The sequence below is a fragment of the Massilia sp. Se16.2.3 genome, assembly GCF_014171595.1.
Taxonomy (GTDB): Bacteria; Pseudomonadota; Gammaproteobacteria; order Burkholderiales; family Burkholderiaceae_D; genus Telluria.
Window position 1 is genome coordinate 1,190,015 of sequence record NZ_CP050451.1, and the last position, 227,835, is coordinate 1,417,849.

The following is a 227,835-nucleotide window of genomic DNA, read 5'->3' on the forward strand; positions in this document are numbered from 1 at the left end:
CCGCCGTCGTGCAGTCGCAGTAGCCTGGCGACGCCGTTCGGGCCCACGCGCGCCACCACGTGACTTGCCCGCCGCGTGGCCTGGCCGTTGGCGCCGGGGAGCGAGAAATTGAGCCGCATGTAATCGCCCTGCATCAGCGAGCGCGGATCGACCGGTGCCAGCTCGACGAAGACGGGCGCGCCCTGGCTGATGAGCGCCTCTTTTTGCCAGATCGAGAAATTCACCACGGCGAGCACGGCCAACGTGGCGGCACCGATCAGCCAACGCTGGCGGCCTTCGCGCAGCGCCGGCACCGGCTCCGGCGACGTCGTTTCGCGAACCCGCTCGTGCGGAAGCGCGAAGCCGGCGATCAGCGCCAGCGCCGCCCCTGCCGCTGCCAGCAGCAGCGCCTTGTGCGCCAGCGGCCAGGCCAGCTGGTAGTAGAAGTGACCGAGCAGCCACAGGGCGCAGAGTCCGGCCAGCGACGCCAGCACGCGCCGGCCGCTCGTCAGGGGATACGATGCCGATCAGCGCCGTGGCGCCGAGCGCCGAGGAAAAGGCCGACAGGGCAGCCAGCACCAGGCAAACCGCCGCGAACGGGATGCTGCGCAGCACGGGCCAGCGCCATGCGGCCCAGGCCAGCGCGGCGACCGCGGCGGCGACGGAGACGCCGCGCCACAGGGTAAAGGTGGAGCCGGCATCGTGGAAGGAGCTGGCCGGGTCGACGGCGCCGCCCACCACGACGGCCAGGCTGGACAGGACGGCGAGCGAGCACAGCAGGGACACCGCAGCGCCGGACAACACGGCTTCGCTCATGGCAGCCGTGCCGATCAGGTGGCGCTGGCGGCTCCAGTGGCTGCCGGCACAGCCGAGCAGCCAGGATGCAGACGCGCCGTACAGGGCGGGCCAGAAATTCGGCCAGCCGCCGTGCAGCGAGGGTGCGAGTGCGGCAACCAGCAGCGCGCCGATCGCCACACCCCACAGCGTGCGCAGCCAGTTGCGCGGCGTGGCCCAGGCCAGTACGCAGGCGACCGCCAGCAGCACCGGCGTGATGTCCTTGCGTGACAGCAGATCGGGCAGGCCGGCGCCCAGCAACACCATGCCGGCGATCAGCAGCGGCAAGCAGAGCTGTTCAACGAACAGCGGCAGCGTTTTCACACGCAAGATCAGCACCGCGGCCACCAGCACGACCGCGCCGCCAATTGCCAGGCCGGCGTTCGAGCTTCCGCTGGCGACGACCGCGACCATGAACGCCACCAGCGGGATGGCCGCGAACCAGGCGCCGATACCGCTCATCACCAGTACCGGCCAGGGGCGGTGTGTATCGGCCTGCGTGCCGGCGGCGAAGATGCCGCGTTCCACGCCTTCGCGAACGAGATGGTCCATGCGCCTGCTCATGCCTGGTCCTCCGTACCGTGCTGCCTTGCCAGCGGCAGGATCAGCCAGACCGTGAGCGCCAGCAGGCCGGCGGCCACCAGGCCCAGCAGCAGCAGGACTCCGCTTCCTTGCGAACCGCTGCCGCTCAGCAGGGCGCGCATCAAGCCACCGTCGATCAGCACATTCAGGCCGAGCGCCGCGATGCACAGGCTCACCAGGTCGAACCACCGGCCCTTGTGGGTCAGCCAGGCCGCCGCCGCGAACAGCAGCAGCGCCGCCGGTAGTAGCCGCCCGGGGTGCGGCCGACCAGGTCGGTCACGCCGACCGCGCCGACGAGGAGCGCGGCCGACAATGTGGCCAGCCGCATCGACGCCGACCCCGCACCGGCGCGCGGCCCGAACACGGTCAGCAGGGCGGCCAGCGCGCAGGCGAGCAAGGCAGCGCAGGCCATCAGGAACAGCGCGGGCTCGAACCCGAACAGATCCAGCCGTCCGCCCCACAGGCCGAGCGCCGTCATCGCGACCAGGGTCCAGGCGCTCCAGACGCTGTCGGAACGGGCACCGAATGCCAGCGGCAACGCCAGGGCGGCCCGGGTAGCGAACAGCTGCCAGGCATCGGCACCGGTCTGGTAAGTCTGGCCGAAGAAGGCGAACAGGGCGCCGATGGCAAGCAGCGCCAGCAGGGCAAGCGGGACGCGCGCCGGACGCCACAGCGCTGCTCCGGCACAGGCACACACGGCCGCGCCTTCCAGCAAGCCGAACTGTCCTGTCCGCCCGAACGACTGCCAGTTGGCGGCAACGAAGAAGACCAGGCCCAGTCCGATCATCAGTGCCCCCAGCAACAGCAGCGCGCGGCGCAGTCGGCCGGCCAGGCCGCCAGGCTGGGCGTCGAAGGCGGCGAGCCGCCAGAGGGAGGCGAATGCGTCGGGACCGAGACGCTGCTGCGCCGCCAGTTCCAGTACCGCAAGGCGGGTTTTCATCATGGATGCTCCAGGGCGGCCAACGCCGCAACGAAGTTATGAGTCCGAATGGCGTACCGAAGTTGCGGTCGGCAGCGCAGTGGTTTGCGTCGCATCATCGCACGATCTTGTCCGTATTGCATCCTTTTATCTTTCTTTTGGGAAAGGATGACTTCCATGGACGAGCAAGCCGGACTGGCCAGGATGCTGATCGCCCCTTTGGGCCGCATCACCACGCAATACGAAGGAGCGATCCGCCCGCTGCTGGGGGAAGGCGGAACGGCGGCCCAGGGTGTCCTGGCCAACGACGAGGCGGTGCGCAAGGTGGCGCAGTTCTGCTACCCCTTGCTGCCCGGCCTGGTGCGCCTGGCGGTGAAGGAAAGTGCGTTTGTCGGCTTCGTGATGAGTAACCGCGAGCTGCTGCTGGCGCGCCTGGCAGGGCAGGCTGCGCGCGCTGCCTGATTATTGCGTGGCAACCGGCTCGGCCGTGGTCGCGGCGGCGCGGCCCGGCTGATGCTGTCGCCGTCGCGCCGGCGCAGTCGCCAGAAGATCACCGCCGACAAGATCGTCATCATCGCCAGCGCCCAGAAGCCGTGATGCAGGGCGCCGGTGACGAGCACCGGGTTCGTTTGCGGCACATGGCCGAGGAACCAGGCGGTCACGAGCGTACCGGTGGCCAGGCCGAAACTCATCGACAGCTGCTGGAAGGAACTCGAGATCGTGCTTGCCATGCTCGAATCCTTGGCGTCGATGTCGGCATAGGCCAGCGTATTCATGCTGGAAAATTGCAGCGAGTTGAAGAAGCCTTGCATCAGGCTGATGCAGACGATGAGGATCAGCGGCGTCTCACGCCCGACCAGCCCGAACAGGGCAATGGTGAGCCCGATGCACAGCGTATTGACCACCAGCACCTGGCGATAGCCGAAGCGTGCCAGCACTTTCGGCGCGATCAGTTTCATGCCCATGGCTGCTGCCGCCGACGGCATCATCAGCAAGCCCGACTGCCAGGCCGGCAAGCCGAGCCCGAGCTGGTAGAGCAGCGGCAACAGGAAGGGCAGGCCGCCAACCCCGAGGCGCGTGACAAAGCCACCGACGACCGAGATGCGGAAGGTCCTGACCCTGAGCAGATTCAGGCGCAGCAGCGGGAACTTGCTGCGCTCGGCGTGCCACGCGTAGGTACCGAGCAGGCCGAGGGACAGCGCCAGCAGCAAGGCCATGGTGACACCGCTCAGCGAGTGCTCGCCGAAAATCTCGAGCAGCCAGGACAGGATGGCGGTGCCGGAACTGAACAGGATCAGTCCGGGCACATCGAGCGGCCGGCGCTCGTCGCCATGGTAGTCCGGCATGTGACGCCAGACCAGGAACATGGCGATCAGGCCGAAGGGCACGTTGATGAAGAAGATGGCGCGCCAGGAAGTCAGGTGCACCATCAGGCCACCGACCGTTGGGCCCAGCAAGGGCCCGATCAGCGCCGGAATGATGACGAAATTCATCGCCCCCAGCAGTTCGTTCTTGGGGAACGTACGGACGATGGCCAAGCGGCCGACCGGCATCATCATCGCGCCGCCGAGTCCCTGCAACAGGCGCGCCGCCGTCATCATTTCCGCGTTGGGCGACAAGCCGCACAGCATGGACGCCAGGGTGAAGATGCCGATCGCAATGAGAAACACGCGCCGGGTGCCGAAGCGGTCGGCCATCCAGCCGCTGACGGGGATGCCGACGGCCAGGCCGAGGATGTAGCTGGTGACGACCGATTTCAGGCTCAGCGGCGTGACGCCGAGGCTGGCGGCGATGCTGGGAATGGCGGTGTTGACGACCGTGGCATCGAGCTGCTCCATGAACAGGGCAGTTGCAACCAGCCATGGCAGATAGGTCTTGATGGTGGAAGGATTCAATCGGCGCTCATCCAGTCCTGCGCGCACGGATGCGCGCGCTCTGCCGGATTGTTACATAAATTTATGCAGGCTGAATTCAAGGGGACGGCGCAAGGAAGCGCCGTCAATACAGGCGGCGCGCGCTGCCGTCCCGCGCATCAGAACTTGTAGCGTGCGCCGGCGACGAGGAAATTGACGCCGGTATTGGGGCGCTTGATGCTGGCGTTCGAGTAGTGCTGGAATTTCACAGTCAGGTCCCACTTGTTGGCGGTGACATAGCCGACACCGAAGTGGTCGCCGAACTGGAACGCGGTGGAGAGCCGGTCGTCGGCATTGCGGTACAGTTCCGAGAACAGGTTGGCGCCGATGCCGCCCTCGGCGTACCAGCCGAGGCCATCGTCGCGTCCGTAGCGCAGGACCGGCGTGAAGCCGATGACGGCGAGGTTCTGGTGCCGTCCCGCCTCATTGCGATAGGCGCTGCCGCGCCAGTAGGCGGCCGACACATCCCAGTAGCCGCCCAGGTGGCGGCCCTTCGAGGCCAGCCAACGCGCTTCCCAGTTCGACTGCAGCGCCACGCGCGCCAGGCGCACATGTTTGCCGCTGCCGAATTCGACAGATGCCGAGTCGATCAGGCCGTTATCGGCAGCGAATGCCGGACTTGCCGCCAGAACCGCCGCGCCAAGAAAGATGCCAATTCGTGTTTGGAGAGAGGACATAATTGCTTTCATGAGGTAGGCGCCAGTCCACGCTGGCACGTGCAATAATTGTACTATTGTTAATAAAACAAGGTCGCGCGCGCTCAATCGTGCGAGGGAACCACATGACACTTCCGGTTGTCGCATTTCTTGGCATTGGCCTGATGGGCCGGCCGATGGCGCTGCGCCTGGCCGCGGCCGGGTTCGCTCCCCGTGTCTGGAACCGCAGCCCCGCAAAGGCGGCCGCGCTCGCGGGTTCAGGCGCCGTACCCTGCGCCGACCTGGGGCAGGCGGTGACGGGCGCGGCGGTCGTGGTCTCGATGCTCGAGGCCGGCCCGGCGGTTGGCGCCACTATCGCCGCAGCCTTGCCTTCCCCGGCGCCCGGCGCCCTGTGGATCGACATGAGTTCCACCCGCCACGACGAAGCGCTGGCCTTCCATGCGCGCCTGGACGGGCACGGCATGCGCTTTCTCGACGCCCCGGTGTCGGGCGGGGTGGCCGGTGCCGAAGGCGGCACGCTGGCCATCATGGCCGGCGGCAGCCTGCACGATTTCAACGAAGCGCTGCCGCTGTTTGGTGCACTGGGCAGCGCGCGCCTGGTGAACCCGGCCGGCAGCGGGCAGGTGGCGAAGCTGTGCAACCAGCTCATTGTCGGCGCCACCATCCACATCGTGGCCGAGGCATTGTTGCTGGCGCAGGCGGCCGGCGCGGATCCGGCTGCCGTGCGCGAGGCGATCCGCGGCGGCTTCGCCGGCAGCCGCATCCTCGACCTGCATGGCCAGCGCATGCTGGAGCGGAATTTCGTGGCGGGCGGGCAGGTGAAGAGCCAACTGAAGGATTTGCACAACGTGCTCGCGGCGGCGGCCGAAGCCGGGCTGGCGTTGCCGCTGACAGCGGCGGCCACGCGCAGTTACGAGTCGATCGCGGACGAGTTGGGTGGCGCCGACCATGCGGCAGTGCTGCTGGCGCTGGAGCGGATCAATCCGGGGCAGAGATTGGGGGGCGGCGCCGACCAGTTGGCGTAGCAGCAGCCGGAACACGTTGCGCTGTTCGAAGGTACGAACACGTGGAGTCAGGACTCCACCCTACATACCGATCCTCGTCGGGTGGAGTCCTGACTCCACGCGGTATCGGAATATGCAGACCAGCCCGATCACATTGACCGGACCGTCTGTCCAGTACTTCAACCCGCCTTCAAGCCCATCTCGACGAGCCGCACCCAATAGCTCGCCCCGATCGGCAATAGCTGATCGTTAAAATCATAACTGCCATTGTGCAGCTGGCACGGCCCCAGCCCATGCCCGCCGGCGCGGTGGTCGCCGTCGCCATTGCCGATGAAAACATAGCACCCCGGCTTCGCCTGCAGCATGAAGGCGAAATCCTCCGCGCCCATGGTCGGTTCGACAGCGGTATTCACGTTCGCCTCGCCCACGACGGCACGCATCGCCTCGATCGCAAACGCGGTCTGCTCGGGATGGTTGATCAGCGGCGGATAATTGCGCTTGAAGCCAAACTCGACGCTCGCATTGAAGCCGGTCGCGATGCCCTGCGCCATCTCTTCCATGCGCCGCTGGACCAGGTCGAGCACGCTTGTCGAAAAAGTGCGCACCGTGCCGATCAACACAGCCTCGTCGGGAATGACATTGGTGGCGCTGCCCGCATGGATCTGCGTGATCGACAGCACCGCCGTCTCCAGGGGATTGCGTTCGCGCGAAATGATGGTCTGCCAGGCCTGCGCGATCTGCACCGCCACCATCACCGGATCGATGCCGCGGTGCGGTTGCGCCGCGTGCGCGCCCTTGCCCTTCACGACCACGCGGAACTCGTTACTCGATGCCATCATCGGACCGGGAATCACGCCAAAGCTGCCTTCCGGCAGGCCTGGCCAGTTATGCATGCCGTACACCGCGTCCATCGGGAACTTATCGAACAGGCCATCCTCGATCATGCGGCGTGCGCCGGCACCGCCTTCTTCGGCGGGTTGGAAAATGAGATACACCGTCCCATCAAAGTTGCGATGACGCGACAAATAGTGGGCTGCACCCAACAACATCGCAGTATGACCGTCATGCCCGCATGCATGCATCTTGCCGGGGTGGCGCGACGCATGGTCAAATGTGTTGAGTTCCTGCATGGGCAGTGCATCCATGTCGGCGCGCAGGCCGATGGCCCGGTTCGAGTTGCCATTCTTGATCATGCCAACCACGCCGGTCACGCCCAGCCCGCGCACGACGGGGATACCCCATTCGGTCAGGCGCGCGGCCACGACATCGGCGGTGCGCTGCTCTTCGTAGCTCAGTTCCGGGTGCGCGTGCAGGTCGCGGCGGATGGCTTCCAGTTCGGTCTGGAAAGCAAGGATCGGTTCGACGAGTCTCATTTTATTCTCCCTGTTTGCATGGGCTTTCATGCATGTAGAGCATCTAACAAAACCCTTATGACTGCGTTGCATCGTCTCGCCGTACTTTCGTACTGTCTTCGACAATGCGCGTTGCCTCAAGAGCCCAGCTCTCGAGGCTCCCAAGGGCTTTGTTAGACGCTCTCATAACATTGTAGCCCGCCTCATCATGCGAAATCCAGCCTTGGTCACCGGCCCCGGCGGAATCAGATAAAGTATTGGTTTATCGAAGTTTTTTCCGAGAATTGAATCCGATGTCCGTCACCCAAGTTCGCGCCACCTGCCCCCACGATTGTCCCGATACCTGCGCCTTGCTCGTTACCGTCGAAGACGGCGTGGCAACCGAGGTGCGTGGCGATCCGGAGCATCCGACCACGGCGGGCGTGCTGTGCACCAAGGTGTCGCGCTACGTCGAACGGACCTATTCTCCGGACCGGGTGCTGTATCCGATGCGCCGCGTCGGCAAGAAGGGCGAAGGCAAGTTCGAGCGCATCAGCTGGGATGCCGCACTCGATGAGATCGCCAATCGCCTGAAGCCGATCGCCGCGCGCGATCCGCAAGCGATTCTGCCCTACAGCTATTGCGGCACCATGGGCCTGGTCCAGGGCGAAGCGATGTCGATGCGCTTCTTTAACAAGCTGGGCGCGTCCCTGCTCGACCGCACGATTTGCGCCACGGCCGGCGCCACCGGCTACAAGTACACCGTCGGTGCTTCGATCGGTACCGACATGGAACAGTTCCAGGATGCGAAGCTGATCATCATCTGGGGCGGCAATCCGATCGCTTCGAACCTGCACTTCTGGATGCGCGCCCAGGAAGCCAAGCGCCGTGGCGCCAAGCTGATCGCGATCGATCCCTACCGCTCCCTCACGGCCGAGAAATGCCACCAGCACATTGCGCTCTTGCCCGGCACGGATGCCGCGCTGGCGCTGGGTTTGATGCATGTCCTTATCAATGAAGACCTGCTCGACCACGATTACATCGCCAACTACACCCTCGGTTTCGCGGAACTGAAAGCGCGTGCGCTGGAATGGACCCCGGAACGCACCGCCGAGACTTGCGGCATCACGGCCCAGGAAGTGACCGACCTGGCACGCCTGTACGGCGGCATGGCCAAGCGCGGCGAGCCGGTCGCGATCCGCTGCAACTATGGCGTGCAGCGTGCCCGCGGCGGCGGCATGGCCGTGCGCAACATGACCTGCCTGCCGGCGCTGGTCGGCGCCTGGCGCCATGCCGCTGGCGGCATCCAGTTGTCGACTTCCGGTTCGTTCCCGGCCAACCGCACGGCGCTGCAGCGCCCCGATCTGCTGGGCGAGCGCAAGCCGCGCACGATCAACATGACGACCATCGGCGACGACCTGCTGAAGGACGCCTCGCCGGAATTCGGCCCGAAGGTGGAAGCCGTCATCGTCTACAACGCGAACCCGCTGGCGATTGCCCCGGATTCGGCGAAGGTGCAGGCCGGCTTCGAGCGTGACGACCTGTTCACAGTAGTGCTGGAACATTTTCAAACCGACAGCGCGGACTATGCCGACATCCTGTTGCCGGCCACGACACAGCTCGAGCACGTCGATGCGCACCTGGCCTATGGCCACCTGTACATGATGGCGAACAACGCGGCGATTGCCCCGATGGGCGAAGCCAGGCCGAACACGGAGATCTTCCGCCTGCTGGCCGCGCGCATGGGCTTTACCGATTCCTGCTTCCTCGAAAGCGACGACGAACTGGCGGCGCAGGCCTTCGACAAACAACACGAGCGCGCGATCCACTTCGACTGGGAATCGCTGAAACAGAAGGGCTGGCAAAAGCTGAACATGCCGGACGCGCCCTTTGCGCAGGGCGGTTTCCCCACGCCTTCGGGCAAGTGCGAGTTCTATTCGAGCACAATGGCTCAGGATGGCCTGGATCCGCTGCCAACCTATATCGCACCCTACGAATCCGTGGCCTCGAATCCGACGTTGGCGAAGAAATATCCGCTCGCAATGATTTCTCCGCCAGCACGGAACTTCCTTAACTCAACCTTTGTCAATGTACAGAGTTTGCGTGCAACCGAGGGCGAGCCGCACCTCGACATCCACCCGATTGACGCCGCCCCGCGCGGCATCGCTCACGGTGACATGGCACGTATTTTCAACGATCGCGGCTCCTTCGTTGCCAAGGCGCGCGTGACCGAGAAAGCGCGACCGGGCCTCGTGGTGGGTTTGTCGATCTGGTGGAAGAAGCTGGCCACCGACGGCAAGAATGCCAACGAAGTCACCAGCCAGCGCCTGACCGACATGGGACGGGCGCCCACTTTCTACGACACCCTGGTGCAGGTCGAAAAGGCCGCGCCCCCTCACGGACATGAAGAAACTCACCTCTAGACTCCCCCGCTTTTTCCGGCACGCGCTGATCCTCGGCGCTGCCGCCGGAATGCTTGCCAGTTGTTCTACTCTGAATTACTACTCCCAGGCCGCCCAGGGCCAGCTCGAACTCCTCTCCGACGCCAAGCCAATCGACGACTGGCTGGCCGATCCCGCCACGAATACCTCCCTGCGCCACCGCCTCGAGGCCGCGCGCCAGATCCGCCGCTTCGCCGTCCAGCAGATGGGTTTGCCGGACAACGGCAGCTACAAGAACTACGCCGCCCTGAAGCGCCCCTACGTGTTGTGGAACGTGGTCGCCACGCCCGAGCTGTCGCTGAAACCCCTGCAGTGGTGTTTCCCCGTAGCCGGCTGCGTCAACTACCGCGGCTACTACAGCAAGGAAGACGCGCAAGCCTACGCAAAGCAATTGCGCGCCGAAGGCCGCGACGTCGAAGTCGGGGGCGTGAGCGCCTATTCGACCCTGGGCTGGTTCAGCGACCCGCTCATTTCCACCTTCATCAATTATCCTGACGCCGAACTGGCACGCCTGATCTTCCACGAACTGGCGCACCAGATGAGCTATGTGCCGGGTGACTCGCGTTTCAACGAGTCCTTTGCCAGCGCGGTCGAGGAAGAGGGCGTCGAGCTGTGGCTGGAGCGCTTCGGCAATCCACAGATGCGAGACGGCTACGCGCGCTACACGGCGCGGCGCAAGGACTTCCTGGCGCTGCTGCTCAAATACCGCAAGGAGCTCGAGCTGGCCTACGCCTCGCCGCTGGACGACGCGCACAAGCGCGTCGAGAAAACGCGCTTGTTCGCCGCCCTGAAGGACGAGTACCAGGTGCTGAAAGTGAACTGGGGCGGCTATGCCGGCTACGACCGCTTCTTCGCCGAGCCGCTGTCGAACGCCCACCTGGCCTCGATCGCCACCTATAACGACTACGTGCCGGCCTTCCGCGCGATGCTGCGCGGCGAGAAGAATTTCGGCGCTTTCTACAGCAAGGTGAACCGCCTGGCCAAGCTCGAGAAGGCCGAGCGCCAGCGCGCGCTGAAGCTCTACGACGTGCCAACCGCACCCGCCACTTTCATGGTGCAACGCACCAATGGAGCGCTGCGGTAGAGGGCCTGTTCCAATCGCGCCAAAAGCGCTTGCGTATGCGAGCGCTGCCCGATAGCATCACAATCAGCAATAGCAAAGGCGCAAGCGTCTGCGCGCGCCTGTACGCTGCATGCCATGGCGCCAATCGCGTTGCGAGGGGAGCCATGGACGATAACGATTCTATTGGAGACAGAGGCACCTGATGGACAAAATTTGGCTGAAGTCGTATCCCCCTGGTGTACCTGCCGAGATCAATCCCGACCAGTACACCTCGCTCGTCCACATGCTGGAAGAGTCCTTCCAGAAGTACGCGCAGAACAACGCCTACGTGTGCATGGACAAGTTCCTGACCTATGCCGAGCTCGACTCCTGCTCGAAGCGCCTGGCAGCCTGGCTGCAAAGCCGCGGCATGGCCAAGGGCGCGCGCGTGGCGGTGATGATGCCGAATGTCCTTCAATACCCGATCGCGATCGCCGCCATCCTGCGTGCCGGCTACACGGTCGTCAACGTCAATCCGCTGTACACCCCGCGCGAACTCGAACACCAGCTGAAGGACTCGGGCAGCGAAGCGATCATCGTGCTGGAAAACTTCGCCAGCACGGTGCAGCAGGTGCTGAAGAACACCCCGGTGCGCCACGTGGTCGTGGCCAGCATGGGCGAAATGCTCGGCGCGGCCAAGGGCATGCTCGTCAACTTCGTCGTCCGCAACGTCAAGAAAATGGTGCCGGACTTCGCGCTGCCGAACATGGTGCGCTTCAAGGACGCGCTGGCGCAGGGCGCGAAAATGCCGTTCACGGCGCCGACCATCGTGTCCAGCGACGTCGCCTTCCTCCAGTACACCGGCGGCACCACCGGCGTGTCGAAGGGCGCCACCCTCACGCACCGCAACGTCATCGCCAACGTGCTGCAGACCGAAGCCTGGGCCGAACCCGCCACCTCGCAGCCGCCGCTGGTCGACTTCCAGACCATCGTCTGCGCGCTGCCGCTGTACCACATCTTCGCGCTGACGGCCTGTGCGCTGTGGGGCATGCGCGTCGGTGCCCTGAACATCCTGATCCCGAATCCGCGCGACATCCCCGGCTTCATCAAGGAACTGGGCAAGTACAAGATCACGATGCTGCCGGCCGTGAATACGCTCTACAACGCCCTCGTGAACCACCCGGATTTCGCCAGCGTGGACTTTTCGCACCTGAAGACGGCGAATGGCGGCGGGATGGCCGTACAACAGGCAGTTAATGACAAGTGGAAACAAATAACCGGGAAGAGTATCATCGAGGGTTACGGCTTGTCGGAAACCTCGCCGGTCGCCACCTGCAACCGCGCGGACGAGCAGGGCTTCACCGGCGGCATTGGCTTGCCAATCCCGTCGACCGATATCGCCATCCTCGATGACGCCGGCAATCCGGTGGAACTCGGTCAGCCGGGCGAGATCGCCATCCGCGGCCCGCAGGTGATGGCCGGCTACTGGAACCGCCCGGACGAAACGGCGAAAGTCATGACGCCCGACGGCTTCTTCAAGTCGGGCGACGTCGGCATCATGGACGAGCGCGGCTACGTGAAGATCGTCGACCGCAAGAAGGACATGATCCTGGTCTCGGGCTTCAATGTGTACCCGAACGAGCTCGAAGGCGTGATTGCCGCGCACCCGGGCGTGCTCGAATGCGCCGTGGTCGGCGTGCCGGACGAGCATTCGGGCGAGGCGGTGAAGGTCTTCGTGGTCAAGAAGGACCCGAACCTGACCGAAGCGGCGCTGATGGACTATTGCAAGGCGCAGTTCACCGGCTACAAGAAACCGAAGTACATCGAGTTCCGCGACGAACTGCCGAAGACGAATGTCGGCAAGATCCTGCGGCGCGCGCTGCGCGACGAACAGCAGCAGAAACAGAAGCAAGCAGCTTGATGCGCCGCAGGCGCGCAGGCTGAACCGGCCGCCCGGCTTTTTCGGGCGGCTTTGCATTTTATTGGACACAGCATTCAGGAAGGCAGGCAACAGATGGACAAGTTTTGGCTCAAGTCGTACCAGGCGGGCGTACCGGCGGAGATCGACCCGACGCAGTACCGCTCCCTGACCCATTTGCTGGAAGAATCCTTCCGCAAGTACGCAGGCCAGGACGCTTTTGCCTGCATGGACAAGCGCATTACCTATGCCGACCTCGACCGCCTGTCGGCGCAGATGGCGGCCTGGCTGCAAAGCCGCGGCCTGCAGCCGGGCGCGCGCGTGGCGATCATGCTGCCGAACGTGCTGCAATATCCGGTGGCGATGGCTGCGGCCCTGCGCGCCGGCTACACCATCGTCAACGTCAACCCGCTCTACACCCCGCGCGAACTGCAGCACCAACTGAACGACTCCGGCGCCGAAGCGCTGGTGGTGCTGGAAAACTTCGCCAATACGGTGGAGCAGGTGATCGCCAACACCCCGGCCCTGAAGCACATCATCGTCGGCAGCATGGGCGACATGCTGGGCACGGTGAAAGGTACCATCGTCAACTTCGTCGTCCGTAAAGTGAAGAAGATGGTGCCGAGCTGGTCGCTGCCCGGCGCGGTCTCCTTCAACAAGGTGCTGGCCGACGGCGCGCGCCTGTCCTTCAAGCCGGTCACGCAAGGCCACGACGACATCGCCTTCCTGCAGTACACCGGCGGCACCACCGGCGTGTCCAAGGGCGCCGTGCTGCTGCACCGGAACATCCTGGCCAACCTGCTGCAGAACGAAGCCTGGTTTTCGCCGTCCCTGGTACGCCAGCCGGCGGGCCAGCAGCTGCAGTTCGCCTGCGCGCTGCCGCTGTACCACATCTATGCGCTGACGGTCTGCGGCCTGCTCGGCATGCGCCTCGGCGCCATGAACCTCCTGATCCCGAACCCGCGCGACATGGACGGCTTCATCAAGGAGCTCGGCAAATACAAGATCAACGTCTTCCCGGCGGTGAACACCCTGTACAACGGCCTGATCAACCACCCGGAATTCGCCAAGCTCGACCATTCCACTTACCTGGTCTGCCCGGCTGGCGGCATGGCGGCGCAAAAAGTCGTGGCCGACAAGTGGCTGCAACTGACCGGCGTGCCCATCGTCGAGGGCTATGGCCTGTCGGAAGCCTCGCCGGTGGTCACCGGTAACCGCTGCGACATCACCGAATTCACCGGCACCATCGGCCTGCCCTTCCCGTCGACCGAAGTGGCGATCCTCGATGAGCAGGACCAGCCGGTCCCCTTCGGCCAGTCCGGAGAAATCGCCGTGCGCGGCCCGCAAGTGATGGCCGGCTACTGGAAGCGCGACGACGAGACGGCGAAAGTCATGACCGCCAGCGGCTTCCTCAAGACGGGCGACATCGGCATCATGGACGAGAAGGGCTATACCCGCATCGTCGACCGGAAGAAGGACATGATCCTGGTCTCGGGCTTCAATGTGTACCCCAACGAAGTCGAAAACGTGGTTGCTTCGCATCCGGGCGTGCTGGAAGTGGCCTGCGTCGGCGTGCCGGATAAACACTCGGGCGAAGCCGTCAAGCTGTACGTGGTCAAGAAGGACCCGGCGCTGACCGCCGAGACGCTGATGGACTTCTGCAAGGAAGAGCTGACCGGCTACAAGCGCCCGCGCCAGATCGAGTTCCGCGAGACGCTGCCGAAAACCAACGTCGGCAAGATCCTGCGCCGCGAGTTGCGCGACGAGAAGCAGAGCGCCTGACGCATATCCCGCCTGTACAGGCACAAACGCCCGACTGACCCTGGCCTTGCGGCGCCGGGTTGGTCGGGCGTTTTTCTTTGGCTAAGAGCCTATCCCGGTAGTCCGGAGTCGCTGCTGGCGCGCCTGACAAACGCGTGCTGCGTTGCTCGTCGTTGCATGGCCAGCCATGCGGCCTCCTCGCGCCTTGCCCGCGCTTGCCATGCATCGCCACCAGCTTTCCCCGGACTACCGGGATAGGCTCTAAGTACTCGACCGAAAATAAATGGGAATTTTGGCAAACAGAACTGGATGCGGTGCAAGGCGGCGAGCGCGCCGCAGTGCGAGCACTAAAAGCGCGAACCGACGCAGCAACGCGCTGGTTCTGGAAGCCAAAAACACATCTATTTTTGGGTGAGTACTTAGAACCTATCCCAGTAGGAGATGAGTCGTTGCTGACGCGCCTGACAAGCAGATGCTGCGTTGCTCGTCGTTGCATGGCTCGCCATGCGGCCTTCTCGCGCCTTGCCTCTGCTTGCCATGCATCGTCATCAACTTCCCCCTCCCTACTGGGACAGGTTCTTAGTGCTGTGTATCCTCGAAACGGAGGGCCACAGCAGGACTGCGCCTACGCCGCGACGGGCGATTGGACGTATTCCTCTGTAGCGCTCGGCGAAAGCCGGCGGGGCGATTGAGAGGTATCATTTTTGCATGGCTCGCCAGGCTCGGGCGAGTCTGATCGATTGCAGAAGGAGAACCACCATGCGCGCTTTGATCATAATGGCAGCCAGCGTCATCGGCTTGCTTGGATGCTCGACCCCGGAACAACAGGCAATGAAGCAGCAGGCTGAAATGGACCGCATGATCGCTGAATATGGACCGGCATGCAGCCAGCTGGGCTATGGAATGAACACCGATCCCTGGCGCAATTGCGTCGTCCAGCTGGCGGCAAAGAACGGTGACGGCCGTGGACGCGTCTCGACCTCCATCTTCGGCAGCTTCGGCAGCTGGGGTGGCTCCGGCGTCGGCATTGGCATCGGCGTCGGGCGCTAGCCTTAAGGCCTGAACAGACACCAGCGCAACACGGCGCTCACGCGCGGGCGATGCGTACCGATCGATTGTCCAGCGCAAACGAGGCAAGCCTTGCCTGTCCCGAGCGCGCGTCGCGTACATCGTCGAGCGCCATGAAATGCACTTGGCTTGTCTCGGGGGTGATTTCCAGCAGCATATAGCCGCGCCGGTCGCTCCTTCCGTACAGCATGTGCGGATTGCGCTCGACATTTTCCTGGGTGCGCGCCTGTGGCCGCGAACTCGAGGTCACCGAAGTACCGCAGAATTCGGGCGCAAGCACGGGATTGGCTTTTGAGACCGGCCGCGTGAAATCGCGCCGCAATTCGCTCGCATAAAACGTGTGGACGTCTCCCGCCAGCACCAGCGGATTGCCCGCGCCGCTGTTCACCAGCGTGTCAAGCAGGCGCCGGCGCGCGAGCGGATAGCCATCCCAGCCATCGGTCCAGAAGCGGCCATCCTCGGCCGAGCGTACTGGCACGCCGCTCGACTGCGCCAGCGGCGTCTGCTGCGCCAGGATGTTCCAGCGCGCGCGTGAAGTCGACAAGCCCTGGACCAGCCAGGCTTCCTGTTCCTCTCCCAGCATCGTGCGGCGCGGGTCGCGCAGTTCCGCGCAGGCGCGCGCCAGCACGACGTTGGAACCGCCGCGGCCCGGTTTCGGGCAGGCGAGGGGAGAGCGGTACTGCCGGTCGTCGAGCACGTGAAAGCGCGCCAGCCGTCCCCAGTCATAGCGCTGGTACATGCGCATGCTCTTGAGGCCGGCGCGGAGTGGTGGCAGGCGCAGCGGCATGTGCTCATAGAAGGCCTGATAAGCGGCGGCGCGGCGGGCGGCGAAGTCGCTTGATAAACGCTCGTCGATGTCTCCCGCGTAGTCGTTGGCCACCTCGTGGTCGTCCCAGGTGACGATCCAGGGGGCGGCATGGTGGGCCGCCTGCAGATCCCGGTCGGTCTTGTATTGCGCATAGCGCGCACGGTACTGGTCCAGCGTGAACGACTCGCTGGTCCTGATCGCACGGGCCGGATGCTGCAGCTGGTACGGCCCCCACTCATAGATGTAGTCACCCAGGAAGGCGACCAGGTCGGGTGCTGCCTGCGCGATGTGGCGGTGCGCCGCATAGTGGCCGAATTCCCAGTGCTGGCAGGACGCCACCGCCAGCTTCAGGCGCCTCGGCAGCATGTCCGGCGCGGGCGCGGTACGCGTGCGGCCGACCGGGCTGACCGCTTCGCCCAGCATGAAGCGGTACCAGTACCATCGGTCGGGCCGTAAGCCGGCCGCGTCGACGTGCACGCTGTGCGCCAGCTCGGGGATGCGACGGTGCTGCCCTGCGCGGCGATCTTCCTGAACCCCTCGTCCTCTGCCACTTCCCAGCGCACCGTGAGCGCGAGCGGCGGGTTCGAGGCCGCGTTCAGCGGATCGGGCAGGATGCGCGTCCACAGGATCACTGCATTCGGCAGCGGCGAACCGGAGGCGACGCCAAGGGAGAATGGGTAGCGCGAGCCGGCCGCGGTGGCGCTGAAGCTTGCGCCCGTGACCGCGGCAGCGGTCAGGCGCGCCGCGTCCAGCAGGAAGCCGCGGCGCGCATCCCGGCCGGACTGCTGCATTATTCGGGATGCGAGATCAGCTCTTCCAGCGGCGGCAGCTGGCGTGGTTTGCGGTCCGGGCCGGTAGCGACATAGGTCAGCGTCGCTTCGGTGACTTTCACGATATTCGACTGCAGGCGGTTGCGTTCGGCGTACACCTCGACATACACGGTGATCGACGTGTTGCCGACCTTGACGATATCGGCGTAGAAGGACAGCAGGTCGCCCACGAACACCGGGTTCTTGAACAGGAAGGAATTGACGGCGATGGTCGCCACGCGGCCATTCGCGCGGCGGGTGGCCGGCAGCGAGCCGGCGATGTCGACCTGGGCCATGATCCAGCCGCCGAAGACGTCGCCATACACATTGGCGTCAGGCGGTCCCGGCATCACACGCAGTTGCGGAATTTTTCCTTCCGGGAGGCGGTTGGTGTGGGCGGGGGGGGTGTTTTCGGGCGTGGTCATCTTGAAATCTCATGAAAAGCTACAATCGTCCCGAATTGAACCATAAATCCCGGACCCCTGCCATGCGACGCTCTTCCCCCAGCTCCCTCCCGCCACCCGACGCACCCGGCAGGCAGCGCACCGACTGGGCCACCCTGCGTACCCTGTTCCCCTACCTGTGGGTCTACAAGTGGCGCGTGATGGCGGCGCTTGGCGCGCTGATCGGCGCGAAACTGGCGAATGTCGGCGTGCCGCTGGTGCTGAAAAAACTCATCGACGCCCTCGCGATCGACCCGGCCCATCCGCAGGCATTGCTGGTGCTGCCGGTGGGCGCGCTGGCGGCCTATGGCCTGCTGCGCCTGTCGACCACGGTGTTCACCGAGCTGCGCGAATTCCTGTTCGCGCGCGTCACGCAACGGGCGGTGCGCACGATTGCCCTGAAAGTGTTCCGCCACCTGCATGCGCTGTCGCTGCGCTTTCACCTGAACCGGCAAACCGGCGGCATGACGCGCGATATCGAGCGTGGCACGCGCGGCGTGAATTCGCTGATCTCGTACTCGCTCTTCAACGTGCTGCCGACCCTGGTCGAGATCACGCTGGTGCTGGGCTACCTGGTCGTCAAATACGACAAGTGGTTCTCGATCATTACCGCCGTTGCGCTGGGCACCTACATCACCTTCACCGTAATGGTGACGGAGTGGCGCACGCATTTCCGCCGCACGATGAACGAGCTCGATTCGAAAGCCAACACCAAGGCGATCGACTCGCTGCTGAACTACGAGACGGTGAAATACTTCGGCAACGAAGACTACGAAGCGAAACGCTACGACCAGGGCCTGCAGCACTACGAGAACGCGGCCGTGCGCTCGCAGACTTCGCTGTCGGTACTGAACACGGGCCAGTCCCTGATCATCGCCACCGCCGTCACGCTGATCCTGTGGCGCGCGACCGAAGGCGTCATTGCCGGCACCATGACGCTCGGCGACCTGGTGCTGGTCAATTCCTTCATGATCCAGCTGTACATTCCGTTGAATTTCCTGGGCGTGATCTACCGCGAAATCAAGCAGGCGCTGGCCGACATGGAGCGGCTGTTTGGTTTGCTCGACCAGAACCGCGAAGTGGCCGATGCGCCGGGTGCCCAGCCTTTGGTGGCGCAGGGCGCACGCGTCGAGTTTTCACACGTGGAATTCAGCTACGAGACCAAGCGCCAGATCCTGTTCGACGTCGACTTCGCCATCCCGGCCGGCACCACCACCGCCGTGGTCGGCCACAGCGGCTCGGGCAAGTCGACCCTGTCGCGGCTGCTGTTCCGCTTCTATGACGTGAACAAGGGCGCGATCAGCATCGATGGCCAGGACATCCGCAAGGTGACGCAGGCGTCTTTACGCTCTGCGATCGGCATCGTCCCCCAGGACACGGTGCTGTTCAACGACACCATCGAATACAACATCGCCTACGGCCGACCGGGCGCAAGCCACGCCGACATCGTCGCGGCGGCACGCGCGGCCTCGATCCACGATTTCATCGAGACCCTGCCGGACGGGTACAAGACGATGGTGGGCGAGCGCGGGCTCAAATTGTCAGGTGGCGAGAAGCAGCGCGTGGCGATTGCGCGCACGCTGCTGAAGAACCCGGCGATCCTGATTTTCGACGAAGCAACGTCGGCGCTGGATTCGAAGTCGGAGCAGGCGATCCAGGCGCAGCTGAAGGAGATCGCGAAGAACCGCACCACGCTGGTGATCGCGCACCGGCTGTCGACGATCGCGGACGCGCAGCAGATCATCGTGCTCGATCACGGCCGCATCGTCGAGCGCGGCACGCATGGCAGTCTGCTGGCGGCGCGCGGGCTGTATGCGCAGATGTGGGAGCGCCAGCTGGCGCGGCCGGACGAGGAGTTGGCGTCGCCGCCGGTGGAGTTGCAGGGGGAGTGAAGTAGTACGTGGCGCTGTTGCGTGAGACGCTTTCGGCCCGCATGATCCGCGTGGGCTCAAGAGCCCACCCTACGGGACACGCTACGTATCCGGTTTTCGTATGAACTCGCCGTTAGCGATGACCGTAGGGTGGGCACCCCGTGGTGAAGCCGTAATCGAGGCCATTGGCCTCGATTACCCCACGCGGATTCAAGGCACCGATAACAGAGCAGGCAACAGCCCCACGTACCGGTGCAATCCAATCAATCCGACCGCTATCGGCGAGATCATACGAAACCCGGATACGTAGCGTTTCCCGTAGGGTGGGCACCCCGTGCCCACGCGGATTCAAGGCACCGATAACAGAGCAGGCAACAGCCCCACGTACCGGTGCAATCCAATCAATACGTCCAGAACATCCGCTGAATATCCCCCGTATTGTTCGTCTTGGTCAGCGCCAGCATCAGCAAAATGCGCGCCTTCTGCGGCGACAGGTTATCCCCCGCCACGAAATCGAGCTCGTCGTCATTCGCCTCGCCATTCCTCGCCACCACACCCTGGCCGACCCGGCTCGAGCGCACGATGATCACGCCCTTCCTGCGCGCGGCACTCAGTGCGGGACGCACCTTGGCCGGCAGCGACCCGTCGCCCACGCCCGCATGCACCAGTCCCTTGGCGCCCGAACCGACCAGCGCCTCGATCGCGACGGGTCCCACGTTCGCATGCGCGTAGGCCACTTCCACCTGCGGCAGCGCCGCCAGGTTCATCACGTCGAACTCGGTGTCCACCGTGTGCTTGCGGGTCGAGGCGCGGTAAAAGAACGGCTTGCCGCCGACGATGTAGCCGAGCATGCCCAGCTCCGTCGCCTTGAAGGTGTCGGCCGTGATCGTGTTGGTCTTGCTGACATCGCGCGCGCCGTTGATCTGGTCGTTCAGCGCCACCAGCACGCCGCGGCCTACCGACTCGGGCGAGCCGGCCAGCAGCACCGCGTTGTACAGGTTGATCGGGCCGTCGGCCGACAGCGCCGTCGACGGGCGCATCGAGCCGACCAGCACCACCGGTTTCCTGCTCTTGACGACCAGGTTCAGGAAATAGGCCGTCTCTTCCAGCGTATCGGTGCCGTGGGTGATGACGATGCCGTCGACGTTGGCTTGCGCCAGCAGTGTGTTGACGCGCTTGGCCAGGGTCAGCCAGTGCTCGTTGCCCATGTTCTCGCTGGCGATCTGGAACACCTGTTCGCCGCTGACATTGGCGATCTTCTTCATTTCCGGCACGGCCTGGATCAGCGCATCGACGCCGATCTTGGCGGCGGTATAGCCGACGGTAGTCGTGCTGGTCGCGCCGGTGCCGGCGATCGTGCCGCCGGTGGCGAGGATGGTCACGTTCGGCAGCTTCGCCGGCGCAGCCTGGGTTTGCGCCTGTGCGGACGATGTGCCAACCAAGGCCAGGCAGTACAGGAACCCGAACAGCGCGGCGGCCGAGCGGGTGGTATGTTGGAACAGCATGGGACTTCTCCTTAAACGTGGCGCGGTCTTACAGTCCTTTGTAGACGACGCCTTCTTTCATGACGAATTTGACTTGCTCGAGCAGTTTCACGTCGCGCAGCGGGTCGCCATCGACCGCGACGATATCGGCCGCGAAGCCCGGCTCGATCGCACCCAGGCGTTTCGGCTGGTCGAGCAGCTCGGCCGCGTGGACGGTGGCGGCGCGGATCGCCTCGAGCGGCGTCATCCCGGCTTCCACCATGTAGCCGAACTCTTTCGCGTTGTCTCCGTGCGGGAACACGCCGGCATCGGTGCCGAAGGCGATCTTGACGCCGGCCTTGTGGGCACGCGCAAAAGTCGCCTGCAGCTGCGGGCCGATCGCCGCGGCCTTCGGGCGCACCAGGGCCGAATAGTAATGCGGATCCTTGGCCTTGTCGGCGACGTAGCGGCCGGCCGAGATCGTCGGCACGTACCAGTGGCCGGTTTTCTTGAACAGCGCGATGGTTTCGTCGTCCATCAGCGTGCCGTGTTCGATCGAATCGACGCCGGCACGCAGCGCACGCTTCATGCCTTCGGCACCGTGCGCGTGCGCGGCCACGCGGAAGCCGTAGTCCTTGGCCGTGCTGACGATCGCGCGCAGCTCGTCCTCGGTGTACTGCGAGTTCTGTCCGTTTGCCGCCTGGCTCAGCACCCCGCCGGTGGCGGTGATCTTGATCAGGTCCGCGCCTTCCTTGTAGCGGATGCGCACGGCTTGCCGGCCCTGTTCCGGGCTGTCGATCACGCCTTCGCTCGGCCCCGGCGTGCCGATCGCTTCACCCAGGAAGTGCGAGAGGTTGTTGGTCGGGTCGGCGTGGCCGCCGGTGGTGGCGATCGACTTCCCGGCCGTGAACATGCGCGGGCCGGGAATCGCACCGGCATTGATCGCGCGCTTGAGCGACACGTTCAGCGCCTGCTCGGCGCCCAGGTCGCGCACGGTCGTAAAACCCGCCATCAGCGTGCGCTCGGCATACTTCACCGAGCGGTAGGCAAGGTCGGCCGGGTCGGCGGTGAGGCGGTCGCGGTAGGAGTCGACCACCGGCTGGGTTTCGCTGGTCAGGTGCACGTGCATGTCGATCAGGCCCGGCAGGCAGGATTTGCCCGAGAGGTCGATGCGGCCGGGCGTGGCAGCGGCGGCGCCCATCGGTCCGATCGATTTCACGGTGCCGTCCTCGATCACGATGCTGACGCGCTCGCGCCAGCTGCCGCTCCTGACGTCGAGCAGGCGGCCGCAATCGACCGTCTGGGTGGCCGCCTGCGCGCCGCCCATCGCCAGCAGGATTCCTGCTGCATAAAGCTGTTTCATCGGTTCTCCTCCGTGTGTTTTTTATTGTCAAAAAAAAGGCCTCCCATCGCTGGAAGGCCCTGTGTGCGTGCCCGCGCTTTTACCGCAGCGGCGAGGTGGCGACGTCCTTTTCAGGGCTGGTCTCGGCCAGGTCGCCCTCCCATTTCGCCACCACCGCGGTGGCGATGCCGTTGCCGATCACGTTCGTCGCCGAACGGGCCATGTCGAGGAAGTGGTCGATGCCAAGCAGGAGCAGCAGGCCCGCTTCCGGGATGTTGAACTGCGCCAGCGTCGCGGCGATCACCACCAGCGAGGCGCGTGGCACGCCGGCCATGCCTTTCGAGGTCAGCATCAGCACCAGCATCATCATGATCTGGGTCGACAGCGGCACCTCGATGCCATAGGCCTGGGCGATGAAGATCGAGGCGAAGGTGCAGTACATCATCGAGCCGTCGAGGTTGAACGAATAACCGATCGGCAGCACGAAAGCGGCCAGGCGGTTCTTGACGCCGAACTTTTCCAGGCCCTCCAGGGTTTTCGGGAAGGCCGCTTCCGACGAGGCGCAGGTAAAGGCCAGCAGGGTCGGTTCCTTCAAGAGGCCAATCAGGCGCAGCACGCGCGGGCCGAGGAAGGCCATGCCGATGCCGATCAGGACCACCCACAGCAGGATGATCCCCAGGTAGAACTCGGCCATGAAGATGCCGTAGGTATGCAGCACACCGAGGCCGCTCTTGGCGATCACGGCGGCCACCGCCGCGAACACGGCGATTGGCGCGAAGTTCATCACATAGGCCGTCACCTTCAGCATGACGTGGGCGATGCCGTCGACGGCGTCGATCAGCGGCGTGGCGCGCGCACCGACGGCGGCGGCTGCAGTGCCGAAGAAGATCGAGAACACGACGATCTGCAGGATCTCGTTCTTCGCCATGCCGTCGACGATGGAGGACGGCACCAGGTGGGTGACGAATTCCTTCAGCGTCAGGCCGGAGGTGACGATATCGGTCTTCGCGTCCATCGGCGGCGCCATGCCGGCCAGGTGCATCGCGTCGCCCGGGCGGAACAGGTTCACCAGGATCAGGCCCAGCGACAGCGACAGGATGGAGGCGATGACGAACCAGCCCAGCGCCTTGACGCCGATGCGGCCGACTTCGGCCGCATTGCCCATCTTGGCGATGCCCACTACCAGGGTCGAAAACACCAGCGGCGCGATGATCATCTTAATCAGGCGCAGGAACAGGGTGGTCACCAGCGACAGCGTGTCGGCGAAGGCTTTCGGATCGGCCAGCTTGGCGTTCGCGAAATAGCCGACGACGATGCCGAGCACGAGTCCGATCAGGATATAGGTAGTGAGGCGGTTTCGATTATTCATATGCGTCCAGTGGTCGGCCTGTGCGTGCGCCCGGCGCGCCGAGTCGATCCGGGCGCCGGAGTGGTCAATTTCGGGTGATTCTGCGTGCGAACGCGGTGCGTTCTGAGTATCTTGGCAAGTTCCGCAGTATCCTAGGCGGTGTTGGTGCTGTCAAGCACGCGCAAGCTGTTGAATCGACGGGTAAACATGATTGAAATTGACAAGGTCAGCAAATGGTACGGCGACTTCCAGGTACTCGCCGAATGCAGTACGCATGTGGCGCGCGGCGACGTCGTCGTGGTCTGCGGGCCCTCGGGTTCCGGCAAGTCCACCCTGATCAAGACGGTCAATGGCCTCGAGCCCGTGCAGCAGGGATCCATCCGCGTCGATGGCGTGCCGGTTACCGACCGCAAGACCGATCTGCCCAAGCTGCGCGCGAAGATCGGCATGGTGTTCCAGAATTTCGAGCTGTTCCCGCACCTGTCGGTGCGCGAGAACCTGACGCTGGCCCAAATCAAGGTGCTGGGGCGCGGCAAGGGCGAGGCGATTGAGCGCGGCCTGGCCTACCTCGACCGCGTCGGCCTGCTGGCGCACCAGGACAAGTTCCCCAGCCAGCTCTCGGGCGGCCAGCAGCAGCGCGTGGCGATCGCGCGCGCTTTGTCCATGGATCCGGTGGCGATGCTGTTCGATGAACCCACTTCCGCGCTCGACCCGGAAATGATCGGCGAAGTGCTCGACGTGATGGTGGGCCTGGCCCAGGACGGCATGACGATGATGGTGGTGACCCACGAGATGGGCTTTGCGCGCAAGGTGGCGGACCGCGTCGTGTTCATGGACCACGGGCGCATTCTCGAGGACAGTCCGACCGATGCCTTTTTCAGTGCGCCGCAGTCGGAACGGGCGCGCGAATTCCTGGCGAAGATCATTCATTGAGATGGGAATGCGCCTGCACTTCCCGCGCCGCCGGGTCATTCAATGCGCCATCGGCGCTGTGGCCGTTCTTGGCCTGCTGTCCTTCTGCAGTTACCTGAGCCCGTTCAACAAAGCCCCGTTCGACGCCGCCCGTTGGCGTAGTCCGGAGCACGAGGACGCGCGCTGCGGCATGGTCGACGACCTGCGTAGCCGTCTGCTCGGGCGCGGCCAGGACATGCGGGGCGTTACCGCGGTGCTTGGAGAACCGCACCCTTCGCGCGAGCGCGTCTCCAGCTATTACCTTGGTTACTGCTCCACCAGCTTTGATCCGGATACGCTCGACATCGCTTTCGATGAGCAGGGCAAGATCACGTCGGTCGAGGTGGTGACGCATTGATGCGTTTGCGCGGATGGGCGCCGCCGGACAGGCTCTCGAGCCCACGCCGTCCGCCCCATGCCCGGTCACCGATTGTCAACCTGATCACACCTGGCCGGTGGGCAGGCTGGCGCGCTCTCGATGCCCCATAAGGGTAAAATGACGCCGTCCCGCAATCCGAGAGCCGCCATGTCCACCATCGAGATCCCGCAATCCATCACCATCACCCGTCCAGACGACTGGCACCTGCACCTGCGCGACGGCGCGGCGCTGGCCAGCGTGCTGCCGCATACGGCGCGCCAGTTCGCGCGTGCGATCGTGATGCCGAACCTCAAACCTCCGGTCACCACGACCGCGGCGGCCGCCGCCTACCGCGACCGTATCCTGGCCGCGCTCCCGGAAGGGATGCGTTTCGAGCCGCTGATGACGCTCTACCTGACCAACAACACCGATCCGGACGAGATCCGCCGCGCGATGGACAGCGGTTTCATCCATGCGGTCAAGCTGTACCCGGCCGGCGCCACCACCAATTCGGATGCGGGCGTCACCGACCTGCGCAACTGCTACAAGGTACTGGAAGTGATGCAGGAAGTCGGCATGCCGCTGCTGGTGCATGGCGAAGTGACGGACAACGACATCGACCTGTTCGACCGCGAAGCTGTCTTCATCGAACGCGTGATGCGCCCGCTGCGCCGCGACCTGCCGGCCCTCGCCATCGTCTTCGAACACATCACCACCAAGGACGCGGCCCAGTACGTGGCCGAGGCCGAAGGCCCGATCGCCGCGACCATCACCGCCCACCACCTGCTCTACAACCGCAACGAGATCTTCCGCGGCGGTATCCGCCCGCACTACTACTGCCTGCCGGTGCTGAAACGCGAAGAACACCGCCTGGCGCTGGTCACGGCCGCCACCAGCGGCGACGAGCGCTTCTTCCTCGGCACCGATTCGGCCCCGCATGCGATCGGCGCGAAGGAATCGAGCTGCGGCTGCGCCGGCTGCTACACGGCCCTGCACGCGATGGAGCTCTACACCGAAGCCTTCGCCCAGGCGGGCGCGCTGGACAAGCTCGAAGCCTTCGCCAGCTTCAATGGCCCCGCCTTCTACGGCCTGCCGCGCAACGAAGATACGATCACGCTGGTGCGCGAATCGTGGAACCTGCCGGCCACCGTGCCGATGGCAGAGAACGAGCTGGTGCCGCTCAACGCCGGCGAGCGCATCGACTGGAAGATGCTGTAAGTGACAGCGGCAGTGACGGCGCAAGCGCAGGACGTGCCGGCGCAGGTCGACTGGACGCGGCCCTGGTACGACACGGTGCGTCCCGCCTTCGAGGCGCTCGCGCTGGAAGGCGGCGACTTCGCGGCCGCCTTCAATCGCCATGCCGCGCTGCTGGCCCTGCGCAACCACCGCGACCTGCCAATTTCCTTCGTGCCGCAGGAATCGCTGCCGGAAGGGATGGCCTATGAAGCCTTCATCAGCGCCACCGGCAATGTACCGACGCGCGAGAATCTGCACGACTTCTTCAATGGCCTCGTGTGGCAGACCTTCCCGCTGATCAAGCGTGAACTGAATGCCCTGCAGGCGGCGCAGATTGCAGCGGCTGGCGTGGGGAAATCGCGTGGACCGGCGCGCGACGCCGCCACCATCTTCGACGAGAACGCGGCGCTGCTGGTGGTGCGCGCTTCCAGCGCCGGGCGCGCGCTGGTCGACGAATTGCGCGACCATTGCTGGGAAGCGGCGCTGTTCGAAAAGCGCGACCTGTTCGGCCGCGATGCGCGCCTCTGGCTGTTCGGCCACGCCCTGATGGAAAAGCTGGTCGTCCCGCGCAAGGCCATCACCGCACACGTGCGCATCGTCTTCGCCGATGACGCGTATTTCACCCCGGACGACGCCGGCCAGCGCGCCTGGCTCGATGCCCTGCTGGCCGCGCGCAGCTGCGCGACGAAGGCTTGGCCACAAGCGGCTTCACGCCGCTGCCGGTGCTCGGTGTGCCAGGCTGGTGGCCTGGGCAGGATCGCGACTTTACCTGGACTCGACCGTCTTCCGTCCAAAGCGCAGGGAAGGGCAGGCCCATGGCTGACACGGTACGCTGGGGCATCCTCGGCACCGGCAAGATCGCGCGCGCCTTTGCCAGCGCAGTGCCGGACGTGCCGGGTGCCGTGCTTGCGGGCGTGGCCTCGCGCAGCCTGGACAAGGCGCGCGGCTTTGCCGGCGAGGTCAAGGCCGGTGCCGCCTACGGCAGCTACGAGGAACTGGTGGCGGCCGCCGACATCGACCTGGTCTATGTCGCCACACCCCATCCGCAGCATGCGCAGAACGCCTTGCTGGCCCTGCGCGCTGGCAAGGGCGTGCTGTGCGAAAAGCCGTTCACGATGAACCTGCGCGAAGCCGAGCAGGTGGTGACGCTTGCGCGCACGCGTCGCCTGTTCCTGATGGAGGCGATGTGGACGCGCTTCCTGCCGGCGCTGGCGGAAGTCAAACGCATCATTGCTCTGGGTGAGATCGGCGAGGCGCGCCAGGTCGTGGCCGATTTCGGTTTCACGGCCAGCTTCGGTCCCGAGCACCGCGTGTTCAACCCAGAACTGGGCGGCGGCGCGCTGCTCGACCTCGGCATCTATCCGCTGTCGATCGCCGCCAGCCTGCTTGGCCCCGTCCTCGAGGTGCGGGCGCAAGCCGAGATGGGGCCGACCGGCGTCGACGTCCAGACCGGTTTCACCCTGAAACACGAGGGTGGCGCCATGTCGGTCTGCAGCTGCTCCTTCCTGGCGCGCACGCCGGGCGAATTGACGGTGTCGGGGTCGCGCGGCCATGTGCGCATGAATACGATGTTCCATCGCGCCACCTCGGTGACGGTGGAGCTGGAAGATGGCACGACGCGCACGATCGCCACGCCCTATGTCGGCAACGGCTACGTCCACCAGGTGATCGAAGCGCAGCGCTGCTACCTGGCGGGGCTGCTCGAAAGCCCGCACATGACGCATGACGAAACGCTGGCGCTGATGGGCGTGATGGACGAGATCCGGCGCCAGATCGGGCTGGTCTACGAGGCCGACGGCGCGCGCTAGATTCGCGACGCATCGGGCGTATGCATGTTGACATGACGGCCAGGGCAGCGAATACTCGGCCGCTGTCCAGTCAACTTCTTCCGGCCACCATGTACCTCCTTCGTCCCGCCCTCATCGCCGCCTGCCTGCTCCCTCTTGCCGCGTGGGCGGCGCCGGTCCCGGCCGACAAGCTGGCCTATGTCGGCGACTGGCAGGGCGGCGACAGGCGCCTGCAGCTTTCCCGCGACGGCAAAGTTAAATACAAGCGTGAAGAGAAGAGCAAGCACAAGAGCGAGAAGGTCGACCTGAACGTCGACTTGCAGGGCTTCGATGGCAACAACTTCAGCGTCGGCTGGGGCATTGTCAGCCTGACCTTCGTCGTCAGCAAGCCGCCGCACCGCGAGGGCGACAAGTGGAAGATGACGGTCGATGGCGTGGAGTTGACGCGGGTCGACTAGGAGCGCCTGACAAACGCTCTCGGTTGCCCCCAGCAGATAAGCATGCAGGGCAGCGAGAGGAAAGTTTGGTGAACGTTCGCTTCCGACCTATTGTGTTGAAAAAGTCGAACGGCAACAATTTTAGGTGGTCTCAGACATCCAACCGCTCCACGATCTCTCGATAGCGGCGGTTCTGGTCAGTCGAGGCTGAAAAAATTTCGGTCAGGAGGTCTACGTTGCCGAGTTTTTCAACGCAATAGGCCCGAAGCGGACACTGGCGACAGCACGATCGGACCACTAGTCCTGAGCGCTAGTAGGGTCACCCCACATTTCAGTGAACAGTTGTCGAATTTCTGCCGCAATAAACCTCCAGGCCCACTGCTTGTCAGAAGCGCTGGAATCCCACATTAAGTTCTCGGCATACGATACATCGACAATGGTCCGCAATGCATTCGGTTCGGCACGATACGCGGCAGCGAGAAAGTCGGTGTGTGCTCGGATCGTCTCCGCATCCCTACGCTTTACAGCTTCGGTTGTCCTGTCAGCGAACGCCTCTACCCAAGTGAGTGCAGTGTTGTCATCGACGGGGTCCCATCCCCTCTCTCGAAGCCAATGGTCTGTCAGGGCCGCTTCCATTGGAAAGCGCAAACGAAGTGCAGCGACAAGAGAACTATTGGGATTTCCTGGATTCATCAGGCGAAAAACCTCCTTCGAGAGCTGGAAGCAGGCGATAGCAGAACTTTATTCAAAGAACATGCGACGCCTTACGAATGTCCGCGCATGCCCGAAAACAGACCTCCAGAATGGCTCAGTGTACGGTGCTGCTGTCTGGACAGGCAAGGACTTCTGTCAGGCGCTCCAAAGGCCACACCATAACGGGCCGCGCGGGAAAATGTATGCATGTTGACAGCTTTTTCGGGCGGGCGAATACTGTCGATGCTGTTCCAATTCCCTTTCTCCCGGACCTCCCATGCGCTTACTTCGCACCAGCCTGCTCGCCCTCTGCCTGCTGTCGCCGGCCGCCTTTGCCGAGCCAGTTCCTGTTCCCGCTGAAAAGATGGCCTATGTCGGCGACTGGCAGGGCAAGGACATGCGCCTGCAACTGGCCAAGGATGGCCAGGTCAAGTACAAGCGCGATCGGCCGGGCAAAAAGCTCGACCTGAGTGTCGACCTGCAGCGCTTCGATGGCAACGATTTCGAAGTCGGCACGAGTCTCATCCGCTCGCGCTTCGTCGTCAGCAAGCCCCCGCACCGCGAGGGCGACAAGTGGAAGATGACGGTCGATGGCGTCGAGCTGACGCGGGTCGACTGAGATGACGCTGGGCGCCGTGACGCCGGTCTTGCGCATCTTCGACGAAGCGAAGGCGCGCGAATTCTATGTCGACTTCCTCGGCTTCGCGGTCGACTGGGAGCACCGTTTCGAGCCTGGCCTGCCGCTCTACCTGCAAGTGGCACGCGACGGCTGCGTATTGCACCTGAGCGAACACCATGGCGATTGCTGCCCCGGCGCGGCGATCCGCATCGAGGTCGCCGGCATCGATGCCTATCACGCCGAGCTGAGCGCCAAGGCGTATGGGTATGCACGTCCGGGCGTGGAAGACACGCCCTGGGGGACGCGCGAGATGTCGGTCAAGGATCCATTCGGGAACCGCCTGACCTTCAGCGGGTAGGATCGGCGGCGGAGCCGCCAACCTTATGCCGGTGATCCCTTGCCGCTCACGGCCGCATCCAGCCGCTTGAACAAATCCTGGTACAGGCCGCGCGTGTACTTCGTCATGTGACGGCGCGCGTGCTCGATTTCCTTCAGTTCGCGCTGCGCCAGCGCTTCCTTGCCGTTCGCGAGTGCCCACAGCGCCAGCTCGACACGCGTTTCGACGCTGCCGAAGCGCTCGGCCACATTCTCCAATTGCGCGCCGGCTTCCTCCTGGCGGCCGCTGGCCAGGTAGGCGCGGCCCAGTGCCAGCCCGACTTCTTCGGCGCGAAAGCCCGGCTGCTTCGCCTGCAGGGGCGCCAGCAGGCCGGCTGCTCCCGCCGCGTCGCCATGGGCGAGTTTTGCGCGCGCGGCGCCGAGGAGGACTTCCGGATCGCCAGCGAAGGGGCCGGCCAGGCAGGCGTCGAACTGCGCCACCGCCTGCGCCGGCTGGCCGGCGTCGAGCAGGGCGCCCGCCAGGCGCATCTGGTTGTGGGCGGTCGGGGTCAGGTCGAAGGCGCGCTGGGCCTCGCGCACGTCGCGTCCCGGATCGAGGCTGCGACCGATGGCGCGACCGGCCAGGCGCGCCTGGCGTTCGATGCGCGAATGCGGCAGGAACACCACCGCGAAGTACACGATGCTGCCCAGGAGCGGGAAGGAAAAGAGAATGATCAGCCAGTACAGCTGGCGCCCTTGGCGCACCGCGTGCACGGCGAAGAACAGGGCGACGAGGATGTGAAGTCCGATTCCTAAGGGCATGACCGATTCCTGATGTGTATTCGATGGATGGACGCGTACGTACAACGCGCGCCGGCGACACGATAGCCGCAATGGCGGTGTCGATGTCTATCGAATTGTCACGAGGGCGCAAAAATTCAGCGATTGCACGTCGTGCCCACCCTACAAAATCCCTTCACACCTTCAGGAATTCCTCGCGCCCGCCCAGCCAGCGTGCCAGGTGCGCATCGACGATCGCGATGTGCTCCGGCGTCTCGCGCTCGAGCAGGCTGGAGGCCACGTCGCGCGCTTCTTCCACCAGCCACTGGTCGGTTTCCAGGTCGGCAAAGCGCAGCATGGCCTGGCCGGACTGGCGCGCGCCCGTGAATTCGCCCGGGCCACGAATCTCCAGGTCGCGCCGCGCGATCTCGAAACCATCGGTGGTCTCGCGCATGGTCAGCAGGCGCTGCTTGGCCACCTGCCCGAGGGGACTCTGGTACAGCAGCAGGCAGACGCTCGCCGCCGAGCCGCGGCCCACGCGGCCGCGCAGCTGGTGCAGCTGCGACAGGCCGAAGCGCTCGGCGTGTTCGATCACCATCAATGAAGAATTCGGCACATCGACGCCCACCTCGATCACGGTGGTGGCCACCAGCACGTGCACCTCGCCGGCGGAGAACGCATCCATCACCGCCTGTTTCTCGAGCGGCTTCATACGGCCATGCACCAGCCCCACCTGCAGGTCGGGCAGCGCTTCGGCCAGGGTTTCGTAGGTTTCGGTGGCCGTTTGCAGCTGCAGCGCTTCCGACTCTTCGATGAGCGGGCACACCCAGTAGGCCTGCCGCCCCTCGAGCACGGCCGCGTGCACGCGTTCGATGACTTCGTCTCTCCGGTTCTGGTCGATGGCGCGGGTGACGATCGGCGTGCGCCCCGGCGGCAGCTCGTCGATCACCGACACTTCCAGGTCGGCGTAATAGGTCATGGCCAGGGTGCGCGGAATCGGCGTGGCCGACATCATCAATTGGTGCGGCACCAGGCCGTCGCTGCCCTTGTTGCGCAAGGTCAGGCGCTGGCCGACGCCGAAGCGGTGCTGTTCGTCGACGATCACCAGGCCGAGTTTCGCGAACTGCACCGTGTCCTGGATCAGGGCGTGGGTACCGATCACCAGGTGCGCTTCGCCCGATTCGACCAGCTCATTGGCTGCGGTCTTTTCCTTCTTTTTCAGGCTGCCGGTGAGCCAGGCCACCTTCACGCCGAGCGGCTCCATCCAGGCCGCGATCTTCCTGAAATGCTGCTCGGCCAGGATTTCGGTGGGCGCCATCAGCGCCGCCTGGTAGCCGGAATCGATGGCCTGCGCGGCCGCCAGCGCGGCGACCACGGTCTTGCCGCTGCCGACGTCGCCCTGCAGGAGGCGCTGCATCGGATAGCCCTCGCGCAGGTCGCGGCGGATCTCCTCGACGACCCGCTGCTGCGCGCCGGTGAGCGCGAAGGGCAGGGCGGCGAAAACCTTCGGACAGCGCGCCCACCGCGCGCAAATGGGGCGCGCCCTTGTCGCGGCGTGCGCGCTGGGCGCGTTTCAATGACAGCTGCTGCGCCAGCAGCTCGTCGAACTTCATGCGCGTCCAGGCCGGGTGCGATTTGTCCATCAGCGCGTATTCGTCGACGTCGACCGGCGGGTAGTGCAGCAGTTTTACCGCCGGCTCGAAGTCGAGCAGGCCGAGCTGGCGGCGCACGCCGGGCGGCACCGTATCCATCCAGCTAACCCTGCGCATCGCTTCGGCGATCGCACGGCGCAGGATCGGCTGCGACAGGCCTTCTCCCGACGGATACACGGGCGTGAGCGAGGTCGGCAGCGGCGCGTTCTCGTTCACCACTTTATAGGTCGGATGCACCATCTCGGCACCAAAAAAGCCATGCTTGATCTCGGTGCGCGCGCGCACCCGCACGCCTTCGGCCAGCTGCTTGACCTGGCTGCCATAGAAATTCATGAAGCGCAGCAGCAGCTCGCCGCTTTCGTCGGCAATCGTCACCAGCAGCTGGCGCCGCGGTTTCATGGCGATCTCGTTCTTGATGACGACGCCCTCGACCTGCGACACGTGGCCGCCGCGCAGGCAGGCTTCGCGGATCGGCACGATCTTCGTCTCGTCCTCGTAGCGCATCGGCAGGTGCAGGACCAGGTCCATGTCGCTGCGCAGGCCGAGCTTGGCGAGCTTGGTTTGTGTCGTTTTCGGGGCGGGCGGGGTCTTGGGAGCGGGCATAAAAGCGGCAGATTGATGCTGGCTGGCGTAAAATAGAGGGTTCGCCGCACTACTTGGGGCCATATTGTAAGGCCAGCGGCCATTTTCCCAGAATTGAACGACAATGTACTCGCTCTCCGACTTCGATTTCGACCTGCCGCCCGAGCGCATCGCGCAGGTGCCCCTGCCAGACCGCAGCGCCTCGCGCCTGTTGCAGCTCGATGGCGACCAGATCACCGACCGTCATTTCGCCGACATCCTCGACCAGCTGCAAGCCGGCGACCTGCTCGTGATGAACAACACGCGCGTGCTGAAAGCGCGCTTCTTCGGCGTCAAGGAAACCGGCGGCCAGGTCGAGGTGCTGGTCGAGCGTGTCCTGGACAATCGCACCGTACTGGCCCAGGTGCGCGCCTCCAAATCGCCGAAGCCCGGCAACCGCATCCGCCTGGCCGACGCTTTCGACGTCACCACCGGCGAGCGCGCGGGCGAGTTCTTCACCCTGCATTTCGGCGGCGACGTCTTCGAGCTGATCGAAGCGCACGGCCGCCTGCCGCTGCCGCCGTATATCGAGCACACCGCCGACGAATTCGATGAGCAGCGCTACCAGACCGTGTATTCGAAGGAGCCGGGCGCGGTGGCGGCGCCGACCGCCGGCCTGCACTTCGACCAGCCGCTGCTGGATAAGCTGGCGGCAAAAGGCGTGAACATCGCCTACGTGACGCTACATGTCGGCGCCGGCACTTTCCAGCCGGTGCGGGTGGAAGACCTGTCCGAGCACAAGATGCATTCCGAGTGGTACACGATCGCGCAGGAGACGGTCGATGCCGTGCGCGCCGCGAAAGCGCTTGGCCGCGACGTGGTCGCCGTCGGCACCACGTCCTTGCGCGCGCTGGAGTCGGCTTCGCAGTCGGGCGAACTGGTGGCCGGCAGCGCCGACACGGCCCTCTTCATCACGCCGGGCTACCGCTTCAAGACCGTGACGCGCCTGATCACGAATTTCCACCTGCCGAAGTCGACGCTGATGATGCTGGTGTCGGCCTTTGCCGGCTATGACGCGATCCGCAAGGCCTATGCCCACGCGATCGCCAACGAATACCGCTTCTTCAGCTATGGCGATGCCATGCTGCTCACTACCGAATCTCGCCAATAAACACCGATGCTTGAATTTACCCTGCTCAAAAAAGACACCAGCGGCCTGTCGAACGCGCGCCGCGGCCGCTTGACGCTCAACCACGGCACCATCGAGACGCCGATCTTCATGCCGGTCGGGACCTATGGCTCCGTGAAGGCGATGGACCCGATCGAACTGAAAACCGTCGGCTCCCAGATCATCCTCGGTAATACCTTTCACTTGTGGCTGCGCCCGGGCGTCGAAGTATTGAACAAGTTCGGCGGCCTGCACGGCTTCATGGGCTGGGACAAGCCGATCCTGACCGATTCGGGCGGCTTCCAGGTGTTTTCGCTGGGCGCGATGCGCAAGATCACGGAAGAGGGCGTTACTTTTGCTTCGCCGATCGACGGCTCGCGCAAATTCCTGTCGCCGGAAGTGTCGATGCAGATCCAGCGCGCGCTGAACTCGGACATCGTGATGCAGTTCGACGAGTGCACGCCGTACGAGATCGACGGCCGCGCGGCGACCAGCGAGGAAGCGGCGAAATCGATGCGTATGTCGCTGCGCTGGGCCCAGCGCTCGATGAACGAATTCACCGGCGGCGAAAACCCGAACGCGCTGTTCGGCATCGTCCAGGGCGGCATGTACGAGCACCTGCGCGACGAATCGCTGGCCGGGCTGGAAGACATCGACTTCCCCGGCCTGGCCATCGGCGGCCTGTCGGTGGGCGAGCCGAAGGAAGACATGCAGCGCATCCTGGCCCACGTCGGCCCGCGCCTGCCGGAAAACAAGCCGCACTACCTGATGGGCGTCGGTACGCCGGAAGACCTGGTCGACGGCGTGGCCAATGGCGTCGACATGTTCGACTGCGTCATGCCGACCCGGAATGCCCGCAATGGCTGGCTGTTTACCCGCTTCGGCGACGTGAAGATCAAGAACGCGCGTTATAAAGAAGACACGGCGCCGCTGGACGAATCCTGCGACTGCTACTGCTGCAAGAATTTCTCGCGCGCCTACCTGCACCACCTGCACCGCTCGAACGAGATCCTGGGCGCGCGCCTGAACACGATCCACAACCTGCACTACTACCTCAAGCTGATGCAGGAGATGCGCGACGCGATCGACGCGGACGGCTTCCACGCCTTCCGCCTGCAGTTCGCCGCCGACCGCTCCCGCGGGGTCTAAGCTCCCGTAGGGTGGGCGCCCTGTGCCCACCGGATATGGCGCACTGCTTGCTCCGCGTGGGCTCAGGGCGCCCACCCTACAACAGCTCCAGTAGGGTGGGCACTCCGTGCCCACGCGGTATGGCACGCATGAGCCATCGAGACGCCGTTCTCATCGATGCGTATGCCCGGTGTTCTAAGGCGGCATGAATACGCAACGGTTCTATACCGCGTGGGCACGGAGTGCCCACCCTACAAAGGCCAGGCCAGGCCATCCCTGCGCCAACACTCCGATTTCCAGCTTGCAAATTTTAGTTGTCATTCCCATCTACCGCGGAATGGCCGCTGGCACTTCGCCGGTGCTAGAATACAGCGCTGTTTTTTATCTCATAATCGGAGTCCTTGTGTTCATTTCCAACGCGTACGCGCAAACCACCACCGCTGCCGATCCTGGCCTGACGGGCAACCTGTTGACCTTCGCGCCCTTCATCATCATGTTCGCGGTGCTGTACTTCCTGATGATCCGTCCCCAGCAGAAGCGCCAGAAGGAAGTCAAGGAGATGATCGAGGGCCTCAAGAAGGGTGACGAGGTCGTGACCATCGGCGGTATCGTCGGCCGTGTCACCAAGGTCAGCGATGCGTACGTGCGCCTGGAAGTGGCAAACGGTGTCGAGATCGTCGTGCAAAAGAACGCGATCACCGCTCCGATGCTGACCGGAACCCTGAAGTCCCTGTAAGCGGGCGCCGCGGCCGCCGGCCGCACGCCGCTCAATATTGAACGCTGGAACACTATGAATCGCTATCCCGTCTGGAAATACATACTGATCGCTGTCGCGCTCCTGCTGGGCGCGCTGTACACGGCGCCTAACTACTTCGGCGAATCGCCGGCCCTGCAGGTGACGACCGGCAAGACGACGGTCAAGATCACGAGCGATACCACGGCGCAGGTCGCGGACGCGCTCAAGCGCGAAGGTGTTCCGGCAAACCAGGTGACGCTCGATGGCAGCGGCAACTCGACGGCGGTGCGTGCCCGCTTCGACTCCACCGATGCCCAGTTCAAGGCCAAGCTGGCCCTGGAGCGCCAGCTCAACCGCGATCAGGCCGACCCCGATTACATCGTAACCGTCAACCTGGTGAAGAACACCCCAGGCTGGATGCAGGCGCTGCACGCGCTGCCGATGAACCTCGGCCTCGACCTGCGCGGCGGCGTCCACTTCCTGCTGCAGGTCGACACCAAGGCCGTGCTGGAAACGCGCGTCAAGGGCATGCAGACCAGCGTGCGCAGTGTCCTGCGCGACGCCAACGTGCGCCACGCCGGCATCGAACGCAACGGCAACGCCATCGAAGTCGCCTTCCGCGACGAGGCAACCCGCAACGCCGCCCGCAACGTGATGGCGCGCCAGCTGGCCGACCTGACCCTGGCCGACGCCGCTGACGGCAGCGAACCGAGGCTGGTGGCAACGATGAAGCCCGAAGCGCTGAAGCGCATCGTCGAGGAAGGCGTCAACCAGAACATCTCGACCCTGTCGAAGCGCATCAACGAGCTGGGCGTGACCGAACCGGTCATCCAGCGCCAGGGCGCCGACCGCATCGTGGTCCAGCTGCCGGGCGTGCAGGACGTCGCGCGTGCGAAAGACATCATCGGCCGCACCGCCACCCTCGAACTGCGCCTGCTCGACCCGACCGTCACCCCAGGCACCGAACTGACCGCCGCCATCCCGCTGAACTCGGAACTGTTCACCGAAGGCCGCGGCGCACCGGTCGTGGTGTCGAAGGACATCATCATCACCGGCGACTACATCACCGGCGCCGTCGCCAGCTTCGACCAGAACCAGCAGCCTTCGGTGTCGGTCGACCTGAACGGCGAGGGCGGCCAGAAGATCCGCCGGGTCACCCGTGAAAATGTCGGCAAGCGCATGGCCATCCTGCTCAAGGAAAAGGGCAAGTACACCGTGCCGTCGGCACCGACCATCCAGAGCGAACTCGGTTCGACCTTCCAGATCACCGGCATCGGCAACCCGCAGGAAGCGGCCGAGCTGGCCCTGCTGCTGCGCTCGGGCGCGCTGTCGGCGCCGATGGAATTCGTCGAGGAACGCGTGGTCGGCCCGCAGCTGGGCGCCGAGAACATCTCCAAGGGCCTGCACTCGACCCTGTGGGGTTTCGTGGCGATCGCCGTCTTCATGATCATCTACTACCACCTGTTCGGCTTCTTCAGCGTGATGGCCCTGGCGGCCAACCTGCTGTTCCTGATGGCGATCCTGTCGACGCTGCAGGCCACATTGACCTTGCCGGGTATCGCCGCAATCGCGCTCGCGCTTGGTATGGCGATCGATGCCAACGTCCTGATCAACGAGCGTATCCGCGAAGAGCTGCGTGCCGGCGCCACGCCGCAGCAAGCCATTTCGCACGGCTTCGAACATGCCTGGGCGACGATTCTCGACTCGAACGTCACCACGCTGATCGTCGGCCTGTCGCTGTGGGTCTTCGGTTCGGGCGCGGTGCGCGGCTTCGCCGTGGTCCACACCCTGGGCATCCTGACCTCGATGTTCTCGGCCGTCTTCGTCTCGCGCGGCGTCGTGAACCTGTGGTACGGCCGCCGTGGCAAGAAACTGAACAAGCTGTCGATCGGTACCGTCTGGACACCCGGTGTGTCGGTCGACAAGAAATAAAGACTAGGGAAACGTCATGGAATTTTTCAAAATCAAGCGGGATATCCCGTTCATGCGCCACGCGTTGATCTTCAACGTGATCTCGGCGCTGACCTTCGTCGCCGCGGTGTTCTTCCTGGTGACCAAGGGCCTGCACTTCTCGGTGGAGTTCACCGGCGGCACCGTGATGGAACTGCGCTTCCCGCACGCGGCCGACCAGGAAAAGGTCCGCGCCTCGTTGCGCGGCATCGGCTATGAAGCACCGGAAGTGGCCAGCTTCGGCACCGCCCAGGACATCATGCTGCGCCTGCCGCCAGTGAAGAGCGCGAACGGCTCGGCCGCATCGACCCTGGCGTTCAATGCCGTCTGCGCCGCCGAGGGCGGTTCGCCGAAGCAGGTGACGGTCACCGAGAAGGGCCAGCAGGTGTCGCGCAGCGGTTGCGTGAACCCCGCCGGCGCCGAACTGGTGACGCTGCAGCGTGTCGACTTCGTCGGCCCGCAGGTCGGCGACGAACTGGCCGAGAACGGCCTGCACGCGCTGCTGATGGTGGTGGTGGGCGTGGTGGCCTACCTGGCGATCCGCTTCGAGTGGAAGTTCGCCGTGGCCGCCATCCTGGCGAACCTGCACGACGTCGTCATCATCCTCGGCTTCTTCGCCTTCTTCCAGTGGGAATTCTCGCTGACGGTGCTGGCCGCGGTGCTGGCGGTGCTGGGCTACTCGGTCAATGAATCGGTCGTCATCTTCGACCGGATCCGCGAGACCTTCCGCAAGGAGCGCAAGCTGAGCGTCTCCGAAGTCATCGACCACGCGATCACCAGCACCATCTCGCGTACCATCATCACCCACGGCTGTACCCAGATGATGGTGCTGTCGATGCTGTTCTTCGGCGGCCTGTCGCTGCACTACTTCGCGATCGCGCTGACCATCGGCATCTGCTTCGGTATCTATTCGTCGGTGTTCGTGGCGGCCGCGCTGGCCATGTGGTTCGGCGTCAAGCGTGAAGACCTGATCAAGCCGGTCAAGCAGAAGGACGAGACCGACGGCGCCGTCGTCTGAACCCGGGCGGTGCCGTGCGCCGCCATCCGACTGCATGACGTGCATGAAAAGAAAATGCCGCCCGGCTCACGCCCGGCGGCATTTTCTTTTCGCTCTTCAAGATTTTGTCATCGACTTACTAGAAATGTGACATTTCCTGCTGTTGTGTGAGTTGACGCACAGAGCAGCATGCAAGCCGAACCGTATAGTGAACCTGTCTCTTTCAGGACATCCCTAGTTTTGGACTTCACCCGCTCCTTTTGGAGCGGGTTTTTTTTTGTCCCGTCGGTACCGCGGGCACGACGACAAAAAATGTCACGAATGTGAAATGGCGCACAGATTGTGCGGGAGCCGAGAACTATAGTGGAACCGTCTCTTTCAGGACATCCCTAGTTTTGGACTTTGCCCGCTCCCTGAGCGGGCATTTTTTTTGCAGATTATCCAGATCGGGTAACGTAGGGTAGGCGGATCCCCCGCCTACGCGTTCAACCGGCGGGTGAGCTGACAGGTACAGGTAGGGTAGGCGGGTCCCCCGCCTACGCGTCCAACAGGCGGGTGATCAGGCGCGGAATTGCCAATGTGATTTGAACGCATGGGCGGGGAACCCGCCTATCCTACGTTCACAACAGCGCCGAGGTCAGGCTCTTCACTTCGTGAGCCGACTCTTCCATGATGCGCGCCAGCGTGCCGTCGCCCACCGCGAAATCGATGCTCGCGGCCGCATAGACCGTGGTGGCGCCCGGGCGTTCCAGCAGGGGCGAGCGCACCGGCGACAAGTCGTTGGCCAGCAACAGGGTGTCGCCCAGGGTTTCCGGCGGCAGTGCGCGCAGACCGTTCCACATCGCTTCGATCGCCCCCATGACGGAAGCCGGCACGCCCAGGCGCAACAACACGCCGCGGCCGATCGCCACTTCGCCGTGCTCGAGCCAGTCGTCGGCATCGCCGTCGAGCAGGCCCGGGTATTCATGGGCGCGCGACAGCATGTAGAAGCCGCCCACCTCGTGCACGATGCCGGCGAACATCGCCGTTTCCGGATCGACAAAGGAGACGCGGCGCGCGATCACTGGACCAGCGCGGCCACGTGGGCCGAATGGCGCCACAGGGCATCGGCGCGGGCGCGCAGGCCGGGGTCGGTGATTTCGCTGCTCAGCTGGCGCACGATGACGCTGGCCGCCAGCGCGCCCAGCGTGCGGAAGCCGACGCGCTGGACCGCGGCGCGGACGTTGGTGACGTCGTTGCCCGAGCGGTTATAGGTCACGGAATTGGCGATCGCAACCGTGCGCGCCGCCAGCAGGGGCTCGGCCTGCACCAAGCGCGCGGCGGCGTCGGCGTGGCAATCGGGATCGTTCAGGGCCCGTTGCAGCCTGAGCGTGGCGTCCACATTGGTCGGGAAACTGAGTTCGCCGCGGGTAGCCTGGGCCGCGATACTCTTGAGGGCGTCGAGTCTGTCCATCGAAAAATTATACCTCCTTCGACAAACCAACTATCAGAAATTTTGCCCCAGAGCACTTTTTACAACGCGCTTCATGCTTCGCTGAAGATCGCGTCGCAGCCGTCTTTCGGTTCTTCCGTGTCCTGCAGTTCGTCGACGAGGCCCAGGTCGAACAGCTCTTCGACGGCATTCATGAAGCTGTTGAGCTTCGTGGCACCGATGAGGCGATAGATTTCGCCGGCCTCGTTGCGCACGCCAATCAGCATTTCTTCCTGGCGCACTTCTTCTTCCGGCGCCACATCGAGCAGGATGTTGCCGATGATGTGCTTGTCGAAATGGGCGGGCTTTTTGCCTGCGAGAAGGGTCGTTTTCAAGATTGTTCCTTTTGTTGTGGTGATAAGGGGGCAGGACGCCCGGCCCGGACTATGCGCTCGCGCAGCTTCCTCAGGACCTCATCCATCTCGTCGAACTCGGTGTCGCTACAGTCCACAAACAGCTGCTTGCCATGCGCCACCACCTGCGGGAACACCTCCCGGAAGACGGCCTCGCCGGCAGGCGTCAGGCTGACATGGAAGGAGCGCTTGTCGTCACTGCTGCGTGCGCGTACGACCAGGCCCTTCTGTTCGAGGCGTTCGATGACGCCCGTCAGCGTTCCCTTTGTGATCAGGGTGCGCTCGCCCAGTTCCTTGTAACTCATTCCAGGCGTATTGCCCAGCGTGGCGATGATGTCGAACTGCGGGTGCGTCAGGCCGTATTGCCGCACCGATTCGCCCGTGAACCGCTCGAAGCCCTGCAGGCACTCGGCCAGCAAACGGACGCTCTTTAGATATCGTTCCCCCATGAACAGCGATTATAGCCGCCGGCAGCCCTGGCGGCGCTTAACAATATGCCATCGTTGTCTCATTGTCTCCAGCAGAGGGAAGGGCGCCGCCGTTCGCCTTTTACGGCCGAGCGGCGTACCATACGCGTTTTTGCCGATCCACCACATGACCCGCCACCTCCACGGCATCCTTGCCCTGCTCGTCGTCACCCTCGTCTGGGGTACCACCTTCCCCGCCATGAAGGATTTGACGGGCCATTTCTCGGCCGTGTGGATCATCCTGGTGCGCTTCGCGCTGGCGGCGCTGCTGCTCTCTCCCTTCCTGTGGCGCGCGCGCCTGGCCGACCTGCGCTCGGGCATGCTGCTGGGCGTATTGCTGTTCTTCTGCTTCGTGTTCCAGGTCGAGGGCCTGGCGCTGACGACGTCCAACCGCAACGCCTTCATCTGCGGCCTGAACGTGCTGGTGGTGCCGCTGCTCGGCGTGCTGGGCGGACGCCTGCCGGAGCGCCGCATCGTGCTGGCACTCGTCATGTCGATCGCGGGCCTGGCCGCCCTGTGCTGGGACGGCGGCGCCTGGAGCACGGGCGATTCGCTCGCCCTGATGAGCGCCCTGTGCTTCGGCGTGTACATCAAGGCGATGGAAGTGCGCACCCGCAACGCGACTCGCCTGCTGAGCGTGACCGCCAGCCAGATCGGCACTGTCGCCCTGTGCGCACTGCTGTGGCTGCTGGCGCGCGAACTACCGGGCGACGCCGTGACCCGCACCGCCTGGCTGGACGGCGTGGTGGCCGGCATTGGCCAGCACGGCTGGAACTTCGCCTACACGGGCGTGGTCGCTACCGCCGCCATCATCTCGCTGCAGACCTGGGGCCAGTCGCGCACCTCGGCCAACGAAGCGGCCGTCGTCTACGCCTTCGAGCCGGCCGCCGCCGCATTCTTCGGCTACTTCTGGCTGGGCGAAGCCTTGAGCCTGCGCGGCTGGCTCGGCGGCTTGTTGTTGATCTCCGGTATGATAGTCAGTCAATGGAACTCCGAAAGCCGGCCCGCCGCCGCGCTCGCTCCCGAGTGATGATCTTGCCCCGCTTAACCGATGCCGCATGACCTGTCCCTCCTGGCCCAGGAAAGGCCGCTGCGCGTCCTGCTGGTGAACGCCGGCGAGCCGGACACGCTGACCTGGTCCGGTCTGGTGCAGCCGCTGCGCATGGCCGCGAAGATCCTCGGCCCGGAACGCCTGCACGTCGATGTGCGCAGCCCCGATAAATTCACGGGCGACAGCCAGCGCCACTGGCACCGGTGCTGCTGGCCGCCGACGAAGCGCAAGCCGGCTTAACCCCTGCCAACTTCCGCGCCCCGGTCGCACGCTGCCGCGCCGCACCCTTCTGGGGCGGGGTCGGTGCTGGCGTGCTGTGGCTGGCCGAGGCGGGCGCCCTGAATGGCGCGCGCACCGCGCTGCCTTGGTCGCTGTATGCGGATGCCGACAGCCGTGCCGACCAGGCAGTGTTCACCCCGCACCTGTACGACATCGACGGCGACCGACTGACCTGCTGCGGCGGCGCTGCCAGCATCGATTTCGCGCTGACCCTGATCGAGATCATTTTTGGAGCCGGCGTGCAGGCGCCGGTAAAGGAATTGCTGTGCGTCGACCGCGTGCGCGGCCGCGAAGAGCGCCAGCGCGTGGCCCTGCAGGCGCGCTTCGGCACCCTGCAGCCGAAGCTGACGGAAGCGGTGACGCTGATGGAAGCGAACATCGAGGAGCCGCTGTCGACCGACGAAATCGCCCAGCTGGCCGGCGTCTCGCGGCGCCAGCTCGAGCGCCTCTTCAAGCAATACCTCGGCACGCTGCCCTCACGCTACTACCTGGAACTGCGCCTGCAACGGGCGAGACAGCTACTGCTCGATACGAATCACTCGATCGTGCAGGTGGGGCTGATGTGCGGCTTTTCGTCGGGCTCGCACTTTTCGACGGCCTTTGGGGCGCTGTTTGGCAACACCCCTCGGGAAGAGCGGCAGCGGCGCCTGGCCGAGTGACTTACTGCGCCCAGTAATCGATCACCAGCGAGCGCGCCAGCACAGCGCCCAGCGTACCGACAAACGCCTCGTGCGCCGGATGGACCAGATAGCCATCGCGGTCCTCGTTGTTCGCAAACGTCAGCGTGAAGCAGTGGGTAAAACCGTCGTTCAGGCCTTCCGGGCTGACGTTCGTACCCCATTCGTAGGAGACGATGCCGGGAATGGCACCCGGGAGCTTGCCGAAACCGGACACGATGGCGTCGACCTGTTCAGGGGAGGCTTCCGGCTTGAAGGCGAACAGGACGACGTGGCGCAGGGCAGGGGAAGTAGCGGACATGGATTAGCGAGGTTGGCAAAAGATGCATAATCTTACCCAACCGCCCGGGAAGGGAGCACGCGCTTGTCAGCTTGCCCCTGACGCTGGCGACGCGGCTTGGCCCCGGCGCGGCCCCTCTGCAACATTCCTCATGTCCGCGATATTGTCGGTCCACGCCAGCTTGCTGTCGCAATAGATGTTGATGGCAGGGCGCAGCTGCGCCGCGTCGCGCAGGGTGCCCAGGTAGAGCATGCGCAAACCCGGATAGGTCGTGGGATTGGCATTGAACAGGGGCGTGGCGCAATGAGGGCAGAAATGCTTCGAGGTGCGCTCGGTGACGGTATAGGCACCCAGGTCTGCCTCGCCACGTATGAAGCGCAGGGTCTGCGAGGGAATCACGACATAAGTGGAAAACGCGCCGCCGTTCATCGTCCGGCACATCGTGCAATGGCAGTTCAATACCTGGACCGGGTCGCCATCGAAGGCATACGCGATCGCGCCGCAATGGCATGTTCCGTTACTCGTCAAGAGCCGCTCCCATTGTGTCAATACGCATCATTTTACGTGACTCAGCAGCGGAACGTGTCACGGAGCCTGGGTTGGCATGGCGGGCGCCGGCGTCAGGCTGACGCCTTGTGCCGCGGCCGCCTCGCGTTCCGCCGCGCAGGCACGTGCGAAGGCCGGACGCGCCTTCAGCCGCTCCAGGTAACGATCCACGACGGCGGAGAATTGCGGCCGCAATCCCAGGTATTCGGCCAGCAGCAAGGCATAGCCGACGGAGATGTCGGCGACCGTGAAGCGTCCCATGCACAGGTAATCTTGCGTGCTCAGCGGCGCTTCCAGATTGCGCAGCCGCGACAGGAACCAGCGCGTGTAGTCTTCCGCGACCTGGGCGTTGCGGCGCCCGGGCGGCTCGAAGCGCGCGTAGCGCAGGATCAGGGTTTGCGGGAAGGTCAGGGTCGCTTCGCCGAAGTGCAGCCAGTTGAGAAAAGGACCGTAGTCAGGCTCCTCGCGCGCCACCGTCATCGATGCCGGTCCGTAGCGCTCGGCCAGGTAGTGGCAGATCGCCGCCGATTCCGTCATCCGCAGCTCGCCATCGAAGAATGCCGGCACCGTTCCCAGCGGGTTGATTTCCAGGTAGGCCCGGTCGTGGACGCGCGGCGGGAAGGGGAGCATGTTCAGCCCGTAGGGAAGGCCGAGCTCTTCAAGTGTCCAGAGCACCCGGAACGAGCGCGCGGCGATGCAATGGTACAGGGTGATCATGTTCTCTCCGTTTACCTGTTGGCTTCCTCCAGATCCGCACGATAGCGCGATCTTGGCTGCGTATTGCCGACTGTTGACGCAGTTTGCACCAGGAACGCCCGATCGCGGGGTTTTGTTGCCGCTTTTTGCCTCGGCCAAAAATGAAAATCCCCGTCGCACTTATGTAAGAAGTTGACAGACCGCCTTCCTATAATGATCAGGTTCGGCGCCCGTGTCCTGGTGCGCCTGTCACTCTCACCGGATGAGGAAAAAGAGATGAATGCAAAGTTGGAAACTGGTGTCACCACGCGGCCTGTCACTCGCCAGACCTTCGACGAAGTCCTCGTCCCGACCTACGCCCCGGCAGCCATGGTGCCGGTGCGCGCATCGGGCCTGGATGTGTGGGACCAGGACGGCAAGCATTATCTCGATTTCACCTCCGGCATCGCCGTTTCCAGCCTGGGTCACGCCCACCCGGTGCTGGTCGACGCGCTGACGAAGCAGATCAACACCCTCTGGCACCTCGGCAACGGCTACACCAACGAGCCGGTGCTGCGCCTGGCCACGGCCCTGACCGAAGCGACCTTCGCCGACCGCGCCTTCTTCTGCAACTCGGGCGCGGAAGCGAACGAAGCGGCCCTGAAGCTGGCCCGTAAATACGCGCACACCAAATTCGGTGCCCATAAATCGCGCATCATTTCCTGCCTGTCGTCCTTCCACGGCCGCACGCTGTTCACCGTCTCGGTCGGCGGCCAGCCGAAGTACACCGAAGGCTTCGAGCCGCTGCCGCAGGAAATCAACCACATCCCGTACAACGACATCGAAGCGGCGCGCACTGCGATTGGCGACGACGTCGCCGCTGTGATCGTCGAGCCGATCCAGGGCGAGGGCGGTGTCATCCCGGGCAACAAGGACTACCTGAAAGCCCTGCGCGAATTCTGCGACAAGACCGGCGCCCTGCTGATTTTCGACGAAGTGCAGTCGGGTGTCGGCCGCACCGGCGCCTTCTATGCCTACATGGACACCGGCGTCACCCCGGACATCCTCACCAGCGCCAAGGCACTGGGCAACGGCTATCCGATCGGCGCCATGCTGACGACCAATGAGATCGCCCAGCACTTCAACGTCGGCTCGCACGGCACCACCTACGGCGGCAACCCGCTGGCGGCCACCGTCGCACTGAACGTGGTCGGGATGATCAACCAGCCGGCTTTCCTGGCACGCGTCAAGGAAGCGAGCAGCAAGATCTTCGCCAACCTGGAAAAGCTGAGCGCCGACTACCCGCAGCTGTTCGGCAAGGCGCGCGGCCAGGGCTTGCTCATCGGCCTGCCGCTGGCCGAAGGTTTTAAAGGCCGCGCCAAGGACATCACCAAGATCGCCGAGAAGATGGGCATGATGTTGCTGATCGCCGGCCCGGATGTGATCCGCATGGCACCGGCGCTGATCGTCTCCGACGAGCAGATCATGGAAGCGGACCGCATCCTGCGCGCCGCGGTCGACGAGTTCCTGGCCGCCGCCTGATCCACCGGCCAGTCGTCCCGCCAGAGCGGCCCGCACCTCGATGCGGGCCGTGCTTCGTTCGTAGCAAGGTGTCGCAGTGATAGGAGTTCCCATGTATGTAGTCCGTCCGGTAGAACTAACGGATGTCGGCGCGCTGGAGTCCCTGGCCGCCGTGATGACGCCCGGCGTGCACACGCTGCCGCGCACCCGCGATACCATCGCCGCTTTCGTCGAGCGCTCGATGGCCTCGTTCGCCGCCCAGGTAGACATTCCGAGCGAGGAGTCCTACCTGTTCGTGCTGGAAGACACCGCGAGCGGCGAAGTCCTCGGCACCGCAGCGGTGCACGCCTCGGCCGGCTCGAACGGCACGTATTTCGCGTTCCGCAACGACGTCATCCAGCAGGTCTCGCGCGACCTGAACATCTGCCACAGCGTCCATGCGCTGACGCTGTGCTCGGAGCTGACCGCCTGCTCGCAGCTGGCCGGCTTCCACCTGCGCGAGCACGAACGCGCCGGCATCGAGGCCGCGCTGCTGTCGCGCGCGCGCCTGCTGTACGCGGTGCTGGCGCCGCACCGCTTCGGCGACCGCTTCTTCGTGCCGCTGGCCGGCGTGACCGACAGCGAAGGCCAGTCGCCGTTCTGGAATGCTCTGGGGCGCAAGTTCTTCAAGATGGATTTCCTCGACGCCGAACGCGTCATCGGTGGTGCGCGCAATCGCACCATGATCGTCGAGCTGATGCCGCACTATCCGGTCTACGTGCCGCTGCTGCCGGGCGATGCCCAGGCGGCGATGGGCCAGATCCACCCGAGCGGCCAACTGGCATTCGACCTGCTCACCGCCGAGGGCTTCGAAGCGGACGAATATGTCGACATCTTCGACGGCGGCCCGATCCTGGCGGCGCATAAACTGTCGCTGCGCTCGTTCTGCGGCTCGCAACAGCGCCGTGTCGAGGATGCGCCTGCAACGCCTGGCGACAACCTGGTCACCTATGCGGTTGCCACCAATGCCGAACGCTTCCGCGCCATCACGGTCGCCTGTCCGCCGGTCGATACCTCCGACGTCGTCTTCCTGCCGCGCGAAGCGCAGGAGGCGCTCGGTGTGCGCGCCGGCGACTCCGTCATCTGCGTCAGAATCTGAAAGAGGCACCATGTTCGTCATTCGTTCCATTCAAGCCTCCGACCTCGACGCCCTGATCGACATGGCGACCCAGGTCGGCAGCGGCATGACCACCCTCAAGCCCGACCGCAAGATGCTGGGCGACCGCGTCGAATGCGCCGTCGCCTCCTTCCACGAAGCGATTTCGCCGGAGAAGCGCGACTACATGTTCGTGATGGAAGACACCGCCAACGGCAAGCTGGCCGGGGTGTGCGCCATCAAGAGCGCTGTCGGCCTGACCGAACCGTTCTACAACTACCGCATCGGCACCCTGGTGCACTCCAGCCGCGAACTGAACGTGTTTACGCGCATGGAGACGCTGTACCTGTCGAACGACCTGACCGGGGCGTCCGAACTGTGCTCGCTGTTCCTGCAGCCGGACTACCGTACCGGCTACAACGGCAAGTGGCTGTCGAAAAGCCGTTTTCTGTTCATCGCCCAGTTCCAGCAGCTGTTCACCGAGAAGATCATCGCCGAGATGCGCGGTTACCTGACCGACGACGGCACCAGCCCCTTCTACGAAGGCCTGGGCCGCCACTTCTTCAAGATGGATTTCGATCACGTCGACGGCCTCACCGCGATCGGCAAGAAATCCTTCATCGCCGAACTGATGCCGCGCCAGCCGCTGTACGTGGACTACCTGCCGCAGTCGGCGCGCGAAGTGATCGGCCAGGTGCACCGCTCGACACTGCCGGCGCGTAAGCTCCTCGAGCAGGAAGGCATGCACTACGAGGGCTATGTCGACATCTTCGACGCCGGCCCGGTGCTGCAGGGCCGCGTGGCCGAGCTGCGCGGTGTGCGCGACAGCGTGCTGCGCGTGGCCCTTGAGGCCCGCCCGGAAGGCGAAACCGAATGCCTGCTGGTGTCGAACACGAAGCTGGACGATTTCCGGATGGTGCTGGCCCAGACCACGACCGACGGCGCCGACATCGCGCTGTCGGCGCAGGAACTGGCGCTGCTGCATGTTCAGGCGGGCGACCCGGTGCGCACGCTGTCACTCAACGTAAGGAAGAACAATGGCTAACCTGTCGAACTACATCAATGGCGAATGGCTTGCTGGCAGTGGCGCTGAGCTGGTTACCGTCGACCCGTCCACCGGCCGCCAGACCTGGACCAGCAACGAATCCACTGCGGAGGATGTGCAGCGCGCCGCCGAAGCCGCGCGCGACGCCTTCGAATCCTGGGCGCTGCGCCCACTGGAAGAGCGCATCGCCATCGCCACGCGCTTTCGCGACCTGCTGAAGGAACACGGCGAGGAGCTGGCCGCCATCATCGCCGAGGAAGTGGGCAAGCCTTTGTGGGAAGCGCGTACCGAAGCGACGACCATGGCGAATAAAATCGACATCTCCGTCCAGTCCTACGGCGCGCGTACCGGCGAGACGGCCGCCAGGGTCGCCGACGGCAACGCCGTGCTGCGCCACCGTCCGCATGGCGTGTTCGCCGTGTTCGGTCCATATAACTTCCCCGGCCACCTGCCGAACGGTCACATCGTGCCGGCTCTGATCGCCGGGAACACGGTCGTCTTCAAGCCGAGCGAATACGCGCCGCGCACCGCCGTGAAAACGGTGCAGCTGTGGGAACAGGCCGGCCTGCCGAAGGGCGTGCTGAACCTGGTCAATGGCGGCCGCAACACCGGGATCGCCCTCGGCCAGAATGACCTGATCGACGGCGTGCTCTTCACCGGCAGCAGCCAGACCGGCGCCGCCCTGCATAAGCAGTTCGGCGGCCAGCCGGGCAAGATGCTGGCGCTGGAAATGGGCGGTAACAACCCGCTGGTGGTCTGGAACCTGAACGACAACCCGAAAGACATCGACGCGGCCGTGCACCACGCCGTGATGTCGGCCTTCATTTCGGCCGGCCAGCGCTGCACCTGCGCACGCCGCCTGGTGGTGCAGGACAACGAGCAGGGCCGCAAATTCATCGACCGCCTGGTGGACGTGGCTTCCAAACTGCAGGTGGGCGCCTCGAACGCCGAGCCGCAGCCCTTCATGGGCCCTGTTGTGTCAAGCGCCGTGGCCGCGCGCCTGGTGCAGGCCCAGCTCGACATGGCAGCCAAGGGTGGCAAGGTGCTGCTGCAGATGCGCCAGCTCGACCCGAACGCCGGCTTCGTCACGGCCGGCATCGTCGACGTCACCGACGCGCAAGGCATTCCCGACGAAGAGTGGTTCGGCCCGCTGCTGCAGATCATCCGCGTAAGCGATTTCGACGCCGCCGTGCGCGCCGCGAATGCCACCGAATTCGGCCTGGCCGCGGCGCTGCTGTCGCCGTCGGAAGAGCTGTGGAAGCGCTTTGCCGTGCGTGCGCGCGCCGGCATCGTCAACTGGAATCGCCCGACCACGGGCGCGGCCAGCTCGGCACCGTTCGGTGGCGTCGGCAAGTCCGGCAACCACCGTCCGAGCGCCTACTATGCCGCGGACTACTGCGCCTACCCGGTCGCCTCGATCGAGACGGCTGAACTCGAAATGCCGGCCAAGCTGTCGCCGGGCCTCTCCTTCTGATTATGCGTAACGCTCGCGAATACAACTTCGATGGCCTGGTAGGGCCTTCCCACAACTACGCCGGCCTCTCGTTCGGCAACGTCGCCTCGTTCAGCAATGTGCGCAGCGCCTCGAACCCGAAACTGGCCGCGCTGCAGGGCCTGGCCAAGATGCGCGACCTGGCCGCGCGCGGTTTTGCGCAGGCCGTGATGCCGCCGCAGGCGCGTCCGAACTTCCGCCTGCTGCGCCAGCTCGGCTTCTCGGGCACCGACGCCGACGTGCTGGCGCAAGCCTGGCGCGAAGCGCCGGTGATCCTGTCCTGCGCCTGGTCGGCCGCGCCCATGTGGACCGCCAATGCGGCCACCGTCAGCCCGTCCGCCGACACCCGCGACGGCCGCGTGCACTTCACCGCCGCTAACCTGAACAACAAGCTGCACCGCTCGGAAGAGCATGTGCAGGCCACGCGCACGCTGCGCGCGATTTTTGCGAACCACGACCACTTCGTGGTGCACGACCCGCTGCCGCCAACGCCGGCTTTCGGCGACGAGGGCGCGGCGAACCACACCCGCTTCGCGGCCGACCACGGTGCGCCAGGCGTCGAGTTCTTCGTGTATGGTCGCGTCGAGTTCGACCCGTCGGCACCGTTCCCGAAAAAATACCCGGCACGCCAGACCCTGGAAGCCTCGCAGGCCGTCGCGCGCCTGCATGGCCTGGATCCGGCCCGTACCGTGTTCGCGGCGCAGAACCCGGACGTGATCGACCAGGGCGTGTTCCACAACGACGTGATCGCAGTCGGCAACGGCAACGTCCTGTTCTATCATGAGCAGGCCTTTGCGGACGAGGCGGCAACGCTCGAGGCGCTGCGCCGGTCTGTCGCCGGTGTCGAGGCCGACCTGGTGCCGGTGCGCGTCGACGGCGGCATGGTGCCGGTGGCCGATGCGGTGGCCAGCTACCTGTTCAACAGCCAGCTGCTGTCCAAGCCGAACGGCAGGATGGCGCTGCTGGTACCGCACGAATGCCGCGAGAACCCGGCGGTCGCGAACTACCTGGCGGGGCTGGTGGCAAGCGGCGGGCCGATCGACGAACTGCTCGAATTCGACCTGCGCCAGAGCATGCGCAACGGCGGCGGCCCCGCCTGCCTGCGCCTGCGCGTGGCGCTGACCGACGAACAGGCGGCCAGCCTGCACGGCGGCGTGATCATGAACGACGCGCTCTATGCGCAGCTGGTGGCCTGGGTCGAGAAGCATTATCGCGATCATGTGGAGCCGAAGGACCTGGCGGATCCGCAGCTGGCGATCGAGTGCATGACGGCGCTGCAGGCGCTGGAGGGCATTTTGGGTCTGCCGGGCTTGTACGATTTTTCGTGATGGCGCCGATGTTCGAACGGTGACACAGCGTGGGCTCAAGAGCCCACCCTACGGTCGCCGGGCTGTATGATTTTTGTGATGGCGCCGAGGCTCCTGACTCCACGCGGTACGGCAGCAGAACAGAGTCAACGCGGCACGCGTAGCGCCGCGCGTTTCGTAGGGTGGGCTCTTGAGCCCACGCGGTACGGCAGCAAAACAGAGATAACGCGGCACGTGAACGCGCCGCCAGCAGCAAGGAACACTTAACGCGGCACGCATAAGCGCCGCCTTGATAACGAAACACGCTTCCGGGACAAGGAAGCCGAGAGACCTGGACGGGACAACCCTGTCCACCAAACGCCGGTCCGCGCAGAGCCACAAGCCGTAGCGCGAACAGGCGACAACATTCGCTTTTGGAGAAGCAACAATGAACGACATGTCGCAAGATTTGCGTACCCAGACCCTGGCCCTGGTCAGCAACCAGCAGCAGCCAGCCGGCGGCGCATCCGACCAGGTACGCGCGCTGATCAGCGCCTGGCTCGGCTCGCTCGACGAAGAAGACCTGGCCGGTACCGCGCCGCAATCGCTGGCGCCCGTGCTGTGGGAAGGCTTCACGCAAGCGGCCAGGCGCACCGTGCCTGGCTGCCAGATCGCGCAACTGCAGTATGTGGACGCCAAGGGCAACAAGGACACGGCACTGCTGATCCTGAACGAAGACATGCCTTACCTGGTCGACTCTTTTTCGTCATGGCCCTGCGCAAGGAGCGCGTCAGCGCCGCCGGCGTGATGAACGCCGTGCTGCCGGTCCAGCGTGACGCCAGCGGCGTCGTCACCAGCGTCGGCGATGCCGGCGCCCCGCTCGAATCCTATGTGCTGGTGCTGCTCAACGACGAGCCGAGCTTCGAAGAACTCGACAAGCTGACCGCGCGCATCCGCATGGTCGCCAACGACGCCGCCGTCGTGCACCGCGATGCCGTCACCATGGGCGACCGCCTGACCGAGGTGGCCGCCGCGGCCGCCGCCAACGGTAGCCCGGCCGGCCAGGAAGTGGCCGCCTTCCTCGAATGGGCCAAGAACGAAGGTTTCGAGCCGTTCGGCTACGCCTACTATGTCGTGCAGCCGGGCCAGAACGAACTGGCACGCGACGTGCCGAGCCGCATCGGCGTGCTGAAGGACACCTCGCACCCGGTCTACGGCACCTGCCTGGCCAACATCCCCGGCGAACTCAATACCCTCTCGGCACGTGCCGAGACCCTGTCGATCGTCAAGGCCGACGTCGAAGGCACGCTGCACCGCGACCAGCCGCTCGACTTCATCGGCGTGCGTAACACCGACGCGCAAGGCAACATCCTCGGCGAACACTGCTTCGTCGGCCTGTTCAGCCGCGCCGCCACGGCGACCCCGCTGGCGCGCCTGCCGTTCGCGCGCGGCCGTGTGGCGAAAGTCCTCTCCCTGGCCGGTGTGCGCCAGGAAGGCTTCCGTGCCGAGAAATTCCTCGAGATCCCGGAATCGCTGCCGCGCACCGAAGCGCTGGAAGCCGATCCGGAATGGCTGGCGCAAGTCTGCAGCTCGGTCGTCTCGCTGTACAAGCAGCCGCGCGCGAAAGTCTTCGCCCGCCGCGACGTCTACGGGCGTCACCTGAACGTGCTGGTCTACCTGCCGCGCGAGCGCTACAGCGCCGCGGTGGCGGCCCGCTGGCGCAGGCCCTGAAGGAAAGCTCGGGCGCGCATGACGTGCGCCAGCAGACCATGGTCGCCGACGGCCCGCTGGCCCGCGTCTACCTGATCGCCCATGGCGCACGCAACCCGCTCGACCTGGAAACCGATATCCAGCGTCCGCTGCTGTCGGTAATGGACGACTGGCATGACCGCTTCGCCGCGCTGACCAACGACGACGTGCAGGATCCGGCTCTGCGCAGCAGCCTGCGCAAGCTGGTCGCAACGCTGCCCGTGAACTACATCACCGCGACGGAACCGTCGGTTGCCTTCCGCGACCTGCAGGCCGTCATGAAGAACGGCCAGCCAGACCACGTGTCGGTCCGTATCGAAGCCGGCGACGCAGGAGGCGCTTCGGTGCGCCTGTACTCGGGCGACACCGTGCCGCCGCTGTCGCGCATCCTGCCGGCCCTGCATAACGCCGGCGTCGCCATCGACCGCGAGCAGACCTACAAGATCACCACCGCCGATGGCGCCCGCCACTACGTGACCGCACTGGCAGTCGATGCCGAATCGGCCGCCAAGCTGGCGAAACCCGGCATCGTCAATGTCGCCGAAGAGCTGTTCGCAGCCCTGTTCAATGGCGAAGCCGAAGACGGCCGCATGAACGGCCTGTCGATCGAAGGCGGCCTGTCGATGCGCGAAGTACAGCTGGTGCGTGCCTACATCAGCTACTGGCGCCAGCTTGGCTCGAAGTTCTCGGTGCGCTACATGGCCGAGACCCTGCGCGCCCAGCCGGCACTGGTCAAGGAGTTCGTCACCGCTTTCCTGCAGCGCTTCAACCCGGCACTCGCTGAGTCGGAACGCGCCGCGGGCAGCGCCAAGCTGGCCTCGCTGCGCGCCGGCCTGTCGAGCGTGAACCACGCCGACACCGAGGAAATCATGGCGGCCCCTGGTCGACCTGGCCCTGGCCACCGTGCGCACCAACTACTTCCAGAACGGCGGCGAGAAGATCATCTTCAAGTTCGACACCAGCAACCTGGCGCTGGCACCGGAACCGCGTCCGTACCGAGAGATCTACGTGTTCTCGCGCCGCTTCGAAGGCGTGCACCTGCGCGGCGGCCCGGTCGCCCGCGGCGGCCTGCGCTGGTCGGACCGCATGGAAGACTACCGTACCGAAGTGCTGGGACTGGTGAAGGCGCAGATGGTCAAGAACGCCGTCATCGTGCCGGCCGGCTCGAAGGGCGGTTTCGTCTGCAAGCAAATGCCGAAGGACGCCGCCCGTGAAGTCGTGGCGGCCGAAGGCGAAGCAGTCTACCGCCTGTTCATCGCCAGCCTGCTGGAAGTGACCGACAACCGCGTGCGCGGCGACATCGTGGCACCGGAATCGACCGTGCGCTACGACCAGAACGACCCGTATCTCGTGGTGGCTGCCGACAAGGGCACCGCAACCTTCTCCGACATCGCCAACAGCATCGCCGTCCAGCGCGGCTTCTGGCTGGGCGACGCGTTCGCGTCGGGCGGCTCGAACGGTTACGACCACAAGAAGATGGGCATCACCGCGAAGGGCGCCTTCGAAGCGGTCAAGCGCCACTTCTACGAGATCGGCCACGACATGAGCACGACCCCGATCACCATGGTCGGCGTGGGCGACATGTCGGGTGACGTGTTCGGCAACGGCGTGCTGCTGTCGCGCCAGCTGAAGGTGCTGGCCGCATTCGACCACCGCCACATCTTCCTCGATCCGACCCCGGACGTCGAAGTCTCGTTCAAGGAGCGCCAGCGCATGTTCGCGCTGCCACGTTCCTCGTGGGAAGACTACGATAAATCGCTGATCTCGCAGGGCGGCGGCGTGTACCCACGCTCGGCCCGTTCGATCGAGCTGACCCCGCAGGTACGTGCTGCCCTCGACATCGAGGAAACCTCGCTGGCGCCGGAAGAGCTGATGCACCGCATCCTGCTGGCGCCGGTCGACCTGTTCTACAACGGCGGCATCGGTACCTACATCAAGTCCTCGAACGAGACCCACGCGCAGGTGAAGGACCGTGCCAACGACCGCATCCGCGTCAACGGCAACGAACTGCGCTGCAAGGTGGTCGCCGAAGGCGGCAACCTGGGCGCGACCCAGGCCGGCCGCATCGAGTTCGCCCTTGCCGGCGGCCGCATCTTCACCGATGCCATCGACAACTCGGCGGGCGTGGACTGCTCGGACCACGAAGTCAACATCAAGATCTGGCTCGATACCGAAGTCAGCGCCGGCAAGCTGCCGGAAAGCCAGCGTAACAGCATCCTGAACGACATGACCGGCGACGTCGAGAAGCTGGTCCTGCGCGACAACACGCAGCAGACCCACCTCTTGACCCGCGAAGCGCAGGCGCAGAGCAACGGCGCGATCGTCGACAGCTACGCCGCCCTGATCACCAGCCTGGAATCGGAAGGCGCCGTCTCGCGCGAACTGGAACAGCTGCCGCTCGACACCGAACTGCAGCGCCGCAAAGCGCTGGGCGCCGGCCTGACCACGCCGGAACTGGCGGTGGTGGTTGCCAACGTCAAGAACCGCTTCAAGCGCATCCTGGCCGCGCTGCCGCTGACGGACGAGCCATGGGCCGATACCGTACTGCGTCCTTACTTCCCGGCGCAGCTGGTCGCGACCCGCGATCCGCTCGACCACCCGCTGGCCAATGCCATCCTGGCCACCGTGCTGGCCAACGAGGCGGTCAACCGCTGCGGTCCGCTGATGATTCGCGACCTGGCCGCCGAACACCGCGTCGACGAAGCCGAAGTCGTGAAAGCCTGGGGCCGTGCCTGGTCCGCGCTGAACCTGGCGCCGGTATTCGACGCGCTCGACGCCGACGCGCTGAAGGTGCCGCGTGACGTGTCGGTGGCGGTCGATGCGCGCACCCGTGCGCTGCTGCGCGCCGTGATCGAAGGCGTGTTGTCGCTGCCGCAGGGCACGGACGGAATGGATGAGTTGTCCTCCTTGTTCGCCAACGGCGAGCAGCTGCGCCAGCTGATGCCGGCCAAGACGGAAGCCGACGGCTACGCCGGCCTGAACGCGGGCTTCGTGCAGGCCTGGAAGGCGGTCGAAACCATCGAGTCGCTGGCCACCTTCCTGTTCGCCGCCGTGTCGGTACATCGTCCAGCGGGCATGTCGCTGGCCCAGTTCCTGCAGGTCGGCATGGCGCTGCGTGAAAAAGCCGGCATCGACACGCTGGAACGCGGCCTCAAATTGCCGCCGCAGAGCAAGTCGCAGGAACAGCTGCGCAACTACGCGATGCAGGCACTGCGCCGCACCCAGCAGCGCCTGCTGTTGCAGGTGATCGAGCGTGCCGGCAGCGGCGATGCGCTGGCGGCAGTCGATACGGTGACCACGGACATGGGCTTGACCGGCTACGCGCCGGCCACCGACCTCGAACAGGCAATGCTGGACGTCTGGTCGCTGTCGGAAGGCTCGAACCCAGAACGCCTGGCTGCCTGAGGCAATGAGCGCACCCTCGACCCCCGTGGTAGCTGACGCGGTGCGCGCGCTGGCCGAAGCCGATTTCGGCCAGGTCGCGCAGCGCTTCACGGACGCCGGCTTCGTCGTCGGGCTGCCCGCCAGGGGCATCCTGACGGTGAAGGGCGTGCAGCCGGCGACGCGGCCGGCTGTGCTGCTGTCGGTTGGCGTGCATGGCGACGAGACCGGGCCGATCGAAATGGTCGCGCACGTGATCGAAGCCCTGTCGCGCGAGCCGCAGGCCCTCGCCGTTGACCTGATGCTCTGCGTCGGCAACATCGATGCCATCGCCGCCGGCAAGCGTTTCCTCGATGCCGACTTGAACCGCATGTTCAAACCGGACCGGGGCGCGCTGGCGGGCAGCGCGGAAAGCGCGCGCGCCGATGAATTGATCGCCGCCACCGACGCTTTTTTTGCCGGCGCCGGGCCGGTGCGCTGGCATCTCGACCTGCACACGGCGATCCGCGCCTCGCACTATCCGATGTTCGCGATCGTGCCGGACCTGATCGCCGAGGGGGCCAAGCGCGCGCTGATCGACTGGCTGGGGCAGGCGGCGATCGGTGCGCTCGTCATGAACCCGAAGTCGGCGGGTACCTACAGCTATTATTCGGCGGAGCACCATGGCGCGGCAGGCAGCACCGTGGAGCTGGGTCGGGTCGGCACGCTGGGGCAGAACAACATGGCGCAGTTCGCCGATTCGTCCGCGGCGCTCGATGGCCTGCTGCGCGGTGTGCCGGTGGAAGCGAAAACCCAGCCGCATGTGTTCAAGGTGGCGCAGGAGATAGTCAAGCTGTCCGACGGTTTCAAGATGGGCTTCTCGCGCGAGACACCGAACTTCGCTTCGCTCAAGCGGGGCGAGGTGATCGCCACCGATGGGGATACCGTGTACACGGTGTTCCATGAGGAGGAGCTGGTGGTGTTTCCGAATCCGGATGTGCGGGTCGGATTGCGCGCCGGCTTGATGGTGGTGCGCGTGGAATAAGCTGCGTTTTGTCTTCGAAAAAGCCGCGAGTGATCGCGGCTTTTTTATGTAGGGTGGGCGCCCCGTGCCCACGCGGACATCTGCGTCGTGACGCCGCCAGCTCCGGTGGCGCTGCGCAGTTACCTCGATTGAGCGCGCCACTGTGCACGCCTCCGCGTGGGCTCGGGGCGCCCACCCTACGATATACGCGCGAGCCCGGGTTTTCCCTTGCGCCTGCACAATTGAGCCATGTTCGCTAGACTTTGCGCTTCGAACAAGCACCGGAGTCGCCGCATGAGCAGCCTGCTGTTTTCCCCCTACCAACTCGGACCGCTCGCGCTGTCCAACCGTATCGCCATCGCCCCCATGTGCCAGTACTCGGCCGATGAAGGCCACGCCACCGACTGGCACATGATCCACCTCGGCAGCCTGGCATTGTCCGGCGCCTCGCTGCTGATCATCGAGGCCACCGCCGTCACGCCCGAAGGCCGCATTTCGCCGGACGACCTGGGCCTGTGGCAGGATTCCCAGCTCGACGCCCTGAAGCCGGTCATTGCCGCCATCCGCCGCCATTCCCCGATCAAGATCGCGGTGCAGCTGGCGCATGCGGGCCGCAAGGCCTCGAGTGCCGCGCCCTGGCTGGGCGGCGCCAACATCAAGCCGGATGAGCCGCGCGGCTGGCAGACCGTGGCACCCTCAAGCCTGGCGCATGCCGAGGGCGAGACTGTGCCCGAGGCGCTGGATGCGGCCGGCCTGCAGCGCATCAAGCAGGGTTTTGTGGACGCGGCCCGGCGCAGCTGCGAGCTGGGGCTCGATGCGATCGAGCTGCACGGCGCCCACGGCTACCTGATGCACCAGTTCCTTTCCCCCTTGTCGAACACGCGCAGCGACGAATACGGCGGCTCGCTGGAAAACCGCATGCGCTTCCCGCTCGAGGTGTTCAGCGCGGTGCGCGCGGCGGTGCCCTCGTCGATGTCGGTCGGGATGCGCATTTCGGCCACCGACTGGGTGGAAGGAGGATGGGAAGTGGAACAAAGCGTCCGCTTTGCCCAGGAGCTGGAAAAGCTGGGCTGCCATTTCATGCACGTGTCCAGCGGTGGCTTGTCGCCGCAGCAGAAGATTCCGGTGGGTGCCGGCTACCAGATCGCTTTCGCCGAGCGCATCAAGCGCGAAACGGGCATGCCGACGATCGGCGTCGGCCTGATCACGGAGCCGCAGCAGGCCGAACACATCCTGCAATCGGGCCAGGCCGACATGGTGGCGCTGGCGCGCGCGATGCTGTACGACCCGCGCTGGCCCTGGCACGCCGCCGCCGAACTGGGCGCCCAGGTGGATGCGCCGCCGCAATACTGGCGCTCGCAGCCGCACCAGTACAAGAAGCTGTTCGGGGAGACGCGGCTGGGGCAGCGGTAGCTGGACGGCTGTGCCGTCCAAGCGTTCAAAGCACGCCAGCATTGACGCGAGGTTTCGAGATCTGGCTGAACGCGTAGGCGGGAGACCCGCCTACGCTACGGGTGCACGTAGCCGTGGTCGACGGCGCATGGTTTACAGCAAATGATCCAGCAGCTCAGGCCCGAACACTTCGCGGTGCAGGCGCTCGGCCGGGACGCCCGCGTTCAGCAAGGCCAGCCACTGCGCCTGCATGAATTTCAAGGGGCCGCACAGCCAGACGTCGGTCGTGGCGAGGTCCCAGGCCGGCAGGCGTGTGACGTCCATGCGGCCCGCCAGCACACCCGCGGCGTCGCCAGCTTCCTCGTAAAAGGTCGCCACATGCAGGTTCGGCATGACGGCCTGGGCGGCGGCAACGTCGCTTCGCAAAGGGTGATGGCGGGCGTCGCGCGCGGCATGGGCGAAGATCACCCGGCGCTGCGGGTGCACCATGGCGATGCGGTTCAGGCTTGATACCATCGGCGTGATGCCGACGCCCGCCGACAGCAGCACGATCGGCGCATCGGACTCGGTATCGGGCGTGAATTCGCCGAAGGGATGGGTCACCTGCAGCACGCTGCCGACAGTGACGTTGTCATGGATCCAGTTCGAGACTTCGCCGGCCGGCACCTGGTCCAGCGCATCCTCGCGCTTGACGGAGATGCGCAGGCTGTCCTTGCCCGCCGCATCGGACAGGCTGTACTGGCGCAGCTGGTGGCGCCCGCCCGGCAGGTCGACGGCAACGCTGACGTACTGGCCGGCCTGGAAGGGCGGCAGCGGCTTGTCGTCATTCGGCACGAAGCGCACCGACAGCACGTTGTCGCTCTCGCGTTTGACTTCCGTGACGCGCATCGGCCGCGTCTCGCCCGGTTCGACACCGGCCGTGCTGTACATCTCGGCCTCGGCGCCGATCAGCAAATTCGCCAGCGAGTTATAGGCCTCGGCCCAGGCGTCGAGCAGGGGCTGCGTGGCCGCATCGCCCAGCGTCGTCTTGATGGCGCCCAGCAGGTGGCGCCCGACGATGGGATAGTGCTCGGCGCGGATGCCGACCGACACATGCTTGTGGACGATGCGTTTCACCACGGGTCCCAGCGCCTCCGGCGTGCCGATATTGGCGGCGTAGGCGAACACGGCCGAGGCCAGCGACTGCTGCTGGGCGCCGCGCGCCTGGTTGCCCATGTTGAACAGGCGCGTCAATTCCGGATGCTCACCCAACATGTTCTTGTAGAAGAGGGTGGTGATCGTCATTCCATGGTCGCGCAGGACAGGGACGCTGGCATCGATATACGGACGGGAGGCGGCGGAAATCATGGTAGGTTCCTTATATGGTGCATTTTGAATGCAACTTTAAGCTTCAAAAAAACGCCCGCAGCGCGAGCGATCCTTTGCCGGTTCAGGCAGAGCCGGCGGTTGTTCCACTCCAGAACATCCGGTGCATGCGGACGATCTGCTCGCCCGTGGCGCCGGCCGTCACATGGGCCAGCGTGTGGCGGTCCATCTCCTGGTAGAAGGCACGCATGCCCGCCTTCAGGATGCCGCGCAGCTGGCAATCCAGGCTGAGGCCGCATTTCGCCGCTTCGCAGTCGACCAGTTCGTCATCGCCCTCGAGTTCGCGCAATACCTGGCCAACCGTCAGCGTACTCGGGTCGGCCGCCATGCGCAGGCCGCCATTGCGTCCGCGCGTGGCCTGCACCCAGCCGGCGCGGGCGAGGTGGCCGACCACTTTCACCAGGTGGTTCAGCGGAATATCGAACTGCTTGGCGATCTCCGCCACCGTCACCGGATGGGGGCGTTCGCCGGCGCGCTCGAGGTAGATCAGCACGCGCAGGCCGATGTCGGAAAAGCGGGTCAGGCGCATTGGATGTCGTTTGGAAAGAACAGTTTTATTCTAACGCGAAAACTAGCATCAGTAATGCATATTTTACGAAAAACTATTTTCTCAACAACAGCGGAACGGCCCTATAATCGCGAACTTTGGCGGGTTTTCCTGCTCAGCCATTTCTTGTTTACTTGCGCGACTAAAGGACACTTTCGTGAATTTGACACTGGGCCAGAAGCTGTTTCGTACCAAATCGGCTGAGCGTGCGCACGAGGACAGCCAGGCCCACGGCGGCGGCCTGACCCGCTCGCTGGGTCTGTTCCCGCTGACGATGATTGGCGTCGGCGCCACGGTCGGCACCGGCATCTTCTTCACGATGGTCGAAGCCGTGCCCAAGGCCGGCCCGGCCGTGATCCTGTCCTTCCTGATCGCCGCATTGACCGCCGGCCTGACCGCGCTGTGCTACGCCGAACTGGCGGGGCGCGTGCCGGCCTCGGGCTCGTCCTATTCGTTCGCCTACGCCACCGTCGGCGAATTCGCCGCCTTCATCGTCGCCGCCTGCCTGTTGCTGGAATATGGCCTGGCCGGCAGTGCGGTGGCCATCGGCTGGTCCGATTACCTGAACAACTTCCTGCAAAACGCTTTCGGCTGGGAGATCCCGGCCCACCTGCGCTCGCCGATGTTCGTCTCGGACCACAGCAACCTGAGCGTCCACTCGGGCAACTTCAACCTGCCGCCGGTACTGCTGGTGATGATGTGCTGCGTGATGCTGGTGCGCGGCGCCAAGGAATCGGCCACGATGAACGCGATCATGGTGGTCATCAAGCTGGCGATCCTGGCCTTCTTCGCCGTCATCGCCTTCACCGGTTTCGACGCAAATAACTTCCAGCCCTTCTTCAATACCGACAACAGCAAGGGCTTCGCCGGCATGGCCGGCGTGACGGCCGCCGCCGGTACCGTGTTCTTCTCCTTCATCGGCCTGGACACCATCGCCACCGCCGGTGAAGAGGTCAAGGACCCGCGCCGCAACGTGCCGATCGGGATCCTGGCTGCCCTCGTCATCGTTACCGCCTTCTATTTGCTGGTCGCGCTGGCGGCCATGGGCGCGCAGCCTGCCCACCTGTTCGAAGGCCAGCAGGCCGGCCTGTCGGTGATCCTGCAGAACGTGACCGGCAAAGCCTGGCCGGCGCTGGTGCTGTCGGCCGGCGCGGTCGTTTCCGTGTTCTCCGTGACCCTGGTGACGATCTACGGCCAGACCCGCATCCTGTACGCGATCAGCCGCGACGGCCTGATCCCGAAGACTTTCCAGAAAGTGAATCCGCGTACCGGCGCACCGGTGAGCAACACGCTGATCGTCTGCCTGGTGGTGGGCCTGGTGGCCGGCCTGGTCGACTCGACCTTCCTGTGGGACATGGTCAGCATGGGAACGCTGACCGCCTTCATCGTCGTCTCGATCGCGGTACCGGTCATCCGCGCCAAGCAGGGCCCGAATGCCGAACACGGGTTCAAGGTGCCTTTCGGTCCCTACGTGATTCCGGGCCTCTCGATCCTCGCCTGCCTGTACATCATGAAGGACTTGCCACTGGCGACCTACCGCGTATTCTTCATCTGGATGGCGGCCGCGGTGGCGACCTACTTCCTGTACAGCATGCGCAATAGCCGGCTGAACAAGAAGGCCTAGCCCACCTCGCCAGGATGACCCAACGCCGCGCTCGACGCGGCGTTGTTGTTTCCTGGCAGAGAAGGGTGCTTGCGTCAGTGCAACACTCGCCGTACACTGGCCGGCAGAACCAGCGATCGAGACCATATGAAAGCCAACAGCAAGGTGCCGCATCTGCGGGAGGGGGAAAACCTGATCCTGTTCGACGGCGTATGCAAGCTGTGCAATGCATGGAACCACTTCATCGTCCGCCACGACCGGCAACGCAGGTTCAAGCTGGCGAGCGTGCAGTCCAGCGAAGGCCAGGCGATCCTGGCGCATTTCGGCTATCCGCTCGACCATTACGACACCATGCTGGTCGTGCACGGCGGTGCCTGTTATGAAAAAAGCGAAGCCTTCCTGCTGGTGATGCGCATGCTGGGTTGGCCCTGGCGCCTGGCGCTGCTCGCCAGGGTGGTGCCGGGGCTGCTGCGCAACTGGCTTTATGACCGCATCGCGCGCAACCGCTACCGGCTGTTCGGCAGATATGACTATTGCGCGCTGCCCAACCCTGAGCACGCAGGAAGGTACTTGAGTGGACACTAGACTGCTGAGGCGCATCCATCTGGCGGCACGCGCGGTGCTCGCCTTTGTCTTCATTTATCACGGCCTGGTACCGAAAATCCTCTGGCTCAGCCCCATCGAGACGGCCTTGACGAGCATCCATGGTGTCGATCCCACGGTCCTGTCGCCGCTGGCCGGTGGGATGGAAATCGTGCTGGGCGTGGCGCTGCTGGCCTGGCGCGGCAGCCTGGTGCCGGTGTATGCGGCGTTGCTGCTGCTGTTCGGACTGCTGCTCGACGTGATGATCGTGATGCCGGGGCTGCTGGCCGAAGCCTTCAATCCGCTGACGACGAACGTGGCGGCGATGTTCGCCGGCTATGTCGTCATCGTGACACAGCGCCACGCCAACGCGCATCGGCACTGGGCCTGAGCCCGCCCTGTCCCGATCCACGCCGCGGCCGTCGCGGCGTGTTCATTTCGGGCCGCGCGCGGGCGGATCCTGCGCCAGCGGACGCACATGGGTCAGCAGGCTGACCGGGCAGGTCGGCGATGACGGCGCGCCCCTGCGCCGCCTCCTGTGCCCGCAGCGGCGCGACTGCGACGGCCAGCGCACCCAGGCAAAGCCACCATGCATGCTTCATGGATCCTCCAAAGACGATGAGTTCGTAGCGCAAGCATAGCGCCATCGCGTGTTGGGGGCATCACGCTTGCAATGGATGGCCGACACGGAGGCCGAAAAAAAGCCACGCGCCTGGCGGCAGCGTGGCTTTGGCAAATGCGGCCGCCGGTCTTACACCGCGACCATTACCTGCACGTGCTTCGCGATCGGTCCTTTTGCCGATTGGCCTGGCTCGAACTCGACTTCGCTGGCGGCGCTCGGTAACTCGCCGCGCACATAGTTCGCATTAAAGAAGTATTCCTTGCCCTCGCCGTCGACGATGAAGCCGAATCCCTTGTCCTCGCTGAAGAACTTGACCTTGCCGCGCTCGCGCGCCACATTGCCGGCCAATGGCATGGCGGCGGCCGGGGCAGCGACGGCCGCCTGGGCGCTGCCTGCGGCGCCGCGCACGGCCGCGTCGAGCATGCCGATCGACTGGGCACGGGCCAGGTCGCGCTGCGAGGTCGGCGTGGCCACCGAACTCTGGTCGGCGGCAAAGGCGACCAGGCGTTCGGCCATGCTCTTGGCGACGCCGTCGGCGGTGGCCATGGCGATGATGCTGCGCTGGCCATCCTTGCCGAAGACGACCGACACGATATCCGTCACCCAGACGCGCAGGGTCGCGTCCTCGATGCGGGTGAGCGTGGAGCTCGACTGGGTGTGGCCATGGAACTGGTTACCGATATTGAGCTGCGAAGTCTGGTAGGTGCCCGCCGTCTCGATCCAGTACAGGCGCGACTTGAACTGCATGCGCGACCACAGCAGGTGGCCGATCTTGTGGCTCAGCACCGTCACCAGGCTCAAGGCGACGACGACCAGCAGCACGCGCGTGATCTGCATGCGCTCCATCTGCGCGAACTGGCCCGCGTAGTACCAGGCGACGATGCTGCCGGCGGTGGCGCAGAACGTCCCCCATGCGCCGAGCAGCACGAGCAGGCGCGAGGAGGTCTGGGCAAACGCTTCGCCCCAGCTGCGGAACTGCAGCGTGGTGGTGGGCACCGGCTGGGTTTCCTCGACGATGTAACCCTTGAACGAGCCGCGTTCGCCGCCCGAGACATCCGGCGGCACGTTGGCGTAGGCACGATTCGGAATGGCGCGCTCCCAGGCGCTCTGGAAGTCGCGGCCGATTGCCGTCCACAGCTGCGCGGGCGCGCAGTTCATGGCGATGGTGGTCTGTTCGCAGGAGACGCCGGTGTGGCCGGCGCTGTCCAGGCGCGCCAGCAGGGCGCCGAAGAACAGCAGCGAGGCGACCAGCGAGCCGAGCAACAGCAGGGTCGGCGCGATCCACAGCGGCACGATCGCAAACGCCGGCAGCAGGCGCGGAATCAGCACCGGCGCCATGATCGAAAACACGACCAGGCCGACCAGCTTCCACAGAGAGGTGTTGGCACCGGCCGTCTGGGCACCGGCCTGCGCCTTCGGGTTCCAGCGGTTCGCCTGGGTGAAGGGCGCCAGCAGCGACAGGCCGCACATCGGCAGGTAGAGCCAGGACGCGAGTCCCTCGTATTCGCTGCCCGAGAAGACGAGGTAAGACACGGCCAGCGAGAGCAGCAGCGCGCCCATTGCGATGAGCGAATGAAAGTGCAGTACGGCTGCCGCCTGCACCTGCGGCGGCGAAGTGATCAGGTTCTTGACCAGCGAATACAGCACGCCGTTGAGCGCGCCCTGCGGTTCGGGGAAATCGATCGCGCGGTGGCGCATGGTGTCGAGCAGGTCTTCGGTACCGCGGCCGACGCCGGTACCCGCCACCGGCAGCTCGGCGGCCAGGCCCAGCGGGAATTTACGCCCAAGGAAGAAGCGCGCCTGCGACAGGGCGCGCACCAGCGTCTTCACGGACACGCTCAGGAGGATGGCGGCCAGGACCAGCGCCATGAAGGCCAGCTTGTCCTCGTGCGCACCAAAGTAACGCTTTGCCGTCATCACGACGCCAATGGCGCCGATCATCGTGACCGCGCCAGTGGCGAACATGAAGATGTTTTCGAACTTAAAGGGATTCGGGAAATCGTTGAGGAGGGTGTCGGAACTGTTGAACTCGTAACTCATGGTATGGTCTTCGTGTTGTTGAACAGAAAGATTAGACCTTACCGAAGTTCTTTATTGCAACTAAATTGCTGAAAAATCTGCTGGTGGCTCGACAAGAAGGCCTTGTCGGCGGGTGTTGTCAAGATTTCACAACACTTTCTCATTGGGCATGCAGATGCCTCAAGTCCGCGGCCAACGGTCGGCGGGACGTCCCGCGTGTTTGTGCAACGAGGCTGATCGGCCGCAATCTGGCAAACGCATCGTCGGGAACTCAGCTGGTCACGTTAAAATGGGCTATCGATAAGCTACCGCTGTGCTCAACCATGAAAAAGACAGATGCGTCGATGATAGTGCCATCCGAAACAAGACAATACATCAATCATTTGGGCGGCACATTCTCAGGCCCACGCGAAACCTTGGTTGCCATATTGAATCCACACGTGGCGAACTGGTTAAAAGCGAAAACAGCGCGTACCAAACAGAGACTCGCTGCGCTTAATTTACTGAAATGCTACAACCCGGATTGCGACATTCCTGATGAGCAGATCACATCCTTCGATACAGCGCATCCCGTGGGTAGATCCAGGCCGCAAATTATTCGCGAAGCCATTGATGCATTGAACCCTGTCGAAGCAGGTGATAAAGACATGGGTCTCAAGGATTGCGATATAGCTGCGGTCCTCAGAAAAGCTAGAGAGTTGCATCTGGAAATGCTGATCACTTTTCTCTGCAACGCGTGCAATAGAAATCACCATAATTTATCGATTGACAAGATCCCGTCCAAAATTCTCAGTGAGTGGATTTCCGAAAGTAGCAAGACACCGGGCCGCTAGAAAGATGCGTGGGCGGACGATCCGCCAGGCGAAACCGGATGTTTCCTTCGTCTCCGCCAAGGACCTGCCTTGTCCGATCGATCGGCACGCGACAAGCTAATCGGTGCGGTATCGGCCTGGCACAAACGTCACGCCGATCTGTTGCCGGAAAATGCGCGGGTGCGGCAAGAAATACAGGCCGAGGCCTATGCTCCGACCGCTCCTCCGGGCCTGAAAGCCGAATTCGATGAGATGTTCGACAAACGCATGCCGCAGCAGGTAGAGAGCGACTACAAGAAACTGCTACCGCCAGGGTCATCAAATGGCTGGGCCAGCAAGGCTTTCGTATGTGGTGCGAACGCAGGCATCATCGAACATGGTCAATATGACCTGGAGCGTTTCGATCCGCAGGTAGCGGCCTATTTGCGCAAGCGGATCGCAGCGATGCGAAGCGGCACTGCAACGAACCCTTGAGGCGAAGCTGGCAGCGGAAAGCGGCTTTTCTTTCGCGGGTCAGCTGTCCACCTGCGGCGCCACCGGAAGCGGTTTTTGTCAGGCAGCTTGTAGCAATCTGATCGAATAAAAAAAGCCACGCGCCTCCCGGCAGCGTGGCTTTTCTCTTGAGAGACGACGCTTATTGGGCGTTCATTTCCTTCAGCAGGTTATCCGCCTTGTCGACATGCTTCATGTTCCACAGGATGTAGCGGATGTCGACCTGGATGTCGCGGGTGTTGGCGGCGTTGAAGTCCCAGTCCGAGATGATCGAATCGAGGGTGCCGTCGAAGGCCAGGCCGATCAGCTCGCCGCGCTTGTTCAGCGCTGCCGAACCCGAGTTGCCGCCGGTGATGTCCAGCGTCGCCAGGTAGTTCACGGGAACCGTTTTCAAGGCAGGATCGACGAACTTGCCGAAGTCCTTGGCTTTGATCGCGGCCAGCTGGGCGGCCGGTGCATTGAACTCGCCTTCGCCGGTGTGTTTCGCAACCACGCCCTTGACGGTGGTGAACGCAGTCCAGGAACCGGTGCCGTCGGCGCCGTGGTCGCGGCCGGCGATCTTGCCGAAGGTAACGCGCAGGGTGCCGTTGGCGTCCGGGTAGACAGCTTGGCCCTTGCTGTTCATGTAGGCGATCTTCGCCTTCATGTAGCCCGAGTAGGACTTCTGGATCTTGCCAGCGAGCTCTTCCTCTTTGGCTTCGTCCTTCAGGTCGGCCTCATACATGGCAACGGCGGCCTTGATGAAGCTGTCGTTGCTGGCCTTGAACTCGGCCGGGGTCTTCTTCAGCCAGGCGGTGCGCTCTTCCTTGTTGGCCAGTTTCGAACCGGCGTAGACCTTGTCGATCGCCGCCTTCAGCTCGTCCTGGCTCATGCCGGCGCGGATGCCGAGGGCGCTGTTGAAGGACGTGTCCTGTTCCTTGGCCGGCTGGGCCAGGTACTTGGTGAGGAAGTGCAGCACCAGCGCCTTGTCGACTTTTTCGTCGTAGGTGCGGTCCTGGCCGGTGATGACGGAAGTCAGGCGCGCCATGTCGCGTTCCTGGTAACCCGCTTTACGGGCGGCGTCCGGCTTGGTGCGCTCGTTGGCCAGGCGGTACAGCGAACGTGCCGAGCTCAGGAACTTCGGCTGGGCGTAACCCAGGTAGAAGCCTTCCTTGGCATGGGCATCGCGCTCGGCGATCAGTTTTTCGACGGCGTCGATGTCGCCGGCGAACTGCTTCTTGCGGGCGGCGTCGCCGTTCACCCAGGTCTTGAGCGCATTGTGTTCGGCGCTCTTGCGTGCCAGGAAGTCGCTGTCTCCGTAGGAGGTCAGCATGCCCTTGCGGTTCTTGTAGTAGTTGTTGACGTTGGCGATCTGGCCGGCGTACTTCAGCTTGGCGGCAGGATCGTTCTTCGTCTCGCGCTCGATGATGGCAAGCACGTCGCCCGACGCTTGCACGAAGGCCGGGTAGTTCCACTCGAAGGTGGACGCGACTTCCGACGGCAGGCGGTGGCGGTTGGTGCGGCCTGGATAGCCGACGACCATGATGAAATCGCCTTCTTTCGAGCCTTCGCTGGCGATTTTCAGGTGGTGCTTCGGCACGTAGGGGACGTTATCAAGCGCGTAGTCGGCGGCCTTGCCGTCGCGGCTCACGTAGGCGCGGTAGAAACCGTAGTCGCCGGTGTGGCGCGGCCACATCCAGTTATCGGTGTCGCCGCCGAATTTGCCGACGCCCGACGGCGGTGCGTGCACCAGGCGCACGTCGCGGATTTCCAGCTGTTTCAGGCGATAGAACTCGAGGCCGCCGTAGTAGCTGGCCACGGTGCAGCGGTAGCCGGCTTCCTTCTCGCAGGCGGCGACCATTTCCTTTTGATTCTTTTCGATGGCGTCGATGCGGGCCTTGCCGGTCAGCCTGGCGACTTTCTTGTCGATGATCTGGTCGGTGACGTTGGCCACTTCCTCGGTGACGAACACGCGGCTGCCTGGGGCGGCCGGCAGTTCCTCGCCCAGGGTCTTGGCCAGGAAGCCATTCGCCAGCAGGTCGCGCTCGGGCGTCGAGTTGACGGCGACGCTATTGTAGACGCAGTGGTGGTTGGTGACGACCAGGCCTTGCGGCGAGACGAACGAGGCCGAGCAACCGCCCAGGCTGACGACGGCGCCCATCGGGAATTCGGTCAGTTTGGTGAGCGTGGCCGGGTCGAGTTCGAGGCCGGCGGCTTTCAGTTGCTGGGCTACTTGTGGCAGCTGCTGCGGCATCCACATGCCTTCGTCCGCTTGTGCGGCGAAGCTGGTGAGGATGGCGAGCGAGAGGAGGGTCTTTTTCATTCGCGTTCGGTCAGAAGATTATCGGAGTGTTCGGGAAAAGCACCCGAGAGTATCCGTAATCCGCTGTTGGCTCGTCAACCGTTATTATTTCCCGCCGCCTGCGCCAGGGGATAAAGCTGTCTTTACAACTGCGAGCCAAACAGCGAGAAGATCTCGCTTCCCAGTTTTTCGATCCACGACCGGTCGCGCCACTGTTCCAGCGTGATCGGGCGCGCCCGGCGCCAGTCCTCCTCGAAAATTGCCACTTGCGCTCGTGCGAAATCGGGATCAAGGATGTTCAGGTTGGCTTCGTCGTTGATACTGAACGAGCGGTTGTCGAAATTGGTGGAACCGACCGAGACCATCAGCGAGTCGACGACCAGGCTTTTCACGTGGTACATCGTCGGCTGGTATTCGGCGATCTGGATACCTGCTTCGAGCAGCGGGCCCCAGCGTTCGCGTGAGGCCTGGCGTACCGCTTCGGCGTCGATCTTGGTACCGGGTGTAATGATGCGGATGCGCACGCCCCGTTTGGCCGCCGCGGTCAGGGCGCGGATGGCCAGGTCGTCCGGCACGAAATACGAGGCCGACAAATCGATCGACTTGCGTGCAGCGGTGATGGCCAATAAATACATCAGGTGCATGCTGTCGCTACCGCCGGTGGGCGAGCTGGAAAACATCTGCGCCGGCATGGAGCCATGCGCTTCCAGTGGCGGAAAATACGCGGGGCCGTCGAGCACGACCCCGGTGGCCTTGGTCCAGTTATCGGTAAACACGGCCTGGATCTGGCCTACTACCGGCCCCTGGATGCGGAAATGGGTGTCGCGCCAGTGGTCGGCGTCCTGCGCATTCCCGCGCCATTGGTCGGCAATGCCGACGCCGCCGGTGAAGCCGATGCGGCCATCGATGACCAGCAGTTTTCGGTGGGTACGGTTATTCAGGCGTGCCAGCTTCCACCAGACGGGCTTGTGATAGCGCTGCACTTGCACCCCTGCATCGCGCATGCGCTGGATGGCCGCGTCATCCATTTTCATGCTGCCGACGAAATCCAGCATCAAATGAACCTTGACGCCGGCACGTGCGCGTTCGGCAAGCGCTTCGGAAAATGCATGGCCGATCGACTCGGACCAGTAGATATAGGTCTCGAACGTGATCGTCTGTTTCGCCCCCCGGATTGCTTCCAGCATGGCCGGGAAGATCTGGTCTCCGTTGAGCAGGGTGTCGATCTGGTTGCCTTCGATAATCGGCGGACCCAGCAGTACGCCCATGGAGCGGCGGAACTGCGGGTCGGCGACATCGTACTGGTGTTTCAGCTGGGTCTCGATCTGCTTCTCGCTCGGCATGAAATTGAGTGCGAGAAAACCCGCGATGAGCGTGAGCAGGCAGGTGACGATCGAGATGGTGACGGGCTTGGCGCGCATGACACTTCCAGGCAAAAAAAAACCAACGCGTGGAAGCGTTGGTTATGAGGGCTTACCACTTATTGCTTTGATTAACGCACCCGGCCGCGACGCAGCAGGTTGACGATAGCCAGCAGAATGACAGCACCCAGGAACGAGACCAGCAGCGAGGAAACGCTGAAGTCGTCTGAATTGATGGTACCGGAACCAAACAGTGGCGACAGCAGCCAGCCGCCCAGGAATGCACCGATGATACCAACGACGACGTTCAGAATCATGCCTTGTTCTGCGTCGGTTTTCATGACCATGCTGGCGAGCCAGCCCAGGATACCACCCACAACGATCCAGATAATGAAGAGCATTTTGATTCCTCCTTTAGTGAAAAAAACCTACCGGGGACCAATTGATTGCCTTGGCCATGTGAAAAAGTCTACGGACCTACAGCACAGCGGGTCGGTGCGGCAACGAACGTTAGACGACGAATCTGCATGTCGCGTTCAATGCGTGTTTTTTAGCGCACATTGCATGCATTTGATTGCCATTTGGAATGTCCTGGAGTGGGTGCGTCAGCGTACAGAAGAGCATGGATGAGGGGCATATTGTTCGACCACTGGCAACCCCAAGGACGCCTAGCCAAGCCCTCGGCGGCGCGTTGCAGGGTCGCGCCGTATGGCGCACCGTCGTTGCCGATGCGCCTTGTCGAGGATTTTGTTAGGCGCCCTATGTTGCAGGACCTGATCGCACCACGAACCTTTGAAAGGGATACGTCATGAGCTACAACTCGAACAACCAGAATTCGCGCATGGTTACCGGTCTGTTCCCGGACCGCGCCAGCGCCGAACGTGCATACGGCACCGTGTCGGACCGTGGATACTCCAAGGACGACGTCAACCTGATGATGTCGGACTCGACCCGCAAGACCCATTTTGGCGATACCGATACTGAACTGGGCAGCAAGGCTGCCGAAGGCGCGGGCATCGGCGCCGGCATCGGCGGCACCATCGGCGCCGTCCTGGCCGGTATCGCCGCCGTCGGCACCACCCCGGTGCTGCCTGGATTCGGCCTGGTCGTGGCAGGTCCTCTGGCAGCGGCGCTGGCCGGTGCCGGCGCAGGCGGCATCACCGGTGACCTGATCGGCGCACTGATCGGTGCCGGCATCCCTGAAGAGCGCGCTGCGCACTATGAAGAAGGCATCAAGAGCGGCGGCATCGTGATGGGCGTGCATGCCCGTTCGGACGAAGACGCTGCCCACTTCGAGCGTTCGTTCAACGAACACGGCGCTTCGCACGTGATCGGTACCGGTGTCGGCGCCGTCGGCGGTGCGCTCGCTGGTGCCGCGATCGGCTCGGCAGCCGGTCCGGTCGGTACCGTTGCCGGTGCCGCCATCGGTGGTATCACCGGCGGCATGGCTGGCAAGGGCGCCGGCGAAGTCATCAATCAAAAGGCGGTGACGACCTCTCGCAGCATCACCGGCCAAGGGCGTTGGCGCCGGTGCCGGTGCCGCCGCCGGTGCGGCTGCCGGTACCGTTGCCGGTCCGATCGGCATGGCAGCCGGCGCGATTGTCGGTGGCCTGGCGGGCGGTGCTGCCGGCCGCGGCGCGGGCGAAGTCGTCAATCCGAAAGGCGATGACCGCCTGGACGAACACAACCTGGCGCAAGGCGTCGGCGGCGCCGGTGGCGCAATGGCCGGTGCCTCGGTCGGCGCAGTCGGCGGCCCGGTGGGCATGGCCGCTGGTGCCGTCATCGGCGGCCTGGCTGGCGGTGCAGCCGGCAAGGGCACGGGCGAAGTCGTCAACTCGAAGCCGGGCGACGAACTGCACGACCATAACCTGGCCAAGGGCGTCGGTGCCGGTGGCGGTGCTGCCGCTGGTGCCTCGATCGGCGCCGTTGGCGGTCCGATCGGCGCGGTCGTTGGCGCGGGCATCGGTGCCGCGGTCGGCGGCATGGCCGGCAAGGGCGTGGGCGGCATGGTCAACCCTGCCCAGGAAGACGCACACTGGCGCGACAACTACCAGACCCAGTCGCACTACACCCCGGGCTACACCTACGACGACTACCAGCCGGCCTATGCGCTGGGCTACAACGGCAAGAGCCGCTATCCAGGCAGCTACGACCAGAACGAGATGCACCTGGCCGACGAGTGGAACACCACGAAAGGCAAATCGCGCCTGTCGTGGGACCAGGCCAAGGTGGCCAGCCGCGCTGCCTGGGACAAGGTCGAGCGCGCCATTCCAGGCGACTCGGACCGTGACGGCCGTTAATTCGACCGATTGAGTTTCTCGATGTAAAAAGCCCCGCTGCCGGAAGGTAGCGGGGCTTTTTGTTTGGGGTTCGCAATCGCCAGTCCGCGGCAGATACTGTAGGGTGGGCTCTTGAGCCCACGCGGACGATGCATGTCGCTGACAGCGCAGGCAACAGCCCCAGTAAGGCATGCAAACGCTTGTGGGGCTGTTGCCTGTACCGCTAGCAGCACGCAACATCCGCGTGGGCATGAATGCCCACCCTACGGACTGGTGCTGGAACCGCAGTTGGGTTTCCTACCGCCAGTCCGCGGCCTCGACCGTAGGGTGGGCTCTTGAGCCCACGCGGACGATGCATGTCGCTGACAGCGCAGGTAACAGTCCCAGCAAGGCATGCAAACGCTTGTGGGGGTGTTGCCTGTACCGCTAGCAGCACGCAGGATCCGCGTGGGCATGAATGCCCACCCTACCGTGTCCGCCGCTGACTACGGCCACAAAAACCTTATTGCTTGATGGCCTCGACCTGGATCGCCAGTTTGACTTCCGGCGAGAAGCGCGGCAGGCCGACGTTGACACCGTAGTCGCTGCGCTGGAAGGTGGCCGAAGCGTCGGCGCCGCAGACTTCGCGCTTGAGCATCGGGTGGTCGATGCACTTGAACTTGTTGATGGTGAGGGTCAGCGGCTTGGTCACGCCGTGCAGGGTGAAGTCGCCGTCGACGGCCACCGGCGTGTCGCCGTTGAAGCGGATCTTGTTGCCCTTGAAGGTGGCGGTCGGGTACTTGGCGACGTCGAAGATGTCCGGCTTGCGGGCATGTTCGTTCATTTTTTCGTGGCCGAAATCGACGCTGTTCATGTCGACCGTGATGTCGACGCTGCCCGTTTTCGCGGCACGGTCGATCACGATGCTGCCGTCGGTCTTGGTGAACTTGCCACGCCAGACCGAAATGCCCATGTGGTCGGCTTCGAAGCTCGGGTAGGTGTGGCCCGGCTCGATCTTGTAGGTATCGGCCGCGGCGCAGGCCATGCCGGCGCTGGTGGCGAGGGTGGCGGCGATCAGGAGCTTGAATTTCATCGTGGTGGTATCCCTTGTTGGTGTGATTATTGGCCCGCAGCGATGCGGAACTTGATGACAACTTCGTCGGCGACCATGCTCGTGTCTTTCCACTCGCCCTCACCGATGTTGAAAGCCAGCCGACGGATCGGTAACTGTCCCTCGAACACTTGTTTGCCTGCTTCGGTCTTCACCGTCAGCGGAAAATTCACGTCGGAAGTTTTCCCCTTGAGCGTCAGCTTGCCGGCCACGTTCAGCTTGCCCGGACCGGCTGACTTGATCGCGGTCGAGACAAAGCTCGCTTTCGGGAACTGCGCCGTATTGAACCACTCTTTCTTGGCAACCTCGCGATTGTATTCGGCGTCGCCCAGGTCCATGCTGGCCGTCAGGATCTCGACGACCGCTTTCGATGCTTCCGGGCGCGCCGCATCGTAGTCGATGTTGGCGGTGAAGGACTTGAATTTCGCTTCGACCGGCACGTTCATCTGCTTGAATACGGCGGCGACGCTGCTCCTGGCCGGGTCGGTCTTGAGTGCGGCGGCGGTGGCGAATGCGCCGGCGAGGGCGCTGGCGAACAGCGAAGCGGCTACGAGGGCACGCAGGGGTTTCATCGCAACTCCTTGATGTGGAACGACTGGATATTAGTGGGCACGGCCGGGCAGCATGCGCTGCATGACCCCGTCGCGGTCCACCAGCAGGTGCTTGAACGCGGCCAGCACGTGCAGGACGACCAGGCCGGCGAGCAGCATGTTGAGCCAGTAGTGCAGGGCGCCGAGCACCGGTTTCAGGGCCGGATCGGCATCGATCAGGGCCGGCAGCGGAAACAGGCCGAAATATACCACCGGCACGCCGGCAGACAAGCTGTAGAAATAACCCGACAGCGGCACCGCGAACATCAACAGGTATAGCAGGCCGTGCAGCGCGCCGGCCGCCTTGCGCTGCCAGGCAATCATCGGGTCGGGATAGGCCGGCGGCGTCCTGCGCAGGCGCCACAACAGGCGCAGCGCGGCCAGCGCCAGTACCGTCACCCCGGCCCACTTGTGCCAGGAAAAATAGCGCAGCTTGGTGGGCGTCAGCCCCGGAATGTCCGTCATCACCAGGCCGAGCGTGAAGGTGGCGACGATCAGGACGGCAATCAGCCAGTGCAGGGCAATGGCAATGGGAGAGTAGCGCTGCATGCTTGATCAGGTGGGGTTTGGTTCTGGTTAGAACCAAACTATAGCAAAAAGCACCAGCCGATGTTCACCTGCCGGTTATTTCTTTTTCTACAGCAGCACCGGTTGTTAAACGTGCACAGCCGCCTGGGCCGCGCAGGTAAAATCGCGATATAGCGCGTCCATCGAACGCAGGGGCTGCCCGCACAGTGTTGAGGAACTGTATGCACAATTGTTACCCGAGTCTGCCGCGGCCACGCATGCTGGCCTTGCTGCTTGCCTGCGTCTTTGCCGGCGCCGCCCAGGCCGAGGAGCCGCAGCCCGCCGCGCCGCAGGGCGCTGACTTTGCGGACCTGTCGATCGAGGAACTCGCCAACATCCAGGTGACCTCGGTGTCGAAGAAGCCGGAGCGCCTGCTCGATGCGCCTGCCTCGGTGTTCGTCATCACCGCCGACGACATCCGCCGTTCCGGCGCCGCCACCTTGCCGGAGGTGTTACGCCTGGCTCCCAATTTGCAGGTAGCGCAGGTCAATGGCGCGGGCTATGCGATCACGGCACGCGGCCTGAATGGCGGCGGCAATAGCGCTCCGAACAAGCTGCTGGTGCTGATCGACGGGCGTTCGATCTATACCCCGCTGTTTTCCGGCGTGTTCTGGGACGTGCAGGATCTGATGCTGGAAGACGTCGAACGCATCGAGGTGATCAGCGGCCCCGGCGGTACGCTGTGGGGTGTGAATGCGGTCAACGGCGTCATCAACATCACGACCCGCGCGGCGCGCGACACGCAGGGCAGCCTGGCGGTGCTGCGCGGTGCCAGCGACGGCGCGGACATCGCGTTCCGCCAGGGCGGACGCCGTGGCGAGGATAGCTGGCGTGTGTACGGCAAGGTGCAGGGGCGCGCGCATACGGAACTGGCGAGCGGTGCAGCCGTCGACGACGCCTGGCAGTCGGGGCAGCTGGGCTTTCGTGCCGACTGGGAGCGCGGTGCCGACCGGTTCAGCCTGAACGGCAACGCCAACCGCGGTGCCTTTGACCAGCCGGCGCCGGGTACCATCGCCGTTGGCGGCACCAATCCCGTGCTCGGCACGGTGGACACGCGCGGCCTGAACCTGACGGGCCGCTGGGAGCATGCGCTGCAAGGCGGTGGCGGTCTCAACCTGCAGCTGTATTACGACTATACCCGGCGCGAAGTGCCGCCGACCTTTACCGAATCGCTCGACATTGTCGATCTGCAGTTCCAGCACACGCTGGCGCCTGTTGGCGCCCACAGCATTGCCTGGGGTGCGAATTATCGCTACAGCTGGGATCGCGTGCAGGGCAGCGACTATATCGCCTTCCTGCCCGAACGGCTGAACCAGACCTGGCTGAGCCTGTTCGCACAGGACGAGATCACGCTCACGCCGACACTGCGCGCGACGCTAGGGGCGCGCGTCGAACGCAACGACTACACGGGGACCGAATTCCTGCCAAGCGCGCGCCTGTCATGGAGCGCGGCACCTGGCCATGCATTCTGGGCGGCGGCCTCGCGTGCCGTGCGCGCGCCCTCGCGTCTCGACGCCGATGCCTACATCCCCGGCCGCCCGCCCTATATCCTGGAAGGCGGCACGCGCGTGCGCTCCGAGGTGGCGAAGGTGTTCGAGCTGGGCTATCGCGGCCAGCCCTTGCCGCGCCTGTCGTACTCGGCAACCGTGTTCTATAACGATTACGATCACTTGCGCACCCAGGAGCTGGCGCCGAGCCGAACCATGGTCGATTTCGCCAACCTGATGAAGGGGCATGCGCTCGGTATCGAAATGTGGGGCAACTTCCAGGCAAGCTCGTCCTGGCGCCTCACGGGCGGCTGGATGGCCATGCGCGAACGCATGCAGCTCAAGCCCGGCAGCAACGATGCCGCCGGCCTGCTCCGTACCGGTTTCGACCCGTCGCACAGCCTGCAGTTGCGTTCCACCTACAGCATCGACGCAACGCGTGAAGTCGAGCTCGGCCTGCGCAGGGTAGGCGCACTCGATATCGGACCGGTGCCGTCCTATACCGCACTGGACGCGCGTTTCGGCTGGCGCCTGCGGCCCGATCTCGAGCTCTCGATCGCCGGAAGGAACCTGAATGGCACCCACGCCGAATACGGCGGCGTCACCACGCGCTCGGAAGCGCCGCGCACGGTGGCGGTCAAGCTGGTGTGGCAGCGGTGACGGGTAAAAAAAGCCCACGCCATTGCGGCGTGGGCTGTCAGCCAGCGAAACGCGACATCAAATCGCTTTGGCCAGCTCCGCCGCCAGGCCGATGTAGTTCGCCGGCGTCATCTGCAGCAGCAGGTCCTTGGCGTCCTGGGGAATGGCCAGCGTCCTGACGAATTCCTGCAGGGCGTCGCGGGTAATGCCCTTGCCGCGGGTCAGTTCTTTCAGCTGCTCGTACGGGTTTTCGATGCCGTAGCGACGCATCACGGTCTGCACCGGCTCGGCCAGCACTTCCCAGTTCGCGTCCAGGTCCGCTTCGAGGCGGGCGGCGTTCACTTCCAGCTTGTTCAGGCCGCGCAGGCAGCTGTCGTAGGCCAGCAGGGCGTAGCCGAAGCCGACGCCAATGTTGCGCAATACGGTCGAATCGGTCAGGTCGCGCTGCATGCGCGAGACCGGCAGCTTGTCGGCCATGTGGCGCAGCACGGCATTGGCCAGGCCCAGGTTGCCTTCGGAATTCTCGAAGTCGATCGGGTTGACTTTATGCGGCATGGTCGACGAGCCGATTTCGCCGGCGCGCAGTTTCTGCTTGAAGTAGCCCAGCGAGACATAGGTCCAGATGTCGCGGTTCAGGTCGAGCAGGATGGTGTTGGCGCGCGCGATGGCGTCGAACATCTCGGCCATGTAGTCGTGCGGCTCGATCTGGATGGTGTACGGATTGAAGGTCAAGCCCAGGCGCGATTCGATCACGTCTTTCGAGAACGCCGGCCAGTCGAAGCCCGGGTAGGCCGACAGGTGGGCGTTGTAGTTGCCGACCGCGCCATTCATCTTGCCCAGGATCTCGACGTCGGCGATGCGTTTGACGGCGCGTTGCAGGCGCGCGACGACGTTGGCGAATTCCTTGCCCAGCGTGGTCGGGCTGGCGGTCTGGCCGTGGGTGCGCGAGAGCATTGGCAGCGCCGCATTCGTGTGCGCGATCTCGGTCAGCCTGGCGATGATGTTCTGCAGGGCCGGCAGCATTACGCCGTCGCGCGCCGCCTTCAGCATCATGCCGTGGCTGGTATTGTTGATGTCTTCCGAGGTGCAGCCGAAGTGGATGAATTCCGATGCCGCCACCAGCTCCGGCACGTCCTTCACCTGTTCCTTCAGCCAGTACTCGACCGCCTTGACGTCGTGGTTGGTGACGGCCTCGATTTCCTTGATGCGGGCGGCGTCGCTTTCGCTGAAATCGGCCGCCAGTTTGTCGAGGTAAGCACTCGCTTCGCTGGAAAAGGGCTTGATCTCGGCAAAGCCCGCCAGCGCCAGCGCCTGCAGCCACGCGATTTCGACCTTCACGCGGTGGTGCATGAAGCCGGCTTCGGACAGGATCGGGCGCAGCTTGTCGGTCTTGGCGGCATAGCGGCCGTCGAGCGGCGACAGGGCCGACAGGGAAGAAAGTGGGGCGGTAGCGGTCATGGCGGGCGGTCCGTGCAAAAACGCGGATTTTACCACTTGCGGGCTTGTCAAGCCTTGTTGTGGACACAGCAAAACCGGCTCGCATGGCCGGATTCGGGCACTCGGCCGATGTTATACTCTTATTGAATTCCTCTTTCCGAGCATCTATGAAACTCATCGGTTCGAACACCAGTCCCTATGTGCGCAAGGTCCGCGTCGTCATGGCGGAAAAGAAGCTCGACTACTCGTTCGAGCTCGACAACGTGTGGAGCGCCGAAACCCAGGTGCACCTGTCGAACCCGCTGGGCAAGGTGCCTTGCCTGGTGATGGAAGACGGCAGCACCATCTACGACTCGCGCGTCATCGCCGAATACCTCGATACCCTCACGCCTGTGTGCAAGCTGCTGCCCGCCACGAACGGGCGCGACCGCGCCGACGTGAAGGTGTGGGAAGCGCTGGCCGACGGCGTCCTCGATGCCGCCGTGCTGGTGCGCCTGGAAAAAACGCTGCGCCCGCAAGAGCAGCAAAGCTCGCAATGGATCGCCCGCCAGCTGGGCAAGGTGCACGCCGGCCTGCAAGTCATGTCCGACAAGCTCGGCGAGCAGCCTTTCTGCATGGGCAAGGCCTACACGCTGGCCGACGTCGCGGTCGGCTGCGCACTCGGCTGGCTGAGCTTCCGCTTCCCGGAAATCGGCTGGCGCGCCGACTATCCCAACCTGGCCCGCCTGGCTGACAAGCTGAACGAACGCGCCTCCTTCAAGGACACCGTGCCCTTCGAGGCATGAACCCTGCCGGCAATGCGGTAGGCGCGGTCGCAACGGTCGTCTATGGCGAAGCCCTGGTCGACGACTTCGCCACCGAGCAGGTCGTCGGCGGCGCGCCTTTCAATGTGGCGCGCCACCTGGCCGCCTTCATGGCGCCCAGCCTGATGATCACGCGCGTCGGCAACGACCGCAACGGCGACATCATCCGCGCCGAATTCGAGCGCTTTGCCATGTCGCAGGCCGGCCTTCAGGTGGATGCGATCGAAGAAACCGGCCGCGTGCTGGTCGAGCGCACCCCGAAAGGCCACCGCTTCGTCATCGTGCCGCACCAGGCCTACGATGTCATCGAACCCGAGGCGGCGCTGGCGGCCATGGCGGGCCTCAGCCCGGACACGATCTATTTCGGCACGCTCGCCCAGCGCGGCGAGCGCTCGCGCAGCGCGCTCAGGACGGTGCTGGCGGCCAGCGCTGCCACCCGCTTCCTTGACCTGAACCTGCGCGACGGCCAGGTCGAGCGCCGCGTCGTGCTCGATTCGCTGCATGCGGCCGACATCGCCAAGCTCAACGAGGAAGAATTGCAGACGCTGCTCGAGTGGACTTTCCAGTACGGGCCAGGCGACCCTCCGCTGGCACCGGGCGACACGCGCTCGGCCTGCGCCGCACTGGTAAAAATGTTCGGCCTGCAGGCGATGGTCGTCACGCTCGGCCACCGCGGCTCGGTCTATTTCGGCGCCGACGGCAGCACGGTCGACACCCGCGACACCCCGGCGCCGCCCTATGTCATCGACACGGTGGGCGCAGGCGACGCCTTTTCCGCCATTTTCCTGCTGGGCCGCCTGCGCGGCTGGCCGCTCGAACGCACGCTGGCACGCGCCAACGCCTTTGCCGGCGCCATCTGCGCCATCCCCGGCGCCGTCCCGCGCGACCTGGGCTTCTACGACGGCTGGGTAGCGCGCTGGCGGTAAAACGGTGATCGGAGTAACGTAGCGTGGACGGGTTTCCCGTCCACGCGTTCAATCCCCGTATGCATCAATGCGAGGTTTCGCGGGCCGGTTGAGCATCTGAAGGCGTGAAGGGCGCGCGTCGTTCGGCGTTGTAGGGTGGGCGCCCCGTGCCCACGCAGTGCGGACGTCGGGACTCCAATGGCATGGACGCTTTTCTTCGATGACAGGTCAGCGATCCATGTCGTCTGTACGGCATTTTGTGCTTTCACGGCGTGGGCCCGGGGCGCCCACCCTACGTTCAGAACCCGAAGCTCTCGCCCATCCCCAGCAGCGTCGCAATTCCCAGCCCCGCGAAAATCAGCGCCGCGATCCCGTGCACCAGCGTCAGCGGAATCCGGTTGGCGATGCGCTCGCCGAAATACACGGCCGGCACGTTCGCCAGCATCATGCCGAAGGTGGTGCCGGCGACGACCCAGGCCATCTCGGTGTAGCGCGCCGCCAGGGCCACGGTGGCCACCTGCGTCTTGTCTCCCATCTCGGCGATGAAGAACGCGAGCACGGTCGTGGTGAACACGCCGAATTTCGCCAGCGAAGCTTCGGTCTCGTCGATTTCGTCGGGAATCATGGTCCACACCGCCATGCCGAGGAAGGACAGGCCCAGCACCCAGCGCATCACCTGGGGCCCGAGCAGCTCGCTGACGAGGGCGCCGACGGCGGCGGCAAAGGCGTGGTTCAGGAGCGTCGCGACAAAGATGCCGCAGACGATGGGCAGCGGCCGGCGAAAGCGGGCGGCGAGCAAAAAGGCGAGGAGCTGCGTCTTGTCGCCGATTTCGGCGAGGGCGACGATGCCGGTTGCGACCAGAAAGGCATCCATAGTACTGCTGGCAAAGGGCGGATCATAACAGACTCGCCTACGCGAACCGCCCAGGCACGCGGCCGGGACTCGCTTTCGCCCGGCCGCGGGAAGTGCTATTCTGCTCGCGCCCTTCCGGCCCAGCCATTCACAGCGACGATCCAATGCACACCCGACCCCTCCTGCGCGCCAGCCTGTGCGCCATCCTCGGCGCAGCCGGCGGCAGCGCCTTCGCCGGCGACCCCCTGAGCTATGCCAATATCGACCAGGTGCGCACGCGCGCCCTCCACCTCGACCTGAAAGCCGACTTCACGAAGAAGACCCTGTCCGGACACGCCGAGCTGACGCTCGACTGGCTCGACAAGACCGCGCGCCGGCTCGACCTCGACACGCGCGAACTGACGATCGCGAAGATCGAAGCCCAGGACGCGCGCGGGCGCTGGGCGCCGGTGAAGTATGCGCTCGACGCCTTCGACTCCGAAAAAGGCCAGGCCCTGCACATCGACCTCGCCACCCAGGCGCCGAAGGTGCGTATTTACTACCGCACCGCGCCCACCGCCAGCGCCCTGCAGTGGCTGACCCCGGCGCAAACCCTGTCGGGCAAGCGCCCCTTCATGTTCAGCCAGTCGGAAACGATCAACGCGCGCTCCTGGGTGCCGGTGCAGGACACGCCCTCGATGCGCTTCACCTACACGGCGCGCATCCAGGCCCCGACCGGCCTGCGCGTCGTGATGAGCGCCGATAACGACCCGAAGGCTACCGGCAAAGGCGGCTGGAAGTTCAACATGCCGCAGCCGATTCCCTCCTACCTGCTGGCGATCGGCATCGGCGAGCTGGAGGCGCGCACCCTGGGCGGGCGCACCGGCGTCTACGCCGAGCCGGGCCGCATCGGCGCCGCAGCCTACGAATTCGCCGACACCGAGAAGATGGTCGCCGCCGCCGAATCGCTGTACGGTCCGTATCGCTGGGGGCGCTACGACATGCTGGTGTTGCCGCCTTCGTTCCCGATCGGCGGCATGGAAAACCCGCGCCTGACCTTCCTCACCCCGACCATGATCGCGGGCGACCGCAGCCTGGTCGACCTGATTGCCCATGAACTGGCGCACAGCTGGTCGGGCAACCTGGTGACCAACGCTTCGTGGAAGCACTGGTGGCTCAACGAAGGATTTACCACCTATGTGACGACGCGCATCCTGGAAGTGCTGTACGGCGAGGAAGTGGCGACCATGAACCTGCAGCTCGAGCAGGAAGAGGCGATCGAATCGCTGAAGGACATCCCGCAAGCGAAGCAGGCGCTGCTCACGCGCGACCCCGATACGGGGTCAAGCACCTACACCGATGAAGGCCTGGCTTACCCGAAAGGCGCCTGGCTGCTGCGCACCCTCGAGGGGCGCGCCGGCCGCGCCGTGTTCGACCCTTTCCTGCGTGGCTGGTTCGACAGGCATGCCTTCCAGAGCGTGACGACCGAGCAGTTCGTGGCCTACCTGCGCAGCAATCTGCTGGCGCAGCACCCCGAGGTGATGAGCGAAGCGGAACTGGGCGAGTGGCTGCACGGCGCCGGCATTCCGGCGGGCGCGCAGCACGCGAAGTCGCAGCGCCTGGTGGCGCTGGATGCGACCACCACCGCCTGGCTGAAGGGCGAGCTGACGACCGCGCAGCTCGACACGAAAGCCTGGACGGCGCTGGAGTGGATGAAGTTCCTGAACGATATCGACAAGGAGGCGGACAAGGCGCGCCTGCAGCAGCTCGACGCGGCTTTCGGCCTGGCGAAAAGCAGCAACGACGAAGTGGCCTTCCGCTTCCACCGCGCCGCCATCCACGCCGGCTACCGCGAAGTGCGTCCGCAGCTGCAAGCCTTCCTGATGCGCGTCGGCCGCCAGAAGTTCGTGGTGCCGCTGTACACGGCGCTGCGCGCGAACCTTGACGACCGCGCCTGGGCCGAGAACCTCTACAAATCTGCGCGCGAGCGCTATCACCCCGAAACGCAAACCAGCGTCGACAAGCTCATAAGGCAGCGTTGACAAACCTACTGCGCGTCGGATCTTTGGCCTGCGATGCTCGCTGTACGCTTGTACAGCTGCGCTTCTCGGCCAAACCTCCTTCCGCTCGCTACGGTTTCTCAACGCTGCGATGCGCTAACAAGATTCAAACGAAGGTCGAACCGACCGAAAGCAAAGGAAATCAAGAGTGCAACACATGAAACGCATTGCAGCCGCGATCCTGATCGCGTTTTCCAGCGCCGGCGCCAACGCTTGGGCCGAGACACCGGCGGCCCCCGCGGCCGAACCGGCCGTCGCATCGAGCTTCGACCTCGAGCAGGACGTCACCCGCGTGATGAAAGCCTTCGACGTGCCGGGCATCGCGATCGCCATCGTCAAGGACGGGCAGGTCGTGGCCGCGCAGGGCTTCGGCGTGCGCAAGCTCGGCGAGCCGGCCAGGGTCGACGGCCAGACCCTGTTCGAGATCGCCTCGAACTCGAAGGCCTTCACGGCAGCGGCCCTGGCGATGCTGGTCGACGAAGGCAAGCTGAAGTGGGACGACCCGGTCGTGAAACACCTGCCGGACTTCCAGATGTACGACGCCTACGTGACGCGCGAGATGACGGTGCGCGACCTGCTGACCCACCGCAGTGGCCTCGGACTCGGTGCCGGCGACCTGCTGTGGTGGCCGACCACGACCTTCACCACCGACGAGATCATCGAGCGCCTCCGCTACATCAAGCCGGCCACGAGTTTCCGCAGCAGCTATGCCTACGACAATCTGCTGTACATCGTGGCGGGCAAGATCATCGCCCAGAAGTCGGGACAATCCTGGGGCGATACCGTGCGCGAGCGCATCCTCAACCCCATCGGCATGACCGGTACCACTACCAGCCTGGCGGAAAACGCTGGCAAGCCAAATGCGTCGAACGCGCACAGCAAGATCAACGACAAAATCGCCGCCGTCAAATCGATGCCGGTGGCGAATGCGGTCGGCGCGGTGGGCATCAACACGAATGCCGAGGACATCGCGCGCTGGATGAAGGTGTTGCTCGATGGCGGCGTGGTGGAAGGCAAGCAGGGCGCGGACGGCAAACCGCTCCGCTTGTGGAGCGAAGCGCAGTCGCGCGAGATGTGGACGGCGCAGACGCCGATGAAGATCAACACGCCGAAGCCGCCGCTGGCTGCGACCAAGCCGAATTTCTATGCCTACGGCCTGGGCTTCCAGCTGCGCGACTACCGTGGCCAGCTGGTGGCCATGCACGGCGGCGCGCTGCAGGGCTTCTATTCGCGCGTGCTGCTGGTGCCGGAATCGAAGCTGGGCATCGCGATCCTCACCAATGCGGAGAGCGGCGGTTCGCTGAGCGCGCTGCAGTATCGCCTGCTCGACCAGTACATGAGCGGATCGACGCCGACCGACTGGATCAAGCTGGTCGCGGATATCGAAGACGAGATGCATGCCAAGGAGCTGGCACGCCTGAAGGGAGAGTCGAAGACCCGTGCGGCGGCATCGAAACCGTCGCTTCCGCTGGCGTCCTACGAAGGCCAGTACCAGGATCCGTGGTACGGCACCGCCACCGTCAAGCGCAATGGCAGCAAGCTGACGATGTCGTTCTCGCGCACGCCGGACCTGACCGGCGAGATGGAGCACTACCAGCACGACACCTTCATCGTGCGCTGGAAGGAGCGTAACTTCAACGCCGACTCGTATGCCACCTTCTCGCTCGACCACGACGGCAGTATCGCGAGCATGAAGATGAAGGCGGTGTCGACCGAGACCGACTTCAGCTACGACTTCCATGATCTGCTGTTCACGCCGGTGAAGGCGAAAGAGAAGCAATAACGAAAACGGGGCCGCTGGCCCCGATTATTGCGAACGCCCTTGATGTAGGGTGGGCGCCCCGTGCCCACGCTGTAGGGTACGCAAAGCGATCGATATTGCCACGGCGCCGGTACAAGGTGACGATGTACCGCGTGGGCACAGGGCGCCCACCCTACGATTCCAACGTTGGCGGTGACCGGAGGCCGTAGGGTGGGCGCCCCGTGCCCACGCGGACCGGCGATTATCGTTTCACGAACTTCAAAGTCATGCGGTCGCTCTCGCCAATGGCAACGTACTTCTCGCGATCCTTGTCCTTGTTCGCCAGCACCGGCGGCAGCGTCCACACGCCTTTTTCGTGATCCGCCTTGTCCTTCGGATTGGCGTTGACTTCCGACTTGGCCGCCAGCTTGAAGCCCGCGCTTTCCGCCATCTTGATCACATAGGCCTCATGCACGTAGCCGCTCGAGGCCTTGTCGTCCTGCTTCATCGAAGCTGGCAGGCGGTGGTCGACCACGCCCAGCACGCCGCCTGGTTTGAGCACCTTGTAGATTTCCTTGAAGGTTTTGGCAACCGCCTCGTCGCCGTTTCCCACCCAGTTGTGCAGGTTGCGGAAGGTGAGGACCATGTCGGCGCTATTGGCCGGGGCGATCTCGTAACGGGTCGGCGGCTCGAACACGGCAGGGACGGCCTTGTCGAACAGCGCCGGGTTGGAGTCGAGCTTCTTCCTGAACGCCGCGCCATAGCGCTTGCCCGGTTCGATCGCCTCGCCCGCGCCGATGTACTTGCCCTTCTCGCGCAGGTAGGGCGCCAGGATCTCGGTGTACCAGCCGCCAGACGGCACCAGCTCGACCACCGTCATGTTCGGCTTGATGCCGAAGAAGGTGAGGGTCTCGTAGGGGTGGCGGTATCCGTCGCGCTTGGCGTTGTCGGCGCGGTGCTCGCCGGCGATGACGGCTTTCAGGGCGTCGTCGGCGTGGGCGACGCCGGTGGCACCGGCGGCGCTCACGGCCAGCAGCGTGGCCAGGATCAGTCGTTTCATGGGGTCTCCGTTGGTTGTCTGGCGCCGACCCGGATGGCCGCCGCCGTTGCGCCTGATGATCGAACAAGCAACTTTGCACGTCAAGCGAAGAAGTGCATGGCCTGTCCGTCCCTTGTCCGCGCGGACAGGCGGACACCCCGCGGACACCCTTGTGCATACCGCCTCCCGCACGTCCTCCAGCGCTGTCACTGCCATGCCACAAGGGGCGTATGTACACATTGCGCTGGTACAAAGATTGCCTATTCAAATACTTGAGTTGCTGCTAATGTTGAGCGGTTTGCCGCGCGCATGGGTCTGGCGGCGACCACGCGTCCTACATATACATATGCGGCACTGCCGGTGTGCGCGCCGCCCCAAGGCAGGTCGAATCAGCAGCTTGAATTCAGGAGACAACATGGAACGTCGTACCTTTCTCAACATCGGCACCGTGGCGTTCGGGTCGATGCTCATCCCGGTGGCCGGACGTGCGATCGCGGCCGAAGAACTGCTGAGCCCGATGGCCGTCGCCGCCAAGAAGGCGCTGGCCGACACCGCGCTCAACGCCGCCACCAAGGCCGGCGCTTCCTACTGCGACGTGCGCATCGGCCGCTACCTGAACCAGTTCGTCACCACGCGCGACCTGAACGTCGAAAACGTCGTCAATACCGAATCGGCCGGCGTCGGCGTGCGCGTGATCTGCAACGGCGCCTATGGCTTTGCCGCCACTTCCGACATGACGCCGGACGGCATCGCCAACGCGGCGCGCCAGGCAGTCGCGATCGCGAAGGCCAACGCCAGGCTGCAGAGCGAACCGATCCAGCTGGCGCCGGTGAAGGGCGTGGGCGAGGTGAGCTGGGCGACGCCGATCAAGAAGGACTGGCGCAGCGTGCCGATCAAGGAAAAGGCCGAACTCCTGATCGCCGCCAACAAGGCCGGCATGGACGGCGGCGCCAACTTCATGCAGTCGATGCTGTTCCAGGTGAACCAGCAGAAGTACTTCGCTTCCACCGACGGTTCCTACATCGACCAGGACCTGCACCGCCTGTGGGCGCCGATCACCGCCACCGCGGTCGACAAGACCAGCGGCAAATTCCGCTCGCGCAGCGGCCTGGCCGCACCGGTCGGCATGGGCTACGAATACCTCGACGCCCGCCCGGAGCACAAGATCAAGGCTGCCGGCGGCGTCGCCACGCTCTACACCAAGTCCTACGACATCGTCGAGGATGCGCGCGCGGCCGGCCGCGACGCCAAGCGCAAGCTGACCGCGAAATCGGTCACCCCGGGCAAGTACGACCTGATGCTCTCGCCGGAGCACCTGTACCTGACGATCCACGAATCGGTCGGCCACCCGACGGAACTGGACCGCGTGCTGGGCTTTGAGGCCAACTACGCCGGCACCAGCTTCGCCACGCTGGACAAATGGCAGTCGAAGAAATTCAAGTACGGCTCGCCGATCGTGAACATCGTCGCCGACAAGACCACGCCGGGTTCCCTGGGCGCGGTCGGCTACGACGACGAAGGCGTCAAGACCAAAGAGTGGAACATCATCAAGGACGGCATCCTGGTGAACTACCAGGCGACGCGCGACCAGGCCCACATCATCGGCGAGAAGGAGTCGCACGGCTGTTCGTATGCGGACTCGTGGAGCAACGTGCAGTTCCAGCGCATGCCGAACGTCTCGCTCGCCGCCGGCAAGAAGAAGCTCACCCCGGACGAGATGGTCAAGGACATCAAGAAGGGCATCTACATCGTCGGCGAAGGCTCGTTCTCGATCGACCAGCAGCGCTACAATTTCCAGTTCGGCGGCACCCTGTTCTACGAGATCAAGGACGGCAAGATCGGCGACATGCTGGAAGACGTGGCCTACCAGGCCAATACCCAGGAATTCTGGAATGCCTGCAGCGCCATCTGCGACGAGCGCGACTGGCGCATGGGCGGTTCCTTCTTCGACGGCAAAGGCCAGCCGCCGCAGATCAGCATTGTCTCGCACGGCTCCTCGACCTCGCGCTTCAACGGCATCAACGTGATCAATACCGCTCGCAAGATCGGTTAAGGCAGGGAACGCACATGAGCATCTTGACCCAGGAACAAACCAAGCGCATCACCGACCGCGTGCTGTCGCTCTCAAAAGCCGACGAATGCATCGTGGGCATCGGCGGCGAACGCGCCGGTAACATCCGCTTCGCCCGCAACGCCGTCTCGACCGCCGGCCTGACCGACGACACGACACTCACCGTGCGCGTCGCCTTCGGCAAGCGCCAGGGAACGGCCAGCATCAACGAGTTCGACGACAAGTCGCTGGAAAAGGCCGTGCGCCGCGCCGAGGACCTGGCACGCCTGGCACCGGAAAACCCGGAGTTCATGCCGGCCGTCTCGAAGCAGGCGTACAAGGCCTCGAACACCTTCGTGCAGAAGACCGCCGACATCGACCCGGAAATCCGCGCACAGGCCGCCGCCTACGCCATCGAGGCCTGCCGCAAGAAGGGCCTGGTCAGCGCTGGCTTCCTGAGCGATTCGACCTCGTTCCAGACCATCGCCAACTCGAACGGCGTGTTCGGCCACCAGGCCGCCACCTCGCTCGACTTTACCTGCACGATTCGCACCGCGGACGGCCGTGGTTCGGGCTGGGTGCGCCGCTCGGCGCGCGACCTGGCGCGCTTCGATCCGCGCGAAGCGGCCGATGTCGCCATCGAAAAGGCGCTGCGTTCGGTCGATGCGAAAGCGCTGGAACCGGGCCGCTACACCGTGATCCTGGAGCCGGCCGCCACCAGCGACCTGCTGGCCTTCATGATGAACGGTTTTGACGCGCGCCGCGCGGACGAGGGCCGCAGCTTCCTCACCAAGACGGGTGGCCTGAACCGCGTCGGCGACAAGCTGTTCGACCAGCAAGTGAACATCTGGTCCGACCCCTGGGATCCGCTGGTGCCGGTGCTGCCCTGGGACCAGAACATGCTGCCGCGCGAGCGCCAGAGCTGGGTCAAGGATGGCCGCGTGGCCGACCTCGAATACTCGCAGTTCTGGGCCAAGCAGAAGGGCAAGCGCGCGGTAGGCAGCGCCGGTAACTTCATCATGGCCGGTTCCGACAAGAGCATCGAGGAGCTGGTGGCCAATACCAGGAAGGGCGTGCTCGTCACCCGCACCTGGTACATCCGCATGGTCGACCCGCAATCGGTGGCGCTCACGGGCCTGACCCGCGACGGCACCTTCTACGTCGAAAACGGCAAGATCAAGTACCCGGTGAAGAACTTCCGCTTCAACGAAAGCCCGGTCTCGATGCTCAACAACATCGAGGAACTCGGCAAGCCGACGGTGCTCGGTGGCGACGAAGGCCCGAACCCGATGGTCGTACCGGCGATGAAGGTACGGGATTTCAATTTCACGTCGCTGTCGGACGCGGTGTAAGCAAAGGGCGCGGCCGGTGAACGGTCGCGCATCGTAGGGTGGGCTCTTGAGCCCACGCGTTCAACGCACGCATGCGTTCTCGAGCACGTTTCGGAACGGCAGCTGCCGGTTGGACGCGTGGGCGGGGAACCCGCCCACCCTACGAAAAACAAAGTAACGTAGGGTGGGCACTCCGTGCCCACGCGGTGCAACGCTTCCTCATCGAGATGCATTTCGACCCGCGTACGCCGCACCGCGTGGGCAGAGCCCACCCTACGAAAAACGTGGCCGCGCAGGCCACGACACGGAGACACAATGGAACGACGCAGCTTCCTCAAAATCGGTGCCGGCACGGCCGGCGCCATGCTCATTCCGGTATTCGGCAACGCCATCGCGGCCGAAGACCTCTTGAACCCCATGGCGGTCAGCTTCAAGAAGGCATTGGCCGACGCCGCCCTGAACGCGGCCACCAAGGCCGGCGCCTCCTATTGCGACGTGCGCATCGGCCGCTACCTGAACCAGTTCATCACGACGCGCGACCTGAACGTCGAGAACATCACGAATACCGAGTCGACCGGCGTCGGTATCCGCGTCATCGCCGGCGCCTACGGTTTCGCCGCGACGAACACGATGAACCCGGACGCCGTGGCCGCTGCCGCGCGCCAGGCCGTGGCAATCGCGAAAGCCAACGCCAGATTGCAGACCGAACCCGTGCAGCTGGCACCGGTGAAAGGCGTGGGCGAAGTCGCCTGGGCCACGCCTTTCAAAAAGGACTGGCGCGCGGTACCGGTCAAGGAAAAGGCGGACATGCTGGTCGCCGCGAACAAGGCCGGCCTGGAAGCGGGCGCCAGCTTCATGACGGCGAACCTCTTCCAGATCAACCAGCAGAAGTATTTCGCCTCGACTGACGGTTCCTACATCGACCAGGACATCCACCGCCTGTGGGCGCCGATCAACGCCACCGCTGTCGACAAGGCGACGGGTAAATTCCGTTCGCGCGGGGGCCTGGGCAGCCCGGTCAGCATGGGCTACGAGTACTTCGACCTGGCCGGCGGCGGCAAGGTGCAGGCTGCCGGCGGCGTCACCACGCTCTACACCAAGTCCTACGACATCGTCGAAGACGCACGCCTGGCGGGCAAGCAGGCACGCGAAAAGCTGAGTGCGAAATCGGTCGAGCCGGGCAAGTACGACCTGGTGCTGGCGCCCGAACACCTGTTCCTGACCATTCACGAAGCCGTCGGCCACCCGACGGAGCTGGACCGCGTGCTCGGCTATGAAGCCAACTACGCGGGCACCAGTTTCGCCACGCTCGATAAATGGCAGAGCAAGAAATTCAAGTTCGGTTCCGAGCGCGTGAATTTTGTAGCCGACCGCACCACCCCGGCTTCGCTCGGCCTGATCGGCTACGACGACGAAGGCGTGCGCGCGAAAGAGTGGGACATCATCAAGGACGGCGTGCTGGTGAACTACCAGGCGACGCGCGACCAGGCCCACATCATCGGGGAGAAGGAATCGCATGGCTGTTCGTATGCGGATTCGTGGAGCAGCGTGCAGTTCCAGCGCATGCCGAACGTGTCGCTGGCCGCCGGCAAGGCGCGCATGACACCCGACGAGATGGTCAAAGACGTCAAAAAGGGCATCTACATCATCGGCCGCGGTTCCTACTCCATCGACCAGCAGCGCTACAACTTCCAGTTCGGCGGCACGCTGTTCTACGAAATCAAAAACGGCAAGATCACCAACCCGCTCGAAGACGTCGCCTACCAGTCGAACACCCAGGAATTCTGGAATGCCTGCAGCGCGATCTGCGACGAACGCGACTGGCGCATGGGCGGCTCCTTCTTCGACGGCAAGGGCCAGCCGAGCCAGGTCAGCGCCGTGTCGCACGGCTCGAGCACGACGCGCTTCAACGGCATCAACGTCATCAACACTGCACGCAAGATCGGTTAAGGAGAAAACGATGAAACAGCTGAACCAGGAAGAAGCAAAACGCATCTGCGACCGTGTCATCGGTTTTTCGAAAGCCGACGAGTGCAGCGTCGACATCAGCGGCAGGCGCGAAGGCAATGTGCGCTTTGCGCGCAACGGCATCTCGACGGCGGGCCTGAACGAGAACATGGTCCTGACCGTGCAGGTCGCCTTCGGCAAGAAATCGGGCATCGCCCAGATTAACGAGTTCGACGACAAGTCGCTGGAGAAAGCCGTACGCCGCGCCGAGGAGCTGGCGCGCCTGGCGCCGGAAAATCCGGAATTCATGCCGGCCGTCGGCAAGCAGGAGTACAAGGCCACGCCGACCTTCGTGCGTGCCACCGCCGCCATCGATCCGGAATACCGGGCCCAGGTCGCAGCCTACAGCATCGAGGCGGCGAAGAAGGCGAAGCTGGTCTCGGCCGGCTTCTTCAACGACAGCACGCGCTTCAATGCGGTGGCCAATTCGAACGGCCTGTTCGGCTTCCAGGAAGCGACGGGACTGGACTATACCTGCACCGTGCGCACCGAGGATGGCCGCGGCTCGGGCTGGGTCACGCGCTCGGCAACCGATGCGAACCGGTTCGATGCGCGCGAGGCCGTCAACGTCGCCATCGAAAAGGCGCTGCGTTCGGTCGACGCGAAAGCGCTCGAGCCGGGCCGCTACACGGTGATCCTGGAACCGGCGGCCACGTCCGAAGTGCTGGGCAATATGTTCGCTGCGTTCGACGCGCGCGACGCCGACGAGGGCCGCAGCTTCCTCACCAAGGCGGGCGGCAAGAACCGCCTTGGCGACAAGCTGTTCGACGAGCAGATCAACGTCTGGGCCGATCCGTGGAATACGGATGCGCCGGTGCTGCCATGGGATGGCAACTCGGGCCTGGCGCGCCAGCGTACCGACATCATCAAGAACGGCCGCATCGCTTCGCTCCAGTATTCGCGCTACTGGGCGCAGAAGCAGGGCAAGCTGGCGACGGCCAGCCACGGCAACATGATCATGGCAGGCGGGTCGAAGTCGCTGGAAGAATTGATCGCTTCGACCAAGAAAGGCGTGGTCGTCACCCGCACCTGGTATATCCGCATGGTCGATCCGCAGTCGCTGCTGCTGACGGGCCTGACCCGCGACGGCACCTTCTATGTCGAGAACGGCAAGATCAAGTACCCGATCAAGAACTTCCGCTTCAACGAAAGCCCGGTCACCATCCTCAACAACGTCGACGAACTCGGCAGGCCCGAGGTGATCAGCGGCGACGAGGTACCGTACCAGATGGTGCTGCCGCCGATGAAGGTCCGCGATTTCAACTTCACCTCGCTGTCCGACGCGGTGTAAATGTCCGCATCAATGTAAGCTGTCACGATGGCCCGTTACGATTTTTACTTCACCCGGCTGCTGTACGAGTCGGGTGACTGGGATGTGGACATCCGCATGCCCAGCAATGTGCTCAATTCGCTGGTCGAGTACACGACCCTGAAGGTCGATCCGGCCGAGCGCATGGTGCAGCTGGCCGACCCGAAGGTGTTCGAAGCGCCGTTCTGCTACCTGGCCGGTCACAAGCTGGTGCAGTTCACGCCCGCCGAGCGCAAGAACTTCGAGCGCTACGTGAAGGGCGGCGGCTTCGTGTTCGTGGACGACTGCAACCACGACATCGACGGCCTGTTCGCCAAGAGTTTCGAAGCCGAGATGGCGAAGATCTTCGGCGCCTCGGCCCTGAAGAAGATCCCGAACAACCACCCGGTGTATTCGAGCTTCTTCAAGTTCGACGGGCCGCCGAACACCTCGGTGGAACTGAACGGCTGGGGCGACGACCTGGTACACGAATACCTGCGGGCGATCGAGATAGGCGGGCGCGTGCGCGTGCTGTACTCGAACAAGGATTACGGCTGCGAGTGGGACTACGACTTCCGGAACAAGCGCTTCCTGGCGGTCGACAATACCCGCTTCGCGGTGAACATCATTCAATATGCGTTGGGAGCGTAGTTGTGGCGGAACAGGCTGAAGGCAAGCACGGCAAGGTGGAGTGGAGCGAGTCGGAAGTGGCCGACCTGGTGGACAAGACGGCGGCACTGAAACGCAGCATGGGGCGCGTCATCATCGGCCAGGAAAACGTGGTCGAGCTGTTGATCACCTGCCTGCTGGCGGGCGGCCACGCGCTGGTCGAGGGCGTGCCGGGACTCGGTAAAACGCTGCTGGTGAAATCGCTGGCGCAGGCGACCGACATGCAGTTCCGCCGGGTGCAGTTCACGCCCGACCTGATGCCCTCCGATATCGTCGGCACCGAGATCCTGGAAGAGGATGCCAGCACGCGCCAGCGCTCCTTCCGCTTCCAGCCGGGCCCCGTGTTCACGCAGGTGCTGCTGGCCGACGAGATCAACCGCGCGCCGCCGAAAACCCAGTCGGCCCTGCTGGAGGCGATGCAGGAGCGTTCGGTGACCTTCGCCGGGCAGACCCACATGCTGCCGCGTCCCTTCTTCGTGCTGGCGACCCAGAACCCGATCGAGCAAAGCGGCACTTATCCGCTGCCGGAAGCCCAGCTCGACCGCTTCCTGCTGCGCATCGACGTCGGCTACCCGACCGAGGACGAGGAAGTCGCCATGGTCGCGATGACCACCCAGGCCGGCCTCCAGGATGCCGAGCCGGCGATGGACCTGGAGAGCCTGCTGCGCCTGCAAGCCCTGGTGCGCGACATCGAAATCGGCGCGCACCGGTGCGCCATGCCACGCGCCTGGTGCGGGCGACGCGGCCGCACGAGACCACGGTCTCCGCCGTGAAAAAGCACGTCGGCTGGGGCGCTGGTCCGCGCGCCGGCCAGGCGCTGGTGCTGGCCTCGAAAGCGCGCGCCCTGATGGGGGGGCGCCTGGCGGTCACGCGCGAAGACGTCCAGGCGATGCTGCTGCCGGTGCTGGCGCACCGCGTGCTGCGCAATTTCGAGGCCGAGGCCGACGGCGTGGCGATGGCCGACATCCTGCAGGCGCTGCAGAGCGAGATCAAGGTCGGCTAGGGTATTGGCAACGGCACCGGAATGGCATTGGTAACCTCAAAGCTGATCGCGCACACGACGAACCTGGAACTCGTGATCCGCCATGTGCTGACCGGACTCGGGCAGGGCATCCACGCCGGGCGCGAACGCGGTGCCGGCGTCGAGTTCTCCGAGTACCGGGCGTATGCGCCGGGGGACGAGTGGCGCCGCGTCGACTGGAAGCTGCTGGCGCGCGCCGACCGCTATTATGTGCGCGAGGCCGAGCGCGACAGCCACGTCGCGGTCTGGCTGCTGCTCGATGCCAGCGCCTCGATGGCGGAACCCAGCCGCTCCATCCCCAGCTTGGACAAGCTGGCCTATGCGCGCACCCTCCTCGCCTGCGTGGCCGCGATCGCGCAGCGCCAGGGGCGATGCCTTCGGCCTGGCCGTGCTGGGGAACGGCCGCGTTCACTTCCTGCCGGCCGCGCGCGGACCGCGCCAGCTGCAAAGGGTGCTGGCACAGCTGGCGCGCACCCAGGCCGAAGGCGCCTTGCCCGATGCCGCGGCCCTGCGCTCCGGGTTGCGCTTTGCCGGCGCGCCTGCATTGGTATTTGCCGCCAGCGATTTCCTCGACTGGCCTTCGTCCCTGTCGGACGTCCTGGTGCGACTGCGCCATATGCGCCACGACGTGCGCGTGGCTTGCCTGCAGACCGAGGCCGAATGCACGGGCGGTTTCGACAGCGGTCCGGCCTACCGCGACCCGGAAGGGCAGGCTGGCGTGTTCCGCTTCGGCAGCGACCTGCGCGAAGGCTACCTGCGGGAGCGCGAAGCGCATTTCGCCGCGGTTAGCGCCGCCTGCCGCGCCAACGACATCCCGAAAGTCGACGCCCGCATCGAGCAGGCGCCGGGCGAAGTACTGCGCCAGTGGCTCAAGCCAAGGGGGCGCCGATGAACAGCCTGTGGTGGTTCGCCTTGCCGATCCTGCTGCTGCCGATCTGGTGGCACCGCAAGAAGCGCATCCAGGTGCGGGCCGAGCCGCTTGCCAGCGCACGCTTCCTGCCGCGGAGCGAACCGCGCCAACGGCGCGTGGCGCTGGCAGGAGGTGATCCTGCTGCTGGTGCGCTGCCTGCTGCTGGCCTGCCTGATCGCCTGGCTGGCCGATCCGGTCTTTCCCCGGCGCGGCGATACGGTTCTCGTGGCCGAGGGAACGGATGCGGGCTGGGTCGAACGCCAGCTGCAGGATCCACCTTTCAAGGAAGCGGCGCGCCTGGTGCTGCCGGCGCCGGACGCACTGGCGTGGCTACGCGCGCACGAGCGCGAGTTCAAGCCCGAGGCGCGCCTGCTGGTGCTGGGCGATATTCCGATGCCGGCGACCAGGCCCCAGTTCCGGCACCCGCTCACGCTGCGCACGTTGGCGAAGGCGCAGCCGCCCGTGGAAGCGCGCGTCGCCATTGTCAGCGGGCGTGCGCAGGCATGGCGCCGCATGTTCGCCGCGCTCGACGGCCCGATGCGCGTCATCGTCGAGCCGGCGCCGGGCTTGAGGACGGAGCTGATCGTCTGGGACATGCCTGACGCGCCGCCGCCGGCGCTGCGGGCACCTTGTGGTGGGCCGCGGACCCCGGCGGCTTTACCGAACTGGCGCAAGCGAAATCCGTGGGCAGCATCCGCTATGCCGAGGGCGCGCGCGGCCGCGTCTGGACATCGAAGGACTGGCCGCCGGCCGACCCGGCGGCGGCGCGCGCGCTGCTCGAGACCTGGCGCAGCCTGCAATACCCGCCCCAGCCCTACACCGCGCCGCCGCTGGCGTTCGCGCCGTCGGCAGCATCGGCGTTCGAGCACGCCAGCGGCGCCTTGCGCGCCATCCTGATGTCGGCCTTGATCGCCCTGTTCATTCTCGAGAGGATCCTGACCCATGCAAGGCGACGCTGACATCGCGCGGCGCCTGTGGCGCGCCGCCCTGTTGCGCCGGGCTCCCCTGTGGGTGCTGGGCGCCTTGCCCTGGCTGACCCTGCGTTTGCTGCCGGGCCTCCTGGCCTGGGCCGCCTGGTGCATGTGGGATGCGGCGCGCCTGCGCCAGCGCGTCGCCTACGGCTGGACCGGCTGGCTGGACGCGGCTGTCCCTGAACTGGAAGACAGCAGCGCGCTGCTGGCGGAAGCGCAGACCCCGCTGGCGCGGCTGCAGCGCGCGCGCCTGCTGGCCCGCGTCGATGCCTGCCTGGATGCGCGCACCGTGCGCGCCATCGTGCGCGGCCGCGTGGACATGGGGCTGTCCTGGCTGGCGCCCTGGCTTGCCTTTGCCTGCCTGGTCTGGTTCATCGGCCAGAAACCGGTAGCGGCGCTGCCTGCGGCGCCGGCGCCCGTGGCGCAGCCGGGCAAGGCGGCCCTTGTGCCGCAACTGGTGCTGACTGCCACGCCGCCCGCCTACACGGGCGCGGCGCCCAGCAGCGGCGCGCCGCGCAAGCTCGACCTGCCCGAGGGCAGCAGGGTAGCGTGGTGCCTGAAGAACCCTGAAGCGGGCAGCACGGTCGTGGAGCTGAGCGACGGCCGCAGCCTGGCGGTGGGCGGCAAGTGCGCTTCGCTGGTGGTCAATGAGTCGCTGTTCTGGCGCTGGCGCGGCGCACGCTACCTGCTGCGCGTGACGCCGGATGCGGCGCCGCTTATCACGATCAGCCAGCCGACCCAGATGATCCAGGAATTGAAACCCGACGCGTCCGGCGTGACGATGGCGCTGACCGTGCGCGACGATTACGCGGTGAGCCGCGCCACGCTGCACCTGACGCTGGCACGCGGCAGCGGCGAAAACATCAAGTTCACCGACCGCGAAATGCCGTTGCCGGCGTCGAAGGACCCGAAATTGCGCAACTGGGCCAAGCGCTGGGCGCTGCCTGAATTGGGCATGGAACCGGGCGACGAGCTGTATTTCTTCGTGCGCGCCCAGGACAACGCCGCCAGGCCGCACCTGGTGCAGTCGCCCACCTACACGCTGCGCCTGCCCGCGCCCGAACAGGAAGAGAGCGAGGAAACCTCGGCCATGCCGGTGCTGGTGAAACCGCAAAGCCTGCGCAGCCAGCGCCAGATCATCATCGACACCGAGCAGCTGATCGCGGACATGAAGTCCTCGCGTATGGGGCTTGGCGCCGTGCGCGAACGCAGCGAGGCGATTGCTGCCGACCAGGCGCAGCTGCGTCGCCGTTATGGCCAGTTCCTGGGCGAGGAGTCGACCCTGTTCGCCGGCGAAGAGCACGACGACCACGAGGAGCCGAAACAGTCGGGCGGCCAGGTCGACGTGCTGCACGATTTCGGCCATGCCCACGACGAAGCCGAAAACGCCACGCTCTACGACGAGGGCACGAAGAAGGTGTTGCGCCGCGCGCTGGTGGCGATGTGGGACGCCGAGAAGGCGCTGCGCGCCATCACGCCGAGGACCGCGCTGGCGCCGGAATACAAGGCACTCGCCGCCATCAAGGAATTGCAGCAGGCCGACCGCATCTACCTGCACAAGACCGCCTTCGTGCCGCCGCCGATCAAGGAAGAGATCCGCATGACGGGCGACGTGGTCGGCACCGCCAGCTATGAACGCACGCAGGGGAGGCGAACGAAGCGGTGCCCGCGGCGCTGCGCGAGCTGGTGCAGGCGCTCTCTGGCGAGGGCCCTTGCCGGCCCTGTGGACGCGCACGGCCCACGACTGGGTACGCGAGCGCCTGCGTGAGGACGAGCAGCGCCTGGCCGCCCAGCGCGCGATCCGGGACGTGGCCGACGGCTGTGCCGCATGCCGGCCGGCCCTGCGCGCCTGGCTGCGCGCCGGCATCGACAAGGCGCCGGTGCTGCTGCAGGCGCGCCCGGTCGCCGTCACGCCGTTCACGCGCGCCTGGCAAGAAGGAGGAGCGCAATGATGGATGCCATGACGATCGCGCTCTTGCTGGACCGGCCTGGCCAGCGTGGTTTTCTACCTCTGGCGCAGGAAGATCGTCGATGCGCTGCTGGCGGCAGTCGCCACTGCCGCGCTGGCGCTGCTGGCCCATGGCTGGCCGCTGCCGGGGGGGGTGGAGCCACGCTGGCGCTCGATCCGGCGCGCCCCCCGGTCTCGCTGCAGGGCGTGCGTGCGCTGCAGCTGACAGGCGACGGCTTGCGCGAAGCGCAATGGCGCGACCTGCCCGCGCGTCCGCTCGCCTGGACGGCACCTGGCTCGCCCACGCTGCGCCTGGACTTCCCGCGCCGCCTGCCGCTCGGACGCATGTTCGCGCTGACGCTCGAGCGCGACGACAAGACCCGGGCGCGCCTGCAACTGCTGGATGAAAACGGCCGCCTGCTGTCCGAGACGCGTGGAACAGGCACGTTGACCCTGGCCTGGCTACCGCCGCTGGCCGAAACCCTGCTGCTGCAGGCACGCCTGCTGGACGAAGCCGGCAAGCTGCTGGCCCGGGACCGATACCGGTCGAGGTGGTCGAATCGCCGCCGCTGCGGGTGCGCGGCCGTTTCAGCGCGCCTTCGTTCGACCTGCGTGTGCTGAACGACCTGTTCGCCAACAGCCGCGCCCCGGTGGACTGGCAGGTGGCGCTCGGCAAGACCGTCACGCGCAGCGAGCGTGCGCGCGACAGGATCGCCACGCCGGACCTGCTGGTGATCGATGCCGCCTGGTTCGAGCGTGCGCCGGCGGCCAGCCGCAACGCGCTGCTCGAACAGGTCAAGGACGGCGGCGCCCTGCTGGTGCTGGGCGGCAGCGCCAACGATGCCGCCGTGTGGGCGCGCACGCTGGACCTGCGCCTGCAGGCGCAACCCGCCGACAAGCTGCTGCACACGCCCTTGACGCTGGCGGCGGCGCCACTCAATCCGGCGACGCGCCAGGCCGGGGCCTGGCTGGGATCGGATACCGGCCTCTGGTCGCGCGGCTGGGGGAAGGGCCGCATCGGCTGGCTGGGGGCAAGCGACTGGCACCGCCACGCGATCAGCGAACCGCAGGCGCTGGCCTTGTGGTGGCAGGACGTGCTCGATGCCTTGCAGCTGAAACGGACCGAAGCGGTCGAGTGGCTGGCGCCGGCCGAGATGCCGCTGCCGGGCCAACGCACGGAACTCTGCGCGCGCGGCGTGCGCGGCATGGCGGTCTTCCCGCAGCTGGGCCAGACGCTGGCCTGGCAGCGCCGGCTTGACCATGTCGACGCATCCTGCGTGGCGGTATGGCCGGCCGGACCGGGCTGGCTGCAGGTGACGACCGTCGAGAGCGCCGGCGCGCAGCCTGTGACTGGACAGGTGTATGTGCATGCACCGGGCGACTGGCCGCAGTGGCAGGCGGCCGAACGGCGCGCGGCCACCGCACGCTATGCGGCCCGGGCACCGGTGCCGTTCACCCCAAGCGAGCGCCGGGCTGCCGGCTGGCCTTTCGCCGTGCTGTTCGCGCTGGCCATGCTGGCGCTCTGGTGGCGCGAACGGCGCTGACACCATCCGTGTGCGCCCAATGAAAAACACCCTGCAGGCTTGCGCGCCGCAGGGTGTTTTTCATTAGGCAGGCAGCCCACGAACGGGCTGCCCGGACGGCGCGTTTAACCGCGCTGTGCGCGGCGGCGCATGCCGGCGACGCCCAGCAGGGCGATGCCGAACAGGGCCACCGATGCCGGTTCCGGCACTTCCTTGTAGTCCAGGCTGACCGAGGCGTTTACCAGGTTCAGGTCACCCTTGATGTTCAGGCCAAAGCCCAGCGCCCTGTCGCGCAGCAGCGATGCCAGCGCGGCCTCGTTGCCCAGCAGCGAACCGTTCAGCGTGAAGCCGCCGGTGAAGTCGGTGGTCGTGGTGTTGATGACGGTGTTCGTCACGCTGTACTGGTAGTGCGCCTTGCACGACGAGTTGCCTGGCGATGGGACGCAGCTCTGGCCGTTGTTCTTGGCGTACTTGGTCACACCCTGTACTTCCTTGCCGGACACGACTGTGCGATTCAGCGAGGCGTCCGAAGCTTCGGTCGAGCCGGAGAAGAGGTCGGACCCGAACAGCAGGGCTGCCGATTCCTGTTCGCCGGTGCGCAGCACCGACTTGGTGACGGTCGTGGTGGTCAGGGTACGGGTGTCGCCGCCGCTGCCGGCAATGCTCGTGGTCGTCGTGTTCGAGCTCGAACGGGAAACGCCGTCCACCGAAGCGAACGAGTCGGTCGCGTCGTCCGCGAACGTGAACGTGAAATTCAGGCCGTTGACGATGAAGTTCTTCGGCAGGAACGAGGCGTCGAAGCTGCCCTTGTAGTCGCCAGCTTTCAGGTAGCCCGGGGTCAGGCTGGCGTCGAGGGTAACGACATTCGCGCTGGCCTGGGCGGCGGCGCCGAACAGGGAAGCGGCGATGGCGGCCTTGATTGCGTTTTGAATGAACATACTGTTTTCTCTTTCAGGGAGGTAGTGCTTGTAGAGGCAGTGGGTGTCCCCACCAAGCAACGATATTTTCCAATTGCAAAATTCAAACAAACAAACTTTACAATGTGGAATTGCTTGTTATCTATAAGCAACTTCTATGCCAGAAATTAATACAGTTTGATATCAATCACTTAGAAATTTGATTAATTCGAGGTGTAAGATTTTTCGACAAATAGCAACCAACAATTGCGGAAAAAGCGGAGGATGCGCGATCGGGCTGGTAGCGTGCCGGGGGCGGCAGGGCTAGACAGCGTGCAGCTGCGGCTGCTGCCCGGGCACGACCGCCAGCGCGACCCGGCCCGCGCGCCAGGCCTGCTCCAGGTCCTGTTCGATCTCGGCCAGGCCCGCCTCTCCCGCGTCCTCGACGCGGCTGATGCCATACGCACGGTTGCGGCCATGGCCCTTGGCCAGGTACAGCGCCATGTCGACGATGTTGACGACGCGTTCCCACGAGACGTCGGTGCCCGGCAGCAGCGGGAAAGGTGCGAAGCCGATCGAGACCTGCACCGACACCTGCGCGCCGCCATGTTCGATCGTCCTGGTCGGGATCCCTGTGAGCAGGCGCCGCGCGACTTCGTCCAGCCGGGCGCGCGGGACGGACGGCAGGAAGGCCGGGAATTCCTCGCCGCCCCAGCGCACGATCATGTCGGTCTCGCGCAGGATGTCGCGCAAGGCGGCGGCGATCTCGCGCAGCACGGCGTCGCCGCCGGCATGGCCATGCTTGTCGTTGATGCTCTTGAAGTGGTCGACGTCGAGCAGGAAGATCGCGCCCACCGTGTCGCCGCCGGCGCCATGCTGCGTGCTGTCGTGGCAGGTGCGCATGAATTCCTGGAAGTGGCGGCGGTTGAACAGTCCCGTCAAGGGGTCGCGCGCACCCTGTTCGCTGAGCTCCTGGTTCCTGATCTGCAGCTGGGCATTCGCCTTGCGCACCTTGCGGTACAGGGTGCCGACGACGATGGCGCCGAGCGCCAGCACCAGCGCCAGCAGCCACCAGACGCGCTGTTGCAGGCGGCGGTTGTCGATCTCGATCGACTTCACCTGGTTTTCCCGGCTCAGCAGTTCGATCTGGCGCTGCTTCTTGTCCGTCTCGTAGCGCTCCTGCAGCTCGGCCATGGCTTTCTGGCGACGCTGCTCGAACAGTTCGTTCAAGAGCGCGCGTTCTCGCTGGTAAGCCACGACCGCCGCATCCTGGTCGCCGGCACGCGCCAGCGCATCGGCATATTCGCCCAGGGCCATTTGCAGGTCGGGCTTGTTGCCCGACTTCTCGAACCAGGCAAGGCCCGCCTGCACCGACTTCCTGCCCTCCGCCATGCGTCCCATCGCCAGGTAGGCCTGGCCGATATTGATGCGTGCGGTGGCGGCCAGGGCCTGGTCGTTGAGCAGGCGCGCCTGTTCGAGCGCCTGCCGCGCATACGACAGGGCGTTGGGGAAGTCGCGCAGCTTCAGGTAGCAATCGGCCAGGTTGACGAGGGAAATGCCGATCATCGGCCCGGCGTCGAGCTTGCGCTGCAGGGCCAGCGCCGACAGCTCGGCCTGCAGGGCGCGCTCGATCTGGTTCGAATCCATCGCCAGCGCATATTCGGTGCTTTTCAGGAGTGCCAGCCGGCCCTCCGAATGGATCTGGCGCGCCGCGCGCATGGCCTCGTCGAGCAGCTCGAAGCCCTTGCCGTACTCGCGCATGCGGTCGTGCAAAATCGCCAGCGAACGCAGCGAAATCACGATCAGCAGCGGGTCCCCGCTCTCGCGCGCCAGCGTGGCCGAGGCCTGCAGCTTGCCGAGGGCGACGGGGAAGTTGCCATCCTCGACGAAGGATTCGCCCGACGAGATCAGGGTGAGGACGCGCAGGCGCACGTCCTCGCTGGTGCTCGCCAGCTTCTCCGCCTGCCATACCAGCGCGTGCGACACGGTGGTTTGCCCCAGGCTGAACAGGGAATAGGCTTTGGAGAGCGTGGCGCGGGCGATGATGTCGTTGTCGCCGGTGCGGCGGCCGATGGCAAGGGCCTGGTCGCACAGGACGAGGGGCCTCGGCATGCCTGCCCATGCCATGCAGCGCGTCGCTCGAGGCAACCGGGAATTCCGCCTGCTCGGCGGGCGTGCCGCGCCTGGCCTCGGCTTCCAGCTGCGCAAGCAGGGGGGGGCGCGCTGCGGCGTGATGCGGGCCACTTCCTCGATCTCGACGAAACGCGCGTGCAGCGGCTTGCCGGCGGCGACGGCGCTGCCGGCCGCCAGCGAAAAAGCCGCCAGCGCAGCAAGGCTGCGCCAGTTCGTGCGAAATGGGGGAAACGACATAGATCCTCAGGGACTGCGACAAGTCCCCGAGCGGGGCACCGCCCCAGATTATAGACTTGGTTACCCTGGGGAAATGAGCGTTTTTTGCCGAATTTGACGGAAAAGCCACACACTTCCCCAGCTTGTCAAGGAGCCATCAGAACGCGTACTCCGCGCGCACGTACATCGTGCGTCCATTCACGCCGAACGGGCAGGTCTCCCAGCAGTGGGTGAAACCCATTTGCGGGAAGGGTGCCGCGCCGGTCGGGTCCCAGCGTGTCGGATAGGTGTCGAACAGGTTGTTCACCCCGACGGCCAGGCTCAGGCTGCGGGTGAGCGCATGGCGCAGCGCCAGGTCGACCAGCCATTTCGCTTCCCAGGTCTGCACATACGGTGCGGTAAAACCCTGGCCCTGGACTTCGCCGTAGTAGTTCGCGCGCAGGTTGGCGTTCCAGGCGCCGCGCGTGTAGTCGGCCGCCAGTACGTGGTGGCGGCGCGGCTGGCCGCGTTCGAGGAGCAGCACCTGGGCGTCGTCGAACAGCTGCTCGCCGCTCAGGACCCATGACTGCGAATGGCGTGCCTTGACCCTGGTACGGTTGAAACCGAGCTGGCCGGAGAGCACCAGGGTGCCGTCGGCGACGTCGCGCACCCGATGCTCGGCCACGATGTCGAGGCCGCGCGTCCTTGTATCGACCGCATTCGTGAAGAACTGCGCCTGGCCGACGCGCAAGGGGTCGAGGATGGCCTTGATCGGACAGGCCGTGCGGCTGGCGCAGGCACCGCGCTCCGGCGCGATCGTGCTGGAGAAGACGATGCGGTCGTCGATGTCGGTGCGGTAAAGGTCCGCCGTCAGCGAAAAGTTCGAGACGGGACGCAGCACCATGCCGATGCTGGCGCTGCGCGAGGTCTCGTCCTTGAGCGGCGCAATACCGAAGGCCCGGGTGACGGCGCTGCCTTCGCGCGCGGTCAGGGTCTCGGTCAGCACGCCTGCAGTGTTCAGATTTGTCGATACCGAGCTGTAGAACTTCTGCTGTACCGACGGTGCCCGGAAGCCGGTGGAGGTGCTCGCGCGCAGGCCGAAGCCGCGGGTCGGGTCGAAGCGGGCGATCAGCTTGCCGGTGGTGGTATTGCCGAAGTCGGAATAGCGCTCGCGGCGGATGGCCGAACCGAGCGTCAGCTGCTCGCTCCATTTGTGTTCGGCGTCGATGTAGAAGGCGGTGTTGTGGCGGCCCGCGTAGACCTGGGTGGCCGGCGTGTAGCCGGGGAAGCCCTGGATGCCGGCTTGCGCGATGCCGCCATGCTGGTCGCGGATGACGAGGGCCGGGTTGTTGGTCCGCCCGTACTGGTAAGAGACCGGTTCGCCCGCTTCGATGCGGTAGCTGTCGCGCCGGTATTCAAAACCGGTGGCCACGAAAATCGGCTGGCCGAGGAAGTGCAGCTGCCCCTTGGCGTCGAGGTTGAAGGTCGACTGCTGGAAGCCCAGCGTGCCGGTATAGGCCTCGCGCGGCGACTCGCCGTAGATGCCGCAGGGGCACTTCTGCTCGTACCAGTAGCTGACGTTGATCGAATCGCGTTCGTGGAACACCAGTTCGCTGCGGCCGTGGTTGAAGCTGGCATCGACATTCCAGCTGCCGCCGAGGCTTCCCCGGTAACCGAAGGCCAGCGAGGCGTCGCGCACTTCGGTGTGGATGGCCGGCAGGTAGCCGTTCGGGTACACCGCCGGCACATTGCGTGCGTCCTCGCGCGGGCGGAAGAAGCCGGCCCCTTCGCCGGTACGCTTCGAGACGCCGCCGAACAGGTACAGCTCGCCGCCGCGGCCGACCGGCAGCATCGCGTTCGTCCACAGGTAGGCATCCCTGGCCAGGCTGTCGCCGATGCGCTGGGTCACGCGCGGCGGATCGACGCGCAGCGTGTCGACGCCGGCGCGGTTGGTCTCGCCGCGGCGCCGGCCCTCGAGCGCCAGCGACAGGTAGCCGCCGTCGCTGCCGGGGGGCGAAGCCGCGCGACGCGCTGGCGCCATAGGTGTCGCCATCGCCCTGCGCAGTGGTGGCGGCGCTCGCCATGGCCAGGCCGCTGCCCGCGCCGCTCTTGAGAACGATGTTGATCACGCCGGCGATCGCGTCGGAACCGTATTGGGCGGCGGCGCCGTCGCGCAGGACCTCGATATGGTCGATCGCCGACATCGGGATCGCATTGATGTCGGTGCCGGCCGAGCCGCGGCCGACCGTTTGCTGGACGTTGACGAGCGCCTGCTGGTGGCGGCGCTTGCCATTTACCAGCACCAGCAGCTGGTCCGGGCCGAGGCCGCGCAGCGTGGCGGGGCGGATGATATCGGTGCCGTCGCTGATGAAGGTGGTGCTGAAGTTGAATGAGGGGTCCAGGTCCTGCAAGGCCTTGCCCAGCTCCGGGGTGCCGGTCGAGGCCAGGTCCTTCGCGCTCACCAGACCTCACCGGCACGGCGGTATCGAGCGCGGAGCGCGGCGCGCCGCGCGAACCGATCACGACGACGCTCTGGGCCGCCTCCGGGCCAGGCGCTTGCGGGTCGGATTGCGCATGTGCATGCGGAAAGGCGGCCAGCAGCGCGGCGGCCAGCAGGGTCGGGTGCAACTTCGTAGCGGTCATCGCGAATCCTCGTTGAACATGGTCAGTGACCTGAGAATGTTGCTCGCGGTAACCTCTACGGACTTGCGTTAGGACAATGCAGCCAGTGCTATACCGTTTCCTGTATCTAAGTGGCAACAGCCAGCACAGCGGCAGGTGACTTTACCGATAGCAATAGGATAGAGTTGCTAAGTTGTAATAATAAATAGCCAATAGAAAGGCAAGGCCATGGATTTAGTGTACAAAAACGAAAAAACGCTGTTCGGCATCATGCTGGTGCTGTCGATCTTCGTCTGGGCGGGCATGATTTTCGGTGCTGGCGGAGTAGTGCTGGTTTACGGCCTGATGTTCTTCCTGTTCTACTGTTTCGCGCAGTCGGCGCTGATTTCCTATATCAAGGGCACGGGTGTACGCATCACCCACGAGCAGTTCCCCGACCTGCACCAGCAGATCGGCGCCTGCTGCGCCAAGCTGGGACTGGAGCGCGTGCCGGAAGCCTATGTGCTGCAAATGGGCGGTTCGCTCAACGCCTTCGCGACCCGCTTCCTGGGGCGCGATTTCCTGGTGCTGTATTCGGACGTCATCGACAACCTGCACGACAACCCGGATGCGCTGAACTTCTACATCGGCCACGAGATCGGCCACATCAAACGGCGCCACCTGAGCTGGGCGACCGTGCTGCTGCCGGCTTCCTTCCTGCCGCTGGTGGGCGCAGCCTATTCGCGCGCCCGCGAGTACACCTGCGACCGCCACGGACCTGGCGGCCTGCGAGCACCCGTTGAACGCCGAATTCGGCATCGCGGCGCTGGCTGCCGGCGGCAAGCGCTGGCGCACGATGAACAAGGGCGCCTATATCGACCAGGCACGCGAGACCGAGGGCTTCTGGATGTCCTTCCACGAGCTGGTCGGCGATTATCCATGGCTGGTCAAGCGCATGGCGGCGGTACGCGCGCTGGCGGCCGGCCAGGAAGTGCGGCAGCCGCGCCGCCACGTGCTGGCAACGATCATGGCGCTGTTCGTGCCGCGCACCGGCGCCACCGGTGGCGGCGGTGCGATCATGACCGTCGCGATCGTCGGCATCCTGGCTGCGGTCGCCATCCCCGCCTACGAGAAATACACGCAGAAAGCGGCCCCGGCACGGATGGACCTGGGGTACCAGCAGAACGGGCAGGGAGCGGCGACCGGCAACGCCAGCCAGCAGCGCTACCAGACGGCGGTCGTCGCCAGCGCCTACCAGACCGCCCTTGACGCGACCGGCAAGATCGGCGCCTATGTGACCGAGACCGGCACGGTTCCGACCCTGGAGCAGGTCAAGCTGGACCCCGCCAACCCGGGCGCGGCCGTGCGTTCGCTGGCGATCGATCCGGAAAGTGCGGCGCTGCGCGTCGTCACCCGCCTCGCGGGCGGCGAAGGCCAGGGCGTGCTGGTGCTCGAGCCGACGATGGACGAGAACAGGAAGCTGTCGTGGTCCTGCAGTGGCGAGAACATCCCGCACGAGGCCTTGCCCGAGGCCTGCCGCTAGGGCGCCTGCGGGGCTAGTCGGCCTGGTCCTGCATCCACAGTTTCAGGCCTTCGACCCATTTCTTCGCCGGCAGGTTGTAGCGCCGCCTGATCTCGCCCGCGCGCTCGAAGAGGACGGCGAAATCGATCCGGGGCGCGTGCTTGAAGGCGATGACGACGATGTTCGCGTCGTGCACTTCGGGCAGCCAGACGACGGCATCGAAGACGGCACGCATGGCGTCCAGGTTCTTGTCGTAGTTGGCCAGTTCGCCGAACACGTTGGTCGTCATGATGCCGCCAGGCGCCAGGCAGTCGAAGCAGCCCTGGTAGAAGTCGAGCGAGTCCAGTACCGGCCCGCGCGCTTCTTCGTCATACAGGTCGACCTGCAGCGCGTCGACCCTGCCGTGGTTCGATGCGTCGAGCACGTAGTCGAGCGCATTCATCTCGCGCACCTGCAGGCGCGCGTCGTCCGGCGGCAGCTCGAACAGGGCGCGGCAGATCGCGATCACGTTCGGATTGAGTTCGATCGCCTCGACCCGGGCATCGGGAAAGCGCCGGTAGCAGAACTTGGTGAGCGCGGCGCTGCCCAGGCCCAGCTGCACGATCTGGCGCGGCCGCTCGATGAAGAGCAGCCAGGCCATCATCATCTGCACGTATTCCAGTTCGATCGCATCCGGACGCGCCAGGCGCATGGCCCCCTGTTCCCAGGAGCTGCCCAGGTGCAGCGAACGCACGCCCTCGAATTCGGTGATGGTGGCGGGCGGGTGGCCCGGCTGGGCGAAGCGCGGATCGAAGGGAGGGGGCTTGCTGGACATGGTTCGGGACGTCGGCGAGAGGAGCCGATCTTACCAGAGGGCCGCCGATCTACGGCGCGGGCAGGATCAGCGTGACCGCCAGCCCGCCGCCGTCGCGGTTCGACAGCAGGATGCGCCCGCCGTGCGCTTCGGCGATCTCGCGCGCCAGCGCCAGGCCCAGGCCCGTGCCGCTGCGCTTGGTCGAGTAGAAGGGCACCAGCGCATTGGTCAGCACGGCCTCGCTCATGCCGGCGCCGCGGTCGACCACGTCGATGCGCAGCACGTCCTGGACGCGGCGCACCTGCAGTGCGACTTCCTGCGGCGCCGACCCCGATTCGTGCGCGTTTTTCAGCAGGTTGAGGAGAGCCTGTTCCAGCTGCGCCTGGTCGGCGAGTGCTGGTTCCGGCGGCAGTTCGCCGACCACGCGGAAATCGACCTGCGCCGCCAGGCGCCCGACAAAAGGCGGCCCAGTCGAGCTGCTCCAGGCGCGGCGTGGGCAGCTTGGCGAAGCGCGCATAGCCGAGGATGAAGCGCTCCAGGTGGCGCGTGCGCTCGCCGATCGTTTCCGGGATCTGCGGCAGGCGCTCGGTCTGGCCCCGGCGCACGAGTTCCGCGCCGGAGTGCGCCAGCGAGGCAAGCGGCGCCAGCGAGTTGTTCAGCTCATGGCTGATCACCCGGATCACTTTTTTCCATGTCTGCACTTCCCGGCGCCGCAGTTCGGCCGTCAGGTGGCGCAGCAGCAGCAGTTCGTGGCGCCGCCCGTTCAGGCTGAAGTGGCTGCGCGCCAGGTGATACACCTGCTCGTCCTCGCCTTGGCCGGCGGTAAACAGCCCATCGCCGCCGCGCGCCAATGCTTCGCCCAGCGCCGGCGTTGCTCCCGCCAGCAGGTCCTGCAAGGCATGCCCCTCGAGCTTGCGGCCCTCGGCCAGCAACTGGCGCGCGGCCAGGTTCGCATACACGACCGTGGGGCCGCGTCCGCCGGCATCGGCCACCAGCAGCATCGCCACCGGCGTGTTCTGCACCATCGTGTCGAGCAGCAGTTCGCGCTGCACCAGGTCGCGCCGCTGCTCGCGCAGCACCGTGCCAAGCGCGTTGTGGGCCTCGATGAGATCGGACAGCTCGTCGTTCTGCGGCCAGTGCAGGCTGAACGAAAAGTCGCCGTCGCGGTAGCTGGTGACGGTGCCTTCCAGCGCCCGGAACAGCGACAGGATCGGCTGCACCTGCGAGCGCACGGTAATGATCGCGATCGGCACCACGCAGGCCAGGCACAGGCCGAAGACGAGCAGCGGCCGGCCAGGCAGCAGGTGGTCGAGCCCGAGCGCGATCAGGATGCCGACCGCGAGCAGGGTGCCGACCAGGGCGGAAAAGCGGGTGACGAGGGAGAGGCGCATCGGATCAGCGCCCGATGCCCAGCCGCTCCATGCGTCGGTACAGGGCCTGGCGCGACAAGCCGAGTTCGCTCGCGGCCTGCGAGACCACGCCGCCGGCCCTGGCCAGCGCCGCCGCAATGGCGTCGCGGTCCGGCTCGGACCTCGAACGCCGCCGCCACGGGAGCCGCCGCCGGTGCGGCCGGCAGCCCGAGGTCGGGCGCGAGGATGGTCTCGCCCAGCGCCAGCAGGTTGGCGCGCGCCATCACGTTCTTCAGCTCGCGCACATTGCCCGGCCAGGGATGCGCCAGCAGCGCGCGCTCGGCACCGGGGTCGAGGCGCTTGCCTGGCGCGAGGAAGCTCAAGGCCAGCGGCAGGATGTCGAGCGGCCGCGCGGCAAGCGCCGGCAGGCGCAATTCGATCACGTTCAGGCGGTAGAACAGGTCTTCGCGAAAGCTGCCGGTGCGGATCATCGCCGCCAGGTCGGCATTCGTGGCGCTGATCACCCGCACCTTGACCTGCCGTTCGCGGTTCGAACCGAGGCGTTCGAAGCGGCCGGTTTCCAGTACGCGCAGCAGTTTCATCTGTCCCGCCGGCGGCAGGTTGCCGATCTCGTCGAGGAAGAGGGTGCCGCCGTCGGCCGCCTCGAACTTGCCTTCGCGCGCCTTGGTCGCGCCCGTATAGGCGCCGGCGTCGGCGCCGAACAGTTCCGCTTCGATCAGCTCGGAAGGCAGTGCGCCGCAATTAAGGACCACGAAGGGGCCTTGATTCACCTGCGAATTGGCCTGGATGATCTCGGCGATGCGTTCCTTTCCGGTGCCGTTCGGCCCCGTGATCAGGATTGGCACGTCGGCGCGCGCCACCTGGCAGGCCAGTTGCAGCACGCGCTCGGTGGCGGGGTCGGCCCAGACCAGGCCGCGCAGGTCGTATTGTTGTTCCAGCTCGCGCCGTTCGCGCCGCTCGCGCCCGACGCGCTGGGAGAGCGCGCGATTCGCCTGGCCCAGTTCGACCAGGTTGGTGACGGTGGCGAGCAGGCGCTCGTCGTTCCGGGGTTTCGGCAGGTAGTCGGCGGCGCCCGCTTTCACCAGGTCGACCGCCGCGTCCAGGTGGGTCCAGGCGGTCAGCAGGATTACCGGCAGGTCCGGGTAGCTGGCGCGGATGCGCCGGAACAGCGCCACGCCTTCCTCGCCCGAAGTGGTGTCCGCCGTGAAGTTCATGTCCTGGATCACCAGGTCGACCGGCTCGCGCGCCAGCAGCGCCAGCCCTTCCTCGGGTGAGGCCGCATGCAGCGCCGCGATGTCGTGCAGCGAAAACAGCACGTCGAGCGCGACGCCGACGGCGGCGTTGTCGTCAATGATGAGTACAGTAGGCATGTTCGTCAGGATAGCACTGCTGCGGGCTTGGGCATGCGCCCCCCGGTCAGGCACTACGGGTCGCCAGCGCCGGCGAAATGCTCGCCGCGCGCCAGGCCGGCCCATACACGGCGATCACGCCCAGCGCCCAGAATACGATGCCGCCCGCGACCAGGTATTCGAGCGGCAGGCGCGCCATCTCGAGTCTGCTCACCAGGAGCTGGTTCAGCGCGACGCCCAGCAGCACGCCGCCCGCCACGCCACCACTGGTGATCATGAAGTTCTCGGTGACGAAGTAGCGCAGGATGTCGATCTTGCGCGCGCCGAGCGCGCGGCGTACGCCGATCTGCTTCCTGCGCTGGGTAACCCAGAGGCTGGCCATGCCGACGATGCCGCTGGCGGTGATCAAGAGCAGCAGCACGCTCACCGTTACCAGCATCCACGACAAGGCCACGTCGGCGCGGTAGCGGTCCTTGCGGTATTTGTCGAGCGTGGTCGATTTCAGGACCACCGGGTTCGGCGAGGCCTTGCGCAGTGCCGCCTCGACTTCGCGGATCACGCGCTCGCGCTGGCCGGGCTCGGCGCGCACGGTGTAGCGCGCACCCGGGTAGGCGCCGTACAGGCGCATCGGCGTGATGCTGGAAAATTCGCCGCGCTCGGTCACCTCGGCGCTCGTGGTTTGCAGGCGTTCCACGATGCCGACGATGCGCACTTCGGTGGCATCCTCGCCGGTACCGAAGTACATGGTCTTGCCGGTGGCGGCCGTCCCCGGCCACAGCTTCGCGGCCAGTGCCCTGGTGATGATCGCGACGCGCGGATTGGGTTCGGTCTTGTCGTCGACCTCGATGTACTCGCCTGGCAGGAAGTCGCGGCCCTCCACCAGCTTCAGGCCCCAAGTCTTGATGAGGGAATCGGGCGAAAAATAGAAGGACGAGCCGGCCGATTCGTCGACCTGCTTGCGGTCGATGGCGACGCTGTTGTTCCAGCCCGACTGCGACATCGGGATCTGGTTGACGTTCGCCGCCGCCGCCACGCCGGGCACGGCGCGGATGACTTCCATCTCGCGTTTTTGCGTGGCCAGTTGCTGCTCGGGGCCGCCGCTTGATAGATTGCGCACGCCGATCGAGAACACCGATTGTTCGTCGGCGATGCCGCTGGGGCGCGCCACGGCGTCGCGCCGCTCGCTGACGATGTGCAGCGCATTGACCAGGATGGCCAGGCTCAGCGCCACCTGCAGCGCGACGAGGATCGCACCGGTCTTGTTGCGCAGGAGCGCGGAGAGGATGGGACGGATTTCCATGATGGGTCTCTCTTCTCGATTATTGGGACTTGAGCTGGAGCGCCGGCGTCACCTGGCAGGCGCGCCAGGTCGGCAGCAGCCCGGCGAGCACGGCGGCGAACACCGACAGCGCAAAGGTAAAGGCGAGCATCGTCAGGTCCATGCGCGCAATCGCTGCCACTTCGCTGCTTTGCATCGCGATCAGGGCCAGCGCACCGAAGGCGAGCACCAGGCCGAGCACGCCGCCGGCCAGCCCGACCACCGCGCTCTCGACCAGGAACTGGCGGAAGATCTCGCGGCGCGAGGCGCCCAGCGCGCGGCGGATGCCGACTTCGGCGGCGCGTACCGAGAATTTCGCCAGCAAGAGGCCGATCGTGTTCACGAGGCACAGCAGCAGGAAGCCAAAGGCGAGCCAGGCCGACAGTTTCGTGTCCTTGCCGACCACTTCGCGCTCTTCCATCCATTCGGTGACGTTGAACAGCCCGATCGGCGCGGCGCGCTTCATGCGGCCCAGTTTACGCTGCTCGGCCGCGTAACCGTCGAGGTAGTTCTTCAGCTCCGCGCGCTCGCTTGCGGTGCGCGTCTCGAACCAGAACTGGAACCAGGTGCATTCCGAGCGCAGGCGGCCCTCGAAGCCCGGGTCCGAGCGCTCGGAACAGTTCATGCCGCCGTTGTGGGTGGTTTCGTGGCGGATGGCGCTGGCGAGCGGAATGAAGAATTCCTCGGCGTCGCCGAACTGTTCGCCGCCGACCAGCTTGTAGTAGCGCGGCTGCGGGTTCCACTTGTCGAGCACGCCGACGACCGTATAGGGAAAGCCCAGCAGGTTCAGGCGCTGGCCGACCGGATCGGCCGCGCCATACAGTTTTTCGGCGGTTTCGCGGCTGAGCACGACGACGTCGGCGCCGCGCTCGTCGTCCTGGGCGCTCCAGGCCTGTCCATGCAGGAAGGGCACATCGAACATGGCGAAGAAGTCGCGCGTGGGCGCCAGGCCCTGGGCCGTGAAGACCGGCAGCTCCTTGCGCGGCGGCTCGATCGGTCCGCCGACACCATACAGGCCGGTGCGCCGTACACCCTGGCCGCTTTTCAGGAGGTTGACCACGTCCTTGTAGGTAACCTGGTTTTCCTGCAGTTTTTCGCCGGGGTTGTAGCCGTCGAGGGGCGCCACGTCGAAGATGGGCACGAACAGGCGGTCGCTCTTGTGCGGAATCGGGTCGCCCGACATCATGTGCAGGATCGTCAGCGTCGAGACGCTGGCGGCCACGCCGACGGCAAGCGTGAGCACCATCAGGGCGGTCAGCGCCGGGTTGCGGCGCAGGCTGCGCAGGCCGAGCTTGAAGTAGTAGCTGAACATGGTGCCTCCCTTACGCCACCGCGCCGGTGGCGAGCGACGGCCCCTTGCGCACCAGGTCCGACACCTGGCCGTCGATGATGTGCACGTTGCGGTGGGTGCGCACGGCCAGTTCCGGGTCGTGGGTCACCATCAGGATGGTGGTGCCGGCCGCGTTGATCTCTTCCAGCAGTTCCATCACGCCGCGCGCCATCTGCGTATCGAGGTTACCGGTCGGCTCGTCCGCCAGCAGCAGCTTGGGAGAGCCTGCCAGCGCACGGGCGATCGCCACGCGCTGCTGCTGGCCGCCGGAGAGCTCGGCCGGGAAGTGCTTCATGCGCGAGGCCAGGCCGACTTTCGCCAGCGCGTCTTCGATGCGTTCCTTGCGTTCGGCCGCGTTGAAGCCGCGGTAGCGCAGCGGCACGTCGACGTTGTCGAACAGGTTCAGGTCGGGAATCAGGTTGAACCCCTGGAAGATGAAGCCGAGCTTTTCGTTGCGGAGGCGACTACGCGCGTCGTCGTTCATGCCCTTCACGTTGACGCCATCGAGCACGTATTCCCCGCTGGTGAATTCCTCGAGCAGGCCGGCGATGTTCAGGAAACTGGTCTTGCCGGAGCCCGAGGGTCCGGTGACGGTCACGAATTCACCCTGGTTGACCTGGATTTCGAAGCCGCGCAGCGCGTGGGTCTCGATCATGTGGGTGCGGTACACCTTGGAGAGCTTGGTCATGCGCAGCATGGGATGTCCTTTCAGGAGAGGTTCTTATTGACGATTGATGGCTTAGTTGATCGACACGCGGGCCGCGTTCTCGAAGGCGTCGGTGCCGGCGACGACGATCTTCTCGCCGGGCTTGAGGCCGTCGACGATTTCCACGGCCGAGATGCTGGTAGCGCCCAGCCGTACCGGTGTGCGTACGGCGACGCCGTCCCTGACGACATAGGCATAGCGTCCGCCTTCGCTTTCGACAAAGGGACCACGTGCCACCATCACGACGTTCGGTTTTTCCTCGATCAGCAGGCGTGCGGTGACGCGCTGGCTCTGGCGCAGGCCCTTCGGCTGGGCGCCATCGAAACGGACCCGCGCCAGCACCTGGTTTTTCACCACTTCCGGCGACAGGGCGACGAGCTTGCCGGTGGCGGTACCGGAAGGCAGGGCGATTTCGGCGGTCATGCCCAGGCCCATGTCGGACACATAGGTTTCCGGGACTTCGAGTTCGACTTCCAGGCGCGACAAATCGACCAGCGTCATCAGAGGCGCGTTCGCGGCCACCACCATGCGGTTCTGGACGTTCAGGGTGCCGATGAAGCCGTCGACCGGGGCGCGCACGGTCAGCTCGTCCACGCGGCGCTGGGCATTCGCCATCGACAGGCGCGCGCGCTCCATCTCGTTGGTCTTGGTGCGAATCGCCAGGGCCACGTCGTCGCCTTCGAGGTTGGCCGCCTGGGCCGCGTGCTTCGCGCGGATGCCGGCCGAGTTCAGGGCGTCCTTGGCCTTCTGGTAGTCGATCTTGGCGATCACGCCCACCTGCGCCACGCTGTCGTAGCGTTCCAGCGTGCGCTGGGCCGACAGGCGCTCGATCTCGGCGACGTCGGCTTCGCGCTGGGCCAGCAGCTTCTGCTTGCGCGACAGGATCTGCTGGCGCGCCACTTCCGCCTTCAACTGTTCGTAGGTCGACTGCTCGCGTTTCAGGGCGTCGGACAGGTCGGGCGACTCGAGGACGGCGAGGACGTCGCCCTTTTTCACCGTATCGCCGGCGGCGACCTTCAGGTTGACGGTGGCGGGCGCGGTCGAGAACAGGGTCGGGCTGACGGCGGCGACCACGCGGCCGTTGACGGAGGCGTCGCGCACCAGGTGCCGCGGCCGACTTCGGCGATGCGCAGGCGGCTGGCGCTGACGGCGTGTTCGCTGTCGCCCCAGCTTTTCAGCAGCAGGGCGGAGATGACGGCGAGGAGCACGACGCCACCGGCCAGCATCGCGCGGCGCTTGAATTTCTGGCCGGGTGGCGCGGCGACGACGGTGTCTTGATGGGAGGTATCGCGGATCATGGTGGTTTCAATAACGACGTGGATGCTGTCGTTGTTGCACGATCCGTGCCAGGGGTTAAGTCCTTGATTTCATTGGGGCACACGAAGCGCGGACGGGTGTCCGGGTGTCCGGACGGGGAGGTGCGTACGTACGCGGACACGGGTGTGCCCACCGCCGTGTTCACGCGGTGTGGGGCTGTTGCCTGTGCCGTTATCGGTCCGCATCATCCGCGTGGGCACGGGGTGCCCACCCTACAGGAGACGCTGCATATCGCAGTTCCGTATGATCTCGCTGATATCAGTGACCGTAGGGGTCATTGAGGCCAGTGGCCTTGATGACAGGTTCACCGGGCACCCGTGCCCACGCGGATTGGAGAGACCACGAACGGCACAGGCAACAGCCCCACGTCCGCCTGTGATCCCCAACGTCCGCCACCCTACCTGCGCGGCAGCGGCTTGCCCTTGTCGATCACCTCGCGGCAATCGCCGCGCATGCGCGCATTGTCGTAGTCGGCCCAGCCATAGCTGTCGACATAGCGTTTATGCGCCGTCAGCCGGGCGCTGGCGATGCTGCGCGTGGGGTCTTCGCCGGGATAGCGGATGTCGCCCAGGTCGACCAGCGTGTGGAATACGTTCTCGGTCGACAGGCGCGCCGCCCGGTGGGCGCGCAGTTGCGCCACCTTGGCGGGAAAGCGCGCGCCATACGCATCCGAATACCAGGCAAAGGCCGGCACATGGAACTCGTACTGGCTGTTGTGGCCATGGAAAACCTGGCGGCAGCTGCCGTCGAACAGGGTCTGCCCGTGGTCGGCCACGTACATCAGGGCCGCTGCCTTGTCCGTCTCCTTCAGGCGCCCGACCAGCTGGGCCAGGAACCAGTCGGTGTACAGGACCGAATTGTCGTAGCTGTTGTTCAGTTGCGGCTCGATCGCGTCGTCGGTCAGCACCGGCTTGTCCACCCCCAGCAGCGACGGCTTCCACTGGTCGAAACGGGCCGGATAGCGGTGCGCGTAGTTCCAGTGGCTGCCGATGGTGTGCAGCACGATCAGCTTTTTCGGCGCCGGGTCGGCCAGGGCGCGGCTAAACGGGCCCAGCAGCACCTCGTCGAGGCTCGGCTTCGTGTGCAGGCTGCCCAGGTTGAAAAATTCGGTCGCGTCGGCTTCCCTGGCGAACACCGAGACCGGCGTATCGAACTTGCCGAACGAGGTCTGGTTCGACAGCCAGTACGTCTTGTAGCCGGCCTCCTTGAAGGCGCTGAGGAAGGATTTTTCGCTGAAGCCGTCTTTCAGGCTCTGCATCGCCGGTTTGCGCGAAATGATGACCGGCACCGACAGGCGCGTTGCCGACACCGAGGTGATCAGGTCCTGCAGGGAGACCAGGTTCGTTTCCCGTGCCAGCAGCGGATTCGTCTCACGCGCATAGCCGTTCAGGCTCCAGCGATCGAAGCGGGCCGATTCGCCCAGCACCATCACGACGACCGCCGGCGCATTGCCTGGGTCGGCCTGGACGGCGTCGAAGCGGAAGGCGGCGCTGCGGCGGTCCAGCTCGGCGAGATAGACGCGTTCCTTGTAGAAGTCCTTGGCACGCGCCACCAGGCCGAAGGGCCAGGAGCGCGCGAAAGCCTCGGCCGGGAAGGGCAGCCGGGCCCAGTGCGGCAGGGGCGGCGCGGCACCGTGCACGGACGTGGCTGCGGCGGAAGCGGCACTGCCCGCCGGGTGCGCCCTGGCCGCGACCAGGTGCACGCCGGGTCGCGCCGTCCTGGCGGCGGCACGCTCGCCTGGCGCGACGCCGTAGCGCTTTCCATACGCGAACATGGCCACGGCCAGGACCAGCAGGCCCACCACCAGCCAGCGCGAGCGGTCGTTCCAGTCGAGGTCGCGCGTCGTCCAGGCTGCGCGCCAGCTGCTGCCCCACCAGGCCAGCACGCCGACGAAGACGGTCACCAGCAGCCAGGCGCGCCCACCGAGGAATTCCATCGCCTCCATCGGGCTGGTCTCGGCCAGGATGCCCAGGTGGTGGGTGGAGATGCCCTGGCCGTAATACAGGTACAGGTAGAGCTCGACCGGGAGCGCGAGGAAGGCCGGCAGCAGCAGCGGATGGAACCAGGCCGGACGCTTGAACACGGCCCACAGTGCCATCCAGCCGATCACGGCGATGCCGGCCAGCTGTCCCGGGCGCTCCAAAGGCAGGCCGAGCGCCAGCGGCAGGAAAGCGACCGCCGACAAGGCCAGGTAGCTCAGCAGCAGGTAGAGGTTGCGGGGGCGCAGCAGGGGGCGCGCTGCGGCAGGGGCGGGCGCGACAGGGCACGGCGCGGCGGGTTGAGCATGGAGGCAGAATAGTGGGCGACAAGAGGGGCAGCCATTATCCGGCCTTTATCACCGGAAAAGCTATTCCCTAGCTGCAAGAATTCCAACTGCATGCCCGTCAATTGTGTCATGACTACCACAGGAGCCCGCCTTTTCCTCCCCTGTAGCCACTGCTGCGACAGCAAATCGGTTGACCGCGTTTTGCGAGGAGTCTATACTCGCGAGTTCTCGATTTATTCTGCGGGTCGTATACGCATTCACAGCCGCTCCTTCGGTGAGTGGCTTTCGGCGCCTCGGCTGTCAGACCGATACGGGACTAGGTTTCAGTCCCCGGGCAAGCTTGCCCGGGTTATCAACTGTAGTACTTTGTTGGATTAGGAACGATGCCAACCATCAATCAACTGATTCGCAAGCCGCGCGTTGCCGCGGTTGTGAAGAGCAAGTCGCCGGCACTTGAAAACTGCCCGCAAAAGCGCGGTGTGTGCACCCGTGTGTACACCACCACGCCGAAGAAGCCAAACTCGGCACTGCGTAAAGTCGCCAAAGTGCGTCTGACCAACGGTTTCGAAGTCATTTCGTACATCGGCGGTGAAGGCCACAACCTGCAGGAACACTCGGTCGTGCTGCTGCGCGGCGGTCGTGTGAAAGACTTGCCAGGTGTGCGTTACCACATGGTCCGCGGCGCACTGGATACCCAGGGCGTGAAAGACCGTAAGCAAGCTCGCTCGAAGTACGGTGCGAAGCGCGCCAAGGCCGGCGCCAAGAAGTAATCATCTGCGGTCTCGGTCATATCGAGGTCACATATAAACGTTAAGTTGAGCCGGCCGGAAGGCCGAGTAAGTGAGTGGTCATGAGGGCCCCTCGCGAGTGCGGAACAAGCACTCAACTGAAGATAAAGGAATTGAAATGCCACGTCGTCGTGAAGTACCCAAGCGCGAGATCCTGCCAGATCCAAAATTCGGCAACACGGATGTCGCCAAGTTCGTCAACGTTCTGATGCTGTCCGGCAAGAAGTCGGTCGCTGAAAACATCATCTACGGTGCGTTTGAACATATCCAGCAAAAATCGGGCAAGGACCCGCTGGAAGTGTTCGCGGCCGCGATCAACAACTGCAAGCCGATGGTCGAGGTGAAATCCCGCCGTGTCGGCGGCGCCAACTACCAGGTGCCAGTGGAAGTTCGTCCGGTCCGTCGTATGGCGCTGTCCATGCGTTGGTTGCGCGAAGCCGCAAACAAGCGCAGCGAAAAATCCATGCCACAACGCCTCGGCGGTGAACTGATGGAAGCGGCTGAAATGCGCGGTGGCGCGATGAAGCGTCGTGACGAAGTCCACCGTATGGCTGAAGCGAACAAGGCGTTCTCGCACTTCCGCTTCTAAGCATTACGGGATAGTAGGGGTTTATTCCTGCAGGGTTCACCTCATCGGGTGTCCCAGTCGGGCGAACCCTGCAGCATCAGTTGTTCAGGCCGGGCACATTTTGACTCCAAGATGCCGCCCGGTTTTGTCCATTCAAAGATTTAGGAAAAATTATGGCACGCAAGACCCCCATTGAGCGCTACCGCAACATCGGTATTTCCGCTCACATCGACGCCGGCAAAACGACGACGACCGAACGCGTCCTGTTCTACACGGGCGTGAACCACAAGATCGGCGAAGTGCATGATGGCGCTGCGACGATGGACTGGATGGAGCAGGAGCAGGAGCGCGGCATTACCATTACCTCGGCAGCGACGACCTGCTTCTGGAAAGGTATGGCCGGCAACTTCGAGCCGCACCACATCAACATCATCGACACCCCGGGCCACGTCGACTTCACCATCGAAGTGGAACGTTCGATGCGCGTGCTCGACGGCGCCTGCATGGTGTACTGCGCAGTCGGCGGCGTGCAGCCACAGTCGGAAACCGTGTGGCGCCAGGCTAACAAGTACAAGGTCCCGCGTCTGGCCTTCGTCAACAAGATGGACCGTACCGGTGCGAACTTCTTCAAGGTCTACGAGCAGATGCGCGCTCGCCTGAAGGCGAATCCGATCCCTCTGCAGATCCCGATCGGCGCCGAAGAAAACTTCCTCGGCGTGGTCGACCTGATCAAGATGAAAGCGATCATCTGGGACGACGCATCGCAGGGCATGAAGTTCGACTACCGCGAGATCCCGGCCGAACTGGTCGATCAAGCCAACGAGTGGCATGAGAAGCTGGTCGAAACCGCCGCTGAAGCGTCGGAAGAGCTGATGAACAAGTACCTGGAAGAAGGCGAACTGTCGGAAGCCGAGATCAAGGCCGCCCTGCGCCAGCGTACCATCGCATCGGAAATCGTTCCGATGATGTGCGGTACCGCGTTCAAGAACAAGGGCGTGCAGGCCATGCTCGATGCCGTCGTCGAATACCTGCCGTCGCCAGTGGACATTCCACCAGTCGCCGGTACCGACGAGGACGACCAGCCGACCACCCGCCGCGCTGCCGACGACGAGAAATTCTCGGCGCTGGCATTCAAGATCATGACCGACCCGTTCGTCGGCCAGCTGATCTTCTTCCGCGTCTACTCGGGCATGGTCAATTCGGGCGACACCGTCTACAACCCGGTCAAGGGCAAGAAGGAACGCCTGGGCCGTATTCTGCAGATGCACGCCAACCAGCGTGAAGAGATCAAGGAAGTCCGCGCCGGCGACATCGCCGCTGCGGTCGGCCTGAAAGAAGCGACCACGGGCGAAACCCTGTGCGATCCTTCGTCGATCATCACCCTGGAAAAGATGGTGTTCCCGGAGCCCGTCATCCAGCAGGCTGTCGAGCCGAAGACCAAGGCTGACCAGGAAAAAATGGGCCTGGCGCTGAACCGCCTGGCACAGGAAGATCCGTCGTTCCGCGTGCGTACCGACGAAGAATCGGGCCAGACCATCATCGGTGGTATGGGCGAGCTGCACCTGGAAATTATCGTTGACCGCATGAAGCGCGAATTCGGCGTGGAAGCAACCGTCGGCAAGCCACAGGTTGCCTACCGCGAAACGATCCGCAAGGCCGTCACCGACGTCGAAGGCAAGTTCGTCAAGCAGTCGGGTGGTCGTGGTCAGTACGGTCACGCCGTGCTGTCGATCGAGCCGCAAGAGCCGGGCAAGGGCTTCGAGTTCGTCGACGCCATCAAGGGCGGTGTGATTCCTCGCGAGTACATCCCTGCGGTCGAAAAAGGTGTGCGCGAGACCCTGACCGCCGGCGTGCTGGCTGGTTACCCGGTCGTTGACGTGAAAGTCACCGTCACCTTCGGTTCGTACCACGACGTCGACTCGAACGAGAACGCGTTCCGTATGGCCGGTTCGATGGCATTCAAGGACGGCTGCCGCAAAGCATCGCCAGTCATCCTCGAGCCAATGATGGCCGTGGAAGTGGAAACGCCGGAAGACTACGCCGGTAACGTGATGGGCGACCTGTCGTCCCGCCGCGGTATGGTGCAGGGCATGGACGAAATTCCAGGCGGCGGCGGCAAGATCATCAAGGCCGAAGTGCCTCTGTCGGAAATGTTTGGTTACTCGACCTCGCTGCGTTCGGCGACCCAGGGCCGTGCAACCTACACGATGGAATTCAAGCACTACTCGGAAGCGCCCAAGCACGTGATCGACGCAATCGTCACCGCGAAAGCCAAGTAATAGAAATACGTGCCGCGGCGGGTGTCTGCCGCGGCTACAATAACAACACAGTAAATCGTTCTTTTAAAGGAAGATCAAAATGGCAAAAGGTAAATTCGAACGGACCAAGCCGCACGTCAACGTCGGCACCATCGGTCACGTTGACCACGGCAAAACCACCCTGACGGCTGCAATCGCAACCGTTCTGTCGAAGAAGTTCGGCGGCGAAGCTAAAGCATACGACCAGATCGATGCGGCTCCGGAAGAGAAGGCACGTGGTATTACCATCAACACCGCGCACGTCGAATACGAAACCGCGAATCGTCACTACGCGCACGTCGACTGCCCAGGCCACGCCGACTACATCAAGAACATGATTACCGGTGCTGCCCAGATGGACGGCGCGATCCTGGTGTGCTCGGCCGCTGACGGCCCGATGCCACAGACCCGCGAGCACATCCTGCTGGCGCGTCAGGTTGGCGTTCCTTACATCATCGTGTTCCTGAACAAGTGCGACCTGGTCGACGACGCGGAACTGCTGGAACTGGTCGAAATGGAAGTGCGTGAGCTCCTCTCGAAGTACGAGTTCCCAGGCGACGACCTGCCAATCATCAAGGGTTCGGCACGTATGGCGCTGGAAGGCCAGCCAGGCGAACTGGGCGAAGATTGCATCGTCAAGCTCGCTGAAGCCCTGGACACCTACATCCCGACGCCAGAGCGCGCTGTTGACGGCGCCTTCCTGATGCCAGTCGAAGACGTGTTCTCGATCTCGGGTCGCGGCACCGTCGTCACCGGTCGTGTCGAGCGCGGCATCATCAAGGTCGGCGAAGAAATCGAAATCGTCGGCATCATCGATACCGTCAAGACCACCTGCACCGGCGTGGAAATGTTCCGCAAGCTGCTGGATCAAGGTCAAGCTGGCGACAACGTCGGCCTGCTGCTGCGCGGTACCAAGCGTGAAGACGTCCAGCGTGGTCAGGTTCTGGCAAAGCCAGGCTCGATCAAGCCGCACAACCACTTCACCGGCGAGATCTACGTTCTGTCGAAAGATGAAGGCGGCCGCCACACCCCGTTCTTCAACAACTACCGTCCGCAGTTCTACTTCCGTACCACCGACGTGACCGGCTCGATCGAGCTGCCAGCGGACAAGGAAATGGTTATGCCAGGCGACAACGTGTCGATCACCGTCAAGCTGATCAACCCGATCGCGATGGAAGAAGGCCTGCGCTTCGCAATCCGTGAAGGCGGCCGTACCGTCGGCGCGGGTGTCGTTGCCAAGATCATCGCCTGATAGCGTTTGATCGGCGCATCGGGCCGCCCGCAAGGGCGTCCTGATCGTACAACAGAGGGGGCAGAATTTCGATTCTGCCCCCTCTGTTCAAGTAGGAACGGTGATATACTTCCGCTCCTTTGCAGTATGTAGCACCTGACAAATCATTGCCGGCCCCGAGCCGGTTCGCTCTTTTCTAAGGAAATCGCATGTCCGCTCCAAACCAGAAAATCCGCATCCGCCTGAAAGCGTTCGACTACAAGCTGATCGACCAGTCCGCACTGGAAATCGTCGACACCGCCAAGCGCACCGGCGCTGTGGTCAAGGGCCCGGTCCCACTGCCGACCCGCATCCAGCGTTTCGACATCCTGCGTTCCCCGCACGTCAACAAGACCTCGCGCGACCAGTTCGAAATCCGTACGCACCAGCGCCTGATGGACATCGTCGATCCTACCGACAAGACCGTTGACGCACTGATGAAGCTGGACCTGCCAGCTGGCGTCGACGTCGAAATCAAGCTGCAGTAATACTTTCCACGGCCAGCGCGGAGCGATCCGCGAGGCCAGGAACATCGGGGCCGGGAAGGGCCGCCATCTGGCGAAGCTTCCCGGCCCCGATGCCGTTTACGTCGCCCGTTCGTGTTCGCTGTCGACGGCCAGTGCGGGCGCCAAAACCGGCCGCAACGGTGCCTGCATATTGCCAAAATGCTATACTCTCCTGGGCTGCACAGCGGCAACCTGCCGCGCGGCCCGTCAAGGAGACGTGCATGCACAGTATTGAAGCCAGCTGGCGCGAATCGGCCGCCAAGCTGAACGACACCTCCTGGGTCACCCTGTTCGGCTACGCCTACGCGGCCTCCTTCACCGTCATGCTGCTGAGCATGGCCCTGCCTGCCCAGTGGCGCGAGGCCACGAAGGGGCTTCCCCTGGTGCTGCCCCTGCTGTTCCTGGTAGCCAAGGACCTGGCCCAGATTCCCGACGTCGCCATCCGCCTGCGCACGCTGCGCGCCCAGGGGGCCAACCCGCTACGCCTGCTTGCAGCCTGCCTGCCACCCGGCGTCATCGGCATGGTGCGTCTCGACCGAGCCATCTGGCGCGGTTTCTTTTTGCTGGCTGCGCCGCCAGCCGCAGCCGGCCCGCCCAGGCGGCGTCCAGCTCGGCTTCCAGGCCCAGGGCGCGTATTCGACCGTCATCGCCATCGGCCTGTTCGCCGTCCTCGTGGAGCTGCCGCTCGACGCCGCCATCCTGCCGCTGTTCCTGAAGGATCCCGACGAGTTGCGCACTATCCATCTCCTGCTCGGCCTGGGCAGCCTGTACAGCCTCGTCTGGCTGCTGGGCGATCGCTGGCTCGTGCGTGGCAGCTGCCACGTGCTCACCGACACCCATCTCGACCTGCAGGTCGGCGCGCGCGCCAGCGCCCGCATTCCGCTGGGCGGGGTGGAGCATGCGCAACTGCTGCGCGACTCCGTCGATGCGTGGCGCAAGGCCCATCCATGCCGACTGATGGAAAGGGTCTCGATCACGCCATTCGACAAGCCGAACCTGGTCCTGACGCTGCGCGCGGATGCCGGCTGCGCGATCGTGCACCACGGCGTGGTGCGCAGCGGAGTGCGGTATGTCTTCCTGTATCTCGACCGGCCGCAGCAACTGATTGCGGCCCTGGATGCGCGCCAGGAACCAGGAAAAAGCTGACCGGTTTCCAAGGACAGCGCGCCCGCGACGACAGCTCCCGCGCAAGGAGAACGGGGCCAAGCTGGGCGCGCGCAGGAAGCGAGCACGTTTTTATTGCGAGGAAGGAAAGCTGACGGACAGCCGGCCTACTGCAAATGGTCCAGCACCGTCGAGAATGCCGGCAGCGCCATCGCCATCGCTTTCTGCTCGAACGCTGGCGCCGTCAGCGGACCGGTCACCGTCTCGCGAACGGCTCCCTGCGGCGACCGCGTCGCCGTATCGACGATAAAATAGCTCGTCGTGCCGCGATTGCCTTCTGGATGCTGTTTCGCTACCAGGTAACGCCCGTCCCAGCCGACCGCGAACACCGTGCTGTCGACCAGCACATCCCAACTACCTTCGCCCTCGTCGCGGGCCAGCGAGACGTTTTCCGGCGTATCGATCCAGAGCAATGCATAGGGGCCGCCGCGCCATTCGACCCCGGAATCGAACAGACTGCAGGAACTCAGGAAGCCTGCCATGACAAGCAGCAGAGCGCGGCGCCAGGCTGTCATTGCCTCTCCTTTATGCGAAAGTGTCCGCCGGCCGCTTCTTCTTACTTTTCCCGACTGATCGTCTGCAGCAGCTTGAACGCTTCGCGTTCGATGGACGGCTCCGCAGCCGCCAGTTCCTTGCTTGCCAGGACATAGGCGGCGCGCTTGCGCTCCTTCTTCTCTTCCGGCGCTACCGATGGACGCGCGTATGGATCGACGAACTGGGCAGAGTGGTTGTAGCGCTTGTAAATGACCTGCTTGCCGTAGGGCGTGCCGTAGAAGCGCGTCATCTCGATGGCGGTATCCGCCGAAATCGCCTGTACCAGCTGCGGCGCCAGGCGCCGGTAGACCTCTGTCGCCGGCAGTTTGTCGAGCTTGGCGAACACGGCCTGGCGCTGCTCCTGGCTCGGGAAGCGGCTGCGGGCCGCGACGCCGCGCAGCACTTTTTCGACCTGCATCGCGCCCAGCAGATCCTGCACGGCCTGCACGTGGGCGGGACCGGTAACGGCCGCCTGTGCGGCGGTCGGCACGGAAGCGGCAAACGCAGGCGCCGCGGCAAGCAGCGACAGACCGAATACGGCGTGGACTACACACTTCATGGGTTCTTCTTTCAGGTGGGGTTGTCGTCGGCTTCCCGGCACGGATGCTCGAGTGCTCGACCGTAGCGATCATACCCTGCCGCCTCTCGACGAAAATGCGCGGAATTTCACATCTTTTGAATCCACCTCGTCGATATGGAAGAGGAAGAAAGGCAAGCGACGCGGCGCCGTTTCCCGGCGCGCAGGGCATGCCGCCCGTCCCCTCAATCCTTGCTGCCGGTCTTCCAGCGCAGCCCGAACTGGAAGCGCTGGTCCATCAATTCGTGCGCGCTGGTCCGGCCCTGCTGTTCGAAATATTCGGCCAGCTTCGTCACCTGCAGGCGTCCGCCCTGGTTCTCGATCATCGCGATCGCACACATCATCTGGCTGCCGCCACCGTCCAGGCGTACCTCGACCGGTGCCTGGTTCGGTACGGCGATGGTGACCACGCCATCGGTCGCTCCCCAGTTCGGCACACCCTCGTAGATGAAGGAAAAGATCAGCGCGCGGCGGATGCCGTCGAAGCGCTCGCCGTTGATGTACAGGTTTTCGCCATTGCTCGACGATCCCGTGCGGTCGTCGGCGTCGAGCTTGATATAGGGGACGTTGTCGTAGTCGCCCCAGGCATTGCCGAGCGCCTGCACCAGGCCCTTGCGGCCATCGGCCAGTTCGAACATGCAGCCCAGATCCAGGTCGATGCCACCTGAACGCCGGCGTCCGCCCGGGGCGCCACCCAGCGCGCCGCTCAGCCGGCCGAGGAAGCCCGTCTTCTCGGGCTGCGTGCTCGGGCTGACGGCGCCGGACTGGTTCCAGTTCAGGTTGACGTGGATCCGTCCGAAGCCGCCGCCGGCGCGCTTCTCGAGCGAGACCTTGTCGCCGCGCTTTTCGAGCGTGACTTTCGACAGCGAGACTTTAGGCTGGACAGAAGAAACCGGCGCGGGTGCCGGCTGTGCCGGCGTGGAAGACGGCGGTGCCGCCTCGCTTCCACCGAAATGCTTCAGCAGCGCCGACAGCCCGCCATTGAATCCCTGGCCAACCGCGCCGAAGCGCCATTGCCCGTCGCGCCGGTACAGCTCGGCCACGATCACCGCCTTTTCGTCGCCGAAGTCCGCCCCAGACCACGGAAAGCGCAGCGCGCTGCCGACGGTGAGGCTGCTGGCACCGAGCGCGCGCATGGTTTGCGCGCCGTCGATGGCGGCCACGAACACCAGCTTGGCGATGGTCGAAGGCAGGGCGTCGAGTTTCAGGTCGAAGCGGGCCTTGCTGCCAGCCAGTTGCAGGCGCACGGCGTCGCCGGGGCTGGCGAGCTGGTTGTAGAAGACCATGTAGCGCTCGTCCGAGAGCTTGTCGGCGCCATCGAGCCCGAAGCAGGAGACGTCGAGCGTCATGCCTGGCGCCGCGATATCGATTTCGACCGGGAAGGAGGCGCCCAGGCCCAGGTCGGCCAGCTTGCCCTTCTGGCCGCGCGAGAAGATGTTCATGTGCTTTCCCTTTCAATGGAAGATGCCTCGGCGCCGAAGCGGCGCGACTGCGCGACAAGGCGCTCCGCCCAGGCGCGGTGGGTAGCCACCTCGCACATCGATTCGTGCAGCTTGAAGACGGCCGGGCTGTTCTCGTCGAGGATGGCATGGGCCGCCGCCAGGTCCTGCGGCTTCACCTTGTAATGCTGTTCGATCGGTGCGATCTGGCTCGGGTGAATGGCCGTCTTGCCGACCATGCCGTAGGCGATATCTTCCAGCACTTCCTGGTCGAGCAGGGCCGGTGCATCGAGGTGCTCGAACACGGGCGCGGTCAGCATGAAGCCCCAGGGGCGGAAGATTGTCACCAGGCGTGCGATCACGGGACCCAGAGGCGTGCGATAAATCGTCATGCCGCGCGGACGGCGCAGTCCCAGCAGGGCCAGCAGATCGTTGCCGCCGATGCGCAGCGCCAGGATGCGGTTGCGCACGCCCGGGGCCTGCAGCAGCTCGCGGAAGGCTTCCATCTCGCGCTCGCTGAACACCTCGGCCGTTTCCAGCGTCGGCATCAAGAGGTGGCGCGTGTCGCGCACCTGGCGGTAATACGATTCGAAATTCTGGCGCGTCGCTTTCGGGATCACGAAGCCGGCCAGCTTGTGCACGCCCGGCATGGCCAGCACCCGCGCCAGCACCTCGGGATTACGCACCCGCACGAAGCGCTGCGCATGCACATCGGGGTGCATGTTCTGCAGCACCACCGACAGGTTGAACAGCGCCCAGCTCAGGTCGCGGTCTGCCACCGCGTCTTCGGTACAGAAGATCAGCGAGCGCGCCTGTGGCAGCTTCTCGCCGTTGGCCACCTGCAGCAGGTCTTTGTGGTTGGCTGGCACGTACAGCGACGCGCCCATCGATTCATGCATCCGAGGCACTCCTGATCAGGGAAACAGCTTCATACGGCAGCGCCGGGTCGATCTCGACCGGTACCGCCTTTTCTTCGGCCAGCAGGCGCAGGTGCGCCGTCGCCGCGCCCTGCGCCTGGCGCAGCAGCAGCAGGCGCGGCACGCGGCGCAGCAGCACGCGGGTGGCTTCGCCGATGCCCGGCTTGACGAGGTTGACGTCGCCGATGGCATGGCGCGCCATGGCGCCGGCAATGTAGGCGTGCGAGCGCGCGGCGGCCGCGCGGGTATCGATCGCTTCCACCTGGCCCAGCGACGGCGCCTGCGCGAGCGCGAGTTTCACCAGCAGGTCGACGAATGCGCGCGAGCGGTCCTGCGGCGCGAACGCCTCGTAGAGCACGCAGCCGTGGAAGTCGGCCGGACCGATCGCATCGCTCAGCACCGAGCGGCTGACCAGGCCCGACACCGTCGCGTTCAGGATGCTCGAGGGGATCAGGTAGTCGTCGCAGGAGGCGGCGACGCTTGCCGCCCCGGCCAGGTCCGACAGCACGTACAGGCCGGCGTCGAGCCCCACGCCGTGTTCACGGTTGAAGCGCGCGATCGAGGCTGCCAGCTCGCGTGCGATCACGCCCTTGCCGGTCCAGCCGTCCACAAACACGATCGATTCGGGCGCGTGGCCCTGGGCCGGGATGTGGCGCAGGGCGTTCGCGTCGATGCCGCGGTCGCGCACGATCGAGACCGAATAGTGGGTGCTGGCGCGCTTGAAAACGGGGCCCAGCAGGCGTTGCAGCACCACGCCGACGGGCGTGCCGCCGCGTGCCAGCGATACCAGCGTCACCGGCCCGCTGCGGCGTGCCGCGATCAGGCTCGCCAGGCGCAGGCAGTCCAGTGCCATGCGCTCGCCATTGTCGCGGCAGGCCTGGTCGAACAAGGCCAGGTAGCGCTGCGACGGCGGCCGTTCGGGAGTCAGCATTTCGCTGTAGTGGCGGCGGCCGGACTGGATCAACGCCTCCTTTTCGCCGATATCGACGAAATCGGCCAGCACCAGGGGCGTCAGGAGGAAGCGCACGTCCCCGCTCGCATAGCTGCCCGAAAAACTCACAGGGCCTCCAGCGTCAGTCTGGAGAGCTGGGTGCCACGCGGGACGATCGCATAGTCGCAGTCGGCCATGAAGCGCGCATCCGAGCGGCTATCGCCCATGCCGAAGGTGACGATCTCGCCGTGCTCGCGGCGCAGGCGCTCCGTCACGTGGGCCACCGCATGCGCCTTGTCCAGGCTGCGCGGCAGGATGGCCAGGTTGTTGCCGTTGCGGTGCACGCAGTAGCCGGCATGCGCATCGAGCCAGGGCTGTACGACCTCGCGCTCGATGCGCGCCAGCGTGTCGTGGTCCTTGTCCGGATCCTTGAGCACCACGAAAACGGCGTGCCCGCGTCTTCCACCAGGCGCGCGCGGCCACGGTAGCCGCAGTCCACGGCCCAGGCGTCGACGTGGGCGGCCAGCCCCTGCAGAACCGGGCAGGGCGGTCGTCATCTGGCCGTGCATTTGCGCCTGCCATTCGCGGTCGATGGCGCCGTCCGGCAGCAGGATGACGCCGCCGAAATTCAGGATGACGTAGCTGGAAAAGCCCAGGTCGACGCGGCGGAACGCGTCCAGGCTGCGCGCCGTGGTCGGGATCACGGTCGTGCCTTCGCTGGCAAACGCAAAAAAGGCGCGCTGCGCCGGCGTGGTGTACGAGCAGATGCTGCCATCGCTGTAATAGGCGGCCGGCTCGAGCTCCGCGCGGCCGGCGCATTTCTCGAGCGTCTGGAACAGGGTATCGTCCAGGTCAGCAAACAGGAACTTCTTCAACATCGTCTTCCAGGTGATAGTGGAACAGGCGCGCGCCGAGCTGGCGCGCCAGCGCATGCAGGGCGTCGTTCGGAGCTGTCTCGTGGCAGAGCAGCACATGCTGGTACTGGCCTGGCGCCACGTTGTACAGGTAGTTGGCAACGCCTTCGCCGTAGTTGTCGGGGAAGCGCAAGGCGTGGCTGACAGCGCCCCAGGTGAGGATGGGCGAGCGCGTGGTCGATTGCACCACGACGTCGACGCCATGGCGCTCCAGCGCCGCGCCCAGCAGCGTGGACGGGTGCATGAATTCGCCGGTGCCCAGCACCAGCACTTTCTCGCCAGGTGCGAACCCTGCGGCCAGGCGCTCTGCCAGCGCTTCGGGCGTACGCAGCGCGCGCGCCATCCCCGTGCGGCCGAAACGGGTGCTGGCGCCGCGTTCGGCTTTCGCATCGTAGCGCTGGGCCGGCGCCGCGTCGACCGGCAGGGTGCCAGGGGTGAAGCGGTAGGCGCCGCTAATGAGCGCGCCGAGGGTGGTGGGCAGGCCGAAGCGAGCGCTCAAGCCCGCGTTGGCCGCCTGGCCCATGAAATCGGTGATCACGGCCAGGTGCACGTGCTCGATGCCGGGATTGAGGCGCCGGCAGGCCTGCGTCAGGTTCAGGAAGGTGTTGCCGGTGCTGGCTTCGTCATCGACCAGCACGATGCTGCGCGCCCGGTGCAGCAGCGCCTGTTCGGCTTCTCCCTGCGGCAGGTGCAGGAACTGGCGCGGCGCGTGGCTGTGCGCCTCCTCGAATTCGAGCAGCGGGCCGCTACCGACGCGGTAGCGTGTGGTCTGCAGGAACAGGGCTTCGCGGCCCGGGTTGGCGCGCAGCCAGGCTTCGAACACGCCCTGGCCGAGGCCCACCGCGGTTTCCGCCATGGCGATGAAGAGCACCGGAGCGTCGGCCGCATTGTCAGTCACGGGAACGCCGGTAGCCAGGCGTTCGTGCACGGCCAGCATGTCGCGCGGGCGCACCGGCCAGTGCTTGCCCAGCACCTTGCTCAGGAACAGAAAACCGCGCTTGGCATTCGCGCGCGCCGCAAAGCCGAGCAGCGCGTCGAGCTCGTGCGCGCCCTCGTGCAGCGTGAGCTCGAGCAGGCCGGTCGGCAGTTCGGCGCTGCGCCCGATGGACAAGCCGTCGTCGCTGCGCGCGTTCATGCCAGCTCCACGGCCTGCGCCATTTCGGCAACGCGGATGCCGTTGCGTACGGCGGGCACCGCCAGTCCCTCGAACCCGTCGGCGCAGCCTTTGATGGCCAGCCAGGGCAGGTTGGGCCCGGCCACGCAGGCCATGCCGATGCCGCCCGACATGCGGGGGTTGATTTCCAGCAGACGGGGCGGCCGCCGCCTTCACGGAACTGGACATTGAACAGGCCGTTCAGTCCATAGGTGGCGGCCAGGCTGGCAGTCGCCTCGAGGATGTCGGCGCGCTGGTCGATGCGCTGGCCGGCGCCGGCGGTGCCTGACTTGCGGCGCACCACGGCGGCAACCAGGCGGCCGGCGTCGCCCACGCAATCGACGCTGTATTCGCGCCCGTCCAGGTATTCCATCAGCAGCATGCTGCGGAAGTTGCCCATGTTCGCCAGGCCGCGGCGGAAGTCGGCCAGGCTGACGTGGTATTCGGCGCCAGCCATCAGGATCTCGGCGCTGCTGCGCTCTTCGTCGAGCACGGCAAAGCCCAGGCCGTAGATCGAATGCGCCGGTTTCACGCACAGGCGCGCATGGCGGCGGCGCAGCGCGTCATGGGCTTCCTCGAAAGCGGCCGCGTTCTCGAAGTGGCGGAACTCGGCCACCGGTGCGACCGGCAGATCGGTCTCGGCGTAGAAGCGCGCCTTGTCGTGGATGAGCTGCAACGCCGCCTCCGAGGCCACGTTCAGCATGCGCGTGCCGATCGCGTCGAAGCGCGCCTGGGCGCCGGCCAGCACCGTGGCCTCGCGTCCTGGCACGAAGATGTCGACCTGCTGCGCGCGGCAAAAGTCGAGGCACCAGTCGATGTACTGCGCTGGCGTGAGGCCGGTCGGTTCGGGATGGAAGGCGTCGGCCAGCCGGGCGCCGGCGGAATGCGGGTTCGGATGGCTGTGCAGGAGGTGGAAACGCCCGCTTGAATCTGCCTGGCGGATCAGGGAGAGGGCAGTGTGGACGGAGGAAAAACCGCGGTTGAACCAGACACGCATGAAGAATCGTTCGCTAGCAGGAAGAGCAGGCCGCGCCCCCGGACAGGCGGCGGCGCGGTATGGGGGAAGGGTGCGTCAGACGTTGACGCCGAACGAGCGTGCCAGCGGACCGAGGCCGCCGTTGTAGCCCTGGCCGACGGCGCGGAATTTCCAGTCGCCGCCTGCGCGATACAGTTCGCCGAAGATCATTGCCGTCTCGGTCGAGCTGTCCTCGGACAGGTCGTAGCGGGCGATTTCGCCGTTGCCGTTGGCATTGACGCAGCGGATGAAGGCCTTGCTGACCATGCCGAAGCTCTGGCGGCGCGAGTCGGCTTCGTGGATGGTCACGCAGAAGGAGATCTTGTCGATGTCGGCCGGCACGCGCGTCAGGTCGACGGTGACGGTTTCGTCGTCGCCTTCGCCCTGGCCGGTGGTGTTGTCGCCGTTGTGGACGACGGAGCCGTCGCTGGACTTCAGGTTGTTATAGAAGATGAAGTCGGCGTCGCCACGAACCTTGCCGTCGGCCTTGAGCATGAAGGCACTGCCGTCGAGGTCGAAGGCGGCGCCGTCGGTCGAGCGCGGATCCCAGCCCAGGCCGATGATGACCTTGGTGAGGTTCGGCGCTTCCTTGCTCAGGTTGACGTTGCCGCCCTTTTGCAGACTGATTGCCATTACAGCTCCTTTCGTGATTGTCGCGGGTTGTCGGTGGACTCGTTGTCGCGCGGCCCCTGGAGCGGCCGCGCGGTCGCTGCCGTGAATATAGCGCTAATTGACGAATATTACACATCGGGGCTTACGGAAGACTTAGGCGGGGGGCGGGAGGGGGGAACGCATGGGTCCATGGGGCTGTTGCCTGTGCTGGCATGGGCATGCATGGTCCGCGTGGGCTCGGAGAGCCCACTCTACGAGACTCAGGCGGGGCTGCCCATGGAAGGGAGGCATGGGTAGGCGGGGCTGTTGCCTGTGCTGTTATCGGGATGCATGATCCGCGTGGGCTCGGAGAGCCCACCCTACGGGACGCGCCAGGGGCTCCGGTCGCGAAACCCGATTTTTGCGGCCGGCAGTCAGCGGCCTCATCCGTAGGGTGGGCACCCTGTGCCCACGCGGACGAAGCCCACCCACAGCAGGGCAGGCAACAGCCCCACCGACATCCGCGCACGCCTTTCAACACTCAGCTATTGCAAACCACGGCAACCCTTGGCATAATGCGGCTCCCCGGGCGGTTAGTTCAGTTGGTTAGAATACTTGGTCGACATCCAAGGGGTCGCAGGTTCGAATCCTGCACCGCCCACCAAAGACACTTCAAAGTTCGCGTCGATCCTCTTGTGATCGGCGCAGAGAAAAGGCGCATCGGTGCCTTTTCTGTGCTGGCCAGCCAGGCCAGATTCCTTCTTCTCCACGCTACTGCGAAAAACGCGCAACAGGGTCGACATACCCCCGATTATCTTGTTGCGTCAAGCCCTTTTGCGCGCTATACTAGCCGGCTTCGGTATGGACTCGTCGTTGCAGAGTCCGTACGTTTTTAGTAGTTCAACTACCCCCGCCCAATCGTAGGTGGGAATGGAGAAAAAATGAGCTTGGGCCTTCTCGGTCGCAAGGTTGGCATGATGCGCATCTTCACGGATGACGGGGATTCGATCCCAGTTACCGTGCTCGACGTGTCGAACAACCGTGTCGCACAAATCAAAACTCCTGAAACTGACGGCTACGCTGCAGTCCAGGTCGCATTCGGTCAACGTCGCGCTTCCCGCGTGACCAAGGCAGTTGCGGGTCACCACGCAAAAGCAGGCGTCGAAGCTGGCACCATGCTGCGCGAATTCCGCGTTGACGCTGCCAAGGCAGCTGAACTGAAAACTGGCGACGCAGTCAATGTCTCGCTGTTCGAAGTCGGCCAGAAAATCGACGTGCAAGGCACCTCGATCGGTAAGGGCTACGCCGGTACCATCAAGCGTCACAACTTCGCATCGGGCCGCCAAACCCACGGTAACTCGCGTTCGCACAACGTTCCAGGCTCCATCGGTATGGCGCAGGATCCGGGCCGCGTGTTCCCTGGTAAGCGCATGACCGGTCACATGGGCGACGTCACTGTCACCACCCAGAACCTGGAAATCGCCCGTATCGACGCCGAGCGTCAATTGCTGCTGGTAAAAGGTGCCGTTCCTGGCGCCAAGAACGGTCAAGTGATCGTCAAGCCGGCTGTCAAAGTCAAAGCCAAGAAAGGAGCTTAAATATGGAACTTCAGCTCCTGAATGAGCAAGGTCAAGCTGGCGCCGCTGTTGCAGCTGCCGATACCGTGTTCGGCCGCGAATACAACGAAGCACTGATTCACCAGGTCGTCGTCGCCTACGCTGCCAACGCACGTAGCGGCAACCGCAAGCAGAAAGACCGTGAAGAAGTCAGCCACACCACGAAAAAGCCATGGCGCCAGAAAGGCACCGGCCGCGCTCGTGCTGGTATGTCGTCGTCGCCTCTGTGGCGCGGCGGTGGTCGCATTTTCCCGAACTCGCCTGACGAGAACTTCACCCACAAGGTCAACAAGAAGATGTTCCGCGCAGGTATCTGCTCGATCTTCTCGCAACTGGCACGTGAAGGCCGTCTGGTCGTTATCGAGAACCTGTCGATCGACGCTCCGAAAACCAAGCTGCTGTCGCAAAAGCTGCAGGGCATGGGTCTGGAATCGGTCCTGGTGATCACCGACACCATCGAAGAAAACCTGTTGCTGGCATCACGTAACCTGCCGAACGTGCTGGTTGTCGAGCCAAAAGCAGCTGACCCGATGTCGCTGGTGTTCTACAAGAAAGTCCTGGTCACCAAAGCTGCACTGGCCAAGATCGAGGAGATGTACGCATGAGCACCGCAATCAAATTTAGCGAAGAGCGCCTGATGAAGGTGCTGATGGCTCCGGTCATTTCCGAGAAAGCTACCTTCGTCGCGGAAAAGAACGAGCAGATCGTCTTCAAGGTCTTGCCAGACGCGACCAAGCCGGAAATCAAGGCTGCCGTCGAACTGCTGTTCAAGGTCGAAGTGGAATCGGTGCAAACCGTGAACCGCGAAGGCAAACAAAAGCGTTCGGGCCGTTTCAATGGCCGTCGCAACCACACCAAGCGCGCTTTCGTGTGCCTGAAGCCAGGCCAGGAAATCAATTTTGTCGAGGAGGCTAAATAATGGCACTCGTTAAGATGAAGCCAACCTCCCCAGGCCGCCGCGGCATGGTGAAAGTTGTGACCGAGGGCCTGTACAAGGGTCGCCCGTTCGCAGCACTGGTTGAGAAGAAATCGAAGACTGCTGGCCGTAACAACAACGGCCACATCACCACCCGTCACATCGGTGGTGGTCACAAGCAACACTACCGTCTGGTCGACTTCAAGCGCCAGAAGGACGGCATTCCTGCCAAGGTCGAGCGTATCGAATACGACCCGAACCGTACCGCGCACATTGCACTGCTGTGCTACGCGGACGGCGAGCGTCAGTACATCATCGCCACCAAAGGCATGGCTGTCGGCGACAGCGTCATGAACGGCTCGGAAGCGCCGATCAAGTCGGGCAACTGCCTGCCAATCCGTAACATCCCGGTCGGTACCGTGATGAACTGCGTCGAAATGCTGCCAGGTAAGGGTGCCCAGATGGCCCGTACCGCCGGCGCCGCCGTGGTCCTGATGGCCCGCGAAGGCACCTACGCCCAGGTTCGCCTGCGCTCGGGTGAAGTCCGTCGCGTGCACATCGAGTGCCGCGCAACGGTTGGCGAAGTCGGCAATGCCGAGCACAGCCTGCGCAAGATTGGTAAAGCTGGTGCGATGCGCTGGCGCGGTGTCCGTCCGACCGTCCGCGGTGTCGTCATGAACCCGATCGACCACCCGCACGGTGGTGGTGAAGGTCGTACGGCTGCTGGTCGCCATCCGGTGTCGCCATGGGGCCAACAGACGAAGGGCAAGAAGACGCGTTCGAACAAGCGCACTTCTTCGATGATCGTCTCGCGCCGCGGCAAGAAATAAGGGATAACACATGACTCGTTCATTGAAAAAAGGGCCGTTCGTTGACGCCCACCTGGTGAAAAAAGTCGAGACCGCGCAAGCGAACAAAGACAAAAAGCCAGTGAAAACCTGGTCGCGTCGCTCGACGATCACGCCTGACTTCATCGGTCTGACGATCGCTGTTCACAACGGCAAGCTGCACGTGCCGGTGTACGTCTCCGAGAACATGGTCGGCCACAAGCTCGGCGAATTCGCGCTGACCCGTACGTTCAAGGGCCACGCCGCTGACAAGAAGGCGAAAAAATAATGGAAACTAAAGCTATCCTCAAAGGCGTGCGCCTGTCGGAACAAAAGGGCCGCCTCGTTGCTGACCTGATCCGCGGCAAGAAGGTTGATGCAGCACTCAACATTCTGCAGTTCAGCCCGAAGAAAGGCGCAACCATCATCAAGAAGGTTCTCGAGTCGGCAATCGCCAACGCGGAACACAACGATGGCGCCGATATCGACGAACTGAAGATCACCCAGATCTACGTTGAAAAGGGTCCGATCCTGAAGCGCTTTACGGCTCGCGCCAAAGGCCGCGGTGATCGCATTTCGAAACAATCCTGTCACATCTACGTGACTGTCGGTAACTAAGGAGTCACACGATGGGACAGAAGATTCACCCAACAGGCTTCCGCCTGTCCGTCACCCGTAACTGGGCGTCGCGCTGGTACGCCGGCAACGGCAACTTCGCTGAAATGCTCAACGAAGATCTGCAAGCCCGCGCTTTCCTGAAGAAGAAGCTGAAGAACGCTTCGGTCGGCCGCATCGTCATCGAGCGTCCAGCCAAGAACGCGCGCTTCACCATCTACTCGTCGCGTCCAGGTGTCGTGATCGGTAAAAAAGGCGAAGACATCGAAGTGCTGAAGACTTCGCTGGCGAAGATCATGGGCGTGCCTGTGCACGTCAATATCGAAGAGATTCGCAAGCCGGAAATCGATTCGCAGCTGATCGCCGATTCGATCTCGCAGCAGCTCGAAAAGCGCATCATGTTCCGCCGCGCGATGAAGCGCGCCATGCAAAACGCCATGCGTCTGGGTGCCGTCGGCATCAAGATCATGTCGTCGGGCCGTCTGAACGGCATCGAAATCGCCCGTACCGAATGGTACCGCGAAGGTCGTGTGCCTCTGCACACCCTGCGCGCCGATATCGACTACGGCACCAGCGAAGCATCGACCACGTACGGCATCATCGGCGTCAAGGTCTGGGTCTACAAGGGCGACCGTTCGGTCACCGGCGAAGCCCCGGTCATCGACACCCCGCCAGACGAGAAGAAGCCACGCGGCCCACGTCGTGACGACGGCAAGCCATCGCGCGGCCCACGTCCGGCCGGCGGCGCCCGTCCAGCTGCAGCCCCAACCGTGCGTGCTCGCCCAGCCGTCAAGCTGGCGACCCCGGCCGCTGCTGCACCAGCTGAGAAAGCAGGAGAATAAGCATGCTGCAACCATCGCGCAGGAAGTATCGTAAAGAGCAGAAAGGCCGTAACACCGGCATTTCGCACACCCGCGGCACCGCGGTCTCGTTCGGCGAATTCGGTCTGAAGGCAGTTGCCCGCGGCCGTATCACCGCACGCCAGATCGAGGCGGCACGTCGCGCCATGACCCGTCACATCAAGCGTGGCGGTCGTATCTGGATCCGTATCTTCCCGGACAAGCCGATTTCGAACAAGCCGGCCGAAGTCCGTATGGGTAACGGTAAGGGTAATCCGGAGTACTACGTCGCTGAAATCCAGCCAGGCAAAGTCCTGTACGAGATGGACGGCGTCGCAGAAGAACTGGCGCGCGAAGCATTCCGCCTGGCCGCTGCCAAACTGCCACTGGCTACCACGTTCGTCGTGCGCCAAGTCGGCCAATAACAGGAGTTGAATATGAAAGCATCGGAACTCCGCGGCAAGGACCAGGAAGCGCTGCAAAAGGAGCTGAGTGAGCTGCTGAAGGCCCAATTCGGCCTGCGCATGCAAATCGCTACCCAGCAGCTGGGCAATACCGCGCAGCTCAAGAAAGTACGTCGCGACATCGCACGTGTGAAGACCGTGATGAACCAGAAGGAAGCCAAATGAACGACACCACTAAAACGGCGCTGAAGCGTACGCTGGTCGGCAAGGTCGTGTCCGACAAAATGGACAAGACGGTAACCGTACTGATCGAACGTCACGTGAAGCACCCGCTGTACGGCAAAATCATCGTCCGCTCGAACAAGTACCACGCGCACGATGAGACCAACCAGGCCAAGACCGGCGACACGGTCGAGATCTCGGAAGGTCGCCCGATCTCGAAGACGAAGGCGTGGACCGTGACCCGTGTTGTGCAGGTTGCACAGGTCATCTAAGCCTTAAAAATTGTCTTGCGTGGCCCGCTGGTATCTGGGATACTAGCGGGCTTCGTTCATGTGTTGCCGCAGTTTGTCCCCCTCGGTAACTGCGGCCTGTACGAAGCAATTGGAAAGTCCAATCACCCAATCGTAGTGCTCCAGCAGGGGCGGTACGGCGGGACCAAGACTGACCGCAGGCCTACGGTTTTCCGTGGGATTTCTTCGGCTTAAGTTGGGAAAGAAAATACTATGATTCAAACTGAAAGCCGGCTCGAAGTGGCCGACAACACCGGTGCAAAAGAAGTTTTGTGCATCAAGGTGTTGGGCGGCTCCAAGCGCCGTTATGCGAGCATTGGCGACATCATCAAGGTAACCATCAAGGTTGCCGCGCCACGTGGCCGTGTCAAAAAAGGTGAAATTTATAACGCTGTGGTTGTGCGTACCGCTAAAGGTGTGCGCCGCCAAGACGGCTCCCTGGTGAAGTTCGACGGCAATGCCGCAGTGCTGCTCAACGCCAAGCTGGAACCGATCGGCACCCGTATCTTCGGACCAGTGACCCGCGAACTGCGCACTGAAAAGTTCATGAAGATCGTGTCCCTGGCACCTGAAGTACTGTAAGGAGTCGCAATGGATAAGATTCGTAAAAACGACGAAGTCATCGTTTTGGCCGGTAAAGACAAGGGCAAGCGTGGCGTGGTTTCGCGTCGCGTCGACGCCGAGCACGTCATCGTCGATGGCGTGAACGTTGCCAAGAAGGCCGTCAAGCCAAACCCGATGACCGGCGTACAAGGTGGTATCGTCGACAAGGCGATGCCGATTCACGTCTCCAACGTCGCGCTGTTCAACGCCGCGACCGGCAAGGCTGACCGCGTAGGCTTCAAAGACCAGGACGGTAAAAAAGTCCGCGTCTACAAGTCTTCCGGCGAAGAAGTGAAGGTGTAAGAAATGGCCCGTCTCCAACAATTCTACAAAGACAAAGTCGTCGCTGACCTGACCGAAAAATTCGGCTACAAGTCGGTGATGGAAGTGCCGCGCCTGACCAAGATCACCCTGAACATGGGTGTTGGTGAAGCGATCGCCGACAAGAAAGTGCTCGAGCACGCTGTGGGCGACCTGACCAAGATCGCCGGCCAGAAGCCAGTGACCACCAAGTCGCGCAAGGCAATCGCAGGTTTCAAGATCCGCGAAGGCTACCCGATCGGTACGATGGTGACCCTGCGCGGCGCCCGTATGTACGAGTTCCTGGACCGTTTCATCACCGTGGCCCTGCCACGCGTGCGTGACTTCCGCGGTGTGAATGGCAAATCGTTCGACGGTCGTGGCAACTACAACATCGGTGTCAAGGAACAGATCATCTTCCCTGAAATCGACTACGACAAGATCGACGCGCTGCGTGGCATGAACATCTCGATCACCACGACCGCTAAGACCGACGATGAAGCCAAAGCGCTGCTCGCCGCCTTCAAATTCCCGTTCAGGAACTAAGAGCATGGCAAAACTTGCACTGATTAACCGCGAACAGAAGCGTGCAGACCTGGTGGAGAAATTCGCCGCAAAGCGTGCAGCTCTGAAAGCAATCATCGACGACCAGTCGAAGACCGAAGAAGAGCGTTACGAAGCGCGCCTGAAACTGCAGGCACTGCCACGTAACTCGGCGCCGACCCGCCAGCGTAACCGCTGCGCCATGACCGGCCGCCCACGTGGCACCTTCCGTAAATTCGGCCTCGCCCGTACCAAACTCCGCGAATTCGCCATGAAAGGCGAAATCCCGGGTATGACCAAAGCCAGCTGGTAATAGGAGAATAAGCAATGAGTATGAGCGATCCTATCGCCGATATGCTGACCCGCATTCGCAACGCACAAACTGTTCAGAAAACCACGGTCGCAATGCCGTCGTCCAAAGTCAAGGTTGCCATTGCCAACGTCCTGAAGGACGAGGGTTACATTGAGGATTTCGCCGTGTCCACCGAAGGTGGCAAGTCGGAACTGAAAATCGGTTTGAAGTATTACACCGGCCGTCCGGTTATCGAGCGCATCGAGCGCGTGTCCCGTCCTGGCCTGCGTGTCTACAAAGGCAAAGATGAGATCCCAACCGTCATGAACGGCCTGGGCGTTGCCATTGTGTCGACCCCGCAAGGCGTGATGACTGACCGCAAAGCCCGCGCCTCCGGCGTCGGCGGCGAAGTTATCTGCTACGTGGCTTAAGGAGTAGACGATGTCTCGAGTAGCTAAGATGCCAATCGCAGTTCCAGCGGGCGCCGAAGTGGCGATCACTGCAGCAGCGATCACGGTCAAAGGCCCATTGGGCACCCTGGTCCAGCCGTTGAACGGCATGGTCAAGGTTGAAAACAACAACGGCACGCTGACGTTCGACGTGGTGGACGATTCGCGTGAATCGAACGCCATGTCGGGTACCCTGCGCGCCCTGGTCAACAACATGGTTGTCGGCGTCACCAAGGGCTTCGAGAAGAAGCTGAACCTGGTCGGCGTGGGCTACAAGGCGGCAGTGCAGGGCAATGCCCTGAACCTGTCGCTGGGCTTCTCGCACCCGGTGCTGCACGCGATGCCAGAAGGCATCACCGCAGCAACCCCGACCCCGACCGAAATCCTGATCAAGGGTATCGATCGTCAAAAGGTTGGTCAGGTTGCCGCCGAAGTGCGCGCTTACCGCTCCCCTGAGCCTTACAAAGGCAAGGGCGTCCGTTATTCGGACGAGGTGGTGAAGCTTAAAGAAACCAAGAAGAAATAATCGGAGCTGACGATGGACAAGAAAGAATCGCGTCTGCGTCGCGGACGCCAAACCCGCATCAAGATCGCGCAGTTGGGCGTGAACCGCCTGTCGGTGCACCGTACCAACCTGCACATCTATGCGAACCTGATCAGCCCGGATGCGAAGGTCCTGGTTTCGGCTTCGACGCTGGAAGCAGAAGTGCGCGCCGAACTGGCCGGTCAAAGCGGCAAGGGCGGCAACGCTGCCGCCGCTGCCCTGGTTGGCAAGCGCGTCGCAGAAAAAGCACTGAAGGCAGGAATCACCGAAGTCGCTTTCGACCGTTCGGGTTTCCGTTACCACGGCCGTGTGAAGGCGCTGGCAGAAGCCGCGCGTGAAGCCGGTCTGAAGTTCTAAGGAAGAATCGTCATGGCAAAAATGCAAGCGAAAATGGCAAGCGACAAGCCGGATGATGGCATGCGCGAAAAAATGATCGCGATCAACCGCGTGACCAAAGTGGTCAAGGGTGGTCGTATCATGGGTTTTGCAGCGCTGACCGTTGTCGGTGACGGCGATGGCCGCATCGGCATGGGTAAAGGCAAGTCGAAGGAAGTTCCAGTCGGCGTGCAAAAAGCGATGGAAGAAGCCCGCCGCAACCTGATCAAGGTGCCCCTCAAGAACGGTACGCTGCACCACACCGTTACCGGTCGTCACGGCGCCTCGCGCGTCATGATGTCGCCGGCCAAGCCAGGTACTGGCGTGATCGCTGGTGGCGCAATGCGCGCTATCTTCGAGGTGATGGGCGTGACCGACGTGGTCGCCAAGTCGACCGGTTCGTCGAACCCGTACAACCTGGTTCGCGCCACGCTCGACGGCCTGTCGAAAATGAGCACTGCTTCCGACATCGCAGCCAAGCGCGGCAAGTCGGTCGAAGACATCCTGGGTTAAGGGGAACAAACATGGCAAACACTGTCAAAGTCAAGCTCGTCAAGGGCCTGATCGGTACCCGTCAGGATCACCGTGCCACCGTGCGCGGCCTGGGTCTGCGTCGTGTCAACTCGGTCTCCGAGCTGCAGGACACCCCATCCGTGCGTGGCATGATCAACAAAGTCGCGTACCTCGTTAAAGTTGTATCGTAAGCCTCGGCTTACGAACGGAGAAAACAATGGAACTCAATACCATTCAACCAGCTGACGGCGCCAAGCACTACAAGCGCCGCGTCGGCCGCGGTATCGGCTCCGGCCTGGGCAAGACCGCTGGTCGCGGTCACAAGGGTCAGAAGTCGCGTTCGGGCGGCTTCCACAAGGTCGGCTTCGAAGGCGGTCAGATGCCTCTGCAGCGCCGTCTGCCGAAGCGCGGCTTCAAGTCGCTCAACGCAACCTTCAAGGCTGAAGTCCGTCTGTCGGACCTGAACGCCCTGGCGGTCGGCGACATCGACATTCTGGTGCTCAAGCAAGCAGGCATCCTGCCAGTGGTGGCACGCGACGTGCGCGTCATCCTGTCGGGCGAGATCACCCGTGCGGTGAACCTCAAGGGCCTGAAGGCGACCGCGGGCGCGAAAGCGGCCATCGAAGCAGCTGGCGGTTCGGTCGCCTAAAGCGACCGCTGCCTGATCGGAGCAAAAATTGGCGACTAATTCACAACTTGGTAAAAGCGCCGCTGCCGGCTTCCCCTGGAGTCGCTTGTGGTTTTTGCTTGGCGCATTGGTCGTGTACCGTATCGGTGCTCACATCCCGGTCCCCGGGATCGACCCGAACGAGCTGGCGGCGCTGTTCAAGCAGAACGAAGGCGGCATCCTGGGCATGTTCAACATGTTCTCGGGTGGCGCGTTGTCCCGCTTTACCGTGTTCGCACTCGGGATCATGCCCTATATTTCGGCTTCGATCATCATGCAGCTGGCGTCGATCGTCTCGCCGCAGCTGGAAGCGCTGAAGAAGGAAGGCGAAGCAGGACGCCGCAAGATCACCCAGTACACCCGCTACTTCACGGTGGCACTGGCTCTGTTCCAGGCGTTCGGCATCGCCGTCGCGCTCGAGGCTCAACCGAAACTCGTGATCGATCCGGGCCTGGCTTTCCGCTTCGTCACCGTCGTGACGCTGCTGACCGGCACCATGTTCCTCATGTGGCTGGGCGAGCAGATCACCGAACGTGGCCTCGGCAACGGCATCTCGATCATTATTTTCGCCGGTATCGCTGCCGGTCTGCCATCGGCACTGGGTAGCCTGTTCACCCTGGTGCAGAACGGTTCGATCGGTAATTTTGCCGCGATCTTCATCGTCATCCTGGTGGCTGTAGTGACGTTTATCGTCGTGTACGTTGAACGCGGACAGCGCAAGATCCTCGTGAATTACGCCAAGCGCCAGGTCGGCAACAAGGTGTACGGTGGCCAAACCAGCCACCTGCCTCTGAAGCTGAACATGGCCGGCGTGATTCCGCCGATCTTCGCTTCCTCGATCATCCTGTTCCCGGCGACGATCGTTGACTGGTACACCCGCGGCAAGGACGCCAATGGCCCGTTCATCGGGTTCTTGAAAGACCTGGCCGCATCCATGGGTACCGGTGAGCCGATCCACGCGTTGCTGTATGCGGTGGCGATCGTGTTTTTCTGCTTCTTCTACACCGCGCTGGTATTCAACAGCAAGGAAACGGCGGACAACTTGAAGAAAAGCGGCGCGTTTGTACCGGGCATCCGTCCGGGCGAGCAGACCGCACGCTACATCGACAAGATCCTGATGCGCCTGACCCTGGCTGGCGCCGTGTACATCACGGCCGTGTGCCTGGTGCCGGAGTTCCTGCAGTCGATCTGGAAAGTTCCTTTCTACTTCGGCGGCACCTCGCTCCTGATCATCGTGGTAGTCACGATGGACTTCATGGCACAAGTGCAGAACTACGTCATGTCGCAGCAATACGAATCGCTGCTGCGCAAGGCTAACTTCAAGGGCGGGATTCCGACGCGATAAGCGGGGAGTGCAGATACCGAATGGCAAAAGACGACGTCATCCAAATGCAAGGTGAGATTCTCGAGAATCTCCCAAATGCGACATTTCGCGTAAAGCTGGAAAACGGGCATGTGGTCCTGGGGCATATCTCGGGTAAAATGCGGATGAACTATATCCGCATTCTCCCGGGCGACAAGGTAACGGTGGAACTGACCCCGTACGACCTGTCCCGGGCACGCATCGTATTCCGGACCAAGTAAAAAACATTAAGTAAACTCACCAGGAGTACAACATGAAAGTTAATGCTTCAGTCAAGCGGATCTGCCGCAACTGCAAGATCATCAAGCGCAAGGGCGTGGTCCGCGTGATCTGCGTCGAGCCGCGTCACAAGCAGCGTCAAGGTTAAGAGGAATAACGAATGGCACGTATTGCAGGGGTTAACATCCCAAATCATCAGCACACTGTTATCGGCCTGACGGCGATCTATGGTATTGGCCGTCCACGCTCGCAGAAGATCTGCGATTCGACTGGTATCGCGACCAACAAGAAGGTCAAGGATCTCGACGATAACGAACTCGAGAAGCTGCGCGACGAAGTTGCGAAGTTTGTCGTGGAAGGCGACCTGCGCCGCGAACTGTCCATGAACATCAAGCGTCTGATGGATCTGGGCTGCTACCGCGGCATGCGTCACCGTAAGGGCCTGCCAGTGCGCGGCCAGCGTACCCGTACCAATGCACGTACCCGCAAAGGTCCGCGTAAAGCCGCTCAATCGCTGAAGAAATAATCTAGGAACCGACCATGGCTAAGCAACAAAGCAGCGCAGCAGCAGCACGCGTTCGTAAAAAAGTGAAGAAGAACGTGGCTGAGGGCATTGCCCACGTCCACGCTTCGTTCAACAACACCATCATCACGATCACCGATCGCCAGGGCAACGCCCTGTCGTGGGCGACGTCGGGTGGCGCTGGCTTCAAGGGCTCGCGTAAATCGACCCCGTTCGCGGCACAGGTCGCTGCTGAAGCAGCCGGCAAGGTCGCGCAGGAAAGCGGCGTGAAGAATCTGGAAGTGCGTATCAAGGGCCCAGGCCCAGGCCGTGAATCGGCTGTGCGCGCGCTGAACAACCTGGGCATCAAGATCACCGAGATCCAGGACGTGACGCCAGTTCCGCACAACGGCTGCCGTCCTCCAAAGCGTCGTCGTATCTAAGAACCGCCGGGCGGCTTCGCTGCCCAGTTGTTTCGATACATCGCGCAAGCGATTAGCAGTATCAAAAGCCGGTGCAGTATCCCGAATTCGGGTATACTGCCCGGCTGTTGTCGCCTTGGGCCCAGCGCCTGACAAAACTCTCATGGCTGCGTTGCATCGTCTCGCCGTACAGGCGTACTGCCTTCGACGACGCGCCTTGCCCTGAAAGTTTTGTCAAGCGCTCCCTCGGGCATCTTTTTTCAGCCACGTCCGCTCATCTACGGGTCGGACTAGCGCCTGCCGCATCGGCAACGATGCCTCTGGGGCGTGATTAATACATTAAAGGATTCAACGTGGCACGTTATATCGGACCAAAAGCAAAACTGTCGCGCCGTGAAGGCACTGACCTGTTCCTCAAGAGCGCACGTCGCTCGCTCGATTCGAAGTGCAAGCTGGACGTCAAGCCAGGCCAGCACGGCGTGAAATCGGGTGCCCGCACCTCCGACTACGGCAACCAGCTGCGCGAAAAGCAGAAGGTCAAGCGTATGTACGGCATCCTCGAGCGCCAGTTCCGCCGCTACTTCGCTGAAGCATCGCGCCGCAAGGGCAACACCGGCGAAACGCTGCTGAAGCTGCTGGAATCGCGCCTGGACAACGTCGCTTACCGCATGGGCTTCGGCTCGACCCGCGCTGAAGCGCGTCAGCTGGTGAGCCACAAGGCCTTCACCGTCAACGGTAACGTCGTGAACATCGCTTCGTACGCTGTCAAGACCGGCGACGTCATCGCCGTGCGCGAAAAGGCGAAGAAGCAAGTGCGTATCGTCGAAGCGCTGTCGCTGGCTGAACAAGTCGGCATGCCGAGCTGGGTCTCGGTCGACAGCAAGAAGATGGAAGGCACCTTCCGTTCGTTCCCAGAGCGTAACGAGATCGCCGCCGACGTCAACGAAGCACTGATCGTCGAACTGTACTCGCGTTAATCGTTTTTGAAGAGGCGCGCCTGCTCGGTATCCGAGGGGGCGTGCCTTCTTTGCGTTTTCGCTGCTACGCCAGATTCACCCAAGAATTCACCACATGCCATCAGCCTTATCGGTGTAACGAGCCGAGGGTATTGAAAAGGACATTTCATGCAAAATAGTTTGTTGAAGCCACGTATCATCGACGTCGAAGCCCTCGGTGCCGGTCACGCCAAAGTCGTGATGGAGCCATTCGAGCGCGGTTACGGCCACACCCTGGGCAACGCCCTGCGCCGTGTCCTGCTGTCGTCGATGATCGGCTACGCGCCGACCGAAGTGACCATCGCCGGTGTCGTGCACGAGTACTCGTCGCTGGACGGCGTGCAGGAAGACGTTGTCGACCTGCTGCTGAACCTGAAGGGCGTCGTGTTCAAGGTGCACAACCGTGACTCCGTCACCCTGACCCTGAAGAAGGAAGGCGAAGGCGCCGTCCTGGCATCGGACATCGACCTGCCGCATGACGTCGAACTGATCAACCCGGATCACGTGATCGCTCACCTGACCGCCGGTGGCAAGCTGGACATGCAGATCAAGGTCGAGAAGGGCCGTGGCTACGTTCCTGGTAACGTGCGCCGCCTGTCGGAAGACACCAACAAGACCATCGGCCGCATCATCCTGGACGCTTCGTTCTCGCCGGTGCGCCGCGTGTCGTACGCCGTGGAATCGGCCCGTGTCGAACAGCGTACCGACCTCGACAAGCTGATCATCAACATCGAGACCAACGGCGTCATCACCCCGGAAGAGGCGATTCGCCAGTCGGCCCGCGTGCTGGTTGACCAGCTCAACGTGTTCGCTGCCCTGGAAGGCACGGAAGCCGCCGCCGAAGCACCATCGCGTGCTCCGCTGGTCGATCCGATCCTGCTGCGTCCGGTCGACGACCTGGAACTGACCGTCCGCTCGGCAAACTGCCTGAAAGCGGAAAACATCTACTACATCGGCGACCTGATCCAGCGTTCGGAAAACGAACTGCTCAAGACGCCGAACCTGGGCCGCAAGTCGCTCAACGAAATCAAGGAAGTCCTTGCTTCGCGCGGCTTGACCCTGGGCATGAAACTCGAGAACTGGCCACCAGCCGGTTTGGAAAAGTAATTGCACCACCTGCCCGAACAATGTTGTCCGGGCAGTTTTAACCCTTATGAACCGGTCCGCGGTCATGCCTTGGCATGAACGATCGAAGAACTGGAAATTAAACACTCGAAAGGAAGTACCATGCGTCACCGTCACGGCCTCCGTAAGCTGAACCGTACCTCGTCCCACCGCCTCGCCATGCTGCGCAACATGACCGTCTCGCTGCTGCGTCATGAAGCCATCAAGACCACCGTGCCGAAAGCGAAGGAACTGCGTCGCGTCATCGAGCCGATCCTGACCCTGGGCAAGACCGACACCCTGGCAAACAAGCGCCTGGCCTTCGCTCGCCTGCGCGACCGCGAAATGGTGCAGAAGCTGTTCGCCGAACTGGGCCCACGTTACGCCAACCGCAATGGCGGCTACCTGCGCATCCTGAAAATGGGTTTCCGCGTGGGCGACAATGCGCCGATGGCCTACATCGAGCTGCTGGACCGTCCGGAAGTCACCTCGGCTGAAGAAGCACCGACCGCCGAGTAATTGCTCCGTTCGACAAGAAAAACCAGGCCTCGCGCCTGGTTTTTTTTCGCCTGTGGCAGCCGTGATCGGCCACCTGTCACCCAGCGGTACGAAGCCGGTGTACCATTCCGCTGCGCCGTCATCATCCGAAGAAATAAGCGAAAGAAGTCATGTCCCGTCTCCTGTCCCGCGCGCAGGCTTGCCTGCTTGCCATCCTGTCGCTGCTGATCCTGTTCGCCAGCCTGCCGCTGCCCGCGCGCGCGGCCCAGGACTTCCTCGACCCGGCCATGGCTTTCCGCTTCTCGGCGCGCATGGACGGCAACGACGCCGTCGTTACCTATGCGGTCGCGGACGGCTACTACATGTACCGCGAACGCTTCAAGTTCACCGCGACCGGCGCCAGGCTGGGCGAGCCCGACATCCCGCCCGGCAAGATCAAGTTCGACGAAACCTTCGGCAAGGACGTCGAGACTTACCACGGCAACGTCACCATCCGCATCCCGGTCGAAGGCAAGGGACCGTTCACCCTGAACGCCACCAGCCAGGGCTGTGCCGACGCCGGCCTGTGCTATCCGCCGCAGCAGGCGAGCGCCCAGCTGACGGTTGGGGAAACCGCGCCGCAAACGCGCCCGGCCGCCGCGCCCGCGCATCCGTTGTCCGGCGCGGGCGGCGGCACCGGGCCCGATACCGCGGCCAGTAGCGGCGCAAATACCGGCCCCGGCGCCGGCGCCAGTGCCCGCACTGAACCCGGCGCGGCTGCGTTAGCGCCCACGGAGCCGACGGTGCGAACACCCGCGCCGGCAAGCAAGGCGGCGTCTGCCGCGACGCCGCTTGCCGTCCCGGCCGCCGCATCCACCTCCGGTACCAACGCGCCTTCGGAAATGGCGGGCATCGGGGCCATCCTCCGGGGCGGGCGCCTGCTGGCGATCGTTCCAGCCTTCGCCCTGCTGGGCCTGGGCCTGGCGTTCACGCCCTGCGTGCTGCCGATGGTGCCGATCCTGTCGTCGATCATCGTCGGGCAGGGCGGCCAGGCGCACCGCGCCCGCGGCTTCCTGCTTTCGGCCACCTATTCGCTCGGCATGGCGGTCGTGTACACCGCCCTCGGCGTCGGCGCGGGCCTGGCCGGCGAAGGCCTGTCGGCTTCGCTCCAGAACCCATGGGTGCTGGGCACGTTCGCGCTCCTGATCGTGGCGATGGCCATGTCAATGTTCGGCTTCTACGAACTGCAGATGCCCGCTGCCCTGCAGACGAAGCTCGCGGGCGCGTCGAACCGCCAGAGCCCGGGCAAACTGGCCGGCGTGTTCGCCATGGGCGCGATCTCGGCCCTGATCGTCGGTCCCTGCGTGGCCGCGCCGCTGGCCGGTGCCCGGTCTACATCAGCCAGACGCGCGACGTGGTCGTCGGCGGCGCCGCGCTGTTCTCGATGGCGGTCGGGATGAGCATTCCGCTGTTGCTGGTCGGCGTCTCGGCCGGCTGGCTGCTGCCGCGCGCAGGCCCCCGGATGGAAAACGTCAAACGCTTCTTCGGCGTGCTGATGCTGGGCATGGCATTGTGGCTGGTGGCGCCGGTGCTGGCGAACGCCCTGCAGATGCTGCTGTGGGCGGGCTTGCTGCTGGGCTACGGCGCCTGGCTGCTGAGCCGCCGTGGCCACCCGCTGGCGATGGCCTTCGGCGTCGCGCTGGGGCTGCTGGGCGCCGTGCAGGTGGTGGGGCTGGCCAGCGGCGCGCGCGACGTCCTGGCGCCGCTCGCCACACTGACGGGTGGTGCGCACCAGGGTCTCGAGTTCCGCCGCGTGAAGACCGTCGCCGACCTCGACGCGGCCCTGGCCGCCAATCCCGGCAAGACCGCGATGCTCGACTTCTATGCCGACTGGTGCGTGTCGTGCAAGGAGATGGAAAAACTGACCTTCGTCGACCCGGCGGTCAAGGCGAAACTGGCGAACACGCTGCTGCTGCAGGTCGACGTCACCGCCAACGATGCCCACGACAAGGCGTTGCTCAAGCGCTTTGGCCTGTTCGGCCCTCCAGGGATCATTTTCTTTGGCCGCGACGGCAAGGAGATCGCGGACAGCCGCGTGATCGGGTACCAGGGCACGGAGAAGTTCCTGGGCTCGCTGCAGAAGCTCGAATAGCGGCGTCCGTAGGGTGGAGTCCCGACTCCACGCGGTACGGCGCGTGACCGCTCGCAACGCGATGGCGGCACGCACGCGATGGCGATGTCGCCCAGTTGTTCGTCAAGCAAACACCGCACCGCGTGGGCTCGAGAGCCCACCCTGCGAAAACATCGGCGGCCCGGCCGCCAGCGCAAAAAAAGGGATGCCGCGGCATCCCTTTTCCTCATCGGCTGAACGGTTCAGCTTTGCAGCGCCGCACCGCGCTCGCCGCCACGGCCGCCGTGGCCACGATGACCATGGTGACGGCCGCCGAAGCGCGTGGCTTTGCTATCGAGCACCTGCTTCTGTTCCGGCGTCAGCACGGCGTACAGGTTGTTCAGGGCAGCCAGGCGTGCTTCCATGCGCGCGGTACGCTGCTTCTGGCGCTCGATGTGCTGCTGCAGGCGCTGCGGTGCCGGCAGGGCGGCAAGCTTGCCACGCTCGCCTCCAACGCGCGCGTCGGCACGCTGGGCCGGCTTGCCTGCGGCAACGAAGGCGGAGAAGGCTGGTTCCTGCTGCGGCGTCAGCTTCAGTTCGGCGCGCAGCCTGGCGACGCGCTGCTCCCGGCGTTCGACCCGCTTCGCCTGGCGCTCGGCCTTGTGCGCTGCGCGCTGCTCGGCGCTGACGGCGTGGCCATGGCGGCCTTCCGACGCCGGCACGGTCGCCGTCACGGCTGCCGTCTGCGCGAGGGCGGTACCGGCGATACCAAGCGCGGTCAGGGCGATGAAGATGTTCTTGCGGAGGGTGTTCATGTGATGTCCTTGGATGTGTAAGTGGATCAGTTTGTGCATCCGAACCTCTCGCTGCACAGGACCTATCTTCTCTAAAAACTGTAACCCCAGCGTGTCCCCTGCCACGTACTTTGTATCAATATGTTTCCTTCCTGAATCCATATACATACCGATACAAATGGTCTGTGCAGGCTCGGATGAAGCAGGGATAATTGCGTTCATGGACAATCCCTCTACCATCCTCATCGTCGACGACGACCGCGACATCCGCCAGCTGCTGGCCGACTACCTCGAGTCGAACGGCTACCGCGCACTGGCCGCCGGCGACGGCACTGCGATGTGGAAAATCCTCGACGAGTCGCGTCCCGAACTGATCGTGCTCGACCTGAACCTGCCAGGCGACGACGGCCTCACGCTATGCCGCAAGCTGCGCGCCAGCTCGAGCCTGCCGGTCATCATGCTGACCGCCCGCAACGAGCCGCTCGACCGCATCCTCGGCCTGGAGATGGGTGCCGACGACTACCTGCCGAAACCCTTCGAGCCGCGCGAACTGCTGGCGCGCATCCGCAGCGTACTGCGCCGCTCGCATGCCATGCCTTCGAATGCGCCGGCCGAGAACGTGCAGCAGATGCGTTTTTCGAACTGGACGCTCGACCTCACCGCACGCCACCTGGTCAACCCGGACGGGCTCGTGATCATGCTGTCGGGCGCCGAGTTCCGGCTGCTGCGCGTTTTCCTCGAGCACCCGAACCGGGTACTGAACCGCGACCAGCTACTGAACCTCACGCAGGGGCGCGACGCCGACCCCTTCGATCGCTCGATCGACATCCAGATCAGCCGCCTGCGCCAGAAGCTGGGCGAGGACGCGCGCATGCCGCAGATCATCAAGACCGTGCGCAACGGCGGCTACGTGCTGGCCGGCCAGGTGACCGTGGAGCCAGCCGCGTGAGGGCTTTCATCGGCTCGATGACGGGCCGTGTCTTCGCCACCCTGCTGCTGGGGATCCCGGTATCGGCCGCGCTGACCCAGTGGCTGGCCGACGTCGAGCGCCAGCGCGTGCTCGAGCGCCAGCGCGACCAGACCCTGATCGAGCGCGCCGAGCAGCTGATCATGGCCACCGAGATCGTGCCGGCATCGACGCGGCGCGCCTACCTGGCCGTCGCCAACCGTCCGGGGCTGCTGCTCGCGGTCGGTTCGCCGCATCCGAGTGCAGCCCAGCCCACGGGCTTTTCGAAGACCCTGTCCGAGCGGCTCGGCAAGGACTACCAGATCGTCCCCGCGGCCGCCGCGCCCGACGCCTGCGCGCATCCGCCGCGCATGCCCATCCTGTACGGCCTGCTCAGCGCGGAGTGGCGCGGCGCCTGCGAAAACCTCAACGTGCGCCTGCGCGATGGCGAGCAGCTGCACTTGGCCGTGCTGCCGCCGCGGGCGCTCGCTCCGGCCGATACCGACTACCGCGCCGTGCTCGCGCTGTTTTTCGTCAGCACCGCTTTTCTGGCCTACCCGGTGGCGCGCATGACGACGCGTCCCCTGAAACAGCTGGCGCAGGCCGCGCAAGACCTCGGCAACGACATCAACCGCGCGCCGCTCGACCTGACCGGTGCCAGCGAGATTCGCCAGGCCAGCGCCGCCTTCAACGCGATGCAGGCGCGCATCCGCCAGTACATCTTCCAGCGCACGCAAATGCTGGCGGCGATCACCCACGACCTGCAGACGCCGCTCACGCGCATGCGCCTGCGCCTGGAAAAGGTGGACGACCGCGAACTGCAGGAACGCCTTATCGGCGACCTCTCGGCCATGCAGGCGATGGTGCGCGAGGGCCTGGACCTGGCACGCAGCATGGACGCGACCGAGAGCATGCAGATGCTCGACCTGGACTCGCTGCTGGCCTCGAGCTGCGACGATGCCGCCGATGCCAACCTGCCCGTCACGCTGGCCGGCCGTTCGAACATGGCCCTGCTGGGCCGCCCGCTCGACCTGCAGCGTTGCCTCGGCAACCTGATCGACAACGCCGTCAAGTATGGCCAGCAGGCCCAGGTCGTGGTCGACCGCGTGAACGGCGCCGCGCGCATCCGCGTGCGCGACAACAGGCCCGGCATTCCGCAGGCCGAGCTGACCCGCGTGTTCGATCCGTTCTACAGGGTGGAAACCTCGCGTTCGCGCGAATCGGGCGGTACCGGCCTCGGGCTGACCATCGCCCGCAACATCGCCGAACAGCATGGCGGCAGCATCGCGCTGGCGAACCCCCCGGACGGCGGCCTGGAAGTCACGCTGATGCTACCGGCGTATTATCCGGGAAAGTAGGCGCCTTACACGCAGGCGTCATAATGTCGGTCTTGCTGGATTAATGATTGAGGAAGCCGCCGGGACGCGCGGCAAGGGAATCGAATGAAAAAGAATACGCTCGCTGTGATCGCCATCGTCGTTGCCGCCGGAGCCGGCGCTGCCTGGACCATGAAGGGGACAGGCCAGGCCCACGAGGAAACCGGCAAGGGCGGAGGCCGCGGCGGCGCCGGGGCCGACCACGGTGAACGTGGTGACCCCGCAGCGCCAGGACGTCGGCGTCGACGTCGCTTCGAATGGCACCGTCACGCCGCAACGCACGGTGGACCTGCGTCCGCAAACGACCAGCACGATCCGCCAGGTGCACATCAAGGAAGGCCAGTTCGTGAAGGCCGGCCAATTGATGTTCTCGCTCGACGACCGCAGCGACCGCGCCAGCGTGGCCCAGGCCCAGGCGGAAGTGGCACGCGGCCGCGCCACCCTGGCCGACCTCGAGCGCCAGTACAAGCGCAGCGGGGAACTGTTTGCACAGAAATTTATTGCCCAGAGCGCCGTCGACACCCTGCACAGCCAGGTCGACGCCGCGCGCGCCGCGCTGGCCGCGAATTCGGCCGCCGTGCAGGCCAGCCAGGTCAATGCCAGCTACACCGCCATCCGCGCGCCAATGGCGGGCCGGGTCGGTGCCATCAATGTCTATCCGGGTTCGCTGGTGCAACCCGCCACCTCGCTCACCACGGTGACCCAGCTTGCCCCGATCGACGTCGCCTTCACGCTGCCTGAGTCAAACCTGGCTTCGCTGCTGGCGGCCCAGAAGCAGGGCACGGTACCGGTCGAGGCCAGCACCGGCGGGGACGCCAAGCCGGTGACGGGCCAGCTGAGCTTTGTCGACAACACGGTCGACCCGACCAGCGGCACCATTCGCGTGAAAGCCCAGTTCGGCAACGGCGACGGCCTGCTGTGGCCGGGCCAGTACGTGAACACCCGCGTCACGGTGCGCACGATCAAGGATGCGGTGGTGATTCCACAAAGTGCGATCATCATCAACGCGGAAGGCACCTTCGTCTACGTGGCCGAGCACGATGGGACGGCGCGCATGGTGCCGATCACGCGCCTGCACGCCTTCGGCCTGAACGCGGCGGTCACTGGCCTGGCCGGCAACGAGCAGGTGATCACGGAAGGCAAGCAGAACCTGCGTCCGGGCGGCAAGGTGCGATTGGCTGGTGCCAGGCAACAAGGCAAGCCCGGCGCGCAGGATGCGCCTGCGGCACGAAAGGATAAAGCGGCATGAATTTGTCCGAACTGTGTATCCGCCGCCCGGTCATGGTGGTGCTGCTGTCGATCAGCCTGGTGCTGGTCGGCATCCTCGCCTACATGCACATCCCGGTCGCGGCACTTCCCAGCTATAACACCCCGGTCATCAACGTCAGCGCCAACCTGCCCGGCGCCAGCCCGGAGACGATGGCGTCATCGGTGGCCCTGCCGCTGGAGAAGCAATTCTCGACGATTGCCGGCATCAAGCTCATCACGTCCACCAGTACCCAGGGCAGCACCTCGCTGACGCTGGAATTCGCCACCGAGATCGACGTCGACAAGGCTGCCGTCGACGTCCAGGCGGCCCTGCTCGGCGCCCAGCGCCAGCTGCCGCTGGAAATGACCGACCTGCCGTCCTACCGCAAGGTCAACCCGGCCGACTCGCCGATCCTGTTCATGCACATGACCTCGCCGTCGATGAACCTGTCGGAGCTGAACGACTACGCCGAAAACGTGGTCTCGCCGGCAATCTCGACCCTGCCGGGCATCGCGCAGGTCTCGGTCAATGGCGGCAAGCGCTTTGCCGTGCGCGTGCGGGCCCGCTCCGACATGATGAACGCCCGCAACATCTCGATGGATGAGCTGGCAGCGGCCCTGCGCGCGGCCAACTCGAACGCGCCGCTGGGCGTGCTCGACGGTCCGGCCCAGACGCTCACCATCCAGGGCGGCGGCCAGCTGATGAAGGCGGCCGATTTCGCCAAACTGATCGTTGCCACGCGTGACGGCCTGCCCGTGCACCTGCAGGACGTGGCGCAGGTGGAAGACAGCTACCAGTCGGTCAAGTCCGCGGCCAGCCTGAACGGCGAGCGATCGATCGTCCTGGTGGTGCAGCGCCAGCCGAACGCGAACACCGTGCAGGTGGTCGACTCGGTGCGCGCGCTGCTGCCGAAATTCGAAACGCAGCTGCCGGCCTCGATCAAGATCCACCTGGTGAACGACCGCTCGGTGTCGATCCGCGAAGCGATCCACGACGTCAACCTCACCCTCGCCGGCACCGTCGTGCTGGTCATCCTGGTGATCTTCCTGTTCCTGCACCGCCTGACCGCCACGCTCATTCCGGCGGTCACCGTGCCGATCTCGCTGCTGGGTGCATTGTCGCTGCTGTATGCCTTCGGCTATAGCCTCGACAATATCTCGCTGCTCGGCATTACACTGGCTGTCGGCCTCGTGGTCGACGATGCCATCGTGGTGCTGGAAAACATCGTGCGCCACATGGAGCTGGGCAAGAAACCCTTCCATGCGGCCCTGGTCGGCTCGCGCGAGATGGGTTTCACCATCGTCTCGATTTCGATCTCGCTGGTCGCCGTGTTCATCCCGATCTTCTTCATGCCGGGCGTGATCGGCCTGCTGTTCCGCGAATTCGCCGTGGTCGTCGGCCTGGCGGTGCTGGTCTCGGCCGCGGTGTCGCTGACACTCGTGCCGATGCTGTGCTCGCGCCTGATCAAGGACGGCGGCCACGTCGAGCCGCACGAGATGTCGTGGATCGGACGCCGCTTCGAGGCCATGTTCACCCGCGTGCGCAACGCCTATGCCCGCACCCTCGACGGCGCGCTGCGCCACCGCTTCCTGGTGCTCATGCTGGCGCTCGGCACCCTGGTGCTGACGGGGCTGCTGTACTCGACCATGCCGAAAGGCTTTTTCCCTGAGGAAGACCTGGGCCAGCTGCGGGTGACCGTCGAAGCCTCGGAAGACACCTCGTCGGCCGCGCTGCTGGCCTTGCAGGACAAGACCGTCGAGGCCATCCGCGCCAACAAGCACGTGCAGAGCGTGACCGCGTTCACCGGCGGCGGCAATACCGGCCGCATGTTCCTGGTGCTCGTGCCGCGCAAGCAGCGCCCGGCGATGCCGGAAGTGCTCGACGAACTGCGCAAGGCCACGCGCAACATCGCCGGCGTGCAAGTCTACATGGCACCGGTGCAGAACCTGCAGCTGGGCGGACGCCCGAGCAAGAGCCGCTACCAGTATTCGCTGCAGAGCGTATCGGGCGGGGAGATCGGCAACTGGGCCGACCAGTTCCTCGAGCGCATGCGCGCCAATCCGATCTTCCGCGACGTCACCAGCGATTCGCAGAACCGCGGCTTGCAGGCCACCCTCGACATCGACCGCGACAAGGCGGCGCTGCTCGGCGTCGACATGGCCGCCGTGCGCACCGTGCTGTATGCCACCTTCGGCGAGCGCCAGGTCTCGACCATCTATTCGAGCGCGGCGAGTTACTACGTGATCCTCGAAGCGGCCGAGGCCGACCGTCATTACGACGATGCGCTGTCGAAAGTATCGGTGCGTTCGAAATCGGGCGAACTGGTCAAGCTGTCGAGCTTTGCGAACGTGCGCCGCACGGTCGGCCCGATCGCCATCAACCACCAGGGACAATTGCAGGCGATCACGCTCGCGTTCAACCTGGCACCGGGCGTGCCGCTGGGCGACGCCACCGCCGCCATCGACGAGATGGGGCGCGACATGAAACTGCCGGCCTCGATCATCACGCAATATGGCGGCGACGCCGCGGTGTTCCAGGACACGCAGTCGAGCCAGCTGATCCTGATCATCACGGCCATCGGCGTCATCTACGTGCTGCTCGGCGTCCTGTACGAAAGCTATATCCACCCGCTGACCATCCTTGCCGGCTTGCCGTCGGCGGCGGTCGGGGCGCTGCTGACCCTGTGGCTGTTCGACATGGACCTGACGCTGATTGCCATGATCGGCATCCTGATGCTCATCGGTATCGTCAAGAAGAACGCCATCATGATGATCGACTTCGCCCTCGACGCGCAGAGGAATGCCGGCATGACCCCGGTCGAGGCGATCCGCGAGGCCTGTATCCTGCGCTTCCGGCCGATCCTGATGACGACCCTGGCCGCGATGATGGGCGCACTGCCGATCGCGCTGGGCATCGGCGCTGGCGCGGAACTGCGCCAGCCGCTGGGCCTGGCCGTGGTGGGCGGCCTGATCTTCTCGCAGGTCATCACGCTCTACATCACGCCGGTGATCTACCTCTACCTCGACAAGTACAGCGGCACCGGGCCGATGACGGACGACGACGTGGCGGCCGCGGAAAGCGCGCATGCCGGGCATGCCGCCCACGAGGCCGCCAAGCACCCGCTCCAGGCCCGCTGAAACAAGTTGTAACAACCATCAGGATAGCCTGCCTGTAAGCTGAGCCAGGAAATATTGCTTCGGAACGCGGCCGTGCGTGGAAGACCCAAACCGGGTAGACTCCGCATTGGCCGCCTTTCGCTTATTTGGCTACCTGGAAAGTGCTATTGAACTTGCGTGACAATCTCCATACCTGCAGCAACGACAGCGATGTCTGCGCACATTGCGGCCAGCCTCTGTCCGCACGCCCGGCGCTCCAGTATGGCGAGCGCCGCGCCAGCCGCACGGGCCTGGCCGTCACCATCCTGCTGCACCTGCTGCTGGTCGCGCTGTACTTTTACCAGCCCGATCGCCCCGAGAAGAAAGCCCGGCCGAGCGGCGGCAGCGAAATCGTCTACGTCGCGCCGCTGAGCAAGCCGCCGCCGCAAAAGTCGTCCACGCCGACCACCACACCCTCGAAGAAGACGCCGAAAACGCAGCCAACGCGCCCGCGCGTGGAACGCCTGCCGGACACCATCACCTTGCCGGACGAGAAGCCGGTCGAGGTGGCGAAGGAGCCGACGCCGGAACCCAAGCCCGAAGCCAAGCGCGAAGAAATTCCGCCAGAAATGGACATGGCCGCCTACATCGCCAGGCGCCGCCAGGCCCGCGGCGCGGTCGACCCCAGCACCAGTACCGAGGAAAGCGAAGCCGCGCGCGGCACCCGCAATGCGCTGGCGAACATTGCCGCCATCAACAACCGCGGCCGCGACGATGCGAACGAAACCGGCGGCGTGTTCTCGATATCGAACCGGACCTTCCACAGCCTCGACCTGAAGTTCCGCGGCTGGAACCCGAACTTCAAGCGCCGCTGGCTGACCTCGGTGACGGTGGAGCAGGGCAGCGAGTCCGATCTGGAAACGGCCGTGGTCAAGAAGATGATCGAGCTGATCCGCCGTGAAAAGACCGGCGACTTCGACTGGGACTCGCACCGCCTGGGACGGGTCGTGACGATGAGCGCGCGCGTCAAGGATACCGAGGAACTGCAAGCCTTCTTGTTGAAGGAAATGTTCCCGGACTACAAGCCCCCAGTGAAATAAGTTCACGGCCAGCGCCTCGATTTCGTAGGGTGGAGTCCTGACTCCACGCGGTGTCACGGTATGTGTTCAAGCGCCATGAGCGGCATCGGCATGCTTTGCTCAAATCGTAGGGTGGGCTCTTGAGCCCACGCGGTGTCATCCCGTGCATACAGGGCGACACGACCGATAACGGCACACTTTGCGCGGCGCTAGACCCTTGCCGCAGCGTGTTTTTTTACCGGGAATGGCTGCGAACGGCCGGCGCCTCCGCCGGCGCGCACCTTTGCGGTGCGCCAGTTATCCCGCATACGGACGAGCTAGGCTGATTCCAAGCCCAGCCGGTTCGTGCCCACCCCGGGCGCAGGCGGGCGGTCCTCCACGGAGCGTCCCATGAGCAAGAAGCCACACACTGCCTTCAGCCCGTCACGTCGCGCAACCCTGTTCAAGACCGGCGCGGTGCTCGCCACGAGCATGCTGCCCTTCGGCCTGCCCTCGGCGCAGCCGGTCATTCCGACACCCTATTTCCGTGCCTTCCGCCGCTATAACGCCTCCGCTTCCAAGGCGGGCGAACGCATGCTCAAGAGCTATGCGAAAGCCGTGCGCGCCATGCTGGCGCTGCCGCCCGAGGACCCGCGCAACTGGTACCGCCACGCCATCGTCCACACGCTCGACTGCCCGCACGGCAACTGGTGGTTCCTGCCCTGGCACCGCGGCTACCTCGGCTGGTTCGAGCAGATCTGCCGCGAACTCTCCGGCGACCCGCGCTTCGCGCTGCCGTACTGGGACTGGACCGCCGAACCGAAGATCCCCGATGGCATGTTCTACGACGTGCTGGACCCCAATCACGAGGCCTATATCCCGACCGCAGCCGACTTCGACAACCGCCTGCGCACGGCGATTGCCAATTCCGGCTACTGGACCTCCCCGGGCGGCACCTTCACCCGCCGCAGCCAATACGGCCAGCTGCTCGCGCGCGGCGTGCGCTTCGAGCAGGACCTGATGTTCGACATCATCACCGATCCGTCCGGCCGCCTGTTCTACGAGCAGCCGGGCGCGCGCGGACTGCGGCGCGAACGTCCGCAATTGAATGCCGCCACAGGCGACTCGGTTTCGATCGCCACCATCCGCGCCGCGCTCGACGCACCCGACTTTCCCACCTTCGCCAGCCCGAAGAGTTCGAACCACGGCACGCCGGCCGGCTTCGGCATCCTGGAAGCGAAGCCGCACAACTCCGTCCACCGCTGCGTCGGCTCGCGCGACTGCAACTTCGTCGAGGGCCAGGGCTTCATGGCCGACATGCTCTCGCCCGTCGACCCCGTCTTCTTCCTGCACCACGCCAACATGGACCGCCTGTGGGACGTGTGGGAACGCAAGCAGAAGCGCCTCGGCCTGCCTACCCTGCCGGCAGGCGTGGAACTGCGTACCGACCTGCCGGACAACCAGAAATCGCCCGAGGAAAAGGCGACCGATTACTACCGCTGGGCGCGCGAACCGATGCTGTTTTTCGTCGACAAGAATGGCGCGCCGGTCACGAAGACCGAGGCCGGCGACTATGCCTCGGTGGCCGCGTTCAACTACGACTACGAGCCCGGTTCCGGCGAGGACTCGGTCCCGCGTACCACGTCGCAGCCGCGCGCACGCTCGGCTGGCCGGCGCGTCTTCCCCGGCACGGTACAAACCCGGCAGGTGCATGGCGAGCAGCCCGCCAGCGCCACCGTCGCGGTGCCAGCAGCCACGCTGGCCTCCGCCGCTGCATCCGGCGTCACGCTGGTAGCAAACATCACGCTGAACTTCGCCGGCATGGCGCACGATCCGTATGTCGTCGTGCTCAACGGCCCCGACGACTTATCAAACATCGACGCCACCAGCCCGTTTTACCTGGCGACCATCGTCATGTTCGGCCACCACGCCAACTGCGGCGCGCTGACCTATGCGCTGCCGCTGGGCGAGAAACTGGCCTCGTCAGGCACGTCCGGCCCGCGCAGCGACGGTACGCTGCGCGTGCGCGTGGTGCCGCTGCACACGGCAATGGGGCACCACGGGATGGGGGAGGCGAGTGCGGTGGAACTGCTGGCGGTGAATGTCGAGGCCTATTGAACCGGAGCCGACAAGCCAGCACCAGACACACCGCGTCCCGGCATGGTGTGTCTTGAATGTGTGCTTGTTGGCATCCCGGCAGGAGGAGGCCGACCTCCGGCCTCCCTGCCATATGGGCGCACTTGCAACAGCGCCTTACGCAGGAGAAATTTGCTTTCTGTATTGACGAAACTTCCGGTAGTCTTTCCAGTACATACCGTCCGGTACGATCACCTGCTGTCACACTGGAAGCGAGATGCCTACCTACATACTGAACGGCCCCGTGGGCCAGCGCGGCCCCGGCAAAAAAGTCTGCACCTTCACTGGCGGGACGCTGCAAGATCCGAGCATGAAACTGGGACCGGACGGGGCGCACTGGGCCGTGCTCACTGCCGACGAGGTCGTAACGCTGACGACGGAGCACGTCCGTTACCAGCACGTCGCGGCTGTGCCGATCAGGCACCTGTGCGCACAGAAGAGCGGGTGGGCATTCACGGTATTCGGCTCTTCCTTGCCCCACGCCGTCGCCTTCCTGCACATCCGCCCGCCGGTAGCACTCGTCGCGGCAATGGGGGATGCCCCGAACCGGATGGAGTTCTCGGGCGCCGATCTTCTCAGGTGTTACCTGCGCGCGGCCGACGGCGTGCGCAGCCCGCGCGTGTGGCGGCGCGAGATGCCTGGCTGGGATGAGATCGCAGTCAATTTCTGCGTCGACCGGGCGGCATAGGGGGCGGCCCAGATTGGAAGCGACGCGACCGGAAACCCTGCCCCGGCACGGCTTCTATTTTATCGCTGCACCAGCCAGAACGGCAGCGCAATAAAGCCCAGTCCGAAGATCACCACCAGCCAGAGCCAGCGATGGGCGCCGGGGCGGATGGTGCTGCGATGCGGATTACGCGGGTTGAAGGCGACAGGGAGCCGCTGGCCGGAACTGTATCCGCTGCCGGACTCAGCGGCATTGGCGCGGCTGGACACCCCGGAACCGAGGCTGCTCTTGCCCCGGTAGACTTTACCGTCGACGACGTATCGGTAATGCAGGACAGGGTAGTAGAAGACCGCGTTCTGGCTGCTGCCGATGTCGCCCCGGGTCTTCACCACCGCCACTTCGACGACCGTTCCCGCTACTTGCGGCCAGCTGGCCGACCCGCGGTACCTGTACAGGCCGGCCGCGCCAACTGCTGCAATAGCAACGCCCACCAGCACCGGTACCCATTCGCCGGCCACCGCTTACCCGCCTGCCTTCAGCTTCCTCGCCACGTCCAGCGCAAAATAGGTCAGCACGCCATCGGCGCCGGCGCGTTTGAAGGCCATCATCGATTCCATCATGACCTTGTCGTGATCTAACCAGCCGTTCTGCGCGGCGGCCTTGATCATCGCGTACTCGCCGCTGACCTGGTAGGCAAAGGTCGGCACCTTGAATTCGTCTTTTACGCGGCGCACGATGTCGAGATAGGGCATGCCTGGTTTGACCATCACCATGTCCGCACCTTCGGCGATGTCGAGCGCCACTTCGCGCAGGGCTTCATCGCTGTTGGCCGGGTCCATCTGGTAGGTGTTCTTGTCGGCCTTGCCGAGGTTGGCGGCCGAACCGACGGCGTCGCGGAAGGGGCCGTAGAAGGCAGACGCGTATTTGGCTGAATAGGCCATCAGGCGCGTGTGGATGAAGCCGCGTTCTTCCAGGGCGGAGCGGATCACGCCCATGCGCCCGTCCATCATGTCCGAGGGCGCGACGACGTCGACACCGGCTTCGGCCTGGGCCAGTGCCTGGCGCGTCAGCATGGCGATCGTCTTTTCGTTGACGATATAACCGGTTTCGTCGGGCAGGCCGTCCTGGCCGTGGGTGGTGTAGGGATCGAGCGCGACGTCGGTCAGGATGCCCAGTTCCGGGAAATGCTTTTTCAGCGCGCGCACAGCCCGCGGCACCAGCCCGTCCGGATTGGTCGCTTCCACGCCATCATAGGTTTTCAGCGACGCATCGATCACCGGGAACAGCGCCAGCACCGGAATGCCCAATGCCACGCATTCCTCGGCCACCTTCAGCAGGAGGTCGACCGACACGCGCTCCACGCCCGGCATCGACGCCACCTGCTGGCGCTGGTTCTCGCCGTCGAGGATGAAGACGGGGTAGATCAGGTCCGATGCCGTGACGGTGTTTTCGCGCATCAGGGCGCGCGAGAACGGATCGCGGCGCATGCGGCGCATGCGGGTGTTCGGATACTGGCCGGTAATGATGGAAGACATCGTGCTCGCTTTCGTCAGGGTTGGTCGGGGGCTGGGGCGGCGTCGCCTTCGTCCTGCGCATCGGCCTCGTCGACCTCGTCGCGGTCCAGTCCAATCAATTCCTGGATCTTGGCGTCCGCTTCCTCGATGCCGATGCGCTTCAGGGCCGAGAACAGCTGCACCGTGAACGGGAAGCCTTCGCCATCCTCGTCGACATAGCTTTCCAGCACGCCTTTCGCCTCGCGCAGCACGTTGGCCTGCTCGTTGCGGTTGAGCTTATCGGCCTTGGTGAGGATGCAGTGGATCGGCTTGCCGGTGGGGGCGAACCATTCGAGCATCTGCACGTCGAGGTCGGTGAAGGGACGGCGCGAGTCCATGATCAGCACCAGGGCAGCGAGCTGCTCGCGCCGCTGGACGTAGTCGCCCAGCAGCTTTTGCCAGTGCAGCTTGGCATTGCCCGACACTTCCGCATAGCCATAACCCGGCAAGTCCACCAGCAGGGCGCGGATTTCCTCGACGATGGTCGGATCCTTGCGGTGCTGGCCGACGTGGGCGCCGCCGATCGAGAAATAGTTGATGTGCTGGGTACGGCCAGGGGTCTTGGAGGCGAATGCCAGGCCCTTCTGGTTGGTCAGGATGTTAATCGCGGTCGACTTGCCCGCGTTGGAACGGCCGGCGAAGGCGATCTCGGGCACCACGGTGTTGGGGAGATCGCGCAGCTGGTTGACGGTCGTGAAGAAGCGGGCTTGCCAGAGTTTGGACATGGGGAGAGGTGAAAAAGGCAATGAATTGAAGCAATGAAAAAACAAAGCTATTGTACAATAAGGGGTTGGTGGTTGGACCTCGATCAACCTACTGCGCGTCGGATTGGCGTCCTGCGATGCTCCGCAACGGCGGACCGGCTGTACTCCTCGTACAGCTGCGCTTCTCGGACACCACTCCTTCCGCTCGCTACGGTTGCTCGAGGCCCCGTTACGCTGTCGGTGGGGGCCGCTTTAGTTCTTTACAATCTGTTGTCGACTTTTTCAGGGTGCTCGAATGAATCGTGTGTCTGTATCGTCCGCTGCTGCGGTGTTCGTGAAATCGTTGTTGGTTGCAAGCCTGGCGTTCGCCGGCGCTGCCCATGCACAGCACGCCGCCGCCCCGGCTGCCGCCAAGCCCGACGCCGCCAAGGGCGCCACCCTGTACGACGGCGGCGACAACGTTAGAGGCCTGCCGGCCTGCGTATCCTGCCACGGCGCCAACGGCAATTCGAGCATTGCCGTCAATCCGAAACTGTCGTCGCAGATCGAAGCCTACACCCACAAGCAGCTGGTCGACTTCACCACGCCGAACCGCCAGCACCCGGTCATGACCACCTACGCCAAGATGCTCACCGAGGAAGAAAAGCGCAACATCGCCGCCTACCTCGCTACCCAGAAAACCAAACCGGGCGCCGCCAAGAACAAGGACACGGTCGAACTGGGCCGCAAGATCTATCGCGGCGGCATTGCCGAGAAAGGCGTTGCTGCCTGCGCCAGCTGCCACGGCGCCGCCGGTGCCGGCATCCCGGTGCAGTATCCGCGCCTGGCCGGCCAGCAGCAGGACTACACGCTGGCCCAGCTGGTCTCGTTCAAGAACGGCACCCGCAACAACAGCCCGCAGATGACGGCGCTGTCGCAGCGCATGTCGGAAGCGGAGATGAAGGCGGTGGCCGACTATATCGCCGGCCTGCGCTGATTTGCCAGGCGCTTCGAGTCGGACAGAACTGTGAGGGAAGGGCGGCAGCGCAAGCTGGCGCCCTTTTTGCTGTAAGCTCGCGGCGAACCGTGCCGCAAGAGGAAGTTTGGTAGAACAATGAGCACCACCGGAATTGAACTGAAGTCGCGCCGCGGCGCATTGGCCGAGGCCGTCGAGCTGGTGTCGTCGATGCGCTTTGCCATCAGCCTGCTGGTGCTGGTGTCGATTGCCGCCATCATCGGCACCGTGGTGCGCCAGAGCGACATCATGCCGAACTACGTCAACCAGTTCGGTCCCTTCTGGTACGAGGTGTTCCGCAAGTTCGGCATCTATACCGTCTATACCAGCTGGTGGTTCCTCCTCATCCTGCTGGTCCTGATCGTCTCGACCACGCTCTGCGTCGTGCGCAATGCGCCGAAGATGATGCGCGACATGCGCAGCTGGCGCGAGAGCGTACGCGAAGACTCGCTGCGCAATTTTCACCACAAGAGCGAGTGGCACGCGGACCTGGCCCCGGCCGCGCTGGCGGCGCAGAGTGCGGCGCGCCTGCAGCATGCCGGCTATGCGGTGAAGATCATCGAGAAGGACACGGGCACGCTGGTGGCGGCGAAAAAAGGCGCCGGCAACAAGTTCGGCTACATCTTCGCGCACACGGCCATCATCGTCATCCTGCTGGGCGGCATGCTCGATTCCGAATTGCCCATCCGCTTGCAGCAATGGATATACGGCAAGACTCCGTACAGTGGTGGCGGCCTGATCGCCCAGATTCCCGAGCAGCACCGCCTGAGCGTGTCGAACCCGACCTACCGCGGCAATATCCTGCTGGCCGAAGGGCAGGTCGGCCGCATCGCCACGATCGCGCAGTCGGGCGGCTCGTTGCTGCAGGAACTGCCCTTCGAGATCGAACTGAAGAAATTCCACATCGATTTCTACTCGACCGGCATGCCGAAACTGTTCGCCAGCGACGTCATCGTGCACGACCGCGAAGCGAACACCACCTTCCCGGCGACGATCAAGGTCAACCAGCCGCTGATCTACAAGGGCGTGGCCGTCTACCAGTCGAGCTTCGAGGATGGTGGCAGCAAACTGAAGCTGACGGGCTTCCCGATGGCGGGCGCCGACGCGAAGGCTTTTACCATCGCCGGCGAAGTCAACGGCAGCACGGAACTGAAAGCGGGCGGCGCCACCTTCTCGGTCGAGTGGTCGGGCTTCCGCCCCTTCAATGTCGAGAACACCGCGGCCGGCAACGACGTGCGCGCGGTCGCGACCGGTAAATCCTTCAACGAGCAGTTCGCCGCGACGCTGGGCAAGGCCTCCGGTTCGGCAGCCAAGAACAGCGCCAACAAGGACCTGAAGAATGTGGGTCCGAGCGTGCAGTACAAGCTGCGCGACCAGACCGGGCAGGCGCGAGAATTCCTGAACTACATGCAGCCGGTGACGCTCGATGGCGTGCAGGTCTACCTGGCCGGCGTGCGATCCAGCCCGGCCGAGGAATTCCGCTTCCTGCGCATTCCCGCCGACGACGAATACAGCGTGCGCGAATGGATGCGCCTGCGCGCCGCCCTGCACGACCCCGCCCTGCGCGCGCAGGCGGCGCGCAGCTATGCCGCCCGTGCACTGGCGCCCGGCCAGGCCGCGGGCTTTGCCGGGCAGCTCGAGCAGTCGGCTGCGCGTACGCTGGGCATGTTCGCCGGCGAGGGCACGCCGGGCGGTTTCGTCGCCGTGGCCCAGTTCCTGGAAAAGATCCCGCAGGCCGAGCAGGAAAAGGCGACGGGCGTGGTCATGAAGATGCTGAACGGCGTGCTGTGGGAATTGTGGCAGGCTGCCCGCGCGCAAGCGGGGCTGGCGCCGATCGAACCGAGCGAACAGCATGGCCGCTTCCTGCAACTGGCGACCAATACCCTGTCGGACAGCTTCTTCTACGGCGCCCCGGTCTACCTGCAGCTCGACGAATTCAACGAAGTGAAAGCTTCGGTGCTGCAGGTGACGCGCTCGCCGGGCAAGAAAATCGTCTACCTCGGCTGCGCGCTGCTGATTGCCGGCATCTTCGCGATGTTTTACATCCGCGACCGCCGCATCTGGATCTGGGTACGGGGCGACGCGGGCAGGGCGCATGCGCTGTTCGCCATGAGCACCCAGCGCAAGACACTCGATTTCGAAAAAGAGTTCGCCGAACTGGCCACCACATTGCCGCAATCGGCGTAATCTGAACAAGTTGCACAAGATACAGGCACTGGAGACAACGATGGAAGCATCCCACCTGAAAACGCCCGTCACCTACACCCAAGCGCCGGGCTATTTCCGCCGCCTCACAGCCTTCGACTGGGTCTATGGCGCCGCGCTGCTGGCCGCCGCCCTGTTCGCATTGAACCGCTACGCCGGCTTCATGGACATCTACGAGCGCGCCATCCTGCTGCTGGCCGCGCCCACCTTTGCCGCGCTGGGCTGGCACTGGAAGCCGGTGCGCTGGCTGATTCCCCTGATCGCGCTGCTGTCGCTGTGGGCGATCGGGCTGTACGACGGCAACCTGGCAGCGGCCGACGGGCGCTTCTTCCTGAAATACATGCTGTCGAGCCAGTCCGCCATCCTGTGGATGAGCGCCTTGTTCGTGTTCTCGACCGTGTTCTACTGGATTGGGCTCCTGAGCCGTTCGCCCTCCGGTGCCGTGCTCGGTTCGCGCCTGTGCTGGGCTGCCGTGGTGCTGGGCTTTACCGGCATGATGGTGCGCTGGTTCGAGTCCTACCTGGTCGGTGCCGACGTCGGCCACATCCCGGTGTCCAATTTGTACGAGGTGTTCATCCTGTTCGCGATGATCACGGCCCTGTTCTACCTGTACTACGAAGACCGCTATGCCACCCGGCAACTGGGCGCCTTCGTCCTCTTGATCATCGCCGCGGCGGTGGGCTTCCTGCTCTGGTATACCGTCTCCCGCGACGCCGCGACGATCCAGCCGTTGGTGCCCGCCCTGCAGAGCTGGTGGATGAAGATCCACGTGCCGGCCAATTTCATCGGCTACGGCACCTTCGCGCTGGCCGCGATGGTCGGCACCGCCTACCTGCTGAAATCGCATGGCATCCTGGCCGACCGCTTACCAAGCCTCGAAGTGCTCGACGACGTCATGTACAAGGCCATTTCCGTCGGTTTCGCCTTCTTCACCGTCGCCACCGTGCTCGGCGCGCTGTGGGCGGCCGAGGCCTGGGGCGGCTACTGGTCGTGGGATCCGAAGGAAACCTGGGCGCTGATCGTCTGGCTGAACTACGCGGCCTGGCTGCACATGCGCCTGATGGCGGGCCTGCGCGGGCGGATGGCGGCCTGGTGGGCGGTGGTGGGTTTGCTGGTGACGACCTTTGCCTTCCTGGGCGTGAATATGTTTTTGTCGGGGTTGCATTCGTACGGGGAACTGTAAGCCGGCGAGGGTGTGCCATCGTTCGTTGAACGCGTGGGCGGGGGACCCGCCCACGCTACGAACATCCATCGTGGCAAAGCGATTTGACGAAATCGTGTACAGTCAGGATTCAATTGCCTGGAGTTAGCGATGCTCATCAAATCCTCCCGCGACGGCCTCAATCCGCCGTCGTCTTCCGAGATCACGCCGCGCGCCGTGTACGAAGAGCGGCGCCGCTTCATCGCGAAAATGGCGGCCGGCGCCGCCGTCGGCAGCGCGCTCTGGGAAATGGCCAACCGCGAAGCCTTCGCCCAGACGGCGCCTGGCCAGAAGCTCGCCGCCCGCGCCAACCCAAGCATGTCGACCACCGAGCCGCGCACCGCCTTCAAGGATGCGACGGGCTACAACAATTTCTATGAGTTCGGCCTCGACAAGAGCGACCCGGCCGAGAACGCCCACACCCTGAAAACGCGGCCCTGGACGGTGGCCATCGAAGGCGAAGTGAAAAAGCCGCTGCGCCTCGACATCGATAGCCTGACCAAGCTCGCGCCGCTGGAAGAGCGCGTCTACCGGCTGCGCTGCGTAGAGGGCTGGTCGATGGTGATTCCCTGGGTCGGCTATTCGCTGTCGAATTTGATCCGCCACGTGGAACCGAACGGCAACGCCAAATTCGTCGAATTCACGACCCTGGCCGACAGCCGCCAGATGCCGGGCCTGCGCTCCGGCGTGCTCGACTGGCCGTATGTGGAAGGCCTGCGCCTGGACGAAGCCATGCATCCGCTGGCGCTGCTCACCGTCGGCATGTACGGCCAGGTGCTGCCGAACCAGAACGGTGCGCCGGTGCGCGTGGTCCTGCCCTGGAAATACGGCTTCAAGTCCGCCAAGTCGATCGTACGCATCCGTTTTACACGCGAGCAGCCGAAGACGGCCTGGAACGTGTCGGCGCCCTCCGAATACGGTTTCTACTCGAACGTGAACCCGAAGGTGGACCACCCGCGCTGGTCGCAGGCCACCGAGCGCCGCATCGGCGAAGACGGCTTCTTCAAGAAGAAACGCGACACCCTGATGTTCAACGGCTATCCCGAGGTCGCCTCGCTGTACGCCGGCATGGACCTGAAAAAGTTCTTCTAACCGTGGCGTTCGCTCCAGCCCCGAAGCAGCTCTCGCTCATCAAGACGCTCCTCTTCGTCGCGGCGCTGCTGCCCTTCATTCGCATCGCCTGGCTCGTGTTCCGGCAGGTGCCGGTCGATCCGCTCGAATTCATCACCCACGAGACGGGCGACTGGGCCCTGTACCTGTTGACCATCACGCTGGCGGTGACGCCGTTGCGGCGCCTGACCGGCTGGAACTGGTTAATTAAACTGCGGCGCATGCTCGGCCTGTTCGCGTTTTTCTACGCGCTGCTGCATTTCATTGCTTTTTTCTGGTTCGATCATTTCTTCGACGTGGGCGCCATGCTGCGCGACGTCGGCAAGCGGCCCTTCATCCTGGTCGGTTTCACCGCCTTCGTGCTGCTGATTCCGCTGGCGGCCACGAGCACGAACGGCATGATCCGCCGGCTGGGCGGCAAGCGCTGGCAATGGCTGCACCGCCTGATCTACCTGGTCGCGCCGCTGGCGGTGCTGCATTACTGGTGGATGAAGGCGGCCAAGAACAACCTGGCGCAGCCGATGCTGTTCGCGGGGATCGTCGCGCTGCTGCTGGGACTGCGCGTGTTGTGGAGCCGCGGCAAGGCGCGCACGGGGGCGCGCGCCTGAGCTTCTAATCGACGTTGCAGGTGGTGTCGCTGTCCACGACAGGGATCAGCCGCAGGCGCTTGCCGGCAAAGGCGATGTCCGACAGGCGCGGCGGCACGGCGCGCGGCAACTCCCCGGCGGCCTGCGCATCGGGAATACATTCGCGCTCGTTGCCCGTGCTGCCGATGACGCGCCACTTGCCCGCTTCCTGTTCGCCGAACACCAGCGTGCGCTTCTCGGCGCTGCCGACCACCAGGATTTCCGCCTTGCCGTCGCCGCTCACGTCGAGCTGGTAGACCTCGCAAGGCTCGCCTGCCTTGCTCAGGCAGTTCGGCGGAAACGGATAGCCCGGCAGCGTCGTCCAGTCGGTATGCAGGAAACTGTCCGGCAGGCGCATGCCCTGCGGACGGGGATGCAGGTTCGCGGCGATCACATCGCCCACCGGCGCCAGCTCTTTTTTGTCCCAAGCGTGCTGCATCTTGCGCACGGCCGCGATCCGCTCGCGCACCCTGCTTCCCGGGTAGTTGCCGGCCCGCGCTTCGAGCTGGTCCAAAGCCGCGTTACCAAAACGCTTGCCGTCGAAGCGCAGGTAGGCAAAGTCGAATTTCTCGAGCGTGATCCGTCCCGCTTGCAGCCGCGCCATCTGGTCGTTCACCGACAGCCGCGCCGGGTCGAGCAGCGGCGAAAACAGCGCCAGCATCACGCCGAGCACGACGAAGGCAGTGGCGACGTTGACTGGCGCCAGCCCATTCAACCAGCCGCGGCGCAGGGGCCGCCGCGCCATAGCCGAGCGCGTAGCAGAGCGCCACCAGCGTGCAGGCGGCGGCGACGATGCGGTCGTGCGTCCAGCCGTAGTCGCCCACGCGCAGCGCCAGCGCGTAGACCGCAATGGCCACCACCGGCGCCAGCAGCAGGGCCGCCACGCGTGCGCTGAGGCGTACGGGACGCGCGACCGGGGCGCTGCCGTTCTGCCAGGCCGCATTGATCAGGACGACGAGGGCGGCCGCGGCGAGCAGCAGCACGGTGGCGGCCTGGCGCGTCGCCCACAGCGGCGCCAGTCCCGTGAACGGCAGGCTGAGCAGGAAGGCGCCGACGAATACCGTCAGCACCGGCAGGATCCACGAGGCCAGCATCAACAGCAGGCCGCGGATGCCCTGCACGATGGCAGGGCGCACGTCGGTCAGGTGGAGGGCGCAGGCATAGGCGAAGGACGTTACCGGAATCGAGAACCAGGGTTCCCGGATCAGTTCCGCGAAGAAGGTGAGCTTCACCAGCTTGAAGAGCTCGGCGCCGAGCTGTAGTGCCAGCCAGGTGATGCCGACGAAAAGGCCGCTGAAGGCCAGTTGCACGCCCAGCTTCCAGGCGATGTCGAAATAGGTGGCGTAGCTGGCGATGCGGCGGCGGTCGCGCGCGCCGGACAGCACCAGCGCATGCGCGATGAACAGGCCGACAACCAGCATCCCCCAGAGTGCCGGCGAGGGCATGGCCACGTGCGGATTGCGTTCGAAATCCAGCTGGCTGCCCCTGCGCCAGATATCGTACAGCGCCAGGCCGGCGACCGCGACGGCGGCGCCCGCGACCCACAGCAGCGCCTGGCGCCGCGTCAACTGGCCGAGGCCGCTCACCAGCAGCAGCGGACAAAACAGGGCCACCAGCAGCATCGGCGCGTACAGCAGGGGTTCGATGGCCGGCCAGACATCGTAGGCGCCTACCAGGTAGAGCAGGTAGAGCGCGATACCCTGGAGCAGGCCGATGCCCAGGCGCAGGAAGGCAATGCGTCGCGGAATGGGGGATTCCGTTGTCGGCAGGGTGCCTGAAGAAGCCGCTGGCTGCATGAACGATGCTCCGGGTTGTTGAACTGGAGCATCTTATCATTCTACCAAGCGTTGTCGACCGGTCTTTTCAGTATGGTCGAGTTGTATTTACCCTCTGAAACGTTTGGTCACTTTCCTTACCGGTTTGGTTCACCTGCCCGGTCCGATTCGCGGTGTAATGGCTTCACTGACGCAGTCCAGCGTACATCGAAAGGAACGACAAATGAAAACCAAACTGATCGCATCCGCACTGATCGCCTTGAGCATGGCTGCCAGCGGCAGCGCGTTTGCCCAGCGCGGTGACTATGGCAATGATCGTTACGACCACGACCGCAACGGCCGGACCGAGCAAAGGCATGACAACCGCTACGACCGCCATGACAACAGCTATAACCGTCACGATGACCGTTATGACCGCCATGACGGCCGCCGCGACAACGACGCGCGCCGCTATGATCGCGACGACTACCGTGGCGGTTCCCGCCATGACTTCCGCCGCGGCGAGCGCCTGAGCCAGGAATACCGCAGCGACCGCTACGTCGTCAGCGACTGGCGCGCCCGCCGCCTCAGCGCGCCGCCTTATGGCCACCATTGGGTCCGCGCCGGTAACGACTACGTGCTGGCCGCGATCGCCACCGGGATCATTGCCCAGGTCCTGCTGAACAATTAAGCGGGTTCGAAGAACAAAAAAGCCGCGTCCCTGAAGAAGGGCGCGGCTTTTTTTCGTCCAGACGGGAGGCGTCCTATTTCAGCGTCGTCTCGCGTGCGAACAGCTCCGCCGGATTTTCACGCTGGCGAATCACGTGGACCTGGTCGCCATCGACCATGATCTCGGCCGGACGGCCGCGCGTGTTGTAGTTCGATGCCATCGTCATGCCATAGGCACCGGCGCTCATCATCGCCAGCAGGTCGCCCGGCTGCACCGCCAGTTCGCGCTCGCGCGCCAGCCAGTCGCCCGACTCGCACACGGGGCCGACGATGTCATAGACGGCCGTTTCGCCCGCGCGTGCGGTGACCGGCTTCATGTCCATCCAGGCGCCATACAGGGTCGGGCGCATCATGTCGTTCATGGCGGCGTCGATGATGCAGAAGTTCTTTTCCACGCCCGGCTTGATGAATTCGACGCGGGTCAGCAGCACGCCGGTGTTGGCGACGATCGAACGGCCCGGCTCGAAGATGACCTTGATCGGGCGGCCTGCATGGCGTTCGGCGCGCCAGGCGTCGATGCGGGCGAACAGGCGCGCGAGATAGTCGCCCACCGGCACCGGCGGCTTGTCGCCAGCCGCGCCGTAGTCGACGCCGATGCCGCCGCCGATGTCGAGGTGGTGCAAGTGGATGCCTTCGCCATCGAGCGTATCGATCAGCTCGATCAGCTTGTCCAGCGCTTCGAGCAGGGGCGCATCGTCGAGCAGCTGCGAGCCGATGTGGCAGTCGATGCCGACCACGTCGAGGTGGGGCAGGCTGGCGGCTGTGCGGTAGGTGGCCAGCGCATCGTCGAAGGCCACGCCGAACTTGTTCGCCTTCAGGCCGGTGGCGATGTAGGGGTGGGTCTTGGCATCGACGTTCGGGTTCACGCGCAGCGACACGCGCGCGCGCTTGCCCATGCTGCCGGCCACTTCGTCGAGGCGGTGCAGTTCGGGAATCGATTCGACGTTGAAGCACAGGATGTCGTGTTCGAGGGCCAGCTGCATTTCGGGCACCGTCTTGCCGACGCCAGAGAAGATCACTTTCTGCGGGTCGCCGCCGACGGCCAGCACGCGCTGCAGTTCGCCGCCCGAGACGATGTCGAAGCCGGCGCCTGCGCGCGCCAGCAGGTCGAGGATCGCCAGGTTCGAATTCGCCTTCATCGCATAGCAGACCGGGCGTCGCGGCCGGCGCAGGCATCGGCGTAGGCCGCGAAGTTCCGCAGCAGCGCCGACTTCGCGTAGACATAGGTCGGCGTGCCGAACGCATCGGCAATGGCGGACAAGGGAGTGCGTTCGGCGTGCAGGACGCCGTCTTGGTACGAGAAATGCGACATGGATCTTATTGGGTCGAGGCGGGGACGGTTCGGCGTGACAGGCTTGGCGGGCGCCGGTGCCGGGGTCTGCGCCGCAGGCGGCGTCGGCGCACCGGCGCGGGCAGGCGGCTTCGGCATGTACAGCGGGCCGGTCTGGCCGCAGCCTGCGAGAACGAGGGCGAGCGCGGAGGCGAAGGAAAGCGCGATGGGTGACTTCACGATTAGAATCACGGTTTGATTAAGACCTTGGAGTGTAGCATGACCGATTCCGAATTTTTGGCGCTGGCCAAAGAGACGCTGGACCGTATCGAAACCTGTTTCGACAACCTGAACGACCAGGACGTCGTCGACGTCGAGTGCAAGCGCAACGGCAACGTGCTGGAGATCGAGTTCATCGACAACGGAACCAAGATCATCGTCAACAGCCAGGCGCCGCTGCAGGAAATGTGGATGGCGGCCCGCGCCGGCGGCTACCACTACAAGCGCGTCGGCGACGAGTGGCGCAACACGCGCGACAACACCGAGTTTTTTACGGCGCTGTCGGAAGTGGCCACGCAGCAGGGCGGGGCGCCGGTGAAGCTGGGGTAAACACCGCTGCCCGGAGACGAACCGGGTACGGTGCGCGTGCGGTAGGGTAGAAACGTAGGGTGGGCACTCCGTGCCCACGCGGTACCCGGCATGTCGAGACCTTGGACGAAGCGCGCTTCCTGGGCGCAGCGGTACCTTCCGAAAATATTTCGTGCCACTTGCGAACGCCATCCCGCGTGGGCTCAAGAGCCCACCCTACGGTGGCGTCAACCATGAAAGGATATTTCAACTAGGTGCCGCCAGTGAAATATCCTTTCACCCCACCCTTTAGAACAACTCATTCCTCACCGCGTCCTGCGCCTTCTGCTGCGCCGGCGGCGGCGTCGTGCCGACGTCGAGCGAGGTCACCCCGGTGCCTGGCGGGTTCTCGGTGTAGTAGTACTCGCCATTGGCCAGGATCAGCCCCGGCGGCGCCGGGCGTTCCTCGACCGGCATGCCCTTGAGCACGGTCTGCATGTAGCCGATCCAGATCGGCAGTGCCAGGCCGCCGCCGGTTTCCTTGTTGCCCAGGTTCTTGGGCTGGTCGTAGCCCATCCAGGCAATGCCCACCACCTTCGGCTGGTAGCCGGCGAACCAGGCGTCGATCGAGTCGTTGGTGGTGCCGGTCTTGCCGGCGATGTCAGGACGCTTGAGCACCTGCGAGGCCTTGGCCGCGGTGCCGTAGCGCGCCACGTCCTTGAGCATGCTGTCCATCAGCCAGGCGTTGCGTGCATCGATGACGCGGTTGGCGTCGACGCCGGCGCGTTCGGGCCGCGCTTCCGACAGCACCTTGCCCGAGCTGTCCGTCACCTTCGAGATCAGGTAGGGGCTGATGCGGTAGCCGCCGTTGGCGAATACGGCGTAGGCCCCCGCCATCTGCAGCGGCGTGGTCGCGCCCGCGCCCAGGGCCAGGGTGAGGTAGGGCGGGTTCTTCTCAGCGTCGAAGCCGAAGCGCGTCGCGTATTCCTGGCCGTAGCGCGCGCCGATGCGGTTCAGGATGCGGATCGAGACCATGTTTTTGGATTTGGTCAGGCCGCGGCGCATCGTCATCGGGCCTTCGTATTTCGCGTCGTAGTTCTTCGGTTCCCAGGCCTGGCCCCCGGTCTGGCCGGCGTCGAAGGAGATCGGCGCGTCGTTGACCAGGGTCGAGGGCGACAGGCCGCGCTCGAGCGAAGCGGAATAAATGAAGGGCTTGAACGAGGAACCCGGCTGGCGCCAGGCCTGGGTCACGTGGTTGAATTTATTCCGGTTGTAGTCGAAGCCGCCGACCAGCGCGCGGATCGCGCCATCCTCGGTATTGGCCGACACGAAGGCCGATTCCACTTCCGGCATCTGCGTGATCTTCCAGGCGGCGCCGCCTTCCTGGGTGACGCGGATCAGGGCGCCGCGGCGGATGCGGCGGTTCGGCGCCGCCTTGCTCGACAACCAGTTTGATGCGAACGACAGGCCCGGGCCGCTGATCTTGATCTCTTCGCCCGAGGCCAGCACCGCCGTCACGGCGGTCGGCGAGGCCGACAGCACGACGGCGGCCACGATGTCGTCGCTGTCGGGCTTTTCGGCCAGTTCCGCTTCGATGGCCTCGTCGGCTTCGGTCTTGTCCTTCGGGATGTCGATATACGACTCCGGGCCGCGGTAGGGGTGGCGCCGCTCGTAGTCCATCACGCCGCGGCGCACCGCGAGGTAGGCCGCGTCCTGGTCCGCCTTGGTGATCGTGGTGAACACGTTCAGGCCGCGCGTGTAGGTGTCTTCCTTGAACTGTTCATACACCAGCTGGCGCGCCATCTCGGCCACGTATTCCGCGTGCACGCCAAAGGCGGTGCTGTCGGACTTGATCTTCAGTTCCTCGTTCTTCGCGGTCTCGAACTGCGCGTCGGTGATGTAGCCGAGCGAATGCATGCGCTGCAGGATGTACTGCTGGCGGGTGCGGGCGCGCGTCGGGTTGACCACCGGGTTGTAGGCCGACGGCGCTTTCGGCAGGCCGGCCAGCATGGCCGCTTCGGCCACCGTGATGTCTCGTAAATCCTTGCCGAAATAGATCTGGGCGGCCGACTGGAAGCCGAAGGCGCGCTGGCCCAGGTAGATCTGGTTCATGTAGACCTCGAGGATCTGGTCCTTGCTCAGGTTCTTCTCGATCTTCCAGGCCAGCAGCGCCTCATACGCCTTGCGTTTCAGGGTCTGTTCGGACGAGAGGAAGAAGTTGCGCGCCACCTGCTGGGTGATGGTGGAAGCGCCCTGGCGCGAGCCGCCAGTGGCGTTGTGCAGGGCCGCGCGCAGCACGCCCCAGTAATCGACGCCGCCGTGCTGGTAGAAGCGGTCGTCCTCGATCGACAGCACCGCTTTCTTCATGACGTCGGGGATGTCCTTGAAGCGCACCAGGGTCCTGCGTTCCTCGCCGAACTCGCCGATGAGGACGTTATCGGCCGTGAAGATCCGCAGCGGCATCTTGGGGCGGTAGTCGGTGATGGTGTCGAGCGCCGGCAGGTTCGGGTAGGCCATCGCCAGTGCGAACACGACCAGCAGCACGCCGACCAGGGCCAGGCCGGCCAGCGCGGCCAGCGCCATCAGGATGAGCCGTTTCGGGCTGTATTTGTTCGGGGCCGGAGAATTCGATGATTGGGAAGATTTCATGCTGGGGTTCACAGTGTTGAGCCGCCTCATTATAAGGCACGCCTTGGAGCGCCTGACAAAACCGTCATCGCTGCGTTGCAGCTCCTTGCCGTACAGTCGTACTGTCTTCGTCGCTGCGCCTTGCGCTGACAGTTTTGTCAGGCGCTCTTCCGCCGCGGCGCGGACTCATCCGTGCGCATTTTGTGGTGCGGATGACAACGGGTATGTACAAGCGCATATCAGAATGTCGTATGGGCGCCGGATTGTAATGTTCCAAGATAGAAATATCTTGTCGCGGCGCATTATTGTCGATAGCATTTAAAGCGGTGCCTCATATATGTGCACTAAGTAAGCGCTTTTTAAAAGACATTCCCCCACGCGGGCGTTGAAAAAAATAAGTCTGCCAGGGGCAGACAGCAGCTGAGGAGTACGCTCGTGATCAATCTAGCTTCCTTGTTCGGGAAGTCGAGTCCGCCGCTGGCGGGCCTCGACATCAGCACGTCGGGCCTGCGCCTGGTCGAGCTGGCGGACGCCGGCAAGGGTGTGCTGCGCGTCGAGCGCCATGCGTTCGAGGCGCTGCCGCGCGGCGCTGTCGTCGACGGCAACATCGAAAATTTCGACCAGGTGGCCGAGGCCGTGCGCCGCATCTGGAAGAAAAGCGGCACCCGTGCCCGTAACGTCGCGCTGGGCATGCCGCCCGCTGCCGTCATTACCAAGAAAATCATCCTGCCCGCCGGCATGGCCGAAGACCAGCTGGAGATCCAGGTCGAGTCCGAAGCCAGCCAGTACATTCCATTCGCCCTGGACGAGGTGAGCCTGGACTTCGACGTCGTCGGACCGGCCCCGAATTCGCCCGAGGACATGGAAGTGATGCTGGCCGCCGCGCGCCGCGAAAAGGTCGAGGACCGCGTCGCGATCGCCGAGGCCGCCGGCCTGACGGCCACCGTGATGGACATCGAATCCTACGCCGCGCGTGCCGCCCTCGAGCGCGCGACGCCGGGCGGCAAGGAAAAGATCGTCGCCCTGTTCCAGATCGGCGCGACCATGACCCATGTGTCGATGCTGCAGGATGGCGACACCGTCTACGAAAAAGAGCAGCCTTTCGGCGGCAATACGCTGACCCAGGACATCGTCCGTTCGTACGGCATGAGCTACGAGGACGCCGAGGCGCGCAAGAAGTCGGGCGACCTGCCGGAAAACTTCCATGCCGACCTGCTCACGCCTTTCCTGGAGACGGCCGCGCTGGAAGTGACGCGCGCGATCCAGTTCTTCTTCACGTCGACTCCCTACACGCGCATCGACCAGATCTGGCTCGCCGGCGGCAGCGCCCAGTTGCCCGGCCTCGTCGAACTGATCAGCGGACGCACGCGCATCCCGACTGCCATCGTGACGCCGTTCGAAGGCATGCTGCTGGCACCCGGACTGCGCGAGCAACAGCTGCGCAGCGAGGGGCCTGCCTATCTGGTCGCCTGCGGGCTGGCCCTGCGGAGGTTTGGCTGATGATCCGGATTAACCTGCTCCCGCACCGGGAAGCGAAACGCAAACAGAAGCAGGCGGCCTTCGTCGCCATGCTGGTACTCGGCGGCCTGCTCGGCGCCGCGGTGGTCCTGCTGGTCGGCGGCTGGAATGCCGGCCGCATCGCCATCCAGGAACAGCGCAATGCCGTGCTGCGCCAGGAAAACGCTGCCCTCGACAAGAAGATCAAGGACATCGCCAACCTGAAGGAAGAGATCGAGGCCCTCAAGGCCCGCCAGCAGGCGGTCGAGGACCTGCAGGGCGACCGCAACCAGCCGGTCTACCTGTTCGACGAACTGGTGCGCCAGACGCCGGAAGGCGTGTACCTGAAGGAATTCACCCAGGATGGCCAGCGCGTGGCGATCACCGGCTATGCCCAGTCGCAGGAACGCGTGGCCGAACTGCTGCGCAACCTGTCGGGCAATTCGCCCTGGCTCGAGCGTCCCGAACTGAACGAGGTGAAGGCGGCCACGCTGACCCAGAACAAGATCGCCCGCAAGGCCGTCGAGTTCAAGCTGGCGGTGGCCGTCAAGCGCGCCCGCGAGGCCGAGGACGCGGAAAGCCCGCCGGGTAGCAAGAAATCCGGCGCCGCCACGGAAGGAAGCAAACCATGAACATCGACCTGAACCAGGCTTTTGCCGACCTGTCGGCGCAATTCCGGGCCTGCAGGGGCGCCAGCCCGGCCAGTGGCCGCTGGCGCCGCGCCTGCTGTGCGCCGCCGGCGTGCTGGCAGGGGCGGTCGTGGTTGGCTACTTCGCGTACTGGAGCGGCCAGTTCGAGGACCAGGAAAGGCTGGCCACCCAGGAAGCGACCCTGCGCGAGGAATACCGCAGCAAGATCACCCAGGCCGTCAACCTCGAAGCCCTGCAAGCCCAGAAGCTGCAGGTCGACCAGTCGGTCGAGCGCCTCGAGAAGCAGTTGCCGAGCAAGGCCGAGATGGCCGCGCTGCTGTCGGACATCAACCAGGCCGGCGTCGGCCGCGGCCTGCAGTTCGAACTGTTCCGCCCCGACCAGGTCGTCGTGCGCGATTACTACGCCGAGCTGCCGATCGCGATCAAGCTCACCGGCAGCTACCACGACCTCGGTGCCTTCGCCGCCGACATGGCCCACCTGCCGCGCATCGTCACCCTCAACAACATGAAGGTGAAGACCGAGAAGGACATCCTGACCCTGGAAGCGACCGCCAAGACCTTCCGCTACCTCGACGCCGAGGAACTGGCTTCGCAGAAGGCCGCGCGCCTGAAGGCGAAGAAGGACAAGAAGGACAAGAAGGGCACGAAAGACGCGGGGAGCGCCTCATGAAGAAGATGAACGGAGCGCTGCTGGCGCTGTCCGGCCTGCTGCTGGCCGGGTGCGGCGACAGCGACGTGCGCGAAGTGCGCAGCTGGATGGAAGAAACCAAGGCGCAGACCAAGCCGGCCGTCAAGCCGCTGCCGGCGTCGAAGGAATTTGTTCCCTACGCCTACAACCAGGCCGGGACGGTCGACCCCTTCAATCCCGCCAAGCTGGCCGGGCCGGGCGGAGTCGGCCAGGAAAAGCACGATCCGCTGCAGCCGGACCTGAACCGGCCGCGCGAAGTGCTGGAGAACTACCCGCTCGACACCATGCGCATGGTCGGCATGATGGAGAAGGGCGGGGTTTCATTTGCCCTGGTGCAGATCGAGCGCAGCGTGTATCGCGTACGCGCCGGCCAGCGCCTGGGCCAGAACTTCGGCCAGGTCACCCGCGTGACGCCGGTGGCGGTCGAGATCAGGGAAATGGTACAGGACGCCGCCGGCGATTGGGTCGAACGGATATCGAAGCTGGAGCTGCAGGAAAGTAAGGAGTCGGGTAAATGACCGTATTTGGAATCAAAGGCGCGCGCCTTGTGCTGCTGCCGCTGCTGCTGGCGCTGGGCGCCGGTGCGCGTGCGCAGGAAAACGCGATCGAGGCGATCACGGCCAACCAGCAGGGTAGCAACGTGGTGGTCAACATCGCCATGAAGAATCCACCAGCGAAGCTGCCGCTCGGCTTTGCGATCACCAACCCGGCGCGCATCGCGCTCGATTTCGGCGCCACCAGCAATGCCACCGGCTCCAGCTCGAAGGAGATCAACCTCGGCGAAGTGCGCGGCGTGAACGTGGTGCAGGCCGGTGAACGCACGCGCCTGGTGATGAACCTGAAGCGTCCGACGGGCTACAAGACCGCCATCGAGGGCAAGTCGGTCGTCGTGACGGTCGAGGGCGCCAGCGGTGGACCGGCCGTGCCGGCGCAGGCCGTCGCAAGCAACCGCGCCGCGGTCGGACTGCCGTCATCCAACCTGCGCAACCTCGACTTCCGCCGCGGCGGCCAGGGCGAAGGCCGTGTCGTCGTCGACCTGCCGCACAACCAGGTCGCGGTCGACGTGCGCCAGCTCGGCAACCGGGTCCAGGTCGACTTCATGAATACCGGCCTGCCGGAAACGCTGCGCCGCCGCCTCGACGTGACCGACTTCGGCACGCCGGTGACCCGCGTGACGACCAGCAGCCAGGGCGCCAACACGCGCATGATCATCGAAGCGCAAGGCCTGTGGGAACAGTCGGTCTACCAGAGCGATACCCAGCTGGTGGTGGCCGTGCGTCCGGTCAAGGAAGACCCGAACAAGCTGTCCACGGGCCCGCAGGGCTACCGCGGCGAGAAGATCAGCTTCGACTTCCAGAACATTGAAGTGCGCGCCGCGCTGCAGGCGGTGGCCGACATCTCGGGCCTGAACATCATCGCCAGCGATTCCGTCGCCGGCAACCTGACCCTGCGCCTGAAGGACGTGCCCTGGGACCAGGCGCTCGACGTCATCCTGCAGTCGAAGGGCCTGGACATGCGCAAGAACGGCACCGTGCTGTGGATCGCGCCGAAGGACGAACTGCTGACCAAGGAAAAGCTGGAACTGGAGCAGCGCGCGCAGATCTCCGACCTCGAGCCGCTGAAAACCGAAATCTTCCAGCTGAACTACCAGAAGGCGGAAGCCTTCCGTACCGTGTTCGGCCTGGATGCGAATGGCGGCGCCACCGGCAGTGACCGCAACCGCGTGCTGTCCAAGCGCGGCAGCGCCATCATCGATCCGCGCACCAACCAGCTGTTCGTGACCGACATCGTCTCGAAGATCGAGGACATCCGCCTGCTGATCCAGAAGACCGACGTCGCCTCCAGGCAGGTGCTGATCGAAGCGCGCCTGGTCGAAGCGAACGACGGCTTCTCGCGTAACCTGGGCGCCAAGATCGGCTTCAACGACATGCGCGCCCTGCGCGGCGGCGACCAGGGCTTCGGCATCGGCGGCAACAACCGCGTCGCGATCGGCGGCAACCTGGTCGGCATTGGCCAGGACACGCTGCAGACCCCGGACAAGGGCGACGCCTACACCAATACCACGATGGTGAACCTGCCCGCCGCGGCGATCAACGGCCTGTCGCCGACGAGCATCGCGTTCTCGCTGTTCTCCTCGGCCGACAACCGCTTCCTGAACCTGGAACTGTCGGCGCTGGAAGCCGACGGCAAGGGCAAGATCATCTCCAGCCCGCGCGTGATCACCGAAGACAAGATGGTGGCCGTGATCGAGCAGGGTATCGAACTGCCGTACCAGGTGGCCTCCTCGAGCGGCGCGACCTCGATCCAGTTCAAGAAAGCCAACCTGCGCCTGGAAGTGACGCCGCAGATCACCCCGGACGGCAACGTCGTGCTGGAAGTGGACGTCAACAAGGACTCGAAGGGTGAAGAAACGCGCGCCGGCCCGGCGATCAACACCCAGCACGTGAAGACGAAGGTGATGGTCGAAAACGGCGGCACCGTGGTGCTCGGCGGTATCTACCAGCAGGCCGAGCGCAACAGCGAATCGAAGGTGCCGCTGCTGGGCGACATCCCGGTGGTGGGCTACCTCTTCAAGACCCAGGCGCGCGAAAACACGAAGACCGAGCTGCTCATCTTCATCACGCCGAAGATCGCTGCCGACCGCGCGACGACGAGCCGCTGAGCGGTCACGCCAGCGAGGCTCCTCCAGACCAGACCATGCCGGCGCGTCCTGTCGACGTGCCGGCATTTTTTTAGCCGACAAAGAATAGGAACAACCATGTTGCAGTCATCCACCCGCATCTCTTCCGCCTCACGCGTGGCGGTCCTGACCCTGATCGCCGCCGCAGTGCTGAGCGCCTGCGGCGGCGGCGGTGGCGATCCTGGCGCCGTGCCGCCGAAGTCGGGCGTCACCCCCGACCAATCCCGGCACGGGCACGGGCACCACCCCACCACGCCTGTCGTCAGCGAGACCAAGGTCGCGGTGACGATGGTCGACGGTTCCGGCAATCCCATCAGCAGCCTGGCCGGTGGCCAGAGCGCCACCCTGCGTGCGACCGTCGTGTCGCCGAGCGGCCAGCCTGCGGCCAATACCATCGTCGAATTCGCCACGGCTTCGTCCAACATGGTGGTCTTCACCCCTGGAACCGGCTCGGCCCTGACCGACTCGAAGGGCGTGGCCACGGTCAGCGTGAAGCCTGCCAGCTACAACACAGCGGGCGCGGTCGGCATCAGCGCCACCGCGGTCGTGGAAGGCAAGACCGGTACCAACGGCGTGAACATCGCCATCGGCGCGGCGCCGCTGACGCTGGGCACGATGTCCTTCTCGCCGGCGCCGACCGGCCCGCTGCCGGCTTTTTAACGCCGTGGCGCTGAAGATTCCCGTCACCAGCAATGGCCAGCCTGCCGATACCGCGGCGGGCCTGGTCCTGAACTCGCAATGCGTGACCGACGGCACCGCCACCCTGGTACAGGGCGCGATCAGCGACGGCGTGCAGCTGGCGACCTACACCAACAACGGCTGCGTGCGCGGCCGCGATACCATTACCGCCACGATGGGCAGCTCGAGCCAGACCATCGGCATCGATGTCGGTGCCGCCAACATCGGCGCCATCCAGTTCTCGGGTTCCAGCCTGGCCGGCACCTCGATCGTGCTCAAGGGCTCGGGCGGCGAAGGCCGCTCGGAATCGGCCCAGCTGAACTTCCGCGTGGTCGACCAGCAGGGCAATGGCCTGGCCGGCGTCGACGTCGACTTCAGCGCCACCACGAATACCGGCGGCCTGACGGTCACCCCGCTGCGCGCCACCACCGACGCAACCGGCAACGTCACCGCCACCGTTTCGTCGGGCACCATTCCGACGCCGGTGCGCGTGATCGCCAGCGCCCGCCGCAACGGCGTGAACATCACCGGCCTGTCGGACGCGCTGACCGTGTCGACCGGCCTGCCGATCCAGAAATCGCTGTCGATGAGTGTGGCCCGCTACAACATCGAAGGCGACAGCTACGACAACGAAAGGACCTCGGTCACCGTCATGCTGGCCGACCAGTATGGCAACCCGGTCTCCGACAACACCGCCGTCAACTTCGTGACCGAAGGCGGCGCCGTCGGCAGCTCGGCGCGCGGCGCCTGCACCACGGTCGACGGCGCCTGCTCGGTCGACCTGCGCAGCCAGAACTTCCGCCCGGCCAACGGCCGCGTCACCGTGCTGGCCTACGTCCAGGGCGTGGAGACTTTCACCGACACCAACGGCGACGGCCAGTACAGCTGCACCAACTGGACCGCGGGCGACGCCAGCAACCCGGTTGCCTACCGTCCGCTGGTGGACACCTGTCTCTCCGGCGGCGAGCCCTTCGTCGACCAGGGCGACGCCTTCCTCGACACCAACTTCGATCGCAGCTACGACGGCAGCGCCGGCGACCTGCCGTTCCCCTTTGGCCATCCGAGCTATTCGGCTACCGGTAACGGCAAGTGGGGCATGAACTACATCTACGGTACGGCGGAAGTGGTGTTCAGCGGTTCCTACGCCGATGCGACGCGCCAGGTCTGCTCGGGCAACAGCTGCCGTGACTGGACCCTCAGCGATGGCAACAATCCATCGGCGATCACTCTGCCAGGCACCGCCGGCACCTGCGGCGATGGACTGCTCGCCGTGCGCCTGGCCGACAGGAACAACAACCCGATGCCGTACGGGACGACCTTGTCGGCCATCCCGGGCAGCAACGTCACCGTGTCGCTGATTTCGCCGGACAATGTTGCCTCGACTAATGGGGCCGGCGGTACCTATCACTTCCTGTCCATCAAGCCGAACAAAGCCGACGCCGCCTGCGCCGCCGGCTCGTTTACGCTCCAGGTCAAGACGCCAAAGGGTAATATTAGCCAGTTCCCGTACACGACTAACTAATGTGAAATCCGAAAATGTGTTTCTTGTCGGACTGATGGGGTCCGGCAAGACCACCATCGGCCGGCTGCTGGCGCGCCGGCTGGGCAAGCGCTTCATCGATTCCGACCATGCTATCGAGGCGCGTACCGGCGCCACGATCCCCTGGATCTTCGAAATCGAAGGGGAGGCAAGCTTCCGCCGGCGTGAAGCGGACATGATCCGCGAACTGACCGGCCAGCACGGCATCGTGCTGGCCACCGGTGGCGGCGCCGTGCTCGACGCCGCCAGCCGTGCCTATCTCGCCGAACGCGGCACCGTCATCTACCTGCGTGCCGGCATCGGCAGCATCCTGCAACGCACTTCCCACGACAAGAACCGCCCGCTGCTGCAGACGGCCGACCCGAGGAGAAAACTCGAGGAGCTGCTGGCCCAGCGCGAGCCGCTCTACCGCGAGGTCGCCGACCTCGTCATCGATACCGGCCGACCTAACGTACAATCCATGGTTCAGACCATATTGGACCAGCTGGACGCGCTCGAAGGCGGGCGTGCCCGGCGCGCAAGGGCGGCATCGATGAACGGACAAGCACACATCAACCTCAACGTCGACCTGGGCGAGCGCAGCTACCCGATCGCGATCGGCCCCGGCGTCATCCAGGAGGGCGCGGCCCTGCTGCGCCATGTCGGCGGCGGCAAGGCGGCCATCGTCACCAACACCACGGTGGCGCCGCTCTATCTCGAGCAGGTGGCAGCGCCCCTGCGCGCCGCCGGCAAGGAGGTGGTCGAGATCGTGCTGCCCGACGGCGAGGAGCATAAACACTGGGGCTCGCTGATGCAGGTGTTCGATGCGCTGCTGGCCCACAAATGCGACCGCAAGACGACGCTGGTCGCCCTGGGCGGCGGCGTGATCGGCGACCTGACCGGCTTTGCCGCCGCCAGCTACATGCGCGGCGTGCCCTTCATCCAGATTCCGACGACGCTGCTGGCCCAGGTCGACTCCTCGGTCGGCGGCAAGACCGGCATCAACCACCCGCTCGGCAAGAACATGATCGGCGCCTTCTACCAGCCGCGCGCCGTGCTGGCCGACACCGCGACGCTGGCGACGCTGCCCGCGCGCGAACTGTCCGCCGGCCTGGCTGAAGTGATCAAGCATGGCGCCATCCTCGACGCCGAGTTCTTCGACTGGATCGAGGCGAACATCGCGCGCCTGATGGCACGCGACCCGCAAGCGCTGTCACACGCGATCGCGCGCTCCTGCGAGATCAAGGCCGAGGTGGTGCGCAAGGACGAACGCGAAGGCGGCCTGCGCGCGGTGCTGAACTTCGGCCACACCTTCGGCCACGCCATCGAAGCGGGCCTGGGCTACGGCACCTGGCTGCATGGCGAAGCGGTCGGCTGCGGCATGGTGATGGCGGCCGACCTGTCGTGCCGGATGAAGCTGGTCGACGAGGCCACGGTGGCGCGTGTGCGCGCGCTGGTGGCGGCCGCGGGATTGCCGACGGTCGCCCCAAGCCTCGGCGCCGAGCGCTGGATCGAGCTGATGGAAGTGGACAAGAAAAACGAGGGTGGCGACATCAAGTTCATCCTCCTGAAAACCCCCGGGCAGCCCGAGCATCGCGAGCGTGCCGCTTGATGCGCTGCGGGCGACATTGGCCGCCTGCACACAAGCATGAGGAGCCACGCATGATCGATTTCGACTGCAACCTGGCCCCGTATGCGGCCCATTCGGCGAAGTCGCGCGGACGCCGCTTTGCCGAGCCGGCGCCGGGCTCGCGCAGCGAGTTCCAGCGCGACCGCGACCGCATCATCCATTCGACGGCCTTTCGCCGGCTGGAATACAAGACGCAGGTGTTCCTGAACCACGAGGGCGACCTGTTTCGCACGCGCCTGACGCACTCGATCGAGGTGGCGCAGATCGGCCGCACGCTGGCGCGCAGCCTGCGCCTGAACGAAGACCTGGTGGAAGCCACCGCGCTCGCGCACGACCTCGGCCACACGCCTTTCGGCCACGTCGGCCAGGACGTGCTCAACGAATGCATGAAGGATTACGGCGGCTTCGAGCACAACCTGCAAAGCCTGCGCGTGGTCGACCAGCTGGAAGAACACTACGGCGCCTTCGACGGCCTCAATCTCACCTTCGAGACGCGCGAGGGCATTCTCAAGCACTGCTCGCTGAACAATGCGCGTGCCCTCGGTGAGCTCGGTCAGCGCTTCCTCGACAAGACGCAACCGAGCCTGGAAGCGCAGCTGACGAACCTGGCCGACGAAATCGCCTACAACAACCACGACATCGACGACGGCCTGCGTTCGGGCTTGCTCACGATGGCGCAGATGGAAGAGGTGGAACTGTTCGCGCGCCACCGCCATGCGGTGGAGGCCCAGTATCCGGGGCTGCCGGGCCGGCGCGCCCTGTACGAGACGATCCGCCTGATGATCACGGCGATGACGGCCGACCTGGTCGAGACCTCGGCCGCGCGCCTCCTCGAGGCTGCGCCGCAGAGCATCGACGACGTGCGCGCCAGTGCGCCTTTGATCCGCTTCTCGGACCAGATGCGCGCCGAGACCACAGCCCTGAAACGCTTCCTGTATGCGAATCTGTACCGCCATTTCCAGGTCAACCGCATGCGCGTGAAAGCAAGCCGCATCGTGCGCGAACTGTTCGACGCCTTCATGACGGACCCGGTGCTGCTGCCGCCGGACTACCAGGCGGCGGGTGGGGACACGCTCAAGCAGGCGCGCAAGATCGCCGACTACATCGCCGGCATGACCGACCGCTATGCCATCCGCGAACACAAGCGGATCTTTTCGCTCGACCATCTGTAGCGCGTGACGACAGGTAGCAATCGCGCCGCCCACGCGGCGCGCGCACTCGCTTACCTGGCCTGGGTGCAGCTGATCCTGTGCGTGCTGCCGATGACCTTCGCCTATGGTGTCACGGCCTTCGTCTTCGCCGTGCACCTCGTCGATGCGAATGCGCGCGCGCTGCGCGGGACCGTCGCGGCCGTCGTGCTGGGCGGCGCCGGCCTGGCGATCCTCGCCATGGTCGTGCGGCTGCTGCACTCGCTGTGGCAGGACGGGCGGCGCCATCTGGTGCGGCTGATCGTGATTGTGCTGTTACTGGCGCTGTCCCTGCCGCTGGGCGGGGCCATCCTTGCCCATGGCGAGGCCTTGCTGGCGATCCTGGCGCTTGCCGTGGGCATCTGGACCTGCCGGCAGGGCTACACCATCCGGCATGCGCTCCTCATGCTGGCGGTGCTGCTGTTGCTGCTGTTCGTACCGGCGACCCGGCTCGCGCCCCCGGGCATTGGATTGCTGGCGCTGTGGCTGCTGGTGCTGCGCCTGAAGGCCTATACGCTCGACCGCATCCCACCCCTGGTCTGGTTCGGACTGGCGCTGGGCATGTTCTTCACGGTCCGTGGCTTTAGCGCACGGATAGTGTTCGACGCCTGGGAGGCGGGCGCCTACCGGACCGCGCTGAACAAACTGTACTGGGGCGGCGGCGGTCCGCTGCTGTGCATGGCGACCGCGCTGCTGGCAATCAAGGCCGGGCGCCACGCGCTGGAAGCATCGATGGACGAGGACAGCGAACCGTTGCCGTCGTAGGGTGGGGTCCTGACCCCACGCGGTATAGCACGTTCGCGTGTCGAAACGCGGGCCAACACCGTTCAACCGGTGATCCGCGTGGAGTCAGGACTCCACCCTACAAGAGGATTAGAACAAACTGGGATGCGTCAGGTCGAGCAGCAGCTTCTTCACCGGCGCCGGCAGCGCGGCGTCCTCGATGCCCGTGAAGGGCACCCACACCTGTCCCGGCATGCTTGCCGGCCGTGCAGCCAGCGTCACCTTGTGCGGATGAATGTGCAGTTTGTAGTGGGTGAATACGTGCACCAGCGGCAGCAGGGCCTGGACCTCCTCGACCGCGCCGAAAGCGGCGATGGCTGCGTTGCGGACTGCTCCGTCGCGCATCGTGTCGATACCCAGGTGGCCGTCGACTTCCGGCAGCGACAGCAGGCCGCCCCAGATGCCGCTGGACGGCCGCTGCTCGAGCAGCACGTGGCCGTCATGCACGACCACCAGCAGATCGGCGCGTTTTTCCGGCGTCGCCTTCTTCGGTTTGCGCACGGGCAGCTCGGCGGTACGGCCGGTGGCATGGGCGACGCAGCGCGCCTGCAGCGGGCAGCGTCCGCAGTCGGGCCTTGAGCGCGTGCACAGGGTTGCCCCCAGGTCCATCAGGCCCTGCGTGTAGGCCTCGATGCCTTCGACAGGCAGCAAGGCCTCGGCACGCCGCCACAAGCCTTCCTCGATGCGTTTCTCTCCCGGGTAGCCATCGACGCCGAACACGCGTGCGAACACGCGCTTCACGTTCCCGTCGAGGATGGCGGCGCGGGTGCCGTTCGAAAACGCGGTGATCGCGGCCGCTGTCGAGCGGCCGATGCCGGGCAGTTCGGCCAGCATGGCCGGATCGGCAGGGAACACGCTCCCATGCTCGCGCACGACGCGGATCGCGCAGGCATGCAGGTTGCGCGCACGTGTGTAGTAACCGAGGCCGCTCCAGCAGGCCATCACGTCTTCGACCGGCGCCGCAGCGAGCGTCTGCACGGTGGGGAAGCGTTCCGGGAAGCGCGCGTAATAGCCGAGCACCGCGGCGACCTGCGTCTGCTGCAGCATGATTTCGGACAGCCAGACGCGGTAGGCGTCGCGCGTGTTTTGCCACGGCAGCGCGTGGCGGCCGTGTGCGCGCTGCCAGTCGATCACGGCTTGCGAAAAGCTCGGGTCGGCCAGCGTGTCGAATTCGGTCAGGCGTTTCACCGCACCAGCCTCATGCAAGCCCGGTCACGCCGCCTGCCTGAGCATCGGGTCGTCGAGCGCCACGCCGACCGCGCGGCCGAGACCCTGCAGGTGGCGGCGCTGTTCATCCAGCTCGTCCTGGCTCGTCTCGAAGGCCGAGATCTTCTGCTCCAGGCTGTCGGTGGCGTCGTGCACGCGCTGGATCGAGGCCAGGCGATGGCGCAGCTGTTCCTTGTGCTGGCGGATCTGGGTCTCGAGCGGCACCATCATCACCTTCAGCCAGGCCTCGACCTCGGCGTTCGCCGCGCGGAACAGGCGGCGCAGGCTGGAAACGATCGAATCGAAGAAGCGCTCGAGCAGGCTGGCGCGGCTGGTCATCAGGAGCGTCGCGGTGCTGAACTGCTTGGTGTACAGGCCCTCGATGGTGTCGATCGCTTCGCGGTAGCGCGCCAGCGACAGGGGCGTCAGTGGCGACAGGGTCAGCCCGTGCTCGGCCGCGAAGCCGCGCACCAGCGCATCCATCGTGCTGCCGATTTCGGCGACCTGCTCGATGGCCGAATCCATGCTCTCGCGGGCGGCGGCGAAGAAGTCGCGCACCGGTCCGCGCATGCCGGTGGCAAAGCGCACCGTGGTCGTGGCCAGGCGCACCGTGTCGGCCTGGCGCGCCAGGTTGTCGGGGCCAGCGTCGTGTACAGGCGCGTCGACAGGGCCGCGAACTTCATGCGCGCTTCCTGCAGGCGCATCAGGCCGGCGTCGAAGTCCTTCCGCTCGGCTTCGATGCGGCGCATCATGTGCGTGAGCACGTTCTGGTTCTTGCCGCGCAGGCTCTTCAGCTCCTGCAGCTGCTCGACCAGGTTGCGCGAACGGGACGCCAGCGTGCTGGCCAGCGCCGCTTCCAGCGCCACCAGGTCTTCGTGCAGCTGCTTGCCGAGGATGGTTTTCTTCTGCGGGATCAGGCCGTGCAGCAGCGCCGCTTCCAGCTGGCCCAGGCGGCTGCGTTCGAACAGCGCCGCGTCGCCCTGGATGCGTCCGACCAGCCCTTTATGGGCCGATACCGGGTAGACCTGGCCGGGGGAGAGCCCGAGCTGCTGCGCCACGCTGGCCTGCTGGCGCGCGATCTCGGCCTGGTTTTCTTCTTCGCTGCGCAGGGCGTCCCACATCGAGTCGATCTTGTTGAGCACGACGATGCGGCCCGGACCGGCACCGATGTGGGTGCGCCAGACGTCGATGTCGCTGCGCGTGACGCCGGTATCGGCGGCCAGCACGAACAGCACCGCGTGGGCATTCGGAATCAGGTTCAGCGTCAGTTCCGGCTCGGTACCGATCGCGTTCAGGCCCGGCGTATCGAGGATCACCAGGCCCTGCTTGAGGAGCGGGTGCGGCATGTTGATGATCGCGTGGCGCCATTGCGAGATTTCGACCAGGCCGTCCGGCCCCAGCGCATCGGCCAGTTCCGGGTCTTCCGGGTCGTACAGGCCGTAGCGCTGGGCTTCCTCGGGCGCGACGCGGCGCGTCAGGCTGACCTGGCGGAAGGCTTCCTGCATGCGCTCGGGCGACTCGAGGTCGAGCGGCAGCATGGTCCAGGCTTCAGGCATGTCGCGGTAGTCGCCAGTGGACAGCTGGGTCGCGCGCGTGCCGATCGGCAGCAGCCGGATGCAGGGCGGCAGGTTCTCTTCGTAGAGCAGCTCGGTCGGGCACATCGTGGTGCGGCCGGCCGAGGAGGGCAGGATGCGCTGGCCATAATCGGCGAAGAAGATCGCATTGATCAGCTCCGATTTACCGCGCGAGAACTCCGCGACGAAAGCGACCGACAGCCGGTCGTCGCGCACCCGCGATTGCGCCTGCGCCAGGCGCGCCATGACGCCGGCGTCGGCCAGGTCATGCGCTTTGAGCGCCGCGCGATAGTCTTCCAGCGTCGCGACGATCCCCGCGCGCCAATTGCCGTATTCTTGAATGTCTTGCATTTCTCCGCCCGCTCTATCCAGTTGGCCTTACCGCTGGCAGGTCGCGCAATAAAACGTCGACCGCTGCCCTTGCTTGATCTGTTGCACCAGTGCACCACAGTTGCGGCAAGGCACTCCAGCACGATCATAGACGAAATATGTCTGCTGGAAATATCCAGATTGCCCATTTACTGCAATAAAGTCACGCAGCGTACTGCCGCCCTGCACGATCGCGGCGGCCAATACTTCGCGAATTGCCGTCGCCAATCGCTCGTAGCGGGCGCGGCTGATGCGTCCGGCGGGTGTTTTCGGGCTGATTCCGGCGCGAAACAGACTTTCGCAGGCATAGATGTTCCCGACCCCGACAACGATGTCTCCTGACAACAGTACCCCCTTGATCGGCGCACTGCGCTTGCGCGTTTGCCGGTACAGCAGCTCGGCCGAGAAGCCTTCTTCGAGCGGTTCGACGCCGAGGCCGCGCAGCAGGACGTGCTGGTCCAGCTCGCCATCGTCGTTGGCATGCCAGAGCACGGCGCCGAAACGGCGCGGGTCGTGCAGGCGCAATACCTGTTGTGTGCTGCCGTCGCTCACGACCAGGTCGAAATGGTCGTGCTTCTTCGGCTCGACACCGGGCGGCAGCACGCGCAGGTGGCCCGACATGCCCAGGTGGATGATCAGGGTCCCCGTGTCGAAGCCGAGCAGCAGGTATTTGCCGCGCCGGCCGACACCGCTGATGCGCTGCCCGACCAGCTTGTCGGCGATGTGCGCAGGGAAGGGCCAGCGCAGGCCTTCGCGCCGGAACACGACCTGTTCGACCACGCGTCCTTCCAGGTGCGGTGCGACGCCGCGCCGCGTGACTTCTACTTCGGGGAGTTCAGGCATGAAAATCTGACAAAATTCTTGTAAATTGGCGGAGCCGGGCCGCACGCGAAACGGGGCTTGAGCGTAGAATCGGACATCCTTCCACACATGGACTTGCCTTGAAAAACGCTTTCGTCATTGTAACTCTCTCCGGGGTGCTGTCGGCGTGTGCTGTGGCGCCGCAACCGCAGCCTGTTGCGCAATCGGCGCAGGCAGCCGCAGCCGCTGCCGACGCGGTGGCCGCCGATGCCGAGAGCGCCGCCCAGGCCGCCGCCGAGGCGGCAGCGACGGCCGCCGCCGACGCCGAGAAGGCACGCCTGCCGAAAGTGGAACTGACGAGCACCCTGCTGAACCAGCTGCTGCGCGCCGAGTTCGCGTTTCGCCGCGGCGACTGGCAGGGGCCCTACCTGACGATGATGAGCCTGGCGCAGCAGACGCGCGATCCGCGCCTGGCGCGCCGCGCCGCCGAAATGGCCATGGCCGCGCGCCAGCCCGAGGACACCCTGGCCGCGGTGCGCCAGTGGCGCCAGCTCGACCCGCAGTCCGACGAAGCGACCCAGTACTATCTGGGGATGGTGATCCTGTCCGACAATATCGCCGATGCCGAAGAGATCTTCCGCAAGCGCCTGGAAAGCGCGCCGGCCGGCGTGCGCGGCGTGGTGCTCTACCAGGTTCAGCAACTGCTGACGCGTGCCAAGGACAAGGAGGCTGCCACCGCCATGGTCGAGCGCCTGGCCACGCCTTACCGAGGTAGCCTCGAAGGCCACGTGGTGCTGGCCCAGAACGCGCTGGCACGGGGCGACCGTGCACGCGCCAGGAGCGAGGCGCAGGCCGCGCTGGCCCTGCAGCCGAAGGCAGAGATCGCCGTGCTGACGCTGGCCCAGGCAGGTGAGGACGAAGCGCAAGTGCGCAACCTGCTGCAGCAATTCCTGGCAGCGAACCCGGAGGCGCGCGAAGTACGCGCGGCCCACGCGCGCCTGCTGGTCAACGAGAAGCGTTTCGAGGATGCGCGCCAGCAGTTCCTGCTGCTCGACAAGCAGCAGCCGGACAATGTCACCACCCTGTATGCGCTCGGCGTGCTGTCGACCCAGCTGCAGGACCCGGCCGCGGCGGAGCGCTATTTCGCGCGCTTTGTCGAGGTGCTGGGCCGCAATCCCGACGACGAGCGCGACCCCTCGAAGGCGCTGCTGATCCTGTCCCAGCTGGCCGAGGAGCGCGGCGACCTGAAGGCAGCCGTCGACTGGCTGGATAAACTGCCCGAGAGCGACGAGAAAACCCTGTTCGGCGCCCAGCTGCGCCGTGCCCAGCTGCTCGGCAAGGGCGGCGACCTGCCGGCCGCGCGCCGCCTGCTGGCCTCCCTCAAACCCGCCGAGCCGGCAGCCCCGGGCGCAACTGGCGGCGGCCGAGGCGCAGATCCTGCGCGACGCCGGCCAGGCCGAGCAAGCCTATACCCTGATGCAGGCCGCCACCAGGCGCTTCCCGAACAACGCGGACCTGCTGTACGACTTCGCCCTGCTGGCTGAAAAGACCGGCCATCTGGACGTGATGGAGCAGAGCCTGCGCGAGGTGATGCGCATGGCGCCGGAAAACCACCATGCGTACAATGCCCTCGGCTATTCCCTGGCCGAGCGCAACACCCGCCTGGACGAAGCGCGCGTGCTGGTCGAGAAGGCCCTGTCGATGGCGCCGGAAGACCCCTTCATCATGGACAGCATGGGCTGGGTCGAATACCGCCTGGGCAACCTCGACGCCGCCGAAGCCCACCTGCGCCGCGCCTACGGCCTGCGCCGCGACCCCGAGATCGCCGTGCACCGGGCGAAGTCCTGTGGCAGAAAGGCAAGCGCAGCGACGCCCAGCAACTGTGGCTGGAAGCGCGCGCCAAGGACCCGCAGAACGACACCCCCTGCGCAGCACGCTGGCGCGCCTGCGTTTGTCCCTGTGAAATAATCCGCGAATGCGTGTCACGCGGCGGACGCATGCCGTCCGCCGTCCCATCCACTTTCCTGTTGACCGATGCCGATCACCCGCCGTCTTACCGCCTTCATCTTTGCCGCCGCGCTTGCCGGCTGCGCCACCACCGCCACCAGGCAGCCGGATGCCGCGCCGGGCGCCGCAACGTCCGCCGCAGCCTACCGCGACAGCATCGAGCTCGCCGGACGCCTGTCGGCGAATTACCAGCAGGACGGCCAGCCCGGTTCCGTGACCGTCAACTTCGAGTGGTCGCAGCAACCGGGCCGGATCGACGTCACCCTGGCCGCACCCACCGGGCAGACCGTCGCCATGGTCAAGGTCACGCCCGACGAGGCCACGCTGACCCAGGCGAACCGGCGCCGCCGCGCACGGCGAAGGACATCGACACCCTGACCGCGCAGGTGCTCGGCTGGTCGCTGCCGGTCTCGAACCTGCGCGACTGGCTGCAGGGGCTATGCGACCGACGCCAACGGCCAGCGCTTCGCCGCCTCGCCGGACCAGGAGCGAGGTCTTCACGGCCGACGGCTGGCGCCTGCGGTTCGTCTCCTGGCAAAAAGGGAGTGCCACGCCGATGCCGAGCGTGATCAATGCCGAGCGCAGCGCCACCGCCACGGGTGGTGAACTGGCAATCCGCATCGCGATCAACCCGCCCGCGTGATGATGAGGTCGCTGCACGATTGCCCGGCCCCGGCCAAGCTGAACCTGTTCCTGCACGTGGTCGGCCGCCGTGCCGACGGCTACCACCTGCTGCAAAGCGTCTTTCAATTGATCGACCGCGGCGACACGCTGCATTTCGACCTGCGCGATGACGGCCGCATCCGCCGCACCAATGACGTTCCCGGGGTGCCGGAGGCGAGCGACCTGATCGTCCGTGCCTTGACCCGCCTGGCCGACGCGTTCCAGCAGCGCCATGGCCGCGCCGTACCCGGCATCGATGTCGCGATCGACAAGATCCTGCCGATGGGCGGGGGACTCGGCGGCGGCTCGTCGGATGCGGCCACCGCCCTGATGGCGGCGAACCACCTGTGGCAGGGCGGTTTCACGGACAGCGAACTGATGGAAATCGGCCTGCCGCTGGGTGCGGACATTCCCTTTTTTATCTACGGCCAGACGGCGTTTGTCGAGGGAGTCGGGGAGGCAATGCAGCCAGTGGAAGGACCGGATTGCTGGTATGCCGTGATCGAACCGGGAGTGCATGTCCCGACGCCGGCAATTTTTACCGCGCCCGATTTGACAAGAGAGTCGAAAGCCGTCAGAATAGCGGACTTTCCTGAAGCGCAGTTGTTGAGTGCGTTTGGGAAGAATGATTTGCAAGCAGTGGCAAGCCGCTTGTTCCCGCCAGTAGCTCAGGCGATCGAATGGCTGGGGCGTTACGGCGCTGCCAGGATGACTGGCTCAGGGGCGTGTGTGTTTTGCGCACTGCCCGATGAAGCGCAGGCGGATGAGGTGTTGCAGGCAGTGCCGAGTCGCTGGCGTGCCTGGAAAGCGAGATCGCTGGCACGACACCCGCTGAAAAAGCTCTTGCAAAACAGTATGTTGTAGAATAAAATTTCGCCTGTCGCAGCGTCTGACGTAAAATGTGATGCTGCGGTAAGCTGTAAGTTGCGTAGGGGAATCGCCAAGCTGGTTAAGGCACCGGATTTTGATTCCGGCATACCAAGGTTCGAATCCTTGTTCCCCTGCCATTCGATTTGTCCGGTCTGTCGATGCCATGCGTCCAGCGGATGAACCTGGTGATAGCGCTCTCGCGATCCACCAATGAACGCATAATCAGCCGGCATGTCCGGCTGATTGTTTTTCAAGAATCACGCTCACCTCCTGGGACTCCCATGGCTTACGAAAACCTGATGGTTTTTACCGGCAATGCCAATCCGGCGCTAGCAGAAGGGGTCGCAAAAAGCCTCGGTATTCCTCTCGGTAAAGCAGTCGTCTCGAAGTTCTCCGACGGCGAAGTCATGGTCGAAATCAACGAGAACGTTCGTGGCAAGGATGTCTTCGTCCTGCAGTCGACCTGCGCTCCCACCAACGACAGCCTCATGGAAATCATGCTGATGGTCGACGCTCTCAAGCGCGCATCGGCTGGCCGCATTACCGCCGCCATTCCCTACTTCGGTTATGCCCGCCAGGACCGCCGTCCACGCTCGGCGCGCGTCGCGATTTCGGCCAAGGTGGTGGCCAACATGCTGGAAGAAGCCGGCGTCGAGCGCGTCCTGATCATGGACCTGCACGCCGACCAGATCCAGGGTTTCTTCGACATCCCGGTCGACAATATCTACGCATCGCCGCTGCTGCTGGGCGACCTGCAAAAGCGCAACTACGACGACCTGCTGGTCGTGTCGCCTGACGTCGGCGGCGTGGTGCGTGCCCGTGCGCTGGCCAAGCGCCTCGGCTGCGACCTGGCGATCATCGACAAGCGCCGTCCGAAGGCGAACGTGTCGGAAGTCATGAACATCATCGGTGAAGTCGAAGGCCGCAACTGCGTGATCATGGACGACATGGTCGACACCGCGGGCACGCTGACGAAAGCCGCCGAAGTGCTCAAGGAACGCGGCGCCAAGAAAGTCGTGGCGTATTGCACCCACCCGGTCCTGTCGGGCCCGGCGATCGAGCGTATCTCGAACTCGCCGCTCGATGAACTGGTCGTTACCGACACGATCCCGCTGAGCGAAGCCGGCCGTGCTTGCGGCAAGATCCGCCAGCTGACCTGTGCTCCGCTGCTGGCCGAAACGTTCAAACGTATCGTCAAGGGCGATTCGGTGATGTCGCTCTTCATCGACTAATCGACACCAGCTTCACCACACGGCGCGCCGGGCTGAAAAGCCGGCGCGCCGTTGTACTGTCAGTGATTAAGAATTCTTGAGTGCGCTGTTGGCGCTCAATCATAGCCGGTTCCTGGTCGCGGGAGCCGGTCAACATCGGGCAACCGGGCCGGGAAAGATCCTGGCATTCGAGCCCACAACTCTTGGAGTTTCACATGAAAGTAGTCGCATTCAATCGCAACCTGCAGGGCACCGGAGCGAGCCGCCGCCTGCGCAACGCTGGCCAGACCCCTGGCATCATCTACGGTGGCGCCGCAGCTCCGCAGCTGATCGCCCTGGACGGCAACGCGTTGTACCACGCGCTCAAGAAAGAAGCTTTCCACGGTTCCGTGCTGGACATGGAAATCGAAGGCCAGACCCAGCAAGTCGTCCTGCGCGACTTCCAGATGCACGCATACAAGCAACTGGTCCTGCACGCTGACTTCCAGCGCGTCGATGCATCGCAGAAGATGCACACCAAGGTCACCCTGCACTTCGTCAACGCCGAGACCTCGCCAGCCGTCAAGCTGAGCGGTGCTGTCATCTCGCACGTGATGAACGAGCTGGAAGTGTCCTGCCTGCCAGGCCAGCTGCCAGAGTTCATCGAAGTCGACCTGGGCAACCTGGAAGCCGGTGCCTCGATCCACGTCAACGACCTGAAGCTGCCGGAAGGCGTGACCCCGATGACCCACGGCCAGAACCTGACCGTCGTCACCTCGTCGATCCCACGTGGCGCCGCCACCACCGAAGCGTAAGCAGTCATCTTCGCCTGCCGCGTGAGCGGCGCGAGCGAAAGCAAGCCCGCCGTGCGCAAGCCGGCGGGCTTTTTCTTTGAGAGCGCCCAACAAAACCGCAGCGCCCGCACTGCAGCCCGGCAGGCTGGTTTTGTTGGACGTTCTTAAGCGATAATCCCTTTTTTCCTGACGCGACCGCTATGTCCATCCGCCTCATCGTCGGCCTCGGCAATCCGGGCCCCGAATACGAACAAACCCGCCACAATGCCGGCTTCTGGCTGGTCGACAATCTTGCCAACAGCCTGCCGGGCTGCCGTCTGCAGCGCGAATCGCGCTTCAATGCGCTGATGGCGAAGACGTCCATTGGCGGCAAGGAGGTCTGGCTGCTCGAGCCGCTGACCTACATGAACCGCTCCGGCCAATCGGTCGGCGCGCTGGCGCGTTTCTATAAAATCAATCCCGACGAGGTGCTGGTCGTGCACGACGAACTCGACCTGATGCCGGGCGTGGCCAAGCTGAAGAAGGGCGGTTCCTCGGGCGGGCACAATGGCCTGAAGGACATTACCGCTGCGCTCGGTACCCAGGAATACTGGCGACTGCGCATCGGCATCGGCCACCCGCGCAGCCTGAACCTGCAGCAGGGAGTGGCCGACTTCGTGCTGCACCGCCCGCGCCGCGAAGAGCAAAGCCTGATCGAGGAATCGATCGACAAGGCACTGCGCATCGTTCCGCTGGCGGTGGACGGCAAGCTCGACACGGCAACAATGCAGCTCCACACGGCTTGACGGCGGCAGGCCAGTGCCGCCCCACGGCAACGGGCGCGCGGACGACCTTGCCGCGGCGGCGAAAAAAGGCTTGTCGCCTGTTCCCGTCGCCCCCATTCTTCTGTATGGTTGCAAAGAAAGACAGATATTCCGACGATTTTGAAAGCTGAACCGACATGATGAGCGATGCGCCGCTGTACCGGAATCACGTAATGCTGTTGTCGCAGAACTTCTTCATCAAGGACAACCGGGCGCAACTGCTGCTGCATGCGCACAAGTACGACTTCGACATCCTGTTCTTCAGCGAACTGCGCGACTTCGTCGCCGCCGTCGAGGGCGACCACGGCAACAGCCTGTACGTCATCGACCTCGACGCCCTGCACAACATGCAGGCCGACATGCAGGACAGCCGCAAGACGCTGATGCTGGGCGAACTGCTGCAGCGCTTGCCGAACGAAAAAAGCTATGTCTACCTGCAAAGCGCGCGCCAGGGCGGCCGCTTCCTGCTGCAGCAGCGCCTGGTCGACAGCAATTGCCTGGCCTATGCGGAAAAGCCGATCGCCAACGACGTCCTCGTCGACAAGCTGTTCAACCTGTTCGTCCAGCGAAAGCGCGGCGACCTGATCCGTGTTGTCGGCCTGAACGTGCCGGCCCACCTGGACGCCGCCGCCCTGCTCGAGCAGCGCCTCGAGCTCAAGCACCATCCCGATCCGCAGACCCTGCACCTGTGCGTGAAGGAGCAGCAGCCTGACCTGGTGCTCATCACCGACGCCGACTACGAACGCACCGAGGCGCTGGTGCGCGTGCTCAAGAAGAACATGGAAGCCGATCCGGTGCGCGAAATCATCCTGTTGCAGCGCCAGCTCGACCCGGGCCTGACCCGGCGCGCCCTGGCCAGCGGCTTCGACGCCATCGTCATGCTGGGCGACGCCGACCTGGTCGCCGCCCAGCTGGTCAACCGCGCCAACAAGATCCGCGTCAACAAGGACCTGATCGGCAAGGACCGCGCCACGGGCCTCCTGAACAAGGTCGGCCTGCAACGGAAAGCCCAGGAACTGATTCGCCAGGCAGGACAGGAAGGGCAGCCGCTCGCCTTCGGCGTGGTCGACATCGACAAGTTCAAGACCATCAACGACACCTGGGGCCACCATTTCGGCGATATCGTCATCAAGCGCCTGGCACTGACGCTGGCCGCCCAGCTCGAGGACGGCGACCTGCTCAGCCGCTTCGGCGGCGAGGAATTCGTCGTCGTGTTCTGGGGCCGCACCCTGGACGAAGGCTGGCGCCGCCTCGACGCGATGCGCCAGAGCTTCGGCGCGATCGCCTTCGAGGTCAAGCCGGGCGAGGTGCGCCACTTCTCGTTCAGTGGCGGCCTTGCCGCCTACCCGGAATACAAGAGCGAGAACGAACTGTTCCTGCGCGCCGACGCGATGCTGTACGAAGCGAAGCAGGGCGGACGTAACCGCATCTGCACGGTGCCGGGCGGCCATGCGGCCCGTACGGCCTGACCCCTGGGACGACGCCGTGGGCGATGTGCACGAAGTGCTGACGTGACCAGGCAAGAAGAAGCGGTGGCACGCGACGACATCCACATTCCGCGACCACGGCTCCTCGTGGCATTCGCTACTGCGCCGCTGGTCGCCGTCCTGGCCCTGGCCTTGGCGGACATTGTCCAGGGACGAACCAACTGGCGGCTCTCACTGGGCCTCATTCCCATCCTCTACATCTTTGCGGCGATATCGAGCCTGGGAGTCGCCGTACCCGCGTACTTCTTGCTAAGCCGTTATCGGCTCGTGAATTTTTTCACGATCTTCCTCGCCGGCCTGGTCGTGCCTGTGGTGGTTGCGGCGATTCTGCGCCTTCCAAACCCCCTCAATCCGGACGATCTGTCGGGGATGGTGCCGGCCGGCGCACTCTCCGCCTGTGTATTCTGGGCGATGTGGCGGCGCGCCCGCATGGAACAAGCAGGCCGGCAGGCACACTGATTTGCACCCGGGCCCGGCAGCGCAACGGGGAGTGGTTCCAGCCCGGTGCGCTGCCGGCATCTACATCGCTTCATCAAGGCTGGGTCGGCGGCGCCGCATCCGGCTGCACCAGCCCGCGCGCCAGGATGGCCTCGGCCACCTGGTGGCTGAGGTCCCAACCTGCTGTCTTGTCGAACTGCCAGTGCACGCCCAGGTAGATCCGGCTCTGGCCGGCTTCTTCTTCGGCCTGGGTCAGCGATCCATAGCTACGCGGCAGGCGTGGCCGCACCCGGCCCTGGTTGTCGCGCGTGATGCCGTTGAACTCGTCCGAAACAAAGCTGAAGCGCAGCTTGTCGCCGTAGAGCTTGCGCAGCATGTGGAAGGTCGAGCCGCAAAAGCCGGCGTGACCCGAGACGTAGGACGGGAAGGGTGGCGTGAAATTCGGGCCGGTCAGGTTGCTGGCGGGTGCGCCCAGCGGTGTCCAGGCGGGGGCGGCATGGGTGCGCGGATTGCCGTCGCCAGTTCCGGTAGGGCCCGTACCGGGGCCTGCTTCGCGGATCGCCGTCACCGGGCGCCAGAAATCGTAGTCGTACTTCGCGTTCCACACGGCGATCGTCGCGTCGGCCATGGCCACGTTCACCAGTGCCAGGGTGCGCGCCAGTTCCAGCGCGTCGCTGCTGCGCCGCAGGGCCAGCTGGGTGGTGATCTGGTTGAACAGGCGCGCCGGCGTGCCGATCCAGCCGGTGCTGTCGTAGGCCCAGTAGATGCCGGCAACGGTCTGGTCGCGGGTACGTTTGGTCGGCGTAGCCACGCCATCGCCGCCCAGCTGCTTCACTTCGTAGAAGGCACGGGTATAGGCTTCGCTCGTCAGCGCCGGTGGTGGCGGCACCCGGAACTGGTCGCCCGACTGCAGGACAAAGGGGCGCACGCGCGGCCACCAGGCGCCGAGCGCGATGGGGCTGCGGCTGACCGGATCCGGGCGCCAGCTGCCAGGCGCGTTGCTCACCGGGTAGTCCTCGCCGACCACTGGCTCGTGCTCGTAGTTGCCGTCATTGGCGCGCAGCGCCAGGATTGCCGCCGCGGCGCGCCGGCCCACGTCGGCGCCGTTGAATCTGGCGCGCCCGCCCGGCAGGCGCGCCAGGTCGGCGCGCAGCCAGGTGTCGAAGCGCTCCTTCTGGCGCGGATAGAGCGCAACCGGGGTGTCGTGCGTCGCCTGGGCGATGGCGGCATCCTGCGAACTGTCGGGAAGCGCGTCCAACTGCCCGCTGTAGCCGGGGTAGCGCCGGGCGATGGCATTGAGTGCGTCGTACACGGCAAGGTGGACGATCGCCATCGCCCGGGACGTGCGTGTCGGCCCCAACTGCTCGGCTTCGCGCTCGACGCTACCCACCACGGCTGGCGTATGGTCGACGGCGACGGCCCGCAGTGCCACCTCGTTCCAATAGGCTAGGCGCGCCGTGGCGTTCGGCCCGGCAGGGGGCGCGTAGCGTGGCGGCAACTCGCGCGTGCCCGGCTGGGTGCGGTAGACAGGCCCGCCGCCGATGGGGGGCTGCAAGCCGACGCAGGGGGGGCGAAGGAGGTGAACAGGGAACAGCACAACAGCGAGTACAACAGCGCAGCGCGCGACTTCATGGTGACTCTCCTGTCGGAAATGGTACCCGAGTCGAAATGGCGGGGCGCTCTGGCAGACAGTGCGGTCCCCGGTCGTGAAGTCGAGCTTAGGAACGGACGAGCTGCAAGACAAGCGGAACAGCGATCCGGCTTGACTTCGCCCAGCACGAATTCTGCTCAGCATTAATGTGCTGACGAGAATCTTTCCGCTTGCCCATTAGTACAGGGAACCGTCGGCGCGCCTGCCATGGGGCGCTGGCAACACTTGAGGTAGCGGGATACTTGTTGACAGGAAATTTGGCGGAAACCTATACTTGTTTTTTGTATATTCCCAGACCGAAGGCGGCGTGCGCTGCCGACTCCACCCATGCCCACCATCTGCCCCAAATGCGCCCATGTGCGCCCGCCCAACGCGACCAATCCCGAGTGGCAGTGTCCGGTCTGCGGTGTCTGCTATGCCAAAGTCGGGCAAGCGCAGGCAGTCGTGAGTACGGCGGCGCCGCCGCCTGCCCAGGCCTGGGATATCCCCTGGGGCAAGCTGCTGCTGCTTGGCGTGCTGGCCTGCGCGGGATGGGCTTCCTATCAGCACTGGAACAAGCTGCGCAGCGAGGAAACGGAAGAGTTCGTGGCCCTCGATCCGCGCGCCATGGCGGCGACCGTGCGGCCAGGCGATGTCGTGATGTACACCACCACCACGTGCGTCTATTGCCATCAGGCCAAGGCGTGGCTGAACCAATATGGCTTTCCCTTCAAGGAATGCAATATGACTGTCGACCGCAGTTGCCAGGACGAATTCATGCGCCGTGGCGCGACCGGGACTCCCTATCTGCTTGTGCGCAACCAGGAAATGAAGAACGGTTTCGATTCCGATGAATTCCTGCGCTTGCTGGACAATTAACCCGGCAGGCCTGTTGACCCGCATGCAAAGGGGCCACGTCGGCAAGACCCCGCTCGTCCTGCGATAATCCAGCCCATGAGTGCACTTCATTTCCACGCCGGCCCCCGTGCGCTGGCCCAGATCCGCGCGCATGGCTTGCGTGCATCGGACGTTGCCGTCATCCCCGCCGCCGCCGGCGGCCCCAAGGGCCTGATCTTCCAGGGCGCTCGACCAGTTCGTGTTCGGCGACTGGCTGCCTGGCGCGCCGCGCGAGCGCATCCTGATCGGTTCCTCGATCGGCGCCTGGCGCATGGCCGCCGCCTGCCAGCGCGATCCGGTACGCGCATTTGCCCGCCTGGGCGAACTGTATGCCGGCCAGCGCTACACCAACACCAAGCCCAGCCCCCAGCAGATCGACGAGGTGGTGCGCGGCTTCCTGCACGAATTCGTCCGCGGACCACGAGGACGACATCGTGGCGCACCCGCAGCACCGCCTGCACCTGCTGGCCGTGCGCGGCAGGGAGCGCTCAGCGCGCCCGCGCACCGCCGCGCCGAAATGCGCGGTTTCGCTGCCGCCGCGCTCACCAACTTTGCTTCGCGTGCACGCCTGGCCGGCCTGCTCGAGCGCGTGGTCATTGCCGACTGCCGCGCCCCGGCGAACTGGCTACGCGACCAATTCGACGCCTTCACTACCCATTTCGCGCCGCTCACCGGAAACAACCTGGCCTCGAGCCTGCTTGCTTCCGGCACACTGCCGCTGATCATGCCGCCGGTAAGGGGAATTCCCGGTGCGCCCGATGGCCACTACTGGGATGGCGGCATCATCGACTACCATCTGGCCTTGCCCTATGCGCGGCTGGAGCAGAACGAGCCGGGCGCCGTCGTCCTCTACCCGCATTTCAACGAGCACATCGTGCCTGGCTGGCTCGACAAGGCGATGCCCTGGCGCCGCGCTGCCCGTGGGCCGAACCGTGCCTGGCTCGATAACGTGCTGATCGTTTCACCTTCGCCCGCGTTCCTGAAAACCCTGCCGAACGGCAAGCTGCCAGACCGCAGCGACTTCAATCGCTATGGACTCGACCACGATGCCAGAGTACGTGCCTGGACCACGGCCATGCGCGAAGGGCAGCGCCTGCGCGACGAGTTCGCCGACTTCGTCGCCAATCCCGACCCAAGCCGCCTGCGCGCGATCTGAGCTTGCCGGGCAGCGCGCGGCACGGCGCAGACTGTGGCGGACGCGGTCGCTGCCCCGCCTGTTTTTGCGGCATGCGAGGCCATCCCCGGTTACAATGTGGGGTTTCCGAGTTGCGCGCTGTCGTGCAAGCTCGCGCTCCATCCCTATCCGAAAGAAAGAATTTCCATGAGTCTCCAATGCGGCATCGTCGGCCTGCCCAACGTCGGCAAGTCCACCCTGTTCAATGCGCTGACCAAGGCCGGCATCCCGGCTGAGAACTACCCGTTCTGCACCATCGAGCCGAACGTTGGCGTGGTCGAGGTGCCGGACCCGCGCATGCAGGCGCTGGCCGACATCGTCAAGCCCGAGCGCATCGTGCCGGCCATCGTGGAATTCGTCGACATCGCCGGCCTGGTGGCGGGCGCGTCGAAAGGCGAGGGCCTGGGCAACCAGTTCCTGTCGCACATCCGCGAAACCGACGCCATCGTCAACGTGGTGCGCTGCTTCGAGGACGACAACGTGATCCACGTCGCCGGTAAAGTCAGCCCGATCGACGACATCGAAGTCATCCAGACCGAGCTGGCGCTGGCCGACCTGGGCGCCGTCGAAAAGGCGATCCACCGTGAAAACAAGAAGGCGCGCTCGGGCGACAAGGATGCGGCGAAACTGGTCGCCATCTGCGAGCGCATGCTGCCGCACCTGAACGAAGGCCAGCCAGTGCGCACGATGGGCCTGGATGCCGACGAAATGGCCCTGATCCGCGAACTGCACCTGATCACGGCCAAGCCGGCCATGTACGTGGCCAATGTCTCCGACACCGGCTTCACCAACAACCCGCTGCTGGACCAGTTGAGCGAATTCGCGAAGAAGCAGAACGCGCCGATCGTGGCCATTTCCGCCGCGATCGAATCGGAAATCGCCGACCTCGACGACGCCGACAAGGCCGCTTTCCTGGGCGACATGGGCATGGAAGAGCCGGGCCTGGACCGCCTGATCCGCGCCGCCTATAAACTGCTCGGCCTGCAGACTTATTTCACCGCCGGCGTGAAGGAAGTACGCGCCTGGACCGTGAAAGTCGGCGCCACCGCCCCGCAGGCGGCCGGCGTGATCCACACCGACTTCGAACGCGGCTTCATCCGCGCGCAGACGATTTCCTATGACGACTACATCGCCTACAAGGGTGAAGCGGGCGCCAAGGAAGCGGGCAAGATGCGGGCCGAGGGCAAGGAATATATTGTCAAGGATGGGGATGTGTTGAACTTCCTGTTCAACGTCTAAGCATCAAGCCAGAACCTGACGGATCCCGCTGAACAATAAACGCCCCGCACTCCTCTGGAGCCGGGGCGTTGTTGCATGCATGATCGGCCGGCTGCGGGCATTGATCAATTTATTGGTGGTGCTGATCAGGTGGGGGCATGTCGCCATGGCAGCCCCTCATGCCGCCAGACCCCATCACATATCTATCTTTGTGCTGTCGAGGGAAATCCCAAGCAAGCCTTCTCCATCCATTCCAGTTCCGCCGCCTGCAGCGTCACCTCGGCGGCGCCGCCATCAACAACGACGGCAAGCGCGGTCCGGTCCTTGTTCGCGAACACCAGCACCGGCCCGGCCGGCTCGGCGATGACCGTGTCGCGGACGTCGATGACGCCCAGCTGATCGGGAAACGCGGCTTCGCGCTGCTCGCGCGAGAGGCCGCGCCGCGCCGTCAGCGTTGCCAGCTTGCCGAGACGCCTCGCCATGTCCTCGGATGCACTGCAGCGCTGGGCCGGCCGGCCATCTGTAAAGGTAGAAAGGATGTGATAGGGCGCGCTCGCTGCGGAGCGCTGCGCCGTGGTCATGCCGTTCGGCGTTGCATAGCTCAGGGACATCACCGCGTCCGGCAAAAAACTCACCAGCGTGGCGCCTTCACCGATCGCCACGTGTGAAGGTGACGACGCCCAACTGGTGATCGCAATACCCGTGGCCAGCCCTGTCACAAACAGTCCGGCGCCAAAGAGCAGTAAGCGAGTAACAGGTCGCGGCCGCATTAGAATACCTCCACGGTGGTGCCGAGCGGTGTCCACTCGAACAGAATCCGCGCATCCGTTTCCGACAAGCGCACGCAGCCGTGCGATCCGAACCATTCGCTGACCTTGCTGCGGAACGTACGCACGACGCTCAGTGGCACTGCGCCATGGTACTGGTGCAAAGCCTTGCCGTCGGCGGTGAAAAACATGGCGTAGTTCATTTGCACATTGTAGGCACGGCTGCGGTAGATCGGGTGCTTGCGCTGGACCTTGAACTTGCCGCGATCGGTCGCGTGATCCTTGTCGCCGCTGACGCATGCGAAGCGGTGGACGCGTTCGCTTCCATCGTAAGCATCCACCAGCTGCGCCCTCAGGTCGACCTTGATGAGCTTGCGCGACTTCGGCGCCCCAGGCATGGGGGAGGAGCCGGTCGCGCGCATCACGCGATCCTGTTCGTCGCCAGGTCCCAGCCGCCGGTCGTGTTGCCGGTGCTACCGCCTGCGATCTTCTGCTGGGTGTACTTCCACCGTACCTTGGAGAACTTGAGACCCAGGGTCTCGGCCGGGAAGTCGCCGCCGAAACTGGGCGCCAGGTGGCCGATCAGTACATTCTCGAGCTCGACTTCGAAATATTTGATCGGCTCACCGTTACCGTCAGCGCGCAGCATCTCGAGCTTTGCCTTTGGAATCGTCTTGCCGCATGCGCAGGTTTGCGCAAGGATCGGCGAGGCGATGTCGATCAGTTTGCTGATGCTGATTTCGGTGAGTTCAGCCCGCTCCGCGGTGTGCCCGCCGCCAGTGGATGCGGTCGCGCTTCTGGGTTGTTTGATTTCCCAGTGCACCATCGTGCACTCGATCCAACCCTGGTGTTTGCTGTCGGTCGATTCGCCTTTGATGCCGTCCAGCTGCAGGTAGTAGTCTACTGCCATGATGCCTCCGTTATGTGGTGAGGCATTCTGGCTGTGTTGTGTTTATTGAAACCTGTCGGGCATCAAAAGGAGGGAAGGGCGGGAGCAACGTGATGGGTAGTGCACCGTCGGCATCGACGCCATTGTTGTACTGATGAATGTTTATACGCCGAAGCACGATGCCGTCCTGTCATCAAGCTGACACACGCCTCCACTATTCTGCGCCTCCATGAACGCGGCACCCGCCGTACGACCTGGAGAGAAGACGCATGAGTTCCAACCCCGCCACCCCCGAACTGTCCCGCCGCCGCCTGCTGCGCATGCTGGGTGCCACGCCGATGCTGCCGCTGGCGGGCGTCGCCGGCGCTTCGCTGCTGAGCGCTTGCGGTGGCAACGACGACAAGGACACGCCCGTGGCGACCCTGCCGGCACCTGTCGTCACCCTCGGCTCCGTCTCCTTCGCCTCGATGCCGGCGCCGACCCTGGCCAACCCGGCCGCGATGGCGACCAACACCGTCGGCTCGACCATGACGGTGAACTTCAGCGATTCCAGCAAGTTGGACTTCAAGCTGGCCTATCAACCCTTCTTCATCACCGGCGACATGGTCCCCAACGGCAGCGGCGGCAACGTGCTGGCCGGCGGCTACTATGACATCCGCAACCAGCCCATCATCGACACCACCGTGCCGGGCAAGGAGCGCCAGTTCTTCTCGGATGCGCCGGATGGCACGTCCCTCTTGAGCGTACCGAACGCCAGCGTGCCCGGCGTGAAGGGCAAGCCCGTGTTCGCAGTCGTCCAGTTCGAGTACACGACCTTCGCCCAGGACGGCAAGACGGGCATGTATGGCCGCCTGCCGTCGCCGATCGGCGTGCTCACGCTCGACCAGGACGGGGCCACCGGCAAGCTCACCCTGGTGAAGTACCACAACGTCGATACCTCGAGCGTCGAGGGCCTGTGGATCACCTGCGGCGCCAGCCTGTCGCCCTGGGGAACCCACCTGTCGAGCGAAGAGTACGAGCCGAACGCCTTTACTGCCGCAAGCGACGCCCAGTTCAGGGCCTTCAGCAAGAATCTATACGGCAGCGAAACCCAGGCCAATCCCTACAACTACGGCCACCTGCCGGAAGTGACGGTCAAGCCGGACGGCACGGCGTCCATCAAGAAGCACTTCTGCCTGGGCCGCATCTCGCACGAGCTGGTGCAGGTGATGCCGGACGAACGCACCGTGCTGATGGGCGACGACGCCACCAACAGCGGCTACTTCGTCTTCGTTGCCGACAAGGCCAGGGACCTGTCCTCGGGCACCCTGTACGTGGCGAAGGTCGGCGCCGGCTTCTCGCTCGACCCGCAGGGTGCCGCCGCGCCGCTCACCTGGATCAAGCTCGGTTCAGCCACCAGCAACGAGATCCGCGCGCTGGCCGTCAGCATCAAGCCGCAGCAGATCATGGACGTGCGCACGCTTGATCCGCAGGACGCGTCGTTCACGAAGGTGACGGCGAACGGCGCCATCGAATGGATCAAGCTGGTGCCGGGCATGGAGAAGGCGGCGGCTTTCCTCGAGACCCACCTCTACGCCGCCCTGGTGGGCGCGTCGATGGGATTTACCAAGATGGAGGGCACCACCGTCAACGCCAGGGACAAGATCGCCTACTCGGCGCTGCAGAACTGCCAGAGTGCGATGGTGGCGGGCCACGCGCTGAACGTGCCGGGCAATGGCGTGGCGATTCCGAAGGCGCTCAATGCCGGCGCGGTGATGGCGCTGAACCTGAAGGGCGGCCAGAAGGATACGAATGGCGCAGCGATCGACAGCGAGTGGATGCCGGTCGACCTGAAGGCCTTGCTGACGGGCGAAGACATCGCCGCCGACGCCTTGGGTAACACGGCCAATCCGGAGCGCATCGGCAATCCGGACAATTTGAAGTTCTCGGAAAAGATGCGCACCCTGTTCATCGGCGAGGACAGCGGCGAGCACGTCAACAACTTCCTGTGGGCCTATAACGTCGACACGAAGCAGCTGGCGCGCGTGATGTCGATTCCGGCGGGTGGCGAGTCGACCGGGCTGCATGCGGTCGACGAACTCAATGGCTGGACCTACATCATGAGTAACTTCCAGCACGCGGGGGATTGGGGTGGGATCCACAACGTGGTGAAGGGCACGCTCGATCCATTGGTGCGGGCGAACTACAAGGACAAGTTCGGGGCGGCGGTGGGGTATCTGACGGCGGAGTTGAGCCAGATGAAGGTGGCGAAGGGGTGATGACGCGCGCGCCGCGTGGACATTGGGGGGGAACGCGTGGAGTCGGGACTCCACCCTACGAAACGAGATGACCGTAGGGTGGAGTCCTGACTCCACGCTTTTCAAGGCCGGCACGCCCGCGGCGCACAAAAAACGGGCGCCAACAAGGCGCCGTCGCTTTAAAACCGGTACTGCACATCCACCAGCACCATCGGCGACTTGGCTTCTGCATCCGACTGCGCCACCCCGCCACGGCCGCGCCAGGCGGCGACCAGGTTGGCATACCACTGGCCGTGGTGGTAGCGCAGGCCGATGCCGCTGCCCGAGAGGCTGCGCTTGTTGCTGTCGCCGGTCCACGGCTTGCGGTTGACGGTGACCTTGCCGGCGTCGTGGAATACGAAAGGCGCGAAGTCCTGCGCCGTGTAGCGTAGTTCCACCTGCATGATGCTGCCGGCATCGCCAAAGCCTTCGCCGCTCGGGTAGGCGCGCACGCCCTGGGCGCCGCCGAGGCCGAATTTTTCCGACGAATCGAGGTTTTTTGATGCCCACTGGCGCGACAGGCGGCCATACAGGTCGATGTGTTCGCTCAGCGCCTGGATGCGCGCCAGGTCGAGGTTGACCTTGCGGAAAGCGCCGGCGCTATGGGCGCTGATGCGGTCGCCCGCGGCCAGCGAGTCGTCCAGCTTCAGGTCGCCCAGGCTCCAGCGCAGGGCGCCGAAGGTGATGCCGGTGCGGATGAATTCGTCCCTGGCGTCGAAGTTCAGCGCCATGCTGGCAAGCTTGCTCGATTTATCCGCTTGCGTGTCGAGCGCGCCCTGGCGGTCGTTCAGCCGCTTGTGCTCAACCTGGCCGGAGAGCGACAGGTTGCGCCGCTGCGAGCGCACAATCGGGTAGCTCAGTCCCGCGCTGGCGATGTCGGCGGTGCCGGTGGCGTCGAGGGCGCTGAAGTCGCCCGCCAGCGTGTAGTAGGAGTGGGTGACCCCTGCGCGTCCGCGCAGGCCCGAGGAGCCCAGCGGCAGGCTGTAGGCGAGCGAACCGAACCACATTTTTTCATCGGTGACGAGGCCCTGTACCGCGATCTGGTCGCCGAAGGTGAAAGGGCTGTTCAGCTCCAGGCCGACGCGAACCCGGTACTTGCCGGTGTAGCGGTTGCCGTGGTTGTCGAGCGCGACTTCGCCGCTGTAGGGCTGCTCGCGCGCCACGCCCACCATCAGGTCGCCGCTGCCATAGGCCTGGCCGGGGCGGATCGACGGCGTGGTCTTGATGCCCGGCTGGTCGTCGAGGATCAGGGTCACGCGTTCGAGCTGGCCGCTTTCGATCGGCGCACCGGTCGTCAAGTGGTCGAGGAAAGGCTGGGCGCCTTGCACCAGTTGCGGCGTGCCGGTGGCGGCGATCTTGCCGTAGCGGCCTTCGATGACGCGGATGCGCAGCGTGCCGCCCGAGACGTCCTGCTGCGGCAGCACGGCGCGTGCGAACGGGTAGCCGGCTGCCCGGTAATGCGCGGTGATGCGCGCCGCGAGGGCATCGAGGCCGGCGAAGTCGAATTCCTTGCCGTCGACGTCGCCCGGGGCGGCCAGCAGCGCCGGCGTGGCGATGACGCTGTTGCCTTCGATGACGACGGCGCGCAGCACGACCTTGACGCCGCCGCGCTGCGCGGCCTGCGCCGGCGACTCGACCGCGACGCCGGGGGGCCGTACGCGGCAGCTGCAGGGCGGACCTGGTGTTTTCCTGCAGCAGGCGGCCGGCGTCGGGCAGCTGCTGGGCAAGCGCCGGATGGGCCGACAGGGCCAGCAGGGCAGCCGGCAGGAGGGGGGAAGCTTGTTCATGGTTGCTCAGTCAGTATGCTGTTCTTCAGTTGCCGGGTGCGGCCGGGGCGCCGGACCGTTTGTCGGCCTCGCCCATGTTGATACCACCGCCGACCACCATCACGTCGAGGAACTTGACGTCGCGGCCCGAGGTCGGTGCGTGCGACGCGGCGCGGTCCAGTCCCGTTTCTTCCTTGCTGGCGTTGCCGTCGCCGGCCGCCTCGCCACCCGCGCGCTGCGGTCGGCCACGTTGACGTAGGAGAGGGCACCGACGGTCGGCGGCACCAGTTCGGGCACCATGTTGGTGTAGATCGACGGGACCACGACCGGACCTGCGGCCGGTGCCGGTGCCGGTGCGGGCTGTTCGGCGACGACTGGTGCCGGTGCCGGCACGGCTGGCACCACGACAGGCGGCACCACGGCCGGCGGAACCACGGCGACCGGCGGAACCACTGCCACTGGCGGAACCACTACCGGCGGAACGGCCACGGGAGCCGGTACCGCGGCGATGTCGAGCGCGCCACCATTGAAGGCGATCGCGTAGTTCGAATTGGCCAGCGTGCCCTGGCCGATGGCATAGCTGCCGGCCGCTTCGCCGGGTGCCCGCGAAAGCGCGCCGGCCAGGCTGTCGTTGCCCACCAGACTGCCGCCGGTGAGGCGCCAGCTCAGTTGCGGGTCGGCGGCGCCAAGCTGTTTCGCGACGTTGTCGGCGCTGACCGTGAGCGGACGCGGGCGCGATCGTCAGCGTGCCGTCGTTTACCGTCAGCACGTAGTTACCGTTGGCCAGGCTGCTGGCGGCGATCGCGTAGCTGCCGGCGTTCTCGCCCGCGCTGCGCTGCAGGCTGACGCCCAGCGTGTCGTTGCCGACCAGCTGGCCCGACACCAGGCGATAGGACAGCAGCGGGTCGGCGTCGCCATACACCTTGGTCGCGTCGTCGACGGCCAGGTTCAAGGCGCGCGGCAGGATGGTCAACTCGCCGGCGCTCGTCGTGAGCACATAGTTCGGGCTGGCGCTGGCGGCAAGCGCGTAGCTGCCGGCGTCTTCGCCGGCCACGCGGCTCAAGGCCAGCGTGTCGCCGTTCACCAGGCTGCCGCCGAGGAGGCGGTAGGCCAGCTGTGGATCGGCGTCGCCATAGGTCTTCGATTGCGGATCGAGTGCGATCGACAGCGCGCGCGGCGCAATCGTCAGGCTGCCGTTCTGCACCGTCACCGGTAGTTGCCGTTGGCGAGGCTGCCGGCATCGATGGCATAGCTGCCGACGTTCTCGCCGGCGGCGCGCGTCAGGCTGCCCGCCAGGCTGTCGCTGCCCACCAGGCTACCCGCCACCAGGCGATAGGACAGCTGCGGGTCGGCGTCGCCGTAGGCTTTGGTCTTGTTGTCCGCCGCCACCGTGATGGCGCGCGGCGTGACCGTCAGGGCGCCGTCGCTCGCCATCACCGCGTAGTTCGGATTCGACAGGTTCGAGGCGTCGAGCGTGTAGGTGCCGACGTTCTCGCCGGCCGCGCGCACGATCCGGCCGGTCAGGACGTCGTTGCCGAGCAGGCCGCCGGAGACGACGCTGTAGCCCAGCTGCGGATCGGCGTCGCCATAGACCTTGGTGGCGTTGTTGACGGCGACGCCGACCGGACGCGCATTGATGTTGGCCGCAATGTACTTGCTGGAGGTATCGAGCACGTAGTCGCGCGCATTGGCGACGCCGCCGGTGACACCGGTCACGCTCAGGCCGGACACGATCACGCGGTCGGCGTCCGGGGCATTCGGGCTGTTGAAGGCCATGCCGGTTGCGCCGACCGTAACCTGGGCGCCGAGGTCCGCCGCGGCCAGACCGCTGGTCGAGTAGGCCGGTACGTAGCCAGGACGGACCGCCGTGGTGCCATCATAGGTCTTGCTCGTCATGCCGCCCACCTGCACGGTGAGCACACGTGGGGTGATCGCCGCGCTGTTGGCGTTCGAAGCACCGGCCAGCGACGGCAGCGCGTAGTTGGACGCCGAGCCATTGCTGCCGTTGGCCAGCACGATGGCGGAAACGTGCGTCGCGCCGTCCACGTGCAGGCTGTTGGCCAGTGCGCCGCTGTAGTTCAGGTCCTCGCCGGCGACCAGGTTGCCGAAGGTGACGTGGCCGTCCAGGTTGTCGCTGCCGTCATAGGTCTTTTGTGCCGTGAGCGTGAGCTGGCGCGGCGTGATGCTGGCGCTCATGCCGGCGACAGAATTGCTGCCCAGCGTGTAGTTGGCGGCGTCGCTGCCCTGCAGCGTGATGCCGCTGGCGCTGACGTTGGCATAGTCGCCAATGTTCGTGCCGCCGAAGCTGCCGCTGCCGACCAGGCGTACGTTGTCCGTACCGATGACGCCGAGGGCGCTCACTGCAGCCGTGCTGCTGCCGTCGTAGACCTTGCTGGTGACGACCGGGGTCAGCGTACGCGGCGTGATGGCATACGTGCCGCTGTTGAAGTAGCCCACCGCATAGGTGTCGCTGCCCGAGACGAGCCGGGTCGGATTGGCGGCGTCGCGGACCAGGCGCGTATAGGTGCCGACGTTCTTGCTGGTCGTGTGGAACAGCGGGTAAGGCTGCAGGCTGGCCGGCGTAAAGCCGACCGGGCCGCCGAGCGGCGTCAGGGTGAGGTTGGTGGCGAGGTCCGAGCCGTCGTAGACCTTGGTGCCGGCGCCGCTCTGGATCACGTAGGCCGCCTTGGTCGCCATGTCGACCGCGTTGTAGCCGGCGTACAGGTAGCTGTTGTTCGAACCGGGCACGACGAGGTAGCCGCAGTTCAGGTATCCGGCCGCGCAGTTCAGCTGGGGCGCGCGCGTGTAGCCCGACAGCTGGGGCACGCCGTTGATGAACACCAGCCAGCTCGCCACCGACGGGCCTTAGAAGGACAGGCGGTCGGTGCTGCCGTTGTTGACCAGGCCCATCGCACCTTCGTCGCGCTGGGCTGCGGTGCCGCCGGAGCTGTTCACCGCATTCATCAGCATGTTGCCGCCGTTGGTCGCGCTGCCGACGACGGTCTTGCTGCCGGCATTGGCTTCGAAGGCGATGCCGAAGGTCTTGAGGCCGCCGGCGCTGTCGCCGGTGATGTACAGGTCGCCGGTGCCGGAGAGGATCTGCGCGCCCGATTTCACGTACACGCCGCCGGTCACGCCCGAATAATTGCCGTTGTTCGAGCCGACCGTCGAGCGGCCGTTGATGGTGATGTGGCCGCCGCCCGAGAGGATGGTCTTGTCCTGCTCGACGACGATCGCCGCTTCCGAGTCGTTCAGGTTGGCGGCGAAGCCGATGCCCTGGTTGGCCACGCCGCGTGCGCCGCCCACCAGGATGTCGCCGCCGTTCGAGGTGAGGTTGCCGCCCACGCGCACGCCGCCGTAGCTGCCGGCGCCGTTGCCCGCGCTCAGGGTCACGCCGAGCTTGCCGCTGGTGGCCTTGATGTCGGCGCTGACGATCACGTTGCGGTCCGCGCGCAGGGTCAGCGTGGCGTCGCCGCCGGCCGATTTGGTAATCGCGCTGCTGACGGTGATGTCGCCGCTGCCGGCACTCGTGGCGCCGCTGCCGTAGGCGGCGTTCGCGGACTGGGTGGTAATGGTGACGCTGGTGCCGGTGTTGAGGGTGGCGCCGATGTTCTGCGCCGCCGTGGCGTTGATCACGTAATCATAAGGGTCGACCAGCCACTCGCCGCCGCGGCCGTTGGCGGCGCCGGCGTTCACAAGCAGGCCATCCTGCGTCGTCACGTGCGCGGCCGAGGTCTCGATGAAGCCGCCATTGCCGACGTTAGTGACATTCGGGGCGCTGGCGTCGAGCGTGCCGCCGACGTTCAGCTGGCCGTTCGCCATGTCGCCCAGCAGCAGGATCTCGCCCTTGGCGCCGGTGGCCAGGGTCTGTGCCTGGATGGTGCCACCTGGTTGATCACGCTCGCGTGCAGGTCGGAGGCCGCGCGTGCGGTCAGCAGCACGGTGCCGCCGTCGGCGCGGATGGCGCCGCCGTTCTCGACGAGGGTGTCGACGCTTGCGCGCTGCAGCTGCAGCTTGACCGGGCCGCCCAGGTCGACCAGCACCTGCGATCCCGCGCCCGGGGCCACGGCGCCGCCAGGGGCGTCGATGCTGCCGGCGTTGCTGACGGTGGCGGCGACCAGGGCGATGGAACCGCCTTCGCTTGCGCGCAGCGCGCCCTGGTTGACCACGGCCCGGGCACTGTCGCCTTCAAGCTGGTAGCGGCCGGCGAGGAAGTCGCCGACCTTCATGTCCAGCGTCGAGGCCAGCAGGCCGCCGGTATTGACCTGCGCCGTCGGCGAGAACAGCACGCCGTTCGGATTGAGCAGGAAGACCTGGCCGTTCGAACGCAATGCGCCCTGGATGCTGGAGGCATCCGGTCCGAGCACGCGGTTCAGCGCCACCGAGGTGGTCGAGGGCTGGCGGAAGACAACGGTGTTGCCCTTGCCGATCGAGAAGCTCTGCCAGTCGATCGCCATCTTGTTCGTCGTCTGGTCGATCGTCATGACCTCGCCCGACTGGGTGATGCTGCCTTCGCCGGCGACGATGATTCCGTTGGTCGGCAGGGGCGCGGCATGGGCCGATACGAGGGCAGCGGCGGCCAGGGCGATCGTGCTCAGGGCGTGACGGGGCCGCAGCGCGCGCGCTGACTTGCTTTTGCCACGGCCCCTGGCGGTTTCGGGGGCAGCTTGCCACAGGCCGAGGGTGGCGTTCCAGACCAGGCGATAGGTATTATTCATGATTTTAGGCAACTATAGATGCCGTGATTCTATACTTTGGTGTAGGAACCGTCTTACAGAGTCGATAAATCCGGTAATTTTGTAGGGCGGCAACAACGGTATGTGTAAAACTCGGCAAGAATTGCCGAGCACGTTTCGTAAAGGTGAAACCGGCCTGTGGCCGCTCCGGCTTCGTCCGGCGGATTTGGTGCGATACTGTCGGCCCCTCGATTCCCTTTGCGCCATGGCCACGCTCTCCCAGCTCATCCTGTATCCGATCAAATCCTGCGCCGGCATGGCGGTGGACACCGCGCGCGTCTCGGTTTCCGGCCTGCAGGCGAGCGGCGTGCACGACCGCGAGTGGATGCTGGTCACGCCGGAAGGCCAGTTCCTGACCCAGCGCGAGTTTCCGCGCATGGCAACAATCGTGCCCCGGGTGGAAGAGGGCGCCCTGCTGGTAAGCGCACCGGGCGTGGCTGTGCTGCGCCTGCCGCTGGCCCGGCCCGATGCGCCGTCCACGCTGCGGGTGCAGATCTGGGACGACTTCGTCGAAGCAGCCGACTGCGGAGACGCCGCGGCGCGATGGTTCGGGGAGGTGCTGGGCACGCCTTGCCGGCTGGTGCGTTTTCCGGGCGGAGGGGCGCGCCCGACCAGCACCAAATGGACGGCCGGCGCCCCATCGTCGGCACGCTTTGCCGACGCTTACCCCTTGCTCCTGATCGGCACCGCCTCGCTCGAGGAGATCAACTTCCGCCTGCGCGCGGCCGGACGCGCGGCCGTGCCGATGGACCGCTTCCGTCCCAACCTGGTGGTCGACGGCCTTGACCCGTTCGAGGAGGATTACCTCGCCGAGCTGGTCTGCGGGGACATCGTCGTCAAGCCCGTGAAACCCTGCGCGCGCTGCCCGATCCCGGCGGTCGACCAGGCCACCGGCATTCCCGGGCCGGATCCGCTCGACATCCTGCAAGCCTGGCGCACGAAGGCGGTGCTCGATGGCGCCGTCTGCGTCGGCATGAACTGCATCGTGGGCGGCGGGGCGGGCGGCGAACTGCGCATCGGCCAGGTGCTCGAGACCAGCCTGTCGTTTTAAGGCAGCGCCGGGGCTGTTCAAAACCGAAAAAAGCGGTAATCCCGTTTGCAAGCGCTGGCGGATCGCGTAATGTAATGGGTATTGCTGAAAGGAATGATCATGCACCAGCCGGACGCGACGTCGCGCGACCTGATTGCCGAGAACGAAGCCCTGCGCGCGCGCATGACCTATGTGCTCGAGCAGGCCCAGCGCAATCACGACATCATGTGCCGGCACCAGGCGTTCGACCTCGAAATCGTCGGCGCGTCCAGTTTTCCCGAGCTGGTCGGCACGATTTTCCGGCGCCTGCCCATCATTTCAGAGCTTGACAGCGTTACCCTGTCCCTGGTCGATACCGACGCCGACATCTATACCGTGATGCACAAGCTGGGCGTGGACTTCGAGCTGCTGCCCGACCTGCTGTTCTGCGAGCACGCCGTCGAGCTGGGTTTTGGCGCGACCGACGGCGCGCCGCCGCGTCCGCGCCTGGGGGCCTATGAACGCGTCCTGCACGGCGCGCATTTCCCGCAGCCGCCCGCCGGCCTGGCCAGCGTGGCGCTGGTGCCGCTGCTGCGCAACAAGCGCCTGATCGGCAGCCTGAACCTGGGCAGCTTCGACCCGCAGCGCTTCACGGCGACGCACGGCACCGAATTCATCGAGCACATGGCCTCGATCATCGCCATCTGCCTGGAAAACGTGATCAGCAACGAGATGCTGAAGTACATCGGCTTGACCGACCCGCTGACCGGCATCTACAACCGCCGCTACATCGACCGCCGCCTGGTCGAGGAAATCGCCCGCGCGCGGCGCCAGGGCTACCGGATTTCCTTCATGTTCATCGACGTCGACCATTTCAAGGCCGTCAACGATACGGTCGGCCACCAGGGCGGCGACGATGTCCTGCGCGAGGTGGCCTCGCGTATCAAGATGGAACTGCGCCTGTCGGACGCGCTGGCGCGCTTCGGCGGCGAGGAATTCGTCGTGCTGCTGATCGACGCCGATCTCGACGCGGCGGCGATGGTGGCCGACCGCATCCGCGCCGGCATCGCCGACCGGCCGATCGACCTGGCCGGCGGCCAGTACCTGAACGTGTCGGTGTCGATCGGCGTGTCGGTGCTGGACGACTACGCCCGCGACCACGCCATCGAAGGCGTGGCCCAGCAACTGGTGGCGCAGGCCGATGCCGCGCTGTACCAGGCGAAGGAAGCGGGACGCAACCGGGTGGTCACGGCGGGGTAGCCGCTTGTGCCGGATGCACCGTAGGGTGGACGGCTTCGTCCGGACATTTGATGGATCGCACAATGGGCGCCGTCCACGCGTTCAACGCACGTGTGCTCGGCCGCACTATCTCGAACGTGGGTTGAACGCGTGGACGGCGCCACGGCCGCGTGTTCAACCGCCGGATCGGTGGAGCCGTCCACCCTACGTGCCGGTTGCGATGTCGGCGCTACCCTACAACAACCGTCCTTCCGCCCGCGTCACCGCATCGGCGCCGCCGCGCAGCACCACCACGTCGCGCGCCTGCAGCACCGTCTCCGGCGCCGGTTCGATGCGCACGCGCTCGCGCCGGATGCCGCTCACTTCGGCGCCCAGTTCCTCCAGTCCGAGTTCGTCGATGCGCCGGCCCACCGCCTGTGCATCCTCGCCCAATACCACCGAATGCAGGCGCACGTACATGTGCTCGGGGTCGTCGCTGACGTCGCTGGAGCCGTGGAAGTAGCCACGCAGCGCCGCGTAGCGTTCGTCGCGTGCGCTCTGCACCCGGTGCACCACGCGCCGCAGCGGTACGCCCACCACCACCAGCGCGTGCGAGGCCAGCATCAGGCTGCTCTCGAGCGCTTCCGGCACCACTTCCGTCGCACCCGCCTGGCGCAGCACATCGAGGTCGCTGTCGTCGTGGCTGCGCACGATTACCGGCAGCGAAGGCGCCAGCTCGTGCACCAGGTGCAGCACTTTCAGCGCCGCGCGGGTGTCGGCAAAGGTGATCACCAAGGCGCTGGCCCGGTTGATGCCGGCCGCGATCAGGGCTTCGCGCCGGCCGGCGTCGCCATACGACACGTTCGAACCCGCGGCCTGCGCTTCCTGCACCCTTTCCGGGTCCAGGTCGAGCGCGTACCAGGGCAGTTTTTCGTCGGAGAGCAGCGTGGCCACGCTCTGGCCGCTGCGCCCGAAGCCGGCCAGGATCACGTGCTTTTGCGCCGCCATCGTGCGGCTCGCCAGTTGCGTCAGCTGCAGCGACTGCATCATCCACTCGTTCGAGGCGATCTTCATCACGATCTTGTCGGAGTTGGCGATCACCAGCGGCGCGACCAGCATCGACAGCACCATCGAGGCCAGCACCAGCTGCATCAGGAAAGGGTCGATCAGTTTCGAGCCGGAGGCCATGTTCAAGAGCACGAAGCCGAATTCGCCGGCCTGCGCCAGCGCGAGACCGGTGCGCATCGCCACGCCGTCGGATGAACCGAAGGCTTTCGCCAGCAGGGCGATCAGCGCGAATTTCAGCAGAACAGGGAGAACGAGCAAAAGGAGCACCAGCCACCAATGTTCCAGCACCAGGCGTACGTTCAGCAGCATGCCGATGGTGATGAAGAACAGGCCGAGCAGCACGTCGCGGAAGGGCTTGATGTCTTCTTCGACCTGGTGCTTGAACTGGGTTTCGGAGATCAGCATGCCGGCGACAAAGGCGCCCAGCGCCATCGACAGGCCGGCGCGCTCGGTGATCCAGGCCGCGCCCAGCGTCACCAGCAGCAGGTTCAACATGAACAGTTCCTGCGAGCGGCGCTTGGCCACCAGCGTGAACCAGCCGCGCATCAGTTTCTGTCCGAAGAACAGCAGCAGCGCCAGCACCGCCGCCGCCTTGACGCCGGCCCAGGCCAGGGTCGGTGCCAGGTCTTCGGGATTGCGCGCCAATGCGGGAATCAGGATCAGGAGCGGCACCACGGCCAGGTCCTGGAACAGCAGGATGCCGATGATGCGGCGCCCATGCTCGCTTTCCAGTTCCAGGCGCTCGGTAAGCAGCTTCACGACGATCGCCGTGGAAGACATGGCCAGCGCGCCACCAAGGGCAAAGGCCGCCTGCCAGCCCACGTGCAGGCCAGGGGCCCAGATGGAAAAGGCGATCGCGCCCAGCATGGCGGCGACGATCGTCAATACCACCTGGGCCAGGCCCAGTCCGAACACGATGCGCCGCATCGCCCGCAACTGCGAGAGCGAGAATTCGAGGCCGATCGAGAACATCAGGAACACGACACCGAATTCGGCCAGCGCGTGGGTGGCGCCGGTTTCGGCGGCCAGGCCCAGCGCATGGGGGCCGATCAGCACGCCAACGGCGAGATAGCCGAGCATGGGCGGCAGGTGCAGCGAGCGGAACACGACCACGCCCAGCACGGCGCTGCCGAGCAGCAGCAGGGTCAGTTCGAGGCCAGATGCCATGCGTTCAGTATTAAGTAAGAGTAACTTTTTGTAAGGGATGCGTTGTTTGATACGTCTGGCAAGTTTTTTGCTTTCTCAATTCGTTTATACTTCGGTGATGAGTGTAACCGATGAAAAAACAATGCTGAACAGTTTTGACGAGAGCCAGTCCCGCCGCGTGATGGAACTGGCGCGCGAGACCCTGGCGATCGAAGCCGACGCCATCACCGCGCTGCATGCACGGCTCGATGCCGACGACAGCCTGGTGCGCGCCGTGAACGTGCTGTACGCCTGCACCGGCCGCGTGGTCGTCTCGGGCATGGGCAAGTCCGGCCATATCGCGCGCAAGATCGCCGCGACCCTGGCCTCCACCGGCACCCCGGCGATGTTCGTGCACCCGGGCGAAGCCGCCCATGGCGACCTCGGCATGGTGACGGCGCAAGACGTCTTCATCGCCATCTCCAATTCCGGCGAGTCGTCGGAACTGATGGACATCCTGCCGGTCGTCAAACGCATGGGCGCGCCCCTGATCGCCATGACCGGGCGGCCGCAGTCGCGCCTGGCGCTGCTCGCCGACGTTCACCTCGACATTTCCGTTGCGAAGGAAGCCTGCCCCTTGAACCTCGCGCCGACCGCCAGTACCACCGTCACCCGGCGCTGGGCGACGCGCTTGCCGTGGCGCTGCTGGACGTGCGCGGTTTTCGCGAAGAAGATTTTGCGCGTTCGCACCCGGGCGGCGCGCTCGGCCGCCGCCTGCTGACCCATGTGCGCGACGTCATGCGCAGCGGCGACGCGATCCCCGCCGTGGCGCCCGAGCTGCCGCTGGCGCAAGCCCTGCTTGAAGTCAGCCAGAAGGGCATGGGCATGACCGCCATCGTCGACGGCGCCATGCATCCGCTCGGCGTGTTCACCGACGGCGACCTGCGCCGCCTGATCGAACGCGAGCAGGATTTCACCAAGCTCACCATCCGCGACGTCATGCACGTCGGCGCGCGCACCGTGCACCCCGACCAGCTGGCCGTGGACGCCGTCGCCATCATGGAAGAATTCCGCATCAACCAGATGCTGGTGGTCGACAGCGACGGCGTGCTCGTCGGCGCGCTGCACATCCACGACCTGACCCGCGCCAAGGTGATCTGATGAGTGAGCTCATGAACGCGCTGACCCCGCTGGCCCACGTCGAGCGCGCCGCGCGCATCAAGGTCATGATTTTCGACGTCGACGGCATCCTCACCGACGGCAGCCTGACCTACGGTCCCGACGGCGAAGTCACGAAAACCTTCAATGTGCTCGACGGCCTGGGTATCCAGTTGCTGCAGAAGTCGGGCGTGGCCACGGCCATCATCAGCGCGCGTAATTCGCCCATCGTCAACGCCCGTGCACGCGACCTGGGCATCACCCACGTCTGGCAGGGCTTCCACGACAAGCGCATCGCCTTTGCCGAGCTGCTGGCGAAGACGGGCGTCACTGCCGAGGAATGCGGCTACATCGGCGACGACGTCATCGACATGCCATTGCTGTCGAAAGTTGGCTTTGCCGTGACGGTGCCGAGCGGGCACCCGGAAGTGCAGCACCGCGCCCACTACGTCACGAAAGCCGGCGGCGGCCGTGGTGCCGTGCGCGAGGTCTGCGACCTGGTGCTGCGCGCCCAGGGCAACTACGAGCGGGTGCTTGCCCCGTATTTCGCGTGACCGGATGGCGGCCTACGTGAACAAGCGTACCGCGCACCGCTGGCGCCTGCTGGCGCTGATGCTCACGGCCGTGTTCTTCGCCTTCGGCAGCTTCTGGCTGCTGCAGGCGATCCAGGCCGGCGACGGCGCCAACCCCGTCAATTCGCTGACCGAGCCCGATTACATCGTCGAGAACTTCAGCTTCGTGCGCATGACCGAGTCCGGCGCGCCGCGCTATGTGATGTCCGGCGCCAAGCTGGTGCACCATCCCGATAACGACGTCTCCGAAGTCACGCGGCCGATCGTTGACAGCATGGCGCCGGGACGTCCGCGCATGAGCATGCGCGCGCAACGCGCCCAGGTCTTCCATGGCGAGAACCGCGTGGAACTGATGGACGACGTGAACATCGTGCGTCCGGCCACGCCCACGAGCCAGGCGATGCACGCGCGCACCGAGGCGCTGACCGTGCTGGTCGACGACGAAATCGTCAAGACCAGCCGCCCGGTGCAGATGACGCTGGGCGCGGCGAAGGTGAGAGCCGTCGGCATGGTGGCCGAGAATCCCACCCAGAAGCTGCACCTGGGCGGCCGTGGCCAGATCGTCTATCCGCCGCGGGGACAAGCCGCACCCAACCAATAACAGGAACGAGCAAACATGAAAAACATCCTCGCCGCCACCGCCGCTGCCCCGGCGCTGCTGTCGCTGCCGGCCCACGCCGAGCGCGCCGATTCGCTCAAGCAGGCCGTCATCGATTTCAATAACGCCGACATGGACGAAGTCACGCAGACGCGCATCCTGACCGGCAACGTGGTCGTCACGCGCGGCACGCTGCTGCTCAAGTCCGAGCGCGCCCTGGTCAAGGAAACGCCGGAAGGCTACCTGCACGTGACGCTGATCGCGGCGCCGGGCAAGGTCGCCACTTTCCGCCAGAAGCGCGACGGCGGCCCCGACCTGTGGATGGAAGGCCAGGCCGAGCGCATCGAATACGACGAGCGCAGCGAGATCGTCAAGCTGTTCTCGAAGGCGAACGTGCGCCAGCTGGAAAACGGCCGCCTGACCAACGAGATCGACGGTCCCTTCATCTCCTACGACAACCGCAAGGAAGTCGCCTCCGTGCGCAACGACGCCAGCGGCGAAAGCAAGGCAGGCGGTGGACGCGGCACCCTGATCATCGCGCCGCGGCGCGTGGCACCGGCGGCGGCAGCGGCGCCGGCCGCCCCGGCGCCCGCACCGACGCCGTCGGCGGCAGCGGCGGGAAAACAATAATGATGGCAGCAAGCGAGAAGGGCAGCACCCTGGTGGTCCAGGGGCTGCAGAAAAGTTACGGCAAGCGGCTGGTCGTGCGCGATGTGTCGCTGCAGGTGAAATGCGGCGAAGTCGTCGGCCTGCTGGGACCGAACGGCGCCGGCAAGACCACCTCGTTCTACATGATCGTCGGCCTGGTGCCGTCGGACGCCGGCTCGATCGAGATCAACGGCACCGACATCTCGAGCCTGCCGATCCACCGCCGCGCGGTGCTCGGCCTGTCCTACCTGCCGCAGGAAGCTTCGGTGTTTCGCAAGCTGACGGTCGAGGACAACATCCGCGCCGTGCTCGAGCTGCAGCGCACCGACGAGGGCAAGCCGCTGTCGAAAAGCGCCATCGACGAGCGCCTCGATTCGCTGCTGGCCGAACTGCAGATCGAGAAGCTGCGCGAAAATCCTGCATTGTCGCTGTCGGGCGGCGAGCGCCGCCGCGTCGAGATCGCGCGCGCGCTGGCCACCAATCCGCGCTTCGTGCTGCTCGACGAACCTTTCGCCGGCGTCGACCCGATCGCCGTGATCGAGATCCAGCGCATCGTGCGCTTCCTGAAGGAGCGCGGCATCGGCGTCCTGATCACCGACCACAACGTGCGCGAAACGCTGGGCATCTGCGACCGCGCCTACATCATCAACCAGGGCGCCGTCCTGGCCTCGGGCCGCCCTGACGACATCATCGCCGACGAATCGGTTCGCCGCGTCTACCTGGGCGAACACTTCCGCATGTAAGCCCGGCAGCAACGACACAGCAAGAAGCGATGAAACAATCCCTGCAACTCCGGACTTCGCAGCACCTGGCGCTCACGCCGCAGCTTCAGCAGTCGATCCGCCTGCTGCAGCTGTCCACGCTCGAATTGCAGCAGGAGATCGAGCAGATCCTGCACGACAATCCCCTGCTCGAGCGGCTCGACGATCCGCTCGACCGTTCGGTGCGGCTGCTGGCCGACGGCGCCATCCAGAATGGTCCGGCCCGGGGCGAGGCACCCGCGCCGGCACCGGGCGGCGAGGAAGCTGCGCCTGCGGGCGAGGGCGGCGACGCGCCTGACGGCGGCGGCGATGTCGAGCGCGGCGAGTCCGATGGCGACTGGGAGAATCCAGCCGCGCATCGAACAGCGGCAGCGACGACGAGGATGGCCGGCCGCAGCTGGAAGCGGGCGGGGTCACGCTGCGCGAGCACCTGTCCGAGCAGGTGCGCGTCACCGGCGTGACGGCGCGCGACCGCGCGCTGGCCGAACTCGTGATCGACGCCATCGACGACAACGGCTACCCGGAAGAGCAGCTCGATGAGATCCACGCGCGCCTGCCCGAGGAGCTGGAAGTCGAGATGGATGAGCTGCGCTGCGCGCTGGCGCTGGTGCAGAGCCTGGATCCGACCGGCGTCGGCGCGCGCAGTGCCGGTGAATGCCTGGCGCTGCAGATCCGCGCCATGCCGGGCGTGCCGCTGGTGACGCGGCGCATGGCCCTGAAAATCGTCGAGGGCTACCTGACCTGGTTCGCCCAGCGCGAATTCACCAAGCTGAAAAAGGCGCTCGACTGCGACGACGAAGACCTGCGCGAAGCGCAAGCCGTGATCCGCCGCTGCAATCCGCACCCGGGCGCCGCCTTCGCGGCCAGCACCTCGGACTATGTGGTTCCGGACGTTATCGTCCGCAAGAACGGCGCCGGCTGGACCGTCACGCTGAACCACGAAGTCATGCCGCGCCTGCGCGTGAACAACCTCTATGCGGCCCTGCTCAAGCAGGGAAAAGGCGAGGCGCAGATGAGCGCGCAGCTGCAGGAAGCCAAGTGGCTCATCAAGAATATGCGCCAGCGTTTCGACACGATCCTGCGTGTTTCGCAGGCCATTGTGGAGCGCCAGCGCAACTTTTTCAGCCATGGCGCGGTTGCCATGCGTCCCCTTGTGCTTCGCGAGATAGCTGATACACTAGGCCTACACGAGAGCACGATTTCTCGTGTCACAACTCAGAAATTCATGCTGACCCCGCACGGCATGTTTGAGTTGAAATATTTCTTCGGAAGCCATGTCGCCACCGAAGCGGGGGGCGAAGCATCGTCAACAGCGATACGGGCGCTCATTGCGCAACTGACAGGAGCAGAGGACCCCAGGAACCCATTATCCGACAGCAAGATCGCGGAAATGCTCGGTGAACAAGGCATGGTCATCGCGCGCCGCACGGTTGCCAAATACCGTGAGGCACTCAAGATTCCCCCAGTCAGTCTCCGCAAATCCTTGTAACAGCGGCACCCTTATGCACAATGCGTAACGCGGCGGCCGCTATCTTCTCAAAGGAGTGTGTATGAATCTCACTATCAGTGGCCACCACCTCGAAGTCACCCCCGCCATCCGAGAGTACGTACAGAACAAGCTCGAACGCATCACCCGCCACTTCGACCAAGTGATCGACTCCCACGTCATCCTCGCGATCGACAATCTCACCGAAAAAGAAAAAAGGCAGAAAGCCGAGATCAACCTGCATATGTCAGGCAAGATGGTGCACGTGGAAAGCGTGGCGCACGACCTGTACGCCGCGATCGACCTGTTGATGGACAGGGTGGACCGCCAGGTCGTCAAATACAAATCGATGCTGCAGAACCATAATCACGAGTCGCTCAAGCGCCGTCCGGATAGCGGAGAGGCTGCTGCCCTCTGATCGCAAGCCAAGTATCATCTGAACGAGGGCGCCGGGAGGGCGCCCTTTTCATTTTGAGCCCGCCGCTTCATGGCGCACCGGGAGCGCTCCCTGTTCTGTAAAATGCATGTCTTTTCCATCACATCATCCACCATGACCGACCACGTCCTGACCCGCGTTGCCAATGGCACCGGGGTGATCACCCTCGACCGCCCGAAGGCCCTCAATTCGCTGTCGCTGGCGATGGTGCGCCGCCTGACCGAGATCCTGCTGGCCTGGCGCGACGACGCCGATGTCGCTGCCGTTGTCCTCACCAGCAGCAGCGAGAAAGCCCTGTGCGCCGGCGGCGACATCCGCTTCTTCCACGAAGCCGGCCACGCCACGCCGATGGGCGACAGCGCGCTGCTGGAAGACTTCTTTACCGAGGAATACGCGCTGAACCACCTGATCCACTTCTACCCGAAACCGTATATCGCGATCATGGACGGCGTGGTGATGGGCGGCGGCATGGGCATCGCCCAGGGCGGCCCGGAGACCGGCCTGCGCATCGTGACCGAGCGCACGAAGATGGCGATGCCGGAAGTGAACATCGGCCTGTTCCCGGATGTGGGCGGCAGCCATTTCCTGTCGCACGCCCCTGGCCAGCTGGGCAATTACCTGGGCCTGACGGGTCTCACGATCGGCGCAGCCGACGCCCTGTATGTCGGCCTGGCCGACCTGTTCGTGCCGAGCGCGCAGCTGGGTGAACTGAACGCGCTGATCGCGTCGACGCCCGGTGCGCAGCTGGCCGAATCGATCCGCGCCTTTGCTGCCGGTTTCGCCCCCCAGGCCGGAGAAAGCGCCCTGGCCACCGCGCGCGCTGCGATCGACCGCCACTTCGGCGCCGGTTCGGTCGACGCCATCATGGCTTCGCTCGCGGGCGACGACAGCCCCTTCGCCCAGAAGGCCTTGAACGCGATGCGCCAGCGCTCGCCGCTGATGATGTGCGTGACGCTCGAGATGCTGAAGCAGGGCGCCTCGATGGACGTAGCCGAGTGCCTGCGCATGGAACGCTCGCTGGTGCGCCGCAATTTCGAGCATGGCGAAGTGCTCGAAGGCGTGCGCGCGCTGGTGATCGACAAGGACAATGCGCCGAAATGGAATCCGCCGACGCTGGAGGAAGTCACGCCCGAGATGGTGGCGCGCTTCTTCGAGCCTGTGTGGCCGGATCACGCGCATCCGCTGCGGCATCTGGCTTGACCCTGCAGGGTGGGCGCGGCCGGCGAGGCACTCCGTGCCCACGCGGTCGTACGGATGCGCAGTCGTAGGGTAGGCGGCTACACCTGGTAGAAAATTATCAGGCTGCGTATGCGCCGCCTACGCGTTCAACCGGCGCTGGAAACGTCGCGCCGCTCGCGTTGGCGTTCAACCGGCTTCGTGAGAGGCCGCGTTCCCACACGCTGGGTTTGAACGCGTGGACGGCGTTGAGGGCGCGTCGATGCACCTGTCCGGGTGGAGCCGTCCACCCTACGCGAACCCGGCCGCGAACGCGGGCCGGATGGATCAGGCCTCTACGACTGCTCGCGGTGCCGCAGCACGACACGCTCGGTGTCGCCGAAATAGGCCGCCAGGCGTTCGGCCATGTAGACCGAGCGGTGCTGGCCGCCGGTGCAGCCGACGGCCACCGTCAGGTAGCTGCGGTTATCGGTCTTGAACGAAGGCAGCCACTTTTTCACGAACTTGAGGATGTCTTCCAGCATGTCGGTGGCGCTCGGCTGGGCGTCGAGGAAGGCGATCACGGGCGCGTCCTTGCCGGTCAGCGGGCGCAGCGACAGGTCGTAATACGGGTTCGGAATGGCACGCACGTCGAAGACGAAGTCGGCGTCGAGCGGCACGCCCTTCTTGAAGGCGAAGGATTCGAAGAACAGGGTCAGCGGCGCATGCTGCACATCGACCAGCTCCTTGATCCAGGCGCGCAGCTTGTTGGCCGATGCCTCGGACGTATCGATCACGTGGCCCAGGTTTTCGATGGCGGCCAGGCGCTCGCGCTCTTCGGCGATGCACTCGATCAGGGTGCGGCGCGATGCCGGATTTTCGCCGGGGCGCAGCGCGTGCGACAGGGGATGGCTGCGCCGGGTTTCCGAAAAACGCGCGACCAGCGAATGGGTGCTCGCGGTCAGGAAGATCACTTTTACTTGGTGGCCTTCTTCTTTCAGGGCACGCACGGTGAGCGGCAGTTCGGTCAGCGATTCCGAGCTGCGCGCGTCGACGGCGACGGCCAGCTCGCGCGTGCCTTCGCCGCGCACGGCCTTTACCAGCTGCGGCAACAGTGCCGGCGGCAGGTTGTCGACGCAGTAGTAACCCGCGTCTTCCATGACTTTCAGGGCAACCGATTTGCCCGATCCGGAAATCCCGGTGATGAGTACGATGTGCATGGCTCGATGATACCGCAACGGCAAGGGCTTGTGACGGACGGGTGCCCGCGAAATTTCGCGGAATCGGCGTCAATACAGGCTGATCGTGTGCGTTGAGCGAAATATGGAGCGTAGGGTGGGCACTCCGTGCCCACGCGGAACGATGCGCCAACGCGACGCCGATGTCCGCGTGGGCACGGGGCGCCTCGGCGGCCCCGCCCACCCTACGAAATTCAATCGCCGCTCATCGCCTGTCTCTGGCGTTCCATGAACTCCTGCAGCGTATCGATGCCGCGCAGTTGCAGGATGGTGTTGCGCACGGCCGCTTCGAGCAGCACCGCGATGTTGCGGCCGGCGGCGACGGGGATGACGACCTTGCGGATCGGCAGGCCCAGCACTTCCTCGGTCGGGAAGTGGAAGGGCAGGCGCTCGACTTCCTCGTCGAGCACGCCGCGTTTGACCAGGTGGACGATCAGTTTCAGGCGCATCTTGCGGCGCACGGCGGTCTCGCCAAAAATCGCCTTGATGTCGAGCAGGCCCAGGCCGCGCACTTCGAGCAGGTTCTGCAGCAGCGGCGGACAGCGCCCTTCGATCATGTTCGGCGCGATGCGCGAGAATTCCACCGCATCGTC

At 64.8% G+C, this 227,835-nt stretch carries 206 protein-coding genes, 2 tRNA genes and 18 pseudogenes (2 of these 226 only partly in view); 144 read left to right on the forward strand and 82 right to left on the reverse strand.

Features of this window, described 5'->3' with window-relative positions:
* The 6 genes and pseudogenes from G4G31_RS27450 to G4G31_RS05535 form a co-directional block, all read right to left on the reverse strand.
* On the reverse strand, nt 1-473 hold the 5' portion of the coding sequence (locus G4G31_RS27450) for a GDYXXLXY domain-containing protein (RefSeq protein WP_182990616.1). It extends 196 nt beyond the left edge of the window; only the first 473 of its 669 coding nucleotides appear in the window; it begins with the start codon at nt 471-473; the stop codon falls past the left edge of the window.
* Nucleotides 474-558: 85 nt separating this feature from the next.
* A pseudogene (locus tag G4G31_RS28880) lies at nt 559-1,377 on the reverse strand (DUF4401 domain-containing protein); the annotation flags it as partial.
* Nucleotides 1,374-1,571: a hypothetical protein gene (locus tag G4G31_RS05520; RefSeq protein ID WP_182990617.1), complete on the reverse strand. Its 198-nt coding sequence runs from the start codon at nt 1,569-1,571 to the stop codon at nt 1,374-1,376. The pseudogene G4G31_RS28880 and the gene G4G31_RS05520, both read right to left, overlap by 4 nt.
* A gap of 26 nt (nt 1,572-1,597) precedes the next feature.
* On the reverse strand, nt 1,598-2,335 hold the full coding sequence (locus G4G31_RS05525; RefSeq protein ID WP_210283925.1) for a DUF2157 domain-containing protein: 738 nt from the start codon (nt 2,333-2,335) through the stop codon (nt 1,598-1,600).
* 317 nt (nt 2,336-2,652) lie between these two features.
* Nucleotides 2,653-4,152, reverse strand: coding sequence for an MFS transporter (locus G4G31_RS05530; protein ID WP_202033745.1), 1,500 nt, complete (start codon nt 4,150-4,152; stop codon nt 2,653-2,655).
* Nucleotides 4,153-4,346: 194 nt separating this feature from the next.
* The gene (locus G4G31_RS05535; protein ID WP_182990620.1) at nt 4,347-4,904 is read right to left on the reverse strand and encodes an acyloxyacyl hydrolase; all 558 of its coding nucleotides are present in this window, start codon (nt 4,902-4,904) and stop codon (nt 4,347-4,349) included.
* Nucleotides 4,905-5,008: 104 nt separating this feature from the next.
* Here G4G31_RS05535 and G4G31_RS05540 point away from each other — a divergent pair, with 104 nt between their 5' ends.
* Nucleotides 5,009-5,908 carry an NAD(P)-dependent oxidoreductase gene (locus G4G31_RS05540; protein WP_182990621.1) on the forward strand — a complete coding sequence of 300 codons (900 nt, stop codon included), beginning with the start codon at nt 5,009-5,011 and terminating at the stop codon, nt 5,906-5,908.
* Between the two features lie 158 nt (nt 5,909-6,066).
* Here G4G31_RS05540 and G4G31_RS05545 read toward each other — a convergent pair whose 3' ends face one another.
* Nucleotides 6,067-7,260 carry a M20 aminoacylase family protein gene (locus tag G4G31_RS05545; RefSeq protein WP_182991687.1) on the reverse strand — a complete coding sequence of 398 codons (1,194 nt, stop codon included), beginning with the start codon at nt 7,258-7,260 and terminating at the stop codon, nt 6,067-6,069.
* A gap of 272 nt (nt 7,261-7,532) precedes the next feature.
* Here G4G31_RS05545 and G4G31_RS05550 point away from each other — a divergent pair, with 272 nt between their 5' ends.
* From G4G31_RS05550 to G4G31_RS05570, 5 genes are all read left to right on the forward strand, one after another.
* The gene (locus tag G4G31_RS05550) at nt 7,533-9,641 is read left to right on the forward strand and encodes a molybdopterin-dependent oxidoreductase (protein ID WP_182990622.1); all 2,109 of its coding nucleotides are present in this window, start codon (nt 7,533-7,535) and stop codon (nt 9,639-9,641) included.
* Entirely contained in the window at nt 9,622-10,743 is a 1,122-nt protein-coding gene (locus tag G4G31_RS05555) for an aminopeptidase (RefSeq protein ID WP_182990623.1), read from the forward strand. Before G4G31_RS05550 ends, G4G31_RS05555 begins: the two co-directional genes overlap by 20 nt.
* Nucleotides 10,744-10,924: 181 nt before the next feature.
* The gene (locus G4G31_RS05560; RefSeq protein WP_182990624.1) at nt 10,925-12,622 is read left to right on the forward strand and encodes a long-chain-fatty-acid--CoA ligase; all 1,698 of its coding nucleotides are present in this window, start codon (nt 10,925-10,927) and stop codon (nt 12,620-12,622) included.
* A gap of 93 nt (nt 12,623-12,715) precedes the next feature.
* Entirely contained in the window at nt 12,716-14,401 is a 1,686-nt protein-coding gene (locus tag G4G31_RS05565; protein ID WP_182990625.1) for a long-chain-fatty-acid--CoA ligase, read from the forward strand.
* Between the two features lie 738 nt (nt 14,402-15,139).
* Nucleotides 15,140-15,430 (forward strand): hypothetical protein, encoded by a 291-nt coding sequence (locus G4G31_RS05570; RefSeq protein WP_182990626.1) that lies wholly within the window; start codon nt 15,140-15,142, stop codon nt 15,428-15,430.
* A gap of 37 nt (nt 15,431-15,467) precedes the next feature.
* On the opposite strand, the gene G4G31_RS05575 is transcribed toward G4G31_RS05570, so the two are convergent.
* From G4G31_RS05575 to G4G31_RS05580, 3 genes and pseudogenes are all read right to left on the reverse strand, one after another.
* Nucleotides 15,468-16,679: an alkaline phosphatase D family protein gene (locus G4G31_RS05575; protein WP_308622163.1), complete on the reverse strand. Its 1,212-nt coding sequence runs from the start codon at nt 16,677-16,679 to the stop codon at nt 15,468-15,470.
* Between the two features lie 18 nt (nt 16,680-16,697).
* A pseudogene (locus G4G31_RS28090) lies at nt 16,698-17,047 on the reverse strand (PhoD-like phosphatase N-terminal domain-containing protein); the annotation flags it as partial.
* Nucleotides 17,047-17,490 carry an acyl-CoA thioesterase gene (locus G4G31_RS05580; RefSeq protein ID WP_182990627.1) on the reverse strand — a complete coding sequence of 148 codons (444 nt, stop codon included), beginning with the start codon at nt 17,488-17,490 and terminating at the stop codon, nt 17,047-17,049. The pseudogene G4G31_RS28090 and the gene G4G31_RS05580, both read right to left, overlap by 1 nt.
* A 62-nt stretch (nt 17,491-17,552) precedes the next feature.
* On the opposite strand from G4G31_RS05580, the gene G4G31_RS05585 reads away from it, so the two are divergent.
* Nucleotides 17,553-19,400, forward strand: coding sequence for an ABC transporter ATP-binding protein/permease (locus G4G31_RS05585; protein WP_182990628.1), 1,848 nt, complete (start codon nt 17,553-17,555; stop codon nt 19,398-19,400).
* Nucleotides 19,401-19,780: 380 nt separating this feature from the next.
* Here the strand turns inward: G4G31_RS05585 and G4G31_RS05590 are convergent, their stop codons facing one another.
* From G4G31_RS05590 to G4G31_RS05600, 3 genes are all read right to left on the reverse strand, one after another.
* Nucleotides 19,781-20,884, reverse strand: a complete 1,104-nt coding sequence (locus G4G31_RS05590) for a type II asparaginase (RefSeq protein WP_182990629.1) — start codon at nt 20,882-20,884, stop codon at nt 19,781-19,783.
* 28 nt (nt 20,885-20,912) lie between these two features.
* The gene (locus G4G31_RS05595) at nt 20,913-22,205 is read right to left on the reverse strand and encodes an amidohydrolase family protein (protein WP_182990630.1); all 1,293 of its coding nucleotides are present in this window, start codon (nt 22,203-22,205) and stop codon (nt 20,913-20,915) included.
* Nucleotides 22,206-22,284: 79 nt separating this feature from the next.
* Nucleotides 22,285-23,553: a dicarboxylate/amino acid:cation symporter gene (locus G4G31_RS05600; RefSeq protein WP_182990631.1), complete on the reverse strand. Its 1,269-nt coding sequence runs from the start codon at nt 23,551-23,553 to the stop codon at nt 22,285-22,287.
* 186 nt (nt 23,554-23,739) lie between these two features.
* Between G4G31_RS05600 and G4G31_RS05605 the strand changes: the two genes are divergently transcribed.
* From G4G31_RS05605 to G4G31_RS05640, 8 genes and pseudogenes are all read left to right on the forward strand, one after another.
* Nucleotides 23,740-24,465, forward strand: coding sequence for an amino acid ABC transporter ATP-binding protein (locus tag G4G31_RS05605; RefSeq protein WP_182990632.1), 726 nt, complete (start codon nt 23,740-23,742; stop codon nt 24,463-24,465).
* 7 nt (nt 24,466-24,472) lie between these two features.
* Nucleotides 24,473-24,841, forward strand: coding sequence for a hypothetical protein (locus G4G31_RS05610; RefSeq protein WP_182990633.1), 369 nt, complete (start codon nt 24,473-24,475; stop codon nt 24,839-24,841).
* A 168-nt stretch (nt 24,842-25,009) separates the two neighbouring features.
* Nucleotides 25,010-26,059 carry a dihydroorotase gene (pyrC, locus tag G4G31_RS05615; protein ID WP_182990634.1) on the forward strand — a complete coding sequence of 350 codons (1,050 nt, stop codon included), beginning with the start codon at nt 25,010-25,012 and terminating at the stop codon, nt 26,057-26,059.
* Between the two features lie 33 nt (nt 26,060-26,092).
* Nucleotides 26,093-26,900, forward strand: a pseudogene (locus G4G31_RS28885) (DUF3025 domain-containing protein).
* Nucleotides 26,893-27,885: a Gfo/Idh/MocA family protein gene (locus tag G4G31_RS05625; protein WP_182990635.1), complete on the forward strand. Its 993-nt coding sequence runs from the start codon at nt 26,893-26,895 to the stop codon at nt 27,883-27,885. The pseudogene G4G31_RS28885 and the gene G4G31_RS05625 overlap by 8 nt, the downstream one beginning before the upstream one ends.
* 89 nt (nt 27,886-27,974) lie before the next feature.
* Entirely contained in the window at nt 27,975-28,322 is a 348-nt protein-coding gene (locus G4G31_RS05630) for a hypothetical protein (protein WP_182990636.1), read from the forward strand.
* A gap of 949 nt (nt 28,323-29,271) precedes the next feature.
* Nucleotides 29,272-29,613: a hypothetical protein gene (locus tag G4G31_RS05635; protein WP_182990637.1), complete on the forward strand. Its 342-nt coding sequence runs from the start codon at nt 29,272-29,274 to the stop codon at nt 29,611-29,613.
* Between the two features lies 1 nt (nt 29,614).
* Complete coding sequence (locus G4G31_RS05640) at nt 29,615-29,971, forward strand: glyoxalase superfamily protein (RefSeq protein WP_182990638.1); 357 nt, start codon at nt 29,615-29,617, stop codon at nt 29,969-29,971.
* A gap of 23 nt (nt 29,972-29,994) precedes the next feature.
* Here the strand turns inward: G4G31_RS05640 and G4G31_RS05645 are convergent, their stop codons facing one another.
* Nucleotides 29,995-30,750, reverse strand: a complete 756-nt coding sequence (locus tag G4G31_RS05645) for a tetratricopeptide repeat protein (protein ID WP_182990639.1) — start codon at nt 30,748-30,750, stop codon at nt 29,995-29,997.
* 154 nt (nt 30,751-30,904) lie between these two features.
* A pseudogene (gene recG / locus G4G31_RS05650) lies at nt 30,905-32,963 on the reverse strand (ATP-dependent DNA helicase RecG).
* A 103-nt stretch (nt 32,964-33,066) separates the two neighbouring features.
* Here recG and queA point away from each other — a divergent pair.
* The 5 genes from queA (at nt 33,067) to secF (ending at nt 38,921) form a co-directional block, all read left to right on the forward strand.
* Nucleotides 33,067-34,092, forward strand: coding sequence for a tRNA preQ1(34) S-adenosylmethionine ribosyltransferase-isomerase QueA (gene queA, locus G4G31_RS05655; protein WP_182990640.1), 1,026 nt, complete (start codon nt 33,067-33,069; stop codon nt 34,090-34,092).
* 6 nt (nt 34,093-34,098) lie between these two features.
* Nucleotides 34,099-35,238, forward strand: coding sequence for a tRNA guanosine(34) transglycosylase Tgt (gene tgt, locus G4G31_RS05660; RefSeq protein WP_182990641.1), 1,140 nt, complete (start codon nt 34,099-34,101; stop codon nt 35,236-35,238).
* Nucleotides 35,239-35,620: 382 nt separating this feature from the next.
* Complete coding sequence (yajC, locus tag G4G31_RS05665; protein ID WP_182990642.1) at nt 35,621-35,953, forward strand: preprotein translocase subunit YajC; 333 nt, start codon at nt 35,621-35,623, stop codon at nt 35,951-35,953.
* 54 nt (nt 35,954-36,007) lie between these two features.
* Nucleotides 36,008-37,885 (forward strand): protein translocase subunit SecD, encoded by a 1,878-nt coding sequence (secD, locus tag G4G31_RS05670; protein ID WP_182990643.1) that lies wholly within the window; start codon nt 36,008-36,010, stop codon nt 37,883-37,885.
* Nucleotides 37,886-37,901: 16 nt separating this feature from the next.
* Nucleotides 37,902-38,921, forward strand: a complete 1,020-nt coding sequence (gene secF, locus G4G31_RS05675) for a protein translocase subunit SecF (RefSeq protein ID WP_182990644.1) — start codon at nt 37,902-37,904, stop codon at nt 38,919-38,921.
* A 599-nt stretch (nt 38,922-39,520) separates the two neighbouring features.
* Here the strand turns inward: secF and G4G31_RS05680 are convergent.
* From G4G31_RS05680 to G4G31_RS05690, 3 genes and pseudogenes are all read right to left on the reverse strand, one after another.
* Nucleotides 39,521-40,353: pseudogene (locus G4G31_RS05680) on the reverse strand (HDOD domain-containing protein).
* 71 nt (nt 40,354-40,424) lie between these two features.
* Entirely contained in the window at nt 40,425-40,706 is a 282-nt protein-coding gene (locus G4G31_RS05685; protein WP_182990645.1) for a hypothetical protein, read from the reverse strand.
* Nucleotides 40,703-41,173, reverse strand: a complete 471-nt coding sequence (locus G4G31_RS05690; protein WP_182990646.1) for a MarR family winged helix-turn-helix transcriptional regulator — start codon at nt 41,171-41,173, stop codon at nt 40,703-40,705. The genes G4G31_RS05685 and G4G31_RS05690 overlap by 4 nt, the downstream gene beginning before the upstream one ends.
* A gap of 145 nt (nt 41,174-41,318) precedes the next feature.
* On the opposite strand from G4G31_RS05690, the gene G4G31_RS05695 reads away from it, so the two are divergent.
* From G4G31_RS05695 to G4G31_RS05700, 3 genes are read left to right on the forward strand one after another with little or no spacing between them, the layout of a single operon-like run.
* A complete protein-coding gene (locus G4G31_RS05695; protein ID WP_182990647.1) occupies nt 41,319-42,221 on the forward strand; it encodes a DMT family transporter in 903 nt (300 codons plus the stop codon).
* Between the two features lie 21 nt (nt 42,222-42,242).
* Nucleotides 42,243-42,482 carry a hypothetical protein gene (locus G4G31_RS28100; RefSeq protein WP_308622133.1) on the forward strand — a complete coding sequence of 80 codons (240 nt, stop codon included), beginning with the start codon at nt 42,243-42,245 and terminating at the stop codon, nt 42,480-42,482.
* Nucleotides 42,446-43,180 (forward strand): helix-turn-helix domain-containing protein, encoded by a 735-nt coding sequence (locus G4G31_RS05700; protein ID WP_308622134.1) that lies wholly within the window; start codon nt 42,446-42,448, stop codon nt 43,178-43,180. The genes G4G31_RS28100 and G4G31_RS05700 overlap by 37 nt, the downstream gene beginning before the upstream one ends.
* A gap of 1 nt (nt 43,181) precedes the next feature.
* Here G4G31_RS05700 and G4G31_RS05705 read toward each other — a convergent pair whose 3' ends face one another.
* The 3 genes from G4G31_RS05705 to G4G31_RS05715 all read right to left on the reverse strand — a co-directional run bounded on the left by G4G31_RS05705 (nt 43,182) and on the right by G4G31_RS05715 (nt 44,741).
* Entirely contained in the window at nt 43,182-43,499 is a 318-nt protein-coding gene (locus G4G31_RS05705; RefSeq protein ID WP_182990648.1) for a Dabb family protein, read from the reverse strand.
* Between the two features lie 66 nt (nt 43,500-43,565).
* Nucleotides 43,566-44,006, reverse strand: coding sequence for a GFA family protein (locus G4G31_RS05710; RefSeq protein WP_182990649.1), 441 nt, complete (start codon nt 44,004-44,006; stop codon nt 43,566-43,568).
* Between the two features lie 57 nt (nt 44,007-44,063).
* A complete protein-coding gene (locus G4G31_RS05715) occupies nt 44,064-44,741 on the reverse strand; it encodes a glutathione S-transferase family protein (protein ID WP_182990650.1) in 678 nt (225 codons plus the stop codon).
* Between the two features lie 255 nt (nt 44,742-44,996).
* Here G4G31_RS05715 and astC point away from each other — a divergent pair, with 255 nt between their 5' ends.
* From astC to G4G31_RS05755, 8 genes and pseudogenes are all read left to right on the forward strand, one after another.
* Nucleotides 44,997-46,241: an acetylornithine/succinylornithine family transaminase gene (gene astC / locus G4G31_RS05720; protein WP_182990651.1), complete on the forward strand. Its 1,245-nt coding sequence runs from the start codon at nt 44,997-44,999 to the stop codon at nt 46,239-46,241.
* Nucleotides 46,242-46,332: 91 nt separating this feature from the next.
* On the forward strand, nt 46,333-47,358 hold the full coding sequence (locus G4G31_RS05725; protein ID WP_182990652.1) for an arginine N-succinyltransferase: 1,026 nt from the start codon (nt 46,333-46,335) through the stop codon (nt 47,356-47,358).
* A gap of 10 nt (nt 47,359-47,368) precedes the next feature.
* Complete coding sequence (gene astA / locus G4G31_RS05730) at nt 47,369-48,400, forward strand: arginine N-succinyltransferase (RefSeq protein WP_182990653.1); 1,032 nt, start codon at nt 47,369-47,371, stop codon at nt 48,398-48,400.
* Nucleotides 48,393-49,874, forward strand: a complete 1,482-nt coding sequence (astD, locus tag G4G31_RS05735) for a succinylglutamate-semialdehyde dehydrogenase (protein WP_182990654.1) — start codon at nt 48,393-48,395, stop codon at nt 49,872-49,874. The genes astA and astD overlap by 8 nt, the downstream gene beginning before the upstream one ends.
* Nucleotides 49,875-49,876: 2 nt before the next feature.
* Nucleotides 49,877-51,220 (forward strand): N-succinylarginine dihydrolase, encoded by a 1,344-nt coding sequence (astB, locus tag G4G31_RS05740; protein ID WP_182990655.1) that lies wholly within the window; start codon nt 49,877-49,879, stop codon nt 51,218-51,220.
* Nucleotides 51,221-51,626: 406 nt separating this feature from the next.
* Nucleotides 51,627-56,332 (forward strand): annotated as a pseudogene (locus tag G4G31_RS05745) (NAD-glutamate dehydrogenase domain-containing protein).
* 4 nt (nt 56,333-56,336) lie between these two features.
* Nucleotides 56,337-57,332 carry a succinylglutamate desuccinylase gene (locus tag G4G31_RS05750; protein WP_182990656.1) on the forward strand — a complete coding sequence of 332 codons (996 nt, stop codon included), beginning with the start codon at nt 56,337-56,339 and terminating at the stop codon, nt 57,330-57,332.
* Nucleotides 57,333-57,605: 273 nt separating this feature from the next.
* Nucleotides 57,606-58,724 (forward strand): NADH:flavin oxidoreductase/NADH oxidase, encoded by a 1,119-nt coding sequence (locus G4G31_RS05755; RefSeq protein ID WP_182990657.1) that lies wholly within the window; start codon nt 57,606-57,608, stop codon nt 58,722-58,724.
* Between the two features lie 132 nt (nt 58,725-58,856).
* Here the strand turns inward: G4G31_RS05755 and G4G31_RS05760 are convergent, their stop codons facing one another.
* Together G4G31_RS05760 and G4G31_RS05765 are read right to left on the reverse strand one after the other, a co-directional pair.
* Entirely contained in the window at nt 58,857-60,050 is a 1,194-nt protein-coding gene (locus tag G4G31_RS05760; protein ID WP_182990658.1) for a globin domain-containing protein, read from the reverse strand.
* Between the two features lie 82 nt (nt 60,051-60,132).
* Entirely contained in the window at nt 60,133-60,597 is a 465-nt protein-coding gene (locus G4G31_RS05765; protein ID WP_182990659.1) for an Rrf2 family transcriptional regulator, read from the reverse strand.
* Between the two features lie 175 nt (nt 60,598-60,772).
* Here G4G31_RS05765 and G4G31_RS05770 point away from each other — a divergent pair, with 175 nt between their 5' ends.
* The 3 genes from G4G31_RS05770 (at nt 60,773) to G4G31_RS05780 (ending at nt 63,191) form a co-directional block, all read left to right on the forward strand.
* Nucleotides 60,773-62,239: an APC family permease gene (locus tag G4G31_RS05770; protein WP_182990660.1), complete on the forward strand. Its 1,467-nt coding sequence runs from the start codon at nt 60,773-60,775 to the stop codon at nt 62,237-62,239.
* Between the two features lie 126 nt (nt 62,240-62,365).
* Nucleotides 62,366-62,803 (forward strand): thiol-disulfide oxidoreductase DCC family protein, encoded by a 438-nt coding sequence (locus G4G31_RS05775; protein WP_182990661.1) that lies wholly within the window; start codon nt 62,366-62,368, stop codon nt 62,801-62,803.
* The gene (locus tag G4G31_RS05780; protein WP_182990662.1) at nt 62,793-63,191 is read left to right on the forward strand and encodes a DoxX-like family protein; all 399 of its coding nucleotides are present in this window, start codon (nt 62,793-62,795) and stop codon (nt 63,189-63,191) included. Before G4G31_RS05775 ends, G4G31_RS05780 begins: the two co-directional genes overlap by 11 nt.
* Nucleotides 63,192-63,551: 360 nt before the next feature.
* Here G4G31_RS05780 and G4G31_RS05785 read toward each other — a convergent pair whose 3' ends face one another.
* A complete protein-coding gene (locus tag G4G31_RS05785; RefSeq protein ID WP_182990663.1) occupies nt 63,552-65,462 on the reverse strand; it encodes a cold shock domain-containing protein in 1,911 nt (636 codons plus the stop codon).
* Between the two features lie 302 nt (nt 65,463-65,764).
* On the opposite strand from G4G31_RS05785, the gene G4G31_RS05790 reads away from it, so the two are divergent.
* Nucleotides 65,765-66,274 carry a hypothetical protein gene (locus G4G31_RS05790; RefSeq protein ID WP_182990664.1) on the forward strand — a complete coding sequence of 170 codons (510 nt, stop codon included), beginning with the start codon at nt 65,765-65,767 and terminating at the stop codon, nt 66,272-66,274.
* 69 nt (nt 66,275-66,343) lie between these two features.
* Nucleotides 66,344-66,727, forward strand: a complete 384-nt coding sequence (locus G4G31_RS05795) for a hypothetical protein (RefSeq protein ID WP_182990665.1) — start codon at nt 66,344-66,346, stop codon at nt 66,725-66,727.
* Nucleotides 66,728-66,887: 160 nt separating this feature from the next.
* Here the strand turns inward: G4G31_RS05795 and G4G31_RS05800 are convergent, their stop codons facing one another.
* From G4G31_RS05800 to G4G31_RS05810, 3 genes are all read right to left on the reverse strand, one after another.
* Nucleotides 66,888-69,047 (reverse strand): S46 family peptidase, encoded by a 2,160-nt coding sequence (locus G4G31_RS05800; RefSeq protein WP_182990666.1) that lies wholly within the window; start codon nt 69,045-69,047, stop codon nt 66,888-66,890.
* A 122-nt stretch (nt 69,048-69,169) separates the two neighbouring features.
* The gene (locus tag G4G31_RS05805) at nt 69,170-70,447 is read right to left on the reverse strand and encodes a phosphatidylserine/phosphatidylglycerophosphate/cardiolipin synthase family protein (RefSeq protein ID WP_374011275.1); all 1,278 of its coding nucleotides are present in this window, start codon (nt 70,445-70,447) and stop codon (nt 69,170-69,172) included.
* Nucleotides 70,448-70,518: 71 nt separating this feature from the next.
* A complete protein-coding gene (locus G4G31_RS05810) occupies nt 70,519-70,788 on the reverse strand; it encodes a GlsB/YeaQ/YmgE family stress response membrane protein (protein WP_091876165.1) in 270 nt (89 codons plus the stop codon).
* Nucleotides 70,789-71,195: 407 nt separating this feature from the next.
* Here G4G31_RS05810 and G4G31_RS05815 point away from each other — a divergent pair, with 407 nt between their 5' ends.
* Complete coding sequence (locus G4G31_RS05815) at nt 71,196-72,056, forward strand: hypothetical protein (RefSeq protein WP_229425395.1); 861 nt, start codon at nt 71,196-71,198, stop codon at nt 72,054-72,056.
* Nucleotides 71,971-72,687 (forward strand): hypothetical protein, encoded by a 717-nt coding sequence (locus G4G31_RS05820; protein WP_182990667.1) that lies wholly within the window; start codon nt 71,971-71,973, stop codon nt 72,685-72,687. Before G4G31_RS05815 ends, G4G31_RS05820 begins: the two co-directional genes overlap by 86 nt.
* Nucleotides 72,688-73,168: 481 nt before the next feature.
* Here the strand turns inward: G4G31_RS05820 and G4G31_RS05825 are convergent, their stop codons facing one another.
* Genes G4G31_RS05825 through G4G31_RS05835 form a run of 3 tightly spaced genes read right to left on the reverse strand, consistent with a single transcriptional unit; the run spans nt 73,169 to nt 74,895 of the window.
* A complete protein-coding gene (locus tag G4G31_RS05825) occupies nt 73,169-73,738 on the reverse strand; it encodes a YceI family protein (protein ID WP_182990668.1) in 570 nt (189 codons plus the stop codon).
* Nucleotides 73,739-73,764: 26 nt separating this feature from the next.
* Nucleotides 73,765-74,328, reverse strand: coding sequence for a YceI family protein (locus G4G31_RS05830; RefSeq protein WP_182990669.1), 564 nt, complete (start codon nt 74,326-74,328; stop codon nt 73,765-73,767).
* A gap of 30 nt (nt 74,329-74,358) precedes the next feature.
* A complete protein-coding gene (locus tag G4G31_RS05835; protein ID WP_182990670.1) occupies nt 74,359-74,895 on the reverse strand; it encodes a cytochrome b in 537 nt (178 codons plus the stop codon).
* Nucleotides 74,896-75,131: 236 nt separating this feature from the next.
* Here G4G31_RS05835 and G4G31_RS05840 point away from each other — a divergent pair, with 236 nt between their 5' ends.
* Nucleotides 75,132-77,060, forward strand: coding sequence for a TonB-dependent siderophore receptor (locus tag G4G31_RS05840; RefSeq protein WP_229425396.1), 1,929 nt, complete (start codon nt 75,132-75,134; stop codon nt 77,058-77,060).
* A gap of 57 nt (nt 77,061-77,117) precedes the next feature.
* Here G4G31_RS05840 and purB read toward each other — a convergent pair whose 3' ends face one another.
* Nucleotides 77,118-78,497 (reverse strand): adenylosuccinate lyase, encoded by a 1,380-nt coding sequence (gene purB, locus G4G31_RS05845; RefSeq protein ID WP_182990672.1) that lies wholly within the window; start codon nt 78,495-78,497, stop codon nt 77,118-77,120.
* Between the two features lie 146 nt (nt 78,498-78,643).
* Between purB and G4G31_RS05850 the strand changes: the two genes are divergently transcribed.
* The gene (locus G4G31_RS05850; protein ID WP_182990673.1) at nt 78,644-79,261 is read left to right on the forward strand and encodes a glutathione S-transferase N-terminal domain-containing protein; all 618 of its coding nucleotides are present in this window, start codon (nt 78,644-78,646) and stop codon (nt 79,259-79,261) included.
* On the forward strand, nt 79,258-80,205 hold the full coding sequence (locus G4G31_RS05855; RefSeq protein WP_182990674.1) for a PfkB family carbohydrate kinase: 948 nt from the start codon (nt 79,258-79,260) through the stop codon (nt 80,203-80,205). The genes G4G31_RS05850 and G4G31_RS05855 overlap by 4 nt, the downstream gene beginning before the upstream one ends.
* A 277-nt stretch (nt 80,206-80,482) precedes the next feature.
* On the opposite strand, the gene G4G31_RS05860 is transcribed toward G4G31_RS05855, so the two are convergent.
* Nucleotides 80,483-81,058: a TMEM165/GDT1 family protein gene (locus G4G31_RS05860; protein ID WP_182990675.1), complete on the reverse strand. Its 576-nt coding sequence runs from the start codon at nt 81,056-81,058 to the stop codon at nt 80,483-80,485.
* A gap of 143 nt (nt 81,059-81,201) precedes the next feature.
* Here G4G31_RS05860 and G4G31_RS05865 point away from each other — a divergent pair, with 143 nt between their 5' ends.
* Together G4G31_RS05865 and G4G31_RS05870 are read left to right on the forward strand one after the other, a co-directional pair.
* Nucleotides 81,202-83,058, forward strand: coding sequence for a M1 family metallopeptidase (locus G4G31_RS05865; protein ID WP_182990676.1), 1,857 nt, complete (start codon nt 81,202-81,204; stop codon nt 83,056-83,058).
* Nucleotides 83,059-83,233: 175 nt separating this feature from the next.
* Nucleotides 83,234-84,859 (forward strand): serine hydrolase, encoded by a 1,626-nt coding sequence (locus G4G31_RS05870; RefSeq protein WP_182990677.1) that lies wholly within the window; start codon nt 83,234-83,236, stop codon nt 84,857-84,859.
* A gap of 220 nt (nt 84,860-85,079) precedes the next feature.
* Here the strand turns inward: G4G31_RS05870 and G4G31_RS05875 are convergent, their stop codons facing one another.
* A complete protein-coding gene (locus G4G31_RS05875; RefSeq protein ID WP_182990678.1) occupies nt 85,080-85,877 on the reverse strand; it encodes a class I SAM-dependent methyltransferase in 798 nt (265 codons plus the stop codon).
* 394 nt (nt 85,878-86,271) lie between these two features.
* Between G4G31_RS05875 and G4G31_RS05880 the strand changes: the two genes are divergently transcribed.
* From G4G31_RS05880 to G4G31_RS05925, 14 genes and pseudogenes are all read left to right on the forward strand, one after another.
* Nucleotides 86,272-87,909: a TldD/PmbA family protein gene (locus G4G31_RS05880; RefSeq protein ID WP_182990679.1), complete on the forward strand. Its 1,638-nt coding sequence runs from the start codon at nt 86,272-86,274 to the stop codon at nt 87,907-87,909.
* Between the two features lie 14 nt (nt 87,910-87,923).
* Complete coding sequence (locus G4G31_RS05885; RefSeq protein WP_182990680.1) at nt 87,924-89,258, forward strand: TldD/PmbA family protein; 1,335 nt, start codon at nt 87,924-87,926, stop codon at nt 89,256-89,258.
* A 294-nt stretch (nt 89,259-89,552) separates the two neighbouring features.
* A complete protein-coding gene (locus G4G31_RS05890) occupies nt 89,553-91,187 on the forward strand; it encodes a TldD/PmbA family protein (RefSeq protein ID WP_182990681.1) in 1,635 nt (544 codons plus the stop codon).
* A 10-nt stretch (nt 91,188-91,197) separates the two neighbouring features.
* A complete protein-coding gene (locus G4G31_RS05895; protein WP_182990682.1) occupies nt 91,198-92,535 on the forward strand; it encodes a TldD/PmbA family protein in 1,338 nt (445 codons plus the stop codon).
* A gap of 27 nt (nt 92,536-92,562) precedes the next feature.
* Nucleotides 92,563-93,183 carry a DUF4159 domain-containing protein gene (locus G4G31_RS05900; RefSeq protein WP_182990683.1) on the forward strand — a complete coding sequence of 207 codons (621 nt, stop codon included), beginning with the start codon at nt 92,563-92,565 and terminating at the stop codon, nt 93,181-93,183.
* 2 nt (nt 93,184-93,185) lie between these two features.
* Nucleotides 93,186-93,974, forward strand: a complete 789-nt coding sequence (locus G4G31_RS05905) for an AAA family ATPase (RefSeq protein ID WP_308622135.1) — start codon at nt 93,186-93,188, stop codon at nt 93,972-93,974.
* A complete protein-coding gene (locus G4G31_RS28105; protein ID WP_308622136.1) occupies nt 93,971-94,204 on the forward strand; it encodes a hypothetical protein in 234 nt (77 codons plus the stop codon). The genes G4G31_RS05905 and G4G31_RS28105 overlap by 4 nt, the downstream gene beginning before the upstream one ends.
* 21 nt (nt 94,205-94,225) lie before the next feature.
* Nucleotides 94,226-94,531: pseudogene (locus G4G31_RS25320) on the forward strand (DUF58 domain-containing protein); the annotation flags it as partial.
* Nucleotides 94,532-94,541: 10 nt separating this feature from the next.
* Complete coding sequence (locus G4G31_RS25325) at nt 94,542-95,114, forward strand: hypothetical protein (protein ID WP_229425710.1); 573 nt, start codon at nt 94,542-94,544, stop codon at nt 95,112-95,114.
* Nucleotides 95,115-95,201: 87 nt separating this feature from the next.
* Nucleotides 95,202-96,029: a hypothetical protein gene (locus tag G4G31_RS05915; RefSeq protein WP_229425397.1), complete on the forward strand. Its 828-nt coding sequence runs from the start codon at nt 95,202-95,204 to the stop codon at nt 96,027-96,029.
* Nucleotides 96,030-96,074: 45 nt separating this feature from the next.
* The gene (locus tag G4G31_RS05920) at nt 96,075-97,871 is read left to right on the forward strand and encodes a DUF4175 domain-containing protein (protein WP_229425398.1); all 1,797 of its coding nucleotides are present in this window, start codon (nt 96,075-96,077) and stop codon (nt 97,869-97,871) included.
* Entirely contained in the window at nt 97,816-98,055 is a 240-nt protein-coding gene (locus G4G31_RS25330; protein ID WP_229425399.1) for a hypothetical protein, read from the forward strand. Before G4G31_RS05920 ends, G4G31_RS25330 begins: the two co-directional genes overlap by 56 nt.
* Nucleotides 98,052-98,672: a hypothetical protein gene (locus tag G4G31_RS25335; RefSeq protein ID WP_229425400.1), complete on the forward strand. Its 621-nt coding sequence runs from the start codon at nt 98,052-98,054 to the stop codon at nt 98,670-98,672. Before G4G31_RS25330 ends, G4G31_RS25335 begins: the two co-directional genes overlap by 4 nt.
* The gene (locus G4G31_RS05925) at nt 98,603-99,595 is read left to right on the forward strand and encodes a hypothetical protein (RefSeq protein ID WP_229425401.1); all 993 of its coding nucleotides are present in this window, start codon (nt 98,603-98,605) and stop codon (nt 99,593-99,595) included. Before G4G31_RS25335 ends, G4G31_RS05925 begins: the two co-directional genes overlap by 70 nt.
* A 104-nt stretch (nt 99,596-99,699) precedes the next feature.
* Here G4G31_RS05925 and G4G31_RS05930 read toward each other — a convergent pair whose 3' ends face one another.
* From G4G31_RS05930 to G4G31_RS25340, 4 genes and pseudogenes are all read right to left on the reverse strand, one after another.
* Nucleotides 99,700-100,512, reverse strand: coding sequence for a PEP-CTERM sorting domain-containing protein (locus G4G31_RS05930; RefSeq protein ID WP_182990684.1), 813 nt, complete (start codon nt 100,510-100,512; stop codon nt 99,700-99,702).
* A 282-nt stretch (nt 100,513-100,794) separates the two neighbouring features.
* Complete coding sequence (locus G4G31_RS05935) at nt 100,795-102,840, reverse strand: tetratricopeptide repeat-containing diguanylate cyclase (RefSeq protein WP_182990685.1); 2,046 nt, start codon at nt 102,838-102,840, stop codon at nt 100,795-100,797.
* A 136-nt stretch (nt 102,841-102,976) separates the two neighbouring features.
* A complete protein-coding gene (locus G4G31_RS05940; protein ID WP_229425402.1) occupies nt 102,977-104,839 on the reverse strand; it encodes a TonB-dependent receptor domain-containing protein in 1,863 nt (620 codons plus the stop codon).
* Between the two features lie 145 nt (nt 104,840-104,984).
* Nucleotides 104,985-105,260: pseudogene (locus G4G31_RS25340) on the reverse strand (TonB-dependent receptor plug domain-containing protein); the annotation flags it as partial.
* Nucleotides 105,261-105,765: 505 nt separating this feature from the next.
* Between G4G31_RS25340 and G4G31_RS25345 the strand changes: the two are divergent.
* Together G4G31_RS25345 and G4G31_RS25350 are read left to right on the forward strand one after the other, a co-directional pair.
* Nucleotides 105,766-106,026, forward strand: a pseudogene (locus tag G4G31_RS25345) (peptidase M48 family protein); the annotation flags it as partial.
* 172 nt (nt 106,027-106,198) lie between these two features.
* Nucleotides 106,199-106,942, forward strand: a complete 744-nt coding sequence (locus G4G31_RS25350; protein ID WP_229425711.1) for a hypothetical protein — start codon at nt 106,199-106,201, stop codon at nt 106,940-106,942.
* A 13-nt stretch (nt 106,943-106,955) separates the two neighbouring features.
* Here the strand turns inward: G4G31_RS25350 and G4G31_RS05950 are convergent, their stop codons facing one another.
* The 10 genes and pseudogenes from G4G31_RS05950 to G4G31_RS05985 form a co-directional block, all read right to left on the reverse strand.
* The gene (locus G4G31_RS05950) at nt 106,956-107,735 is read right to left on the reverse strand and encodes a spermidine synthase (protein ID WP_182990686.1); all 780 of its coding nucleotides are present in this window, start codon (nt 107,733-107,735) and stop codon (nt 106,956-106,958) included.
* A gap of 49 nt (nt 107,736-107,784) precedes the next feature.
* The gene (locus G4G31_RS27835) at nt 107,785-108,231 is read right to left on the reverse strand and encodes a PAS domain-containing sensor histidine kinase (RefSeq protein WP_275944532.1); all 447 of its coding nucleotides are present in this window, start codon (nt 108,229-108,231) and stop codon (nt 107,785-107,787) included.
* Between the two features lie 878 nt (nt 108,232-109,109).
* Nucleotides 109,110-109,193 (reverse strand): helix-turn-helix domain-containing protein, encoded by an 84-nt coding sequence (locus tag G4G31_RS28890; RefSeq protein WP_374011297.1) that lies wholly within the window; start codon nt 109,191-109,193, stop codon nt 109,110-109,112.
* Nucleotides 109,194-109,539: 346 nt separating this feature from the next.
* A pseudogene (locus tag G4G31_RS28895) lies at nt 109,540-110,559 on the reverse strand (sigma-54-dependent transcriptional regulator); the annotation flags it as partial.
* Nucleotides 110,501-111,733 carry an ABC transporter permease gene (locus G4G31_RS05965; RefSeq protein ID WP_182990687.1) on the reverse strand — a complete coding sequence of 411 codons (1,233 nt, stop codon included), beginning with the start codon at nt 111,731-111,733 and terminating at the stop codon, nt 110,501-110,503. The pseudogene G4G31_RS28895 and the gene G4G31_RS05965, both read right to left, overlap by 59 nt.
* Before the next feature lie 19 nt (nt 111,734-111,752).
* Nucleotides 111,753-113,063: an ABC transporter permease gene (locus G4G31_RS05970; RefSeq protein WP_182990688.1), complete on the reverse strand. Its 1,311-nt coding sequence runs from the start codon at nt 113,061-113,063 to the stop codon at nt 111,753-111,755.
* A 10-nt stretch (nt 113,064-113,073) separates the two neighbouring features.
* On the reverse strand, nt 113,074-113,778 hold the full coding sequence (locus G4G31_RS05975; RefSeq protein WP_182990689.1) for an ABC transporter ATP-binding protein: 705 nt from the start codon (nt 113,776-113,778) through the stop codon (nt 113,074-113,076).
* Between the two features lie 42 nt (nt 113,779-113,820).
* Entirely contained in the window at nt 113,821-114,888 is a 1,068-nt protein-coding gene (locus G4G31_RS05980) for an efflux RND transporter periplasmic adaptor subunit (RefSeq protein ID WP_229425404.1), read from the reverse strand.
* Nucleotides 114,804-115,085, reverse strand: a complete 282-nt coding sequence (locus G4G31_RS25355) for a hypothetical protein (protein WP_229425405.1) — start codon at nt 115,083-115,085, stop codon at nt 114,804-114,806. The genes G4G31_RS05980 and G4G31_RS25355 overlap by 85 nt, the downstream gene beginning before the upstream one ends.
* Nucleotides 115,086-115,501: 416 nt before the next feature.
* Nucleotides 115,502-117,289: a phosphoethanolamine transferase gene (locus G4G31_RS05985; RefSeq protein WP_229425406.1), complete on the reverse strand. Its 1,788-nt coding sequence runs from the start codon at nt 117,287-117,289 to the stop codon at nt 115,502-115,504.
* Between the two features lie 464 nt (nt 117,290-117,753).
* On the opposite strand from G4G31_RS05985, the gene rpsL reads away from it, so the two are divergent.
* The 6 genes from rpsL to G4G31_RS06015 all read left to right on the forward strand — a co-directional run bounded on the left by rpsL (nt 117,754) and on the right by G4G31_RS06015 (nt 123,945).
* Nucleotides 117,754-118,140, forward strand: coding sequence for a 30S ribosomal protein S12 (rpsL, locus tag G4G31_RS05990; protein ID WP_056336781.1), 387 nt, complete (start codon nt 117,754-117,756; stop codon nt 118,138-118,140).
* Nucleotides 118,141-118,276: 136 nt separating this feature from the next.
* Nucleotides 118,277-118,747, forward strand: a complete 471-nt coding sequence (rpsG, locus tag G4G31_RS05995) for a 30S ribosomal protein S7 (protein ID WP_182990690.1) — start codon at nt 118,277-118,279, stop codon at nt 118,745-118,747.
* 152 nt (nt 118,748-118,899) lie between these two features.
* Nucleotides 118,900-121,005, forward strand: coding sequence for an elongation factor G (fusA, locus tag G4G31_RS06000; RefSeq protein WP_182990691.1), 2,106 nt, complete (start codon nt 118,900-118,902; stop codon nt 121,003-121,005).
* Between the two features lie 79 nt (nt 121,006-121,084).
* The gene (tuf, locus tag G4G31_RS06005; RefSeq protein WP_182990156.1) at nt 121,085-122,275 is read left to right on the forward strand and encodes an elongation factor Tu; all 1,191 of its coding nucleotides are present in this window, start codon (nt 121,085-121,087) and stop codon (nt 122,273-122,275) included.
* Nucleotides 122,276-122,463: 188 nt separating this feature from the next.
* A complete protein-coding gene (gene rpsJ / locus G4G31_RS06010; protein ID WP_036209000.1) occupies nt 122,464-122,781 on the forward strand; it encodes a 30S ribosomal protein S10 in 318 nt (105 codons plus the stop codon).
* Between the two features lie 507 nt (nt 122,782-123,288).
* Nucleotides 123,289-123,945, forward strand: coding sequence for a hypothetical protein (locus tag G4G31_RS06015; protein WP_182990692.1), 657 nt, complete (start codon nt 123,289-123,291; stop codon nt 123,943-123,945).
* A 125-nt stretch (nt 123,946-124,070) separates the two neighbouring features.
* On the opposite strand, the gene G4G31_RS06020 is transcribed toward G4G31_RS06015, so the two are convergent.
* The 9 genes and pseudogenes from G4G31_RS06020 to G4G31_RS06060 all read right to left on the reverse strand — a co-directional run bounded on the left by G4G31_RS06020 (nt 124,071) and on the right by G4G31_RS06060 (nt 132,076).
* Nucleotides 124,071-124,478 (reverse strand): hypothetical protein, encoded by a 408-nt coding sequence (locus tag G4G31_RS06020; RefSeq protein ID WP_182990693.1) that lies wholly within the window; start codon nt 124,476-124,478, stop codon nt 124,071-124,073.
* 41 nt (nt 124,479-124,519) lie between these two features.
* Complete coding sequence (locus G4G31_RS06025) at nt 124,520-125,056, reverse strand: hypothetical protein (protein ID WP_182990694.1); 537 nt, start codon at nt 125,054-125,056, stop codon at nt 124,520-124,522.
* A gap of 203 nt (nt 125,057-125,259) precedes the next feature.
* A complete protein-coding gene (locus G4G31_RS06030; protein ID WP_182990695.1) occupies nt 125,260-126,516 on the reverse strand; it encodes a TerD family protein in 1,257 nt (418 codons plus the stop codon).
* The gene (locus G4G31_RS06035) at nt 126,513-127,412 is read right to left on the reverse strand and encodes an HpcH/HpaI aldolase/citrate lyase family protein (RefSeq protein ID WP_182990696.1); all 900 of its coding nucleotides are present in this window, start codon (nt 127,410-127,412) and stop codon (nt 126,513-126,515) included. The genes G4G31_RS06030 and G4G31_RS06035 overlap by 4 nt, the downstream gene beginning before the upstream one ends.
* Complete coding sequence (locus G4G31_RS06040; RefSeq protein WP_182990697.1) at nt 127,405-128,490, reverse strand: cysteine protease StiP domain-containing protein; 1,086 nt, start codon at nt 128,488-128,490, stop codon at nt 127,405-127,407. The genes G4G31_RS06035 and G4G31_RS06040 overlap by 8 nt, the downstream gene beginning before the upstream one ends.
* Nucleotides 128,487-129,239, reverse strand: coding sequence for a hypothetical protein (locus G4G31_RS06045; RefSeq protein ID WP_229425407.1), 753 nt, complete (start codon nt 129,237-129,239; stop codon nt 128,487-128,489). The genes G4G31_RS06040 and G4G31_RS06045 overlap by 4 nt, the downstream gene beginning before the upstream one ends.
* Entirely contained in the window at nt 129,214-130,410 is a 1,197-nt protein-coding gene (locus G4G31_RS06050) for a phosphoribosyltransferase domain-containing protein (protein WP_182990698.1), read from the reverse strand. Before G4G31_RS06050 ends, G4G31_RS06045 begins: the two co-directional genes overlap by 26 nt.
* Nucleotides 130,407-131,425 (reverse strand): annotated as a pseudogene (locus G4G31_RS28110) (ATP-grasp domain-containing protein). Before G4G31_RS28110 ends, G4G31_RS06050 begins: the two are co-directional and overlap by 4 nt.
* Nucleotides 131,426-131,500: 75 nt before the next feature.
* Entirely contained in the window at nt 131,501-132,076 is a 576-nt protein-coding gene (locus G4G31_RS06060) for a TerD family protein (RefSeq protein WP_182990699.1), read from the reverse strand.
* 545 nt (nt 132,077-132,621) lie between these two features.
* Here G4G31_RS06060 and G4G31_RS06065 point away from each other — a divergent pair.
* The 30 genes and pseudogenes from G4G31_RS06065 (at nt 132,622) to dsbD (ending at nt 149,283) form a co-directional block, all read left to right on the forward strand.
* Nucleotides 132,622-132,698, forward strand: a tRNA-Val gene (locus tag G4G31_RS06065).
* A gap of 277 nt (nt 132,699-132,975) precedes the next feature.
* Nucleotides 132,976-133,632, forward strand: coding sequence for a 50S ribosomal protein L3 (gene rplC / locus G4G31_RS06070; RefSeq protein ID WP_182990700.1), 657 nt, complete (start codon nt 132,976-132,978; stop codon nt 133,630-133,632).
* Nucleotides 133,633-133,634: 2 nt separating this feature from the next.
* Nucleotides 133,635-134,255, forward strand: a complete 621-nt coding sequence (gene rplD, locus G4G31_RS06075; RefSeq protein WP_182990701.1) for a 50S ribosomal protein L4 — start codon at nt 133,635-133,637, stop codon at nt 134,253-134,255.
* Nucleotides 134,252-134,569: a 50S ribosomal protein L23 gene (gene rplW / locus G4G31_RS06080; RefSeq protein WP_182990702.1), complete on the forward strand. Its 318-nt coding sequence runs from the start codon at nt 134,252-134,254 to the stop codon at nt 134,567-134,569. The genes rplD and rplW overlap by 4 nt, the downstream gene beginning before the upstream one ends.
* Nucleotides 134,569-135,396, forward strand: coding sequence for a 50S ribosomal protein L2 (rplB, locus tag G4G31_RS06085; protein ID WP_182990703.1), 828 nt, complete (start codon nt 134,569-134,571; stop codon nt 135,394-135,396). The genes rplW and rplB overlap by 1 nt, the downstream gene beginning before the upstream one ends.
* Before the next feature lie 10 nt (nt 135,397-135,406).
* A complete protein-coding gene (gene rpsS / locus G4G31_RS06090; protein ID WP_182990704.1) occupies nt 135,407-135,682 on the forward strand; it encodes a 30S ribosomal protein S19 in 276 nt (91 codons plus the stop codon).
* The gene (gene rplV, locus G4G31_RS06095) at nt 135,679-136,011 is read left to right on the forward strand and encodes a 50S ribosomal protein L22 (protein ID WP_182991690.1); all 333 of its coding nucleotides are present in this window, start codon (nt 135,679-135,681) and stop codon (nt 136,009-136,011) included. The genes rpsS and rplV overlap by 4 nt, the downstream gene beginning before the upstream one ends.
* An 11-nt stretch (nt 136,012-136,022) precedes the next feature.
* The gene (gene rpsC, locus G4G31_RS06100; protein WP_182990705.1) at nt 136,023-136,850 is read left to right on the forward strand and encodes a 30S ribosomal protein S3; all 828 of its coding nucleotides are present in this window, start codon (nt 136,023-136,025) and stop codon (nt 136,848-136,850) included.
* A 2-nt stretch (nt 136,851-136,852) separates the two neighbouring features.
* Nucleotides 136,853-137,272, forward strand: a complete 420-nt coding sequence (rplP, locus tag G4G31_RS06105; protein ID WP_005663456.1) for a 50S ribosomal protein L16 — start codon at nt 136,853-136,855, stop codon at nt 137,270-137,272.
* Nucleotides 137,273-137,284: 12 nt separating this feature from the next.
* Nucleotides 137,285-137,476, forward strand: coding sequence for a 50S ribosomal protein L29 (gene rpmC / locus G4G31_RS06110; RefSeq protein ID WP_159698333.1), 192 nt, complete (start codon nt 137,285-137,287; stop codon nt 137,474-137,476).
* Nucleotides 137,473-137,745, forward strand: a complete 273-nt coding sequence (gene rpsQ / locus G4G31_RS06115; protein ID WP_182990706.1) for a 30S ribosomal protein S17 — start codon at nt 137,473-137,475, stop codon at nt 137,743-137,745. Before rpmC ends, rpsQ begins: the two co-directional genes overlap by 4 nt.
* 231 nt (nt 137,746-137,976) lie before the next feature.
* A complete protein-coding gene (gene rplN / locus G4G31_RS06120) occupies nt 137,977-138,345 on the forward strand; it encodes a 50S ribosomal protein L14 (RefSeq protein WP_182990707.1) in 369 nt (122 codons plus the stop codon).
* A gap of 9 nt (nt 138,346-138,354) precedes the next feature.
* Nucleotides 138,355-138,669, forward strand: a complete 315-nt coding sequence (rplX, locus tag G4G31_RS06125; RefSeq protein ID WP_136219936.1) for a 50S ribosomal protein L24 — start codon at nt 138,355-138,357, stop codon at nt 138,667-138,669.
* 3 nt (nt 138,670-138,672) lie between these two features.
* Nucleotides 138,673-139,212, forward strand: a complete 540-nt coding sequence (gene rplE / locus G4G31_RS06130) for a 50S ribosomal protein L5 (RefSeq protein ID WP_182990708.1) — start codon at nt 138,673-138,675, stop codon at nt 139,210-139,212.
* A 4-nt stretch (nt 139,213-139,216) separates the two neighbouring features.
* Nucleotides 139,217-139,522, forward strand: coding sequence for a 30S ribosomal protein S14 (gene rpsN / locus G4G31_RS06135; protein WP_036240351.1), 306 nt, complete (start codon nt 139,217-139,219; stop codon nt 139,520-139,522).
* Nucleotides 139,523-139,536: 14 nt separating this feature from the next.
* Nucleotides 139,537-139,932, forward strand: coding sequence for a 30S ribosomal protein S8 (gene rpsH, locus G4G31_RS06140; RefSeq protein ID WP_182990709.1), 396 nt, complete (start codon nt 139,537-139,539; stop codon nt 139,930-139,932).
* A gap of 10 nt (nt 139,933-139,942) precedes the next feature.
* Nucleotides 139,943-140,476, forward strand: coding sequence for a 50S ribosomal protein L6 (gene rplF / locus G4G31_RS06145; protein ID WP_182990710.1), 534 nt, complete (start codon nt 139,943-139,945; stop codon nt 140,474-140,476).
* A gap of 12 nt (nt 140,477-140,488) precedes the next feature.
* The gene (gene rplR / locus G4G31_RS06150; protein ID WP_119811786.1) at nt 140,489-140,851 is read left to right on the forward strand and encodes a 50S ribosomal protein L18; all 363 of its coding nucleotides are present in this window, start codon (nt 140,489-140,491) and stop codon (nt 140,849-140,851) included.
* A gap of 12 nt (nt 140,852-140,863) precedes the next feature.
* On the forward strand, nt 140,864-141,382 hold the full coding sequence (gene rpsE / locus G4G31_RS06155; protein WP_036208946.1) for a 30S ribosomal protein S5: 519 nt from the start codon (nt 140,864-140,866) through the stop codon (nt 141,380-141,382).
* 11 nt (nt 141,383-141,393) lie between these two features.
* Nucleotides 141,394-141,573 (forward strand): 50S ribosomal protein L30, encoded by a 180-nt coding sequence (gene rpmD / locus G4G31_RS06160; RefSeq protein ID WP_036246278.1) that lies wholly within the window; start codon nt 141,394-141,396, stop codon nt 141,571-141,573.
* A 26-nt stretch (nt 141,574-141,599) separates the two neighbouring features.
* On the forward strand, nt 141,600-142,031 hold the full coding sequence (rplO, locus tag G4G31_RS06165; RefSeq protein WP_182990711.1) for a 50S ribosomal protein L15: 432 nt from the start codon (nt 141,600-141,602) through the stop codon (nt 142,029-142,031).
* Between the two features lie 28 nt (nt 142,032-142,059).
* A complete protein-coding gene (gene secY, locus G4G31_RS06170) occupies nt 142,060-143,394 on the forward strand; it encodes a preprotein translocase subunit SecY (RefSeq protein ID WP_182990712.1) in 1,335 nt (444 codons plus the stop codon).
* A gap of 20 nt (nt 143,395-143,414) precedes the next feature.
* Nucleotides 143,415-143,633, forward strand: coding sequence for a translation initiation factor IF-1 (infA, locus tag G4G31_RS06175; RefSeq protein WP_005663428.1), 219 nt, complete (start codon nt 143,415-143,417; stop codon nt 143,631-143,633).
* A gap of 32 nt (nt 143,634-143,665) precedes the next feature.
* Nucleotides 143,666-143,779, forward strand: a complete 114-nt coding sequence (gene rpmJ, locus G4G31_RS06180) for a 50S ribosomal protein L36 (protein WP_005663407.1) — start codon at nt 143,666-143,668, stop codon at nt 143,777-143,779.
* A gap of 12 nt (nt 143,780-143,791) precedes the next feature.
* Nucleotides 143,792-144,157, forward strand: a complete 366-nt coding sequence (gene rpsM, locus G4G31_RS06185) for a 30S ribosomal protein S13 (protein ID WP_027867244.1) — start codon at nt 143,792-143,794, stop codon at nt 144,155-144,157.
* A 14-nt stretch (nt 144,158-144,171) separates the two neighbouring features.
* Nucleotides 144,172-144,576 (forward strand): 30S ribosomal protein S11, encoded by a 405-nt coding sequence (gene rpsK, locus G4G31_RS06190; protein ID WP_005663404.1) that lies wholly within the window; start codon nt 144,172-144,174, stop codon nt 144,574-144,576.
* Nucleotides 144,577-144,908: 332 nt separating this feature from the next.
* Nucleotides 144,909-145,532, forward strand: coding sequence for a 30S ribosomal protein S4 (gene rpsD, locus G4G31_RS06195; RefSeq protein ID WP_182990713.1), 624 nt, complete (start codon nt 144,909-144,911; stop codon nt 145,530-145,532).
* Between the two features lie 147 nt (nt 145,533-145,679).
* On the forward strand, nt 145,680-146,657 hold the full coding sequence (locus G4G31_RS06200; protein ID WP_026354946.1) for a DNA-directed RNA polymerase subunit alpha: 978 nt from the start codon (nt 145,680-145,682) through the stop codon (nt 146,655-146,657).
* A 120-nt stretch (nt 146,658-146,777) separates the two neighbouring features.
* The gene (gene rplQ, locus G4G31_RS06205; RefSeq protein ID WP_182990714.1) at nt 146,778-147,173 is read left to right on the forward strand and encodes a 50S ribosomal protein L17; all 396 of its coding nucleotides are present in this window, start codon (nt 146,778-146,780) and stop codon (nt 147,171-147,173) included.
* Nucleotides 147,174-147,322: 149 nt separating this feature from the next.
* Nucleotides 147,323-149,283: pseudogene (gene dsbD / locus G4G31_RS06210) on the forward strand (protein-disulfide reductase DsbD).
* A 221-nt stretch (nt 149,284-149,504) separates the two neighbouring features.
* Here dsbD and G4G31_RS06215 read toward each other — a convergent pair.
* Nucleotides 149,505-150,056 carry a Spy/CpxP family protein refolding chaperone gene (locus G4G31_RS06215; protein ID WP_182990715.1) on the reverse strand — a complete coding sequence of 184 codons (552 nt, stop codon included), beginning with the start codon at nt 150,054-150,056 and terminating at the stop codon, nt 149,505-149,507.
* Between the two features lie 199 nt (nt 150,057-150,255).
* Between G4G31_RS06215 and G4G31_RS06220 the strand changes: the two genes are divergently transcribed.
* The 7 genes from G4G31_RS06220 (at nt 150,256) to G4G31_RS06250 (ending at nt 160,583) form a co-directional block, all read left to right on the forward strand.
* Nucleotides 150,256-150,984, forward strand: a complete 729-nt coding sequence (locus G4G31_RS06220; protein ID WP_182990716.1) for a response regulator — start codon at nt 150,256-150,258, stop codon at nt 150,982-150,984.
* The gene (locus G4G31_RS06225; RefSeq protein ID WP_182990717.1) at nt 150,981-152,339 is read left to right on the forward strand and encodes an ATP-binding protein; all 1,359 of its coding nucleotides are present in this window, start codon (nt 150,981-150,983) and stop codon (nt 152,337-152,339) included. Before G4G31_RS06220 ends, G4G31_RS06225 begins: the two co-directional genes overlap by 4 nt.
* 223 nt (nt 152,340-152,562) lie before the next feature.
* Nucleotides 152,563-153,606 (forward strand): efflux RND transporter periplasmic adaptor subunit, encoded by a 1,044-nt coding sequence (locus G4G31_RS06230; protein ID WP_229425408.1) that lies wholly within the window; start codon nt 152,563-152,565, stop codon nt 153,604-153,606.
* Nucleotides 153,603-156,743: an efflux RND transporter permease subunit gene (locus G4G31_RS06235; protein ID WP_182990718.1), complete on the forward strand. Its 3,141-nt coding sequence runs from the start codon at nt 153,603-153,605 to the stop codon at nt 156,741-156,743. The genes G4G31_RS06230 and G4G31_RS06235 overlap by 4 nt, the downstream gene beginning before the upstream one ends.
* 152 nt (nt 156,744-156,895) lie before the next feature.
* A complete protein-coding gene (locus tag G4G31_RS06240; protein WP_182990719.1) occupies nt 156,896-157,801 on the forward strand; it encodes a hypothetical protein in 906 nt (301 codons plus the stop codon).
* Nucleotides 157,802-158,170: 369 nt separating this feature from the next.
* Nucleotides 158,171-159,877 (forward strand): tyrosinase family protein, encoded by a 1,707-nt coding sequence (locus G4G31_RS06245; RefSeq protein WP_182990720.1) that lies wholly within the window; start codon nt 158,171-158,173, stop codon nt 159,875-159,877.
* 235 nt (nt 159,878-160,112) lie between these two features.
* Nucleotides 160,113-160,583 (forward strand): hypothetical protein, encoded by a 471-nt coding sequence (locus G4G31_RS06250; protein ID WP_182990721.1) that lies wholly within the window; start codon nt 160,113-160,115, stop codon nt 160,581-160,583.
* A 59-nt stretch (nt 160,584-160,642) separates the two neighbouring features.
* On the opposite strand, the gene G4G31_RS06255 is transcribed toward G4G31_RS06250, so the two are convergent.
* From G4G31_RS06255 to yihA, 3 genes are read right to left on the reverse strand one after another with little or no spacing between them, the layout of a single operon-like run.
* On the reverse strand, nt 160,643-161,080 hold the full coding sequence (locus G4G31_RS06255) for a DUF3592 domain-containing protein (RefSeq protein ID WP_182990722.1): 438 nt from the start codon (nt 161,078-161,080) through the stop codon (nt 160,643-160,645).
* Nucleotides 161,081-161,083: 3 nt separating this feature from the next.
* Nucleotides 161,084-162,097, reverse strand: a complete 1,014-nt coding sequence (hemB, locus tag G4G31_RS06260; RefSeq protein WP_182990723.1) for a porphobilinogen synthase — start codon at nt 162,095-162,097, stop codon at nt 161,084-161,086.
* A 14-nt stretch (nt 162,098-162,111) separates the two neighbouring features.
* On the reverse strand, nt 162,112-162,840 hold the full coding sequence (yihA, locus tag G4G31_RS06265; RefSeq protein WP_182990724.1) for a ribosome biogenesis GTP-binding protein YihA/YsxC: 729 nt from the start codon (nt 162,838-162,840) through the stop codon (nt 162,112-162,114).
* Nucleotides 162,841-163,114: 274 nt separating this feature from the next.
* Here yihA and G4G31_RS06270 point away from each other — a divergent pair, with 274 nt between their 5' ends.
* The 5 genes from G4G31_RS06270 (at nt 163,115) to G4G31_RS06290 (ending at nt 168,937) form a co-directional block, all read left to right on the forward strand.
* Entirely contained in the window at nt 163,115-163,795 is a 681-nt protein-coding gene (locus G4G31_RS06270; protein WP_182990725.1) for a cytochrome c, read from the forward strand.
* A 117-nt stretch (nt 163,796-163,912) separates the two neighbouring features.
* A complete protein-coding gene (locus G4G31_RS06275; protein WP_182990726.1) occupies nt 163,913-166,000 on the forward strand; it encodes a cytochrome c biogenesis protein ResB in 2,088 nt (695 codons plus the stop codon).
* Nucleotides 166,001-166,040: 40 nt separating this feature from the next.
* Nucleotides 166,041-167,201 carry a c-type cytochrome biogenesis protein CcsB gene (gene ccsB / locus G4G31_RS06280; RefSeq protein WP_182990727.1) on the forward strand — a complete coding sequence of 387 codons (1,161 nt, stop codon included), beginning with the start codon at nt 166,041-166,043 and terminating at the stop codon, nt 167,199-167,201.
* Nucleotides 167,202-167,330: 129 nt separating this feature from the next.
* On the forward strand, nt 167,331-168,311 hold the full coding sequence (gene msrP, locus G4G31_RS06285) for a protein-methionine-sulfoxide reductase catalytic subunit MsrP (RefSeq protein ID WP_182990728.1): 981 nt from the start codon (nt 167,331-167,333) through the stop codon (nt 168,309-168,311).
* A 2-nt stretch (nt 168,312-168,313) separates the two neighbouring features.
* On the forward strand, nt 168,314-168,937 hold the full coding sequence (locus tag G4G31_RS06290) for a sulfite oxidase heme-binding subunit YedZ (protein ID WP_182990729.1): 624 nt from the start codon (nt 168,314-168,316) through the stop codon (nt 168,935-168,937).
* Between the two features lie 4 nt (nt 168,938-168,941).
* On the opposite strand, the gene G4G31_RS06295 is transcribed toward G4G31_RS06290, so the two are convergent.
* Nucleotides 168,942-169,571 carry a hypothetical protein gene (locus G4G31_RS06295; RefSeq protein WP_182990730.1) on the reverse strand — a complete coding sequence of 210 codons (630 nt, stop codon included), beginning with the start codon at nt 169,569-169,571 and terminating at the stop codon, nt 168,942-168,944.
* Nucleotides 169,477-170,751 (reverse strand): DUF4153 domain-containing protein, encoded by a 1,275-nt coding sequence (locus tag G4G31_RS06300; RefSeq protein WP_182990731.1) that lies wholly within the window; start codon nt 170,749-170,751, stop codon nt 169,477-169,479. Before G4G31_RS06300 ends, G4G31_RS06295 begins: the two co-directional genes overlap by 95 nt.
* A 202-nt stretch (nt 170,752-170,953) precedes the next feature.
* On the opposite strand from G4G31_RS06300, the gene G4G31_RS06305 reads away from it, so the two are divergent.
* Complete coding sequence (locus G4G31_RS06305; RefSeq protein WP_182990732.1) at nt 170,954-171,400, forward strand: RcnB family protein; 447 nt, start codon at nt 170,954-170,956, stop codon at nt 171,398-171,400.
* A gap of 73 nt (nt 171,401-171,473) precedes the next feature.
* Here the strand turns inward: G4G31_RS06305 and lysA are convergent.
* A pseudogene (lysA, locus tag G4G31_RS06310) lies at nt 171,474-172,750 on the reverse strand (diaminopimelate decarboxylase).
* A gap of 138 nt (nt 172,751-172,888) precedes the next feature.
* Nucleotides 172,889-172,960: pseudogene (locus tag G4G31_RS28900) on the reverse strand (hypothetical protein); the annotation flags it as partial.
* 27 nt (nt 172,961-172,987) lie between these two features.
* On the opposite strand from G4G31_RS28900, the gene cyaY reads away from it, so the two are divergent.
* The gene (gene cyaY, locus G4G31_RS06320; protein ID WP_182990733.1) at nt 172,988-173,317 is read left to right on the forward strand and encodes an iron donor protein CyaY; all 330 of its coding nucleotides are present in this window, start codon (nt 172,988-172,990) and stop codon (nt 173,315-173,317) included.
* Nucleotides 173,318-173,584: 267 nt separating this feature from the next.
* On the opposite strand, the gene G4G31_RS06325 is transcribed toward cyaY, so the two are convergent.
* Nucleotides 173,585-175,924: a penicillin-binding protein 1A gene (locus tag G4G31_RS06325; protein WP_182990734.1), complete on the reverse strand. Its 2,340-nt coding sequence runs from the start codon at nt 175,922-175,924 to the stop codon at nt 173,585-173,587.
* 414 nt (nt 175,925-176,338) lie between these two features.
* Here G4G31_RS06325 and G4G31_RS06330 point away from each other — a divergent pair, with 414 nt between their 5' ends.
* The 10 genes and pseudogenes from G4G31_RS06330 to G4G31_RS06375 all read left to right on the forward strand — a co-directional run bounded on the left by G4G31_RS06330 (nt 176,339) and on the right by G4G31_RS06375 (nt 187,197).
* Nucleotides 176,339-177,403, forward strand: coding sequence for a pilus assembly protein PilM (locus G4G31_RS06330; RefSeq protein ID WP_182990735.1), 1,065 nt, complete (start codon nt 176,339-176,341; stop codon nt 177,401-177,403).
* Entirely contained in the window at nt 177,403-178,032 is a 630-nt protein-coding gene (locus G4G31_RS06335; RefSeq protein ID WP_182990736.1) for a PilN domain-containing protein, read from the forward strand. Before G4G31_RS06330 ends, G4G31_RS06335 begins: the two co-directional genes overlap by 1 nt.
* A gap of 127 nt (nt 178,033-178,159) precedes the next feature.
* A complete protein-coding gene (locus G4G31_RS06340; protein WP_374011276.1) occupies nt 178,160-178,720 on the forward strand; it encodes a type 4a pilus biogenesis protein PilO in 561 nt (186 codons plus the stop codon).
* Nucleotides 178,717-179,256 (forward strand): pilus assembly protein PilP, encoded by a 540-nt coding sequence (locus G4G31_RS06345; protein WP_182990737.1) that lies wholly within the window; start codon nt 178,717-178,719, stop codon nt 179,254-179,256. Before G4G31_RS06340 ends, G4G31_RS06345 begins: the two co-directional genes overlap by 4 nt.
* Nucleotides 179,253-181,400, forward strand: coding sequence for a type IV pilus secretin PilQ (pilQ, locus tag G4G31_RS06350; RefSeq protein ID WP_182990738.1), 2,148 nt, complete (start codon nt 179,253-179,255; stop codon nt 181,398-181,400). The genes G4G31_RS06345 and pilQ overlap by 4 nt, the downstream gene beginning before the upstream one ends.
* 96 nt (nt 181,401-181,496) lie before the next feature.
* A complete protein-coding gene (locus G4G31_RS06355) occupies nt 181,497-182,078 on the forward strand; it encodes a hypothetical protein (protein WP_182990739.1) in 582 nt (193 codons plus the stop codon).
* A 4-nt stretch (nt 182,079-182,082) separates the two neighbouring features.
* Nucleotides 182,083-183,618, forward strand: a complete 1,536-nt coding sequence (locus G4G31_RS06360; protein WP_182990740.1) for an Ig-like domain-containing protein — start codon at nt 182,083-182,085, stop codon at nt 183,616-183,618.
* 34 nt (nt 183,619-183,652) lie between these two features.
* A pseudogene (gene aroKB, locus G4G31_RS06365) lies at nt 183,653-185,267 on the forward strand (bifunctional shikimate kinase/3-dehydroquinate synthase AroKB).
* The gene (locus tag G4G31_RS06370; RefSeq protein WP_374011298.1) at nt 185,227-186,417 is read left to right on the forward strand and encodes a deoxyguanosinetriphosphate triphosphohydrolase; all 1,191 of its coding nucleotides are present in this window, start codon (nt 185,227-185,229) and stop codon (nt 186,415-186,417) included. The pseudogene aroKB and the gene G4G31_RS06370 overlap by 41 nt, the downstream one beginning before the upstream one ends.
* A 3-nt stretch (nt 186,418-186,420) precedes the next feature.
* Complete coding sequence (locus G4G31_RS06375; protein WP_182990742.1) at nt 186,421-187,197, forward strand: hypothetical protein; 777 nt, start codon at nt 186,421-186,423, stop codon at nt 187,195-187,197.
* A 108-nt stretch (nt 187,198-187,305) separates the two neighbouring features.
* Here the strand turns inward: G4G31_RS06375 and mutY are convergent, their stop codons facing one another.
* From mutY to mutM, 4 genes are read right to left on the reverse strand one after another with little or no spacing between them, the layout of a single operon-like run.
* Nucleotides 187,306-188,403, reverse strand: a complete 1,098-nt coding sequence (mutY, locus tag G4G31_RS06380) for an A/G-specific adenine glycosylase (protein WP_182990743.1) — start codon at nt 188,401-188,403, stop codon at nt 187,306-187,308.
* A gap of 24 nt (nt 188,404-188,427) precedes the next feature.
* A complete protein-coding gene (locus tag G4G31_RS28115; protein ID WP_308622137.1) occupies nt 188,428-188,946 on the reverse strand; it encodes a hypothetical protein in 519 nt (172 codons plus the stop codon).
* Nucleotides 188,862-190,346 (reverse strand): dynamin family protein, encoded by a 1,485-nt coding sequence (locus tag G4G31_RS06385; RefSeq protein WP_308622138.1) that lies wholly within the window; start codon nt 190,344-190,346, stop codon nt 188,862-188,864. Before G4G31_RS06385 ends, G4G31_RS28115 begins: the two co-directional genes overlap by 85 nt.
* Before the next feature lie 27 nt (nt 190,347-190,373).
* The gene (mutM, locus tag G4G31_RS06390) at nt 190,374-191,207 is read right to left on the reverse strand and encodes a bifunctional DNA-formamidopyrimidine glycosylase/DNA-(apurinic or apyrimidinic site) lyase (protein WP_182991691.1); all 834 of its coding nucleotides are present in this window, start codon (nt 191,205-191,207) and stop codon (nt 190,374-190,376) included.
* A gap of 152 nt (nt 191,208-191,359) precedes the next feature.
* On the opposite strand from mutM, the gene G4G31_RS06395 reads away from it, so the two are divergent.
* From G4G31_RS06395 to G4G31_RS06435, 11 genes are all read left to right on the forward strand, one after another.
* Complete coding sequence (locus G4G31_RS06395) at nt 191,360-192,709, forward strand: lipopolysaccharide assembly protein LapB (protein ID WP_229425409.1); 1,350 nt, start codon at nt 191,360-191,362, stop codon at nt 192,707-192,709.
* Nucleotides 192,642-193,133 (forward strand): M48 family metallopeptidase, encoded by a 492-nt coding sequence (locus G4G31_RS25370; RefSeq protein ID WP_229425410.1) that lies wholly within the window; start codon nt 192,642-192,644, stop codon nt 193,131-193,133. The genes G4G31_RS06395 and G4G31_RS25370 overlap by 68 nt, the downstream gene beginning before the upstream one ends.
* Nucleotides 193,134-193,199: 66 nt before the next feature.
* On the forward strand, nt 193,200-193,550 hold the full coding sequence (locus tag G4G31_RS25375; protein ID WP_267873659.1) for a lipoprotein insertase outer membrane protein LolB: 351 nt from the start codon (nt 193,200-193,202) through the stop codon (nt 193,548-193,550).
* A 61-nt stretch (nt 193,551-193,611) separates the two neighbouring features.
* Complete coding sequence (locus G4G31_RS25380; protein ID WP_229425712.1) at nt 193,612-193,815, forward strand: lipoprotein insertase outer membrane protein LolB; 204 nt, start codon at nt 193,612-193,614, stop codon at nt 193,813-193,815.
* A complete protein-coding gene (ispE, locus tag G4G31_RS06405) occupies nt 193,815-194,699 on the forward strand; it encodes a 4-(cytidine 5'-diphospho)-2-C-methyl-D-erythritol kinase (protein WP_182990744.1) in 885 nt (294 codons plus the stop codon). The genes G4G31_RS25380 and ispE overlap by 1 nt, the downstream gene beginning before the upstream one ends.
* Before the next feature lie 66 nt (nt 194,700-194,765).
* Nucleotides 194,766-194,842, forward strand: a tRNA-Gln gene (locus G4G31_RS06410).
* Nucleotides 194,843-194,986: 144 nt separating this feature from the next.
* Entirely contained in the window at nt 194,987-195,937 is a 951-nt protein-coding gene (locus G4G31_RS06415; RefSeq protein ID WP_182990745.1) for a ribose-phosphate pyrophosphokinase, read from the forward strand.
* A 194-nt stretch (nt 195,938-196,131) separates the two neighbouring features.
* Nucleotides 196,132-196,710: a 50S ribosomal protein L25/general stress protein Ctc gene (locus tag G4G31_RS06420; RefSeq protein WP_182990746.1), complete on the forward strand. Its 579-nt coding sequence runs from the start codon at nt 196,132-196,134 to the stop codon at nt 196,708-196,710.
* A 179-nt stretch (nt 196,711-196,889) separates the two neighbouring features.
* Nucleotides 196,890-197,474 (forward strand): aminoacyl-tRNA hydrolase, encoded by a 585-nt coding sequence (gene pth / locus G4G31_RS06425; RefSeq protein ID WP_182990747.1) that lies wholly within the window; start codon nt 196,890-196,892, stop codon nt 197,472-197,474.
* Nucleotides 197,475-197,629: 155 nt separating this feature from the next.
* Complete coding sequence (locus G4G31_RS06430) at nt 197,630-198,961, forward strand: GGDEF domain-containing protein (protein WP_182990748.1); 1,332 nt, start codon at nt 197,630-197,632, stop codon at nt 198,959-198,961.
* Between the two features lie 63 nt (nt 198,962-199,024).
* Nucleotides 199,025-199,438, forward strand: a complete 414-nt coding sequence (locus tag G4G31_RS06435; protein WP_210283278.1) for a hypothetical protein — start codon at nt 199,025-199,027, stop codon at nt 199,436-199,438.
* Between the two features lie 73 nt (nt 199,439-199,511).
* Here the strand turns inward: G4G31_RS06435 and G4G31_RS06440 are convergent, their stop codons facing one another.
* Nucleotides 199,512-200,972: a vanadium-dependent haloperoxidase gene (locus G4G31_RS06440; protein ID WP_182990750.1), complete on the reverse strand. Its 1,461-nt coding sequence runs from the start codon at nt 200,970-200,972 to the stop codon at nt 199,512-199,514.
* Between the two features lie 423 nt (nt 200,973-201,395).
* Between G4G31_RS06440 and G4G31_RS06445 the strand changes: the two genes are divergently transcribed.
* The 3 genes from G4G31_RS06445 (at nt 201,396) to ychF (ending at nt 204,357) form a co-directional block, all read left to right on the forward strand.
* Complete coding sequence (locus G4G31_RS06445) at nt 201,396-201,926, forward strand: glutaredoxin family protein (RefSeq protein ID WP_182990751.1); 531 nt, start codon at nt 201,396-201,398, stop codon at nt 201,924-201,926.
* A gap of 217 nt (nt 201,927-202,143) precedes the next feature.
* Nucleotides 202,144-203,100 (forward strand): patatin-like phospholipase family protein, encoded by a 957-nt coding sequence (locus G4G31_RS06450; protein WP_229425411.1) that lies wholly within the window; start codon nt 202,144-202,146, stop codon nt 203,098-203,100.
* A 165-nt stretch (nt 203,101-203,265) separates the two neighbouring features.
* Nucleotides 203,266-204,357 (forward strand): redox-regulated ATPase YchF, encoded by a 1,092-nt coding sequence (gene ychF, locus G4G31_RS06455; RefSeq protein ID WP_182990752.1) that lies wholly within the window; start codon nt 203,266-203,268, stop codon nt 204,355-204,357.
* Nucleotides 204,358-204,539: 182 nt separating this feature from the next.
* Here ychF and G4G31_RS06460 read toward each other — a convergent pair whose 3' ends face one another.
* The 3 genes from G4G31_RS06460 to G4G31_RS06470 form a co-directional block, all read right to left on the reverse strand.
* Nucleotides 204,540-204,998, reverse strand: coding sequence for a hypothetical protein (locus G4G31_RS06460; RefSeq protein WP_182990753.1), 459 nt, complete (start codon nt 204,996-204,998; stop codon nt 204,540-204,542).
* Between the two features lie 107 nt (nt 204,999-205,105).
* Nucleotides 205,106-205,525, reverse strand: coding sequence for a L,D-transpeptidase (locus tag G4G31_RS06465; RefSeq protein ID WP_182990754.1), 420 nt, complete (start codon nt 205,523-205,525; stop codon nt 205,106-205,108).
* Nucleotides 205,525-206,013: a type VI secretion system tube protein Hcp gene (locus G4G31_RS06470; RefSeq protein WP_182990755.1), complete on the reverse strand. Its 489-nt coding sequence runs from the start codon at nt 206,011-206,013 to the stop codon at nt 205,525-205,527. The genes G4G31_RS06465 and G4G31_RS06470 overlap by 1 nt, the downstream gene beginning before the upstream one ends.
* Before the next feature lie 248 nt (nt 206,014-206,261).
* Here G4G31_RS06470 and G4G31_RS06475 point away from each other — a divergent pair, with 248 nt between their 5' ends.
* Nucleotides 206,262-208,250: a PhoX family phosphatase gene (locus G4G31_RS06475; RefSeq protein WP_182990756.1), complete on the forward strand. Its 1,989-nt coding sequence runs from the start codon at nt 206,262-206,264 to the stop codon at nt 208,248-208,250.
* Between the two features lie 158 nt (nt 208,251-208,408).
* Here G4G31_RS06475 and G4G31_RS06480 read toward each other — a convergent pair whose 3' ends face one another.
* The 6 genes and pseudogenes from G4G31_RS06480 to G4G31_RS06500 all read right to left on the reverse strand — a co-directional run bounded on the left by G4G31_RS06480 (nt 208,409) and on the right by G4G31_RS06500 (nt 214,752).
* A complete protein-coding gene (locus G4G31_RS06480) occupies nt 208,409-210,055 on the reverse strand; it encodes a ShlB/FhaC/HecB family hemolysin secretion/activation protein (protein WP_202033708.1) in 1,647 nt (548 codons plus the stop codon).
* 99 nt (nt 210,056-210,154) lie between these two features.
* The gene (locus G4G31_RS28905) at nt 210,155-210,703 is read right to left on the reverse strand and encodes an MBG domain-containing protein (RefSeq protein WP_374011299.1); all 549 of its coding nucleotides are present in this window, start codon (nt 210,701-210,703) and stop codon (nt 210,155-210,157) included.
* 130 nt (nt 210,704-210,833) lie between these two features.
* Nucleotides 210,834-211,244 (reverse strand): annotated as a pseudogene (locus G4G31_RS28910) (MBG domain-containing protein); the annotation flags it as partial.
* The gene (locus G4G31_RS06490) at nt 211,241-212,890 is read right to left on the reverse strand and encodes an MBG domain-containing protein (protein ID WP_182990758.1); all 1,650 of its coding nucleotides are present in this window, start codon (nt 212,888-212,890) and stop codon (nt 211,241-211,243) included. The pseudogene G4G31_RS28910 and the gene G4G31_RS06490, both read right to left, overlap by 4 nt.
* A 9-nt stretch (nt 212,891-212,899) precedes the next feature.
* The gene (locus G4G31_RS06495; RefSeq protein WP_182990759.1) at nt 212,900-213,856 is read right to left on the reverse strand and encodes a hypothetical protein; all 957 of its coding nucleotides are present in this window, start codon (nt 213,854-213,856) and stop codon (nt 212,900-212,902) included.
* A complete protein-coding gene (locus G4G31_RS06500) occupies nt 213,838-214,752 on the reverse strand; it encodes a filamentous hemagglutinin N-terminal domain-containing protein (protein ID WP_182990760.1) in 915 nt (304 codons plus the stop codon). The genes G4G31_RS06495 and G4G31_RS06500 overlap by 19 nt, the downstream gene beginning before the upstream one ends.
* A 223-nt stretch (nt 214,753-214,975) precedes the next feature.
* Here G4G31_RS06500 and G4G31_RS06505 point away from each other — a divergent pair, with 223 nt between their 5' ends.
* Both G4G31_RS06505 and G4G31_RS06510 read left to right on the forward strand, forming a co-directional pair.
* Entirely contained in the window at nt 214,976-215,821 is an 846-nt protein-coding gene (locus tag G4G31_RS06505) for an MOSC domain-containing protein (RefSeq protein WP_182990761.1), read from the forward strand.
* A 99-nt stretch (nt 215,822-215,920) separates the two neighbouring features.
* Nucleotides 215,921-217,039, forward strand: a complete 1,119-nt coding sequence (locus G4G31_RS06510; RefSeq protein WP_182990762.1) for a diguanylate cyclase — start codon at nt 215,921-215,923, stop codon at nt 217,037-217,039.
* A 213-nt stretch (nt 217,040-217,252) separates the two neighbouring features.
* Here the strand turns inward: G4G31_RS06510 and G4G31_RS06515 are convergent, their stop codons facing one another.
* Nucleotides 217,253-219,232: a monovalent cation:proton antiporter family protein gene (locus tag G4G31_RS06515; RefSeq protein ID WP_182990763.1), complete on the reverse strand. Its 1,980-nt coding sequence runs from the start codon at nt 219,230-219,232 to the stop codon at nt 217,253-217,255.
* A 97-nt stretch (nt 219,233-219,329) separates the two neighbouring features.
* Between G4G31_RS06515 and G4G31_RS06520 the strand changes: the two are divergent.
* The 8 genes and pseudogenes from G4G31_RS06520 to G4G31_RS06555 all read left to right on the forward strand — a co-directional run bounded on the left by G4G31_RS06520 (nt 219,330) and on the right by G4G31_RS06555 (nt 226,049).
* Nucleotides 219,330-220,351, forward strand: a pseudogene (locus G4G31_RS06520) (SIS domain-containing protein).
* Nucleotides 220,351-220,902: an HAD family hydrolase gene (locus tag G4G31_RS06525; RefSeq protein WP_229425412.1), complete on the forward strand. Its 552-nt coding sequence runs from the start codon at nt 220,351-220,353 to the stop codon at nt 220,900-220,902. The pseudogene G4G31_RS06520 and the gene G4G31_RS06525 overlap by 1 nt, the downstream one beginning before the upstream one ends.
* Nucleotides 220,903-220,918: 16 nt before the next feature.
* Nucleotides 220,919-221,521, forward strand: coding sequence for an LPS export ABC transporter periplasmic protein LptC (gene lptC / locus G4G31_RS06530; protein WP_229425413.1), 603 nt, complete (start codon nt 220,919-220,921; stop codon nt 221,519-221,521).
* 15 nt (nt 221,522-221,536) lie between these two features.
* Nucleotides 221,537-222,148, forward strand: coding sequence for a lipopolysaccharide transport periplasmic protein LptA (lptA, locus tag G4G31_RS06535; RefSeq protein ID WP_182990764.1), 612 nt, complete (start codon nt 221,537-221,539; stop codon nt 222,146-222,148).
* Nucleotides 222,148-222,909, forward strand: coding sequence for an LPS export ABC transporter ATP-binding protein (gene lptB / locus G4G31_RS06540; RefSeq protein WP_229425414.1), 762 nt, complete (start codon nt 222,148-222,150; stop codon nt 222,907-222,909). Before lptA ends, lptB begins: the two co-directional genes overlap by 1 nt.
* Before the next feature lie 29 nt (nt 222,910-222,938).
* A pseudogene (locus tag G4G31_RS06545) lies at nt 222,939-224,416 on the forward strand (RNA polymerase factor sigma-54).
* A gap of 61 nt (nt 224,417-224,477) precedes the next feature.
* Nucleotides 224,478-224,831, forward strand: a complete 354-nt coding sequence (gene hpf, locus G4G31_RS06550; RefSeq protein ID WP_182990765.1) for a ribosome hibernation-promoting factor, HPF/YfiA family — start codon at nt 224,478-224,480, stop codon at nt 224,829-224,831.
* Between the two features lie 132 nt (nt 224,832-224,963).
* On the forward strand, nt 224,964-226,049 hold the full coding sequence (locus G4G31_RS06555) for an enoyl-CoA hydratase/isomerase family protein (protein WP_182990766.1): 1,086 nt from the start codon (nt 224,964-224,966) through the stop codon (nt 226,047-226,049).
* A gap of 311 nt (nt 226,050-226,360) precedes the next feature.
* On the opposite strand, the gene rapZ is transcribed toward G4G31_RS06555, so the two are convergent.
* Together rapZ and hprK are read right to left on the reverse strand one after the other, a co-directional pair.
* A complete protein-coding gene (rapZ, locus tag G4G31_RS06560; protein WP_182990767.1) occupies nt 226,361-227,224 on the reverse strand; it encodes an RNase adapter RapZ in 864 nt (287 codons plus the stop codon).
* Nucleotides 227,225-227,436: 212 nt separating this feature from the next.
* Nucleotides 227,437-227,835, reverse strand: partial view of an HPr(Ser) kinase/phosphatase gene (gene hprK / locus G4G31_RS06565; protein ID WP_182990768.1) — the 3' end only. The gene runs 537 nt beyond the window's last position; the window shows 399 of its 936 coding nt (coding positions 538-936); the start codon falls outside the window, past its right edge; its stop codon occupies nt 227,437-227,439.

What these genes read in the sequence shown, in the direction of transcription:
- G4G31_RS05525 (WP_210283925.1), bottom strand. Translation starts at nt 2,335, where the DNA reads ATGAAAACCCGCCTTGCGGTACTGGAACTGGCGGCGCAGCAGCGTCTC.
- G4G31_RS05530 (WP_202033745.1), bottom strand. Translation starts at nt 4,152, where the DNA reads ATGGAGCAGCTCGATGCCACGGTCGTCAACACCGCCATTCCCAGCATC.
- G4G31_RS05535 (WP_182990620.1), bottom strand. Translation starts at nt 4,904, where the DNA reads ATGTCCTCTCTCCAAACACGAATTGGCATCTTTCTTGGCGCGGCGGTT.
- G4G31_RS05540 (WP_182990621.1), top strand. Translation starts at nt 5,009, where the DNA reads ATGACACTTCCGGTTGTCGCATTTCTTGGCATTGGCCTGATGGGCCGG.
- G4G31_RS05545 (WP_182991687.1), bottom strand. Translation starts at nt 7,260, where the DNA reads ATGAGACTCGTCGAACCGATCCTTGCTTTCCAGACCGAACTGGAAGCC.
- G4G31_RS05550 (WP_182990622.1), top strand. Translation starts at nt 7,533, where the DNA reads ATGTCCGTCACCCAAGTTCGCGCCACCTGCCCCCACGATTGTCCCGAT.
- G4G31_RS05555 (WP_182990623.1), top strand. Translation starts at nt 9,622, where the DNA reads ATGAAGAAACTCACCTCTAGACTCCCCCGCTTTTTCCGGCACGCGCTG.
- G4G31_RS05560 (WP_182990624.1), top strand. Translation starts at nt 10,925, where the DNA reads ATGGACAAAATTTGGCTGAAGTCGTATCCCCCTGGTGTACCTGCCGAG.
- G4G31_RS05565 (WP_182990625.1), top strand. Translation starts at nt 12,716, where the DNA reads ATGGACAAGTTTTGGCTCAAGTCGTACCAGGCGGGCGTACCGGCGGAG.
- G4G31_RS05570 (WP_182990626.1), top strand. Translation starts at nt 15,140, where the DNA reads ATGCGCGCTTTGATCATAATGGCAGCCAGCGTCATCGGCTTGCTTGGA.
- G4G31_RS05575 (WP_308622163.1), bottom strand. Translation starts at nt 16,679, where the DNA reads ATGCTGGGCGAAGCGGTCAGCCCGGTCGGCCGCACGCGTACCGCGCCC.
- G4G31_RS05580 (WP_182990627.1), bottom strand. Translation starts at nt 17,490, where the DNA reads ATGACCACGCCCGAAAACACCCCCCCCGCCCACACCAACCGCCTCCCG.
- G4G31_RS05585 (WP_182990628.1), top strand. Translation starts at nt 17,553, where the DNA reads ATGCGACGCTCTTCCCCCAGCTCCCTCCCGCCACCCGACGCACCCGGC.
- G4G31_RS05590 (WP_182990629.1), bottom strand. Translation starts at nt 20,884, where the DNA reads ATGCTGTTCCAACATACCACCCGCTCGGCCGCCGCGCTGTTCGGGTTC.
- G4G31_RS05595 (WP_182990630.1), bottom strand. Translation starts at nt 22,205, where the DNA reads ATGAAACAGCTTTATGCAGCAGGAATCCTGCTGGCGATGGGCGGCGCG.
- G4G31_RS05600 (WP_182990631.1), bottom strand. Translation starts at nt 23,553, where the DNA reads ATGAATAATCGAAACCGCCTCACTACCTATATCCTGATCGGACTCGTG.
- G4G31_RS05605 (WP_182990632.1), top strand. Translation starts at nt 23,740, where the DNA reads ATGATTGAAATTGACAAGGTCAGCAAATGGTACGGCGACTTCCAGGTA.
- G4G31_RS05610 (WP_182990633.1), top strand. Translation starts at nt 24,473, where the DNA reads ATGCGCCTGCACTTCCCGCGCCGCCGGGTCATTCAATGCGCCATCGGC.
- pyrC (WP_182990634.1), top strand. Translation starts at nt 25,010, where the DNA reads ATGTCCACCATCGAGATCCCGCAATCCATCACCATCACCCGTCCAGAC.
- G4G31_RS05625 (WP_182990635.1), top strand. Translation starts at nt 26,893, where the DNA reads ATGGCTGACACGGTACGCTGGGGCATCCTCGGCACCGGCAAGATCGCG.
- G4G31_RS05630 (WP_182990636.1), top strand. Translation starts at nt 27,975, where the DNA reads ATGTACCTCCTTCGTCCCGCCCTCATCGCCGCCTGCCTGCTCCCTCTT.
- G4G31_RS05635 (WP_182990637.1), top strand. Translation starts at nt 29,272, where the DNA reads ATGCGCTTACTTCGCACCAGCCTGCTCGCCCTCTGCCTGCTGTCGCCG.
- G4G31_RS05640 (WP_182990638.1), top strand. Translation starts at nt 29,615, where the DNA reads ATGACGCTGGGCGCCGTGACGCCGGTCTTGCGCATCTTCGACGAAGCG.
- G4G31_RS05645 (WP_182990639.1), bottom strand. Translation starts at nt 30,750, where the DNA reads ATGCCCTTAGGAATCGGACTTCACATCCTCGTCGCCCTGTTCTTCGCC.
- queA (WP_182990640.1), top strand. Translation starts at nt 33,067, where the DNA reads ATGTACTCGCTCTCCGACTTCGATTTCGACCTGCCGCCCGAGCGCATC.
- tgt (WP_182990641.1), top strand. Translation starts at nt 34,099, where the DNA reads ATGCTTGAATTTACCCTGCTCAAAAAAGACACCAGCGGCCTGTCGAAC.
- secD (WP_182990643.1), top strand. Translation starts at nt 36,008, where the DNA reads ATGAATCGCTATCCCGTCTGGAAATACATACTGATCGCTGTCGCGCTC.
- secF (WP_182990644.1), top strand. Translation starts at nt 37,902, where the DNA reads ATGGAATTTTTCAAAATCAAGCGGGATATCCCGTTCATGCGCCACGCG.
- G4G31_RS05690 (WP_182990646.1), bottom strand. Translation starts at nt 41,173, where the DNA reads ATGGGGGAACGATATCTAAAGAGCGTCCGTTTGCTGGCCGAGTGCCTG.
- G4G31_RS05695 (WP_182990647.1), top strand. Translation starts at nt 41,319, where the DNA reads ATGACCCGCCACCTCCACGGCATCCTTGCCCTGCTCGTCGTCACCCTC.
- G4G31_RS28100 (WP_308622133.1), top strand. Translation starts at nt 42,243, where the DNA reads ATGCCGCATGACCTGTCCCTCCTGGCCCAGGAAAGGCCGCTGCGCGTC.
- G4G31_RS05705 (WP_182990648.1), bottom strand. Translation starts at nt 43,499, where the DNA reads ATGTCCGCTACTTCCCCTGCCCTGCGCCACGTCGTCCTGTTCGCCTTC.
- G4G31_RS05715 (WP_182990650.1), bottom strand. Translation starts at nt 44,741, where the DNA reads ATGATCACCCTGTACCATTGCATCGCCGCGCGCTCGTTCCGGGTGCTC.
- astC (WP_182990651.1), top strand. Translation starts at nt 44,997, where the DNA reads ATGAATGCAAAGTTGGAAACTGGTGTCACCACGCGGCCTGTCACTCGC.
- G4G31_RS05725 (WP_182990652.1), top strand. Translation starts at nt 46,333, where the DNA reads ATGTATGTAGTCCGTCCGGTAGAACTAACGGATGTCGGCGCGCTGGAG.
- astA (WP_182990653.1), top strand. Translation starts at nt 47,369, where the DNA reads ATGTTCGTCATTCGTTCCATTCAAGCCTCCGACCTCGACGCCCTGATC.
- astD (WP_182990654.1), top strand. Translation starts at nt 48,393, where the DNA reads ATGGCTAACCTGTCGAACTACATCAATGGCGAATGGCTTGCTGGCAGT.
- astB (WP_182990655.1), top strand. Translation starts at nt 49,877, where the DNA reads ATGCGTAACGCTCGCGAATACAACTTCGATGGCCTGGTAGGGCCTTCC.
- G4G31_RS05750 (WP_182990656.1), top strand. Translation starts at nt 56,337, where the DNA reads ATGAGCGCACCCTCGACCCCCGTGGTAGCTGACGCGGTGCGCGCGCTG.
- G4G31_RS05755 (WP_182990657.1), top strand. Translation starts at nt 57,606, where the DNA reads ATGAGCAGCCTGCTGTTTTCCCCCTACCAACTCGGACCGCTCGCGCTG.
- G4G31_RS05760 (WP_182990658.1), bottom strand. Translation starts at nt 60,050, where the DNA reads ATGATTTCCGCCGCCTCCCGTCCGTATATCGATGCCAGCGTCCCTGTC.
- G4G31_RS05765 (WP_182990659.1), bottom strand. Translation starts at nt 60,597, where the DNA reads ATGCGCCTGACCCGCTTTTCCGACATCGGCCTGCGCGTGCTGATCTAC.
- G4G31_RS05775 (WP_182990661.1), top strand. Translation starts at nt 62,366, where the DNA reads ATGAAAGCCAACAGCAAGGTGCCGCATCTGCGGGAGGGGGAAAACCTG.
- G4G31_RS05785 (WP_182990663.1), bottom strand. Translation starts at nt 65,462, where the DNA reads ATGAGTTACGAGTTCAACAGTTCCGACACCCTCCTCAACGATTTCCCG.
- G4G31_RS05790 (WP_182990664.1), top strand. Translation starts at nt 65,765, where the DNA reads ATGAAAAAGACAGATGCGTCGATGATAGTGCCATCCGAAACAAGACAA.
- G4G31_RS05800 (WP_182990666.1), bottom strand. Translation starts at nt 69,047, where the DNA reads ATGAAAAAGACCCTCCTCTCGCTCGCCATCCTCACCAGCTTCGCCGCA.
- G4G31_RS05805 (WP_374011275.1), bottom strand. Translation starts at nt 70,447, where the DNA reads ATGCGCGCCAAGCCCGTCACCATCTCGATCGTCACCTGCCTGCTCACG.
- G4G31_RS05810 (WP_091876165.1), bottom strand. Translation starts at nt 70,788, where the DNA reads ATGCTCTTCATTATCTGGATCGTTGTGGGTGGTATCCTGGGCTGGCTC.
- G4G31_RS05815 (WP_229425395.1), top strand. Translation starts at nt 71,196, where the DNA reads ATGAGCTACAACTCGAACAACCAGAATTCGCGCATGGTTACCGGTCTG.
- G4G31_RS05820 (WP_182990667.1), top strand. Translation starts at nt 71,971, where the DNA reads ATGGCAGCCGGCGCGATTGTCGGTGGCCTGGCGGGCGGTGCTGCCGGC.
- G4G31_RS05825 (WP_182990668.1), bottom strand. Translation starts at nt 73,738, where the DNA reads ATGAAATTCAAGCTCCTGATCGCCGCCACCCTCGCCACCAGCGCCGGC.
- G4G31_RS05830 (WP_182990669.1), bottom strand. Translation starts at nt 74,328, where the DNA reads ATGAAACCCCTGCGTGCCCTCGTAGCCGCTTCGCTGTTCGCCAGCGCC.
- G4G31_RS05835 (WP_182990670.1), bottom strand. Translation starts at nt 74,895, where the DNA reads ATGCAGCGCTACTCTCCCATTGCCATTGCCCTGCACTGGCTGATTGCC.
- G4G31_RS05840 (WP_229425396.1), top strand. Translation starts at nt 75,132, where the DNA reads ATGCTGGCCTTGCTGCTTGCCTGCGTCTTTGCCGGCGCCGCCCAGGCC.
- purB (WP_182990672.1), bottom strand. Translation starts at nt 78,497, where the DNA reads ATGACCGCTACCGCCCCACTTTCTTCCCTGTCGGCCCTGTCGCCGCTC.
- G4G31_RS05850 (WP_182990673.1), top strand. Translation starts at nt 78,644, where the DNA reads ATGAAACTCATCGGTTCGAACACCAGTCCCTATGTGCGCAAGGTCCGC.
- G4G31_RS05855 (WP_182990674.1), top strand. Translation starts at nt 79,258, where the DNA reads ATGAACCCTGCCGGCAATGCGGTAGGCGCGGTCGCAACGGTCGTCTAT.
- G4G31_RS05860 (WP_182990675.1), bottom strand. Translation starts at nt 81,058, where the DNA reads ATGGATGCCTTTCTGGTCGCAACCGGCATCGTCGCCCTCGCCGAAATC.
- G4G31_RS05865 (WP_182990676.1), top strand. Translation starts at nt 81,202, where the DNA reads ATGCACACCCGACCCCTCCTGCGCGCCAGCCTGTGCGCCATCCTCGGC.
- G4G31_RS05870 (WP_182990677.1), top strand. Translation starts at nt 83,234, where the DNA reads ATGAAACGCATTGCAGCCGCGATCCTGATCGCGTTTTCCAGCGCCGGC.
- G4G31_RS05875 (WP_182990678.1), bottom strand. Translation starts at nt 85,877, where the DNA reads ATGAAACGACTGATCCTGGCCACGCTGCTGGCCGTGAGCGCCGCCGGT.
- G4G31_RS05880 (WP_182990679.1), top strand. Translation starts at nt 86,272, where the DNA reads ATGGAACGTCGTACCTTTCTCAACATCGGCACCGTGGCGTTCGGGTCG.
- G4G31_RS05885 (WP_182990680.1), top strand. Translation starts at nt 87,924, where the DNA reads ATGAGCATCTTGACCCAGGAACAAACCAAGCGCATCACCGACCGCGTG.
- G4G31_RS05890 (WP_182990681.1), top strand. Translation starts at nt 89,553, where the DNA reads ATGGAACGACGCAGCTTCCTCAAAATCGGTGCCGGCACGGCCGGCGCC.
- G4G31_RS05895 (WP_182990682.1), top strand. Translation starts at nt 91,198, where the DNA reads ATGAAACAGCTGAACCAGGAAGAAGCAAAACGCATCTGCGACCGTGTC.
- G4G31_RS05900 (WP_182990683.1), top strand. Translation starts at nt 92,563, where the DNA reads ATGGCCCGTTACGATTTTTACTTCACCCGGCTGCTGTACGAGTCGGGT.
- G4G31_RS25325 (WP_229425710.1), top strand. Translation starts at nt 94,542, where the DNA reads ATGCGCGCACCCTCCTCGCCTGCGTGGCCGCGATCGCGCAGCGCCAGG.
- G4G31_RS05920 (WP_229425398.1), top strand. Translation starts at nt 96,075, where the DNA reads ATGCAAGGCGACGCTGACATCGCGCGGCGCCTGTGGCGCGCCGCCCTG.
- G4G31_RS25335 (WP_229425400.1), top strand. Translation starts at nt 98,052, where the DNA reads ATGATGGATGCCATGACGATCGCGCTCTTGCTGGACCGGCCTGGCCAG.
- G4G31_RS05930 (WP_182990684.1), bottom strand. Translation starts at nt 100,512, where the DNA reads ATGTTCATTCAAAACGCAATCAAGGCCGCCATCGCCGCTTCCCTGTTC.
- G4G31_RS05935 (WP_182990685.1), bottom strand. Translation starts at nt 102,840, where the DNA reads ATGTCGTTTCCCCCATTTCGCACGAACTGGCGCAGCCTTGCTGCGCTG.
- G4G31_RS05940 (WP_229425402.1), bottom strand. Translation starts at nt 104,839, where the DNA reads ATGGCGCCAGCGCGTCGCGCGGCTTCGCCCCCCGGCAGCGACGGCGGC.
- G4G31_RS05950 (WP_182990686.1), bottom strand. Translation starts at nt 107,735, where the DNA reads ATGTCCAGCAAGCCCCCTCCCTTCGATCCGCGCTTCGCCCAGCCGGGC.
- G4G31_RS27835 (WP_275944532.1), bottom strand. Translation starts at nt 108,231, where the DNA reads ATGCGCGCTTCGCCAAGCTGCCCACGCCGCGCCTGGAGCAGCTCGACT.
- G4G31_RS05965 (WP_182990687.1), bottom strand. Translation starts at nt 111,733, where the DNA reads ATGGAAATCCGTCCCATCCTCTCCGCGCTCCTGCGCAACAAGACCGGT.
- G4G31_RS05970 (WP_182990688.1), bottom strand. Translation starts at nt 113,063, where the DNA reads ATGTTCAGCTACTACTTCAAGCTCGGCCTGCGCAGCCTGCGCCGCAAC.
- G4G31_RS05975 (WP_182990689.1), bottom strand. Translation starts at nt 113,778, where the DNA reads ATGCTGCGCATGACCAAGCTCTCCAAGGTGTACCGCACCCACATGATC.
- G4G31_RS25355 (WP_229425405.1), bottom strand. Translation starts at nt 115,085, where the DNA reads ATGATCCGCGATACCTCCCATCAAGACACCGTCGTCGCCGCGCCACCC.
- rpsL (WP_056336781.1), top strand. Translation starts at nt 117,754, where the DNA reads ATGCCAACCATCAATCAACTGATTCGCAAGCCGCGCGTTGCCGCGGTT.
- rpsG (WP_182990690.1), top strand. Translation starts at nt 118,277, where the DNA reads ATGCCACGTCGTCGTGAAGTACCCAAGCGCGAGATCCTGCCAGATCCA.
- fusA (WP_182990691.1), top strand. Translation starts at nt 118,900, where the DNA reads ATGGCACGCAAGACCCCCATTGAGCGCTACCGCAACATCGGTATTTCC.
- tuf (WP_182990156.1), top strand. Translation starts at nt 121,085, where the DNA reads ATGGCAAAAGGTAAATTCGAACGGACCAAGCCGCACGTCAACGTCGGC.
- rpsJ (WP_036209000.1), top strand. Translation starts at nt 122,464, where the DNA reads ATGTCCGCTCCAAACCAGAAAATCCGCATCCGCCTGAAAGCGTTCGAC.
- G4G31_RS06020 (WP_182990693.1), bottom strand. Translation starts at nt 124,478, where the DNA reads ATGACAGCCTGGCGCCGCGCTCTGCTGCTTGTCATGGCAGGCTTCCTG.
- G4G31_RS06025 (WP_182990694.1), bottom strand. Translation starts at nt 125,056, where the DNA reads ATGAAGTGTGTAGTCCACGCCGTATTCGGTCTGTCGCTGCTTGCCGCG.
- G4G31_RS06030 (WP_182990695.1), bottom strand. Translation starts at nt 126,516, where the DNA reads ATGAACATCTTCTCGCGCGGCCAGAAGGGCAAGCTGGCCGACCTGGGC.
- G4G31_RS06035 (WP_182990696.1), bottom strand. Translation starts at nt 127,412, where the DNA reads ATGCATGAATCGATGGGCGCGTCGCTGTACGTGCCAGCCAACCACAAA.
- G4G31_RS06045 (WP_229425407.1), bottom strand. Translation starts at nt 129,239, where the DNA reads ATGTTGAAGAAGTTCCTGTTTGCTGACCTGGACGATACCCTGTTCCAG.
- G4G31_RS06050 (WP_182990698.1), bottom strand. Translation starts at nt 130,410, where the DNA reads ATGAACGCGCGCAGCGACGACGGCTTGTCCATCGGGCGCAGCGCCGAA.
- G4G31_RS06060 (WP_182990699.1), bottom strand. Translation starts at nt 132,076, where the DNA reads ATGGCAATCAGTCTGCAAAAGGGCGGCAACGTCAACCTGAGCAAGGAA.
- rplC (WP_182990700.1), top strand. Translation starts at nt 132,976, where the DNA reads ATGAGCTTGGGCCTTCTCGGTCGCAAGGTTGGCATGATGCGCATCTTC.
- rplD (WP_182990701.1), top strand. Translation starts at nt 133,635, where the DNA reads ATGGAACTTCAGCTCCTGAATGAGCAAGGTCAAGCTGGCGCCGCTGTT.
- rplW (WP_182990702.1), top strand. Translation starts at nt 134,252, where the DNA reads ATGAGCACCGCAATCAAATTTAGCGAAGAGCGCCTGATGAAGGTGCTG.
- rplB (WP_182990703.1), top strand. Translation starts at nt 134,569, where the DNA reads ATGGCACTCGTTAAGATGAAGCCAACCTCCCCAGGCCGCCGCGGCATG.
- rpsS (WP_182990704.1), top strand. Translation starts at nt 135,407, where the DNA reads ATGACTCGTTCATTGAAAAAAGGGCCGTTCGTTGACGCCCACCTGGTG.
- rpsC (WP_182990705.1), top strand. Translation starts at nt 136,023, where the DNA reads ATGGGACAGAAGATTCACCCAACAGGCTTCCGCCTGTCCGTCACCCGT.
- rplP (WP_005663456.1), top strand. Translation starts at nt 136,853, where the DNA reads ATGCTGCAACCATCGCGCAGGAAGTATCGTAAAGAGCAGAAAGGCCGT.
- rpmC (WP_159698333.1), top strand. Translation starts at nt 137,285, where the DNA reads ATGAAAGCATCGGAACTCCGCGGCAAGGACCAGGAAGCGCTGCAAAAG.
- rpsQ (WP_182990706.1), top strand. Translation starts at nt 137,473, where the DNA reads ATGAACGACACCACTAAAACGGCGCTGAAGCGTACGCTGGTCGGCAAG.
- rplN (WP_182990707.1), top strand. Translation starts at nt 137,977, where the DNA reads ATGATTCAAACTGAAAGCCGGCTCGAAGTGGCCGACAACACCGGTGCA.
- rplX (WP_136219936.1), top strand. Translation starts at nt 138,355, where the DNA reads ATGGATAAGATTCGTAAAAACGACGAAGTCATCGTTTTGGCCGGTAAA.
- rplE (WP_182990708.1), top strand. Translation starts at nt 138,673, where the DNA reads ATGGCCCGTCTCCAACAATTCTACAAAGACAAAGTCGTCGCTGACCTG.
- rpsN (WP_036240351.1), top strand. Translation starts at nt 139,217, where the DNA reads ATGGCAAAACTTGCACTGATTAACCGCGAACAGAAGCGTGCAGACCTG.
- rpsH (WP_182990709.1), top strand. Translation starts at nt 139,537, where the DNA reads ATGAGTATGAGCGATCCTATCGCCGATATGCTGACCCGCATTCGCAAC.
- rplF (WP_182990710.1), top strand. Translation starts at nt 139,943, where the DNA reads ATGTCTCGAGTAGCTAAGATGCCAATCGCAGTTCCAGCGGGCGCCGAA.
- rplR (WP_119811786.1), top strand. Translation starts at nt 140,489, where the DNA reads ATGGACAAGAAAGAATCGCGTCTGCGTCGCGGACGCCAAACCCGCATC.
- rpsE (WP_036208946.1), top strand. Translation starts at nt 140,864, where the DNA reads ATGGCAAAAATGCAAGCGAAAATGGCAAGCGACAAGCCGGATGATGGC.
- rpmD (WP_036246278.1), top strand. Translation starts at nt 141,394, where the DNA reads ATGGCAAACACTGTCAAAGTCAAGCTCGTCAAGGGCCTGATCGGTACC.
- rplO (WP_182990711.1), top strand. Translation starts at nt 141,600, where the DNA reads ATGGAACTCAATACCATTCAACCAGCTGACGGCGCCAAGCACTACAAG.
- infA (WP_005663428.1), top strand. Translation starts at nt 143,415, where the DNA reads ATGGCAAAAGACGACGTCATCCAAATGCAAGGTGAGATTCTCGAGAAT.
- rpmJ (WP_005663407.1), top strand. Translation starts at nt 143,666, where the DNA reads ATGAAAGTTAATGCTTCAGTCAAGCGGATCTGCCGCAACTGCAAGATC.
- rpsM (WP_027867244.1), top strand. Translation starts at nt 143,792, where the DNA reads ATGGCACGTATTGCAGGGGTTAACATCCCAAATCATCAGCACACTGTT.
- rpsK (WP_005663404.1), top strand. Translation starts at nt 144,172, where the DNA reads ATGGCTAAGCAACAAAGCAGCGCAGCAGCAGCACGCGTTCGTAAAAAA.
- G4G31_RS06200 (WP_026354946.1), top strand. Translation starts at nt 145,680, where the DNA reads ATGCAAAATAGTTTGTTGAAGCCACGTATCATCGACGTCGAAGCCCTC.
- rplQ (WP_182990714.1), top strand. Translation starts at nt 146,778, where the DNA reads ATGCGTCACCGTCACGGCCTCCGTAAGCTGAACCGTACCTCGTCCCAC.
- G4G31_RS06215 (WP_182990715.1), bottom strand. Translation starts at nt 150,056, where the DNA reads ATGAACACCCTCCGCAAGAACATCTTCATCGCCCTGACCGCGCTTGGT.
- G4G31_RS06220 (WP_182990716.1), top strand. Translation starts at nt 150,256, where the DNA reads ATGGACAATCCCTCTACCATCCTCATCGTCGACGACGACCGCGACATC.
- G4G31_RS06235 (WP_182990718.1), top strand. Translation starts at nt 153,603, where the DNA reads ATGAATTTGTCCGAACTGTGTATCCGCCGCCCGGTCATGGTGGTGCTG.
- G4G31_RS06245 (WP_182990720.1), top strand. Translation starts at nt 158,171, where the DNA reads ATGAGCAAGAAGCCACACACTGCCTTCAGCCCGTCACGTCGCGCAACC.
- G4G31_RS06250 (WP_182990721.1), top strand. Translation starts at nt 160,113, where the DNA reads ATGCCTACCTACATACTGAACGGCCCCGTGGGCCAGCGCGGCCCCGGC.
- hemB (WP_182990723.1), bottom strand. Translation starts at nt 162,097, where the DNA reads ATGTCTTCCATCATTACCGGCCAGTATCCGAACACCCGCATGCGCCGC.
- yihA (WP_182990724.1), bottom strand. Translation starts at nt 162,840, where the DNA reads ATGTCCAAACTCTGGCAAGCCCGCTTCTTCACGACCGTCAACCAGCTG.
- G4G31_RS06270 (WP_182990725.1), top strand. Translation starts at nt 163,115, where the DNA reads ATGAATCGTGTGTCTGTATCGTCCGCTGCTGCGGTGTTCGTGAAATCG.
- G4G31_RS06275 (WP_182990726.1), top strand. Translation starts at nt 163,913, where the DNA reads ATGAGCACCACCGGAATTGAACTGAAGTCGCGCCGCGGCGCATTGGCC.
- ccsB (WP_182990727.1), top strand. Translation starts at nt 166,041, where the DNA reads ATGGAAGCATCCCACCTGAAAACGCCCGTCACCTACACCCAAGCGCCG.
- msrP (WP_182990728.1), top strand. Translation starts at nt 167,331, where the DNA reads ATGCTCATCAAATCCTCCCGCGACGGCCTCAATCCGCCGTCGTCTTCC.
- G4G31_RS06300 (WP_182990731.1), bottom strand. Translation starts at nt 170,751, where the DNA reads ATGCAGCCAGCGGCTTCTTCAGGCACCCTGCCGACAACGGAATCCCCC.
- G4G31_RS06305 (WP_182990732.1), top strand. Translation starts at nt 170,954, where the DNA reads ATGAAAACCAAACTGATCGCATCCGCACTGATCGCCTTGAGCATGGCT.
- cyaY (WP_182990733.1), top strand. Translation starts at nt 172,988, where the DNA reads ATGACCGATTCCGAATTTTTGGCGCTGGCCAAAGAGACGCTGGACCGT.
- G4G31_RS06325 (WP_182990734.1), bottom strand. Translation starts at nt 175,924, where the DNA reads ATGAAATCTTCCCAATCATCGAATTCTCCGGCCCCGAACAAATACAGC.
- G4G31_RS06335 (WP_182990736.1), top strand. Translation starts at nt 177,403, where the DNA reads ATGATCCGGATTAACCTGCTCCCGCACCGGGAAGCGAAACGCAAACAG.
- G4G31_RS06345 (WP_182990737.1), top strand. Translation starts at nt 178,717, where the DNA reads ATGAAGAAGATGAACGGAGCGCTGCTGGCGCTGTCCGGCCTGCTGCTG.
- pilQ (WP_182990738.1), top strand. Translation starts at nt 179,253, where the DNA reads ATGACCGTATTTGGAATCAAAGGCGCGCGCCTTGTGCTGCTGCCGCTG.
- G4G31_RS06355 (WP_182990739.1), top strand. Translation starts at nt 181,497, where the DNA reads ATGTTGCAGTCATCCACCCGCATCTCTTCCGCCTCACGCGTGGCGGTC.
- G4G31_RS06370 (WP_374011298.1), top strand. Translation starts at nt 185,227, where the DNA reads ATGCGCTGCGGGCGACATTGGCCGCCTGCACACAAGCATGAGGAGCCA.
- G4G31_RS28115 (WP_308622137.1), bottom strand. Translation starts at nt 188,946, where the DNA reads ATGGATTCGGCCATCGAGCAGGTCGCCGAAATCGGCAGCACGATGGAT.
- G4G31_RS06385 (WP_308622138.1), bottom strand. Translation starts at nt 190,346, where the DNA reads ATGCAAGACATTCAAGAATACGGCAATTGGCGCGCGGGGATCGTCGCG.
- mutM (WP_182991691.1), bottom strand. Translation starts at nt 191,207, where the DNA reads ATGCCTGAACTCCCCGAAGTAGAAGTCACGCGGCGCGGCGTCGCACCG.
- G4G31_RS25370 (WP_229425410.1), top strand. Translation starts at nt 192,642, where the DNA reads ATGCAGGCCGCCACCAGGCGCTTCCCGAACAACGCGGACCTGCTGTAC.
- G4G31_RS25375 (WP_267873659.1), top strand. Translation starts at nt 193,200, where the DNA reads ATGCCGATCACCCGCCGTCTTACCGCCTTCATCTTTGCCGCCGCGCTT.
- G4G31_RS25380 (WP_229425712.1), top strand. Translation starts at nt 193,612, where the DNA reads ATGCGACCGACGCCAACGGCCAGCGCTTCGCCGCCTCGCCGGACCAGG.
- ispE (WP_182990744.1), top strand. Translation starts at nt 193,815, where the DNA reads ATGATGAGGTCGCTGCACGATTGCCCGGCCCCGGCCAAGCTGAACCTG.
- G4G31_RS06415 (WP_182990745.1), top strand. Translation starts at nt 194,987, where the DNA reads ATGGCTTACGAAAACCTGATGGTTTTTACCGGCAATGCCAATCCGGCG.
- G4G31_RS06420 (WP_182990746.1), top strand. Translation starts at nt 196,132, where the DNA reads ATGAAAGTAGTCGCATTCAATCGCAACCTGCAGGGCACCGGAGCGAGC.
- pth (WP_182990747.1), top strand. Translation starts at nt 196,890, where the DNA reads ATGTCCATCCGCCTCATCGTCGGCCTCGGCAATCCGGGCCCCGAATAC.
- G4G31_RS06430 (WP_182990748.1), top strand. Translation starts at nt 197,630, where the DNA reads ATGATGAGCGATGCGCCGCTGTACCGGAATCACGTAATGCTGTTGTCG.
- G4G31_RS06445 (WP_182990751.1), top strand. Translation starts at nt 201,396, where the DNA reads ATGCCCACCATCTGCCCCAAATGCGCCCATGTGCGCCCGCCCAACGCG.
- ychF (WP_182990752.1), top strand. Translation starts at nt 203,266, where the DNA reads ATGAGTCTCCAATGCGGCATCGTCGGCCTGCCCAACGTCGGCAAGTCC.
- G4G31_RS06465 (WP_182990754.1), bottom strand. Translation starts at nt 205,525, where the DNA reads ATGCGCGCGACCGGCTCCTCCCCCATGCCTGGGGCGCCGAAGTCGCGC.
- G4G31_RS06470 (WP_182990755.1), bottom strand. Translation starts at nt 206,013, where the DNA reads ATGGCAGTAGACTACTACCTGCAGCTGGACGGCATCAAAGGCGAATCG.
- G4G31_RS06475 (WP_182990756.1), top strand. Translation starts at nt 206,262, where the DNA reads ATGAGTTCCAACCCCGCCACCCCCGAACTGTCCCGCCGCCGCCTGCTG.
- G4G31_RS06480 (WP_202033708.1), bottom strand. Translation starts at nt 210,055, where the DNA reads ATGAACAAGCTTCCCCCCTCCTGCCGGCTGCCCTGCTGGCCCTGTCGG.
- G4G31_RS06495 (WP_182990759.1), bottom strand. Translation starts at nt 213,856, where the DNA reads ATGGCGAACGGCCAGCTGAACGTCGGCGGCACGCTCGACGCCAGCGCC.
- G4G31_RS06500 (WP_182990760.1), bottom strand. Translation starts at nt 214,752, where the DNA reads ATGAATAATACCTATCGCCTGGTCTGGAACGCCACCCTCGGCCTGTGG.
- G4G31_RS06505 (WP_182990761.1), top strand. Translation starts at nt 214,976, where the DNA reads ATGGCCACGCTCTCCCAGCTCATCCTGTATCCGATCAAATCCTGCGCC.
- G4G31_RS06510 (WP_182990762.1), top strand. Translation starts at nt 215,921, where the DNA reads ATGCACCAGCCGGACGCGACGTCGCGCGACCTGATTGCCGAGAACGAA.
- G4G31_RS06515 (WP_182990763.1), bottom strand. Translation starts at nt 219,232, where the DNA reads ATGGCATCTGGCCTCGAACTGACCCTGCTGCTGCTCGGCAGCGCCGTG.
- G4G31_RS06525 (WP_229425412.1), top strand. Translation starts at nt 220,351, where the DNA reads ATGAGTGAGCTCATGAACGCGCTGACCCCGCTGGCCCACGTCGAGCGC.
- lptA (WP_182990764.1), top strand. Translation starts at nt 221,537, where the DNA reads ATGAAAAACATCCTCGCCGCCACCGCCGCTGCCCCGGCGCTGCTGTCG.
- lptB (WP_229425414.1), top strand. Translation starts at nt 222,148, where the DNA reads ATGATGGCAGCAAGCGAGAAGGGCAGCACCCTGGTGGTCCAGGGGCTG.
- hpf (WP_182990765.1), top strand. Translation starts at nt 224,478, where the DNA reads ATGAATCTCACTATCAGTGGCCACCACCTCGAAGTCACCCCCGCCATC.
- G4G31_RS06555 (WP_182990766.1), top strand. Translation starts at nt 224,964, where the DNA reads ATGACCGACCACGTCCTGACCCGCGTTGCCAATGGCACCGGGGTGATC.
- rapZ (WP_182990767.1), bottom strand. Translation starts at nt 227,224, where the DNA reads ATGCACATCGTACTCATCACCGGGATTTCCGGATCGGGCAAATCGGTT.